Origin of the sequence: Bifidobacterium choerinum (assembly GCF_002761235.1) — a bacterium.
Taxonomy (GTDB): domain Bacteria; phylum Actinomycetota; class Actinomycetes; order Actinomycetales; family Bifidobacteriaceae; genus Bifidobacterium; species Bifidobacterium choerinum.
The window spans coordinates 807,090-1,037,775 of the sequence record NZ_CP018044.1 but is presented as its reverse complement, the minus strand read 5'-3'; the positions used below and the strand labels follow the sequence as shown (position 1 = coordinate 1,037,775).

Genomic DNA, 230,686 nt, shown 5'->3' with positions numbered 1-230,686 from the left:
AATCGACTCACCCCATCGGCAGGATCGGCTATCTCGGCTGAAAAGGAGCATTTTCCCTGCCATAGGCGAGTATCGGGCCCGCCGACCCCGGCTATTTCAGCCATTTCGGCGCGCATACTCGCAGGTCCCGCGGAAAATGCTCCTTTCCAGCCGAGATACCGCCGCCGGCACGCCGTATCCGGACACGCAGTCGCCGAACGCGTGATTTTCCGGGCCTCCAACCTCACCGACGGCGGCCGCTCACTGCGCCACGTTCGGCAGCACACCCACGTCGGCCGTGCGCACGATCCGCTCCTCGCCTTCGTAGGTCGTCATCGCGAGCGACGCATCGGCGTTGATGCCGTGCGCGATGCCATGCTCCGTTGTCCCATTCGTATAGTGGACTTCGATCGGATGCCCGAGCGTCCAGCTTTCCTGCACGAGTCTGCGCCGCAGATGCTGCGCGCTCACTGCCGGATTGAGTCCCAGGTTCCACAGCCGTTCCTCGATATGCTTCACCGTGTGCGACGCGATGAGATCCATCACCGCCGCCGTGCCCGGTCGTTCACCTTCATGCTCGGGCTGCGTGATGAGCTGCCACGACGTCGCGTCGTCGGTCGGCAGTTCGTCGAGCGGCATGTCGAGGTTGAGCCCGATGCCGTAGACCACGGCCACGATATCCGGATCGGGCACCGCGACAATCTGCGAAAGGATGCCGCCGAGCTTATGCCCGTGGTAGACGATGTCGTTCGGCCATTTGACCATGACGTCGTCGCGTGCATCGTCGATGTTCGCCGGATCGTGGATGAGCATCATGTCCGTTTCACTCAGCGTTTCACGCAGCGCGTCGAGCACGGACAGACCGGCGATCATCTGCAGCCAGCCGTTGATCTGCGGATCGCACGCCACGTTCTTGCCCACCGCGGAAATGAACGACATCATGAACGATTTCCCCGGCGAGCTGAACCATGTGTGGTCGAGCCGGCCGCGCCCTGCCGTCTGCTCCCGCGCGCTGACAATCGTCATGCCGTTGCGATTCCACCGCCCGCTTGTGATGTATGTTTCAGCGACCGTGTTCGTCGACCCGACCGATTTGAGCGACACGACATTCGCCACCGCCCGCGTCAGCGGCAGGTCGCCGGTGACGACATTGTCATCGCGGAACGGATTCTGCTGCGCGCTCGATGCGGCCACCGACCCAGACATCGACGCAGCCGCAGCACCGCCATCGTTGTTGTTGCCGTTGCCGCTCATGTTTCCTTCCGCCATGCGATGCTCCTCTGTTGATGTTTCGATTCCCTATCCATCATGCACCTGAACTCCGATGCCCGCACCCGACCACCCATGCTCCTCCCCACCGACAACGACCCCCGCACATCCCGCCACCGCCCACTGCGCCGACGGCTAACCCCGCATGAGCCGTCCATTCTGCCGCCGATTGTACAATCGCGTCTATGGCACGTGAGCATCCCACCGATTCCGACACCCCGACGACCGCGTCGTCCACCAATGCCGAATCCTCCGCGACCACAACCCCCGCTTTCCGCGTGACGCCGCCAACGTTCGCCGACCGCTGCGGCGCGTTCTTCCGTTGGCTGATCGCCGCGCTCGCCTGCGTTTGGATCTCCTGGTGCACGTCGATCGGTCCGCTGATGCGCTCCGACGTCGGTCTCGCCGGCTTCGGATGGACGAACGCGCTGCTGTTCCTCGTCATGTTCAGCTGCACCTTCGGTTTTGTGCTGCTGCTTGTTTTCACCGCCTACCGCCGCGAAGGCATGTGCAAACCCCGCAACCTCACCCGAGTCCGCCCCCACACCCCGACCTCCGCCACTGTCTGTGATTCCCCTTCCGCTACCACATCTGATTCCCCTTCCACCCCAACCGATTCCGTCTCCGGTCCCACGACCTCCGTATCCACCACCGGCTCAATCCACATCGCTGTGGATACTGATGTGGACGTTCGCAACGACTCTTCCACAATCGCGGTGCATTCTACATCCCCTCTGTCCACATCCTCCTCCATCCACACCCGCGCGAACTCTCACGCTCCCGAAAACACCCACACATCCGACATCCCCGCGAACCCCACCAAGCACACCTTCGCCTTCCGCCTCCGCCCCCACTGCTCCCGCATCACCGCCGCCGTCTCGCGCGCGATCATCGCGGCGACTTCCGACTGGAAACGCATCTGGCTCGTCCTCGCCATCTGCTGGCTGTGGGTTCCGGCGACGCTCCTCGCAGCCTTCGGCGCCGACATCTATTCGCAAGCCCGCGAATTCGCCTGGGCGCGGAATCAATGGACCGGCGTCGACCAGCCCTACATCGGCTTCTTCTCCTTCGTCCCGATGGACATCTACCCGACCGCCCACTACATGTGGCCCGACCAGCCGACCTACCTGACTGACCAGCACAACATCGTCCTCACCGTCTTCTACGGCGGCGCCCTCGCCATCTCCCGCTACCTGACCGGCTCGAACGACGCCGGCCTCGCCGTCCTCGCCTTCCTCCAATGGTTGTTCGCCGGTTTCTGCTGTGCATCCGCCGCGAATCGTTTCTTCAATCTGCCGTGGCTCACCCGCCGTTCGCGCAGCAAGGACCACCGCAGCATGCCCGCTGATTCCTCACTGATCACCTCGACCGCGACGACGATCTCCACGCGCATCACCCCTTACGCGGGCACTCCCGCCGGTGCCTGCGCCCGCGCGCTCATCATGCTCGTCTTCATCTGCTGCCCGCTCGTGCTGTTCGCGACGATTTCCCTGACGAAATCCCCACTGTTCGCGTTCGCATTCACCTGGTGGTTCGGCCTGATGTACGAGCTCTACATGACTTACGCCCCGCGCGTGAAGACCTCCCCCATCCTGCGCACCGAGGTCCTCCCCACGCGCCATATCACGATTGCCGCGCTCGTCGTCTCGGTGAGCGTCATGCTGATCAGCGCGAAGTACGCGTGGTATATCCTTCTCGCGCAGGTCGTTTTTTCGTTGCTCGCCGACCGTCGCCGCTGGAAGCTCTACCTCGGCACGCTGCTGCTGCCGACGATCCTGATCCACGGTTCGATCGCCGCGCTGATCGCCTCCGGCACGATCATCAGCGGCGACCCGATCGAATCCCGCGGCATCCAGATTCAGATGATCGCGCGCGTCGCCCACGAGAATCCGAACGCGATCCCGCAGGACGCGCGAGACAAGCTCGCCCCGATTTTCAACCTCGACCAGACCGCGCAGGCCTACCGTCCCCAGGACGCCGACCCGGTCAAATCCTCCGGTATCCAGTCGAAGAAGGTCAGCTATCGTTGGCGTTCCGTCACACCAGAGGACATGGACAACTTCAACAAGGCGTGGCTTGAGATCGTTCGCGCCGACCCGCGCACCGCCTTCGACGGCCTGTTCGCCAAGAGCTACGGCTACTTCGACATCTTCGATCCGCCCTACGTCCCGATGAGCTATTACATCGACAACGACTATGTCCAGCAGACGAACACCTGGATCAAGTACTACGACCACGGCTGGCGCACGAAGGTCGCCGATTCCGCCCGCGGCTGGAGCAGCATCCCCGTGCTTGGCTGGTTCACCCATGGCAACTGCTATGTCATCTTCACATTGCTCATCGGCGCCGGCGAACTCGTGCTCAGACGTTGGCGCGCCCTGTCGTGGCACATGCCGTTGCTGCTGATGATGGGCGTCATGATCACGGCGCCGGCGAACAACTTCGAGCGCCACATGCTGCCGATCGTCTTCGTCTTCGGCTTCCTGTGCCTCATGTTCCACCGCGACACTCTCCGCCGTCTCGACCTCCCGGCCATCCCAACATCACAGCACTGATTCCGCGCTGGGTGTGCCGGTCACACGGCCGGCACACCTCAATCCCACTCGGATTCCCGCCATTCCACGGCTTCAGACCGCCCGGTTCGCTCAGAACGCCCCACATCCGCACACAACCGCACTCCAAAACAACCGCGCAGCCAGCTCCGAAACCATATCTGCGCTGAGGGAGAGCATCTTCCCGGCATTCGCCAAGTAGCCCCATCCAAAACCGCATATTTCCGCCACCACGCAAGCCCGCTAGGCGCCCTATCCGACGAAGTTGCTCTCCCTCAGCGCAGATACCAATCAGACTGTTGCCCGAATCCCGACCAACCACCGATTAGCCATCAACTAGCCCCGCCCTGGTCGCCGCCATCACCGCCTTCTAGGCCCGTAGTCCCTTACCAACGCCCCATCGCCCTCACCGGTCCCGAATCCGACCGATGGCGATCGCCGTATTGAGCACGAAGGCATCCCGCGGGTCGGTCGCATCCCACCCGGTCGTCTCCGCCGCGCGCTTGAGCCGGTAGCGGACCGTGTTCGGATGGATGTTGAGCTCCTTCGCCGTCGCCTCAAGCGACCCGCCGTGCCGCAGGAACGTGGACACCGTCACGAAGGTCGGATCGTCCTCACTGCTGCCGTGCAATACCTGATAGACGTTGCGGTACAGCTCCTCGCGCGCCATGTCGTCACCGATGAGCGCGCGCTCCGGCAGCAGATCGTCGGCGCGCAGCGGCCGCGCCGGTTCGACGATCGACGGCGCCGCCTGCAACGAGAACAGCGTTTCGCGCACGGCATGGCTCGCCCCTTCGACGCCTTCCCGCATCGGACTGACGTACATGGCTGCCCCTTCGCTGAACGCCGGCAGCATATTCGTGCTCGCGATGCCCGGCGACACGGCCGCCTGCGCCCGCGCGCATACGATGACGAAGGCGCCATAGACGCCGATGAGCGGCGACGCGCCGCCGAGATCCGTGATGACCTGTCCGATTTTCGCCACCGTCGCCGCCATGCTTTCGGCCGGTTCTCCTCCGACGGCGAAGCATTCGAACTGTCCTCGCCATCCGATGACGTTGAGCAGTGCCGTGACGCGCTCATCGCGCAGTCCGCTGATCAGGCATTCGAACGCGAGCGCCCGAATCGTGCCATCGTCCGTGTGTCCCGCCAACAGTTCCAGGATATCCGCGTGTTCGTCGCCCAACATGATTTCGATTCTACCCACCGACCGTTTCTTCTCCGAGCTTCGTCTCTTCATCCTCACGATTCACGCACGCCGCCGACCAACACCCACCACCTACAAGAAATCCCCGCCGGGCATGTTGCCCAGCGGGGATGACGCTTCAATCAGCCGTAGTCGGCCGATCAATCGGAAACCGAATCAGATCGAAGCCGGATCGACCGGGACGCCCGGTTCCATCGTCGCGGTGATGGTCGCCTTGGTGATGTAGCGGCCCTTGACGGTGGACGGCTTGAGACGCTTGACTTCGTCGGCGATTGCGCGGAAGTTCTCGTCAAGAGCCTCAGCGGTGAACGAAAGCTTGCCGAAGAGGAAGCTCAGGTTGCCGTTCTTGTCGACGCGGAAGTCGACCTTGCCGCCCTTGATGTCCTTGACGGCCTTCGTGACATCCATGGTCACGGTGCCGGTCTTCGGGTTCGGCATGAGGCCACGCGGACCGAGCACACGGCCGAGACGGCCGACCTTGCCCATCATGTCCGGGGTCGCGACGACGGAGTCGAAGTCGAGGAAGCCGTTGGCGACCTGCTCGACGAGATCGTCGTCACCGACGATGTCCGCGCCGGCTTCGAGCGCCTCGGTGGCCTTCGGGCCACGGGCGAACACGAGGACCTTGGCGGTCTTGCCGGTGCCGTTCGGCAGGTTGACGGAGCCGCGCACGAGCTGATCGGCCTTGCGCGGGTCGACGTTGAGGCGGAGCACAGCTTCGACGGTCTGGTCGAAGTTGTACGACGGCATGCTCTTGAGCAGAGCAATGGCCTCTTCCGGCGTGTACAGGTTGTTGCGATCGATGCGCTCGGCCGCTTCGCGATACTTCTTGGAGTGCTTAGCCATCTGTCCCTCTCCTCTCAGTCCGTCACCGTGATGCCCATCGAGCGCGCGGTGCCCTCGATGATCTTCATTGCGGCTTCGATGTCACGAGCGGAAAGATCGGCCATCTTCGTCTCCGCGATCTCGCGGACCTGATCCTTGGTGACCGAGCCGACCTTCGTCGTCAGCGGATTGTCAGCGCCCTTCTGCACGCCCGCAGCCTTCTTGAGCAGCGCGGCCGCCGGCGGCGTCTTGAGGATGAAGTCGAAGGAACGATCCTCGTAGACGGTGATCTCGACAGGGATGATCTGGCCCATCTTGTCCTGCGTCTGCGCGTTGTACGCCTTGCAGAAGTCCATGATGTTCACGCCATGGGAACCCAGAGCCGGGCCCAGCGGCGGTGCCGGATTGGCCTTGCCAGCCTCGATCTGGAGCTTGATCAGCGCCGAGACTTTCTTCTTAGGAGCCATAAGTTGGTTCTTCTTTCTGTGAAGCGGTGAAACGGCGTGTTTCCACGCCTTCCGCAACGTTGTCTTGCTGTGCTGTGCCAGCGGGCGCACCAACGCGCACCCTCCAGTCACAACTTTTCCATGATGCCACCTATTCCCGACATCTTCACGACCGCTTTACCGGCCGCGCCATCCGCTCCTCAAGCCCCTCATGCACCGCCTCATCCATTCGCCGATTCCGGCACAACTCTCTTAGAGCATATGAGAAGCAATAAGTAATACCGCTCTCCCTCATTCCATCATCTCCGCCACGCCCATCGCAGCCTATTTCAGCTGAGAAGGAGCATTTTCTCCGCTACCCTCAAGTATCACCGGTCAGAATCCGTCTCACGATGCCGATTTCATGGCCATACCGGCCCATAGCCGAGAAAATGCTCCTCTTCAGCCGAAATGCATCCGCGCACCCGTCCAGCCGACGCGCATCGCGCACGGCCGCATCCGCAAATCCACCAATCCGCGTCGTCCACCACTCGTCGAATCTCGCTCGCAATGAAAAACGCGCAGCCGTACGAAGACGGGCTGCGCGTTTCCTTGCCGAACTATACCGTTCAGACGAGCTTCTCCACCTGATCGAAGCCGAGTTCGACCGGCGTGTCGCGTCCGAAGATCGACACGAGCACGGTGAGCTTCTGCGTCGACGGTTCCACTTCGGACACGACGGCGGACATCGTCGCGAACGGGCCATCGGTGACGGTGACCTGATCGCCGACGGCGTACGAGACCTCCATGACGCGCTTCTTCGCAGCGGCCGGCTTGTCGCCCGCCTCCTTGAGCGCCTGCGAAGCGATCATCGGCGCCATCATCTGCACGACTTCCTTGCGGGTCAGCGGCGCCGGCTCACGCGTCGGGCCGACGAAGCCGGTCACGCCTTCCGTCTCGCGCACGATGCGCCGCGCATCCTCGTCCGGCCACATGCGGATGAGCACATAGCCCGGCACGCGCACGCGCGTCACGACCTTCTTGCCTTTCTCGGTGTGCTTTTCGACTTCCTCCATCGGCACTTCCACTTGGAAGATCGTGTCTTCAAGACCGAAGCTGGCCACGCGCGATTCGATGTTGCTCTTGACGCGCTTCTCATATCCCGAATACGTATGCAGCACGTACCACTTGCCTTCGAGCGTGCGCAGGCTCTTCGAGAACTCCTTGACGGCCTTCGTACCGGCGTCTTCCTCCTCGGCTTCCTCTTCCGCCTCCGCGGCCGGACCGTCGTCATTCGCGTCGGCGTCTACGGTGCCGCTCGATTTCGCGTCCGAGTCGGCGTCCGCCTGCTCGTCGATGTCCTCTTCGATGCTCACGGTTGCAGCCGCGTCGGCGCCGTCGGCTGGCGTCTGCTCCGCGGCGTCCACGGAGTCGTACGCGATGCCTTCCGCGACATCCTCACTCGGCGACGCGGCGGCGACGGCGTCAATCTCCTCCGTCTGTGACTGATCCTGATCAGCCTGATTGAGGTCATCGAGATTCACTTCGTCACTCATGCATGTCCTTTGTGCTGGGGGTTGATTTCAACGATTGAATGTACCAGAAAACGATTATAGCTGGGGTTCCCCCCAGCTATAATCGCAACGTTTGCGCCTGTTTTTCGCCTTGGCCGAATCAGCCGAAGACCAGGAAGGCGAGCTTGCCGAGTCCGGTGTCCATCAGCGTGACGAGCACCATGAGCAGCACGACGAAAATGAACGACGCGAGCGACCAGTAGAACAGCTGCTTCCTCGTCGGCGTCACGACCTTGCGCAGCTCATCGATGATCTGCTTGATGAACAGACCGATGCGCATGAACACGTTCGGCTTCACGACAACTTCGCCATGATCAGTCTTCTTGGCCATGTTCCCTCCTGAAAGACATTCGATGAACTTACTCGCCGTCTTTGCAGGGAAGGCGGGACTCGAACCCACAACCTACGGTTTTGGAGACCGTTGCGCTACCAATTGCGCCACTTCCCTAGGTTGATTCTGCGACCTGCCGTCTCCGACCTTCGCAAAACCGCCAAGTCGAAATAGTAACGTATCCTTCCGACGATGTCCAATCCCGTGTGTTTCCTTCACAATCCGCCCACGTTTCCCCGATTCCCGGCGCCCCCTCAGGCACGTCCCCGCCGCAAACCACCCCTCTCCTCTTCCTCTCTCTTTCCCTCCTCTCCCCCTATCTCCTTCTCCCTATCTCCTCCTCCCCGCTGCTCCCCCTCTCCGCCCACGAGTCCCCCGTCCTCCTTCCGTCACTTGCCCATCTCATCCGCACCGTCCCGATCCATCGACCCCACCGACAACCCCGACCACTGCGTCCCGATCCGTCGACCACCCAGACGAATACACCCGCAAACCGGCCCATTTGCGCCCCGACCCATCGACCACCACGACGACCCCGACCGCAAACCGGCCCATTTCCGTCCCAACCCATCGACCACCCCGACAACCCTACCCGCAAACCAGCCTCCATTTCCATCCCGCTCCGTCCTATCCATGCGAAAACGGCGGCCGCGCATCAGCGCAACCGCCGTCAATCCGCTCACGACGAACCGATTCCTCCAATTCCGTCGCGAACCGCCATCACACACTCAGGCGCGCGTCGCCTCGGCCCATTCCTTGAACCGACGCATGCCCTCCACAATCTGATCGTCCGCCACCGCGTACGAGAAACGCATATACCCGGGTGCGCCGAACGCCTCGCCCGGCACGGCGGCCACGTGGGCCTCGTCGAGCAGCGCCGCAGCCAGATCAGAGGAAGTCTCGAATTCGAGTCCATTCGGGCCGACCGGACGGTTCAGCAGTCCGCGAACGTCAGCGAACGCGTAGAACGCGCCCTTCGGCGTCGGGCAATGCACACCTTCGATATCGTTGAGCGCGGAGACGATGATGCCACGACGTTTGTCGAAGGCCGCGCGCATCATCTCGACCGCGTCGAGCGGCCCGGCGACCGCCGCGAGCGCTGCACGTTGCGCGATGTTGTTGACATTCGACGTCATGTGACCCTGCAGTTTCGCCGCTTCCTTGGCGACTTCCGGCGGCGCGATGAGCCAGCCGACGCGCCAGCCCGGCATCGCGTACGTCTTCGCAACGCCGTTGAGCACGATGAGCTGCCCGCGTACCTCCGGCACGGCCGCGCCGATATACGTCGTTTTCACACCGTCATAGGTGAGGTGCTCGTAGATTTCGTCGCTGAGCACCCACACGCCGTGTTCGACCGCCCATTCGCCGATCTGCTTGATCGTCTTCTCGCTCCACACCGCACCGGTGGGGTTGTTTGGCGACGTGACGATGATTGCCTTCGTCTTGCCGGTACGTGCTTTTTCGATGTCTTCGATATTCGGCTCGAAGCCGACTTCGGCACCGGCGAACACTTCGACCGGCTTGCCGCCGGCGAGCTTGACCATCTCTGGATAGCTTGTCCAGTACGGCGTCGGGATAATGACTTCGTCGCCATCGTTGAGGATCAGCTGCATCGCCTCGTACACGCCCTGCTTACCGCCGTTCGTCACGACGACCTGCTCGGGCTTGACTTCATAGCCGCTGTCGCGCAACGTCTTGTCGGCGATGGCCGCGCGCAGCTCCGGCAGACCCGCTGTCGGCGTGTACTTGTAGTTCTTCGGATCGACGACCGCTTCGGCTGCGACCGCGACGATTTCCTGCGGCGTCGCGAAGTTCGGTTCGCCCGCGCCGAAACCGACGACGTCAATGCCCTGGGCCTTCATCGCCTTGGCTTTGGTGTCCACCGCGAGCGTGGCACTCGGCGCAACATGGTTGATTCTTTCGGAAAGAGGAAGGGAGTTGCTCATGTCCTCCATGCTATCCCTTCGCGTTGTCATCCCAGCCCCGTGTCGCCCTCTCCCATTCACCATCCGGACTTTCACCCTCCCAATCCCCCCGATTTCCATCCCAACCCGTCGGCCACCCCGACCACCCCACCCGCAAACCAGCCAGTTTCCGGCCCACCTCGACGGCCTAGGACGCACAACGGCCGCTGCAGGCGAAAAACCTTGCAGCGGCCGTTGCCGGCAGCCTAGATCCACCCGCGCACCATCCACCCGCGCATCACCCCCGCGCCCCACCCCGCGTGCACGCCGGCTCTACACCTCTACACGAGTACGAGGTTGTCGCGGTGCACGAGCGGATGCGCGTATTCGTCTCCGAGCAGACGCCGCAGCTGCACCGTAGTGCGGCCGAGCATGTCCGGCACCTCCTCGGAATCGTAGGCGACAAGCCCGCGCGCCAGATGATTGCCGGCCTCGTCGTCAATCCACACCGCATCACCGGCGGAGAAATCCCCGCGCGTCTCAAGTACGCCCGCGGCGAGCAGGCTCGCCCGCCCTGCGCGCACGGCCGCAGCCGCGCCGGCGTCGGCGACGAGCGTGCCCTGGGGATGCGACGCGAATTTGATCCACAACCGCTTCGCCGAACCGCGGTGTTTGACCGGCGCGAACGCGGTGCCCACGTTGTCGCCCATCAGCGCAGGTCCAGCGTTCGACGCGCAGGTCATGACGGCCGGGATGCCGGAGACCGCCGCCATGCGCGCGGCCTCGAGCTTCGTGACCATGCCGCCGGTGCCGACGCCTGAACCGGTGCCGCCGACACGGATCTCGTCGATCATCGCCGTCACATTCGGCACGAACGTAATCTTGCGTGAGCCCGGCTCCTTCGGCGGCGCCGTGTAGAGCGCATCCACGTCGGTGAGCAGCACGAGCGCATCGGCGCGCACCATGTTCGCGATGAGCGCGCTCAGGCGATCGTTGTCACCAAAGCGGATCTCATTGCTGGCGAGCGCATCGTTCTCATTGACGATCGGCACGACGCCGAGCTCGAGCATCGTCGCCATCGTCCGGCGCGCGTTGCGGTACTGCTGCGGCTGCATCGTGTCGCCGGCAGTGATGAGCAACTGCCCGACACGCACGCCGTAGCGCCCGAACGCAGTCTCGTACTGCGCCATGAGCAGCCCCTGCCCGACCGACGCGCACGCCTGCTGCGTCGCCACGTCGGTCGGTCTTGACGCGAACCCGAGCGGCCCGAAGCCCGCCGCGATTGCGCCCGACGACACGAGGACAACGTTGGCACCGGCGAGGCGTACGCTCGCCACCGCGCCGGAAAGCGCATCGAGCTTGTCCACATCGAGATGCCCCGACGGCTGCGTCAGCGAACTCGACCCGACCTTGACGACGATCGTCTTCGCCGCCGCGACCGCGCGCCGCGTTTCCTCGGCCGTCCAATCGCCGACCGTGAAACGTCTATCGTCGTCCACCGAGACCGAAGCGATTCCCGTTCCATCCGTCACGCCCACAGCCGATTCCTCGCTCGCAGCCGAACCGTCTTCCGCCTGCAGCCGACTTTCGGCTCCAAGCTGACCGTCGCCGCCCGTCACGCTTCGTCTCCCCGCGAACCCGTTCGCCCCGAACCCGTTCGGCCCGAACCGTCATCCGATTCGTCCTCATACTCCTCGGGTTCGCCTCGGCCGAACAACGACGTCTCGTCGTGCCGGTCGTCATCGATCGACGGATCCGCCCAATGGCCAGCCTCGCGTTCCGCCTGCATCGCGGCGCGCACGGCGGCGCGCGCGTCCATCATCTCGTGGTACTGACGGCGACGTTCCGCATTCGTACGGCGCCGCGCACGCGTGTCCTCCTCCTCAAGGCGAAGATCATGGCCACGCGAGCCGAGCTGCGTGCCGTCGAGCATCTCCGCGCCGGCCGCGATCGTCGGATCCCAATCGAAGGCGACGGCGCGCGCGCCGCGTCCGATGCGCACTTCGTCTCCCGGCTTGGCACCGTTCTTTCTGAGCGCATCCTCGACGCCGAGTTTCGCGAGACGGTCCGCGAGGTAGCCGACGGCCTCGTCGTTGTCGAAGTTCGTCTGCACGACCCAACGTTCCGGTTTCGTGCCGGTGACCGTGTACCAGTAGTTGCCGTTGCCGTCTTCTTCGCGTTCGATCGTGAATTCCTGCACGTCGCCGTTGCGTCCGTTGAGCCGGCGCGTCCCCGCTTCCTCGAGCGGCTTGATGACGACGCGTTCCTCCTCGGCGCTCGCCTCACGCGCGGCGACGTCCTTGCGCATCTCGGTGACGAGGTTCGCGAGCGCGAAGTTGAGTTCCTTGAGGCCTTCGTGCGACGCGGTCGACACGACGTACACCGGCAAATCCATCTTCTCGAATTCCGGCTTGACGAATTCAGCGAGTTCCTTCGCCTCCGGCATATCGACCTTGTTGAGGATGATGACGCGCGGGCGTTCGGGGATCGGGATCGCCCCGAGCGGCAGTTCGAGCTCCTCCGCGTATTCGGCGAGTTCCTTTTCGAGCGCGCGGTAGTCGGCGACCGGGTCGCGGTTCGGTTCGAGCGTCGCGCAATCGATGACGTGCGCGATGATTTCGGTGCGTTCGATGTGCCTCAGGAACTGCAGTCCGAGCCCTTTGCCCTGCGACGCGCCGGGGATGAGCCCCGGCACGTCGGCGATCGTGTATCGCATATCGCCCGCCTGCACGACGCCGAGGTTCGGCACGAGCGTCGTGAACGGATAGTCGGCGATCTTCGGCTTCGCCGCGGACATGGCCGCGATGAGCGACGATTTGCCCGCCGACGGGAAGCCGACGAGCGCCACGTCGGCGATTGATTTGAGTTCGAGGATGACGTCGCGCTCTTCGCCGGGTTCGCCAAGCAGTGCGAATCCCGGGGCACGACGCGTCTTGTTGGCGAGCGCCGCGTTGCCGAGGCCGCCCGCGCCGCCTGCGGCCGCGACGAATTCGTCGCCGGCGTGCCGCAGATCGGCCAATACCTCGCCCGGACGCTTCGGCTGGCCTTCCGCTCCGCGCGCGGTGAACACGACGGTGCCGACCGGTACCGGCAGCCGCAGATCCGCTCCTTGCGAACCGTCCTTCGTGTCGCCAAGGCCCATCGTTCCGCTCTCGGCGGTGCGATGCGGCATGAACCGATAATCCAGCAGCGAATTCGCATTCGGATCGGCCACGAAGATGACCGATCCGCCGCGCCCGCCATTGCCGCCGTTCGGCCCGGCCAGCGGCTTGTACTTCTCCCTGCGGATGCCCGCCGACCCGTTGCCACCGTCTCCGCCCTTCACATGCACTGTCACTCGATCTACAAAGTCACTCATAACCGACCATTCTATAGGGGCGTCGCTATCTCGACACCGTCCGCATGCGACGCCCGTCGCCTGCCGGTATGCCGACGGTGCAAATCGCCGACAGCATGGGTCGCCGGACGGCGATGACTGCCGCGCAAGCCACCGTCAATACGTACACTGCGTAACCTGCGCAATTCGCATAACTAGCACACTCCCGAAGCCGCCGCTCCGACTTCCTATGCGTAGCTCCACCCACAAACCACCAATCAAGGCACCCCAAACGGCATTCCACAGGTGACCACACCCACAAACAACCACCCACACCACCACCGACGGCACCTCACACTCATCACTCAACCACGCCACGCCCAGCTACCGCCTACCCACACCCCCGCAAACGCAGGAAGGCCCCCGCCAAACGGCGGAGGCCTTCCAAAAGTCTGTGCTTACGCGATCAGTGGAATCACTCAGCGACGACGTCGACGACCTTGCGATCGCGGCGAACACCGAAGCGAACCTGACCATCGGTCAGCGCGAACAGCGTGTGGTCCTTGCCAACGCCGACGTTCTTGCCCGGATGGAACTTGGTGCCGCGCTGGCGAACGAGGATGTTGCCGGCGACGACGGCTTCACCGCCGAAGCGCTTCACGCCGAGGTACTGAGGATTTGAATCGCGACCGTTACGCGAGCTGGACGCGCCCTTCTTATGTGCCATTTCTAATTCCTTTCAGTGTCTGACTGCAGTCTTCCGATGCCGATCCGTATCTGAGCGAACTCAGGCGATCTCGGTGATCTTGACGGCGGTCAGCTTCTGGCGATGGCCCTTGCGACGAGCAACGCCGGTCTTGTTCTTGAACTTCTGGATGCGGATCTTCGGACCCTTGGCCTCATCATCCACAACTTCCGCCTTGACGGTGATCTTCGCGAGATCCGCCGCCGCAACGGTGACCTTGGAGCCATCCACGACGAGCGCAACCGGGAATTCCACGGTTTCGCCATTCTTGGCTGCAAGACGATTCACGAGGATCGTATCGCCGACCTCGACCTTTTCCTGATGGCCGCCGGCCTTCACAATCGCGTACATATTCGTTCCTTTATTCACTTGGGAAGCTTACTGTCCGGCGCGTGCGAGCCTCGCGGCCAGACACCAGCAATCTAATATACACAGTCCCATGAACATCCGTTGACCGTCCGCGACACGCCGATGATACTCGCCGACACCACACACCGTCATCATCCGACGCTGCCGCGCTGCCCAACGTCTGCATTCCCCTAACCTACTCCCGCCAGCTGACCATCCCCAACCACCGCACCCATCGCGTAGCAGTTCACGCCGTATTATTGGAATTATTGGGCCAATCCCCGCGGCCATGCCGAAGTCGATTTCGCCATCGAGCGATATGGCGCCATCCATCCGATCGAGGTGCAGGCGGCGATCAATCTCAGAACCAAGAGCCTGCATGCCGCCTGCGACCGATTCCATCTTGACCGTGCCTTCCGCATAGCGATGACCGATTACCGATGACCGATTACCGTGACAAAGGCTGATCGCCGACTTCCCGCTCTGGGCCGCCACCGGCCTGCGCGTTATCTGGAGCAGGGCATCCCCCTATCTCCGATTTTGGGGTGGGCAGGTCGGGTGACTGGCCCTGTTTTCCTTGGATTTCCAACGCCGCTTTCGCTCCAACGATACGATTAGCGGGAAAACCCACCCCAAAATCGCAGATACGCGCAGCACATGTCTACAGGCACGCCGATTGCGCCAACCATCTCGTGCTTTCTCGTTTTCCGCCCCGCAGCGCTCTGATTCATCAGCCTATCTCCCGACTATCTCAGCTGAAGAGGAGCATTTTCTCGGGATACCCCATGTATACCCCCACTTATTTCCGCGCCGCGCCATAGACGCTACCCGCCATCTACAGAGAAAATGCTCCTCTTCAGCCGAGATACCACCCAACCAACCTAGATGGGACCCGCAAAGGGCCGCCAACCACCGAACACACCCAACCACCAACCGCAGAGCACTCCCCAAACAACACCCCAAATACCAAAAAGAGGGAAGGCCACCCTCCCGGATGGCCTTCCCTACCAATCGGCGTCAGCCGCTGCGATCACTTCGCGCAGCTCACGCTTCCTTCTTGCGGCTCTTCACGATGAGCAGCACGCCAAGCACGAGCGCCGCTCCTGCCACGACGACGACGAGCGCGATGTCCGCACCGGTCTGCGCCGGCGGCTTCTGCGGCGTGACCGGCGGAGCCGGCTTCGTGTTGGTGATCGTCACGCTGGCTTCATCCTCAGCGGTCATGTCGTAGTCGGAGATCGTCGTGTACCCCGCCGGCACGTCCTTCTCCACGACCTTCCAGTCGTTGCCGGATTCGAGTTCCGCCCACGTATGCTGCCAGTTGTTCGCGTCGGACAGTTCGATGGTCTCCTGGCTTTCACCGTTCTTGAGCAGTTCCACGGTGATCGACTTCGGGCGATCGTTGTTGCCGGCGTCCTTCCAGACCTTCTTGACGTTGAGCGTCTCGGTCTTGATTTCCGGCACGACGCAGTCGCTCTTCGGTTCGATGTTGACGACGCGCTGGTTCGCCCCGTCCTCGACGTGCACGTTCGGCAGCGCGACGAGCATTGCCGAACTCGCGCATTCGAGCGTCTTTTCGACGAGGCGCTCGGCGGTGATGAGGAACATGCCGTCGCCGACCTTTTCGAAGGTGACGTTGCCGTCCGCGTCGGTCATCGCGCTTGCCGCCGGCTTCGTGCCGTTGACGTCGATGTAGCCGGCGAGCGTGTTCGCCATGTCGCGGAAGGTCTGCGGATCGGCGTTGAGCACATCCCAGCTCACCGGATACTGTTCAGCGTCGGCGAAGTCGCCGATCGACTCGTAGCCGCCTTCGTTCGCCCATTTGGCGACGTTGTACAGGTGGAAGACCACGCCTTCGAGCCCGGCTTCGTCGTGCGCATAGTGGACGTTGATGGTGCCCTCACCGTCTCCTGCAACGACGGTCGATGCGAGGTCGGTGCGATCCTCGGTCGTCGTAATGGAGTCCTTCACATCCGTATCCGTGGCCGTGTCGTCCGCGTAGACGTTCGGCAGGCCGATGGCGAAGCTTGCGATCAACGCGCCCGCGCACAGCGTTGCCGTGGCGATGCGGCTGCCGAGGGTAAGCCGTTCCATATTGTCCCCCTTGGGTTGGTGAGGTGTTCTTTCTTCTCTTGGTTCATTATAAGTGTTGCGATGACGGGTCTGCGTCAACGGCCCGCATGCTTGACCTGTGCGCCGGTCATGGCGTCGCGTCCGCGTTTGCGGCTGCGGTGCACGATGAGCCAGATGATCCAGAGGATGAACATCACGATGGCGAGTGCGATGCCGGCGATGATGAGCGTCCGCTGGTTGTCTGCTTTGTCGTATGGTGTCTCGTCCGCGTTCGCCGGCGTGGGGATCCGGTGGCCGCGTACGAGGAGTCGGTGCGAGTTGACTCCGTATGGCGTGCAGGTGATGAGTGTCGCGTAGTCCTGATTGGGGTCGAAGTCGAGGTCCCGCATTTCGTTCGGCAGCACGGTGCGTATCTGGTCGACTTGATACGTGTACGTGTCGTCGAGCACGTGGAATGCGAAGGTGTCGCCTTCCTTGAGGCTGTCGAGTCCGGTGAAGAGTTTCGCCGATGGCAGTCCCGTATGTCCGGAGATGGCCGTGTGCGTGTCTTTGCCCCCTACGGGCAGCGACGATCCGGCGAGGTGTCCGCCGGCGATCTGCAGCACGGTGTCTTCGGTGCCGTGGTAGATGGGCAGTCGCACTTCGAGTTTCGGGATCGTGATGTATCCCATGATTCCGGTGCCTGAGACGTCAAGCGTCTTGTTGTACTGGTCCATCTGCTCGTCGGTGAGGTGCCAACGGTCCGGCAGCGTGTTGAGTTGTTCGTTGTAGGCGTGGGCTTGGGCGAGGAGGTCCTTCTTCTGGTCCGCGCTCATGTCTTTGACGGTTTCGACGTATCCGGCGACGGCGCGTGACGCGTGCATCGTGTTCCACCAGTTGGCGAAGGTCGGATAGACGAGAAGCCCGATGCCTCCGAGGAGGACGAGGGCGAAGAGCACGATCATGATGTTGAGTCCGACGTTGCTCTTCTTTGTTGTTGTGGTTGTTGTGGCGTTGTCAGTGGCGTTGATGGTCTGTTCCTCCATAAGGCTGCCGCCCGTCGATTCCTGTGCGGAGCCGGCGGGCGACGTAAGGGATGAGGCATCGATACTACCGTCAGTCTGGGATTCCAGATTGGCCGAGTGTTGATTCCTCATGTCACCTTTCCTTGTGGGGTGTCACTCAGGCCTGACGGCGACGGAGCGCAACCGCGAGGCCGATGCCGGCGATCAGGACGATCGCAGCGCCAGCGACGTACAGCACCGTGGTGCCCATGCCACCGGTCGACGGCAGCTCGTTGCCCGACTTGTTCTCGATCGTGGTCGAGATGGAACCGGTATCCACGGTGCCGGTGAACGTATCGCCACCAGCAAGGCTGTTCAGCTTCGGATCATCAGAGCTGATCTGATGGTCAGCGGTGACGGTGAACTCAACATCAGCAGCCGTGTTGTAGCCTGCGGGCGTGTGCGTTTCGGCGAGCTTGTAGTCGCCGGCGTCGATGCCTTCCCAAGCGATGGTGTACTTGCCATCAACCTTGACAACGGACTTCTCAGCGGAGGTTTCCTTGTCGTTGGTGTACGGGACGTACGTACCATCAGCGTTCTTCTTGTACAGCGTGAACTTCGGCAGGTCGCTCTCAGCCGGAGCACCAACGTCGAAGGTCTTCTCGACATCGAGCCTGTAGGTGAAGACGGTGACCTTGTCCGTCGGGGTGTTTTCGGTGGTACCGGTGCCGTCGTGGTTGCTGTTGTTCGAGAACTCGAGATAAGCCTCGTTCGGGTTGCCGTTGGAGCCGATGACAGCGCCAGTGTTCAGCTTCGCGGTGTAGCGAACGTAGACGGTCGTGTCCTTGGTGACGAGCGTCTGCGCCTCGGTGTTCAGCGAAAGGATGTCGGCGATGCCAACGGTGAACGCACCATTCTCGCCCGGCGTCGGCGTGAAGCTGGATGTGACGTCGGTTTCCACACCGCCGTTCGCAACGACGACCTTAAGATCATTGTTGCGGGTCAGACCCGTCGACAGCGTATCGTGGAAGACGTAGTTGAAAGTCTTGAAGGACGTCAGGTTCGCAGGCAGCGTGCCGGCCAGCTGGAACGGAACATCATCGCCGATGTTGTAGTCGGCGGAATCGATCCACTGATTGGCGGACTGACCGTTGGAGGTATCGTTGTCCTGGACCTTCTTGACGAGGGTCACAGTGCCGTTCTTGACGGCGATGTTCGTGTCCGTATCAAGCGCGGTGTCCACGATGAACGAGGAATCGGTGTTCGCATCCGGATCACCGTTCACCGTCTGGTTGAACAGGTAGTAGCCACGCGGAATGCCGGTGAAGGCAAGCGAGTTGTCGGTAGCGGTCTCGGCAAGATCAGCTTCGATACCATCCGTAGTAATCGCATCCATGACCCTCTTGGCGAAGGCACGAACATTCTTGGAATCGGTATTGGTGGTGGTGTCGCCAGTGCTCAGATTCTTGATACCATCAACGATCTGCTTGTCGGTGACGTTACCACTGGTCAGGCCAAGCGCGGTCTTCAGCACCGCTGCGTATTTGGTGTTGACTTCATAAGCGACCGAAGTGCCGTTGACGCCGGTGACGTTGAGCAGGCGATAGGCCTTATACTGATCACCCGAAACGGTGCCGGTCAGCGTGATGTTGCCGGTACCAACCGGGGCTGCACTTGCAGAGGTGGCACCGATGAAACCGGTGGCGGCGATCGCAGCGGCGGAGACCGCGGCGGCGAAGCCCTTCCAAACCTTCTTCATGTTATCTCCTTCGATTGATTGTAAATTTTACAAATCAGATGATTCATAAAATCTTTTTTACTTCCCCCCGGCAAAGAATCGGATGATTCAAGCAAGGGAGGGGCCGCCGATAGCGATAACCGACGTTGACGGCCCCAAATCTTTAATTGTTCATCATTGACTATGTTGCTTAGACGCGTTTCCGCATCGCTATCGCATAGCCTAGCATCGATATCGCTGTGAGCGCAAACCCGAACATCACAATCAGCGTGTTGCCCTCACCGCCCGTAGAAGGCAGCTCAAAGCCCGGCGTGTTCGGAATCTTGTTGCCGTTTTCCGCACCCTGAATGGCGATGTTCTTCTCCACATTGTCTTTGGACACAGTGAACGTGTAGGTCTTGTCGGACGGATAAAAACCATCAGGGGCCTTCGTCTCAACGAGCTCATAGTCTCCCCACTGCAGGTTCTGCATCTGGAATACGCCGGCACTCGGATGATGATCATAAGTCCAAGTCGGCTGATTATCCGGCTTTCCGGGAACGGCACACTGAGCTGGAGTAGTCGCGCAGTCGAGAACCTGATACCACTCAGAGAAGTTTTCTGCAGCCTCAGCCTTGAACCTCACCTTCCATTCGGAGCCCCGAAGGAACTGATTGGCGTTTTCGGAATTAACCTTACTCCAGTTTACACTGCCGGTCTCGCGATAGTTCGGAACGACGTTACCGTTCACAGATTTTTCACTAGTGCCGGTGAAGGAACCGGTCTGCTTGTCCCAGGTATCCAGCGTGCCCTTGTTCCAGGTCACCGCGGTATCCGGAGCCTGCGCACCCAGCTCGAAGTAGTAATAGACGTTCTCCGGAACCTCGTAGCCGGTAGGCGCATACGTCTCAACGAGACGATACTTGCCAGCCGTCAGCTTCTTCAGCGTGAAGCTACCTCCAGTAGGATCCTGGTCATTACCGACGCAGTCAGTTGCAAGTTCGGTATTGCAATCCTCGATCTCGGCAATATTGGTCTCGTAGACACCGTCACCGCCTTCGGTCGCAGCTGCTTTGAACTTCTCAAGACGCCACTTGGTGCCAACAAGTGGACCGTTCTCCGACTCGTTACCTTCGTATCCGGCATCAATCTTGTCCCAGCTGAACTCGGTCGGCACATCGGCGATCCAGCCCATGTCGCCTACAAGGGAAGGCGTCCTACCGCCCGTCCAAGTGACCTTGCCCGTGTCATCGATCGTGAACGTATACTCGGTCGGGTTCAGGTAGTATCCGTCCGGCGCCGTCGTCTCCTTGAGCGTGTAGGTGCCCGCCGGGAGGTTCAGAATCGTGAACTGACCGACGGCGAAGTTGGAATCCTTGTAGGTCGGCTGTTCGGCCGTGGTCCCACGCGCCTGCAGACGCGCCCTGCGGAAGACCTGCAGCGATGCGGCGGCGTCGGCCTCTTCGACGGAAACCGTCGTATTCTGCACGGCAGTCGTCTGAGGTGCCGCAGCGGCACGAGATGTCGGGCAGGTGGGCTTGCCACCCGTAGTGATGGTCTCATAGTTGACCACTACTGCGCTGGAGACGTTGGGGCCCACCGCAAAGTTAGTATTGTTCGTTGCCGTATACAGCTTACTATTCTTGTCCGTAGACTTCGTGAAGTAGAAGCTCACCTTCTTCTTGTCCAAAGAAATCGTGTAGGCATACCAGTCGCCGCAGTACGGCGTCATCTGTACTGGTTCGCTAATCCAAGAGCTTCCATCGACCCCATAGTAAATGTACGGTGTGCCGCTATAACTTACCGTGCTCTTCGGGTTGAAGTAGATGACGGTCGCATTCGGGTCCACCGCCTCATTGACCTTGATGACAACGGACTTCCACTTGCTCCGGTCGCTCTTGCACTTGGCCCAAATGGTCGTCTCTCCGGCTTTAAGCGGCGTAACAACGCCCCTGTCCACAGTCGCAACAGAGGTATCCGTGGATTCCCAAGTGATGCTGTTGTTCAGCGTCGCCGGGGTAGCCGTGGCAGTCAACGTAAGCTTGTTGCCGACGGTTGCGGAAATCTCAGACGGCGCGGTCTGGCCGTTGTACTGCAGCGTCAGTTCCTGCAGCGCGGTTTCCTGAATAGTCAGCGTAACATGCGCCTCAATACGATCGCCGCTGGCGTTGGTGTCGACAGTCGTCGCCGTGATGACGACAGTCTGTCCATTCGTTGGCGTGTGGCGGACAGTGATGTGGCCATCCTGCACCTCGACGGCGTCAGGATCCGAAGAGGACCAGTTGACGTCCTGCGTAGCATCCTCAGGCATGACCTTGGCGGTAAGGTTGAAGGTTTCCCCCTCGGTCACCGTCATCGACTCTCCGACGGCCTGGTTGTCCTTATAGAGGGACACACTTTCCACGGCCTTCGTGTTGTCGGTGATGAGCTGCGACCAGCCGCCTTCACCGGTCTTCGTCAGCGTCCATTCGGAACCGGCAAGACCCTTGTGGGAATTGTCGCCGTCGGCATACTTACCCCACTGGACGCTTCCGCCCTTGCGCGTATTGGCAATACCCTTCGTTCCAGACTCGCCACCGACGACATCGGTCAACTTCCACGAGTTCGAATCTGTGTTTGCAGTACCATCGGTGTTATAGACGGCAATGATGTCCTTATTCGAGACCGAACCCTTTTCCGTCGTTTTGATGACGTAAATCAAGTCAGATTTCACATAGCCTTCCGGCGCCGTCATCTCCTTGATGTAGTAACGAGCGTTCGGCTGCAGCGAGCCCACACGGAACTCGCCGTCCTTGGGATTCCAGTCGCCGGAAGGAATGTCGTTGTCCTTGACGGCCGGATACAGCGCGTTCTCCTCTTTGATCGCGTCCTGAACGCTCTTGTAGACACCCCAAGTGGAGCCACCGAGCAGATTGCCGCTTTCATCGGTCTTGTTCCAAGCAATCGCGGAGCATTCGCTGCGCAGCGAGCCCTTCCACGGGAAGTTGTGACGCTCCTGATCCATATCGATGACCGACGACGACGCGCCTTCACCGATACCGGCAGGAAAATCCACAGCCTTTGTTGGATTGTACATCATGAAGTCCAGACCAACCCAAACACGACCGTTGGTAGTGACATGGTCCTCGAACGAACCGCGCGGCACGAGAATCGAGCCAATCATCGCAGCAGCCGGATCGTCATCCACTACAGCTGCCACATCAGTAGATGAGCCTCCTGTATTCGCCCAACGCAACGCTTGTCCGTTTTTCAGCACACCGCCGCGGATAGTGAGTTTTGGGGTATTTTGGAAATTCCACAAAATAGCCTGCGAAGCCTGATCATACCCCTTCTTTTCCGCTTCGGAAGCACCACGGTAATAGCCATTGCCTATCTCGGTACCATTCCACCAGAAACGCCAACCGTTATGGAATTCTACTTCCTGATCGCCCTTTACATTGACGACCACAGATGCACCCGGCTTAATGTTCTGGAATTTGAAAACCAAACCATTGGCATCCTTGCTATTGAGATCGGATGCATTCACGTTAAATACGATGGTGGAGTTCTGATTGTTCTGACCGCCATCAAATATGATCATCTTCTCTTTATTATTCGCATCGAACGTCATCCTAACGCCAATATAAGGAGAAGTATATGCGCCGCTCGATCCTTCAGCCGGATGGAATTGCCCAGAATTATACTTTTGACGCGTATATCCGTAATTAAGAGCATTCTCTGCGGTCTGATTGACCTGCACACTTGAAGTCTCTGACTGCGGGATTGCGCCCAACGTATCAGATAGTTGCCGAATCGCGGTAGTGTTGTCATGGTAATCATATGTTTCACCGTTCAGCCGAACCTGAGTCAAAGGATTAGGCTGATTCCAACTGACCACACTACTAGAGCTGGTGCTATACAACGACTTAACGACCGACGGAGTGCCAACACTATTATTGCCGTTGTCCACCGTCCATGCGAGATCTGTGCCGTTAGTAAAGAAATTAGTAGGACCGTTATCGAACTTGAAGCCAATCTTTGCTGTAGTGGGGAAAGTATACGCCACCCACTCACTGGTAACGCGGTACATCCGAGGACGGTTATTCCAAACCGTAATATCAGGTCCATTAGGAGCGTACCATGCATGGATAAGCGGCGGCTCCGCTGCGCTATTCTTCAGATAAATGGTTGTACTTTCGACCGGCGCCATCACTGTAGATTCACGACCGGCGATTTTTGCATTGTATTCCGATTCGTCGCTGTTGGCTGTACCAATCCAACCACGTCCCAACTGTCCCCAGCCCAGCACATTAGTGCTCTGGTTTTCGGAATCCGTCAGCGTAATGTTGCTATTACTGCCGCCAGCCACCACGAGAGTGTCGCTGCCCGCAGCCGGGCGATATTGCGCGCCAAAACCAACAATGCCGAAGCGGAAACCTCTTTGGTTCCAGCTGGCCTTGGTCGAGTTGATGGCGAGCTTGCCACCAACAAGCGTCAAGCCTTCAGCTTCCACAGCATAGGATTTGTCTGGCGCTTGCCCTTGGCCAAAAGACGTCTTTCCTTCCGGAGATCCCACATACATGTCTCGGCCAACCCAAGTCGCAATACCATCATCTTTCTTAGCGTCCGAAGTGTTATCGCCCATCGTGATGTCCTGTGGTGTACAAATGGCTCCTTCGACCTCCGGGTCGTCCGCCATCGCCGGCTTCGGCATCAACGCGGGAACGGCGGTGGCGAACATCATCGCTACCGCCGTGAACGCAGCGAGCAGGCGGGGCTTTGCCGATGCGGCCAGCCCTTGGCTGCTCCCGTGCTTCATCCTCATAGGTTCTTTCCCTTTTTGCTCCTACTTCCGGGCCCGGGCGGACCGGAAGGTTCCTCTAAGTTCTCTCGACGTTACCCTTCGGCTGGATGCCGCGGTGATTCTGGCTGCAATCCTTCGCAGTCGCATCCCTCCTCTACCGGTGGCAACGTCTTCGTTCTACATATGTACTGCATTTTACCCGAAGCAGAATATAATGCATGCATCACAGACAAACTAAACCGCTTAAGACGCACTCTTCAAACGTTTGCATCGGCGTTTCGCCGTCGGCCTGAGTCGGGCATCATCCGCGATTGCCGTAGTAGACGCTTCATCCAATCACGTGACCCCTACTACGGCAACCAATCCGATGCTTTTCCGCACACACTTTTCACAATACCTCTCACCCATGGATTCCACGATGCGGCGCATCCCGCCATTGCCGCGCGTCTGCACCGTTTTCAGCAACCAAATCATCCGGCAGCAACCTGCTGTGCCGCTCCTCGTCGGACGAAGACCGCACATCTCCCGCTTCCTGACAACGTGCGCATCCTCCAGTCAATCCGCCACCGATTGCCCCGTCCCAGTCCGCACTCTTCCACACGACTGCCTCCAAGCTCTGGACCTCGGTGGAGCCCCACACCCGATTAGGGGAAGCCGGCCGCTTCGGCGAACTCGACTGCCCCAATCACCCCACCACGATCGCAACAGACCGCCCCAGACCGCCCCAGACCGCCCCAGTAAACGCATCGGCGTCAATCCGTACTCGCCGTGATCGCAACAGACCGCCCCAGCGAACGCTCCGCACGCAATCCGCACCCGGGACGATCGCAAACAGGTTCCTCAGCGAACATCTCCGCATCAATCCGCACCCGCCGTGATCGCAACGTACTGGCCTAGCGAACATCTCGCACGCGGATCTTCCCTACGATGATCGCAAACGCCGCCGGTTGCGATCATGCCGGCCGTAAGACCGCACCGGCATGATCGCTGAGCCGACCTTCAGAGCCCGCTACCGACGTACAGGCACTCCGGCTTCGCACAGCTTCCACCGTAACATCGCCGTATTGTTCAGGTCCTCCATCCGGATGCGCACCACGGTATGGACGCCGGCGTGCTTCAGTCCTTCAACCCGTTCGCGTTCGTCGTCGATGATGCCGCCGAGCGAGCGCCCCTTCGTCATCTGCGGATCGGTGTATTTGACGAGCCCGTCGAGCTCGACGACGATGATTCTGCCGTCATTCGTCAGCCATAGGAAATCCACGCGGTAGGTGCGTCCGGTCTGCGGGTCGACGAACACCACCTGCATCTGCGGCATCGCGAATCCACATTGGATGAATCGGGCCAGCGCCTTCGCCTCGCCGCCGTTCTCGACAAGCGGTGAGGCATATTGGTACACGGCCCGCTCCGCCTTGCCGATCTCGCCGGTATGCGCCGCGCATCCGATGATCGACGTCAGTTCCACACCGTTGTGCAGCACGCAGCACACGACCTGCATCGCAGCGTCGAACGGCAGCATCCGCGCGCAATCGGCCGCCGTTCGCTCCGGCGCCGTCACCTTCACGCCATCCACACGCATGCATGATCCGGCATCCGGATGGATGCGATGCATATGACGGCCGTCTGGACGCCCGTTGCGCACCGTGCACGTCACATCGACCTTGCCGCTTCGCAGCGCTTCCCGTACGGTGTGGTAGTCGATCCACAAGCCGAGTATGCACGCGGCAGCGACGCCGCCGAAGACCCAATCGGAATGAATCTGCGCGAGGCCGCGGACCAGATGGCACATCTGCCCAATCGGCGTCAGCGCCTCCCAGGTCGTGCGCCGTATGAACAATCCGGGCATCGGCGACACGATCTCGCCCGCTCTGCGCCGCCGCATCAACGCCTGCCGCACCCCATCATTGGTGGCGTGCAGGCATCTGCGCGCCGCCTCCGCCTCATCCAACTGCTGCTCCATTGCCGCATGTCTGCGCATGATAGCTCCTTTCCACACATTCCCCCGCACTCCATCGGCGGGATATGAGCCCATACGCTAGCCGCCCATCGCGCGGCACCGCCACCTGTGCCGCCACCTGTGTACGGACGCCCCCGCTATCCACATTTCTTCCCAAGCGAACCGCCCCGCCAAGCGACACCCCCAACCAGTTCGCAAACCGCACCCCGCCCCAGTGAACAGACCAGCCGAAGATGCAGAACGGCCGTGGGCGGCAGCGTCAGCTTCGCCCACGGCCATTCAGCCTACCTATGCACGCGCAGACACGCGCCCACGGTCGCCTTCGCGGACAGCCGCCCGCGAAGGACTAGTGAGGATTAGTGAGAACCAGTGAGAACTAGTCCTTATTCTCCTCGATGTGCTCGATCTGCACCTCCAGATGTTCGGCGTCGTTGAGCGCGTCGTGGATCTCCTCCTCGGCGTTCGTCGCGGCCACAGCGGCTGCCGCGATCTGCGCGAGCTTCTGTTTGACGGCATCGGACGACCCCTGTGGCACCGACGCATGCGCGCCGCGGCCGCCGCTCGAAGAGCCATGTCCGGCGGAACCGCCGTGCGAACCATGCGAACCGGAACCGCCGGCGTGCGCCTCGCTGCCGTGGCCGTGCTTGTTCGTCTTGACGAAGGGGTCGCCGCCCTTGAGCGCATACGGGTCGTCGTAGTCGCTGGAGATCGTCGGTTCGTCGTGCACGATGAAGCCGCGCCCCTTGCATGTCGGGCATTCCTCGGAGAACGCCTCGACGAGTCCCTGACCGATGCGCTTGCGCGTCATCTGCACCAAGCCCAGCGACGTGACCTCGGCCACCTGATGCTTCGTGCGGTCGCGCGCCAGGCACTCGACCAAACGCCGCAGCACGAGGTCGCGGTTCGCCGGCATCACCATGTCCACGTAATCGATCATGACCATGCCGCCGATGTCACGCAGACGCAGCTGCCGTGCGATCTCCTCGCTCGCCTCGAGGTTGCAGCGCGTCACCGTCTCCTCGAGCGACTTGCCACGGCCGATGAACCGGCCGGTGTTCACATCGATCGTCGTCATCGCCTCGGTGCGGTCGATGACGATCGATCCGCCGGACGGCAGGTACACCTGACGTTCCATGCCCTTGCGCAGCTGCGAATCGATCTGCCACTTGTCGAACACGTCCTTGCCTTCGTGCTCGGCCGGATCCCACTTCTCCAGCTTTGCGCTCAGATCGGGCGCCATTGTATCCAGATACTGTTCGATGCGCTCATAGACGCTGTCGCCTTCGACGATCATCTTGCGGAAGTCGTCGTTGAAGATGTCGCGCACGACGCGGATCGCCATGTCCGGCTCGCCCTGCAACAGCTTCGGACGCTTGCCGTGGCGGAATTCCTCGAACTTCGTCTGGATCTGCTCCCACTGATGCGTGAGCTGTTCCATGTCCTTGACGATCGCCTCTTCGGTGGCGCCCTCCGCGGCCGTGCGGATGATGACGCCCATGTCCTTCGGCGCGACCTTCGACACAATCGACTTCAGGCGGCTGCGCTCACGGCTGCTCAGCTTGCGGCTGACGCCGGTCATGCCGCCCAACGGCACGAGCACGAGGAAGCGGCCGGCGAGCGTCACCTGACTCGTCAGACGCGCGCCCTTATGGCCGATTGGATCCTTCGTCACCTGCACAAGCACCGGATCGCCGGAGCGGAACGCGAGTTCGATGCGCCGCGGCTGCCCTTCGAGACGTGTCGTGTCCCAGTTGACCTCGCCCGCGTACAGCACGCCGTTGCGCGCCTGGCCGATGTCGACGAAGGCCGCCTCCATGCTCGGCAGCACGTTCTGCACACGGCCGATGTAGATGTTGCCGACCGTCGCGACCTCCTGGATGTCGGAGACGTAATGCTCGACGAGCACGTTGTCCTCGAGCACCGAGATCTGCGTATGGCGTTCGCGCTGACGCACGACCATCAGTCGGTCGACGTTTTCGCGGCGGGCGAGGAAGTCCTGCTCGAGCAGCTGGTTCTGCCGGCTGCGCTCGCGACGGTTGTCACGACGACGCTGCTTCTTCGCCTCGAGACGCGTGGAGCCTTCGACGTCGGTGATCTCGTCGATGTACTGCTGCTTGCGCGAGCGGTGCGTCGTCGTCTCCTCTTCGGCGTTCTTGCCGCCACGGCGACGGCGGCGACGACGCGTGACCGTCGTCTCCTCGTCTTCCTCGTTGTTCTCTTCGTTGTCCTTGTCGGCGTTCTTGTCGTTCGACTTCGTCGGCTCGGCGTCGGACTCCTGCGAGCGGCGACGGCGACGGCGACGCGTGCGCATCGACGTCTCCTCCTCCTCGTCCTCGTCCTCGCCGTGCTCGTCGTTCGCCTTCTTCTTCGCGTTGCGCGCGATCGCGTCGTCGATTGGCGCATACGTGATGTCGTCGAGCACGAGGTCCTCTTCGATCTGCTCGACTTCGGCCGCCGCGCGACGCTCCTGCGCGTTGAGACGACGGTTCGATCTGCGCGAACGGCGGCGCGTCGACGTCGTCTCCTCTTCGCCGTCGGGGTAGTCGCGAACGGTCGTCTCCTCGCTCGTCTCGGTCACGTCGTCGGCGTCGGACGACTCATGCGCGGCCGATGCACGACGCGAACGGCGGCGGCTGCGCGGCGCCGGCTCCTCGTCATCGTCCTGCGACTTCGCGCGGCGCGAGCGACGCGACGTCGTCGGCTCCTCATCGTCCTCGTCGGCGGCGGACGACGCGCGACGCGAACGGCGGCGCGGCGCGGACTCGTTCTCATCGTCGGAGGCGGAGGCACGACGGCGACGGCTGCGCGGCGCCGGCTCCTCGTCATCGTCATCAGCGCCGTTGCGGCGGGAGCGGCGGTCGTCGTCCTCGTCGCCCGGCAGCGGGATGACGGGCTCCTGGAACAGCAGCGACGTCATCGGACGCGAGGCGCGGCGGTGCGACGTGCGGCCGGATTCGCGATTGGCGTCACGGTCGGCATTGTCGACGACGTCGTCGAGCGCGTCGACGACGTCGGCTGCGGAACGGCTGCGCGACGACGACGTCGCACGCGTACGGCGACGCTTCGGTTCGCCATCAGCGGAATCCTTGTCGTCCTTCGACGACGTGATCGCCGCGGCCGGCTTCGACGCGGGCAATGCGGGCACGCTCGGCTCGCGGAACAGCGGCGCGTGCTCCTCCACCTTGAGCTCGACGGAGGCGTTCGCGGCGCCGGCGTCACGCACGACACGGCGGCCGCGACGACGCGGCGCCGGCTGCGCGGCAACGTTTTCGGGGGTCTTCTCTGTAGATGCGGAAGTTTCGTTCGCGACGAAACCATCAGTCAAATCGGGCACTATGCTCCTAACGGCGCGCCATGCTGCAATCACGGCGCAGACGTCCTGGCCCCATGCGTTCTCACGCCATACTCTCACTATGGCCGCGCGAGTCGCGCACGCTGGTGGCAATCCAAAAGTCGATTCAAGCGAAGGCGGACACCGGCGCTCGCGGTTTACGATCCCGTTCTTCCGGGTTCAACGCGAGGGGATCAACGCCATCGGTTGTTGGGCGATTTTTGCAGAAAACCGCCACGTCTCAGTATGACATAACTCATGGTCGAATGTGCGACGGCGTGGGCGGATGTGCGCGGCGGCGGTTCGCGGACCCCGCGTCCCGGAACGTCGACGGGGCCGATGAAACCGGCCGCAAACCGGGCCTTTAGCGTCCCGCCCCATCGAACCAGCCGACAGAACGGGACGCAAACCTCCCCACCCGCGTCCCGACCTGTCGAACCAGCCGACGAACCCACCCGCGAATCAGCCTGTTAGCGTCCCAACTCATCGAACCGGCCGACGAAACGGGACGCAGCGTCCCGAACCATCGAGCCGGCCGACGAAACGGGACGCAAACTTCCCCGCCCGCGTCCCAACCCATCGAACCAGCCGACGAACCCACCCGCAGCGTCCCGAACCATCCGGTCGGACGACGGAACCGGACGGAAACCACCTGCTCCGCGTCCCAATCCATCGAGATCCACGACGAAACGGGACGGAAACAGCCTCCCAGCGTCCCAGAACGTCGACGCGGTCGACGGAACCGGACGGAAACAGGCCCCACAGCATCCCAATCCGTCGGCGCGGCCGACGAATCGGGACGGAAACAGGTGGTTTTGCGGGTTGGGATATCGACTGCACCGACGAAACGGGACGCGCGAGTCAGTTCAGCCAGTCGGTGAGGATGCCGGCCATGAGCGTGAGGTCGGTTTCGGGCAGCTGCTCGTCATGCTTGTGCGCCAACAGCGGACTGCCGGCGCCCAGATTCACGGCGGGGATGCCGAGTTGCGAGAAACGCGCCACATCGGTCCAACCGAGCTTCGCCAGCGGCTCACGGCCGGTACGCTCACGCACAAGCGCGACAAGCGACTGCACGAGCGGATCGTCCATGCCGGGACGCGCGGACGGCGACTCGTCCTTCATCTCGATGCCGAAACCCGCGAACACGCCGCCGGTCGCGACATGCTCGCCGTTGCCGAGTTCGGCGCCGCAATCGGCCCCCATCATCAATGCCTTCGCCTGTGGCAGCGTCTTGTCCGGAGCGAAACGGTAGTTCACATGGACACGGCATTCGCCGGGGATGACGTTCGTGCCGTTGCCGCCGGAGATCAGCGTCGCGTTGAGACCCTCCTGATACGTCAGGTCATCCACGTCGACCGCCTTGTTCTCATAGGCGTTCAACCGGTTGAGGATTTCGGCGGCCTTGTGGATCGCGTTGTCGCCCATCCACGCGCGCGCCGAATGCGCGGCCACGCCGTGCGCGACGACGTCGAAACGCATCGTGCCGTTGCAGCCGCCCTCGATGCCGCAGTCGGTGGGTTCGCCGATGATCGCGAAATCGCCGGTAATCCAGTCGGGATGCGCCTCGACGACCTTGCGCAGGCCGTTCTTCTCGGCGGCGACTTCCTCATGGTCGTAGAAAACGAAGGTCAGGTCGTACTTCGGGTCGGTCAATGTGGCCGCAAGGAACAGCAGCACGGCGTCGGAACCCTTCATGTCGGTCGCGCCGCGCCCCCACAGCACACGTTCGCCCGGATGGGCGGCGGCGACGTCCCCGCGGATCAGCGGATCGCCCGGTTCGAGCCACAACGGCGGGAAGTTGTCGATGACCGGCACCGTGTCCAGATGTCCGGCGAGCACGACGCGATGCTCCTTGCCGAAGTCCGTGGTCGCGACGAGCGTATCGCCGTGGCGGCGCACCGTCAGATGCGGCTGCGCGCGCAGGAACTCCTCGACCATATCGGTGAGCGGGCCTTCGTCATCACTCACCGAATACACGCTCATCACCTGCGCCATCAGATCGTTGAGGTTCCGCTGGTCGCCCGCGGACGGGTCGATAGCGATGGAGGACGCCGGAGGAATCGGAGTCGCGGTGGTGGAGGAGGCGGGCGACGTGTTGGAGGCGGAAGCAATAGGTGCGGAGTTAGCAGTCATTGAAATCTCCAGATACAGAACGATTCATAGTCGGTTTGCTCGCACATATCGTAACAGCTGGGTCAGCGACACGGTCGGCGCGACCGCAGTGCGGGCATACGGGCGGCGACACAGCGCGCCGGGTCTTCTGGCGTCCGCGATTGCCGGCGGCGGCGACGGAACGGGACGGAATCAGGTCCCTTCGCGTCCCGAACCGTCGACGCACACGACAAATCGGGACGCTACGGGACGGTTCATCGACACGGCCGATGGAACCACCCGCGGAACCGCCCGTTAGCGTCCCGGTTCATCGACAGCACCGACGGAACGGGACGGAAACAGACTCCCCAGCGTCCCGAAACATGGACGCGTGCGACGGATCGGGACGCAATCAGGCTCCCCAGCGGGACGGAACGTCGACGCGCACGACGGAGCGGGACGCTACGGGACGGAACATCGACACGGTCGACGAAACCACCCGCGAACCAGCCACTTCGCGTCCCGGCTCATCGGCGGCTCTGATGGAACGGGACGCAAACAGGCCCGTTTGCGGGACGGAACATCAACATGCCCGACGGAACGGGACGCTACGGGACGGTTCATCGACACAACCGATGGAACGGGACGGAAACAGTCCCCTTCGCGGGACGGAACATCGACACGACCGACGGAACCACCCGCGGAACGGCCCCTTAGCGTCCCGGCTCATCGACAGCACCGACGCTACGGGACGGTTCATCGACACGGCCGATGAGTCAGGACGCGAGCGCGCGCCCGTTTTGAAACAAATGACGCGCGATGTGGGAGGGAGGTGACACACTGAGTTGGGCATACGAGCATACGAGCATACGAGCATACGAGCATACGAGCATACGAAGCACAACAAAGCACAGCAAGGCACAAACGGAAACACACGAGTAAAGGAGCGTCATGGCGGGCTTGATCAGCGCGATGGAAGGTTTCTGCGTCATCGGCATCGTGATCGCGGTCGGCTATGTCGCCGCGCGCATGCAGATCGGCGGCCCGCAGGCGCAGTACGTGCTCAACCGCTTGAGCTTCTTCGTCGCGAGCCCCTGCCTGATGTTCGATATCCTCGCCGACGAGAAGCTGGGCGAGATCTTCCATCCATCGATTTTCGTCGCGTTCTTCTCGGCGCTCGCGGTGGGCGTCATCTTCCTGATCCTCAACGCGTGCTTCTTCCATCTGAAGGCGCCCGACGCCACGATCGGCGTGCTCAACTCGCTCTACCTGAACTCGAACAACATCGGTCTGCCGATCGCCACCTACATCCTCGGCAACCCGGCGCTTGTCGCACCGATTCTCGTCATGCAGCAGGCCGTGTTCACGCCGATCGGCCTGACCGTGCTCGATGCGACGACGAAGGGCAAGGTCTCGGCGAAGACGATCCTCAAGCAGCCGCTGCATCAGCCGCTGCTCATCGGCACGATGCTCGGCATTCTCGTCTCGCTGCTCAACGCGAAGTTCGGTTTTGCAATCGTGCCGGACTACATCCGCAACCCGATCAGCATGATCGGCGCGTCGGCGGTCCCGATGATCCTGATGGCGTTCGGCATGTCGCTGCACGGCACGAAACCGATGCAGAACAAGAGCAACCGTCCGGCGATCGTCACCGTCGCCGTGCTGAAGAACGTCGTGATGCCGATCATCGCATTTCTGCTCGCCTACTTCGTGATGGGCTTCCGCGGCCCGGTGCTATACGCGTGCGTCGTGCTCGCCGCGCTGCCGACCGGCCAGAACGTCTACAATTACGCGGCCCGTTACAGCGTGGGTCTCACCTTCGCGCGCGACGGCATCCTCGTCTCGACTGTGACGAGTCCGATCTTCATCGCGATCATCGCCGCGATCCTGAGCTGACAGCGGAGCGGCGTGCCGATACGCGCGTACTTGCGCGATCCTCGGCATGGAACCACGATTGGCGGCCGCGTCTTCCACGGCGTGGGGCCGGAAGGCCTCAGTACGGCCGACGCCACCGGTCATGCCCACGCGTTGTTCCGCAGCGGAAGCCGGAAGATCCCCATCCGAACCGACCATTCCGGAAAGTCTGCATTGAGGCCCCGAGGAGCATGAATGCGGGTCTTACGCAACTATCTCGGCTGAGGAGGAGCATTTTCTCCGAATAGGCCGAGTATCAAGCGGCAAAACGGCATGGCGCAGTGCCTTCGGACGCCGATACTCGTGACTAGCCGAGAAAATGCTCCTCCTCAGCCGAGATAGTCCCGCCGAAGCCGCAGATAGCGTCGCCAACGCCGTCACGATTCCCGTCAACATCGATCCAGCCCTGCCGAAGCAGACTAGAAGTGCCGATTTTCTCCTTGAGCGCATGCGGCTCGAGCCCGGACCGCCATGCAACAGCAATGTTCGCCATCTTCCATACCCGTCGGCCTCCATTTCCACAAATGACAGCACCCCAGTGATCACGGACGGCTGCCAGCCGGCAGGACAGCGGTCACGCGGAGTCGTCGCCGTGCCGTATCCGGTTGCCCATCGCCGCAATGCCGGCAGCCCCACGGCCGCGTCCACCTCCGACCATTCCGCATCGGTGGGGCGCGTCCCCGTCGTCAGTCGTCGCGGCGACGGCTGACCGTATCGAGACGCGTCGCTGTCCGGTTCGCGCACACGGCGCCGACGCTGACGAGCGCATAGCACAGCGCGATGCCGAGCGCGAACCGCAGCAGCACCGCTGGCTCGGTAAGCGCGGAGCCGAGCAGCGGCAGCATCAGGAACATCGAACATCCGGCCGCCACGATGATGACGGTGTTGAGCGGCGTGAGCACTTCGCTGAATCGCGCACGGCGCAACGTGCGCGCGTCGGTGCCTTCGAGGATGAGCATGTGGTATTCGTCCGCCTGGTCGTACACGCTCGCCGACTGCATGATGCCCGAGCTGACGGCGGCGAGCACGGCCGCGAACAGGAGCGTGAGCGTGCCGCCGAGCGCGATGTCGTGCATCATCATCAGCGATTCGGGATCCGCGTCATCGCCGGCGCCAAGTATGCCGCACACCGACGTGACGCCGGCGATGAACACGGCGAGCGCAATGCCGGAGACGTTGCGCCATGCGCGTTTCGGATTGTCGAGTATTCTGCGCATCGCGATCATGACGGCCGCGTTCTTCGGATGGCGGGCGCGTGTCTTCGCGACGGCTGTCACAATCCACGAACCGATGAGGTTGAGCAGCATGAAGCAGCCGCCGATGATGCCGAACACGATCGCATAGACGACGATCATGCCGGCCTGCGCGAACATTTGCAGACTGTTGAGCACGACGAATCCGCCGATGGGTACGACGACGAAGACGATGGCGCGCCACCCGCTCGGCATCGCCGACCCCTGCCGTGCGCTGACGCCGAGCGGCGTGATCGCGACGCGGCGCAACGTGAGCAATGCGGAGACGAGCGCGAGCAATGCGACGCCGACGACGGTGCCGACAAGCGCATATGGGCCGACCCACAGCTGTGCAAAGCCAAACCGTCGGTTTTCGAAGGTGAGCGTCATGATGAGCGGCATGATCGCGAAGTAGCCGACGACGCCGATGAGTGCGCCGAGCACCGCCTGGCTGACCGCTTCAAGGGCCGTCAACCGTGTGACCTGCGCCGTCGTCGCGCCGATGAGCCGCAGCGCCGCGAGACGTTCGTCGCGTCGGGTCGCCGCCAATCTGGCCGCCGAACCGGCGAGCGTCGTGAACGGGACGATGAGCAGCACGCACGCGAAGATCGCAAGCGTGACGTAGAACTCGCCGTTGGCGCTCACGTTGTCATGCGATGCGCAGCGCGCGGCGTCGAACATGCAGGCCACCGTATGGTCGGGCGACGCGCGCCAGATGAAGCCGTGCAGACCGCCGAGCACGGTGAGGAAGATCGCGGTCGCGGCGGCGAAGGCGATGACGGCGAGCATGCCGGTGAAGTCGCCGCCGCGACGTCCCGCGCGCACCGGCTGTGTGGTGGCGGACGACGTGGGCTGTGCGAACGTGTGCGCTGCGGATGTATCAGCTGCCGGCGTAGTCGTCGGTTGCATATCCGCTGCAGCCGCGACCGTGGCGTCGGTGATCGCATCCGTGACCGCTCGCGATGCGTCCGCAGTCTTCGGCAATGCCATGTCCGACGTCGACGCCGCCATCGCCGCGACCATGTTCGACGTCGGCACAACCACCGCAGGCTGTGCGTTTGATTGCGCGTCCGACTGCGCGTCGCGCTGCACGGTGTGCAGCGACCGCGCGATGGCGGCCGGACTGCGGTGGAACAGTCTCCAGAGGGCAAACGTGTTCATCGTGCGACTCCTTGCGAAGGATTGCGCGAATGGTCAACCATTGCGGGCATCGTCGCGCCGCCGACAGCGCCGCCTCGCGGATCGGCTCCATGCACGAAGTCACGCGCGCGGGCGTCGGCACGCTGTGAAACAGCCGTGCGGGCGCCGGCACCGTATTCCATGCCCCGGCCCCTTCCCCTGTCCCTTCCCCTGTCCCTTCCCCTGTACGGCGAATTGCCCATCCGCTGGTTCGCCGCGTCGAGTACGATGCCGTCGCGCATGTGGACGGTGCGTCCGCAGAAGGCGGCGATGTTCGGGTCGTGCGTGACGAGCACGACGGCGGCGTTGTTCGCGGCCGCCGCCTCCATCAGCAGCTGCATGACGTCATGCCCGGTGTTCTGGTCGAGCGCGCCGGTCGGTTCGTCGGCGAAGATGATCGCCGGGTTCACGCACAGCGCACGCGCAATCGCGACGCGCTGCATCTGGCCGCCGCTCATCTCGCCGGGCCGGCTGAACATCAGATGGCGCAGACCGATGCGATCGAGCCAGGAAAGCGCACGGTCGGTGGCCTCGCGATACGGCATGCCGGACAGCATCAGCGGCAGCGCAACGTTCTCGACGGCTGGCAGCTCCGGCAGCAGCTGTCCCGATTGGAAGACGAATCCGAAGGCCTGACGGCGCAAACGTGTGCGTTCGGCCTCGCTGATGCGATCGATGTCGGCGCCGCGGAATATCACACGGCCGATTGTCGGCTTCGTGATGCCGGCGAGCACGTGCAGCAGCGTCGACTTGCCCGAGCCCGACGGTCCCATGATCGCCACGCGCTCGCCTTCGCCGACGAGAAAATTCGCATGGTTGAGCGCCGGCGGCTGCCCCGGCTGGATTGTGCTGTGCGACGTCGCGTTGTAGTCCATGACGAGGTCGATGCCGTGCAGCACCGGCGTCGGCGCTCCTTGTTGCGTGCGTACGGCGCGCGCCGGGTTCACCGCCGGCGGATTATTCGTGCTGCTTTGCTGTGACGGATTCTGTGCGTTCATAGTTGCCACGGTATGCCCGCTTCTGCGGCGCGACCATCATGCATCGGGATGACTTCGTCTTCGGTCCCGCGCATTCGTCAGCCTTAAGGATGACGCATACGATTGCATCCCGCCCGCGAGCGCCGCGCGCGACTGCACGTACACCATGCGCTGACAACAAGTAAACCGCACAGCTGACAACAAGTAAACTATGCACTGAAACAAGACATGCTTTTTTGTGGACTATCGCTGTAGTTTCATCCCCACGCGTATCCCCCACATGTGGACCATCGGCGCCTTCCCCTGCGATTGCGGCACACCCACACGTTTCTCTCACTCCTGCGCAAAAGCCCGGAATTCCGACCATCTGCGCGGATCAGACTCACCAACCAACATGACATCCATCATCGTGCCCGCATGTGCACACCCGTATCCACTACCAATGTGGACTATCGCTGTACTTTTGTGGACTATCGGCGCCTTTCCACACCGCATGTGGACAGTCGCCTCGCTTTCCCCACATGCGCATCCACATATGTGGACTATCGGCACTTTCCTCCGCTCACGGCGTGCGCGGCACGCACGGCGTCCGCACTGCGCATATCGCGCATACGGTGTGCATGCCATGCACACCGTCCGCATCGCTCATGTCAGATTCCAGCTGACACGATGCAGATCGCTCGGACCATATTCGGCGATCGCCACACGATGCGCCTTCGATCCGTAGCCCTTGTTGTGCGCCCATCCGTAGCGCGCATAGTCGGGGTTCTCCGCGAGCGCAACCATGAGCCGGTCACGCGTCACCTTCGCGAGCACGGCCGCGGCGGCGACCGAACAGCACCGCTGATCGCCTTTGACCTGGGTGATGACGTGTGCAGGCACCGGCACGAGCGGCGCCTCGAAGGTGCCAAGTGCCTTCGTGATGTAGTCGTTCGGCCCGTCGAGGATCGCACCGACGCGCGCATCACCGTGTCCATCGATGCCGAGTGCGCGCTCGACCTCATCGAGTGCGCGCAGTGCGGCCACACCGAGCGCGTGCGAGATGCCCCACTCGTCGATCTCCTGATTCGTCGCCGAACCGATGGCATACGCGTCCACCCATGTCTGCAGCGGTTCGTACAGCGCTTCGCGACGATGTTCGGTGAGCATCTTCGAATCCGCCAGATACTGCGGCACCGTCTGCTGCGCACGGTCGAGATCGGCGGCGCGGAACGCTGCGGCGCCGACCATGGCCGGTCCGGCGAGCGACCCTCGTCCCACTTCGTCGAATCCGACGATGACATCGCATCCATCCGCCGCGATACGTCTCTCGAGCTCAAACGTCGGCACTGCGGAAATGCTCATCCCATCCTCTTTTCTGATCGTTGTTCCGTTCGCCCGATGTTCCAGCCGCCACATTGCACGACCGTCCAGTGCAGCCGCCGCGCGCATCACTTTCACTCTACGCGACCGCCGTCGCGACCGCACGCATCACGCAGTCGGCCGGCATCATCACTGCACGCATCCACGCACCCACGCCGCATAGTCGCCCTGCATCACCGTGCGAGACCGCCTGCATCATCACCGCATGCGACACTCCATGCAATCGTTGCCATGACCGCGCCGTCACAACCGCCGCGCGCAGCCATTCGCCGTGGTTGTCATCACTCGTCGTGATTCACGTGAAACGTCAGTTCTTCGCTTCGCGGAACGGCACATCGGCGAAGACATCGTGATGCGCGCTCAGCCAACCGAGCCGGTTGAGCGGCCAGTAGCGCGCGAAGGCAACGCCGACGATGTCGCTGATCGGCACGAGTCCACTGTCGCCGTCGTTCTGATGGTATCGGGAATCCGCGGAATTCGAACGATTGTCGCCCATCACGAACACATGGCCCGGCTTGACGGTCACTTTGAACGGGAAGGCGCTCGGCTCGGTGCCCGGCTTGATGTACGACGATTCGTCGATGGCGACGCCGTTGATGACGACGGGCGCTCCGTTGCCGTCGCATTCGACGATGTCGCCCGGCAGGCCGATGAGTCGCTTGATGAGATAATCACTCGAGAACGTGTTCTGTTCGTCGGCGAGCCAGTTCGCGGGATCCTTGAAGACAACGATGTCACCTCGCTTGAGCTTGGTGACACGCGGCACGAGCTTCGTCGTCACGACGCGGTCGCCGGGAAGGATCGTGTCTTCCATCGACCTCGACGGAATGACGTACATGCCGAACAGGAACACGCGCAGCAGCACGACGATCGCGATCGGCAGCGCGCACCACAGCAGGAAATCGCGCACCGTGAACTTCGCGTCCGGCTTCGGCTGGTTGGCATGCCGCGCGCTGTACACGTCGTCGCGGCCGGCGCCGCCCTGCGTCTGCATGGATGCGCCTTCGCCACCCATCCGGCTGTCCTCGGCTGACGAATCGTTGCGCATGGATCTCCTGACTGTTGGCTGCCGTGCTCCCCGCATCCGCACAACGAACGCGCGGCTACGCTGTACGCCATTGTATGACATCGCTGGCATAACGGACGCCCGCATGCACAAGCTCGTCACATTCGGCCACGGACGGAATCTTCAATGCATCATCGACATGTCACCGACAGCGAACGATACGAAAAGAGGATCCGCGGAACACGGATCCTCTGACGACTATGCACACGCGCGATCGTCACTGCAGGATGACGTGCGCGGCCGCACTCACTTGGCGGAGTTGTCGCGGCGCTCGACGATGCGGGCGGCCTTACCGCGCAGGTTGCGCAGGTAGTAGAGCTTCGCGCGGCGCACGCGGCCACGACGGACGACCTTGATCGAGTCGATCGCCGGGGAGTGCAGCGGGAAGCGACGCTCAACGCCGGTGCCGAAGCTGATCTTGCGGACGATGAAGGTCTCGCGCACGCCCGAACCCTGACGGCCGATCACCACGCCGGTGAAGGTCTGGATACGGGAGTTGTTGCCTTCCTTGATCTTCACGTTCACGTCGACGGTGTCGCCCGGACGGAACGCCGGGATCTCGTCGGCCGGCTTCATGTGCTTGGCGTCGAATGCCTCAATAGCGTTAACCATGATGTTCCTCGCTCGCTGCCGCATATCAGCGCAGTGGTTGGGGCGGTCGTCTTCTGGACGCCGCCAGATTTTCGCGGACCGCTGCGGCCCGCGCTGCCGATCCGCCGAAAGTCACGTTCGGCTGGACCCGAAGATGCGCGGGGTTATGCGGCACCCCATGCATCGACACAACGTTCGGTATTGTACACACGGCCATGAACACAACCATGAGCAGCTTCGCGCGGCGATCGTTCCATCCCTATATGCGGCAGTTGGTGATTGAGGTCAATCACCAACTGCGATTTACAACCGTCGTGACGGCAGTATTTGAGTAAGTCCACCTATAAATTGCCATCAACGGCTGCCATCACGGCAATATTCAGGTGAGACCACACACAAACGGCCATCCCCCATCACCCCAACGGCATTCTGTGGGTGGCACACTCACAGGATGCCGTCCACAGCCGACGAGATGGCATTCTGTGGGTAAGGTCACCCATAAAGTACCATCCGCAGCCGCTACGGCGGCATTCTGTAGGTGAGGCCACCAAAAAAGCGCCATCCACGGCCGCCGAGACGGCATTCTGTGGGTAAGGCCACCAAAAAAGCGCCACCCGCAGCCGCCGAGACGGCATAATTTGGGTAAGTCGCCTACACACTGCCGGCTACAGCCGCATAGGCACAATAAACAGCAAAAGGGTGCACAGCCCGCAGCGGGGCCATGCACCCTATGTATGGATCACGGCTATCTCGGCGGCAACTACCTGACAGCAGACGCCGCCGCAGCAACCGCAACCGCTATCCAGCAGCAACAGCTACCTAAACGGCAGCAGCTAGCAGTAACAGCCGCAACAGCGTCAGCCACCAGCAATGACAGCCGCAGTCGCTAGCCGCACCAGCTGCCGCCGAGAAACCGCCGAGAATCAGAACTCGCGGACCTTGCGGTAGAAGTTGATCAGGCTGCGCGTGGACGCGTCCTGCGCGGCGAGCGCCTCGTCGTTCTGCGAGATCGCCGGCGTGATCTCCTTCGCGAGCTGCTTGCCGAGCTCGACGCCCCACTGGTCGTAGGAATCGAGGCCCCAGACGGTGCCCTCGACGAAGGTGATGTGCTCGTAGAGCGCGATCAGCTCGCCGAGCGCGAACGGATCGAGGCGGACGCCCATGATCGACGTCGTCGGACGGTTGCCGGTGAACACGCGGGCCGGGACGATGTCCTCCGGTGTGCCCTCGGCGCGCACTTCGTCGGCGGTCTTGCCGAAGGCGAGCGCCTTCGTCTGCGCGAAGTAGTTGCCGAGCAGCAGCTCGTGCATGTCCTGGTCGCCGTCCTTGAGCGGGTTCGGCGTGTTCGCGAACGCGATGAAGTCGGCCGGGATCAGCTGCGTGCCCTGGTGGATCAGCTGGAAGAACGCGTGCTGGCCGTTCGTGCCCGGCTCGCCCCAGAAGATCTCGCCGGTCTCGGTCGTCACCGGGGTGCCGTCCCAGCGCACGGACTTGCCGTTGGATTCCATCGTCAGCTGCTGCAGGTACGCCGGGAAGCGGTGCAGGTACTGGTCGTACGGGAGCACCGCGTGCGAGGCGACCTTGAAGAAGTTGCGGTACCAGACGTTGAGCATGCCCATGAGCACGACGACGTTCTTCTCGAACGGCGTGTTCTTGAAGTACTCGTCGATCTGGTGGAAGCCGTTGAGGAACTCCTCGAAGCGGGCCGGTCCGAAGACGATGGCCAGCGTCAGGCCGACGGCGGAATCGACGGAGTAGCGGCCGCCGACCCAATCCCAGAAGCCGAAGGCGTTCTTCGGGTCGATGCCGAATTCCTTGACGCGCTCGAGGTTCGTCGAGACGGCGACGAAGTGCTTCTCGACGGCGTCGGCCTTGGCCTCGCCGGTGCCGTCGATGGCGCCGGAGGCCTGCAGCTCCTCGAGGAGCCACGCACGCGCCTCACGCGCGTTCGTCAGCGTCTCGAGCGTGCCGAAGGTCTTGGAGACGACGACGAAGAGCGTCGTCTCCGGGTCGAGGTCGCGCGTCTTCTCGGCGATGTCGTTCGGGTCGATGTTGGAGACATAGCGCGCCTTGATGCCGGCGTCGGCGAACGGCTTGAGCGCTTCGTACGCCATGACGGGGCCCAGGTCGGAACCGCCGATGCCGATGTTGACGACGGTCTCGATCTCCTTGCCGGTGACGCCCTTCCATTCGCCGGAACGGACCTTGTCGGCGAAGGCGTACATGCGGTCGAGGGTCTCACGGACGTCCTTGACGGTGTCCTGGCCGTCGACGATGTACTTGCCCTCGTCCTCGGCCGGGCGGCGCAGCGCGGTGTGCAGCACGGCACGGTCCTCGGTGTTGTTGATGTGCACGCCGGTGTACATCTGTTCGGTGCGCTCGGCAAGCTTGACTTCCTTGGCGAGTTCGGCGAACAGCTGCAGCGTCTCCGGCTTGATCAGGTTCTTGGAAAGATCGAAATGCAGCGTGCCCGCGTCGAAGGACAGCGCATCCACACGGTTCTCGTCCTCGGCGAACCACTTCTTGAGGTCGACCCCTTCGGTCTGCATGTCGTCATAGTGGCGCTGCAGCTTGGCCCACGCCTCGGTTTGGGTGGCGTCGACTGGAGGATTGATTGCCATTGTTGGTCCTTTCATCATCATCTTCTGCAAAGCGCGCGTGCTGCGATGGCGCCGTCCGCGCCGCCGTCAGTCGGCATACGTTTGCAACGCTTCACAGAACACACACACTACTCACGAAATAAGACAGTGCCGCACGTCGCGCCGGGCGCGATGTGCGACCTCTCATTGCTTAACGACGTTAACCGAAAACGGCGGAACGTCGCCGCCGCCACACGCGCGCGGCGGCTACAGCAGCTCGTCCGCACCCGATTCCGCCAGATGCTTGACCATCGCCTTGACCTCCTGGCTGCGAGCGCGCGGCGCGACGAGCAGCGCGTCGGCGGTGTCGACGACGACCATGTCGTTGACGCCGAGCAGCGCGATCGTGCGGCCGCCGCCGGCGACGATGACGTCACCGGCCGAGTCGAGCGTCGAGACGTCGTCGAGCGAGCCGAGCACCTTGTTGTTGCGTTCGTCGACGCTCGGCAGCAGCGCGGCGACCGAATTGAAGTCGCCGATGTCATCCCATCCGAAGTCGCCGGGGATCATCGCGACGCCGCCTTCGACGGACAATGGTTCAGCGACGGCGTAGTCGAAGGCGATCTTCTCGATCGACGGCCAGTGCTTCGCCATCGCCGCATCGCGATGCGCGCGGAAGTCCTCACGGTGCACGCTCTCGCGCGGGTTCTCGCCCTGCGCGCGCGCCGTCTCGACGGCCGCCTCGTAGGCGCGGTCGTCGTCGACGATCGCGTCGGCGATCGCGTCGATCGCGCGCGCAAGCCGCGGCTTCTCCTTGTGCAGATGGTCCATCAGCACGCTCGCGCGCATGACGAACATGCCGGCGTTCCAACGGTATTCGCCTGTCGACAGATACGCCTGCGCGGTGACGGCGTTCGGCTTCTCGACGAAGCGTTCGACGAGCGTCGCGTCGGGCGCGTCGGGAATCTGCGCGGCGAGCGAACCGCCTTCGTGGATGTAGCCGAAGGCCGTCGACGGGCGCGACGCGGCAATGCCGATCGTCGTGACGTAGCCGACGCGCGCGGTCTGCACGGCCTGGCGCACCGCCTCGATGAACGCGAGCTTGCCGCGGATGACGTGGTCGGCGGCGAAGGATCCGACGATGATGTCGTCGCCGTGGCGGCGCATCAGCACGGCCGTCGCGAGCGCGATCGCCGCCGTCGAATCGCGCGGCGACGGCTCGGCGAAGATATGCTCGGCGCTGAGCTCCGGCAGTTGTTCGCGCACGGCGGCGACGTGGCGCTCGCCGGTGCTCACGCACACATGGTCGATGCCGCAGATCGCGGCGAGACGGTCGAAGGTCGTCTGGATGAGCGTGCGCCCCTGACCGAGCAGGTCGAAGAGGAACTTCGGCTTGCTTTCGCGGCTCAACGGCCACAGCCTCGTGCCGGTGCCGCCTGCGGGGATGATGGCGTAGAAATCGTCGAATCCGTTACTCATGCCGTTCATCTTACACAGTCGCGCAGGTCGCGCGAACGCGTGACGCCTTGCAACGCCTCGCCTCGCGCGGCCTCGCGCATCGCCTCACGCGGTGCCTCCTCGCCGTCCGCCCCCCCACAAAAACCCCACGACCATCCCGACGATTTCCCCGCCGGCCACACCGTCCGTGACACGCGCGACACGCGCGACACGCGCGTATTGCGCAATCGCCCGGCATCGACTATACTCACCATCTTGTGCACTAAGCACGCCACTTTAGCTCAGTCGGTAGAGCGGCTCACTCGTAATGAGCAGGTCGACAGTTCGATTCTGTCAAGTGGCTCCACTGCCCTAGGCTACACGGCCTAGGGTTTTTGTTTTCCGATCACTCGCGCGCCATCTGCACCGCGGGACGGCCGGAAGACGAAACGGTGCAGTGACGCGCGAGTGGCGTAATTGGTAGCCGCGCAGGATTTAGGTTCCTGTGTCTTCGACGTGTGGGTTCGAGTCCCATCTCGCGCACGCGGACCACCCATCCGTCCCTTTCGCGTATCCATCCGCCCATCCGCGACCGAGGCCACCATGCTCACGCTGCTCCAGCCCATCTCCCTGCTGTGCATCATCGTCGTCGGCTATCTGTTCAAGCGTCGTGGCCTGTTCGGCCCGCGCGACTACCGCATCATCCAGGTCGTGCTGTTCGACCTTGTCCTTCCCGGCTCGATCGTCTACTCGTTCGCGAGGAACCCGCACGACCTGTCGCTGCTGTGGCTGTCCGCCTACGGCTTCGTCGTCGCGCTGATCCCGGTCGTCGTCATCTATCTGGCGACGTCGCGCCACCCGATCGCGTCCCGCGCGTTCCTGATGCTCAACGCCTCCGGCCTGAACATCGGCTGCTTCTGCTTCCCGGTCGTGCAGGCCTTCCTCGGTTCCGCCGCCGTCGTGCCGGCCGCGATGTTCGACATCGGCAACTGCATCATGGTGGCCGCCGGCACGAACGTGATGACGCAGACGCTGCTGCACATCCGCCCCGGGCGCACGCTCGCCGAGCAGGGCGCCGGCGACACGCCGACGCTGCCGTATGAGAAGCCGACCGACCCCGACGCCAGACGCCTCGCGCGCCGTTCGCTGCGCCGCACGATCCTCAAGGGCTTCGTCGGCTCCGTCCCCTTCGATGTCTACGTCGTCATGATCGTGCTGACGGCGATCGGCGTGACGTTGCCCGTCTGGTTCGCCGACCTGTTCGCGCCGCTGGCGAATGCGAACGCCTCCGTCGCGATGCTGATGGTCGGCATGCTGATGGACGTGCCCTCCGACCGACGCGACGTCCTCGCCGTGCTGCGCGTCATCGCCTGGCGACTGCCCTTCGGCCTGCTGTTCGCGGCCGCCGCGTGGTTCCTGCTGCCCTTCGACCCGATGATCCGCGAGGCGACGATGATGTGCTGCCTCGCGCCGATCGCCGTGTTCTCGACGTTGTTCACCGACGAGGTGCTCGGCAACGCGAGGCTCGCCGGCTTCTCGCTCGCCGTGACCGCCGCCATCAGCATCCTGCTGATGACCGGCGCCCACATGCTGATCGCCGCCGGAATGCTGTGAGATCATGTGCGGATATGTGCCGACATGTGCGGCCTGACATGCATGCGGCGCCGCAGCGCCCTGGCGTACAGGCCCGGCGCCCCCATCTGCGCTGAGGGAGAGCAACTTCTCCCGAAACGGCAAGTATGGCCTTCGGCAACCGCGGATTTCCAACGCCGATGAGGCCGGATACCCGCCTACATCGAGGAAGTTGCTCCCCCTCAGCGCAGATAGGCGTCACAGCCGCCGCGCAACGGTCAGCCGAGGACCTTCTTCAGCGTGCGCCTGAGCGCCATGCGCGCACGGCTCACCGGCAGCACGAACTCGCCGACGAGCTCCTCGACATGGCCGTTGAAGCCCTGCTTGAACTCGAGCACGCCGTGGCCTTCGCTGTCCGGATCGTCGAAGACGCCGTCGATGCCGTAGAAGTTGTAGCGCGTGATGCCCTTGTCGAGGCACAGCTTGACCATCGCCTCGTGCTGGATCAATGCGCTCGCATAGAACGGCTTGTACTCCTCGACGCTGCCCGAGTACAGGTAGACGGTCTCGTTCGGATGCGTCACGAACAGCGAGCATGCGGCCGGCAGCATCGCGCCGCGCGCCTTGAGTTCGCGTGCGGCGTCGAGCCGCTTGTGCGCGGCCTTGAGATTGCTCGACTCCTCGTTGTGGCGGCGGCGCAGCTTCGTCGTCTCGCGCTGCGCGAGCTTTTCCCCGAGGCCGGCGACGAGCTCCTCGAGCCGCTGCGCCTTGCGCTGCATCGACGCCTCGTAGGCGGCCGTGTCGATGTAGGCGATGAGGAAATGCGCGCGGTCGCCGAAGGCGTCGGCGAAATCATGGAAGTACTGTTCGCCGCGGTAGGCGAAATGGCGGCGCTGCGCCGTCTGCCGTTCGATGTCGGCGAAGACGTGCAGTTCGTCGGCGCCGACCTCCCTGACGACGACGCCCATCGACCGCGCGCGCTCGATGCTCCACTGCGTGCGCTTCTCATACGACTTGAGCAATGCGTCGGCCGTGTCGTAGGGCGTGAGGTCCTTGACGTACACCCAGCGGTTGATGACGCTGTCGTAGCCGCGGGTGAAGGGCTGATGCTGCCAGCCGAGCCGTTCGAAGGCGCGCAGGTACTCGTCGTGCGGCTCCTCGGTCGGCGTGCCGTCCGAAGCGCGCAGCCGGTAGACGAGGTTCGGCCAGCAGGAGACGCTGATCGCATGGCGGCGCTTCGCGTCGGCGCGGATCGCGTCGCTCATCGCGGCCATCATCGCCGCGTCGTCGGGGTCGCAGACCGGGCCGAGCCAGATCGATCCGGCCATGCCGAAACGGCTCGGCGTGTAGGCGATCATCGCGCCTGCGACGATATGGCCGTCGGCGTCCCTGAGGCCGACCTGCGAGCAGACGGAGCCGTGCTTCGCCGCGAGCGCCGCCATCTGCGAGGTCTGCTGGAAGTCGCCGAGCGGATCGCTGCCGGACAATGCGTCCATCTCCTGCGCCGTCAGCTGCGTCGCCGTCCATCGTCCTTCGTTCGCCTGCGCCGTCTTCCGTGTCGCCATCGTCGTTCCGTCTCCCCTGTGCTGATCCGTGTGCCCATCTGCTGCCATGATTGCCTGTCCGCTGCGCTCGCCGCGTGTCTGCCGCGCGCCGCCGCTCATCCGCGGATGCGGTGCGCGAGCCGTTCGAGCTTGTACACGGCCGGCCGCAGCACGCGCATGAACTCGCCGGGCAGCTCCTCGACGTAGCCGTCGAAGCCCTGCTTGAACTCGAGCACGCCGCGTCCCTCGCTGTCCGGATTATCGAAGACGCCGTCGATGCCGTAGAAGTTGTAGCGCGGCACGCCGCGTTCGACGCACAGGTGCAGCATCGCCTCGTACTGGATCAGGGCGCTCGCGTAGAACGGCTTGTACTCTTCGACGCTGCCGGAGAACAGGTAGACGGTCTCCTGCGGCACCGTCACGAACATCGACGCGGCGACCGGGATGAATCGGCCGCGTTCGAGCAATGTGGCCGCCTCCTCGTAGCGTTTCGTCGCCGCGGCGAGGTTGTTCGACTCCTCGTTGTGCCGGCGGCGCAGCTTCGTCGTCTCGCGCTGCGCGAGCTTCGCGTCGAGATCGTCGACGAGCTTCTGCAGATCGTCGCGCTTGCGCTGCATCGCGTCATGGTAGGCCTGCGTGTTGATCTGCGCGACGAGGAAATGCACGTCGTCGCCGAAGGCCTTCGCGAACCTGCGGAAGTACTGTTCGCCGCGGTATTCGAAATGGCGGCGTTCCGCCGTCTGCCGCTCGATCGACGCGAAGACGCCGAGTTCGTCGGGGCCGACGCGGCGCACTTCGACGCCCATCGACTGCGCGCGCTTGACGCTCCACTGCGTGCGTTTGCTGAAGGTCTTCAGCAGCGCCGCACCGTCGGCGACGCCGTCGAGGTCCTTGAGGAAACGCCAGCGCGGCACCGCCGTGTAGCCGCGCGTGAAGCCGCCGTGCGCCATGCCGGCGGCCTTGAGGTCGGCCATCATCGCCGTGTCGGGCTCGCCGGTCTGTCCCGGCAGCGGCTCGCCCTGCGCGTCGCGCAGACGGTACGGCTGTTCGGGCGTGATGTCGAGATGCACGGCGTGGCGGCGGCGCTTCGCCATCGCGGCGATGTGGTCGATGAGGAAGACGGTCAGTTCGCGGTCGTCGAGGTCGCACAGCGGGCCGTCGGCGATCGTGCTGAAGGCGGTCAGGCCGGAGCCGTGCGTGGCGACGAGCGCCGCCGCGACGACCGCGCCGTGCTCGCGCACGCCGACGTAGTCGATCGTCTGCCCTTGGGCGACCCTGAGGTCGGCCATCATCACGGTCTGCTGGAAATTGCCGTGCCGGGCGTGCGCCGCGAAACCGGCGAACTCGTCACGGGTCAGATCGGCGAACACGAACTGCCGCATCACAAAACCTCCACTCATCGGCGCCTGTGGGCGCCGTACTGCAGCGCGCGCTGCACCATCGGAATCATCGAAATCATCGGACGGACGAGCGGCGTACGACGCCGCCGCGACCGGACTACAGCAGCGCCTCGATCGCCGGCACGAGCGCGCGCAGCGCCTTGCCGCGGTGCGAGATCGCGTTCTTCTGCTCGGGCGTCATCTGCGCGCTCGTCAGCAGCTCGCCGCTCGCGACCGCCTCGGCCGGCTGGTCGTCGGGCATGAAGATCGGGTCGTAGCCGAAGCCGTTCGTGCCGTGCGGCGCGCGCACGATCGTGCCGGCCATCTCGCCGAGCACGACGGTCTCCTGCGCGTCCTCGAGGCCGTCGCCGTCATCGATGTCGTCGCCGGATGCGGCGTCGAAGTCAGCCGTGTCCTCCTCGTCGGCCACCGGCGCGACGAGCGCGGCGGCGCAGCGGAAGCGCGCGGTGCGGTCGTCGTCCTGGATGTCCTCGATCTGCGCGAGCAGCAGACGGTTGTTGGCCTCGTCGTTGCCGTGCTCGCCGCTCCAACGCGCCGACAGGATGCCCGGCGCGTTGCCCATGACGTCGACGATCAGCCCCGAGTCGTCGGCGATCGCCGGCAAGCCGGTGCGCAGCGCGACGAAGCGCGCCTTGAGCAGCGCGTTCGCCTCGAAGGTGACGCCGGTCTCCACCGGGTCGGACAGTCCGAGGCTGCCTGCGGACACCAGTTCGATCTCGTCGGCGCGATCGCCGAGCCGTTCGGCGAGAATGGCGCGGATCTCCACGAGTTTGCCTTCGTTATGCGTCGCCACGACGATCTTCATGGCGCTCCTTTCCTGCGGTATCTGCGGTATTCAAACGATGGTGGTCAGGTACGGGCGGCGGCTGCGGCGCAGCCGCTCACTCAGCGTCAAGCTCCTCGAGCGCGGCGCGCTGCGCGGCCTGCAGCTCGCGGTTGCCCTTCGTCGCCAGGTCGAGCAACACATTAAGTTCGTCGCGGGAGAACGGACGGTGCTCGGCGGTGCCCTGGATCTCGATGAACTCGCCCGAGCCGGTCATCGCGACGTTCATGTCGGTCATCGCGCGGCTGTCCTCGAGATACGGCAGGTCGAGCATCGGACGGCCGTCGATGACGCCGACCGACACTGCGGAGACGCTGTCCTTGAGCACGCGCTTCGCGCTGCGGATGCGGCGGTTCTTCTGCGCCCAGCGCAACGCGTCGACCATCGCGACGTACGCGCCGGTGATCGACGCGGTGCGTGTGCCGCCGTCGGCCTGCAGCACGTCGCAGTCGAGCTGGATCTGGTTCTCGCCGAGCGCCTTCATGTCGACGACGCCGCGCAGGCAGCGGCCGATCAGGCGACTGATCTCGTGCGTGCGGCCGCCGACCTTGCCGCGCACCGATTCGCGGTCGGTGCGTTCGGCGGTGGCGCGCGGCAGCATCGAATACTCGGCCGTCACCCAGCCGAGACCGCTGTCCTTGCGCCAGCGCGGCACGCCCTGCGTGAACGTGGCCGTGCACATGACGCGCGTGTTGCCGCATTCGATGAGCACCGAGCCCTCCGGGACGTCGGTGAACGCGCGCGTGATGCGTACCGGCCGCAGCTCATCGCTCTGCCGCCCGTCGGGGCGGATGACGGTGGTCGAACTGATCATGTCCTTGATTTCCATGCTGTGGCTTCCTTCGGATTGCCTGTGCGGCGGCGGCGCGCGACGGCGCGACGACGTGTTCGCTGTACTTCGTTACCGATGATAGCCGCATATGCGGCCGCCGCCATGCTCGCGGCTACGCCGTTTTGCCGCCGGCGGGCGCGCGCGCCGGCATCGCGCGGTCGATGATGCACACGAGCGCGCCGACGACGAGGAACGCGGCGACGATCTTGAGGCATGCAACGCCGAAGTTCACCCAGCCGATCGACGGCAGATCGAGGAACGCATACGGATACGGGCTGCCGCCGACGCCGGGGCCGACGCCGTGCGGCCACCACCATGCGCGTGCGAGCACGAAGACCAGATACAGCGGCGGGTAGATGAGCCACAGCAGCGGATAGGTCGGCTTGTAGCGGCGGTGGACGTCGAAGACGAGAAAATCGATGACGACCATGACCGGCACGATGCGGTGCAGCATCGTGTTCGTCATGATGCCGAGGATCTGCGGCACATAACGAGGATCGTCGGGTGGCATCATGAAGAACGCGACAAGCGCGACGACGATCGCATAGGTCGTCGCCATCCCCTTGAGCCACGCCGGCGGCTGTTCGCCGTGCACGAGCGATGCGGCGCCCGCCCACAGCATGACGAAGGCGATGAGCGCGCCGGTCTGGAACGTGAAGTACACCCAACGGTTCGGTATCGTCCACGCTTCGGACGTGCCCATGATACATAGCGCGGCGATCGCCAGCCGCCAGATTCCCGCAATGAAACGCATGTCCCCAGCATACCGGCAGCGCCGTGCACCGCGGGCGCGCGCCGGACGCCTCACGATATGGGCGCATGCCGCCCGTTGCCGCGGCGCCCGACTACTGTGGTGCGCAACATACGCCCGTTCGCGCCATCCGCGCGGGGCATCCTGAAGGATCCAAGGAGAGAGTTCCCATGGTCGACTACAACCCGGTCCTGATGACCGACATGTACGAGTACACGATGCTCGACGCGACGCTGCAGGATGGCACCGCGTCTCGCGACTGCGTGTTCGAGGTCTTCACGCGCCACCTTCCCGAAGGCCGCCGCTACGGCGTCGTCGCCGGCACCGGCCGGCTGCTCGACGCGCTCGCCGACTTCCACTTCGCCGACGAGGACCTGAAGTTCCTGCGCGACCGCCATATCGTCAACAAGGAGACAGTCGACTGGCTCGAACATTTCGCATTCCACGGCTCGATCCGCGGCTACCGCGAAGGCGAAATGTACTTCCCGAACTCGCCGATCCTGCAGGTCGAGGGTTCGTTCGGCGAATGCACGCTGCTCGAAACGCTGATCCTGTCGATCCTCAACTACGATTCCGCAGTCGCGGCGGCCGCTTCGCGCATGACGTCGGCCGCGAAGAACCGCCCGTGCATGGACATGGGCGGACGACGCACGAACGAGTGGGCGGCCGTCGCCGCCGCACGCGCGTCGATCGTCGGCGGATTCCAGGGCACCGCGAATCTGCTCGCCGCGAAACTCTACGACCTGACGGCGATCGGCACGGCCGCGCACTGCTTCACGCTCGTGCACGACAGCGAGCGCGCCGCGTTCGAATCGCAGATCGCCGCGCTCGGCAGGAACACGACGCTGCTCGTCGACACCTACAACATCGAGGAGGCGGTCAAGACCGCCGTCGAGGTCGCCGGCCCCGAGCTCGGCGGCGTGCGCATCGACTCGGGCGACCTCGCGTCGCTCGCGCAGCGCGTACGCAACCAGCTCGACGCGCTCGGCGCCGTCAACACGAAGATCACGGTCACGAACGACCTCGACGAGTACGCGATCGCGTCGCTGCAGACGGCGCCGGTCGACTCGTACGGCGTCGGCACGCAGCTCGTCACCGGCTCCGGCGCGCCGACCTGCGCGATGGTGTACAAGCTCACCGAACGCGCCGGCGACGACGGCACGATGGTGCCGGTCGCGAAGAAGTCGACAAACAAGGCGACGGTGCCCGGCCGCAAGCTCGCGTTCCGCTCCTACGAATACTCGCTCGCCGACTGCGAGCACGTCATCTCCGGCACGAAGGAGCAGCTCGACACGTTCACGCCCGAGGAGGGCTGGCAGGACCTGCTCGTCGACTTCGTCGACCACGGCCAGATCGACGACCAGTGGCGCGGCCATGACGCGATCATCAACGCGCGCACGCACCACGAGGAGGCGCTCAAATCGCTGCCGATCACCGCGCAGTCGCTGATGCGCGGCGACCCGGTGATCCCGACGCAGACGATCGTCCTGCCGCAGTAGGCGGCTGTAGTGGCAATGGGTGTGGCGGCGATTTATGGGTGAGGCACCTGCAGACTGCCGCCGCAGCAGCCACCAACGGCATTCCATGGGTGACACACCTACAGACTGCCGCCGCAGCAGCCACCAGCGGCAGTATCGGGGCACCGTTACAATGGGGGCAGCCATTACCAACCATCCAAGACAGCGAGGTCACGATGTTCGAAGCCACCGACAGCTACACACCCGATCCGACGCGCTACGAGTCGATGGAGTACCGGCGCTGCGGCGTCAGCGGCCTCAGACTGCCGCGCATCGCGCTCGGCCTGTGGCACAACTTCGGCGACGACACGCCGCCGGCGAACATGCGCGCGACGATTCGCACGGCCTTCGACAACGGCGTCACCTACTTCGACCTCGCCAACAACTACGGCCCCGAACCCGGCGCCGCCGAGCGCAACTTCGGCCGCATCCTGCGCGCCGACCTGGCCGCGCACCGCGACGAACTCGTCGTCGCGACGAAGGCCGGCTTTGAGATGTGGGACGGCCCCTACGGCCGCGGCGGCAGCCGCAAATACCTGCTGAACAGCCTCGACGACTCGCTCACCCGCCTCGGCCTCGACTACGTCGACGTCTTCTACCACCACTGCATGGATCCGGACACGCCGCTCGAGGAGTCGATGGGCGCGCTCGCGACCGCCGTGAGCAGCGGCAAGGCGCTCTACGTGGGCCTGTCGAACTACGACGGCGCGACGATGGAGCGTGCGATGGGCATCCTCGCCGACCTGCATGTGCCGTTCATCGTCAACCAGAACCGCTACAACATCTTCGACCGCACAATCGAGCACAACGGACTCAAGGAGACCGGCGCGCGTCTCGGCCGCGGCCTCGTCACGTTCTCGCCGCTCGACCAGGGCCTGCTCACCGACCGCTACCTCCACGGCATCCCCGCCGACAGCCGCATCGCGCGCGACGGTCGCTTCCTGCAGGCGAGCGCGCTCACCGACGAACGCATGCGGCAGATCCGCGGCCTCAACGAGCTCGCCGCGCAGCGCGGCCAGTCGCTTGCCGAGATGTCGCTCGCGTGGCTGCTGCACGATCCGGCGGTGACGACGGTGCTCGTCGGAGCGTCGCGTCCCGCCCAGCTGCTCGACGACATCGCCGCGCTCGACAACACCGATTTCACCGACGACGAGCTCGCGCGCATCGATGCGCTATCCCTCTGAACGAAGGAAAACGCTCCTCCTCAGCGGCGAATACCACGGCGACACGCCAATGGTTTTGCGCTGAGGAGGAGCGTTTTCCTTGAGAATCGGGTTTAGAACTTGTTGCCGTACTCCGCGTAGATGCGCTTGCACTCGGGGCAGATCGGGTAGTCCGCCGGGTTGCGCTTCGGCACCCACACCTTGCCGCACAGCGCGACGACCGGCCGTCCGGTCAGCCTCGATTCCTCGATGCGTTCCCGGGAGACGTAGTGCGCGAAGCGGTCGGCGTCCCCGTTGTCGCTGCGTTGCGCCTGCTCCTCCTCGGCCGGCCGTTCGAGCACCGTCGTGCCGGTGCTCGTGTCCGGCTCGGTCTGCGTGAGCGGATCGGCCTCGTCGAGCGCCCCCGCGTTCCTCCACTGTCCGAGCTGTTCGAACTGTTCGATTAATGCTTCCATGATTGTTCTCCGTTCCGCGGCGCACCCCGCGCGACGCGTCCAGTGCGTTGGTGCGTCCATGATATCGCACGCGCCCGCGCGCATCGCGGACCTGCGCCCCGTCTGACCAACCGCGCGCCGCCGATGCGCATTCCCGCGGCTTTTTCGCGAAACGCGGCTCGAAAACCCCACGTGTCGCTACTCTTGTACATATGACTATTGCTGTATGCCCCGGATCGTACGATCCGATCACCGACGGCCACCTTGACGTCATCCGGCGCTGCGCGCGCCTGTTCGACGTCGTGCATGTCGTCGTCGCCGTGAACGCCGCGAAGACGCCGCTGTTCACCGAGGAGGAGCGCGTCGACATCATCCGCCACACATTGGGGCCCGACGACACGAACATCGTCGTCAGTTCCACCGACGGCCTGATCACCGACTACTGCGAGAAGGTCGGCGCGACCGTCATCGTCAAGGGTCTGCGGCAGAACGGCGACTACGAGGCCGAGCTGGGCATGGCGCTCGTCAACCGCAAGCTCGCCGGCATCGAGACGATGTTCCTGCCGGCCGACCCGGTGCTCGAGCACATCTCGAGCTCCGTCGTCAAGGACGTCGCACGCCACGGCGGCGACGTGCGCGGCATGGTCCCCGACTACGTCGCCGAAAAGCTCAACGTCGCGCTCGGGGCGGCGCACGACTGACGATGGCTGCACACCCACGCATGGAAGAAGGACGACAATGACGGACGAGACACCGGTCGACGACACCGACGAGCACATTCCCGCGAACGCGCGCGGCCGCGCGACCTTCAACATGAGCGACCTGCCCGACCTGCGCGACCATCAGGACGGCGACGCGCAGCAGCCGACGCGCGAGCAGGAGGAGTTCACGACCGTCTACGACACGATCGACGCGATGGAACGCACGCTCAACGAGGCGAAGGGCACGATGTTCTCGCCGACGCTCGTGAAGATCGACCGCGAGGACTTCCTCGACCAGCTGCAGTCGCTCAAGGCGATGCTGCCGGTGCAGCTCGAACGCGCGTCCGCGCTGATGCGCGAGGCGGAGCGCCGCCTCGAAGGCGCGCAGTCGCAAGCGAACGTGATCATCACCTCCGCGCAGAGCCGCGCCGCCGACATGATCCGCGACGCGAACGACCAGGTGCAGTTCCTGACGAGCCAGGAGAACATCACGCAGCTGGCGCGCGAGAAGGCGACGCAGATGCTCAACAAGGCGCAGCACACCTCCGACCGGCTCACGCAGGGCGCCGACCGCTATTGCATCGGCGTCATGAACGATCTGCAGGAGCAGCTCGACAAGCTCAAGCGTGACGTCGCCGGCGGCCTGCAGGTGCTCGAGGACCGTCAGCAGAAGGCCGCGCAGAACGTGCCGCACATCTCCGACGATGACTACCCGGAGGCGTGACGCGCCGTCGCGCGCGGCGGCGGACGCCGGGAATCGCGCGGCGGCCGACGGAGGAATAAACGTTTCCGATCGGCGATTGGTCGAAGCGGATACGTCTGCGCCGACGTGCGGAGACGCGACCGTGCGCGGACGACGCAGACGACGAGAACGACAGACACAGCAATCAGAAAAGAGGAACGCATGGCACGTGTGCAGTACACGGATTGGACGGTGCCGGTCGCACAGGTCGGCTCGCATGCGGGGCAGCAGATGCCGCTCGACCGCGTCTTCCCGGCGCCGTCGGGCATCGGCGACGACATCGTCGGCGTCACCGAGGGCGCCGACGTCCACGTCAACGGACAATTCGACTCGATCGTCGACGGACTGATCTTCACCGGCACCTTCACGGCGCCGGTGCACGCCGTGTGCTCACGCTGCGACACGCCGCTCGACGACGACTGGAGCGAACAGGTGACGGCGTTCTTCCCCTACGAGGAGGAACAGTCGGAATCGAAGGGCGGCAAGGGCAGGAAGCAGGACGAGGACGTCGAGATCATCGCCGGCGAGGACGAGGCCGAGAACGTCTATCCGCTGATGGACAACGGATCCTTCGCCGACCTCGAGGCGCTGATCCGCGACACCTTCGTCGACGCGCTGCCGCTGCAGCCGCTGTGCCGCCCCGACTGCAGGGGCCTGTGCCCGCAGTGCGGCATCGACCTCAACGAGTATCCCGACCACCATCACGAGACGACCGACATCCGCTTCGCCGGCCTCGAGGCGCTCAAGGCGCGGCTCGAGGCGGCCGAAGGCAGCGCGGACGGCGAGTAGGCGGGGCACTGCGTCGTCCATGGCCGGCGTGCGGCGCAGACGACACGCGTCGCAGTCGCCACGCGGTACGCATGCGCAGCCGCGTGCGTCGCACTTGTACAACCGATGCGTTAGACTGCTGAACGCTTAAGCTCAATTGTTCGATCGAATAGAGGAAACAAACTATGGCACTGCCAAAGTACAAGATGTCGCGCGCCAACACGCGTACGCGTCGCGCTAACTGGAAGACCAAGGCCGTCCCGACGATCAGCTGCCCGAACTGCGGCGCTCCGACGATGGCTCACATGGCCTGCCCGACCTGCGGTTCCTACCGCGGCCGCGTCTATCGCGAGGCCATCCGCAGCACCTACTCGCGCTGAGTCAAGGATCGCCGACTAAACGCATAACACGAAAAACGCTCTGCCATCGACGGGTGGCAGGGCGTTTTTCGTTCCCTTAGCCTGCGCACGGCGCCGACTACTATGGCGGACATGACCAACCATGTGACCGTAACCATCGACGACACCAATCCCGCGCATCCGCTACTGGAGGCGCTCGGCACGACGCTGCAGCCGGATCTGCTCGTCGAGGCACTCACCCACCGTTCCTTCTCCCATGAGCATCCGGACGCGAAGAACTACGAACGTCTCGAGTTCCTCGGCGACGCCGTTCTCGAACTCGTCGTCACCGAAACGCTGTTCACCGCGCATCCGGACATGACCGAAGGCCAGCTCGCGAAGATCCGCGCGAAGGCCGTCTCCGAGGACGCGCTGTCCGCGATCGCCCGCACGAAGCTCAACGCGAGCCCGTACATCCTGCTCGGCCACGGCGAGCTCGAGCAGGGCGGCGCCGAGAAAAGCTCGATCCTGTGCGACATCGTCGAATCGCTGATCGGCGCGACCTTCGTCGAATACGGCATCGACGGCGCGCGCGAGGTCGTCCACCGTCTCGTCGACGGCACGCTCGCCGAAGTCGCGAGCGAGGGACCCGCGCTCGACTGGAAGACGTCGCTCACCGTGAAGGCGCATCAGCTGGGCTTGGGCGAGCCGCGCTACCAGATGTCGGTCGGCGGCCCCGAATACGCGCAGCAGTTCACGGCGCGCGCGATGCTCGGCGACAGCGACGACGTCGTCGGCATCGGCCACGGCACGAGCAAGCGCAAGGCGCAGCTCGCCGCCGCCGAACAGGCATGGAAGAACCTCGACGCCGCGCAGACGGCCGTCGACGACGACGCGGCGAACGGCGACTGATCGGCGCGGACGGCCGGACGTCGCATCGCGAACGGAATCGGCGCAGGCTGCACCCGTCATGTTCGCAAACGGTACCGTTTGCGAACATGACGGGTGCGCTATTGGTCCCATGACAGTCGCCAAGCGGCAACCTCGTGAACGCTGCGGGTGCGATCCGCGCCGATTCCGTTCGCGTAGGCACGATGTTGCGAACGTGACGGGTGCAGTCCGCGCATGCGACGGTCGCGGATGGACGCCGCCATCGGCCGGCTGTCCGAAAAAACATTCATCATTCGGTCATGACCGCGGCCATACGACCCTTTTCCATTAGGATGACGTGGACAACCAGCAGACACAACCTAGGAAAAGGGAGGGATCAGCAGTGTCACCTACACCCCTGCAGGCGTTCAGCGGCGTGACGAAACCCGCCGCGGCCCATCACAAGCATGCGGTCACTGAAGGCGAGAAGATGACGGGTGCGCAGGCGCTCGTCCGCGCTCTTGAGGATCTGGGTGTCAAGGACGTCTTCGGCGTCCCCGGTGGCGCGATCCTGCCCGTCTACGACGCCATCAACGAGGACACGCGCTTCCGCTTCATCCTCGCACGCCACGAACAGGCAGCAGGACACGCGGCCGAAGGATACGCCGTCGCCACCGGCGAGGTCGGCGTGTGCATCGTCACATCGGGCCCCGGCGCGACGAACGTCATCACGGCGATCGCCGACGCGAACATGGACTCGATCCCGATGATCGTCATCACCGGGCAGGTCGGCGTCAACTCGATCGGCACCGACGCGTTCCAGGAGGCGGACATCGTCGGCGCGACGTACCCGGTCTCCAAGCATTCGTACCTCGTCACGAGCGCGCAGGACGTGCCGCGCGTGCTCGCCGAAGCGCACTACATCGCGCGTTCCGGCCGCCCCGGACCGGTCGTCGTCGACCTGACGAAGACCGCGCAGAACGAGGAGATGTACTACACGTGGCCGCAGCGTATGATCCTGCCCGGCTACAATCCGACGACCGAGGCGCACGGCCGCGTGCTGACGACGGCCGCCGAGCTGTTCCAGCGTTCGTTCCGCCCGGTGCTCTACGTCGGCGGCGGCGCCGTGCGTTCCGACGCCGGCGACGAGATCAAGGCGCTCGCCGACCTCACCGGCGCGCCGATCGTCACGACGCTGCCGGCGCGCGGCATCGTCTCCGACGACGACCCCGCCGTGCTCGGCATGCTCGGCATGCACGGCACGATCGCGGCGACCGGCGCCGTGCAGCGCTCCGACCTGCTCGTCGCGATCGGCGCGCGCTTCGACGACCGCGTCACCGGCAAGCTCGAGGCCTTCGCCCCCGGCGCACGCGTCATCCACATCGACATCGATCCGGCGGAGATCGGCAAGAACCGCGTCGCCGACGTGCCGATCGTCGGCGACGTCAAGACGGTGCTCCAGGCGCTGATCCCGCAGATCGAACAGCTGCACTCCGAATACGGCAAGCCGGATCTGAGCACATGGTGGAAGCTGCTCAACAAGTGGGTCGAGCAGTATCCGGTGCGCTACGACGAGCCGACGGATGGCACGCTCGCGCCGCAGTGGGTCGTCGAGCAGCTCTCCGAAGCGGCCGATCCAGACACGATCTGGGTCTCCGGCGTCGGTCAGCATCAGATGTGGGCGACGCAGTTCATCAAATTCCGCAAGCCGCACCAGTGGATCTCCTCGGGCGGTCTCGGCACGATGGGCTTCGGTCTGCCGGCGGCGATCGGCGCGGCGGTCGGCTCGCAGCGCTACTTCGACGGCAAGAAGCCGGTGTGGCTCATCGACGGCGACGGCTCGTTCCAGATGACGAGCGAGGAGCTCGCGACGGCCTTCCTCGAAGGCACGCCGGTCAAGATCGCGCTGCTCAACAATTCGGTGTACGGCATGGTGCGCCAGTGGCAGACGCTGTTCTACGACAAGCACTATTCGGCGACGATCCTGCACGAGGAGGACAAGACCGGTCTCGTCGGCTGCCCCGACTTCGTCAAGCTCGCCGAGGCCTACGGCTGCGTCGGCCTGCGTGCACGCACGAAGGAAGAGGCCGTCGAATGCATCCGCAAGGCCAACGAGATCAACGACCGTCCGGTGCTCATCGACTTCCACGTCTGGAAGGACGCGATGGTGTGGCCGATGGTCGCCGCCGGCGATTCGAACAACAACGTCACGTACATGCCGGGCGTCAAGCCGCTGCTCAACCCAACCGGCGACGTGAGGCTGGACGACGCGGATGACATGTCCGCGGCCGACGAGAACGAAGAGAACTGAGAGGAGCACCGTCATGGCATCGTATCCTGCATCCCAGCCGGGAGCCAAGCGCCACACACTGTCCGTGCTCGTGGAGAACCGCCCGGGCGTGCTCGCACGCATCGCCGGCCTGTTCGCGCGGCGCGCGTTCAACATCAACTCGCTGTCCGTCTCGCCGACCGAACGTCCCGATATCTCCCGCGTCACCGTGACGGCGGAGGTGGATGAGGTGCCGCTCGAGCAGATCATCAAGCAGCTCAACAAGCTGTTGCATGTGCTCAAGATCGTCGACCTCGACCCGGAGACGACGGTCGAACGCGAACTCGTGCTCATCAAGGTCGCCGCCGACGAATCCAACCGCTCCGACGTCCTCGAGATCGTGCGCCTCTTCCGCGTGCGCGTCGTCGACGTCAACCCGGAGTCGCTGACGATCGAGGCCACCGGCGCGGGAGGCAAGATCGACGCGCTGCTCGGTCTGCTCGACCACTACGGCATCATCGAGCTCGTGCGTTCCGGCGCCGTCGCGATGAGCCGCGGCCCGCGCGCGCTGAGCGAAAAGGTCATCGGCTCGGAGATCACCGGCCGCTGACGTACCAGCTTCCCGATGTGGGGGTGGCGATTCATGCGAATCGCCACCCCCACATCGCGTATTGCGCACACGTACGCTGCACGGGTCGCCAACGCACCGCTCCGCGTCCCGCACAGCGCACACGTACGCACCACAGGTCGCCGGCACGTTGCTCCGCGTCGCGCACCCCGCCGCACGCTACGCGCTGAGGAAAAATCAGCGCACAGCCATCGTCGAAGGCGCCAAGTCAGGGCGGATGGCACAATGGGAGGCATGACACAACCGGAAGTCCTTATTCTGCAGCACGCCGCTTGGGAGAAGCCAGGACGTATCCAGACCGAACTTGAAGAGATCAATCTGCCTATTCAGACGCTGAACATCGCGAAGAAAAAGAAGCCGGATATGCCGGACTTCGACGAGGTCGCCGGCGTCGTCGTCATGGGCGGGCCGATGTCCGCGACCGACTACGACAACTACCCCGGGCTGAAGGCGGAGGGCAAGCTCGTGCGTGCCGCGATCAGCGTCGGCAAGCCGGTGCTCGGCGTATGCCTCGGCCACCAGATCATCGCGACCGCACTCGGCGCGAAGCTCAAGACGAACGGCGACCCGGAGATCGGCGTGCTGCCGATCAAACGCGTCGAGCGTCACGACTACTTCGCGATGTGGAGCAAGGAACTCGACGTGCTGCAATGGCACACCGACTGCGTCACGCTGCCCGACGGCGCCACATTGCTCGCCCGCTCCGGCGCCGCGAAGGTGCAGGCCTTCCGCTTCGGTTCCGCCCTCGGCATGCAGTTCCATCTCGAAGTGACGCCGCAGCTGCTCGAGGAATGGCTCGAGGAGCCGCTGATGGTCAAGCAGCTCAAGGCCGCTGGCGGCTCGAAGTCGCAGCTGCGCGAACAGTACGCGGCCTGCAATCCGCAGCTGCAGCCGCTCGCCGAACAGGTCTTCTCCGGTTTCGCTGCGCGCTGCAGCACCTACGCGAAGACGATCATGCGCTGAGCGCGCATCGATACGCCGAACGCATACGACAATCGGCGGTGCGCGGTGACGCCGACGGCTGATCCGCGCACCGCCGATTTACCGCGCCACCATTACAGTGTTCCCTATGCCGACTTTTGATCTTGGATTGGAACACGTCTCCCTCGCCTTCGCCACGAAAACCATCTTCACCGACGTCACGCAGGGCGTTTTCGAAGGCGACCGCATCGGCATCGTCGGCCGCAACGGCGACGGCAAATCGACGCTGCTGCGTCTGCTCGACGGCGAGCAGACGCCCGACTCGGGACGCGTGAGCCGCCGTAACGGCCTCACCTTCGGCGTCCTCGGGCAGCGCGACGAACTCGACGACGACGCGACGCTGCGGCAGGCCGCGCTCGAAGGCCGCGAAGACTACGAATGGGCGGCGCAGACGCAGTCGCGCGAAATCGTCGAGGCGCTGCTCGGCGGCCTCAACCTCGACGCGAAGATCGGCACGCTCTCCGGCGGCCAGCGCCGCCGCGCCGACCTCGCACGGCTGCTGCTCAAGGACTGGGACATCCTCGCGCTCGACGAGCCGACGAACCACCTCGACGTCGTGACGATCCACTGGCTCGCCGAACATCTCAAGAACCGCTGGCCGAAAGGCACCGGCGCGCTGCTGCTCGTCACGCACGACCGCTGGTTCCTCGACGAGGTCTGCGAATCGATGTGGGAGGTGCACGACGGCGAGATCGAACCCTTCGAAGGCGGCTACAGCGCCTACATGCTGCAGCGCGTCGAACGCGACCGCCAGGCCGACGTGCGCGAGACGAAGCGACGCAACCTCGCGCGCAAGGAGCTCGCATGGCTGTCGCGCGGCGCACGCGCACGCTCGACGAAGCAGAAGTTCCATGTGAAGGCCGCGCGCGAACTCATCGCCGACGTGCCGCCGATGCGCAACACGCTCGAGCTCAAGCAGATGGCGACGTCGCGGCTCGGCAAACAGGTCGTCGACCTCGTCGACGTCACGCAGATCTTCGACCGCGAACAGGGCTCGTATGCGGACATCGACCCGGACGCGGCCGCGCTCGCGGCGAACGCGAAGTCGGCGTCTACGGTCGACATCGTCGAGCCGATGGTGTCCGAGCCGCAGGCCTTCGGTGAAGTGACGATCGCCGTCGACGACGCCGACGATCCGCGGCTGAAATCGGCGTTCGGCTCGCGCGCAGAAGAGGCCGCCGCCGCGCATGGGCTCACGCACCGCGAGCCGGCCGGCGAGATCAACGCGCTGCGCGGCACGCGCGGCGAGGAGGATGGCGAGACGGCGTCGGACGAGACGTCGGCGGCCGTCGAACTGACGGTGCGCGGCCGCGAAATCCTCGACGACGTGACATGGCTGATCGGGCCGGGTGACCGTTTCGGCATCGTCGGCGCGAACGGCGCCGGCAAATCGACGCTGCTCAAGATCCTCGACGGCACGCTGACGCCGACGGCCGGGCATGTGAACATCGGCAAGACGGTGAAGTTCGCGGTGCTCTCGCAACGGCTCGACGAGCTCGAGAAGCTCGGCAAATACAAGGTCAAGGAAGTGCTCAGCCGCTACAAGCCGAGCTACATCGTCGACGGCAAGGAGGTCACGCCGGGGCAGCTGATGGAGCGGCTCGGATTCGAGGCGGCGCAGCTGATGACGCCGATCCGCGACCTGTCCGGCGGCCAGAAGCGCCGCATGCAGTTGCTGCTGATCCTGCTCGACGAGCCGAACGTGCTCATCATGGACGAGCCGGGCAACGATCTGGACACCGACATGCTCGCCGTCATGGAGGACCTGCTCGACACCTGGCCGGGCACGCTGGTCGTCGTCAGCCACGACCGCTATCTGCTCGAACGCGTCACCGACGAGCAGTTCGCATTGATCGGCGGCAAGATCCGGCATCTGCCCGGCGGCGTGCAGGATTATCTGGACATCGTCGACGCGCTGCGCCGCGGCGAGGATCCGCTCGGCATGAACAAGGCCGGAGGCGCGGCCGATTCGGCCGTCGACGCGGACACCGTCAAGGCCGAGGAAGCGGCGGCCGGTCTGGCTGACGGCTCGCCTGCCGAGGCGGCCGTGCCGAAGCTCAGCGGCAAGGCATATGCGGACGCATCGCGGCGCGTCTCGGCGATCGAACGCAAGCTCGAGAAGCTCGCGACGCAGAAGGACGAACTCGAGGAGCGGATGGCAGCGCACGATCCGAGCGACTACGCCGGCCTCAACGAACTCAACCGGCAGCTGCAGGTATTGACGGCCGAATCGGACGGCCTCGAGGCCGAATGGCTCGACCTGTCCGAGCAGATGGGCCAGTGACGGCGGTCCGTTGAGCACATGTTGAGCGTCTTCGAGCGTCTCGGGCGTCCCATCGAGCGCGTCCGGGCGTCCCAAGATGCCGCACGAACGCTCTTTCGGGCGCCGTCCGAGGGTATCTCGGCTTAGGAGGAGCATTTTCTCCGGCGGCACCGGGTATACCTGCCGGCGGCCGGCCCTGTTCGGTCGGTATACCTGCCCATAACGAAGAAAATGCTCCTTCCCAGCCGAGATACCTTCGCCGCAGGCTGTCTGCGCCCGCCCATGCCCGTTCGCACCCGTCTGATGCCCGTCCATATCCGCATGCCGCTTGTCTACAAAACGCAATACGCTCGAACCATGACCGAGCATTCCCACGAAGCAAGCAATGCCAACACTTCCGGCGTCTCCACGGACAAGCAGTTCGCCGAGACGCTGATGGCCGGCGACGGCGGCGTCGCGAACGCGGCCGTCGACCTGAAACTCTATGACACGGCGACGCATGCGATCAGCCGTTTCGAGCCGATCAAGCCTGGCAACGTGGGCATCTACGTGTGCGGCGCAACGGTGCAGAGCTCGCCGCATATCGGCCACATCCGCGCCGGCGTCGCCTTCGACATCATCCGCCGCTGGTTCCTCAAGCTCGGCTACCATGTCACGTTCATCCGCAACGTCACCGACATCGACGACAAGATTCTCGACAAGGCGGCCGCGGCCGGCCAGCGCTGGTGGGCACGCGCCTACCACTACGAGCAGGAGTTCACCGACGCGTACGACAGGCTCGGCGTGCTGCCGCCGACCTACGAACCGCGAGCGACCGGCCACATCATGGACATGATCCATCTGATCGAGCGCATCATCGACAACGGCCACGCCTACGTCATCCGCGACGAGCACGGCGAACTGACCGGCGACGTCTACTTCGACGTCACGTCATGGCCGCACTACGGCGAGCTGACGCATCAGAAGCAGACGACCGAGGTCGACGAGGCGGCCGCCGTCGCCGACCGCATGGGACCGTCGGTCGACATGACCGGCGAGGACAAGTACAACCCGACCGACCCGGCCGACCTGTCCGAAGACAAGCGCGACCCGCGCGACTTCGCGCTGTGGAAGCGCCCGAAGCCGACCGATCCGGCCGACGCGCGCTGGAAGACGCCGTTCGGCACCGGCCGCCCCGGCTGGCACATCGAATGCTCGGCGATGAGCTACCGCTACCTTGACGGCATGTTCGACATCCACGGCGGCGGCCTCGACCTGCGTTTCCCGCACCACGAGAACGAGATGGCGCAGACGCGCGCGGCCGGCTACCGCACGGCCAACCGCTGGATGCATTCGGCGTGGGTGACGGCGAAGGGCGAGAAGATGAGCAAGTCGCTCGGCAACGGCCTCGCGGTGCCGGTCGTGCTCGCCAAGCACTCCGCATGGGTCGTGCGTTACGCGCTCGGCGCAGTGCAGTACCGTTCGATGCTCGAATGGTCCGACCAGACGCTCGCCGAGGCGCAGGCCGCCTACGACCGCGTCATGAACTACATCGAACATGCCGGCGACGCGCTCGGCGAACAGCCGTCGCGTGACGAGATCACCGCCGTGACCGCCGACGAGCTGCCGGTGGACTTCGTCGCCGCGATGAACGACGACATCAATGTTTCACGTGCAACCGCCGCCATCTTCACGCAGCTGCGCGCCGGCAACACGTTGATCGCCGACCTCGACGACGACGCGGACGGCCGTAAGCACGCCGCGCTGCGCACGGCACTCGTCAACGTCCGCGCGATGCTCGACACGCTCGGCCTCGACCCGCTCGCCGAACCGTGGATCGACGGCGGCGATGCGAAAGGCGGCGAAGACAAGGCTCGCGCGACGCTCGGCGCACTGATCGACGCGCAGCTCGAGGCGCGCGCCGCCGCCCGCAAGGCGAAGGACTTCGCGACGGCCGACAAGATCCGCGACGGCCTCGCCAAGCTCGGCATCATGATCGAGGACGGACCGGCCGGCTCCTCGTGGACGCTCAACTGATGATCGCGCGGCCATCGCATCGCCGCACGCGCCCCGTCGTCCTCTGACACCGTTCGCCCATCCCCGGCGGATCTCGTCCGCCCTTGCGTGCAGACGACCATTCCCGACACCCCAAACGGTCGTCTGTGCGCAAGCCCACCTGCAGACGGCCTTACTCGAAGACGAAGTCGACGTTGACGATGTGCAGTTTCGGCTCGAGCGCCTGCTCGATCGCCTGCCGCGCGCCGACGAGTTCCTCCATCCGCACACTGCCCTGCGTGCTGCCGATGAAGATGTCGACGTCGAAGTTCATGCCGGTCTTGAACACGTGGAGCTTCTCCATGACAATCTGCTCCGGCAGATGCGCCTCGACCTCGCGCGTGACGAACGCGGAGATCTCCTCGTCGTCGTGCGTGCCGCCGACGAGTTCGACGAAGGCGTCGCGCAGCACGACGACCGGCTCCTTGATCGTCAATGCGACGATGATCGTCGTGATGAAGAAGTCGCCGGTGTAGTGCAGGAAGTCGAACGGCGTCCCGTCCGGAAGGAAGTACAGCAGCACGGCGACGACGCCGATGCCGAGCGAGATCATGCCGTCGATCCATGTGCCGTTCGCCTCCGCCTTGAGCATCAGGCTCGCGTTGCCGATCGAGCGGTTGCGCGCACGGTAGTACCACACGAGCACGAGGCATACGCTGACGGCGGCGATCTGGTAGATGATGACCGGCCCGAAGCTCAGCCGCTCGCCCTCGCCGTATGCGAAGTAGTCGATCGCGACGCGAAGCACGTCGAGGAACGAGAACAGCAGCAGGCAGATCGTGAAGATCGACTTGCAGATCGCGTAGATCGGCTCGAGCGCGAACATGCCGTTCGGGAACCGTTCGCTCACGCGAACCGTCTTCTTCGACAGATACGCCGCGACGCCGCCCGAGATGACCGAGATGACGGTGAACGACGCGTCGAGGAACATCGATTTGAGTCCGGTGACGAAAAACACGAAGAATCCGGCGACGACCATGACGATGTTGACGATGATGCCGACCTTCAACGCCTGCTGTTCGATTCTCTTCTGATGCATGCCGCCTCCTTGTGTACCTGTGTGCGCTTGTGTGCCTGTGCGCCCGTGCGCTTCCCACGCGCCATCCATCCGCCCGATGTTGTCCGTACGACCGCGTCCGTGCCCGCATGACGCCGCGCCGGCGTCGCGTGCGGATCCTCCCGCCATCGGTGCGCCTCATCCGCGCACTGCTCCGTGCGCTCCGTCGGCGCACTCCCACCAGTGTAGTGAACGCGCGCATCGTCGTGGAGTTCCGGTGCGCAAGCTGCACGATTTCCCCTCAACACGCTAGAATCGTACCCACTATGGCAGCATTCAGTTCTCTTACAGACAGGCTCTCGAACGCGTTCAAGCATCTCAAGAGCAAAGGCAAGCTTTCCGAAGCGGACATCGACGGCACGATCCGCGAGATCCGCCGCGCGCTGCTCGACGCGGACGTCTCGCTCGACGTCGTGCGTTCGTTCACGGCGCGTGTGCGCGAACGCGCGCTCGGCGCCGAGGTCTCCGAGGCGCTCAACCCGGCGCAGCAGGTCGTCAAGATCGTCAATGACGAACTCACCGACATCCTCGGTCAGGGCGTCGATCGTCCGCTCAACTTCGCGAAGACGCCGCCGACGATCATCATGCTCGCGGGCCTGCAGGGCGCCGGCAAGACGACGCTCGCCGGCAAGCTCGGCTACTGGCTCAAGGAGTCGGGCCACACGCCGCTGCTCGTCGCAGCCGATCTGCAGCGTCCGAACGCGGTGACGCAGCTTGAGGTCGTCGGCGAGCGCGCCGGCGTGCCGGTGTACGCACCCGAGAAGGGCGTGCAGTCCGCGGGCGGCGAAGCGGTTTCCGCCCCCGGCGAGACGCATGGCGATCCGGTCAAGGTCGCGCGTGATTCGATCGAATACGCGCGCCAGAAGCTCTACGACACCGTCATCATCGATACGGCGGGTCGTCTCGGCGTCGACGAGACGCTGATGAAGCAGGCGCGCGACATCCGCGACGCCGTGCAGCCGAACGAGATTCTTTTCGTCATCGACGCGATGATCGGCCAGGACGCGGTGCGCACCGCGCAGGCCTTCGACGAGGGCGTCGACTTCACCGGCGTCGTGCTCTCGAAGCTCGACGGCGACGCGCGTGGCGGCGCCGCGCTGTCGGTCGCGTCGGTGACCGGCAAGCCGATCCTGTTCGCGTCGAACGGCGAGGGCCTCAAGGACTTCGAGGTCTTCCATCCTGATCGTATGGCGTCGCGCATCCTCGACATGGGCGACATCCTGACGCTCATCGAGCAGGCGCAGCGCGAATTCGACGAGGAGCAGACGCGCAAGGCCGCCGAGAAGATGGCCGAAGGTGATTTCGGCCTCGATGACTTCCTCGCGCAGCTGCAGCAGGTGCGTAAGCTCGGCTCGATGAAGTCGCTGCTCGGCATGATTCCGGGCATGGCGCAGCATCGCAAGGAGCTTGAGCAGTTCGACGAGCGCGAGATCGACCGCACCGAGGCGATCATCCGTTCGATGACGCCCGAGGAGCGCCGCAACCCGAAGATCATCGACGGGTCGCGTCGTGCGCGCATCGCCTACGGCTCGGGCGTGACCGTCTCCGCCGTCAACGCGCTGCTGCAGCGCTTCGAACAGGCGTCGAAGATGATGAAGCGCATGAGCAACAAAGCCGGTTTCGGCGCGATGGGCGGCTTCGGCGGCGGCTCGAGCCGCAAGAACGCCAAGAAGGGCAAGAAAGGCAAGAAGGGCGGGTCGAAGTCCGGCAACCCGATGAAGCGCGAGGCCGAGGAGCAGGCGCTGCGCGCACGTCTGTCCGGCAAGCCGAGCGCCTCCGGTTCCGCCTTCGTCAAGAAGCCGAAGACGCCGCAGCTGCCCGACGAGCTGCAGGGGATGCTCGGCGGCGCCGACCTTCCGCCGAATCTCGGCGGCGGCCTCGGCGGCCTGCTCGGCGGCAACTGATCCGTCCGTTCCCGATGCGAGGGCGACTGCCGACAGCAGTCGCCCTCTGTTTGATTGACCGTTTGATTTGACCGTGCGCCGAACTCAGCGCGCTCTACAGAAAGGTTTCCCGATGCTCGTCGCGATGTGGATCGTGCTGATCGTGCTGGTCGCGTGGCTTGCGCTCACCGAGCTGCCCGCCGGCTGGGATGGCCACCGGCCGCTGCCCTATCTGATCGCGCTGACGCCGTTCCTGTGGATCCCCTTCACCGCGCTCGCGATCGTCGGCGGCTGCCTGCATGACTGGCCGTTCACGATCTGTGCCGCCGTCATGCTCATCGCGTCGCTGATGCGGCAGTCCGCCTATTGGCTCAACGACATCAAGGCGCCGAACACGGCGGCCGCGCTCGCGCGCCGTCTTGCCGCCCGCAAGGCGCGCGCGGCCGGCAAGACGGACGCTGCCTCCCGCCCGCGCAAATCGCATCCCGACCGCGGCCAGTTCCGCGTGCTGACGCTCAACTGCCGTTACGGCCGCGCCGACGCCGAACAGATCGTCGCCCTCGTGCGCGACGAGGACGTCGCCGTCCTCGCGCTGCAGGAGCTCAGTGGGGACCTCGTCGCGCGTCTCAAGGCCGCCGGGCTCGACGCGCTGCTGCCCTACCATGAGCTCGGCGAGGCGCTGCCGACCGACAACGGCGGCTTCAACGGCGTCTGGATGCGCGTCGAACCGTCGGCGAGCACACCGACCGGCGTGCCGATTCCGGCCGCCGACGTGCCGACGATGACGATCCCGTTCTCGTCGACGCGCGACATCACCTTCGCAGCCGCCCATCCGAAGTCGCCGATGCGCGGCTGCCGCGACTGGTCGGCGGGCATCATCGGCCTGCGCGCATTGATCCGCCATCCGAAGGACGAGCCGCGCGAGAAATACCCGACGCTCGCGGCGATCGACGCGGCGAACCGCGCAGCCGCGACCGCCGCAACCAAGGACGACTCCCATGACGATTCGTTCATGCAGGCCGGAATCTCCGCGCGCTCCGCGACGGCCGACCGCGCCGCGCGCCACGGCCACGCCGGCCACGCGGGCGACGCGGTCGACACAGCCAACGCAGCAGACACAGCCGCCGCGGCCGCCGCGCAGACGCCCGAACATGAGACGATCAACGTCGTCATGGGCGACTTCAACGCGAGCATCGCCCATCCGAGCTTCCGCAAGTTGCTCGCCGCCGGCTTCCACGACGCGGCGCTCACCGACGCGCGCGGCCTGCACCCGACCTATCCACGCTGGCTCAAGTGGCCGCGCATCGTGCTCGACCATGTGCTGTTCACCGACTATCTGACCGCCTCCGACGTACGAGCGATCGAGGTGCATGGCACCGACCATCTCGCGCTCGCCGCGACGTTGACGATCATCGACCATCCGACGCCGCTCAACGCCGGCGCCGGCGAGACGTGGCCGGATTCGCTGCCGCCGCTCGCCCGCGAGCGCGCCCGCGACCATATCCGCGCCGCGCAGCAGGACGGATCGGACGCCGACTGACGTCGCTCAAGCCGTCTGCGGCCGCAACGTGACGACGAAGCGGAAGCGCGCGTCGTCGAGCCGGTACTGCGGCAGCAGCTCGGGTCCGCAGCTGTTCGAGCCGATGCCCGACTGCATGTAGTCGACGCAGACGATGGTCATGTCGGCGCGGTCGAGTTCGAAGTCGTGCCGCGCGCATGTCATCTCCTCGGCCGTGTATTCGAGCGTCTGGAAGTCGAAGGCGCGCGCGTCGTCGGCGCCGTCGCCGCGCAGCACGACCAATGCGACGCCGTCGCCGCCGACGCTCGCCCAGTCGCAGTCATGGTGGTTGCCGTTCTCCTGCGGCCTGATCTCGTGTTCGGCCAACGTCGTCGGCGTCCCTTCGAAGATGCCGTGCCAGCATGAGCGATGCTTGTCGACGTAGCTTTCGTTCGGCCCGTAGCCGCAGTAGACGACGTTCCTCATCGTCCTGGGCAGCATCATGCGGATGCCGAAGCGCGGCAGGAACGGGAACGCCGTGTCGCGCGCGACGTCCATCGCCAACGCGACCGAGCCGTCGGCGTGCACGGTCCAGACGGCGTCGACGTGCGCGATCGGCTGCACGCTCGGCGCGACGACGCCCATCGAGACGCGCAGTTCGACGGCGTTCGGCGCGAGGCACGCGTCGTCGGGGTCGACCTCGTTCGCGATCGCGCGGCCTTCCTCGGGCTGTGCGATGCCGCTCGACGCGACGGTGCGCACGGCGACGTCGTAGGCGCGTGCGCTCGCATGGTCGTACTGCGCGCGCTCCCAGTCGCGGCGGATGTACTGGTCGTTGTCGGTCGGCGCACGCCAGACGTCGATCTGCATCGGCCGCATGAGCAGCGCGCGGTTGCGGTAGCTCATCCGCGCGAACAGACCGGTGCGGGCATCGAGTTCGTAACGCCAGTCGGCGCCTTCGAGCACGATCGACGTGCCGGCGCGGCGCAGCTGGATCGTCGCGCCACGCTCGTCGCCGGCATGCATCTCCTCATGTTGACGCACGACCCACTGGTTGCGGCCGTCGGCGCCGGCCACGGTGACGGCGACCTCGTCGAAGCCGAGTTCGAACAGCGGCGCCATCCCCCACATCGGCTCCTTCGTCAGATACCGCAGCACGATCGTGACGCTGCCGTCGACGTCGCGCAGATCGGGCATGCCGGGCAGGTCCACGACGCCCTCGTCGCCGGGCGCGATCGCCATCGCGGCGGCGCACGTCTCGTCGTCGCACAATGCATAGGCCTGCATGACGCCGTCGACGTACAGCTCCCACATGAGCTGCACCCGGTCGGACAACGTCGTGAAGTCGAGATGGTTGTGCAGCGTCACCTGCACGTCGGCGCCGTCGACGGCGCATGTGACGACGCGCGCCGGGCGGAACACGTTCTTGAATTCATCGAGGCCGGAGTGCGGCGTGCGGTCGGGCGAGACCATGCCGTCGACGCAGAAGTTGCCGTCGTTGATGCGCTCGCCGAAGTCGCCGCCGTACAGGTATTCGCGGCGTCCCTGCGGCGTGCGGCCGGCGTCGACGGCGTGGTCGCACCACTCCCAGACGTAGCCGCCGGCGAGTCCCGGATGCCGTTCGATCGCTTGGAAGTAGTCCTCGAGGTCGCCCGGGCCGTTGCCCATCGCATGGCAGAACTCGCACATCAGATACGGTTTGACGGTGCCGTCGGGGCTGCTGCCGTCCTCGCCGTTCGCGCCGTCGCCGTGCGGTCCGTCGGCGGCGAAGTAGGCGTCGATCTCGGCGATCGACGGATACATGCGGCTGTGCACGTCGACCGCGTCGTAGTCGTGGGCGTCGTGGCCGCCGTGTTCGACATAGCGCGCGCTTTCGTAATGCGTCAGCCGCGACGTGTCGTACTGTTTGATCCATGCGACGGCGCGTTCGAAGCCGCGGCCGTACGCCGATTCGTTGCCGAGTGACCAGAACAGCACGCAGCCATGGTTCTTGTCGCGTTCGACGCAGCGGCGCACGCGGTCGAGGATGGCCGGCGCGAAGTCCTCGCTGTCGGCGATGTGCGTGTTCCATCCTTCGAGCGCGGCCGTGTCGTCGACGCCGCCGTCGTGCTCGTACTGCAGCATGTAGGCGCCGTGCGCCTCGATGTCGGCCTCGTCGACGACGAGGAAACCGAGTTCGGCGTACAGGTCGTAGCAGTACGGCGCGCTCGGGTAGTGGCTCGTGCGCACGCCGTTGACGTTGTGCTGCTTCATCAGCAGCAGATCCTCCCGGAAGCGCTGCGGCGTGACGGCGGCGCCGGTGACCGGGTCGGCGTCGTGGCGGTTCATGCCGTGGATCGTAATCGGACGGCGGTTGAGTTCGATCCGCTCGTGCACGCCGTCGTCGCCGAGCGCGGCGCGCACCTCGCACACGCTCAGCAGCGACGTGATCGTCTCGTCGTCGGTGACGATGACGAGACGGTAGCAGTAGGGTTCCTCGGGATTCCACAGCTGCGCGTCGGGAATCGTCAGCGTCGCGCGGGCGCGGACATCGAACACCGTGTCGTCGACGTTGACGTCGTCGCTGTCGGCGATGGCCTGCGCGCGGACGGTGTCGACGGCTTCGCCGTCGGCGTCGAGGATCGCGACGTCGACATGCTCGGGCAGCCCGGCGGCGCCGGCGTCGAAGTCGACGGTCACCGTCGTGCGCCGGCCGTCGTCGAAGTCGATCGCCGTGTGCACGAAGTAGTCGCGGATCATCCGCGTCGGCCGCTTGAGCAGGTAGACGTCGCGGAAGATGCCGCTCATGCGCAGCTTGTCCTGGTCCTCGAGGTAGCTGCCGTCGCACCATTTGAGCACGAGGACGGCGAGCGTGTTCTCGCCGTCCTCGATCAGGTCGGTCACGTCGAATTCGCTCGTCGCGTGCGAAACCTGCGAATAGCCGACGAAGACGCCGTTGAGCCACAGATAGAAGCAGCTGTCGACGCCCTCGAAGTTGAGGTACGCGCGCGGCGCCGCCTCGTCGCGCGCGTAGTCGAAGGTCGTGCGGTAGACGGCGCAGGGGTCGTCCTGCGGCACGAAGGGCGGGTCGAAGGGGAACGGATAGCGGATGTTCGTGTACTGGTTGTGGTCGAAGCCGTGCATCTGCCAGACCGACGGCACCGGGATCTGCGTGTAGTCGTCGCCGGGGTTGAAGGCGACGTCGGTGAAGATCGGGTCGTAGGCGGCGGCCGCGGCGGCGACCTCGGCGTCGAGGTCGTGGATGCTCGCGTAGTAGCGGAATGCCCAGTCGCCGTCGAGCAGCTGGAACCGATCGGAATGCACGCGCCGGTCGAAGCTCGTGTCAACCGCCTCGCTCGCCGGGATGAAATACGCGCGGTTCGGCTCGCAACCCACATGCAACGTGGACAGGTCCTCGTAGTAGCGCGGAATGAACATCGCAGGCCTCCTTGTGATCGATCCTCGTTGACGGCGGTTGACGGCGGTGGAGTGGCGGCGCGGGGCGCGTCGGCATCGGCCGCGCATACGGCGGCGCGGCGGTTCCATCTCACACTATAATCCGCCCACGTTGCCGGGCCTTGCGGCGCCGTTACGCCGTCGGCGGCCGCGGACGGCGGCGATGACCACGGGTTGATGTATCCTGACTTGGTTATTTGGCGATGCGGGACCCTCTCATCACCCGTAGGCGCCAAGGAACGCGCGTGCCGGTCGAGCCGTGCCCCACACGGCGAAGCGCGGCGCGCAACCCTAGTTACAAGGAGAGCCGTTTTGGCAACCAAGATTCGTCTCAAGCGCATGGGCAAGAAGTTCTATGCCGTGTACCGCGTCGTCGTCATGGATTCGCGCAACAAGCGTGACGGCCAGGCCATCGAGGAGATCGGTCTGTACAACCCGAACACGCAGCCTTCGACGATCGAGATCGATTCCGATCGCGCGCAGTACTGGCTCGGCGTCGGCGCCCAGCCGACCGACCAGGTCCGCAACCTCCTCAAGATCACCGGCGACTGGCAGAAGTTCAAGGGCCTCAAGGGTGCCGAGGGCACGCTGAAGACCGTCGCCGCGAAGCCGGATGCGGCCACGCTCATCGAAGAGGCCGACACGAAGGCGCAGAAGCTCAAGGCCGCGAAGGCCGAAGCCGAGCTCAAGGCCAACGAGGCCGCCACCGACGCCGACGCCGCTGCCGAGCAGAAGGCCGACGAGAAGGTCGAGTTCGCCGATCCTGAAGAGTCCGCTCCGGAAGCCGTCTGATCATGCTTGCTCAAGTCGTGGAACATCTGATTAAGAACATCGTCGATTTCCCTGACGACGTTTCGGTCAAGTCCCATGAGAACGCGCGTGGTGAGCTGATTCGCGTGCGCGTCAATCCTGAGGACATCGGACGTGTGATCGGCCGCAACGGCCGCACCGCCAACGCGATCCGCACCGTGGTGCAGGCGATGGCCGACCACAAGGTGCGCGTCGACATCATGGATGTGCGCAAGTGAATCATGAATCTTCACCGATGGACCCTCAACAGCCCGAGCTGCTGAGGGTCTGTCGTATCGGACGCGCGCAGGGACTCAAAGGCGAAGTGAGCGTGCAGCTGTTCACCGACGAACCCGAGGAGCGTTTCGCCCCCGGCTCGCCGCTGTTCACGAAGGGCGCCGCCGACGAATACGTCGTCGAGGGCGCGCGCACGTTCAAGAACCGCTGGTACATCAAGCTTGAAGGCGTCGACGACCGCAACGCGGCCGAGGCGCTGGGCGGCACGGTCCTCTACGGCGAGCCGTGGGAGCTCGAGGAGGACGAGTTCTATCCGAAGGACATCGTCGGCCTCGAGGCGCGGCTCAAGTCGGACGGCCGTGTCCTCGGCAACGTCGTCGACATGATCGAGGGCGCGCAGTGGCTGCTCAAGATCCGCTTGGCCGAGCCGGTCGGCGACGAGAAGACCGCGCTCGTGCCCTTCGTCATCGACCTCGTGCCCGACGTGGACCTCGAGGAGGGTTATCTGACGATCGATCCTCCCGGCGGCCTGATCCCTGGCATCTGACGGCCGCCGCCGACCATCATCCGACCGTTTTCCCGAATGCCTCGGCCGCGCCACGTGGCCGGGGCATTCGGCTGCATCGACGGTGACACTGTGTCGTCATCGACACCGCGTTGCCATCAACGCCACTACTTCATCAACACTGCAAGGAGTCCTCATGGACATCGACATCGTCTCCGTGTTCCCGGAGTACTTCGACGTGCTCAACCTCAGCCTGTTCGGCAAGGCGATGGAACGTGGGCTCGTCACGGTCCGCGCGCACAATCTGCGCGACTGGACGCATGACGTGCACCAGTCGGTCGACGATACGCCGGTCGGCGGCGGCGCCGGCATGGTGATGAAGCCCGAGGTGTGGGCCGAATGCCTCGACGAGCTGCTCGACGTCCCGGCGGACGCCCCGGCGGACGCCGATGCGACACCCTCCTCCGACTCCCCGATCCTGATCTTCCCGAATCCGTCGGCGCCGCTGTTCACGCAGCAGGACGCGACGGCATTATCGCACGCCGGGCATCTCGTCTTCGGCTGCGGCCGCTACGAGGGCTACGACGCGCGCATCCCGCAGTACTACCGCGAGCGCGGCATCGACGTGCGCGAGTACTCGATCGGCGATTACGTGCTCAACGGCGGCGAGGTCGCCGTCTCGGTGATGCTCGAGGCGATCACCAGGCTGCTGCCCGGCTTCATGGGCAACGCCGAGTCGATCGTCGAGGAATCATATACCGGCGCGAACGCATTGCTCGAGCACAGCCAGTACACGAAGCCGGCCACATGGCGCGGCATGGCGGTGCCGCCGGTGCTGATCTCCGGCGACCACGGCAAGGTCGACCGATTCCGGCGCGACGAGGCGCTCGAGAAGACGTCGAGGATCCGTCCCGACCTGATCGAACGTCTCGATTGCGCGGCGCTCGACAAGGCCGACCGCAAGACGCTGATGGCGCTCGGCTGGGAGGTCTCCGGCTCGCATCCGCGCCGGCTTGGCTGAGATGGTGCAGTGCTGAAGCGTTTCAGTGTTCTGCCATCTCAGTCGCCGCACTGCGCGTCGACGAGCCGTTCGTAGGCGTCCGAACGGTAGGTGTAGACGGTCGTCTCACCGTAGTCGCGGCGGTCGTCCTCGACCCATCCCGCAGGCGGCGCCGGCGGCTTCGTGCGCTTCGAGCGTTCGAGGACGATCGCGCCGTGCTCCCCCACCAGTCCGCGCGTGACGAGGTCGTCGAGCAGCCGCGCGCAGTCGTCGGTCGCGAATATGTACGGCGGGTCGATGAGCACAAGGTCGAACGGCGCGTCGACCTTCGCCTTCGCCGCGTAGCGTTCGGCCTTCGCGCGCACGACATGCGCATCCATGCCTTCCTCCCAGCCGGCGTGCCGTTTGATCGCCGTCAATGTGCCGGCGATCAGTTTCGCCGCCTGCGCGTTCGCCTCGACGACGACGAGTTCACGCGCGCCGCGGCTCAGCGCCTCGATGCCGAGCGCGCCGGTGCCGCCGAAGAGGTCGAGCACCCGCGCGTCCTGCAGCAGGCCGTGCGATTCAAGGCGCGAGAACAGCGCCTCCTTCGTCCGGTCGGTCGTCGGTCGCGTCACGGAACGCGGCGTCGCGAGCGGCGCGCCTTTGAATCTGCCGGTGATGACATGCATACCTTCAGAGCCTAGCGCCTCACCCGCCCATCGTGACGCGGTTCAGGCGCAGCGCACAGCCGGCCGCGCCGAGCAGGAACACGATCGCGAGCGCCAATGTAATCATGCCCTGTTCGCGTCTGCCGCCGGTCGACGGCAGTTCGACGCCGGCCGTGTTGACGAAGGTGCCGTCGTCGACGGTCGTCGTCGCCGTCAGCTTGCCGTCGCCGTCATCGGTCACCGTGATCGTCAACGTCGCCGTATGCGTGTCGTAGTAGATGCCGCCCTGCGTCGCGGTGTCGTCGATCTCGCTGACATGGTAGACGTAGGTGCCGGCATGGATGAACGTGAAGGTGCCGAAGCTGATCGGCGTGACGAAGCCGCTTTCCGGCTTGCCGACGCCCACCGTGCATGTGCGTTTCTCGACGTCGCAGCTGACCGGGCTCTGCGGCGTTTCGGCGGCGCCATCTGCGGTCGTCGCGCCGCCATCGGCCTGTCCGACCTTCCACTGTGGCAATGTCGGCTGCGGGTCGTCGGGCGCGTATTCGGTCACGTCCTGCAATGTGAAACGGAACCGCCAATCGTCGTCCCACGACGGCGCGCGCAGCTCCTTCTTGAGTTCGGCCGGGGTCGTCACCTGCACCGGAGTCGGCTCGTACACGTTGATGAAGGTCGTGCCGTTGATGCCGGTGACCGTCCATCCGACACTGTACGCGCCGAGACCGTTGTCGATGACGCTGAAGGAGACGCGCGCCGGCTGCGCATAGTGCAGACCGTCGATCGTCTTGCCGGCGTTGGCCTCGGTGACCGTGTAGACGTAGGTGCCCGGCTGGCTGAACGTGAAGTCGCCGAATCCGAAGCCGTTGGCGTTCTCTTTCGTCACCGTCACCTCATGGGTCTGCGGCATGGCCGCGGCGAGCGTTGTTTCATCGACGGAGGAGGATTCCCCGTCGGCGGCGAGCGTGAACGTGAAGGACTCGCCATCCTTCCAGTCACGGCCCTGCAGCGCCTTCATGAACGTGACGGACTGCGTTGTCGGCTCGATCTTGTAATGGTTCGTGAACGCCGCGACCGTAGTGGCTGCATCATCGACGGTCGTCGTCACCTCGAGCGTGCCTTTGCCGGTGTCGCTGACGGCGATGCACGCCTTGTGCACGGCGGTGTCGTAGGTCACGCCTTGGAAGACGGGTCCGCCGTCCGGTCCGGGCATCGCGGCAGACGGGACGATTTCGGCGATCTTGTAGCAGTAGGTCTTGCCGGCGTCCTCCTTCGTGAAGGTCAGTCCGCCGAGCAATGTGCCGTTGACCGGCCAGACGAGCGCCTGACCTGCCGGAGCTGTGTAGGGGTTCGAGGTCCGTCCCGCGCCTTCCGGAAGCGGGGCATCGCCGATCGGCGTGATGCCGAACGAGAACTCGCCTGCGCGCATCGCACGTCCGGTCAATGTCTTGCTGATGCGCAGCGCGCCGACGTCGCCGTAGTTGAGCGATTCGACGGCATAGGTGTTCGTGAACAGCTTCGTCGATTCATCAGAGCTCAGCACCGCCTGCAGCTTGCCGTGCTCATCCGTGACGACGACAGTCACCGTGTGCCGATGCGTGTCGTAGGTCCATCCTTCGGCCGTCGGCTGCAATGTGTCCGGCAGCTGCTCGTTGATCGTGAACGTGTAGGTGCCCGGCTTCGTGAAGGTCAGCTTCGGGAACGTCACATCGCCGGTGGCGTCCTCGGCGATCGCCGGCGTCATGGCCGTCAGCGCATCGTTCCACGGCGCGCCGTTCACGATCACGTTCGCCGCATCGCCGGCGAGCGAGGCTTCGAACGTGAACTTGCCTTCCGCGGCGGCGCCGCCGGTGACCTTCTTCTGCACGTCCAGCTGGACATCGACAGGCGTCGCCTCGTAGCGGTTGCTCAGCTCGACCTGCGTGCCGCCGCCGGGATATTCGACCGACGTGACGAGGTTGTCTTCCGCGTCGCGGCTCACCGTCACGACGACCGTGTAGTCGTTCAGGTCGTAGGTCATGCCGTCCTTCGTCGGATTCGCGGCGGTCACGCCTTCGGGGACGACTTCGCGCACATGGTAGGTGAACCGCTTCGCCTCGGTATCGTGGCCGAGCGCGTCGCCGGTGAACTGGAGGACCTGCCGCCAGCTGCCGTCGAGGCCGACGTCGACGATCGCGCCGTCGTCGGGCAGCACGGGGCCGCCTTCGGGATTGGCCGGATCGGCGGTGACGCGCACCTTGAACTTGCCGACCGTGTCGTTCGGGTTCGTGCCGGTGACGTCCTCGTAATGCTTGATGCCGTGGATGTCGGCCGTCGCCTCGTCCACGCCGAGGAACCGGTTCGTGAACACGGCGGCCTCGACGGGCGGTTCGCCGTCGAGATGGGAACCGTCATCGGCGAAGGTGTTCGTCAGCTGTCGGCTGGCGATCGTCAACCTGCCCTCGCCATCGTCCTCGACGACGACGGTGAGCACATACCGCGCCGCCGAATAGCGCATATTGGGCTGCGCGTCGCCGGTGTCGGCGTTGTCGGACTCCCTGATGACGTACTGGTAGGTGCCCGGCATCGTGTAGACGATCGATCCGAAGGTGAACGGCACCCGCTCGTCCTCGTCATACGCGCCGCTCAACGTGACGCTCGTCTGTTCGGGCATCGCGTCGGCCGGATTCGCATCACCGGCGCTGATCGTGAACGTGAAGCGGTCGTTGTCGGTGTTCCAGTCTCGACCTTCAAGCACCTTGACGCCGCTGACCGACGGCCCCTCGAGCGTGACCGGCTCGGGCGTGTAGCGGTTCACATACGGCATCGTCAGCATGCCGCCGGAAGTCACCGTTCCCGCACGCGTCGGACCATCATCGACGCTCCAGCCGGGGCCGCCGGCGTTCGTCTGCACGCAGGTCGCCGTGACGCCCGCCGGGATGTCGTAGACGCTGATCGATTCGCCGTCCTTGAGTGAGAACGTCGAGCCGTTGCCGATTTCGGTTGTCGTGCCGTCGCTCTTCTCGCCGCGCACGGTGCCGGTGAACGGCGTGCCGTCGGCGTTCGCCAACGTAAGCGTGAACGGGAAGGATTTGTCCGGATCGGGTGTGACGCCTTGCGGCCAGACGACCGTCTCGGTCACCGTGAGCGCGCCGGGGATTTTGAGCCGCTGCACACCGTTGTTGCCGAGACGCACATCGACCTGCGTGTCGACCCATTGCGGCGACGACGCATATTTCGCCGTATCGGTCGGATTCTCCGATTTCTCACGCGTGTACTGGTTCGCGAGCGCCGTGCGCGGCGTGCCGGCCGTCACATACCACTGACTGGTCGTCGGGTTCTGGGCGGCGGCGCGGACCGCCGCCTCGCCGGGCACGGCGATCCACTGTTCATGGCGCGCGTCGTCGGCGTAGAACACGCGCTGGTAGTAGTAGGTGCCGTCGGCGTCGATCTCCGTCGCCGGGTCGTCGAGGCTCTGCGAGTTGTACAGCGGCGTGTCCTGCGTGAAATAGTAGAAGTCGTTCGTCGTCGCCGGCGTGAACACGGCGGTCGTGTCGCCGTAACCTTCGTTCGGCTGGCCGTCGTAACGGTTCGTCAAGAAGCGGATCGTGCCGTCGGCGTCCTTATTCGCGGCGATGTACTGGGTCATGTCGGCGTCCGGCTTCGAGACGAGCTCCTTGACGCCGTCCTTGAGCCCGACCTCGTAGAACAGGCGCATCGGATGGGTGCGGTTGATCTGCGTCTTGACGCTGCCGTCGGCGTTGACCTTCGCCGAATACAGGCGCAGCGGCAGCAGTTCCTCGGGCACGTCGACGGTCACGAGGTCGCCCCGACGCGCCGGCGTGGCGCCATCGTCGAAGCTCTGCACGGTGATCGTCATCGTGCTCAGATCGGCGGCTTTGTAGATCTCATTCGCTTCGACAGTGCCGTCAAAGACGTAGGTCGTCGTATTGCCCGATGTGGTCTTCGAGACCTGTGTGAACTGCTTGCCGGCGAAGACGATGCTGTTCATGTCGAGCACATGCATGTAGTCACCGAGCTGGTCGGTGAAACGCACGACGCCATGTGAGGAACCGGGCGTACTCGACTGGATCGGCGAGGTAGGCGCGCTCGACACCTCGTCCCAAATCGTCTCGAAGACGAGATTGAGCTTGTTGGCGTCGGAGGCCGCGAGATAGTGCTTGCCGCTCGCTTTCTGACCGAGTTGCACCGTCGTGAAGCCGGTGGCCTTCGGATAGTTGCTTGAGACGCCCTGCATGAAGGCGTTCGCCTTCTGCGTCGAGTCGCTCGAATTGGTCACGTCCCCCATGTTGGCGCTGGGATCGGCGCCTGCGAAGACGCCGATCGAGTATACGCTCGCATCCGCTTCCTTCATCAGCTTCGCCTGCGCGATGGCGGCATTGGCCACAGTGCCGTCGAATCCGCTGTATCCCGGCTCACCGTCGGTGAAGAAGATGACGACTTTCTTCGCGTCGGCGCGGGCATTGTTCAGTACGTTGTTGGCCAGGCGGAGACCTTCATCGGCATAGGTCGCACCTTCGCCGTACAAACCGCTGACCGTCGTCTGCAACGCGGTGAAGTCGGCGGTCAGGCCGCTGCGAATCGAGGAACCCTGTTTGCATTGGCCATCCACGGTCTTGCAGGCGTAGGTGACCAGACCGATGCGGTTCTTCTTGTTCGGATCGCTCACGGAGGCGTTCGCTGTGGCCGTCTGGTCGATGAAGCCGTTCACCGCCTGCTGGAGCGCGAACATGCGAGAATCCGAGGAGTACTCGTAGAACTGCGTATGCCCGTAAGCAGAATCATTGGCGCTCGTCTTGGGCGTCACCGAATTCCAGGAGCCCTGATTTCCTCTATACCCCCAAGATTTGCTGTTTTCGTCCCAAGTCACCTCTCGATACGACAACCAACCACGAATGTAGTAGGTCTGCGTCTTGTCGAGATCGCCGGAATATACCTCCGTATAGGTGTCCGAAGCGGTGCCGCCATCCATCGCATTCTTCATCGAACCAGATGTGTCGAGCACGAGGACGATGTCGAGCGGCTTCGTCACGTTCACGACGCCGGTGATCCTCTGTGCGCTTGACATCGCCGAAAGCCCGACAAGGAACGCGTCCTTGTCGGTATGCTTCGGCTCCACCTGCACCGTTTCACCGGTGTAGGTCGTGAGCGTCACCGCGTCCGTCGACACCGATTTGTCGGTCCAGACGCGGCCGGTCGATCGCGGATCGGTCGGATTGCCGATGCCTTGCTCCCATTGCGTGAAGGTCGTCGGATCGGCGACGCGTGCGGAGTCGGCCGCCTCCGCGCGCGTCGGCGCCACGGCGATCGCCATCGTCACGATCATCGTCATGCCGATCACGGCCGCGACGATCCTCCTCGTCTGTGTACCGACTGGACCGAGGAATCGTTTCCCCCACTCCAGCACCTGCTGTCCGTTCATCACAGTGCCTTTGCTTCTAGATTGTTCACTGTGGACAAACGCGCCGATGCGTACCCCACCCGCAGGAAATCAGGGCCTGAAAGGCTGCGGATGCAATCCCTACCGGCGATGTCCCAGTTTTTTGTCTTTTAGCATACATGCTATCAGCATAATCTTCATACGTCGACGGCGTCTCATATGTGCGTCCGCGACCGTCCATGTTCGCGGTTTCGGCGTCGTTCCCACACGGACCATGGCGGATTCCGCGGAAAGCGCACACGCGCCGCGCGCGATTCCATCGGTTGTTCGGCGTGTCGCCGCCGCAGGCGCCGTGCCCGGCTCAGTTGCTCGTCAGGAACTTCTCGTTGCCGCGCGTGAAATCAAGCACGGCGCCGGCGAGCTGCACATGTCCCGCAAGCCCCGGATCGGCGGCGAGCACGGCCTGCGCACGGTCGCGCGCGTCGGCGATCATCGGCGCGTCCTTGACGACGCGCAGCAGCTTGAGACTCGATTTACCGCCCGACTGCGCATCACCGAGCACGTCGCCGGCGCCGCGCAACTCGAGATCCTTGGCGGCGATGTCGGCGCCGTCGAGCGAATCAGCGATGACCTGCAGCCGCTCCTCGGCGATCGACGCCGGCTCGGCGCGCGAGACGAGGAACGCCCACGCGTCGGTGCCGCCTCGGCCGACGCGGCCACGCAGCTGATGCAGCTGCGAGAGCCCATAGCGGTCGGCGTCGAAGATGACGATGCAGCTCGCCTGCGGCACGTCGACACCGACTTCGATGACGGTCGTCGCGACCATGACCGGCGTCACGCCGCTCGCGAACTCCTCCATGACATGCTGCTTCGCCGCGTCGTCGGCGCGGCCGGTGAGCGTGCAGATCGCGACGCCGCGGAACTGCGGCAGCGACTGCAGTCGTTCGCGGATCTCGACGACCGCATGCAGCGGCGGACGCGGATGCTCGGCGTCGTCGCCGAGTTCGACGAGCTGCATGTCGTCGTCGGCATCCGTGCCATCGTCCTTGGGCACGTCGATGCGCGGGCAGACGATGTACGCGCGTTCGCCGGCGTCGATGCGCGCACGCAGATGCCAGAACATGTCCGACATCAGCTTGCCGTCGTCCTCCGGCACGATGAACGTGCGGATCGGGCGGCGACCTCCCGGCCGTTCGGTCAGCCACGAGATGTCGAGGTCGCCGAACCATGTCATCGCCGCCGTGCGCGGAATCGGCGTCGCCGTCATGACGAGCAGATGCGGGTCGCGTTCCGATTTGCCGCGCAGCGTCTCGCGCTGCTCGACGCCGAAGCGGTGCTGTTCGTCGATGACGGCGAGCGCGAGGTTCGGCGCCTGGAACGACTTCGAGAACGCTGCGTGCGTCGCGACGACGATGCAGGGTTCGCCGCTCGCGGCCTTCGCGAGGACGCGGCGGCGCGCGGCGAGCTTCATGCCGCCGGTGAGCAGCAGCACCGGCACGTCGGCGTCCAGCGCGCCGACCGATGCGGCGATCGACTGGTAATGCTGTTCGGCGAGCACCTGCGTCGGCGCGACGAGCACGGCCTGATGGCCGGAGCCGACGGCCTGCAGCATCGCGGCGACGGCGACGACGGTTTTGCCGGAGCCGACCTCGCCCTGCAGCAGCCGTTGCATCGGATGGTCGGCGCGCATGTCCTCGCCGATGCGGTCGATGACGTCGCGCTGGCCGTGGGTCAGCGGGAACGGCAGCGTGGCGATGTAGTCGTCGCGCAACGTGACGTCGTCGCAGCGGAAGGCTTCGCTCGCACTCGCCGCGTCGCGCGCCATCAGCAGCGCGCACTGGCAGACGAAGGCCTCCTCGTAGCGCATCGTCTGGATCGCATGGCGGAAGTCGGCGACGGTGTCGGGGTCGTGGATCGCGCAGAAGGCCTGCGCGCGGTGCATCAGATTGAGTTCGGCGCGCACCTGCTCCGGCAGCACGTCGGGAATCGCTTGTTCGAGCGCGGCATGCACGGCGTCGCCGTCGTCCCACAGCGAATGCGTCGGCGTGTCGGCGGCGGTCATGTCGGACGTCGCGGCGGCCTGCGGGTCGTCGCCGGCGAGCATATGCAGCAGCATCAGAATCGACTCGTGGATGTGTTCGCTCGAGATGCGCGAGTTCGCATGGTAGACCGGGCGTGGGCGGCAGACACGGGCGAGGCCCTGCGCCACGGAGTCGACGTCGTAGCGCAATCTGCGGGCGGGCGTGTTGCGCGGCCGGTCGCCGCCGCGCGCGGCGGACGGCTCGTCGAAGGCGAGCTGCGCCGGCGACGGCGTGGGCTCGGCGGGCGTGACGGTCAGGATCTCGGGATGCGTGAACTGCAGACGGTCGTTGAAGACGCTCGGGTCGCCGGCGATGACGATGCGCATGCCGGTGGCGAGCCGCGACGCCATCCAGTCGATGTACGACTTGCGGTGGGCGAAGAAGACGAGGTTCGCGGCGCCCGGGCGCAGCCGGTGCTCGCGCGCGTAGTCGGCGTCGTCGACGAGCACTTCGAGGCGGTAGGAGCCGCGCGAGCTCATCGGCGCGACGCGTACGCCGCGCACTACGACCGGGCAGGCCATCTTCTCGCCGAAGCGCACATCACTGAGCGCGCGCACCGGCACCGGCTCGGTCACGCGGAACGGATAGTAGCTGAGCGCCTCACCGACCGTCGTGACGCCGAGCGCCTTGAGCGCGCTGACGCGCCGCTTGTTCGTCAGCAACGACGCCAGCGGCGATTCCACGGTCACGGTACTCATAGTCCCCCATTGTCCCACGTGCGCGGACGAGGCGCCACGGATGGCGGCTGCGGTGCGGCCTGTACGGCCCGCAACGGTGGCCGTCCGGCCCAGTCCCCGCGTCCTAAACCGTCGACCTGGTCGACGACCCCACCCGCAAAACAGCCCCTCAGCGTCCCAACCCATCGGCCCCACCGACAAACCCACCCGCAGAACAGCACCTTTGCGACCCGAACCATCGACGCGCCCGACGAACCCGACCGCAGCGTCCCAACCCATCGGCCCGATCGATGATCACGACCGCAAAACGGCCTGTCCGCGACCCGAACCGTCGAGCCGGTCGACGAAACCGGACGCAGGATGGATTCCGGCGGTCTGCCCGCAGACTGGTCCTCTGCATCTTCTGCGATCCGTCTCAACGCGGCCGTCGCCGGGCGGAGAACAGAAAAACCCCGCCGGATGAGATGGACTCCTCCGACGGGGTTGCTTCATGCGTTTCGCATGGTTCAATGCATATCAGTTGGCGCTCACACGCTGAACCTTGCCTGCCTTGAGGCATTTCGCGCACACGCGAAGGCGGACGTTCTGACCGTCCACGGTGGTGCGAACCGGCTGGAGGTTCGGCAGGAAGCGGCGCTTGTTACGAATATGCGAGTGCGACACGGAATAACCCGTACGCGGGCCCTTGCCACACACTGCACAACGAGCTGCCATAATGGACTCCCTATAAATTACTGTTGACTTGCAAGTCTGCGTGCGGCTGCGTGCATACAAGAACGCACGCCGTCACACACAACTTCCCAATGATACATCCAGATGCCGGACAACGCCACTTTCCCGTGCCCCCTCACGATTTCGCCGACCGTTCGCCCCTGCATGCCTACCACCCGCCGCATACCCCCGTACGCCCCGCCCGCCTCACGCCGACGTCCCGCACGGCGGCGCAGTCGCTCGCACCCCCGGCACATCGCCAAAGCGCTCTGTGACGGTTCAGGCCCCGCGCACCTATCCCGAAGCCGCCGCAGTATTCGGGCATCCGCATCCCCGCACATCTCCCTACGCCCACCCGTCTATCTCACCACCGGGCCGGTTCGTGTCCCGTTCCCGCACACAGCGTCTACAATCGTAACCAGAGCGTCTTCTCTCTGGGGGCCGCCAACCGGTGCCGGGAAGTGCCGGACCATATCGGGAGTGGGTAAAGGAAGAGGTAGTGGAGCCTCGCGCGCATCGGCAGATGGCAATCGCGCCGGGTTCCGGTGAGAAAGGAACCGACCATGCTCAGTGACATCGTCAACAAGATCCGCGCGCAGCGCGACCATGAACCCACCGTGATCTCCCTCGGCCAGACCTGGGTGGACACGCTGATGCGCGTGCCCGAAATGCCGCAGGCCGGCCGTTTCGTCGAAGCGAGCACGGTGAGCCGTTCGATCGGCGGCAGCTTCCAGGTGCTCGAGGCGGCGGAACGCATGGGCGCGCGCACCGAGTTGGCGAGCATGATGGGCACCGGCCCGTGGGCCGACTGCATCGCGCACGCGCTGCGTCAGGCGCATATCGTCCACACCGGCCGCACGTTGCACAATCAGGACAACGGCATGCGCATCATCCTGTCCGACGGTGACGCGAAATCCTATGTCGCGCACCACGGCGCCGAGTCGCGCGGCGACGCCGACGCCTTCAAGAACATCCACCCGAAGAAGGGCGATGTCGTCCACATCGGCAGCAACGCGCTGATGAACGACGGCGCCGTCGCCGTCCACCAGTTCCTGTCGCATCCCGCATGCCAGCCGCAGACGCGCACGTTCCGCATCGTGCTCAATTCGACGCGCGCGTTGCGTCTCGTCAACGCGCAGCTGCTCGAGACGCTGATCCTCGCACGCCCGGTCTGGTCGATGAACCGCCAGCAGGCGTATGCGCTCGCCGAACGACTGTCGATCAGCATCGACGAGACGCCGACGCTGCGCGTCTCCGGCGGCTTCGACGAGTCGATGCACGAACTGTGCACGGCGCTCAGCGAGGTGCTGCGCGCGCCGGTCGTGCTGCGCGCCGGCTCGCGCGGCGCCTGGATCCGCCAGCACGGCGAGGGCGTCATGCACATCGACGGCTTCCCGACGAAGGCGACGCATATCCGCTCGGCCGGCCCGGTGCACACCGGCGCACTGTGCGCGCTGCTCGCCGAGGGCTGGGACCTCGAGGCGAGCGTGCAGATCGCGAACGCGGCGGCCGCGCTGTCGATTGCGCACAATGTCGACGGCGTGCCCGTCTGCCCGTCCTACGACGAGGCGACCGCGTTCATCAAGGAACGCCTCGCCGAATGATCTTCCCCTGAAAATCCACCCATGCAACGGAAGGCGGGCCGTCATCGATCGGTCGTCGCATATGCGACGCCGCCGTTCACTCCCCGCGTTCGGCCGCGAGCACATCGTCGGCGTTGAGCACGCCGTAGCGCAGGCACTGCCGCAGCAGCCGCAGCACGTCGCCGTCGATCGAGTTCGCGAGGATGTCGGCGGCCGCGTCGGCCGCGCACGGGAATCCGGCGTCGACGAGTCCCATCGCGGCTTCGGCGAGCACGTCGAGAGCGCGCGCCTGCGGGGCGACCGGAATGCCGACCTCGCGCAGCCTGGCGACGGCCCTGTCATGGTCGGGCAGCTCGTCCCAGCCGAGCTGCGCGAGCAGCTGCGCGACCTCGCGGCGCGCGGACGGCGCGTAGGAGGCGCTGTCGAGCGTGCGCATCGCATAGCAGGCGGCCGCCGATTCTCGGTCGCCGTTATTCCACAGCGCGTAGGCGAGGCGATAGTAGACGAAGTCGACGTCGTCGCGTGCGACGGCAATCGTCAACGCGAACTTGAGCACGCGCGCCGCATCCTCGTAATGTTCGTTGTCGGCGTGCACGACCGCCTCCTCGAAATACGCGGATGCGCAGGTCGGCGCGATGCGCTCCATCGCCTGCGCCTGCGCGACGGCGGCCTTGTAGTCGCCGTCGTCGCGGTAGATGTGCGTCAGCCCCACGCGCGCGTTGTACAGCGCGTCCGGCGCCTTCCAGTAGCGCGTGTCCGGACCGTCGTCGACGAGGGAGACGAGCAGGCGCTGCGTCGGGTTTTCGCAGTATAGCGGCCGCTGGTTCGCCGGCGCCTGGTCGCTCATCTCGATCTGCATGATGACCGATTCGAGTTCAATCGACGTGCCGATCGGCGTGTCCTCCTCGTTGTCGCGGCGCAGGTCCATGACCTCCGATCCCTTGATCGAGGCGTCGTCGTGCAGGATGTCGAGATCCCGCGCGCGGTCGGCGCGCAGCAGCGCGCCCAGCCGCGGCGGCAGTGGGCGCGCGTCCGCCCACAGCGGCGTGCGGTTCGCCAGCAGCGACTGCGGGATCGGCAGCGGCGTGATGACGTCGAGGCCGCGGCGCGCGTTGAAGGCGAGCGCGAAGTCCGTCGGTTCGAGCATCGGCACGACGCGCGCCGGATCGTCGTCGAGCGCCACGTCGTCGAAGGCGCCGTCGCGGTAGCGCGGCAGCACGTTCGTCGTGAAGCGTTCGCGCTCGAAGCGCAGCGAGAGCACAGGATCCTCGGTCTTGTACAGCGAGCCGCGGTAGCCGGTGACGGTGACGGCGTGGACGGACGGCCCGGCCGTGAACGCGATCTGCGCGAGCAGGCCGGCGAGTTCGAGTGAATACGTCGCGGCGTGGGCGGCGCGCATCGTGCGCACGTCGACGACGTGGCCGTCGTGCCAGTCGCTCGACTGGAACTGCGTTTCGTCGGGCGCCGAGAAGATGATCGCCATCTCGCCGGTCGCCGCGTTGACGTCGGCGCGGTATTCGAAGCGGCGCGGCAGGATCAGCGACTCGCCGATCGTGATGAAGCGCGTCAACGTGTCCCACATGCCGCCCGGCGCGGCGGCCGCGTCGTTGATGCGCGCGAAGCGGTTGTTGACGTTCGTGTAGTCGAGCACATGGTCGACGTGCTGCGACCAGATGTGGTCGCGGCGGTGCACCGCGTCGTAGCAGGCGGCCTCGTCGAGCGTCGTGACGAAGCCGTTCTCGTTGTCGCGCATGTCGGCGACGCGCCGCACGGCGCCGATGCGGTTGAGCGCCGATTCGATCGCGAGCACGACGTGCCGGTCCTCGGTCGGCAGGTCGCCATTGAACACGGCCCAGAACAGGTTCGTGCCCTCGACGATGATGAAGCGCACCGATTCGCGCGCGCTGACCGGGCGCAACGCGGCCGCGCCGGCCTCGATGAGCTCACGTGCGGCGAAACGGTCGGTCGGGGCCGCCGTCGCCGCGTTGACGGCGCCCTTCCAGACGATCGCGTCGACCGCGTCGGCGACCGGTTCGCGCGTCACCCGCATGAACTCGTCGAAGATGCGGCCGAGTCCGGCGCCGGGACGGCGGCCGGCGAGCGTCGGGACATGATACGCGAGCAGCCAACTCGCCGCAAGCACGGCCGCCGTCGGATAGGTGCCGCGCGTGTAGGGGCCGAGATCCATCGCCGCGGCGAGGATCGTCGTCTCGTCGCCGTTGCGGCGGTATTCGCCGAAGCTGACGCCGCGGCCGGGTTCGAAGACGCTGCGCACGCGCATCGGGCCGGTATGGTCGTCGCCGTCCGTGTCCCATTCGTCGAAGTGCACATCGGCGCGGTTGCCGTGTAGCGCGTCGGCGGCGGCGGCGTCGAGGACGTTGGCGGCCGAGAACACCTTCAGATCATCGCGGATCCATGCGAGCACATGCACGCCGCCGCCGGCCTCCTCGACGACGTAGCCGAGGCCGTGCGCCGGCTGCGGCAGCGCATCCGTCACCGCGTAGGTGTGGCCCGCCGGCAGTCCGGGCAGCGTCGGCAGCCGGTCGGTGCGCCCGCGTTCGTCGAGCTGACGGATCGGCCGCGCCGCGTGCCTCGCGCGCGACGGCTGCGTCGATTGTGCCGTCGGCGGCTGCTGTGCCGTCGTTTGCGCGGTCGCCTGCGACGTCGGCGTCGCGGCGCCGGATCCCGGCGCCGGCGGGATGGGTGGCACGATGAATCCGTCTGTGCCGTTCGTCTGCGTCATCGTTTCGTCCTTTGGTCGTGGTCTGTCGTGATCATCATGCGGTCGTCATCGGTCCGTCATCCGAACTCCGGTGCTCACTCGTCGCCGAGCTCGTCCTCGCCGTAGGTGCCGTAGAGCAATGTGCCGCCGAGCCAGTTGAGCGTGTCGTCGCGTTCGGCGGCCGCGAGCAGCCGCGTGCCGATGGCGGCGGCCTTCGGGAAGCCGGCGTCGACGAGGTCGATCGTGTTGCGCGCGAGCAGATGCATCAGGGCGTGCGACGGCACGATCGGGATGCCGTTCGCGCGCAGCAGCTGCTTGGCGTCGTCGATCGCCGGCGCGCGGCCCAGGTCGCCGTCGAGCAGTTCGCTCAGCTCCTCGAGCGCCGTGTCGCGCAGCCAGCGCACCGGCATCGTCAACGTCATCGCGTAGCAGGCGGCGGACAGGTCGAGCTTGCCGAGATTGCGCATCGCGTAGGCGAGGCGGTAGTAGAGCATGGCGACGTCGTTGGCCTCGACGGCGTACGGCAGCGCCTTCGTCAGCACGTCGGCGTCCTTCTGCCAGTCGGGCTCCTCGACGTCCACATACATCGTCGATTCGCTGATGTACGGCGGAATCGACAGTTTGCCGATGTGGTGGATGCGCGCGAGCAGTTCGCGCGCCTTGTCGAACCGCCCGTTGGCGATGTTGATGCGCGCGAGCTCGATCAATGCGCGGAACAGCGCGTCCGGGACCTTGAAATAGCGGATCGTCGACGGGTCGACGCGCGGTTGGCCGTCCGCATGCGCCTGCGGATCGTCGTCGGCGAGCGCGACGAGTTCGCGCTCGCCCTGGTTGTTGCAGTACAGCGGTCGGAACGACGGCGTCTCCTGCGGCAGCGACTTCGACAGCTCCATGACGACCGATTCGAGTTCGATCGCGGCCGACACCGGCGACTCCTCGTTATCCTCGATGATTTTCTCGACGTCGGCGATCGAGATCGGCGCGTCGTCGTGCAGTACATCGAGTTCGCATGCGCGTTCGGCGCGCAGACGCTCGCCGAGGTCGGCGGGCAGCTCGCGCATGTCCTTCCACAGCGGCACGCGGTGCGCCTTGATCGCCGGCGGCATCGGCAGCGGCGCGACGCCGCGAAGGCCGAGGTCGGCGCCGAGGTCGACGGCCTGCGCGGCCGGCGCGAGCAGCCGCAGCAGCGCGGCCGGATCGAAGTCGAGAACGGCGTCGCCGATGTCGTCGCCGAGGTAGCGCGGCAGCACGTCGCCGTAGAAGGCCATGCGTTCGAAACGCATCGACAGCACCGGCGTGCCGGTGATCATGCCGGCGCGCGCCGTAATCGTCACCGACGTCGTCGCGACGCTCGACGAGAAGCCGATGTAGGCGAGCAGGCCGGCGAGGCGCAGCGCGTAGACGGAGGCCTGCGCGCCGCGCGTGTCGCGCGCGTCGCGCCAGACGCCGTCGTCATCGACGCGCGAGGCCGGGAATCCCAACGCCGTCGGCGCGCCGAACGCGATCGCCATCGTGCCGGACGCGTTGTCGACGTCGACGCCGTACTGCAGACGCAACGGCAGACGCAGCTGTTCGGCGACGTTGCCGAAGCGCGTCAGCGACTCCCATGCGCCGCCGCGTCTGGCGCGCGCGTCGTAGAGCTCCATGAACGGGTTGCGCGCGTCGATTTCGCCACGCACGAAGCGCGCATGCTCGCCCCAGTGGCCGAAGGCGTCGCGGAACACGAATCCGGTCGTCCGTTCGTCGAGCGTCGCGAGCAATGCGACGTCGTTGTCGAGGCGCGCGGCGACGTTGCGCGCGTCGACGGCGCGGTTGAACGCGCCCTCGACGGCGATGACGAGGTCGCGCTGCAGACCCTGCACGGCCTCCTCGTCGAAGTTGATCCAGAACTGGCCGGTCGTGTCGAGCCGATGCATGCCGAGGTCGGTGTTCGCGGCGATCGCGCGGATCTGCGGCGCGCCGATCTCGACGAGCTGCCGCGCGAGCGCGCGTTCGACCGGCGTGACGCGGCCGCCGTTCGACATGCCGCGGTGGATGACCATGTCGATCGCGTCGGGCAGCGGCATCTTCTCGACCTGTTCGAAGAAGTCGGCGAAGCGTCCCGAGCTCGTCGTGATCTGTTCGCCGCGCACGGCGGGCAGACGGCATGCGAGCAGCCAGCAGGCGGCGATCGCCTCGGCGCGCGGATGCGGCGCGCGCCCGTAGACGCCGGCGTCGAACGAGCACTGGGCGATGAGGACGGCGCCGTCGGGGCCGACCGCGTATTCGCCGATGCAGATCGGCAGGTCGGGGTCGTCGCCGCGGAAACCGTGCACGGTGTCCCAGACGAAGATGCCGCCGATCACGTCGTTGCCGGCGTTCCATGCGTCGAACTTGAGTTCGACATCGGCCGTCGACGGCTCCTCGGTGAGCACCGTCGACGTCGGATGCACGGCGTCGTCGCCGGCGATCCACGCGAGGATGTTCATCTGGCCGGCCGGTGTCAGTTCGACGATGTATCCCTGGCCGCCGTCGGGCTGCTCGAGCGCCTGCACGACGCCGACGCGCATGTCCTGCGGCTGTTCGGGCACCGGGTCGATGAGCCTCACCGGGCCGTTCGTGTGCCCGCCCGCCGGCGCCGGCGCCGGCGGCGGCACGGCGGCGGCCATGCCCGACGGCTGCTGCTCCATTGGCTGCTGCGGCTGCGCTGATTGCCGCTGCTGCGCCGCAGCTTCGGCGTCGCGCTGTGCCTTGTCCTTCTTCCTGCCGAATCCGAACACGTCGCGTATGCTCCTTCCCGACGGCGCCGCCAGGCCGTCGTCGTCTGCTGCGTCTGCGGCGCATATCGATGTCCGTCACCGGACCGATCGTCTGCGAGACCTCGGCGCCCGCAGCCTCAAGCCTTCCTCGGAGGGCATTGCGCCTGCGCCACCGTTGTGGCGCGCCTTTCCATGGTTTCGTCAGTGTAGCGCAGTCGCCGCGCGCCTTCACCGCCGTCCCAGCACGTGAGAACCGCGCGCGGGCGCGCGGGCGCAGCCGATGCGGTACCGTGGTGTCCATGCATGTGATTCTCGCCTTCGACAAGATCCTCCTGTGGTTCCTGCTGTACAGCTTCATCGGCTGGCTGTGGGAGACCTGCCTCAACATCGTCATGAAGAAACGCTTCGTCGACCGAGGCATCCTCAACGGCCCGCTGTGCCCGATCTACGGCTTCGGCGCGCTGCTCGCGATCTACGCGCTGCCCGGCGAGCATTCGTTCCTCGCGCTCTTCCTCAGCAGCGGCGTCCTCGCATGCACGCTCGAATACCTGACCTCGTGGGGCATCGAGAAGCTGTTCCACATGCGGCTGTGGGACTATACGAACAAGCCGTTCAACATCAACGGCCGCGTCTACCTCAACGGCTTCATCTTCTTCGGCCTCGGCTGCACCGTCATCAAACTGTGGGTGCAGCCGCACGTCGCCGAACTATGCGACGCGATCGACCCGACGACGCTGATCGCCGTCTCGACGACGCTGCTCGTCATCACGCTCGTCGACGCCGTCATCACCTTCGGCAGCCTGATCAGCATGAACAGCCGCCTCGGCCACGTCGAATCGGACATCAAGTCGCTCAAGCAGCGCGGCATCGCACACATCGACGTCGGCATCACGGCGGCCGACGCGCACGTCGAGGCCGCCGGCGCGCGCTTTAACGCGGCCACCGACGGCCTCGGCACGCGTGTCGGCGAGAAGGTGCACGACGCCGGCGAACGCGTCAGGGACGCGAGCGACCAGTTCTCGGCGCATGTGCATGACCTGTTCAGCCTGCAGCAGCGCCGCCTCATCGACGCCTACCCGCAGATGCGCACGACGCACGACCCGCATCTGCTCAAGGAGGTGCGCGCGCAGTTCGCGAAGTACCGCGAGCGCCGCGCGCCGCACACGTCGCACTGAGCCGTCCGCGAGCGCCGCGGCCGCAACGCATGCGACATCCCTTCGGCGTACGCTGGCCTCATCCCCGTCCCGTCGATCCGAAAGGCTCCCATGATCAACGACCGTTTCAAGGACATGCTCAACGAGAAATCCGTCATCCGTTCGATCAGCGAACGCGCGAGCGCACGCAAGCGCGAGATCGGCGCGGACCACGTCTTCGACTTCTCGATCGGCAACCCGAACGTCGCATGCCCGTCGCAGTTCACCGACGCGATGCTCGACCTCTACTCCACCGAGCCGCCGCATGCGCTGCACGGCTACAGCCCGTCGACGGGCATCCTGTCGGTGCGTCAGGCGATGGCCGACTCGCTCAACCGCCGTTTCGGCATGGACTACGAGGCCATGCATCTGTTCCCGACCTCCGGCGCCACCGGCGCGCTCGCGCACGCGTTCCGCGCCGTGACGAAGCCGGGCGACGAGATCGTCACCTTCGCGCCGTTCTTCCCCGAATACCAGCCGTATGTGGAGGGCACCGGCGCGACGCTGACCGTCGTGCCGCCGGACACCGAGCGTTTCCAGATCGATTTCGACGCGTTCGAGCGCACGCTCAACCCGAAGGTCGCGGCCGTGCTCATCAACACGCCGAACAACCCGTCGGGCACCGTCTACTCGGCCGAGACGCTCGAGGCGCTTGCCGACATGCTGCGCGCCAAGCAGCGCGAGTTCGGCCATGACATCTTCCTGATCTCGGATGAGCCGTACCGCGAGATCGTCTTCGACGGCGCCGAGCAGCCGTATCCGGCGCGCTTCTACGACAACACGCTCACCTGCTATTCGTTCTCGAAGTCGCTGTCGCTGCCGGGCGAGCGCATCGGCTACGTCGCCGTCAACCCGCGCGCGACCGACGCCGATCTGCTCGTGCCGATGTTCGCGCAGATCAGCCGCACGATCGGCCACAACTGCCCGTCGTCGTCGATGCAGCTCGCCGTCGCGCGCGTGCTCGACGACACGAGCGACCTGTCGATCTACGAGACGAACATGAACATCATCTACGACGCGCTCGTCGACCTCGGCTTCACGGTGCAGCGTCCCGGCGGCACATTCTACATCTTCCCGAAGGCGCTCGAGGAGGACGCGAACGCCTTCGCGCGCAAGGCGATGGACTACGACCTGTACATGGTGCCCTCCGACTCCTTCGGCATGCCCGGCTATCTGCGCATCTCCTACTGCCTCGAGACCGACCAGGTGCGCCGCGGCGCCGAACGGCTGCGCGAGTTCTTGACCGAGGTCTACGGCGGCTGACTTCCGCCCGCCGCAATCGTCGGCCCCGCGCGAGGCCGTCCGTCCGTACAATGGGTCAGGGACGGCCGAGGCGGCGCCGACGCAGGATCGGCGCGCACGGGCACGTTCCGGGAAGGTCGGCATGGGTAACATTCTCGACTACGCGCATACGGAGACCCGGGATTTCTCCGAGTGGCCGTTCCATGTGGCCGACGCGCTCGTGTTCGCGCTGCTGAGCTACGACAAGATCCCCGACGACGTGCCGACGCTCGCGACGCTCGAACAGCGCTACGGCAGCTTCGGCAGGCGTGTGCGCTCCTTCGACTGGCATCGGCTCGCGCATTCGTTCCGCGCGCTCGCCCGTGCGCCCTTCGACGGCCCGGCGCTGCGCCGGATCGAGCATGAGCTCGGCGCCTACGAGGTCGACCATCCCTATATCGCGAAGCATTCGGGGTTCGGCGATCCGCGCGTCTCCCATGAGTTCTACCGTTCGATCGCCGCGAATCCGCGGTTCTCGGTCGTGCATGTCTCGGCGGCCGAGGAACGCTTCGACGAGGCCGCACAGACGCAGTTCGCCGCGTTGACGTTCCGGCTGCCGACCGGCGAGCTCGTCATCGCCTTCCGTGGCACCGACGATTCCCTCGTCGGATGGAAGGAGGACTTCAACATGGCCTACCGGTATCCGGTGCCGGCGCAGAAGCACGCCGCCGACTATCTCGAACAGGTGGCCGCGCTGTGGGACGGCGACATCATCCTCACCGGCCATTCGAAGGGCGGCAACGTCTCCGTGTACGCGGCGATGAACGCGCACGACGACGTCAAGGACCGCATCCGCCACATCTACTCCTTCGACGGCCCCGGTTTCCCGCCGGACGTCGTGCGCAGCTACGAGTACGGCACCATCGTCGATCGCGTCACGAAGGTCGTGCCCGATTCGTCGATCATCGGCATGCTGCTCAACGAGTCGCCGCGCGAACGGCTCGTCGTCGTCAAATCGGACGCCGACGGCCTCGGCCAGCATTCGTGCTACAGCTGGCAGATGCGCGGCGACGACTTCGAGATCGCGCCGGGAGGACTCTCGGACAGTTCGAAGACCTTCAACGACGCGCTCAACGATTGGCTCGGCGGCATGACGCAGCGGCAGCGCGAGCATGGCGTCGAGGCGCTGTTCCGCGTGCTGATGTCGAGCGGCTACAAGAGCACGACCGAGCTGATGAAGGCCGGCCCGCGCGTCATCCCAGGCATGCTCGGGCAGTATGTGGGCCTGACGAGCGAGGAGCGCAAATACATCAACCAGGCGTTGTGGATGCTCGCGACGGCCACGTTCCGCCACTGATCCGCCGGCGCCGCGCAGCCGGCCCGTCCATGCCGGGACCCGCTCCCGGTTTTCGCCAGCAGCCATCGAACGGCCTCGGCGCATCCTAGTGCCTATACACTGGTGAACAACGGCAGGAGCGCAGGGTTCCATCCCGCTCTCCTCTCTCGCGCGTGGCGCATGGTCCGAAGGGAATCCGGCACCCGTGCCGCCATCAACAATCGACCCAATCCGAAGGAGCGGAACGCATGTCTAGGCCTCGTCGTGATGCAGAGATTCTCCCGGCCAAGGAACGGCTTGAGAATGCATTCTGGACGCTGCTCGAGGAGCACGACTACGACAGGATCACGGTGACCGACGTCGTGCACGCGGCGCAGGTGAACCGCAACTCCTTCTACTACCATTACTCCGGCCTGCCCGAGCTGGCCGACTCATCGATCCTGCATGAGGTCGAGCAGCTGCCGATGCCAATCTATACGCGTCCGGACGGCGACCCGAACGTCGAATGGCGCCATTTCTGCGTCCGTCTGCTCAACGACCCCGAGCAGCTGCAGCATCTCAACCGCCTGTCGCTGCTCGTCGATCCGCACAGCAACGAGGAGCTCGTCGAATCGCTGCGTGACTTCCTGCGCATGACGCTGTTGACGATCGTCGGCTCCGACATGGTCACGGTCGAGCCGAAGACGAAGATGCTCGTCGACTTCTGCGTCGGCGGTATCATATCGTCGCTGTACAACTGGCCGCAGCTGCGCAACCAGATCTCCGCCGACGACATGCTCGACAGCGACGTCGCAATCCTCGCGATGGGCCTGTTCCTGACGATGGCCGACGAGGATCCGATGTCCTACTGGCGTCGCATCGTGCTCGGCTACAACCGCGTGCACAACCATGTGCCGAGCTTCATCGCCCCCGGCGACCGCCACCGCTGAACGGCGCCCATACCTGTTCCGCGGCCCCCGATGGTTCGACGACCATCGGGGGCCGCGTCGTCCTCCACGGTTCCTTGCCGCCGGTATGATGGCGGTGCCGCCGACCGGCGGCCGTCGATTCGTTTTTCTTTTTCGGGAGCGTCATGGACTTCGTGCTGAACTGGCTGCGTGCGAACAGCGGCAAAATCATCCTCGTCGTCGTCGTGACCGTCGTCGCGATGATCGCGGCGCGCGTCACGTCGCGCGTGCTCGACAAGGTGCTGCGCCGCTCGCAGATCCCGAACGCGTCGATCTTCATCAACCTCGCGCGCATCCTCATCTGGACGCTCGCCGTCACGATTGTGCTCAAGCCGGTCTTCGGCGTCAACCCGGTCACATTGTTCACGGCGCTCGGCATCGGCGGCTTCGCGATTTCGCTCGGTCTCAAGGATTCGATCGCGAACACGATCGGCGGCTTCCAGCTGATGTTCTCGCATGTGCTGCAGCCGGGCGACGTCGTCTCGATCTCCGGCGTGACCGGCACCGTCACCGACGTCACCTGGCGGCAGACCGTCGTGCGCGAGCGCAACGGCAACACGTTGATGATTCCGAACTCGGTGCTCAACACGACGGCGCTCGAGAAGTACCTGCCGACGAACGAATCGCAGGTGACGATCCCGTTCACGGCGAAGCCGGGCGTCGACATGGACGCATTGACCGACGAGCTGCTCGGCAAGATCGACGAATCGGCGCACGACCTGATCAGCGACGAGCCCAAGCCGATGATCCGCTTCACCGGCTTCTCGCCGTCCGGCACGACCGGCAACATCATCGCCTATGCGAAGCCGGGCGTCGCCCTGTCGGCCGTGACCGACGCGATCGCGCGTGACGTGAGCGCGTCGCCGATGTTCACCGACCTCGCCGCTTCCGGCTCGGTCGCCGCGAAGGACGCCGCCTCCCGCTGACGCACGCGTCTACAGCAGCGTCATCGCGAAAGTGCCGATGACGCCGACGGCGAGGAAGACGATGACGCCGGCGTTGCCGAAGAAAGCCGGCATCACGGCGCCGCGCGGCAGCTCGTCGGGCGCCGCGTAGAAACGGAAGCGCCGGCGCCTGCGGATCAGCAGCACGAAGCCGGCGATGACGCCGGCGAACATCAGCACGAGGTAGAGCGCCATCGCGACGATGAACAGGACGTCGCCGGTCTGCGGATGGCTCAGCAGGTCGGGCTTCGTGATGATCCGCTCATAGCGGTCCAGCATCGACGTGCCGACGATCGCACTGTTCGCGTTGATGACCATGTGCAGCGCGACGCTGTAGCGCAGCCGGCTCGTGCGCGTGTAGACGTAGCCGAACAGCAGTCCCAGACCGAAGGCGTAGAAGAACTGGTACAGGTTGAGGTGGAACAGGCCGAAGAACAGCGCGGACAGCACGATCGCCGGCTTTTCGCCGTAGCGGCGCAGACGGCCGATAATCTGCCTGCGGAACAGCCATTCCTCGACGAGCGGCGCGACGACGACGGTCGCGATCACCATGACGAACCAGTTCGATCCGCTCATCATCTCGTTGATGCGGTTGTCGGCCTTCCCCGACGACAGCAGCGCGGACAGGCCGGTGCCGAGCAGGTTGCCGACCCAGATGATCGGCAGGCACATCAGCAGATAGACGAACCACTGCGAGAAGCGCAGCGCGAAACGGCGCGGCACGAGCAGCGGCGTGCCACGGAACAGCTGGTAGCCGATCGGGATCGCGCACACGCACAGCGCGAAATCGGAGATCGCGATCGCCATCCAGCCGGCCATGCTGCTGCGCAGCCACATGAAGGCCGACTGCAGCAGCAGCGAGATGGCGCACCAGATGACGATGATGAACGTGGATCCGGCGCCGATCGACGACGCGGCGCGGCGCGCCTTCGTGACGCGTTCGTCCATCCGCGGCTGCGGCCCCAGCGCATAGTACATCGGCTGCCGCGCCGGCGGCATCGGCATCGTCGGAACGCTCATCGGCGACCTCACAGCGCGACGGCGGCCGTGATGACGGTGCCGAAGAGCACGAAGAGCAGGATGATCGCGAGGATGCTCATCACGAGCGAGACGGCCGAGATGATGATGCCGGCGAGCGCGAAGTCGCCGCCGCGTTCACCGGTCTTCTTCGTCTGCGAATAGCCGATGATGCTCAGGATGAGGCCGATGAGCGAGAAGAAGAACGAGCAGACGAAGCCGGCGATCGACATGGCGTTCCATTTCGACGACGGCGCGGCATAGTACTGCGGCTGCGGCGGCTGGTAGTTCGGGTACTGCGGCGCGCCGCCGCCGGCGTACGGATTGTTCACATATGGGTTGTTCTGGCTCATCATGTCCTCTTTCCCGCGCGTGCGCGCGTGTCCTCGGCGCTCGGGCGGCGCCACGCATCGTCTCTACATTAGATGAGAACGCCGCGTGGTGCACGCGGCGTTCTCATGTCCGTCGACGTCAGTCGATTGTCAGTCGTCCGTCAGTCGTTGTCGAGCAGCGAATCGTAGCCGTCGCTCGTCACGTCGCATTCCGACAGCGGATCATAGGTCTCGTCGAGGATCGTCTTGCCCTTCGAGTTCTCGAGGACGAACTCGACCTTCGCGTCCGTCAGGTCGTACTGGTCCTCGAGCTGCTTGGCGAACTCGCTCATCGGCGAGCACATGATGCCGTCCAGCATCGTCGTGTAGACGCTGGAATACTCGTCGTAGCTCGAATCGGTGATGCGAATCAGGTAGATCAGCGTGTTGCCCTTCGCCGACACGTCGAACTTCATGCCTTCGGTGTCGCCGGAGGATTCCTCGATGGCCTGCTCGAGCTGCTTCTTGACCTGCGGGTTGCGGAAGGCCTGCTCGAGCGTCTTGCCGTCGCGCAGCTCCTGCTCAAGGACGTCGCTGCCGAGGCTGTTGCCGCCGAGCGGCTCGTCCGGGTCGTCGGTGGGCTCGTCGAAGGGATCGTCCGGATCGTCGGTCGACTTCGGCGACGTCGTCATGCTGTGCGTCGAGCTCGAGCTCGGCGACTCCGCCGGCTTGTTGCCGTCGCTCTTGTTGAGCGCGAAGACGGCGAAGACGATGCAGGCGATGAGCAGCACCGCGGCGATGATGCTGACGATGATGATCGGCGTCTTGCTGTTCTTCGGCGGCTGCTGGCCGTTGAACGGCGCATTGCCGTCCGGCGGGATCTGGCCGGGTCCGCCATAGGTGGCGGGCGCCTGCTGCTCGTAGCCGTAGCCGCCCGCCGGCGCATAGCCGTTGGCGTCGGGATAGCCGGCGGCCGGCTGCCGCATCGGCTGCGCGCCGCCATATGGCGTCTGCCGCATCTGGCCGTAGTCGAAGGCCTGCGTCGGCTGCGCCTGCGCGGCGCCGTCGAACTCGGTCGTGCGCGGCTGCTGCGGACCGCCGTACGGGTCCTGATAGGACGGCATCGGCTGCGTCTGGTTCATCTGCGGCGTGGACGGCGTGTAGGCCTGCGTCTCGTCATAGCCGCCATAGGCCGCCGGCGCGCCATAGGGCTGCGTCGGCTCCGGTCCCGCCGAACGCGTGTCCTCGTAGTTGGGATAGCCGGGAGCCTGCGGATAGCCCTCGCCCTGTGGTTGCCCAGCCGGATCATACGGCGCATTGGGGTTGCTCATTATGGTGTCTTCCCTTTCCTGGTCGGCCGGACGGCCGGCGTCGCATGACGCGGCATGGCCGTCCCGTCGCGATGCGGCAGGCATCATCGACGTCGTAGTTCGGCGGCGTTCGGCAATGGCCATGACGAGCACGTTACGTTCACGCGCGCGAATGGCACCAGTGTATCGAAGCGCGACGCGCCGCAGGCGTCCGTTCTGACCTATGAGATATCGCCGGTCCACCCATCGGCCCGACCGGACGTGCACGGCCTGTACGCCGTGGACCGCAGGACGCTTCGCGGGCGTCTTCAGTTACCGGCGTACGAGTAGGCTGAAGACGTTGTAGATCCTGACGTTCCAGCACAGAGGTGACCATGTCCGAACCGACGCCCCAGCACGTAACCACCGACCGCACACGCGTCGCCGTCATATACGGCGGCAAGGCGGACGAGCATTCGATCTCCTGCATCACGGCCGCCACGTTCCTGCGCGCGCTCGACCGGACGAAGTTCGAGCCGGTCCTCATCGGCATCACGAAGGACGGCGCATGGATCACCGACGGCGCCGACCCGCTCGACTGGGACCTCGCGCACGGCCTGCCGCAGGTCGAACGCGTCGAAGGCTCGCGCGACGTCGTCCTCGACATCGGCCAGGGCTCCGACGGCTTCCGCGCGAAGGACGCCGACGGCACGCTCGTCTCGCTCGGCCACATCGACGTCGTCATCCCGGCGCTGCACGGACCCTACGGCGAGGACGGCACGATCCAGGGGCTCTTCGAGATGATGGGCGTCCCCTACGTCGGCTGCGGCGTGCTCGCCTCGGCGGCGTGCATGGACAAGCACTACACAAAGGTGCTGCTGGACGCCGCCGGCATCCCGGTCGCCCCCGGCATCACTATCGACGCGCGGAACTTCGACGCCTCCGACCGTTTCGCCGCCGACGGCGAGGCCTTCCTCGGCCTCGTCCACGAGGCCGGACTCGCCTGGCCGCTGTTCGTCAAGCCGTCGCGCGCCGGCTCGAGCTTCGGTGTCACGAAGGTCGAACGCATCGACGATCCGGAGGCGCTCGCCGCCGCCGTCTACGAGGCGAGCCTGCACGACTGGCGCGTGCTCATCGAGCAGGGCATCGACGCGCGCGAGATCGAATGCGGCGTCATCCGCCCGAAGCCGACCGACGCGGCGCGCGCGAGCCTGCCCGGCGAGGTCGTGCTCGACAAGCGCGAGGACGGCGCCGACCAGTTCTACGATTTCGACAGCAAGTACATGGATGCACAGGCGAGCCACACCGAGATCCCGCCGAAGCTGTCCGACGAGCTGATCGAACGCGTCCGCGACACCGCCGTGCGCGCGTTCAACGCCGTCGACGGCACCGGCCTGAGCCGTGTCGACACCTTCGTGACGGCCGAGGGCGACGTCCTCGTCAACGAGATCAACACCTTCCCCGGCTGCACATCGATCTCGCTGTTCCCGAAGGCGTGGGAGGCCACCGGCATCCCGTTCCCGGACATGGTGACATTGCTCATCGAAGGCGCACTGGGCCGCTGACGGCGCCCGCGGTCGCCACGCGAATACAACGGAGGGCCGTGCACAGCGGATGCTGCGCACGGCCCTCCTGCTTTGTCCGCGTTGTCTACGCTCGATCAGCTGATCATTCGACGGTGATGTCCTTCGGGAACATCTCGGCGATCATCTGATTGAAGGAGATGCCGTCGTCGAGCACACGCGTCACGGCCTTCGCGAGCGGAGTCTCCACATGGTACTTCTCGCCGAGCGCGACGACGGCGGACGCGGTCGCGACGCCTTCGGCGACGCCGTTGCTGGCCTTCGTCGCCTCGTCGACGCTCATGCCCTTGCCGAGGTTGTAGCCGAAGGTGTAGTTGCGCGACAGCGGCGAGCCACAGGTAGCGATGAGGTCGCCGACGCCGGCGAGGCCGTAGAAGGTCTCCGGCAGCGCGCCCGCCTCGGTGCCGACCTCCTTGATCTCGGTCAGGCCGCGCGTCTCGATCATCGCGGCCGTGTTCTCGCCGTAGCCGGCGCCGTGCGACATGCCGACGGCGAGCGCGACGACGTTCTTGAGCGACCCGCACAGTTCGAGGCCGATGACGTCGGCCGTGATGAAGGCCTTGAAGTAGTCGGTCGTGCACATCTTCGCGAACGCGCGCGCGTTGTCGATGTCGGTGCAGCCGACGACGGTCGCGGCTGGTTCGCGTGCGGCGACCTGCTTGCTCAGGTTCGGTCCGGACACGGCGAGGAAGCGGTTGGCCGGCAGGTCGAGCGCCTCTTCGACGACCTGGTCCATGCGCTTGCCGGTGTCCTTCTCGATGCCCTTCATCAGCGAGACGACGAGCGCCTCGTCCGGCAGCAGTCCCTTGAACTCCTCGAGCGCCTTGCGTGCGACCTGCGCGGCGATCGCGACGACGACGACGTCGGCGTGCGCGACCGCTTCGGCGCGGTCGCCGGTCGCCGTCATGTTGTCCGGCAGCTTCTCGACGCTCGGCAGACGCACCGGGTTGCGGCGCTCGGTCCGGATCGCCTTGACGATCTCCGGTTCGATCGCCCACATCGTCACGTCGTTGCCCGCGTCCGCGAGGACCTGTCCGAAGGCCGTTCCCCAGGCGCCCGCGCCCAGAACCGTGATGTTCGCCATATCGTGCTCCTTCCGCCGCGCATGCGCGCCGGCATCTGTGATCGGTGACGGGGCCGGGCATCGATGGCACGGCCCCGCGGATTCGTCTGCTCTCTATTGTTGCCGCTGTCGCGCCGGCATGTTCGATTTCGCTCTTGGCGCGTTATTCGGCGGCCGGCGCGTCGCCGTCCTTGGCGAGCGCACGCTCGTCGACGAGATGCGGATCGGTGAAGGGAGCGACTTCGGGCACCTCCTTCATGATGCGGTAGTCGAAGAACTCATCCGGCGCGTCGACGCCGCGGATGTTCGCCATGACCTCCTTCATGCGCACGCGCACGCGGCGCGCGAGCTCGTTGGCGAGTTCGGCCGGCGGCTCGTCGCCCCACTGGTCGGCGTGGGCGAGCAGGTCGGCGTAGTCGAGGCGCGTGTCGTAGCACATGACGACGTTCTTGCGCGGCCACGGCCACCAGTGGTTGATGCTCGCGGCACCCCAGGTCACGGCGCAGAACAGCGGGATCTGATGGCCGACACGGCGCGAGGCCTCGAGCGCGATGAAGCCGATGCCGTTCTTCATGCTCATCGGCCATTTCTTCGGGTCGCGCGTGACGGTGCCCTCCGGCCAGATCGTCAGCGCGTGGCCGGAGGTGAGGATGTTGATCGACTCCTCCTCGATCTGACGCGCCTTGCCGCTGCGGCGCGGCACCGGCTGCATGCCGACGGCGCGGAACCATTTGCCGATGATCGGCCACTTGCCCATCTCGGCCTTCGCCATGTAGCGGGGGCGCCGCCCCATCTGGAACATCGCGACCATCGGCACGAAGACGTCGAACTGCGTCACATGCGTGGCTGCCGTGATGTAGGAGCCTTCGACCGGCACGTTGTCCAATCCCCATGCGCGCACCTTGCAGCTCGCGCGCAGCACCTTCGCCGCGCCTTCAACGAGACGGTGCGTGGTCTTCGGGTTGAGTTCGTCGATCTCCTTCTGGTTCGGGCGGATGCGACCGGCCGGGAACGGCCGTGTCGGATCGACGAGATCGTATTCGGCCGCGAGTCGGGCGACCTGTTTGTTGCTCAGCGGTTCGACGGCCGAGCGCGGTGAAGGTTTGCCTTTGGATGCCATGCCCCCATTGTGCCCCGAGAACCGTACTTAACCGGCGCGGCTCTCCCAGCGTCCCGCACAGCGCACACATACGCACCCCGAGTCACCAAACCGCCCCCCAGCGTCCCGCACAGCGCACACATACGCAGAACCGGCCGGCTGGGACGAAACTAGCCGGCCGGCATGCGGTACAAGTATGTGATCGTGGGCCGAAGCCCTCGCGATCAGTCGATCTGCGCGCCGAGCGCGGTGAGCTTGCCGCGGAAGTCCGCGTAGCCACGGTCGATGAGGCTGATGCCGCGCACGTCGGAGGGGCCCTTCGCCGTGAGCGCCGCGATCAGATGGCTGAATCCGCCGCGCAGATCCGGCACGTCGATGTCGCGCCCCTCGAGCGGCGTCGGCCCGAAGATGACGGCCGAATGCTTGTAGTTGCGCTGCTGGAAACGGCACGGCAGCGAGCCGAGGCATTCGCGGTACAGCTGGATCGTCGCGCCCATCTGCACGAGCGGCTTCGTGAAGCCGAAACGGTTCTCGTAGACGGTCTCATGCACGATGCTCAGACCGTTGGCCTGCGTCAGCGCCACGACGAGCGGCTGCTGCCAGTCGGTCATGAAGCCGGGGTGCACGTCGGTCTCGATCGCGACCGGCTTGAGGTCGCCGCCCGGATGCCAGAAGCGGATGCCGCGGTCGGTGATGTCGAACTCGCCGCCGATCTTGCGGAACACGTTGAGGAAGGTCATCATCTCCGGCTGCGTCGCGCCCTTGACGAAGATGTCGCCATGCGTCGCGAGCGCCGCCGAGGCCCAGCTCGCCGCCTCGATGCGGTCGGTGAGCGCCGTGTGCGTGTAGCCCTTGAGCTCCTTGACGCCTTCGATGCGGAACGTGCGGTCGACGTCCACCGAGATGATCGCGCCCATTTTCTGCAGCACGGCCACGAGATCCATGATCTCCGGCTCGGTCGCCGCGCCGGACAGTTCGGTCTTGCCGTCCGCGAGCACGGCGGCGAGCAGCGTCTGCTCGGTCGCGCCGACCGACGGGTACGGCAGATGGATCTTCGCGCCGTGCAGGCCGTTCGGCGCCGTGATGTGGATGCCGTCCTTGTGCTCCTTGTCCACGTCGGCGCCGAGCTTGCGCAGCGTCTCGAGATGGAAATCGATCGGGCGTCCGCCGATGTTGCAGCCGCCGAGCGCCGGGATGAAGGCCTCGCCGAGGCGGTGCAGCAGCGGGCCGGAGAACAGGATCGGGATGCGGCTCGAACCGGAGAGCGTGTCGACGTCGGCGACGTCGGCGAGCTGCACGTTCGTCGCGTCGATCGTCACGACGCCCTCGGATCCGTCAACGTCCACGTTCACGCCGTGCAGGCGCAGCAGGTCGGAGACGACGTGCACGTCGCGGATCTCCGGCACGTTCTTGAGCACGCTCGTGCCCGGCGCGAGCAGCGCGGCGACCATCGCCTTGCTGACGAAGTTCTTGGCTCCGCGGACCTTGATCGTTCCGTTGAGCGGTTTGCCGCCAACGACGTGCAGCACGTCATCAGTATGTTCGGCCACGTCTACCTCTTTCGTGTCTTGTCGCTGCTGCGGGAGGTGCAACGCGGCGTCTCCCGAGTAAGTTCATTCGTCTTTCTGTATATCTACCTGCGCGTCGCCGTTTTTATTTCCGCGGCCGTCCGCGCCGTCACCCATCAGCCTTTCATTGTGCCATAAGGCATGTAAGTCGCCGGGGCCTCGCGTGCGGCGCGCGTGACGCCCGCGCTCGGCGTTGCGCGCAAAACCGCGTCGCGGCCGTCGCGGCGCACCTATCATCGGAAGACAGCGACCGGCCGCCCGCCACGCGAGGCGCATCGGACGGCCATGTCACGACCATCGAAGGAGACTTTCATGACCACTGTCGCAATCATCGGCTGCACGCACGCGGGCACCTTCGCCGCGACGTCGATCCTGCACGCGCACCCGGACTGGGATGTGCAGGTCTTCGAACGCAACGCCACCGTGTCGTTCCTCTCGTGCGGCATCGCGCTGTGGGTCGGCGACCATGTGTCCGATCCGAAGAAGATGTTCTACTCGTCGCCCGCGCAGCTCGAGGCGGCCGGCGCGACGATGCACATGCGCACCGACGTCACCGACGTGCACGTCGCCGAGAAGACGCTCGAGTACCGCGATCTCGAGACCGGCGACACGGCGACGCTGCCGTTCGACAAGCTCGTCGTGACGACCGGCTCGCGCCCGGTCGTGCCGTCGATCCCGGGCATCGATTCGAAGCGCGTGCAGCTGTGCAAGAACTGGGACGACGCGGTCGAGCTCAAGGAGCGTTCGACGGACGCGAAATCGGTCGTCGTCGTCGGCGCCGGCTACATCGGCGCCGAACTCGCCGAGCAGTTCAGCGACGTCGGCGTCGAGACGACGCTCGTTGACGCCGCCGACCGCGTGCTCGCCAACAACTTCGACAAGCCGATCACCGATCAGGTGGAGGAACGCTACCGTGCGCACGGCGTGACGCTCGCGCTCGGCGAGAAGGTCGTCGCCTTCCGCGACGACGAGGACGACACGGTCACCGTCGTCACCGACCAAGGCGAATACACGGCGCAGTTCGCCGTGCTCGCGATCGGCTTCCTGCCGAACACCGACCTCGTGCGCGGACAGCTCGACATGATGGACAACGGCGCGATCATCACGAACGACTACATGCAGTCGTCGGTGCCGTACGTGTATGCGGCCGGCGACAGCGCGACCATCCTGTACAACCCGACCGGTGCGCACGACTACATCCCGCTCGCGACGAACGCCGTGCGCCAGGGCATGCTCGTCGGCGCGAACATCGAACGGCCGACGCGCAAGTACATGGGCACGCAGGCGACGAGCGCCGTGCAGCTCTACGACCTGTCGCTCTCCGCGTCCGGCCTGACGCAGGGCGACGCCGACCGCCGCGGCATGGACATCCGTTCGACAGAACTCGTCGAGGACTACCGCCCCGCCTTCATGACGACGACGGCCCCGGTCACGTCGATCCTGACCTGGGATCCGAGCACGCGGCTCGTCAAGGGCGCGCAGTTCTGCTCGTCGGTCGACGTCTCCGGCGCCGCGAACGCCGTGTCGGTGGCGATCCAGGCGAGGTTCACGATCGACATGCTCGCCAACGTCGACTTCCTGTTCCAGCCGAACTTCGACCAGCCGATCTACTACGTCGGCGCCATCGCGGCGAAGGCCGTCGCCGAGCAGGACGACTGACGGGCGCCATCGTCGTCGGATATGCGAAGCCGGCGGCCGTATCCGTCGTGCGGATGCACGGGACACGGCCGCCGGCTTCGCATATCCGACGAGTCATGTACGGGCGGTCAGTCGCCGCCGAGGTCGAAGGCGGCCTCCTCGTCCTCCTTCGAATACGTGCGGAAGGCCATCAGCGTCTGCGTGGCGGCGACGCCGTCCACCTTCGCGATGCCTTCGGGGATGATCTGCGCGAGGTTCTCGAAACGGTCGGCGGAGACGACGGCCACGAGGTCGACATCGCCGGCCACCGAGTAGACGTCGCGCACACCGTCGAGTTCGACGATGCGCTTCGCGGCATCGCCGACCATATCGCTGTCCGTCGTGATCAACACAATCGCATCCGCCATCGCTGCTCCTTCACTTGGTGACGACTTCGTTCGCGGGCGCGGCCAGCGCTGCCCGCCGCGCCCATTATACGTTCGTCTCAGCGTACGCCGATCGGGCCGCTCCAATCGTCGGTCTGCGGCTCGCGCGCCGATTCGATCGGCTGCTCCGGCTCGTGCAGCGCCGGGATCGTCTTCGGCTTGAACGGGAAGCGCTCGGCGCGCATCGCCTCGTAGGCGGCGATGTCGTTCTCGTGCTGCAGCGTCAGGTCGATGTCGTCGTAGCCGTTCATCAGACGCCAGCGCACGTAGTCGCTGACCTCGAAGGGCAGCACGACGTCGCCGCAGGTCACGGTGCGCGTCTCGAGGTCGACGGTCATCTGACGGCCTGGCTCCTCCTCGAGCAGCTTCCACAGCAGCTCGACGCTCTCCTGCGGCATGATCGCCGCGAGGACGCCGTTCTTCGCCGTGTTGCCGTAGAAGATGTCGGCGAAGCGCGACGCGATGACGACGCGGAATCCGTAGTCATGCAGCGCCCAGACGGCGTGCTCGCGCGACGAGCCGATGCCGAAGTCGGGGCCCGCCACGAGGATCTGGCCGTCGGCGTATTCCGGCTTGTTGAGCACGAAGTCGGGGTCGCGGCGCCACGCGTAGAACAGCGCGTCGTCGAATCCTGTGCGCGTCACGCGCTTGAGGAATACGGCCGGGATGATCTGGTCGGTGTCGACGTTCGAACGGCGCAGCGGGACGCCGGTTCCGGTCAATGTCGTGAGTTTTTCCATCGTTAACGTCCTTTTCTGGAATGCTTTACAGGTCGGCGGGCGTCGAGATCGTGCCGCGGATCGCCGTCGCGGCGGCCACGGCCGGCGACGCGAGATGCGTGCGCGAGCCCTTGCCCTGACGGCCCTCGAAGTTGCGGTTGGACGTGGAGATCGAACGTTCGCCGACGACGAGCTTGTCCGGGTTCATGCCGAGGCACATCGAGCAGCCGGCGTTGCGCCATTCGGCGCCGAAGTCCTTGAAGATCTGGTCGAGGCCCTCCTCCTCCGCCTGCAGGCGGATGCGCGAGGACGCCGGCACGACGAGCACGCGGTGGATCGAATCGGCCTTCTTGTGGCCCTTCATGATCTCGGCGGCGATGCGCAGGTCCTCGATGCGGCCGTTCGTGCACGAGCCGATGAACACCGTGTCCACCGGGATGTCGCGGATCGGCGTGCCCGCCTCGAGGCCCATGTAGTCGAGCGCGCGCTCGGCGGCGGCGCGTTCGGTCGCGTCGGCGAAGTCCTCGGGCGCCGGGACGCTGCCGGAGATCGGCACGCCCTGGCCGGGGTTCGTGCCCCAGGTGACGAAGGGCTCGAGGTCCTCGGCGCGCAGCGTGACCTCGGCGTCGAACTGCGCGTCGTCGTCGGTCTTCAGCGTCTTCCAGTACTCGACCGCCTGGTCCCACAGCTCGCCCTTCGGCGCATGCGGACGGTCCTTGAGATACGCGAAGGTCGTCTCGTCGGGGGCGATCATGCCGGCACGCGCGCCCGCCTCGATGCTCATGTTGCAGATCGTCATGCGCGCGTCCATCGACAGGTTCTCGATGGCCTTGCCGCGGTATTCGAGCACGTAACCCTGGCCGCCGCCGGTGCCGATCTTCGCGATGATCGCGAGGATGATGTCCTTCGCGCTGACGTCCGCCGGCAGATCGCCGTCGATGTTGATCGCCATCGTCTTGAACGGCTTGAGGCTGAGTGTCTGCGTCGCCATCACATGCTCGACCTCGGAGGTGCCGATGCCGAAGGCGAGCGCGCCGAACGCGCCGTGCGTCGAGGTGTGCGAGTCGCCGCACACGATCGTCATGCCCGGCTGCGTCAGGCCGAGCATCGGCGCGAACGCGTGGACGATGCCCTGGTCGGCGTCGCCGAGCGGGTGCAGACGTACGCCGAACTCCTTGCAGTTCTTCTCGAGCGTCGTCAGCTGCGTCGCGCTCGTCTCGTCCGGGTTCGGCCGGTCGATGTCGACGGTGGGCGTGTTGTGGTCCTCAGTCGCGATGAGCTGGTCGACGTGGCGCGGGGTGCGGCCGGCGAGGCGCAGCCCCTCGAAGGCCTGCGGGCTCGTCACCTCGTGCATGAGCATCAGGTCGATGTACAGCAGGTCGGGGGCGCCGTCGTCGCCCTTGCGTACCAAATGATCAGCCCAGACCTTTTCGGCCAGTGTCATTCCCATGCTCGGTCTTCCTCCTACAAAAAATGGTCGCGTCTGTCAATCCGTCCAGCAGCGCGGTTCACATGTCCGTTCAGCTTATGAGTTCATCTTTCAAGACATCGTGCGCACGTCACTATATGAGATAGGGAGGTTTGGTAAACAGGTTAAGACGGCGAGAATCGTTGCAATTCCAGCATTCTGCGAGCATTTCGCACCGGCGTCCGCCCGCTGCGCGAAAGGCTCCACCCCTCGATTTTGCGTTTCATTATGTGAGATGGCATAATGTCGGCATGACTTCAAATACGCTATCCGCAAAACCCGAGCAGCAGCTCGATGAGGCCGCGACAGAATCCGTCGACGCCGCCATGCCCACATCCGAAACCGGGGCGACCGCCTCCGATGCCGCTGCGGCCGAGGCGCCGCACCACGACCTGCACACGTCGATGACGAACGGTCCGATCGCGCAGGACCATGAGATCCATTCCGGCGTCGGCGTGCTCGACAAGACCGTCAAGATCCTCGATGCGCTCGAGTCCGGCCCCGCCACGCTCGGACAGCTCGTCAGCCAGACGAAGCTTGCGCGTCCGACCGCGCACCGTCTGGCGATCGCGCTCGAACGGCACCACTTCGTGCTGCGCGACCAGCACGGCCGCTTCGTGCTCGGCTCGCGCTTCGCCGAGCTCGCCGCCGCCGCCGGCGAGGACCGTCTGCTCACGGCCGCCGGACCGATCCTGCAGACGCTGCTCGACCGCACCGGCGAATCGGCGCAGATCTACCGCCGTCAGGGCGAACAGCGCGTCTGCATCGCCGCCGTCGAACGTGCGAGCGGACTGCGTGATTCGATCCCGGTCGGCGCGATGCTGTCGATGGAGGCGGGCTCCGCCGCGCAGATCCTGCTCGCCTGGGAGGATTCCGACTGCCTGCGTCAGGGCCTGCGACACGCCCGCTTCTCGGCGGCGAAGCTCGCCGCCGTCCGCAAGCGCGGCTGGGCCGAGTCGATCAACGAACGCGATGAGGGCGTCTGCTCGATCTCGGCGCCGATCCGCAACGCCTCCGGTCAGGTCATCGCCGCGATCTCGATCTCCGGCCCGAGCGGCCGCATGGGATCGAACCCGGGCCACCGCTTCGCCCCGCTCGTCATGGGCGCCGGCAAGTATCTGACCGACGCGCTGATCAAGGCGAGCATCAGCCGCTGACGCTTCCGCCGGCCACAGGCCGTGCACCACGGACAGCGTCAAAGCCATGCCCTTCAAGGGCCATCAAGGGGACCGCATCACCGGTCCCCTTACGCATATCCACCCATAGAATGCCACCGAGCACCCTTCCAACGGCATTCTGCACGTAGTCTCACCTATAGAATGCCATCGCAGCAACCACAAATGGCATTCTGCGCGTAAACCCACCTACATGCTGCCGCACGGCCCCTAACGGCCGAACAGGTTCTTCGCGATCGAGTGGAGGATGCGGCTGAGCATCGTCGGCTTGTGCAGCAGGTTGACGCCTTCGCTCTTCGGCTTCGATTCGGCGGTCATTCCGTACACGTAGGCCTTCTTCGAGCTGGGCTTGCCGACGAGGTCGCCGAACGCGAGCAGCTGCGTGCGCGGCTCGTAGGGATGACGGATGTCGAATTCGAACAGCCGAGCCGCGCGCCGTTCCGGCACCGGCCCGTAGGAGCCGAATCCGCAGGTCGGCGACGCGATCATGCGTACGCCGTCGGCGACGCCGTCGAAGGCGTTGCGATGGTCATGCCCGGCCGAGATCGCGAAATACGCATGCGTGTCCCGCAGGATCGCGAATTCGCCGCTGTCGTCGTCGGGGCAGCTGATGCCCTCGCCGATGTAGCCGCCGGGTGCCGTCTTCGCGTCGTCGAGCGTGTAGTACTGTCCGGAGAACATCCGGTACCCTTCGACGGCGTGCGCGGCCGTCGCCGCCACCGGCTTGAGCAGCTGATAATACTGCGGCACCGCCGTATGCTGGAAGACGATCGATTTCGCCTGCGTCCCCAGCGCCGCCGGCACCGCGCGCAGGAACGCCAACGCGCGCGCATCCGGCGCGCCGTAGCCGCCTGTCGGCGCGTAGTCGCCGGAATCGACGAGCACGACGCCGAGGATCGTCTCGCCATGCTCGTTCGCGACCGGCAATGCGAAGGTGCCCGACTCGCACGCATAGGCGACCTCGTCGGCGAGCGCCGGCGCCGTCGTGCGCACGCACACGTCGTCCGCGTCGAGCGGCGGGAACAGGTCGTCGAGGTGCATCTGCTGCTTCATATGCGCGGTGATGACGGGGTTGAGGCAGCCTTTGAACTCGTGGTAGATCGCGTCGAGCTGCGCGTTGCTCAGTCCGCACTGGAAATCGTGGTTGCCGTAGGTGACGGCCCATGGGACGCCGGCGTTCACCATCGGCGTGACGAACCGGCGGATCGACGCGCGCACCCGCTCGCGCGTCTGCTCGAGCTCCGCCTCACGACGCGCGGTCGGCGCCGGCTTCTTCCAATGGCGTTTGCAGAAGGTGGCGGCGTAGGCGGGATCGTATCCGGCGATCTGGTTGCCGGAGAAGACGACGAGGTCGGGACGCGCGCTCGTCAACGCGGCTTCGATGAGGCTGATCGTGTCCGGCGAGACCTTCGGCCCGTCCTGGATGTCGGCGAGCTGCAGGATGCGGAACTTGCCCGAACGATGGAACTGCAGCCGGCCGAGGCGCTGCGACACCGACAGCGGTTCGTCCACGGCCGCAGTCTGCTTGTTCGTTGTTCGTTCGCTCATACTTCCAACAGTAATGCACTTCGCGCGCGACGTGGACGCGCGCCGTGCAGATTCCCGCAGTCTCTGCGCAAAACCCGCGGCGAAGGCAACCGCTGCGAGGAAAACACAAAACCCTCGCCGAAGCGAGGGTTTCGATTGGCTGGGATGCCTGGACTCGAACCAAGAATGGCTGAACCAGAATCAGCTGTGTTGCCAATTACACCACATCCCAATTGGCATGTTCATCACCGTGGTGGTGAACTTCGTACCCCCAACCGGATTTGAACCGGTGTTGGCGCCGTGAGAGGGCGTAGTCCTAGACCGCTAGACGATGGGGGCATCATCTCGCTGCTCCGTGAAGCAACAGAAAGAAAATATACTAGGGATTCCACACTTGCGCAAATCACGGCGTGTCGCTCATGATTCCAACGTTTTCGCGACACCTCCGTGCATCGTCCTCGCATACGGAAGCGGGGAACATCGGCACGATGTTCCCCGCTTCCTTCAGACCACGTATGCGCTGCGGACGCGCACCCGCGGCGTTCAGCCCTGGATCTCAGCGAGATGCGCGCGCAGGCCTTCGAGACGCTGCATCGTCAACGGCTTGCCGACGATCTCCATCGACTCGAACAGCGGCGGCGAGACGCGGCGACCGCTCATCGCGACGCGCACCGGACCGAAGGCGACGCGAGGCTTGTAGCCGCCCTCCTCGATGAGCGCCTTGTTGAGCGTCTCATGGAGGTTGTCGGTCTTCCATCCGTCCTGGGGCACCGCCTCGAGCGCGGCGATCGCCGCGTCGAGCACTTCGCCGGCCGTCGCCTTGAGCTGCTTCTTCGCGTCGTCCTCCGGCGGGATGTACGCGTCGTCGGACAGCAGCGAGCCGACCATGCCGGCGACCTCGCCGAGCAGACGCACGCGCGTCTGCACGAGCGGCGCGGCGGCGGTGAGCACCTCGCGCTCGCGGTCGCTCAGCGCGCCCCACGAATCGGCGGAGACGACGCCGGCGCGGAACAGGTACGGCACCGAACGGTCGAGGAAGTCCTGCGGCTCGAGCATGCGGATGTGCTCGGCGTTGATCGCCGTCGCCTTGTCCAGGTCGAAGCGCGCCGGGTTCGCCTTGACGTCGCGCACGTCGAAAGCCTTGATCATCTCGTCCATCGTGAAGATGTCGCGGTCCGGGCCGATCGACCAGCCGAGCAGCGCGAGGTAGTTGAGCAGGCCCTCCTTGATGAAGCCGTGCTCGCGGTGCAGGAACAGGTTCGACTCCGGGTCGCGCTTGGAGAGCTTCTTGTTGCCCTGGCCCATAACGTAGGGCATGTGGCCGAACAGCGGCATCTCCTTGGCGATGCCCAGTTCGATCAGATAGCGGTACAGCACGATCTGGCGTGGCGTCGAGCTGAGCAGGTCCTCGCCGCGCAGCACGACGTTGATGCGCATCAGCGCGTCGTCGACCGGGTTCGTCAGCGTGTACAGCGGGTCGCCGTTCGGGCGTACGATCACGTAGTCCGGCACCGAGCCGGCCTTGAACGTGATCTCGCCGCGAATCAGGTCGTTGAACGTGATGTCCTCGTCGGGCATCTTGATGCGCAGCGCCGGCTGGCGGCCTTCGGCGCGGAACGCGGCCTTCTGCTCGTCGGTCAGGTGGCGGTCGTAGCCGTCGTAGCCGAACTCCTTGGGACGGCCGGCGGCGATGTTACGCGCCTCGATCTCCTCGGGCGTCGAGAACGATTCGTAGGCGTAGCCGGCGTCGAGCAGCTTCTGCGCGACGTCATGGTAGATCGGTCCGCGCTCGCTCTGGCGGTACGGGCCGTCCGGACCGCCGACGCGGATGCCCTCATCCCAGTCGATGCCGAGCCAGTCGAGGGCCTCGATGATCTGGTTGAAGCTCTCCTCGGAGTCGCGCTGGGCGTCGGTGTCCTCGATGCGGAACACGAAGGTGCCGCCCGTGTGGCGCGCCTCGGCCCAGTTGAACAGGGCGGTTCGCACCATGCCCACATGCGGGATGCCGGTGGGTGACGGGCAGAAGCGCACACGCACGTTCGCCGGCAGTTCCGGCTTGACGTGCTCGCGTTCCTTCATGTCTTCGACGGAGTCCTCTGGTTGTACGATTGCAGCATCAGTCATGCCGTCTATTGTGGCGCGCGCGGCCGACGTGCGGCCGGCCGCACACGGCCCCGCTCAGCCGCGCGCTGCGGCGTCGGCGTCCTCGGCCGCGATACGCGCGACGTCGTCGATCTGCGCGGCCGTCTCGTCGCCGTCGCCGGCGGCGCCCGCGCTGTCGACCTCGGTGAGCACCGGCGTCTCCGTGCTCTCCTTGATCTGCTTGAAGCCACACAGCGCAATCGCGAGCGAGACGAGCGCGAGCGCCGTGACGACGGCGAATCCGCCGTGCGAGCCGGCATGGTCGATCGCAACGCCGGCGATCGCCGAACCGGCCGAGCCGCCGATCGCGTTCATCGCCCCCATCCACGCCATGCCTTCGGTGAAGCGCGTCTGCGGCACAAGGTGCAGCATCAGCTGGTTGCCGTTGATCCACGTAGGCGACTGGCAGACGCCGATGAACAGGTAGATGACGGCGATGACCCACAGCTGCTTGGCGAACAGGAACGAGCCGATGCCGAGATTGAGCACGGCGAGACACACGTAGAAGCGCTTCCACAGCGGAATCGTCCAGTTCTTCGCGCCGTAGACGAGCGCGCCGAGCAGCGAGCTGATCGAGAAGCATGCGAACACGAATCCGGTGTACTGCTTCATGTTCGATTCGGTCGCGAAGGAGACGATCGAGATGCCGGCGGCCGACTGGAACGCGCCGAGGCCGAACCATGTGACGCACACGGCGATGAGGCCGGGCCCCCAGATCGAGTCCTTCTTGCCGCTCATCGACTTCTCGTACGCCGCCTTGCCGGCCGCGTCCACCTCGGCCGCGCCCAGGCCCTCCGACTTCGCCTGCGCGCGGGCGTCACGTTCCTCCGTCTGCGCGCGCAGCAGCCGCGCCTTCGCGTCCTCGCGCGCACGGAACTCGCGGCGCGTCAGTCCTTCGGCGCGCGCGAGCTGCGTCTGGCTCGCCGGCTCCGTCGTCAGTTCGGTGAGGAACATCAATGCGCCGATGAGCACGCAAGCGCCGGTGAAGCTGAACGTGAGCACGCCGGAGATGACGGCCAACGTCGAGGCGAGCGGATTGCCGATGACCCACATCGCCTCGTCGAAGACGCCGCACAGCGACAACGCGCGGTTGACGCCGACGCGGTCGTGCTTGAGCAGATTCGTCCACCGCGCGCGGCTCATCGCACCCCACGGCGGCACGGCGGCGAGGAACGGCACGATGCAGAACAGGATCCACGGCTGCACATGCGCGAGCACGCACGAGACGAAGGCCGTCGCCGCGACCATCCACACGGCGATGATCGGCACCGAGACCTGCCTCTGCCCGTAGCGGTCGACGAGCGTGCCAAACAGCGGGCCGACGGCGGCGCCGGCGATCGCCTGCACGGCGGTGAGCGCGCCGGCGAGCGAATAGTTGCCGTAGTACTGCTGCGTCATGATCGTCATCGTCATGCCGACCATCGGGAACGGCATGCACGCGATGACCGAGCCGACTGTGAACCTGGCCGTGTGCGGGATCTTCAGCAGCTGCGCGTAGCCGCCGAACAACCGTCTGTTGACGTCCCTGATTCCCTTCGTCACTACGTGCTCCCTGTGCTGTGCCATGTGCCGCTCCTTTCTGCTCGCGGATGTGTCCCGCATGCGGCCGTCGCGCCGTTTGGCGTCACGGCTTGATTCTCGCCGCCTGCGGTTGGTTGGGTTTGTTGCATTGGTTAGGGATTGTTGCTTGGCGATTCGGCGACGTCGTCGTCGATGGCCGGCGAATCGTCCGCGCGACGCGCATGTCACGCGTTCGCGAACACGGCCACATTAGTCGCACCCGCCGGCGCGACACGCGGTACATTATTGAGGTGGAAGCGATTATCGTGAAATGTTCACATCGATTCGAAAGGGAGCGTCATGACGGCCACCACCATCAACTTCGTGCGGCACGGCAAGGTCTACAACCCGGACCATCTGCTCTACGAACGGCTTCCCGGCTTCCATCTGTCCGAGTCGGGGCGCCGCATGGCGCAGGCGACCGGCCGCTATCTGGCCGCCAACCCGCAGACGAACACGACCGCCGCCGTCTACTCGTCACCGCTCGACCGCACTCGTGAGACGGCCGACGCAATCCTGCTCGAACTCAACCGCTTGCGCGCCGAACGCGGCCAGCAGCAGCTGGAGCTGCTCACCGACCCGCGTCTCATCGAGGCGCGCAACGAGTTCCGCGGCAAACGCATCGGCCACGGCGACGGCGCGCTGTGGCGCCCCGAGAACCTCAGGCTCGTGCGCAACCTGTGGCGTCCGAGCTGGGGCGAAAGCTACCGTTCGATCGCGAACCGTGTGCAGAATTTCGCTCTGGAAAAAGTCGACGAACATCCTGGCGAGCAGATCGTCGTCGTCACGCACGAATCGCCGATCTGGTCGTATCGCCACATGCTCGAAACAGGACGCCCCGAGCACAACATGCTGCTGCGCAAGACGGCGCTCGCATCAGTGACGTCGATCACCTACGACAACGCGACGCACGACGTGCTGTCAATCACCTACGCCGACCCGGCGAAGGGCATCGAGTAGCCTGCATCCGCTTTGGCCGCCACACCGGTGGCCGCAACCGCGAAGGAGTCACGATGAATGGAGATATCGACCAGGTCGTCGAGCGCATCGCCGCGCTGCCGAACGTCCGTCAGGCCGCGCAGGCGGCCGCCGACCTGACCGAGCTGTGGCCGCTGACGTCGGCGCTGCACATGGACAATGACGCGCGCTACTGCGAGAACCTGCAAGTGCGTCTGAGCCGTCTCGCCGCGCAGGTCATGTCCGGCGAGCGAATTCCGATGGCCGACGCCGAATTCGTCTACGAGGGCGCCGACTCTATTCCCGGCCGCCCGCAGGAAACGGTGGACGCGTTGAACGCCGCGAACGACGCGATCGAGACGCTCGCCGGATTCGCGTCGTCGCACGACGTGCACGAACTGCTCGACGCCGCCGACACGCTCGACGCCGGCTGGTCCGGCGCGACCTCCACCGCCGTCACGACCGCCGTCGGCAACGCCGAGGATTTCGTCGCCGCGCGCACCGAGACGAAGGTCGAATCGATCGCATGGCGCTACGCCGTCGTCGTCGTGCTGCTCAACGAACTGATGCGCGTCGCGACGACGCAGCTCGCCGGTGCGCTCGGCGACGAGGAGCCGACGGCCGGCGGTGCGCCCGAACAGCGCGTGCGCGGCCTCGAACGGCTCGCACTGCCGTTCTTCCTGTTCATCAACGATTTCGCGGCGACGCTGCAGCTGCCGCAGATCTGCCTGACGGCCGAGCAGTTCCACGGCGTCGTCGCCTCCTACGCGACGCCGAACGGCGACGACGACGCCGTCGACGCGGCAACGGTGCTCGCGCAGGCGCTCGCCCCGATCGCCGGCGCCGAGTGGCGCAGGCACCGCGGGGACATCCTGTGGGACCCCAAGGAGGCGAAGGAACGCGCGCGTCAGGAGGACGAACGCAAGAACAAGGAGGCGCTCGCCGCGAAGTTCGCCCACGTCAAGGACGATCCGTCCAAACCGGAAGTCGAGCTGTAGACGCGCGCATAGGTTAATCTTCGTCGGCTCGACCAGGGGCACCCTCCTCGTCGACGGCGACCTCATCCCCCACCCGCGCAAGCACGTGCGGGACCTGTCATTGATCGCCATGGCTTTGTGCGCTCCCGCCCGTGCGGGCACGAGCGCGGGCGCATAACTCGATATCTCGGGCAAACTATCGAGATATGCGCCCGCGCAACCGGCAGCCACGGCACTGTAACAGCCGACGATGCCGAAACCGCACAATATCGCTCACGCCGACTCTCCAATCGCACATCTGCTCACCCAAACGCGCACCATCGCACATGCCGGGCGTCTGCCTGCGCAGTGCACGACGCATAACTCAAAGTTTCTCCCAAATTATCGAGATATGCATGACTGATGCAGATGATGGGCGAGCGCGCACGACGGCTGACAGTACATGGGCAGTACGCGCTGCGTACGCCGTGCGGAGCGGGCGTCCGCAGCCGCACGGCTGCTTCGGGCGTGCCCCTTGTACACTGTTCGTGTGCGCAAACTCATTGAGCAGATCCTGAAATTCGGCGTCGTCGGCATCATCGCGTTCCTGATCGACTGGGGCATCCTCAACCTCCTCGTCGGCGTGTTCCATATGCACAACGTCATCGCGGCGACGATCTCGTTCCTCATTTCGCTCGTCTTCAACTACTTCGCGAGCATGAAATACGTCTTCAAGCACCGTCCGGACATGGCACGGTGGATGGAAATGGCGATCTTCCTGTTCTCGGCGGTCGTCGGTCTGTTCATCAACATGGTCATCATCTGGCTGTCCACCTACGGCATGAACAAGGACGCCTACATCAGCCAGCACGCGATGTATCTGCTGCGCACGAACATCGGCAAGCTGATCTCGACGGTCGTCGTCGCGATCTGGAACTTCATCATCCGCAAATGGCTGCTCGACGACACGCACACAAACGCGATGAACCGCCTACGCCGCGGCGACCACGTCCTGTCCGAGGAGGAGCTCGAGGCGAAGTGGGAGCAGAGCTTCTCGCACCGTCTGGGCATGTGGTCGATCAGGCACACGCCGAAAGGCTGGAAGTGACGCCCTTCGGCGGCGGTTGGTGGTTGAACCCAATTACAGACTGCCATTCGCATCCCTCCCGGCGGAGGTTTGCGATTGACCGCAACCACAAACCTCCATTCAACCGCTCAGCCATCGGACGCAAGTCGAATACGACGCGGCAAAGCTGCCCTAGACTGGGTACTGACTGAACACCGTTGACCGGCGACCGCCGAGTCGATCGCCGATTCCCATCAAGGAGGCCCTATGCCAGTCATTCACACCCATGTCTCCGTCCCGACGACGAAGGAGCAGCGCGATACGCTCAAGCGCATCTTCGGCCAGGCGATCACCGCCGTCCCCGGCAAGTCCGAGGGCTGGCTCATGTGCATGTTCGAGGACAATGTGCCGATGTACTTCGGCGGCGACGATGCCGCGCCGGTCGCCTACGTCGAGGTGAACGTCTTCGGTTCGAACGTGCCGACGAGCGCATGGAAGAAGCTCACGCCGCAGATCATGGATGCGCTGCAGGACACGCTCGAGATCCCCGCCGACCACACCTACATCCGCTACACCGCAACCCCCGACTGGGGTTGGAACGGCTCCAACTTCTGATCTGAACTTCGCCGCCGCCATCCACCGTGCGGCGAACGCTCAGCGCATACGAGAGACGCTGCCGAATCCCATCGATTCGGTGGCGTCTCCGATTATCCATATGTCATGCCGACGCCAACTGCTGCGCCCTCTGATGGCTGATGCCCAGAATCTGACCGATCTCCCGATACGGCACTCCCTCATCGTGCAGTAGATGGACGGCGCCGGCCATTGATTTGCGCGCGCGCCGCTCCGCCTCCTTCGCTTCCACCTTCAGCCGCAGCGCCTCCTCCACGAGGCTTGGCAGATGCATCTGCACTTCGATTTGCGGATCGCGTTCCTCGGTCATGATCGAGATGAGATCCTTCGCCATCGATTCCACCTCGCCCAGAGTGCGCGCTTGGGTCACGCGGTTGATCTGCGGCACCGAGATATTCCAGTACTTGCCGTCCGGCTCGATATCCACTTGATAGATCATTGCCACCACCCTTTTCCCAGCTTTTCAGCTGCTTCCTTGTAGATGCCCATAGCGGTGATATCACCAATCTCATGATGCCTCGGTACCGGGATGGTCATCCCGTCCAGTTTCCATATCTCATGATTGCCGCCTTTGCGCGCGTCACGTTCGAACGAGAGGCCCTGCCTTCGGGCCTCACGCCGAATTTTCCTCAGAAGCTCTCTGCGTTTCGTCATCATATAAGTCTATTGCACTAGACATATTATGTCTAGTGCAATAGACTTATCGTTCGCCCGACTCAGCGACTACGCACGACGGCGTGCGCACCGGGTTTGCGGTTCTTCTGCACGACCACAGCCAGGCACATGCCCACCGCGATGAACGCGAATCCGAGGGCCGCGCAATGCGTCCCGATGCCGCCCGCCGAAGGCAGCTCGACGCCGGGATCCTCCTCCTTTGCGTTGCCGATGACCCATGCGCCCTATGGGAACGCCCCGCGTCCGATGACGCGGGGCGTTCAGCGCGACTGGCCGAGTCGAATGACCTTAGACGATCTTCGGCATCGGCGTCGTCAGCGACGTCGTCAGGTTGACGTGGACGAGGCCGGCGCCGGAGTGGACGTCGACCTTCTTGAGCGTCACCGTGCGTTCGTCGGCCGGCGCGGCGTCGTTGTCGGTCATCGTCGCCGGCGACTTCACGGCGACGAGCGCGAGATCGTCGAAGGCGACGCCGGCGTCCTCGGCGAGCGCCCGCGCGGCCTCGAGCGACTCCTCGAAGCCGGGCTTCATGACGACGCGGTCGGACGGGACGCCGTAGGCGTGCTCGCACACCCACTTGACGTTCTCGACGAGCGGCATGCCCTTGTGGCTCGCCGGCGTCTCGGGCGCATCCTCGGCACTCACGGCTTCGGTGAAGGCGTCGAGCTGCGGCACGAGCGCGTCGCCGCCGTCACGGTACAGATTGCCGACGATCGGCGCGCGGAAGCCGAGGTCGGCGGCCGTCTGACGCAGCGCTGGCACCTGGTCGTCCTCGCCGTCCCACAGGTTGATCAGCGGGAAGGTCGGGATGCCGAGGCCTTCGAGACGCTCGACGTGGAAGGGGTAACGCCACTGCAGCGCCGGGTCGTCGCGCCAGGTGGAGGCGCGCGTCACGACGACGGCCGCGCTCGGCCACTGCGCGCCGTATTCGCGGCAGGCGATGTCGAGCCACTTCTGCGCGCCGGCGTCGGCGCCGTAGCCGGCTTCGACGATGACGACGTCGTGCAGCGCGCACGCCATCTCGACGGACACGAGCGACGGGATGCCGATCGAGACGTTCGCGAAGGGGCCGCCGTGCACGTACACCGGCGAGCCGTTCTTCGTCTCGGTCTTCGCCGGCTTGACGGCGTCGGCGAGGATGTTCGTGATGCGCCACAGGTCGATGAACTCGCCGAAGGTCACGGCCTTGCCGTCCTTCGTGCCGGCGATCATCTTCGCGACGCGCTCGGCGATCTCGTCCATCGAGCGCGACAGCACGACGATCTGCATCAGCTCGCAGGTCGGCGTGAGCACGGTCTTCTCGTGCACGTCGTTCTTGCCGGCGTCGACGACAACGCTGCGCAGCGAACGCGACGGCACTTCGGAGACGCGCGGAACGATCACCGTGTCGAGCAGACCGTCGTCGACGGCCTTCTCGGCGAACGACGCGAGCAGGTTCTGCGCGGCCTCGATCGCACCCATCTCGCCGCACAGACCCCAGTCGATGAGTTCGGGATGCGTCAGCGACGCCTTGCCGCCACCGGAGGCGCCGCCCTTCGAACCGGCGGCCGTGATGCCCATGCTCGGCTGGCGCAGCACGGCGGCCGCGTCGATGCCGCGCGCGTTGAGCGCGTCGATGAGCGCGATCGTCGTCGTCGTCTTGCCTTCGCCGCGCGACGCCTTGAGCGGTGTGTCCGCGGTGACGAGGACGACCTTGCCGTGCTTGCGCGGCGCGTCGGGGTTGTTCTTAAGGGAGTCGAGATAGCCGAATGCGTCGATCTTGTCGACCAGTCCGTAAGGCTTGGTGAAATTCTCGATGAGCGACACTACACGTTCCTTTCCGGTGTTTGAGCTGCCTGTTCCAACATATCAGCACGCTATGGCCGCGAGACATCCCCCATCACGATGCGAACGACGAAAGCCGGCGCGCAGGCGGGGGCCTGCGCGCCGGCTTCGGGTCATAGCGCGATGGGCGCGGCGAATCAGACGGATCAGTTGTCGGACATCGCGAAGTGGTTCTTCATCGCGAGGCTCGACGTGTACAGCGCCGTGTCGAGCAGCTTCTCGGTCTCCTTCTTGAGCTGGCGTGCGAGGTCCTCGTTCGCCGTCGCGAGCACGTCGCGCACCTCGGGGTTGCGCACGGCCTCGATGATCTCGTCCGGCTCCATCGGCTGCACGTCCTCGACGAGTTCGTCCTCGACGAATTCGTCGTCGTATTCGTGTTCGCGGGCGGACGCCTCGAGCACGGCGTCGCCGCCGAGACGGTTCACCTGCTCGTCGGCCGCGCGCAGCATCGCGTGGCCAAGCGCGCCGACCTTCAGCTGGTAGTTCTCGACGGCGGACATCGTCTGCGCGTGCTGCGCGTCGCACAGCACGCCGATGATGCGGTTCGCCCAGTAGAAGTTCTCCGACGTCACGCGCGCCGTCGTGTCGCGCAGATAGGCGGGCGTGTCGTCGACGTTCGGGAAGAACGGGACCATCGCGTTGAAGGGGTTCGAGCCGTAGGCGATCCACTGCACGGCGCGGTTGACCTGCGGGCGGTATGGACGGATCTGCATCGCGGCGAGATGGTTCGTGCGGTTGATGCCGATCGGGCGGAAGCGCGTGCGCGACATGTCGTCGCCGCCCGTGCCGTACGGGTCGAAGGGCGTCTCCTGGTAGTGCGAGCTCAGGATGTACTTGACGTCCTCCATCGTGATCTTGCGGTCCGGCTGGCGGCACCACGGGATGTCGTCGGCGTCCGGCTTGTGGTCGGCGTCCGGGCCGTCCCAGACCTCGTCGAGCGGATTGAAGTAGCGCTGCATGTACCATGCACGCGGCGTGTTGTAGACGTGGTCGGAGTCGGAATGCGAGCCGAAGGCGTCACGCGGCGAGAACGGCGACGCGCCTTCGACGGCGAGGCTCAAATGGTTGCCTTCGATGAAGTCGTCGAGGTCGGCGGAGCACATGTAATCGCATTGCTTGCCGAGCGCGTCGTCGAGATCGAATTCGTCGATGCCCAGCTGGTTCGGCATCGTCACATAGCAGTCGTCGGGCACACGGCGCGCGATCCAATGATGGCCGCCGACCGTCTCGAGCCACCAGATCTCGTTGACGTCGCTGAACGCGACGCCGTTCATCTCGTAGGTGCCGTACTGCTCGAGCAGCGCGCCGAGGCGCGCGACGCCCTCGCGCGCCGTCTTGATGTACGGCAGCACGATCGTGACGAAGTCCTCCTCGCCGATGCCGCCGGCGACCTCGGGTTCGTAGTCGTCGTCGCCCGGCTTGCCGATCGCCGGCGCGAACTCGACGAGCGGGTCGGCGCCGAGCACGCGTTCGTTCGTCGTCAGCGTCTCGGTGGCGCTCATCGCGACGTTCGCCTCGTTGACGCCGGCCTCGCCCCAGATGCCGCTCTTGCGGATCGCGTTCGGCACGCTCGAATACTGCAGCGGGTCGTCGGGCAGATCGATCTCGACGTGCGAGAGCACCGACTTGTAGTGGCGCGGCTGGTCCTCCGGCCTGACGATGACGAACTGCTTCGGGTCGAACTCCCCGTTGCAGCTGTCCTCGTTGCGCGCGATGATCGTCGATCCGTCGTAGCTTGCGTCCTTGCCGACAAGCAGCGTTGTACAGCTCATATTGTTCCCATGTCTCCTGTTGGTTGTGTCTGCTTCGTCCGCCTGCGCCTTCGGTGGCGGCGGACATGTTCCGATGCGGTCATTGTAGGGGCCCGTGCGGCGCGCTGCCCCGGCCCAGCCGGGATATGGATACGCCGGACGCGAACAGTGGCCCTGCCGCGGGTATCACGATGACGGCCGGCGGATCGCTCCGCCGGCCGTCATCGTGAAGCCGTCAGCAACTGCCGACGAGTGTGATGCCGCCGCCGTCGACGACCTGCGCATGTTCGAGGCCGTGCAGCATCGCGTTGAGCCAGAAGCCCTGCTCGAGTCCCGCGATCGGCTCGGTCGTGCCCCATAGCTGCAGCACGTAGCGATGGTCCTGGTCCGGCGGCTGCGGACCGGTGTAGTGCGCGACGAGCTGCAGGTTCTGCTGGTCCTGGCCGTAGAGCGGCGAAGCCTGCGAATTGCGTCCCTGCGCCGCCTCCGGGATCATCGCGTTGACCTTGCGTGAGAAATCGGCGGGAATCTGCAGCGCATGCGCGTCGGACGGGTCGAACATGATCGCGTCGACCGGCAGGTTCGCCATCGTCCAGTGGATCCATTCGAATCCGCACACCGGAATCGAATCGGGGTCGCTGAACTCCCAGTGCAGGTACTTGACGGCCGGATTGAGATGGTCGATGTAGAAGGGGAAGGAGATGCACGGCACACCGTCCACGCGGGCGTCATCGGGCGCCTTCTTGGCGTAGAGGTCCGGCACGGTGGTGAAATCTGCGGAAACTAGCATGTCTTTAGTATCGCGCATCGGCGGCGCGCATGCCGGCGCATGACCGGATATATCGCGCGTCGCGAATACTCTCCGGCGGCCGCGCGGCCGCTCAGGCCTCGGCGAGCGCGCAGAACAGCGCCTCGAAGACGAGCAGCGCGTTGCCGTTGCCGAACAGGCGGCGGCGCGCGACGTTGATCTCGTCGAGACAGCGAATCGTGCGCTCCCGGCGCAGCCGCGCGCTCAGGTCGGCGATCGCGCGGCGGTTCTCGACGTTGACGAGACCGACCGATTCCTCGGCGTCGTTCTGCAGGACGGCGACGTCGCGGTAGATGCTCGCAACCGAGTTGAGCGCGCGGTCGAGCACGTCGCGCGTGCGGCGCGTCGTCTGCCGTTTGACGTCGTCGGCCTTCGTCAGCGCGTTGTACGCGGGGCGCAGCGACGGCGGCACGCGGTCTCCCTCCTGCAGGCCGTTGAGGCGGAGGAATTCGGCGCGCGCTTTGTCGCCGCGCTTCGCCACGTCGGCGGCGGCCTGCGCTTTCGCGCTGTCGAGCAGGGAGCCGGCGAGCAGTATCGCCTGCGACGTGCGGCGCAGCCCGAGGACGCCGACGACGAGTTCGTCGCGGTCGGCGAGCACCTGCGAATCGGTCGCGTACAGCGTCGCGACGCCGATATGCCCTTCGGCGAGGCGCGCGGCGCGCATCGCGAGGTTGTGGCCGACGTCGTGCCGCTGCTCGAGGTACTGCGCGACCTGCGCGTCGGAGGGCACGCCGAGGTTGACGATGCGGGTGCGCGAGCGGATCGTCGGCAGCACGTCCTGCGCGCTCGGCGCGCACAGCAGCCAGATCGTGTGCGGGCTGGGCTCCTCGATCTCCTTGAGCAGCACGTTCGTCGTGCGTTCGAGCATGCGGTCGACGTCCTCGATGATGATGATGCGCCACGGGCCGCTGCGCGGCATCTGCTCGGCCGTCGTCACGAGGTCGCGCACCTCGTCGATGCCGATTGTCACCTTGTCGGTAGCCAACGTCGTCACATCCGGATGCGTGCCGGCGAGCACCTCGCGCACGGCCTTCGTCGGCTCATCGTTCAGGCCGTGGTCGGGACTCTCCAACGCGGCCGCGAAGGCGCGCGCCATGTTGGAGCGGCCCGAGCCGGGAGGTCCGCAGATCAGCCATGACTGCGCCAGCATCTTCGGGTCGCCGCAGCTGGCCGCGCGCAGCTGTTCGACGACGCGGTCCTGCCCCACGAGGGTGTCCCATACGCTCATGACGTCTCACCCAACCAGATTCGCGCTGTCTTGGCAAATCGTCTGCGCGATGTCGTCGGCCGGCGCCGACGCGTCGAGCACGAGGAATCGTTCGGGGTCGCGCTCGGCGAGGTCGAGGAACGCGCGCCTGGTGCGCCGCTGGAAGTCGTCGCCGGCCGATTCGATGCGGTCCTCGGCGTGCGTGAGCCGCCGGTGCGCGCACGCCGGATCGATGTCGAGCAGATAGGTGCGCCGCGGCAGCAGGCCGCCGGTCGCCCACATGCTCAGTCCGCGGATCTCGTCGGACGTCAGTTCACGACCGCCCGCCTGATAGGCAAGCGACGAATCGAGATAGCGGTCGGTGATGACGATCGCGCCGCGCTCGAGCGCCGGACGGATCGTCTCGGCGACGTGCTGCGCGCGGTCGGCGGCGAACAGCAGCGCCTCGGCGCGCGCCGCGATCGGCTCGTCGCCGTGCAGCAGCAGCCGGCGGATCTCGACGCCGAGCGACGTGCCGCCCGGCTCACGCGTGACGACCGCCTCCCTGCCCCGCGCGCGCCAATAGTCGGCGAGACGGTTGGCCTGCGTCGTCTTGCCGGCGCCGTCGACGCCCTCGAAGGAGACGAACAATCCCTGCCCTGTCATCGTCGTCCTGCCGTTCAGCGCTTCGTCCTCGGCACGACCGCCGGACGCACGTAGCCTTCGTGTTCGGTCAGATAGTCGAGGTCCGACTTGATCGTCGCGGGCGTCGAACCGATCTCGCGTGCGATGCGCGCGTTCGGCCACCCCAGATCGGCGAATTCGCGTACCTTCCTGCGGCGCTCCTCGCGGGCGGCCTGCGCGGGGCTCACCGTCTTCGCCGGTTTCGCGGCCTTCGCCGTCTTCGTCTTGCGGCCGCGGCGCTTGGCCGGGCCGGCCGCACGCTTCTCGGCGAGCAGACGGAACGCGTCCTCGGCAGAAATCGTCTTCGGGTCGTACTGCTTGGGCAGCGAACGGTTCGTCTCGCCGTCGGTGATGTAGGCGCCGTAGAAGCCTTCCTTGATCGTCACCGGCTTGTTCGTCGTCGGGTCGTTGCCGAGCTCGCGCAGCGGCGGCTTCGCGGCACGCCTGCCGCGGCCGTACTTCGGCTGCGCGAACAAGTCGCGCGCCTGCTGTTCGGTCACCGTGAAGATCATGTCCTCGTTCTCGAGCGAACGCGTCTCGCTCGAGCCGTCGGCGCGTTCGCGCGTCAGATACGGGCCGTAGCGGCCGTTGTTCGCGAGGATCTTCGTCGTGCCGGTCTCGCCGGTCTTCTCGTCGGTCTCATCATAGGACGCGACGAGGCGTGGCAGGCTCAGCAGCCTGAGCGCGTCGGCGAGCGTAATCGTCTCCGGCGTCATCGACTTGAACAGCGACGCCATCTTCGGACGCGCGTCCGAGCCCGGCTCGACGAGTGCGATGTACGGGCCGAAGCGGCCGTTGCGCAGTTCGACGGTGCCGCCGGTCGCCGGGTCGGTGCCGAGCACGCGCGGGCCGCCGGCGTTCTCGTCGATGAGCCGGTGCGCCTCGGCGACGGTGAGCTCGTCCGGCGCGAGCGTATCCGGGATCGACGCATGCTTCGGGTTGCCCTTGTCGTCGAGGTGTTTCGTGTCCTCGAGATACGGGCCGTAGCGGCCGACGCGCACGTTGATGCCGTCGCCGATCTCGATCGTGTTGATCGCACGCGCGTCGATCTCGCCGAGCTGCGCGACCTGCTGCTGCAGGCCTTCGTGCACTTCGTCGGCGTTCTTCGCCGCGTCCTTGCCGGTGCCGAAGTAGAAGGCGGTGAGCCAGTCACGGCCGGTGTCCCTGCCGTGCGCGATCTCATCGAGGCCGTTCTCCATGTCCGCCGTGAACTGATAGTCGACGTACTTGGGGAACTTCGTCTCGAGCAGCTTCGTCACGGCGAACGCGAGCCACGACGGGATGAGCGCGCGGCCGCGCTCGTACACGTATTTCCTGTCGATGATCGTCGAGATGATGCTCGCATAGGTGGAGGGTCGTCCGATCTCCTTCGCCTCGAGCGTCTTGACGAGCGACGCCTCGGTGTAGCGCGCCGGCGGCTGCGTCTCATGGCCGTCCGCCTTCACGTCGCGCGCCTGCAGCACGTCGCCGGCGGCCATCGGCGGCAGCGACGTCTCGTCGTCCTTCGCGCCCTTGCGGTGCTCGCCGAGCACGCGCAGGAAGCCGGGGAACTCGATGACGGTGCCGGAGGCCTGGAACGTCGTCTCGCCGCGGTCGCCGGCGTCGGCGACGAAGCGCGCCGTGGCCGTCGAACCGGTTGCGTCGGCCATCTGCGAGGCGAGCGTGCGCTGCCAGATGAGCGTGTACAGCCTGAGCTGGTCCGGCGGCAGCGAACCGGCGAGTTGCGCCGGGTCGCGGAAGTGCGAGCCGGCGGGTCGGATGCATTCGTGCGCCTCCTGCGCGCCGGCCGTCTTCGTCGCGTACTGCTTGGGGCCGTCGGACAGATACCGCTCGCCGAACTCGCGCGCGACCGATTCGCGCGCGGCGTGGATCGCCTCCTGGCTGAGCGTGACCGAATCGGTACGCATATAGGTGATGTAGCCGTTCTCGTACAGCGTCTGCGCGGCGCGCATCGTCTGCCTCGACGACATGCCGAGACGGTTGCCGGCGGCCTGCTGCATCGTCGACGTCGTGAACGGCGGCTGTGGACGGCGGCGGTACGGCTTCTCCTCGACGTCGGCGACGCGGAACGGAGCGGACGCGAGCGCGGCGGCGATCGCGTCGGCATCGGCCTGGCCCAGCTGCCGCACGCCGTCCCTGCGCGCGGCCTCGGTGAGTTCGCCGCGCGACGTGAAGTCCTTCGATCCGGCGACGCGATGGCCGTCGACGGCGGTCAGGCGCGCGTCGAAGGCGACGTCGGCGCCGAGCGCGTCCGGCGCCTGCAGCTGCGCGACGACGTCCCAGTACGGCGCGCGCACGAAGGCCATGCGTTCGCGTTCGCGTTCGACGATCAGACGTGTGGCGACCGACTGCACGCGGCCTGCGGACAGTCCCGGGCCGACCTTGCGCCACAGCACCGGCGACAGTTCATAGCCGTAGAGGCGGTCGAGGACACGGCGCGTCTCCTGCGCGTCGACCATGTGGCCGTCGACCTCGCGCGTATGTTCGAGCGATGCGCGGATCGCCTCGGGCGTGATCTCGTGGAACACCATACGCTTGACCGGCACCTTCGGCTTGAGCGTCTGCACGAGATGCCAGGCGATCGCCTCGCCTTCGCGGTCCTCATCGGTCGCGAGGAAGAGCTCGTCGGCGTCCTTGAGCGCGGCGCGCAATTCGGCGACCGTCTTCTTCTTGTCGGCGCCGACGACGTAGTACGGCTTGAAGCCGTCGTCCACATCGACGCCGAACTTGCCGAAGCGCGCCTTCTGGTCGGCGGGAACCTGACTCGGCTGGGCAAGGTCGCGGATATGGCCCACCGAAGCGAGCACGGTGTATCCATCCCCGAGGTAGCCGCCGATCTTCTTCGCCTTCGCCGGGGACTCGACGATCACGAGCTTGCTGCCTGCAGTCATGATTTCTCCTTACATGCGGTATTCGCACGCCATATTACTCACGGGCTGCTCAATCATGTACGCCCGGGCGGCGCCGACGGCAACGCGCCGGGCGTTTCGGCGGCGCTCATTTCGCCTTGGGCGGCAACGGCGGCGCGCCGATGAGCCCGAGCTTCGTCAGCGGCGCGGCCGTCAGCTGGCGCATCATCAGCACCATGCCGTTGACGAGGGCGGCGCAGCCGAAGACGAGCGCCGTCGTCGCCGCGCACGATCCCGACGCCGCCCAGCCGGCCGAGGATTCGAGTCCCGGCTGCACCTGCCAGATGACGTAGGCGCCGTAGGCGGCCGCGCACAGCCCGAGCGTGATCAACGCGGTCGCGACGAGCTGGATCGACGGCGACGAGACGCGGTCGCCCGGCCGGTCCATGCCCGACGCGCGCGTGCACGCCAACATGAGCATCATCAGGCCGCCGGCGACGAACATCGCCATCAATACGTCGCTCGGCCGGTGCCACTGGTCGAAGACGACCGACACGCCGACGGCGATCGTGCAGATCGTCGACAGCACGGCGCATACGGCGCGCCATGCGTGCGGCACCGCGCACAGCAGCACGAGTCCGGCGGCCGCCGCGAGCATCGTGTGCCCCGACGGCGCCGAATTGTTCGCCGACGATTCGATGTAGACGAGGAACGGCCGCGGCAGATACGGCTTGAGCAGCTTCGCGGCGGCGAAGCAGACGGCGCTGTAGGCGGCGAGCTGCCCGATGAGCCACCAGCGGCGGCGCAGCGCGGCGACGACGAAGGCCGCGACGCCGAAGGCGAGCGCGACGCCGATGATGATCGGCGACTGCAGATGGCCGAGGCTGAGCCACGACGGCATCATCGACGCGTAGTTGACGATCACGAGGTCCTCGAAGGTCTGCCCGGCGACGGTGCGCACCCCGAGCCAGTAGACGGCGGCCGCGATCATGAGGAAGACGACGCCGAAGACGATGCACAGCACGACGCTCGACGTGCGCGGACGCAATGTGAGCGGGTCGAGCTGCGCGAGCTTGGAGCGCATGTCGCGCGCGAGGACGTCCTCCTCGTGCGGCTTCCCCGGGCCGTCCTGCGGCACCGGCTGCGGCGCGGGACGTTCCGTCTTCTCGAGCGCGGACCAGTGCGTCGCGTCGGCGGACGGCTGCGCGGCGTCGTCGGGACGCGTGGATGGGGTGTCGTGTGTGTGCTCGGTCATGCTACCGACTGTAACGCAAGTACGGAAGAACGTCGGCGGGTATGGAAAAACCTCCACGCACCCACCAGAGGCCACTTACCCTTGCTGCATTCCTGCCCTGGGGGGATTGGGTGACGTAGTGCCACGCGGAGGCATTCATCAGTGTACACCATGCCCCGACACCGCAACACACGGCATGGCGCCGGTATGACGAAGGCCGCCCATGTCACGAGGGACACGGGCGGCCTTCGTCATGCCGGACGGCGGCGTCGTGGAGGCTCAGGCCTTCCAGACGTCCTTGCCGTCGGCCTTCGCCTTGGCGACGTCGGCGTCGAGCTCGGCCTCGTTGGCCTCGACCTTGCCGGCGATGAACTCCTCGACGAGGCGGCGGGCCTCGTTGTCCTCATGCTGGACGGCCGGGGACTTCATGAAGTAGGAGGACGGCGCGAGCACCGGGCCGGCGAGGCCGCGGTCGAGCGCGATCTTCGCGGCGCGCACGGCGTCGATGACGATGCCGGCCGAGTTCGGCGAATCCCACACCTCGAGCTTGTACTCGAGGTTCAGCGGGACGTCGCCGAAGGTCGTGCCCTCGAGGCGGACAAACGCGAACTTGCGGTCGTCGAGCCATGCGACGTAGTCGGACGGGCCGATATGGACGTTGTACGGATCCATCTCGTGGGGGACGATCGACGTGACGGCGCGCGTCTTCGAGATCTTCTTCGACTCGAGGCGCGAACGCTGCAGCATGTTCATGAAGTCCATGTTGCCGCCGACGTTGAGCTGGTAGGTGCGGTCGAGATGCACGCCGCGGTCCTCGAACAGACGTGCGAGCACACGGTGCGTGATCGTCGCGCCGACCTGGCTCTTGATGTCGTCACCGATGATCGGGACGCCGGCGTCACGGAACTTCTGCGCCCACTCCGGGTCGGAGGCGATGAACACCGGCAGGCAGTTGACGAACGCGCAGCCGGCGTCCATCGCGGCCTGCGCATACGCCTTGTCGGCCTCTTCGGAGCCGACCGGCAGGTAGGAGACGAGGACGTCGACCTTGTTGTCGCGCAGCACCTGGGCGACGTCGACCGGCTCCTTGTCCGACTCCTCGATCATCTCGCGGTAGTACTCGCCCAGACCGTCGAGCGTCGGTCCGCGCAGCACCTCGACGCCCAGGTTCGGGACGTCGGAGAACTTGATCGTGTTGTTCTGCGACGAGAAGATCGCCTCGGACAGGTCCTTGCCGACCTTGTCGGCGTCGACGTCGAACGCGGTGACGAACTCGATGTCGCGCACGCGGTAGCCGCCGAAGTTGTTGTGCATCAGTCCAGGGATCTTGTCCTCATCCTTGGTGTCCTTGTAGTACTCGACACCCTGCACCAGTGACGAGGCGCAATTGCCCACACCGGCGATAGCCACGCGAATGCTCATGAAAAATGACTCCTCTAGTTGCGTGCGTTGTTCGCCTTTCAGCATACCGCGCATTGCCCGCGGCGGCCTGCCAAAGGAACTTCAAGACACTAACGTTACCGTGTATGCAGGAAAACCTACGCCGGCGTAGTCACGGCGGCCGATGCGCCCCTCGGCGAAGCGTCGGCGGTTTTTCAGGTACGCCGATTACCGTGGACGTCATGGCTTCACAGACACGTACCGTACGTTCGGGCGCGTCGGGCGGCGCGCACAGGGCGTCGCACGGCGCCGCGGACGCAAGAAAGACATCGGCGGGCAGCGCCGGCGCACGCAGGAACCATCGCGCGCCGAAGAACAAGAAGGACCCGCAGAAGAAACACAAGGGACTGTGGTGGAAGATCCTGCTCGGCGTCATCGGCGGCATCCTCGTCCTCGGCATCGGCCTGTTCGCCTACCTGTACGCGACGACCGACATCCCGCAGCCGGAGAAGGTCGCGCTCGCCGAGAAGACGACCGTCTACTACAACGACGGCACGACGCCGATCGGCTCGTTCTCCGAGCAGAACCGCGAGATCGTCAACTGCTCGACGCTGCCCGACTACGTCGGCAACGCGATCGTCGCCTCCGAGGACCGTTCGTTCTGGACGAACAAGGGCATCGACATCACCGGCATGGCGCGCGCGCTGTACAACAACCTGACGAAGGGCACGCGCCAGGGCGGCTCGACGATCACGCAGCAGTATGCGGAGCGCTATTATCTGGGCGAGACGACGTCCTACGCCGGCAAGATCCGCGAGGCGATCCTCGCGATGAAGATCGCGAACTCGCAGGACAAGTCCGAGGTGCTGTGCAACTACATGAACACGATCTATCTGGGCCGCGGCGCCTACGGCATCCAAGCCGCCGCCCAGGCGTACTTCGGCAAGGACGCGAAGGACCTCACGCCCTCCGAAGCCGCGATGATCGCCGGCATCATCCCGGCACCGAGCACCTGGGATCCGGCCGTCAACCCGAAGCAGGCGGAGAAGCGCTTCGAGCGCGTCGTCGGCATCATGCAGGAAGACGGCTACCTGACCGCCCAGCAGGCCGCCGACGCGAAGTTCCCCGAAGTCAAGGAGTACATCCCGAGCAACGACTACGCGGGATCGACCGGCTACATCCTGTCGACGGTCGAGACGGAGCTGACGAGCAACAAGGCGTTCACGAAGGACGAATTGGAGACCGGCGGCTACAAGGTCGTCACGACGCTCGACAAGGCGATGCAGGACCGCATCCAGCAGGTCGGCGACGAACGGCCCGAAGGCATGCCGGAGACATTGCAGGTGGGCGGCCTCGCCGTCGACCAGAGCAGCGGATCGGTGCGTGCGATGTACGCGGGGCAGGACTATCTCAAGCAGCAGCTCAACAACGCGACGCAGTCGACGTTCCAACCGGGATCAACGATGAAGCCCTTCGGACTCATCGGCGCAGCGCAGGACGACGTGAGCTTCTCGACGCTGTTCAACGGCAACTCGCCGGAACGCTTCGAGACGACGCCGGGCACCTTCGCGGAGGTGCCGAACGCGCTCGGCATCAGCTGGGGCACGATCAACCTCAACCAGGCGACGGCGAACTCGGTGAACACCGTGTTCATGAACGTCAACGAACATCTGACGCCGAAACGCTACGCGCAGATCGCGCATGACGCCGGCATCACCGGCGACATCCAGGAGGACACGCTCTACAACATCCTCGGCATCAACTCGCTGACCGTCTGGGACCTTGCACAGGGCCACTCGACGATCGCGAACAACGGCACGAAGAACACGCTGCACATCGTCGACCGCGTCACGAAGGCCGACAAGGACATGTACAAGGCGAATCCGGCGCCGAAGAAGGTCTTCGACGAGAACGACTGCGCGCTCACGCAGCACGCGATGCTCGGCACGACGACCTACGGCACCGCCGCCGGCGTCTCCTCGCAGCTCGGCCGCCCGGTCGCCGGCAAATCCGGCACCGCGAACGACGAGACGGCGGCGAGCTTCGTCGGCTACACGCCGCAGCTGATGAACGTCTGGGCGATCTGGAATCCGGGCGAGAACGGCGAGAACCTCGTCGTGCCGTCCTTCGCCGGCTACGGCGTCTCGTCGACCGGCTATCCGGCGCATCTGTTCGCCGAGTTCATGTCGACGGCCGTCGCCGACATGCCGGTCGAGCAGTTCCCGGCCGCCGTCGACGACGGCGTGATCGGCGGCCCGAACGGCGACTGGGGTCTGGGCGGATCGCGCGCGCCGGCGACGAACCAGGGACAGAACACGCTCACGCCGAGCGCGTCGCCGAGCGAATCGGCATCGGCAAGCGAATCGCCGTCGCCGAACGCATCGTCGTCGGCGACGCCGAACGACAAGCCGACGAGCAAGCCGCAACAGCCGGAGCAGACGACGCAGCCGCAGCCGCAGCCGACACAGCCGACGCAGCCGAACACGCCGGCCGAGCCGACCGAACCGGCCACGCAGCCGACGGGTGAGCCGCAGCAGCCGGCAGGACAGTAGCGGCACGGCGGTTGTGCGGGGATACGTTCCCCGCACGTCACCAACACGAAGGCGCGGCGCCCACCGGAACGAATCCGGTGTGCGCCGCGCCTTGTAATTGGCATCGTACATCGCGGACGATCACGACGCCCGCGACGCCGTTCAGCGCGCGGAGCGGTTGACGGCGGAGATGATCGCCTTGAGCGAGCTCGTCACAATCGACGAATCGATGCCGACGCCCCAGACGATGCTCGTCTCGCCGTCCTCGAGCGCGATCTCGCACTCCACGTAGGAGGCGGCGCGCGCGTCGGTGCCGACCGACAGCGTGTGCTCGGCGTAGTCGAGCACGCTTGCATCGACGCCGAGCACCTTGACGGCGTCGAGGAACGCGTCGATCGGGCCGTTGCCGGCGCCGGAGATCTCGCGGACCTCCTCCGGGTCGGTACCGACGTTGAGTCCGCGGTCGAGCACGGTCGCGTTGAGCGTCGTGTCCGAACCGTCCTCGCCGGAGGACAGGCTCACCTTGAGCAGCTTGAGACGGCCCCACTGCTCGAGCGACATGTCCTGCTGGTCACCGACGACGGCGCCGGCCTCGGTCGTGCCGGCCTCCTCGACGGGCAGGTACTCGTCCTTGAACAGATGCCAGATGTCCTCGTCCTTGACTTCCTTCTTCGTCGCGTCCGCATGCTGCTGCACGATGCGCTCGAACTCGACCTGCAGCTTCTTCGGCAGGTCGAGGTTGTGGTTCGCCTTGAGCAGGTACGCCATGCCGCCCTTGCCGGACTGCGAGTTGACGCGGATGATCGCCTCGTAGGAACGGCCGATGTCCTTCGGGTCGATCGGCAGATACGGCACGAGCCACACGAAGTTGTCCAACTCGGCGCCCGCCATGTCGGCGGCCACCTCGCGGGCCTCGAGACCCTTCTTGATCGCGTCCTGATGCGAACCGGAGAACGCCGTGAACACGAAGCTGCCGGCGTAGGGGTGACGCTCGGAGATCTTGATCTGGTTGCAGTATTCGACGGTGCGGCGGATCTGCGGGATGTCGGACAGGTCGATCTGCGGGTCGATGCCCTGCGTGAGCAGGTTGAGTCCGAGCGTGACGAGGTCGACGTTGCCGGTGCGCTCGCCGTTGCCGAGCAGGCAGCCCTCGATGCGGTCGGCGCCGGCGAGCATGCCGAGCTCTGCCGCGGCGACGCCCATGCCCTCGTCGTTGTGCGGATGCAGCGACAGCACGATCGCGTCGCGGTCCTGCAGATGGTTGGAGACGTACTCCACCTCGTCGGCGAAGACGTTCGGCGTCGTCATCTCGACGGTCGCCGGCAGGTTGATGATCATCGGATGGTCGGGGGTCGGCTTGATGACGTCGATGACGGCGTTGCACACCTCGACGGCGTACTCGGGCTCGGTGCCGGTGAAGGACTCCGGCGAGTACTCGTAGTAGAGGTCGACGCCCTCGGCGTCCGCCTCGAGCTCCTTGCACAGCGCGGCCGCGTCGGTCGCGAGCTTCTTGATCGCGTCCTTCTCCTTGCGGAAGACGACTTCGCGCTGCAGCACCGAAACGGAGTTGTAGAAGTGCACGATCGCACGCCTGACGCCCTTGAGGCATTCGTAGGTCTTGCGGATCAGGTGCTCGCGCGCCTGCGTGAGCACGACGATCGTCACGTCGTCGGGGATGAGCTCACGTTCGATGAGCATGCGGATGAAGTCGTAGTCGGTCTCGGACGCGCTCGGGAAGCCGACCTCGATCTCCTTGTAGCCCATCTCGACGAGCATGTTCCAGAACCGCAGCTTGCGGTCGGAGTCCATCGGGTTGACGAGCGCCTGGTTGCCGTCGCGCAGGTCGACCGAGCACCAGCGGGGTGCACGGGTAAGTCGCTTGCCCGGCCACGTGCGCTCCGGGTAGTCAAACGGCACCTGCTTGTCGTACGCGACGTACTTCGTGTACGGCATCGCACTGGGCTTCTGCGGAGCGCCGATAAAACGTGCCGGAGGCAGCAGCGGGTCGTTGTTCCCTCCGTTGGATGCCGCGGCCACTGCGGCGAGATCAAACACGGACGAATGATCCTGACCCATCTCTCCTCCTTCTGCGTATGAGTGCATAATCTTTGGGGTTTCATTGCATACGCGCATCGCGCGTATCCATCAACTTATACACGCTAATAAAAAGAGCGCGCCATGCAGTCCGCATGCTGGGCAACCCGTACAGGTGCTTTACAAACGGAGGCTACAATGGCGCGCTTTCGTCGGACCATCCGGCCGACCACCCGACCGGATGGTCGGACTACTCGGTCAGATAGAAGACGTTGCCGTCGCTCGGCGAGACGTTCATGTGGTAGCCGAGAAGCTTGATGAACGGCTTCGTGGAATCGGGGGCCACGTAGTCCGGCTCGGGCATGGACTGCGCGATCGACTTGACCTGCTCGCTGTCCGCCCCCTTGAAGATGTACACGAAATTCACCGGCTTCGTGATCTCGGCTTCGGAGTAGAAGGTGCCGGATTCATAGCAGGCGGCATAGCCACGTTCGGAGCCGCAGCGGTAGTCGCTGTCGGGGCCGCGGAACTCGATGCCCACGGATGCGGGGATATCCCACGAGGGCCTCGCGCCTTCGGCGACCGGGCTCACGGTGGCGCTGTTCGGATCGTCCGAGCTCAGCGGCATCGCGTTCTTGCCGGATTCGGTCACGTTGCCCTTCGCGTCCAGCGTCAGGCATGTGCTGCCGTCCTTCAGGCAGTACCTGCCGGCGATCGGGCTCATGTCGCCGCCGTCGACGCTGGCGCGGATCTGCTGGGGCGTCAGCTCCTTGGGCGTCGGCTTCGCCGACTGCTTGTCCTGCTTGTCCTGCTCATCATCCGATTGCTCGTCCGACTGTTTCTTGTCCTTGTCGGACTGCTTGTCGGACTGCTGCGCGGCGCCGTCCACATCGGCGTCCTCGAGCGCGTCCCAATCCAGATCGGAGGTCTCGCACAGATAATACGCAGTGGCGTCGCTCGGCGCGGGACGCATCGCCACGGAGGCGTCCTTGACGCCATTCGCCTTTCCCCACAGGGAGTTGTACGGCAGGAACGGATTGAGGCTCTTGCTGCTGTAGTCGGCCTCGCGCTCGTCGTCGGCGTACTGCTTCACGTCACGGTAGAGCAGGAACGGACGGTCCGTGTCCACTTTCTGCTGTTTGCCCACCGCGTCGAGCGCGGACTTGTCGAAGTAGCCGCTGGCCTCGAGCTTGTCCAGATCGGCGCCGACGGGCGCGACGACGAAGAAATTGCTCATCCGGTACTTGCCGCCGGTGTCCTTGCCGACATCGGATGGGTTGTCGGTGGTCGCGACCTTGCCGGCCTTGCAGTACTGGGTGGCTCCCGGGCTGGTCCTGCTCAGGAACGTGTCGCCGCACCAGAAGCCGGTGAACGCCTTATGCGGCATGAGTTCGAACGCACCGGTGTCGCCCTGGATCAGATAGTCTTTTGAGCCTTGGCTGCAGAACGCCTGCTGGACCGCATCGCAGACCACGAGCGGCGAATCGGCCATCGCATAGTCGTCGGACTTCGCGCCGTCCACAACACCGAAGTCCTGCAGATCGTCCTCCTCGCCATCCATGTCGCCGAGCGTGATGCAATCACCGCCCTTGGTGCACCAGCGGCCCGAGGCCACATCGTCGGTGCTCGCGCCGGCAGCGGCCATCGAAGCCGTGTCCCCCGTGTCATCCGCCGATTGGATGAAGGTGTCCTTGGCGCCCTGCGCGTCGACACCCTGGAACAACGTGACGCTCTGTCCCGATTCGAGTACGCTGCCCGGCGCCGGCTGCGATCCGCTCACCTTGCCGATGTACTGTTTGGACGCCAGACGCTTGCGCACACTGACGTCATAGCCCTTCGACTCGAGTTCGGATGCGACGTCATCCACGTCGCGTCCCATGATGTCCATCGGGATGCCCGAACCCTGCTTGTCGGCCACGCCGATGTAGATCTCGGGCTGCTGCTCGCTGACGGCCTGTCCCGGTTCCGGCGACGTGCTCACGACGGTGCCTTCGGCCGTCTTGCTCGAATCGGACACGAGCACCTTCTTGTAGTGCACCGGCACGCCCATGTCCGCGAAGGTCTTCGTCACGGCCTTCGCCTTCTTGCCGACCGTCCTGTCCGGCACGCCGGCGCCGGCGGACTCACGCACCTCCACCGTGCTGCCCGCCTTGACGCGAGCGCCCGCGTCCGCGCCGCGGTAGCCGAGGAATGCACCCTTCTTCGCTCCCGAGAACTCCTTCGTCTTCTTGACGTGCAGACCTTTGCTCCGCAGCTGCGCGGCCACCGTGTCCGCGCTGACGGCGTCCTTCGACGTCAAGGTCGCGGCCTGCGCCTGCGGCAGCGTCTTGCCTCCCCACAGTTCCGCGTTGTACGTCAACAATCCCGCGATGACCGCGACGACGACGATGGCGACGGCGACGATGGCCCATACAAGCCACCGACGCGTCCGATCGGTAGCCGACGTCTGCGCGGCGGCGGCCGAAGCCGTCGGTGCCGGCGGCACCGACGAAGACTGCGTACCGAAGGAAGCCGATGGCGCCGGCGGAGGCACCGCCGCGCCCGGCATTGGCGCGGGCGGCGTCCCTGCGGAGGGCGACGGAGCCGGCGGAACCGGCGCGGACGGCGCTTCGGCGGCCGACGGAGTGGACGGCGACGGCTGCAGCGGCTTCCCGCAGCGCGTGCAGAATTTCGATTTCGGATCATTGTTCGATCCACAATGCTGACAAATCATCATTGTCCCCTATATCTTTTCTCTATTTGTCAGCTCACATTGTATGTGACAGGCCGTAAATCACTCCTCATTGCCGACGATAACGGCAATATTTTCCCCTATGCGCTTCAGCAGTGCCGCAACGAACGATGCGATCTAGCGTTCGGCGACGGCATGGTTCTCGATGAGATTGACGCCGCGGCGCGCCATGCAGTAGGCGTTGCCGAGCCACGTGTGCCGCGAGTTCGGCCAGACGGCGCCGAGGCGCGGCGCGCTCTGGCTCATCCAGATGCTCGGGACACGGCCGTCGGCGCTGCGCGAGCCAAGCAGGTTGAAGCCGTTCTTCTCGAGCAGCCATTCCGGATGCTGCGTCGCGATCGCGAGCCCCTCCTCGAGCGTGAGCGGGATGCGTTCGTCCGATTCGATGAGCTTGCGCGCCACATCGGGTTCGCGGTTGACGTAGCAGGTGCCGGTGTGCGGCTCGACGACGAGATAGAACGGCCCCTCGGGAGGCTCGAAGCCATCGGTCGGCAGGAAGCTCGCGATGTCGCGCGGCGGCATCGTCGTGAATCCGGCCATGCGGTTGATGCTCGTACGCGCGATCAGCGATTCCGGCGAGACGAGCTCGCGCGTCGGCACGAGCAGGATGTCCTCGCCTAGGTCGCTGTCCTCGAGTGCGGCGATGAGCGGCTGCGCGAGCGCGCGGAACGATTCGTCGCTCATATCGGCGACGTCCGGATATCCCAGCGCCACGATGCGGTCCAACTGTTGCTGCGCGGTGATCGATGCCTTTGACATGCTTCCCAGCATAGCCCGCCGCCTGTTCGCGCACGGCACGAGGCGGCGGCGCCGGCCGCGTCCACGGCCACCGCCGTGAACTGCACGGTCGCGCCATGCACCCGGAACGGTCGCAACCGGACCGCTCCGCGAACGTCTCCGACGCAAAGTGCACCCGAAACGATCGCAAACGCCTTCCTTAGCGACCATCACCGACGCAGAACGCACCCGAAACGCTCGCAGACGGCCCTCTCCGCGAACATCCCCGCAGCAGACGGCACCGGCGACGGTCGCAACCGCCCCCAGATACGACGAGAGGGGCCCACGTCATCTGACGTGCGCCCCTCTCCCCAGCCGCTTGTCAGAGCTGGTCGGCGAAATGCTTGTTCGCGACGATCTCGGCGAGTTCGACGGCGTTGAGCGCCGCGCCCTTGCGCAGATTGTCGTTCGTCACGAAGAACGCGAGGCCCTTGTTGCCGTCGACGGCCTGGTCCTGACGGATGCGGCCGACGAAGCTCGGCGTCTTGCCGGCGGCGAGCTGCGCGGTCGGGATGTCGACGAGTTCGACGGCGTCCGCCTTCTCGAGCACCTCACGCGCCTGATCCGGCGTGACGTCCTGTTCGAATTCGGCGTTGACGCTCATGCCGTGCGACGTGAAGACGCCGACGCGCACGCAGGTGCACGACGCCTTGAGGTCGGGCAGATGTAGGATCTTACGGCTTTCGTTGCGCAGCTTCTGCTCCTCGTCGGTCTCCTCGGAGCCGTCGTCGACGATGTCGCCGATGAACGGGACCTCGTTGAATGCGATCGTGCGCACGACCTTCGTCGGCTCCGGGAAGTCGATGGCGTCGCCGCCGAAGACGAGCTTGTCCGCACCCTGCTCGACGGCGGCCTTCGCCTCGTTCATCAGCTGCTCGACGCCGGCGCGGCCCGCACCGGAGACGGCCTGATAGGAGCTCACGATGAGGCGCTTGAGGCCGAAGGCGTCGGACAGCGGCTTGAGCACCGGCATGATCGCCATCGTCGTGCAGTTCGGGTTCGCGACGATGCCGGACGGGATCTCGTCGAGATCGTCCGGGTTGACTTCGGCGACGACGAGCGGCACGTCGTCATGCATGCGCCACTGCGACGAGTTGTCGATGACGTACGCACCGGCCTCGGCGAACTTCGGCGCCCACACCTTCGACGTGCCGCCGCCCGCGGAGAAGATCGCGATGTCGATGCCGCTCAGATCGGCGGTCGCCACATCCTCGACGACGATGTCGTGGCCACGCCAGTTGAGCACCTGTCCCGCCGAATGCGCGGACGCGAGGAAACGCAGGTCCTTGACCGGGAAGTCGCGTTCGTCGAGCACACGGCGCATGACCATGCCGACCTGTCCGGTCGCGCCGAGAACGGCCACGTTGACGCCACGTTCGTTGATTTGTACCATTTGCCGGCTCCTTAGTTCAGTTCTGCCGTTGGGTTTGCCTCTTACAACCGTCGACGCCGTCAGCGGCCGGTGCCGCCGTAGACGACGGCCTCCACCTTCTGCGCGTCCAGTCCGTACGCCGTGTGCAGCGCCTTGACGGCCTCGTTGAGCTGGTCGAGCGGAACGAGCGCGGCGATGCGGATCTCGGAGGTCGAGATCATCAGCACGTTGATGCCCTTCTCGCTGAGCGCCTTGAAGAAGCGCGCGGCGAGGCCGGAATGCGTCTTCATGCCGACGCCGACGACGGCGACCTTGCCCACGTTCGGGTTGAGGTCGAAGGAGTTATAGCCGAGGTTGTCCTGCTCCTGAATGAGCACCTCACGCACGCGCTGCGCATCCTTGCCCGGCACGGTGAATGAGATGTCGGCGGTGCCGGTCGACGCGCCGGCCTGCACGATCATGTCGACGTTCACGCCGATTTCGGCGAGGCGTTCGAACACGCGGGCCGCCATGCCCGGTTCGTCGGCGACGCCGCGGACGGTCGCCAGCGATTCGCTGCTGTCGTGTGCGACGCCGGAGATGATCGGCGTCTCCTGGCCAAGGTCGGGAAACAGATCGCCCATCGACTTGTCTTCGTGCTCATTCATGGTTCTTTTGCTCTCCGTGGGTTATGCGTGGTTGGAAGTGGTTGGATTGGTCAGATTGCGTCGCGCCGACTCAGATGTTCGGCAGCGTGTTCGGGTCGACGCCGTCGGGGACGACGAGCGTGCCCGGGCGGTGGGAGAACGAGCTGCGCACATGCAGCGGCATCTTGAAACGCTGCGCGTATTCGACGCAGCGCAGTGCGAGCACCTTCGAGCCGCATGAGGACATCTCGAGGATCTCGTCGTAGCCGATCGACGGGATGCGGCGCGCGGTCGGCACGATGCGCGGGTCGGCGGTGAAGATGCCGTCGACGTCGGTGTAGATCTCGCAGATGTCGGCGTCGAGCGCCACGGCGAGCGCCACGGCCGACGTGTCGGAGCCGCCGCGGCCGAGCGTCGTCGCGTCGCCGCGTTCGTTGCGTCCCTGGAAGCCGGCGACGATCGCGACGCTGCCGAGGTCGAGCGCGCGGCGCACGCGGTCCGGCTTGACGGCGCGGATGTGCGCGGCGCCGAACTGGGCGTCGGTCATGAATCCGGCCTGCGAGCCGGTGAACGAATAGGCGTGGGAGCCGGCCGCATGGATCGCCATCGCGAGCAGGCTCATCGAGATGCGCTCGCCGGCGGTCATCAGCATGTCCATTTCGCGGGCCGGCGGATCGGAGTCGATGCTCAGCGCCTGGTCGATGAGATCATCGGTCGTGTCGCCCATGGCGGAGACGACAACGGCCACATCGTTGCCGGCCTTCTTCGTTTCGATGATGCGTCGCGCCACACGTTTGATCGAGTCGGCGTCGGCGACGGACGAACCACCGTATTTCTGCACGATAAGAGCCACAACTATCCAATCTTCTCTGTCGTTTGTCTGTGTGTACGCTAATGGGACCCGCGACTGTGCTCAGTGTACGCAGGAAGCTCGATTATTATATGGGCGCGCCCGCGCCGCGCCGAGGCGCCTTCCCAGAATACGAAACGCCCGGGTTGGCGCCTGCGGCGCGACGCAGGCGCGTCGGCGTCGGCCGAGGTCATCCGAGGGATGCGCTCAGACCTCGCGTCGCCCTTCGAGCGCGCGCGACAATGTGATCTCGTCGGCGTATTCGAGGTCGCCGCCAACGGGCAGTCCGCTCGCCAGCCGCGTCACCTTCACATCGAGCGGCGTGAGCAGGCGGCTCAGGTACGTCGTCGTCGCCTCGCCCTCGATGTTCGGGTTGAGTGCGACGATGATCTCCTTGACCTCGTCGGTCTGCAGCCTGTTGAGCAGCTGCGCGATGTTGAGGTCGTTCGGGCCGACGTTGGCCATCGGGTTGATCGCACCGCCGAGCACATGGTAGAGGCCGCGGTATTCGCGCGTGCGCTCGATGCTCATGACGTCCTTCGGCTCCTCGACGACGCAGATCGTGCTGCGGTCGCGCCTCGGATCGGCGCAGATCGCGCACGGGCTCGTCTCGCAGACGTTGCCGCACACGTCGCAGAAGCGCACCTTCTGCTTGACCTCGGTGATCGATTCGACGAGCCGCTGCGCCTCCTCGTCCGGTGCGCCGAGCACGTAGAACGCGATGCGCTGCGCGCCCTTCGGCCCGATGCCGGGCAGGCTCGCGAACGCGTCGATGAGGCGCTGGATAGCGCCGTCGTATGCCAATGCCATGCTGTCCTTCCCCGGCGGTCCGTTCAGTGCGCCTGCTGGTTGCGCGGGTTCTTCGGATCGTCCGCCGCGAATTCTTCAACAGACTTCACATCGAATAATTCCTTGACCTCATCGATGCTCATCGTCTGCGACGAGGCCAACGATTCGTCGTTGATCGAGTATTCGTCCTCCTCCGGATCGACCTGCGGCTGCGCGGGCTGCTGCTGCATGGGCTGCATGCCTGGCGCCGTTTCGGCGGCCGCCTGCGGCGCATCGTTGAGATGGCTCCACGGGTCGGCCGGCGCGGCCGGCTGATTGCGACGGTCCTGGGCGGCCTGCTGCTCGATCGACGAGACGCGGTTGAAGTCGATGTGCGCCGGTTCGTCGTCGCGGTAGGCCCACGGGTCGATGCCGGCTTCGGTCATCGACGCGGCCGCTCCGTTCGGCGACGGCATCGTCAGCGGCGGATGCGCGACGGCGCCCTGCGCCGGCGGCGTCTGCGACGCGTTCGGCATCATCGGCTGCGCGGCGGCGGCTCGGTTCGCCGGCGTCTGAGTCGATGGCGCGGTCTGCGACTGCGACGTCCGCGATGCGGCCGACATGTCCGAAGGCGCCGAGAACGGCTCGGTCGCCGGCTTGGGATTCGCCCACGGATCGTAGTCGGCGGCGTGAGGCTGCGCGGAGCCGCCTCGGTGGACGGCGTCGTCGGCGGCCTGCGCGTCGTCGCCGGAGGACGGAGCCGCCGCGGGCTGCTCGCCCGAGGCGCGGCCGAGCTGCGTCCTGAGCGTCGCCTGCAGGTTCTCCTTCGCCAGCTGCGCCTTGATGCGCTGCTGCTGGTCGGGCGGCAGATGCTTGAACGGCGGCGCCGTCTGCCCGTCCTCCATCGTCGGCGTCGGCGCGAGCCGCACGTCGGGGCCGAAGACGCGGTGCACCTCGGCGCGCAGGATGTCGGTGACCTCGGTGCTGCCGTCGACGCTTTCCTTGCTCACTGCGAGCGCGAACGCGTATTTGTCCATCGGCGTGCCGAACTTGATCATCAGCTTGCGGCCGCCGGTGCGCCGGTCGGGGGCGAACTTGATGCGCGGCACCTTCGTGCGGTCCACGTAGGCGCGCACATCGTCCGGCAGCGACGCCACCAGAGCGTCCCACAGTTCGTCCGGAGTGCCGTTCAGCGGCGCCGGCTGCGGCTGCGCGCCGGCTTCGGCGAGCCGCTGCGCCTGGGAGGCCGCGTGCATCGCCGCCGCCGCGGCGTCCATCGCATGCTGTTCTTTCGATTGATGCGCCTGCTCGCGCGACTGCGGCGCGCCCTGCACGGCAGGCTGCGCGGGTTGCGCCGCCTGCACCGCCTGCACGGACGGCTGGGCGCCCGTCGGCGCATTCTGCGGCGCGACGGTCGCGTTCATCTGCGACGCCGGCTGCATATGGGATGCGGACGGCTGCCCGTGACCCGCGGCGGCGTTCGCGTCGGAGCCGATGAATCCGCCGACGGCCGCCGGCTTCGTCGGATCTGGCTGCGCGGAGGCACCGGGTTCACGGTCGCCGAGCGCCGCGTATCCGGTCTCCCGGCCGGCGAGCAGACGCGCGGCGAGCAGTTCGAGGCGCATGCGCGGCGACGTCGCCCCCGCCATATGCGTCAGCGCCTCGTCGGTTTCCTCGGCCATCGCCGTCAACGTCGCCAGGCCGAGCGCCTTCGCCTGCCGATGCAGGTCGTCGAGGTCCTCGACGGCCGCGTCGTCGCTAAGCACGCGTTCGGCATGGTCGCCGCCGAGCGTGAGCACGAGCAGGTCGCGGATGCGCGCGAGCAGGTCCTCGACGAAGCGGCGCGCGTCGTAGCCGCCGACGATGACCTTCTGGATGACGTCGTACAGCTTCGCGCCGTCGTGGTCGATGACGGCGTCGATCGCGGCGCCGATAAGCACGTCGGGCGTGAAGCCGAGCAATGCGACGGCGGAATCATAGGTGATGTCGCCGTCGACGGCGCCGACCATCAGCTGGTCGAGCACGGACAATGTATCGCGCACCGAGCCGCCGCCGGCGCGCATCGCGAGCCGCAGCACGCCGGGTTCGGTCTCGACGTGCTCCTGCTCACAGATCTGCTCGAGGTACGGCCCCATCGTCTCCGGCGGCACCAGGCGGAACGGATAGTGGTGGGTGCGCGAGCGGATCGTGCCGATGACCTTCTCCGGTTCGGTCGTCGCGAAGATGAACATGACATGCTCCGGCGGCTCCTCGACGATCTTGAGCAGCGCGTTGAAGCCCTGCGGCGTCACCATATGCGCCTCGTCGAGGATGAAGATCTTGTAGCGATCGCGCGCGGGTGCGAAACCGGCGCGTTCGCGCAGTTCGCGCGCATCGTCGACGCCGTTGTGGCTCGCGGCGTCGATCTCCACGACGTCGATCGATCCGGGGCCGCCGGTCGCGAGGTCGCGACAGCTGTCGCATTCGCCGCAGGGATGCGAGGTCGGTCCCTTGACGCAGTTCACGCAGCGGGCGAGGATGCGCGCCGAGCTCGTCTTGCCGCATCCGCGCGGCCCCGAGAACAGGTACGCGTGCGTGAGCTTGTGCTCGTCGAGCGCGCGCATGAGCGGCACCGTCACCTGGTCCTGCCCGATGACGCCTTCGAACGTGTCCGGCCGATACCGGCGATAAAGCGCTAATGCCATGTTGCTTCCCGTTTCTCCATCGCGATTGCCTCGCTGTTCACTGCTTCTAAGGTACAGCCTGCTCACCCGAGACGGCGGCCGCATCCGGCGCGCGACGCATGCCCGCGCCCGTGCGCCGCGTGTTGCGGCTGCGCCGGGCACGACCGCCGTCCGTTCATCATAGGGACGTCAGCCACCGCACGGGCGTGGCCCCGCCCTCGCGCTCGCCGTCACATAGTCGACGAAGGGCACGTCGGTCGGTACATGCACGCTGACGCTGATGTCGTCGCCATCGACGTCGCAGCGTTCCAGATTTCCGGCGTTCGCATCGCTCAGCCATGCCGCCACCGCGCACGGCGTGCCGTCGCCCCGCCACAGCGCCGACGCGGCGCCGAGCGCGGCCACGTCCGCCGCCGTGCGCGCCTGCGACTGCCGCAGCACGATGTTGCCGGTGGCGGCCAATGCGCCGACGAGCACGGCCGCGGCGACGACGAGCGCGACGCCGACGACCGTCGCCGACCCCTCGTCCTCGCCGTCTGCGCCATGCGGACGCACGCCGCGCCGACGCAATCGCGCGGCGATGCCGGCGACGCGCATCCGGACACAGCGCCACACCCTCTTCATCGTTCCCGTCATCGACATCCTCCTTCATCGACCATCGCGCCGAGCGCGACCTTCCGCCCAGTCGCGCCGGATCGCCGCTCCGATTCATTCATTTAGGCTCATCACCGATTCATTCCTGTTTCACGACGACGGCGCGGCCGTGCACCGTCGTCGGCAGCACGCCGAGCGGATCGGCGAGCACATGGCAGGTCGTCGTGACGGTGATGTGGCCGCCACTCTCGGCGACCGTCACCTGCACGCCGGCAGGCGCGACCACGCCGTCGCCGCTGATGAGCGCGGCGCGCGCGACGTCGGCCGCCGCGTCCTGGCACGAGATCTGCATGACGCTCGCGCGTGCGAGATACAGCAGCAGCGCGGCCGCGACGACGACGACGGGGAGTACGACGGCGAACTCCGCGGTCGCCGCCCCGTCGTCGTCGCGCGTCCATGCGCGCAGTCGCCTCCACAGCCGTCGCATGCCGCACCGCTCAGACGCTCAGCGCCTTCTTGACGATGTTCGTCAGCAGCGTCTTGATCGCGTCCGACTTGAGCAGCGCGACGAGCACGGCGGCGAAGCCGGTGGCGGCGACGAGCACGACCGCGTATTCGGCGGTCGCGGCGCCCTCCTCCGGCTGCGCCGTCAACGTGCGCATCCTCGAATCGAGCATGACGGCGGCGCGCGTCATGCGCCTGCCCAGATCATGCAACGGCCGGCCGGCGTCCATCGTGTCGATGCCGACGCCGTCGTCGAGAGAGATCATGTTCTGCATTGCCAACTCCTTTGTTGTATGTGTTTATATGTGTTTGTATGTGTTTGCCATTCTGCGTTGTCATATCGATTGCGTTGTCGATTGACATAGGCGGCGTCGGCCGCCATGTCACGTCGACCGATGCGCCGACCGGATGCCCCATGCGCCGGATTGTGCCGACGGATGACCGCCACGCCGCCACGCGTTTCAGATGAAACACCGCGTTTCATGTGAAACATCATGAAACACGTCGGCCGCATATCGTCGCTCATCGCGCAAAGGAGATGATCGTCGGGATGACGGCGATGCACAGGAACGCCGGCAGGAAGCACAGCCCCATCGGCAGCAGCAGCCGCACCGAGAGCCGCGAGGAGGCCCGCTCGATCTCCATGCGCTCCGTCGTCTCGAGCTGCTCCATCGTCGCGCCGATCTGCGCACCGGCGGCGACGCCGTCGTTCCACGGTTCGCGCAACGTCGCGCACACCGTCGCGGCGATGCCGGCGAGCCGCGGATCATCGGCGGCGCAGTTCCATGCGTCGTCCCAGGACGCGCCGGCCGCCAGCTCGTCGCATACGGCGGCGAACGCTTCGGCGCACGGGCCAGCGCAGCACACGCCGACCGCGCGCAGCGCACGCGGAATCGATACGCCGCTCGCCAGAGCGGCGTCCAACAGCTGCAGCACGAGCGGCGCACTCGGCACCCAATCCTCGCGCATACGGCCGGGCAATGCGCGCAGACGGCCGCCGACGTCCGCTTCGGCGAGCGCCGCGGCCACCGCGCATCCGGCGCAGACGGCCGCACACCAGACCCATCCGATCGCGTCATCCATTCCCTGCTCCCGTCAGTCATCGCCCACCCCCGTCCGTCGCATGAGCCTGCATGAGCCGATGCATCCACACGGCGCCGAAGGCGTAGCAGACGACGCCGAGCCCCAGACAGCACAGCCCCTGCCAGGAGCCGAAGAGCACGCCGATCGGGTCGGCGCCGAGCACCTCGCCGAGGGCGACGGTGACGACCGGCAGCCCGAGCAGCATCTTCACCGTCGATTGCGGCACGGCGAAGGCGTTGCGCCGCAGCTCCTCGCGCATATGGATGCGTGCATGCGCCGCACGCACCGCCTCGACGCAGCGCGCCGTCGGACAGCCCAGCCGCAGGCCGAGCCTGCAGGCGGCGCGCAGGCCACAGGAGGCGTGCCGGATCTCCGTGTCCGTCTCCCCCGGCAGCGCGCGCGCATGCAATGCCTCGGCGAGCAGATCGACGTCGATGTCGCCGTTGCAGTCGATCACCGCGCCGGCGGCCGTCACACCCTGCCCGGAGCGCGGCGGATTCGTCGAACCGTCTGCACCACGCGCCGGCGCTCCGAAGCAACGGTCGAAGGCCGTATGCACGTCCCGTCCCGCACGCAGCTGCGCGGCGAGCGCGGCGAGTTCGGCACCGACACCGACGCGATGGCCGGCGTCGTGCACCATGCGCATATGCCCGACAGGCCACGGCTTGCCGCGCGCGCCGCGATCGGCCGCCGCGCCGCGACGACGATCATGCGACGCAAGGGCGCCGAGGCGCGCCTCAGCATCCTCGTGAAGCCACACGGCGAGGAACACGCCCAGCGCCGCCAGTATCGGCCACGTCATCGCACCACCTCCTGAGGAAATCGGGCCAGGCCGGGCCGGTCACCGTCGCGCCGGAACCGTCCTTCGCGACGACGCGGCGACCGTGCAGCCTGCCGTCGCGGCAGTCGAGCATGCCGATCTGCGCGATATGACGGCGGCCGCCGAGCCGTTCAAGATGGATGAGCACGTCGAAGGCGCCGTCGGCGAGCCGTTCGAGCGCGTCCGGCGCCACGCCGGCGAGCATGCCGAGCGAGACGAGACGCGACGGCACACGGTCCACGCCGTCGGCATGGATTGTGCTCAGCGACCCGCGATGCCCGGAATTGAGCGCCCGGAGCAGATCGACGACCTCCTCGCCGCGCACTTCGCCTACGACGATCCGGTCGGGCCGCATGCGCAACGTCGCCTTGACGAGTTCGGGCAATCCGACCTGCCCGGCGCCTTCGACGTTCGCGTCGCGCGCGACGAGCGAGACGACGTGCGGATGCGGCACGGCGGCGAGTTCGCGCACCTCCTCCACCGTCACGATCCGCTCGTTCGGCGCGCAGCTTGCGAGCAGCGCCTTGAGCAACGTCGTCTTGCCGGTGCCGGTCGCGCCCGAGATGAGGATGTTCGCCCTGGCGCGCACGAGCATGCGCAGCATCGGCGTCCATTGGGCCGGGAACATGCCGACCGCGGCGAGCGATTCCAGATCGGCGCGCGCACGGTCGGGGAAACAGATGGAGATCGATGCGCCGTGCGGCACGATCGGCGCGATGACGGCGTGCACACGCGTGCCGTCGTCGGCGGACGCGTCGGCGATCGGCTGCGTCTCGTCGAGCCGTACGCCCAGCTGCGCGCACAATCGCACGGCCAGCTCGCGCAGCACCGCCGGATCGTCGAGCGGAATCGTCGTATGCGCGAGCTGCATGCCGTGGCCGCCGTCGAACCAGACGGTGCCGTCGCAGGTGACGACGATGTCGGTGACGCGCGCGTCGCCGCCGAGCGCGGCGAGCGGCCCCAGTTCGAGCGTCGTGCACGAAGCGGTGTTCATGGCGACCTCCTACCGCAGCGTCCCGCGGAGTTCGCAGGCGTGCTCCACCTGCCGCACGAGCCTGTCGATGACGAGCGCGTTGCGTTTCGGCACCGCGCGTACGCCGAGCCCTTCGAGGATGTCCCCGCACAGTTTGGCGTCGTTGTGAATCGTGCCGATGACGTCCCGGTCGAGATAGGAGCGCGCCTCGGCGACGTCGACGACGCCGCGCAGCCGCGCCGGCCCGTGCGGTTCCACGACGACGACGGCGACGACGTCGCCCGGATGCTCCGCGACCGGCCGTGACGGCTGCCCCGGCCCCGGCGGCATCGTGCGGCGGTCGACGCTCTCCTGGCTTTGCCGCTCCAGCCAGTCGAGATGGGCGCGCCCGCGCGCCAGACCAAGCACCGACAGCTCGACGACGACGACATGCGACGCCTCGATAAGCGTCGGCGATTCGGCGATCGTCTCGCCGGGGCCGGCGTCCACGACGACGACCTCGTCGCATGCGGCGAGCGCGTGGACGGCGGCGTCGACCTCCCACGGCTTCGGCGCCTCGCCGTTCCATGGGTTGTAGGCGAGCACCCTCACCTTGTCCCATTTCGGCAGCTGCCGGTACAGCGCGGTGCCGCTCAGCTGTCCGAGCGGCGCATGCACGTCGTGCCACCGCGAGCCGTGTTCGTGTTCGATGCCGAGCAAGACGTCGAGTCCACCGCCGCACATGCGCACGTCGGCGTCGACGAGCGCCGCCGGCGCATGGTGGTCGGCGAGCGCACGCGCGAGCAGCGCGGCGATCGTCGACGTGCCGACGCCGCCGCTCGCCGACGACACGGTGATGACGTTGCCGCCGGACAGTTCGACCGGCTCGCGGCGCGCGTCGGTGCGGCGCATCGTCTCCTGCGGACGCGGCCGGTACGGCCGCGCGCCGGCGTCTCCCCGCGGCGGCGTGTAGTACCGCTGCGGCTCGTTCGTGCTGCGGGACATGCCGAACGCGGCCACCGGCCGGCCCACCGTCCCTCGTCCATCTGCATACGCAGGCATCATCGCCAATGTGTTCATGGCTCGATTGAACGACGCGCGCCGCGCCCGGCACAATCTCAACGGGGGGTATGTGTACGGACGGTACCGTTATCCACATTTCTCCGACCGTGAACGGTCTGGTTCTCTCACTGTGAACACCGGCCCGGCAGTAGGGCCGGAGCCATCCGCGCACACGCTGCGCAGCAGCACAAAACGCTCACTTTTCCCGTCGTCTGCGTCGCCACGGCGTGTCGAGCAGCGGCATAGGTGCGGCACGGCCGCGGCCATCGAAAACGACGTCCCGGGCATGGGCGGCGGCATCGACCGGAACGAATTCCATAGCCCCGCCCGCCACCCAAACGGCACCGACTAGAAGCTAAAGCAATAACTTTTTGGCCTATATGCCCGCGCACCGCCGCCGGAACATGAAAAAGGGACCCACCGAAGTGGGTCCCTTACAAGTCCAACTGCGCAGAATCTCTGCACAACCTCATCGTTGCAACGGTAAGTCTTTCCAATACCCGCCCAACGTAATAATCTTGCTGATCATATACTTTTTGTGGGTCTGCTATTCAGTTGTTCTTGTACTTGAACATTATGCTCGATTCATCGGTCTTCGCAAGTCGACGCGGCCGCCGATCGGGCGATGTTCGCATTTTTTCCATTTTGTGCGCCGCACCCCCGGACGCAACATGAAAACGAGCCATATTGTCCGTTACGGACGACCGTATGTTCATTCGAACACCGCTCTCGGCGTGTCGTGACCGTGTCGCCGTCGGACGCCGATGCCCCACGTCGTGCACCGCGCACATCCGGCGACGACCCGGCCATTCACGCCGCCGCCCTCCCCATCGCCCCTCCAAGCCGCGTCCCAGGTAAAGTTTGTGCGACAAATAACGGAATTTTTCGCCGTTCCCAGTGATTTCTCGGCCATCACCCCCTAGAGTAGTGAGCATGGCACAGATTTTTGACGCACCTTCGAAGGCGATTCTGCGCAGCCAGATCGCCGAACATATCGCAGAGACGGACAAGACCGACAAACGCGAGACGCTCAGCGGCGAGCAACCGTTGCCGCCGGACCGCTTCTTCGACCGCGAGCTCAGCTGGCTCAAGTTCAACAAGCGCGTGCTCGAGCTCGCCCAGGACGAGGACATCCCGATCATCGAGCGCGCGACCTTCGCGGCGATTTTCGCGAACAACCTCGACGAGTTCTTCATGGTCCGCGTCGCCGGCCTCAAGCGCCGCATCGACACCGGCATCGCCGTGACGAGCCCCTCCGGACTGAGCCCGCGCCAGCAGATGCGCGCGATCTCCGAGCAGGCGCACAAGCTGCAGGACGAGCACGCCCACTACGTCGTGGACCACATCCTGCCTGACCTGGCGAAGGAGAACATCAAGCTGCTGGGCTGGGACAAGCTCACGATCAGCGAGCAGGAGCGCCTGTCGCGCTACTTCCGCCAGCAGGTCTTCCCGGTGCTCACGCCGCTCGCCGTCGACCCGGCGCACCCGTTCCCGTACATCTCCGGCAACTCGCTCAATCTGGCGATCATCGTCGAGAACCCGGCCTCCGGCAAGTCGCACTTCGCGCGCGTCAAGATTCCGGACAACATCAACCGGCTCGTCCCGGTCGACGACATGACCGAGGACGATTCCGATGAGGTGCGCTACGGCTTCATCACGATGGAGAACCTGATCATCGCGCATCTCGAGACGCTGTTCCCGGGCATGATCATCAAGGAGGCGCGTTCGTTCCGCGTGACGCGCAACGAGGACATCGAAGTCGAGGAGGACGACGCCGAGAACCTGCTCAACGCGATCGAGAAGGAACTGCTGCGCCGTCGTTTCGGACCGCCGATCCGCCTCGAGATCTCCGACGAGACCTCCCCGTTCCTCTCGCAGCTGCTCGCCGACCAGATGGGCGTCACGCCGGAGGAGGTGTACCGCCTGCCCGCGCCGCTCGACGCGACGGTGCTCTTCGAGCTCGGCGGCATCGACCGTCCGGACCTGAAGTTCCGCCCCTTCGTGCCGACGACGAACCGCCAGATCGCGCAGGTCGAATCGAGCCGCGCGCAGGACATCTTCGCCGCGATCCGCGAAGGCGACATCCTGCTGCACCACCCGTACGATTCGTTCTCGACGTCGGTGCAGGCCTTCCTCGCGCAGGCCGCCGCCGATCCGAAGGTCCTCGCGATCAAGCAGACGCTGTACCGCACGTCGAGCAACTCGCCGATCATCGACGCGCTCATCGACGCCGCGCATGCCGGCAAGCAGGTGCTCGCGCTCGTCGAGCTCAAGGCGCGCTTCGACGAGGACGCGAACATCGCATGGGCGCGCAAGCTCGAACGCGCCGGCGTGCACGTCGTCTACGGCATCGTCGGATTGAAGACGCACTGCAAGCTGTCGCTCGTCGTGCGTCAGGAGGCGGACGGCCTCAAGCGCTACTGCCATGTGGGCACCGGCAACTACAACCCGAAGACGGCGCGCCAGTACACCGACCTCGGCCTGCTCACCTGCGACCCGGTCGTCGGCCAGGACATGACGCGTCTGTTCAACCAGCTGAGCGGCTACGCGCCGAAGTCAAGCTTCCACCGTCTGCTCGTCGCGCCGCGCACCGTACGCTCCGGCCTCATCCAGCGCATCCGCCGCGAGGAGGACGCTGCACGCGCAGGCAAGGAGGCGTGGATCAAGATCAAGGTGAACTCGATCGTCGACGAGAAGACGATCGACGCGCTCTACCGCGCCAGCCAGGCGGGCGTGAAGATCGACATCGTCGAACGCGGCATCTGCTCGCTCAAGCCGGGCGTGCCCGGACTGAGCGAGAACATCCGTGTGCGTTCGATCCTCGGCCGCTTCCTCGAGCACAGCCGCATCTACGCGTTCGCGAACTCCGACGGGCCGCAGATCGGCGAAGGCCCGATCTCCGGCCCGGAGGTGTGGATCGGCTCCGCCGACCTGATGCACCGCAACCTCGACCGCCGCGTCGAGGCGCTCGTGCGCATCACCGTGCCCGAGCAGATCGACGAACTCATCAAGTACATCGATCTGCAGATGGCCGATTCGACGTCAAGCTGGCACATGCAGCCCGACGGCACCTACGTGCGCCACTCGAAGGACGCCGACGGCCGTCCGCTCGTCGACAGCCAGGAATACCTGATCCGCAAGCATCAGCGTCGCCCAAGCGCGCACAACTGATCGCGGACGCAACCGCCGCGACCTTGAACGGGGCCGGCGCACGCACGCAGCGTGCGCCGGCCCCCGCCGTATCCGCACGCATCCGCCACCGCGGACGCCATGTCACGCAGGCCGTGAAACCGCGCGCCCCTCCTACAATGGGACGCATGAGTAGCAAATGCAAGCATGTGGTCGAAGCGGCCGGCGGCGTCCTCTGGCGCCGTCGCGGCGGCGCGCCGGACGGCCCGATCGAGGTCTGCCTCGTGCACCGTCCGAAATACGACGACTGGAGCTGGCCGAAAGGCAAACTCGAGAACAACGAATCGCATCGGCATGCGGCAGTGCGTGAAATCGGCGAGGAGACCGGGCAGGTCGTCGCGCTCGGCCCGTACTTGGGCGAAGTCGACTATCCGCTCTCCGCGGAGGGACGCAAGTCGCGCAACAAGCGCAACGGTTCGGACAGCGGACAGCGCAAACATGTGCTGTACTGGATGGCCACCGTCATCGACCGTCCGCTCGCGCATCAGATGGCGCCCGCCTTCGGCCCCGTGCACCGCGCGGACGTCGGCGAGATCAACGATGTCGTCTGGCTGACCGTCCCCGAGGCGCGCAAGACGCTGACGCATTCGACCGACAAGGACATCCTTGCGCTGTTCGTCGACCGCCTCGAGGAGCACGCCGACGCCGCGCGCGTCGTGCTGCTCGTACGTCACGCGAAGGCCGAGGCGCGCAAGCAGTGGAAGGGCACCGACGCGGCGCGGCCGATCACGCCGCTCGGCGCGGCGGCCGCGTACGCGCTCGACCGCGAACTCGCCTGCTATGCGCCGGCGCGGCTCATGTCGTCGCCGTGGATGCGCTGCCAGCAGACGATGCAGATGCTGTCGTGGCAGACGGGCCTGCCGGTCGAGTCCATCCCCGAGCTGACCGAGGACGCGTTCGCACGCAACGAGCACGGCGCATGGAAGGCGTTCCTCGCGCAGCTCGAACGGACCGTGCACGGCGGCCAGACGACGGCGATCTGCATGCATCGGCCGGTCATCGGCGGCATGTTCGACCATCTGCGACCGATGTGCGCCAGCAAGTCGCTGACGAAGAAGCTCATCGCGAAGACCCCGTACATGCCCACCGGCAGCGCGCTCGCCATGTTCCTCGTGCCGTCCGACGACGGCCTGCGCATCATCGACATACAGAAAGTGGCCCCGATTGTCTACTAACGTGCATCGCAGCGGCTCCGGTTCGATTATCGCGAGCCGTTCCGCCTTCACGCATACCGGCTCGCCGCGTCCCGCACGGCCCGGCCAGCTCGACCAGGCGCTCGCCGAGAACATCGCCGGCGGCGTCGACCCCGAACAGCTGAGTGCGGTCAGCCACGCGACGGCATGGGCGCTGCTCAGCCATGTGCACAGAACCGACGATCCGCAGGTCGTCGAGCGCGTGCTCACGCTCGTCGACCATGAGGGCGTCGACGTCATCGCCGAACTGTGGAGCCATGCGGAGCCCGATTCGCTGCCGGGCGTGCTGTGGCGGCTGTATCTGCTGCGCACATGGATGCGCAGGCGCCGCGATGCGATCGCACGGCTGTGGCGACTCGGCGAGCCGATTGTCACGTCGGCATCGGCGATCGCCGGCGTCGACGCCGCGCCGACCGAGGAGGACATCGCGCGCACCGCCGACTCGATCCTCGCCGGCGCGTTCCGCGGCAACTTCGCCGTCGCGCTCGACCGCGCCGCGACCTTCGTCGAAGTCGTCGTCGCCGGTCTGCGCATGCAGGCGCAGCGGCTCAACGCGCATGCGAAGGCGATGGCCGATCCGGACAGGTCCGCCGTCGGTACGACCGAGGACATCCGCGCCGCGCACACGAAGGCCGCGCAGCTGCTGCACACGGCCGCGAACCTGCATACGACCGCCGACGACCTGCGCACCGGCGCCCACCTGTGGCGCCGCAGCCGCCTGGAGTAGCCGCGCCGGCCCTTTCGCGGGTGGGTTCGTCGACCAGCCCGACGAACCCACCCGCGAAAGGGCCGATTTCCGTCCCGATCCGTCGAGCATCCCGATAAAAACGGACGCTCCGTCCCGACCCATCGACCAGCCCGACGAACCCACCCGCAAAAGGGCCGATTTCCGTCCCGATCCGTCGAGCCCGCCGACAAACCCACCCGCAGGCAGCCGCGGTCGCCTCGCGTAGACAAGCAGGCGGGCGCTCCCGCATAGGGAACGCCCGCCTGCACGCATTCCGGCGCACCGCACTCAGCCGTCCGCCGTGTCCGGTGCGCTCACCGGCCGGATTCGAATCCGGCCGGCCGATCAGTCGACGACGCCATAGAGGCGGTCGCCGGCGTCACCGAGGCCCGGCACGATGTAGCTACGGTCGTTGAGACCTTCATCGACGCCGCAGACGACGACGCGGAAGTCGATGCTCGGATCGATGTTGTCCTCGACGAACTTGATGCCTTCCGGCGCCGCGATGATGCAGATCGCCGTCACGTCCTTCGCGCCCTTCTCGGCGAGATAATGCGTCGCGGCGACAAGCGTGCCGCCGGTCGCGAGCATCGGGTCGATGAGGAAGCACTGACGCCCCGACAGGTCGTCGGGCAGACGGTTCGCGTAGGTGATCTGCTGCGTCGGATGCTCTTCGTCGCGCTTCATGCCGAGGAAGCCGACTTCGGCGCTCGGCAGCATGCGCGTCATGCCGTCGAGCATGCCGAGTCCCGCACGCAGCACCGGCACGATGATCGGGCGTGGCTTGGCGAGCGCCTTGCCGACCATCGGCGCGACCGGCGTCTCGATCGGCTTGTCCACGACGGCGAGGTTGCGCGTCGCCTCGTACGCCTCGAGCGAGACGAGTTCAGAGACGAGTTCACGGAACGTGGAGGAGGGGGTGTTCTTGTCGCGCAGCACAGTGAGTTTGTGCTCGACGAGCGGATGATTCAGTACATGCAATTCCATACCTTCCAGCATAGTCCCCGACCGCCTTCGCGCGGCCGCACCACGCCGCCCATCCGTACGTCTCCCCCGTATTATGCTCACAGAGTATCCATGCGGCCGCCGCACCGACGCCGCAGCCACCCGTCTCAGCAGGCGGATACGCCGCCATTCTGCCTTCCCGCGGCCGCTATACTGTAGCAACGTGTGTCCCGCGTGTGGGTGTGACGCGGCGCTCACGGAACAACTACAGCATGGAGGGAGGGGCCGAGGTATGGCACGCAGCATCCTCGTCACGGGTGGGACGATTTTCGTGAGCCGTTTCATCGCCAGATATTTCGTGGAGATGGGGGACGACGTCACCGTGCTCAACCGGGGTTCGCTCCCGCCGATCGCCGGCGTGCGCACGGTCGTCGCCGACCGGCACGAGCTGGACCATCAGTTCGACGGCGAGCGTTTCGATGCCGTCATCGATGTGACCGCCTACGACGCGCGCGACGTGCTCGACCTCGCGCATGCGCTCGAACATGCGCACGTCGGATCGACGATCATGATCAGTTCGAGCGCCGTCTATCCCGAGACGAATCTGCAGCCCTTCGCCGAAGGCGTGCGGCTCGGCCGCAACACGTTCTGGGGCGACTATGGCACCGGCAAGATCGAGGCCGAACGCGCGCTGCTGCAGTGCGTGGACGGCGCCTACATCATCCGTCCGCCGTATCTGTACGGGCCGATGAACAACCTGTACCGCGAGGCCTTCGTCTTCGACTGCGCGCGCGAGGACCGCCGCTTCTATCTGCCGCACGACGGCGATATGCGTCTGCAGTTCTTCCATGTCCGCGACCTGTGCCGTTTCCTCGAGCGAATCATCGACGAGCAGCCCGCGCAGCATGTGTTCAACGTCGGCAACCCGGACAGCGTCAGCGTGCGCGAATGGGTCGGCCTGTGCTACGCCGCCGTCGGCAAGACGCCGACCTATGCGAGCGTCGACGATGTGGAGCAGCGCAATTTCTTCCCGTTCCACGATTACGAATACAGCCTCGACGTGCACGCCCAGCAGGAGCTCATGCCCGACGTCACGCCGTTGGACGAGGGGCTGCGCGAGTCCTACGACTGGTACCGTGCCCACATCGATCAGGTGAACACGCATCCGTACACGCAGTATATCGACCTGCATCTGGCGCCGATCGCCCAGGAGCTGCAGCCGGCGCACTGACCGAGCGCGTCCCTCCGGCTCGGCGCCTCTCAGCGCGCTGATTTCCGGGACCGAACACCGTATCCGCGTTGAGGGAGGGCCTCTTTCACGGATACGCCAAGTATGTCCTGCCGAAAGCCGCGCCGTTGCGCGTCTCGTCGAACCTCATACCTAGCCGTTTCGCATAAGATGCTCCCCCTCAACGCAGATGGCGTCGGCGAGGCACGTTCGAACGGCATGGAACACCGTCGGGAACCATCCGGAAGCTCCGTCACGCCGCCGCGGCGCAATGCGACCGGACAGGGCAATGAGCCTGGCGTCAGGAAAACAGGTGAAAAGAGAATGCGCCGGACCGCGAAAGCGCCATGTCGGCGCAAAGGCCGCTCGCAGCGGCAAAAAATGGAGCCCGGGGCTATGCACGGCCCGACGCGGGTTCCATTGTACATGGTTTCGCCGGTTTCGCCTCCGGCGCGTCGCCGAGTCCTCCGCAGACGCAAGCCGATCGCCGATCTCCGGCCTCATCCAAGCCGAAAACGGCGGTTCATGGCCGATTCCGACCATGAACCGCGGCACATCAGACATACGCATCAGGCGCCGCACCGTGATTCGGCCGTGATGTACTGCTGCGGCAGCCCATCTACCGCCACCCCACCCAAAGTCGGCACCGGCACGCCTTGCACCACAATCCTTCTGACCACATGAGGCTGATCAACCTCAATCACCGCTGTATTATCATGGTTTTCGCATAGATATATTCCGGGCATGATACTTCATTCCTCCCCTCGGCTAAAGCCGGAGGATTCCGTTCCTCACGGGACGGGTTTCCTGCTTCCCTGACAGCCTCACGGAAGCCAGCTGCTCGGCTGTCTTCCGCGTCCTGCTGTCTCCACAGGCTCTGACCGCCAGCCCGGCGGCGAGAATATTGCGTGCGGCGTTCACGTCACGGTCATGGCGCATCCCGCACTCGGGGCACGTCCACCGTCTGACGTCGAGCGTCCTCGGCCCGGTCTTCGCTCCGCAAGCAGAGCAAAGCTGCGTGGACGGGTAGAACCGGTCGATGACGACCACATCCCGCCCATACCATCGGGCCTTGTACTCGAGCATGCCTCGCAGTTCGCGCCAACCTTGGTCGAGAATCGACCGATTGAGGCCGCGCTTGCGGGCCTGCCCGTTGCACAGATAGCGGCCGGTGTCAGGGGCTTCCACGGCCCTGACGCGACGGGAGATTCCCCGCACGCTCAGGTCTTCCAGAACGATCGTTTGGTTTTCGCGGATGATTCTGGTCGAGAGCTTGTGGAGGAAGTCGCGCCGCCGGTCTCTTGTCTGCGCGTTGATGCGGGCCACACGGAGTGCCGCCTTGCGACGGTTCCGGCTGCCCGGCTGTTTGCGGGAAAGGGCCTTCTGCGCCCGTTTGAGGCGCTTCTGGTTCCTTTCGGCGAAATGCTGGTTTGGAATCTTGGTGCCATCCGAGAGGATGGCGAAGTCCTTGACGCCGAGGTCTATCCCCACCGTCTTGTCGCATGCGGGCAGGCATGGGATGGTTTCTCGCATGAGGATGGACACGAACCATCGGCCCGCAGGGTCGAGGGTCACGGTCACCGAGCTGGGGCGGGCCTTGCGTGGCAGGGTGCGGCTCCACACGACATGGAGCGGCTCGCTCATCTTCGCCAGTCTCAGGCTCTTCCCGTCCCACCGGAAGGCGGTGCCCATGAACGATGCGCTTCCGCCGTTCTTCTTGGAATGGAACTTGGGGTACCCGGCCCTCTTGTTGTAGAAGTTGACGAACCCTGTCTCGAGGTGGCGCAACGACTGCTGAAGGGCGACCGAGGACACTTCTTTGAGGAACGCCAGCTCCGGGTCTTTCTTCCAACCGGTGAGCAGCTTGCTCGTGTCGAGATAGGAGACCCGCCGATGCTCTTGCGTTCACGCTTTCGTGCGATAGTCGAGCGCCTTGTTGCGCACGAGCCGCGAGCAGCCGATGGTGCGCTGGAGCAGCCCCTCCTGCTCCGGTGTCGGATAGAAGCGGAACCTGTACGCCCGCTCCTGCTCGCTGATGCTCATATTTAGAATTATACCACAATCATTTCTAAAGCTCATCCTGTGCGCCTTATATCCCCATGCCTGAAGGCAGGGGTTTTACGGCGCAATCTGATAAATCATCAATGGTGTGTGCGCGGCGTGCGCCGCGCACACACCCCCAACCACCGCGACGCGGCTTACAGCCGCAGCGCGCTCGCCGGGGTCTCGCCCGGCACGAAGGCTTCGAAGATGAAGCGGTCGAAGTACGGCAGGCATGCGTTGAGCTCCTGCTCACTGCGCACCGTCCATGCGACCGCCTGCGCGCCCATGCGCCGCGCGAACGCGAGCGCCTTGCTGTTGCCGTTGCGGTGGTCGTAGGCGATGAAGTCGGGACGGCTCATCCAGTTGAACGCGAGCTTGCCGGCCGCCCACACGACCGGGTCGGCGCCGCCGAACGGCGCATCCTCGGCGAGCTGTCCGCGTGACGTGTTCGGATGGTTCTCCTTGTACCAGTGCATCGCCGCCGGGTTGAACGACTCCACCGCATAGACGCCCTTGTATGCGTCGAGCAGATCGGCGGCCTTCTGCATCAGCGTGTCGTCGCGGCTGCCCCAGTCGCGCACGTTCTCGAATTTGAATTCGACGATGATCGGCACGCGTCCGTCGACGACGCGCAGCACGTCGGCGAGCAGCGGCACATGCTGGTAGTAGCCCTTCGGCGCCTCGTCCGGCGTCCTGACGATCGCCGGATCCTCGGCGGTCGCACCCGGCAGCAGCGGCGACGTCTCGGCGCCCGGCGCGGCCGTCGGGAACAGCGCGATCCTCATCAGCTCGTCGTAGGTGAGGTCGGCTATGCGGCGCGGGTCGCCGGCGACGCGCAGCAGATCGGGGTCGTGCGCGACGACGACTTTGTTGTCGAGCGTGAGCTGCACGTCGAGTTCGATGCCGTAGCCGGCCTCGGCGGCCGCTGCGAAGGCCGCGAGCGAGTTCTCCGGCGCGATCGGGCCGACCTCGTTCGGCGTGCCGTAGCCGGCCTGCATCGCCATGCGCCGCGCGAGCGCCACGTATTCGCCGCTCTCCCCCGCGTACTGCTGACTCAGCCCCGAACCGGCGTCGTGCAGACCGCGGTGCGCGTACATGACCTCCGGCAGCGACGACACATAGTTCTTCCTGCGGTTGCCGAAGCTGCGCGGCGCCGTCGTCCACACTGCGGCGCCAGCGGTGAGCGCCGCGCCGATGACGATGTTCCTCAACGTCTTTGCCATGATTGCTCCTTGTTCGTTCCTTGTTCCGAGCCTAGTGCACGCCGCGGCGGCGCCATGCGCGCTGTCAGCGAACGGCCGCCGCGCGCATCGTCCTACTTGTGTTTCCTGTGCCGCCGTTCGTGTCCCTTGAGATAGATGTCGATGACGATCCAACACGACAATACGAATGCGACGACGTATCCGAGGAAGCCGACGAGCGGGATGCCGAAGATGATCGGCTTCATGCCGGCGTAGTAGACGATCGACGATCCGATGAACAGGCCGACGACGATGAGCGCCATCGTGAGCCTGTTGACCATGTCCGACAGCTGCTGCAGCGGCTCCTCGGAGCCGACGAGCTCGAAGTTCGTCCGCAGTTCGCCGCGCGTGAGCATGTGGAGCGCGACGTTCGCTTCGCTCATCGATTTGAGTGCGCCGTGCAGCGCCGCGTGGCCTTCGAGCGCGAGCTTGCCCGCCTCGTCCTTGAGCGCCTGCGTCTTCGTCTTCGAATGCTCGATGTGCTCGGAGATGATCTCGATCATGTTGACGTCGGGGATGAACTTGTCGAGCAGCCCTTCGAGCGTCACGAGCGCGCGGCCGACCGTCGTGATCGAGCTGGGGATCTCGATGCCGTGGCGGCGCGCCATCTGCGTGAGCGACGTGAGGAACTGCGCGAGGTCGAGGTCCTGCAGGTTGACGGTGCCGAATTCCTCGATGATGCCGTCAAGGTCGGCGAGCAGCGACGGATAGTCGGCATGGCCGGCCTCGGTGCCGGCGAAGCGCAGCAGCGCGTCGGCGAGCTGCGCCGAATCCTGTTTGGCGACGGCGAAGAGCATCTGCTTGAGCGCGGCGCGCGTCGACGCGTTGAGCCGTCCGGTCATACCGAGGTCGAGCAGCACGATCTTGCCGCCGCGGATCTCGATGTTGCCCGGATGCGGGTCGGCGTGGAAGAAGCCGGCGTCGAGGATCTGGCACGCGTAGTTGTCGACGAGCTTCGTGCCGATCTCCTTGAGCGAGTAGCCGTCGGCGATCAGTTCGCGCGTGTGCGCGATCGGGATGCCCTCGATGTATTCCATGACGAGCACGTGCTCGGTGCACAGGTCGACGTACGGCGTCGGGCAGTCCATGTACGCGAAGTCGTCGCAGAAGCGTTTGAAGGCGCTCAGGTTGCGCGCCTCGTTGAGGAAGTTCGTCTCCTCGTCGAAGGTGTCCCACAGTTCCTCGACGACGCCCCGGAAGTCGACGACCTGCGCGTTGTGCATGATCTTCGTCGCGCCGCGCGCGAGCGAACGCATGATCGAGACATCCTCGGCCATCGTCACGCGCACGCCGGGACGCTGCACCTTGACGGCGACATCCTCGCCGGTGAGCAACGTGGCGCGGTGCACCTGCGCGAGCGACGCCGAGCCGAGCGGCGTCGGGTCGATCGTACGGAACACCTCGTTCAGCGGGCGGTGGTATTCGGATTCAAGCGTTTCGAGCACGATCGAATACGGCATCGGGTCGGCGTCGGCGCGCAGCTTCGACAGTTCGTCGCAGAACGACTGCGGCAGGATCTCGGAGCGCATCGACAGGATCTGGCCGACTTTGACGAAGGTCGGGCCGAGCGCCTCGAACATCAGCCGCATCTTGACCGGCGTCAGTCCCTTGAGCGCGTCGAACTGCATCGCGATCTTGCCGATCTGGTGCAGCCGCTTGAGCTTGCTGCGGCGCGTCAGATGGTACTGGTCGGCGAAGGAGCGGCGGTGCGCGCCGAACAGCCCGATCGTCTCGGGGTCCTTCGACGCCTTCGGCAGCCCGTCGCGCAGTTCGATGATGTGCGCGGCCTCCTGCGTCTCCTCGGCGTCGAGGAGACGTTCCTGCCGCGGATGCTTCGCGGCAGGGCCGTCGTCGTGCGCCTCCTGGTCCTGCAGCTTCGCATCGAGGTCGACGATCTTCGACGTGTCGACGCGCGCCTCGTGGCGTCGTTCGCGTGCGGCGCGCGCCTGCTCGTGCTCCTCGTGGCGCGCCTCATGGGCCTCGTCGCGCAGGTCGCGGCGCTCCTGCTTCGCGAAGCGGCGCAGTTCGTCCGGCGTCACGCCGCCGTCGGATATGGGCGCGGGGCCGGTCTGGTCTGAATGCTGGTTCATAGGCATACCGAAGCGTCGCCTGCGGTCCGTGGCCTCAGGCGACGCGTTGCATCATGGCGCGCCAAGGCGCGCCTGGGGTTGATGGTCCGGGGACTCACTTATCCGAGTCGGCGGCGGCCTTCTCGTCGGCGGCGTCATCCGCCTCGGAGGCGTCGGCCTTCGCGTTGAGGTCGTCGATGGCCTGAGCGGCCTGGTTGCGCAGTCCGGCGGCGGCGTCCTGCACCGTCTGCGAGGCCTGCGCGGCACGCTCCTTGAGCGAGTCCTTCTTGTCGCCGGCCTTGTGCGCGAGCTCGCTGTTGAGCTGCTTGCCCTGCTCGACGGTCAGTTCGCCGCGCTCGACGAGACGGTTGACGAGCTCCTGGCCCTTTTCGGCGGTCGTGGCGATCGCGCCGACGCCCGCGAGGAAGATCTTGCGCAGGCCTTCGCCGAAGTCCGGGATGTTGTTGTTCGAATCGGTCATGATGCCTCCCTGCTCATACCTGTGTTGGTATCGGTTAGTGCCAACTCTACACGTTCCGCCGCGCCGGACGTTCAGCGTGGGCGTAGCTGCGCGGCCTCGCGCGCCCGCTGCGCGATGCGGTCGATGCGCGCGAGCTCGTCGCGCGCCGCCGGCGTGGATTCGGGGCGGAACGCGCCGTAGCGGCGTTCGACGGCGGCACGGATCAGGAAATCGCTGATCGCCGGGTTCTTCGGCAACAGCGAGCCGTGCATGTAGGTGCCGATGACGTTGTGCACACGCGCGCCTTCGGTGTGGTCCTCGCCGTTGTTGCCCATGCCGTCGCCGTCGACGGCGCCAAGCGGACGCACGCCGCCGTCGAGGAAGGTCTGTCCGGAATGGTTCTCGTATCCGATGACGTCGCCGAAGTCGTCGCTGTGCTCGACGAGGTTGCCGATCATGCGCACGTCGCGGCCGACGGTGTGCGCGCCGATGATCGAGATGCCATCGAGCCGCGCGCCGTCGACCGTTTCGAAGTAGTCGCCGAACAGCTGGTACAGGCCGCAGATCATCAGCATCGGCACGCCGTCCTCGGCGAGCGCGCGCAACGTGTCGGCGCGCGCGTAGAGGTCGTCGATGATCTTCTTCTGGCCGGTGTCCTGACCGCCGCCGCCGAGGATGACGTCGGCGTGCCCGGGCCACGGGTCATGCTGGTTGACGGCGTGGATACGCGGCTCATAGCCGTAGAGCGCGAGCCGGCGTTCGATCGTCAGCACGTTGCCGGAATCGCCGTAGATGTTCATGTCCTTCGGATACAGCGAGACGATGTCGATCGCTCTGCCCATGCGTCGCTCCTTCACTTGCCCACGCCGGCGTCGGCGACGTCGGCGATCTTCGCCAGATACGCACGCACGGCGAGCATCGCCGTGTACGTGCAGTAGATGTGCTTGCGCCGGCCGGGGTTGCGCGCCACGAAGACGGCGACGGCCCGCCCGAGGTCGGTGTCGACGTCGTCGACGCCGACCTCGTCGTAGGCGAGGCGCAGCGCCATGTCCCACGCGCGCACGCCGGAGACGGCCGCGACGCCGCCGGCCTTCAGGCTCGTGAAGTCGACGTCCCACAGCCAGCTCATGTCGCGGCCGTCCGCGTATTCGTCGTTGATGCAGATCATCGTGTCGGCGTCGTCCGGCGGGAACGACGCGAGCGCGAGACGGAATCCCATCGGGTTCTTGACGAGCAGCAGCTCCGTCGGCGAGCCGTGCACGTCGATGACCTCGCCGCGTCCGAAGGCGGGCGTCACCTGCGCGAGCGCGTCGAGCAGCTGCGCTGTGCCGGCGCCGGCGAAGTGCTGCGCGCGCATGACGAATCCGTCGCGGCGCGAGGTCGGCAGCGTCGACGCGGCCCGTCCGATCATGTCGGGGCTGCGCAGGTCCTGCTGCACGGCGCGCACGACGGCGAGCGCGGCCGCCGCGTTGTAGAGGTTGTAGACGCCTTCGAGCTTGACCTCCGATTCGTATTCCTGGCCGTCGATGATCATCTGCGCGCGGTGGTCGCCGACCGCCGTGAGCATGACGTCGGCCGGCGTGACGTGCGCGGCCGGTGTCTGCTGCGGCGCCGGCGCGGCGGCGGCGAGCGCGACCGTCGTCGCCATGTCGTCGTCGGTCGGGAAGTAGCGGCGCAACGCGCGCGACAGGCCGAAGTATGACGCGCGCGTGTCGACCGGCGCGAGTTCGGCGAGCGCGGCGATGCGCGGGTCCTCGCGGTTGAGGACGACAGCGCGCGTCGTCGCCTCGGCGACGCGGCCGAGCAGCCGCGCCGTGTTGTCGATCTCGCCAAAGCGGTCGAGCTGGTCGCGCATGACGTTGAGCAGCAGCGCGTACTGCGGCCTGACCTGCGCGACGAACTGCACGGCGTAGGCCTCGTCGAGTTCGAGGACGGCGATGTCGGCGTCGATGCGCCCGCCCATCGTGACCTCGTTGAGCAGCGCGGAGACGACGCCGCGCGTGAAGTTGGAGCCGGTCGGGTTCGTGAAGACGCGCAGTCCGAGCGATTCGAGCATCATCGCGACCATGCGCGTCGTCGTCGTCTTGCCGTTCGTGCCGGAGACGAGGATGACGCCGAGCGGCAGCTGCGCGAGCGTGCGCCGCAGGAACGTCGGGTCGACGCGCTCGACGACCTTGCCGGGGAACGCGCTGCCGCCATGCCGGGTGACGCGCGACGCCCAGCGCACCGTCTTGCCGAGCAGCGGCGTCGCGAAGCCGTACCATGGTCCGCGGCCGGCCGCCGTCTTGTCTGTTGCCGTGTTCGCCATCTCAGACTCCCTGCTGATAGTCCTGGGGCATGTCCTGGAACTTCGAATACTGTCCGCGGAACGCGAGGTTGAAGGTCGCCGTCGGTCCGTTGCGGTGCTTCGCCATGATGATGTCGGCCTCGCCGGGACGGTCCTCCTTGTCGTAGGCGTCGGGGCGGTGCACGAGGAAGACGACGTCGGCGTCCTGCTCGATCGAGCCGGATTCGCGCAGGTCGGACAGCTGCGGCTTCTTGTCGTTGCGCATCTCGGGACCTCGGTTGAGCTGCGAGAGGGCGACGACCGGCACTTCGAGCTCCTTCGCGAGCAGCTTGAGCGCACGCGAGAACTCGGAGACCTCCTGCTGGCGGCTTTCGACCTGCTTGCCGGAGCTCATCAGCTGCAGATAGTCGATGACGACGAGTTTGAGGTCGTCGCTCTGCTTGAGCTGGCGGCATTTCGCGCGGATCTCCATCAGGCTCATGTTCGGCGAGTCGTCGATGTACAGCGGTGCGTCCTTGAGCTTGACGAAGAAGTTGTTGAGCACGTTCCAGCGGCCGGGGTCGATGTCGTCGGCGTTGCGCATCGCCGAGAGCGGGATGTTCGTCTCGGCCGAGATGATGCGCTGCGACAGTTCGATCTGGCTCATCTCGAGGCTGAAGATGACGGTCGTCAGGCCCTGATGGAGCGCGGCGGCGCGCGCGAAGTCGACGCCGAGCGTCGACTTGCCCATCGCCGGACGTCCGGCGACGACGATCATCTGGCCGGGCTGCAGGCCCTTCGTCACCGAGTCGATATCGCGGAAGCCGGTGAGGATGCCGGATTCGATCTCGCCTTTCTGTATGCGGTCGATCTGCTTGAGCGTCGCCTCGACGGCCGTGGCGATCGGCGTGTAGTCCTGATGCACCTTGCCCATGCTCATCTCGTAGATCTCGGCCTGGGCGAGGTTGACGACCTCCTGCGCCTGCGAGCCTTCGGCATTGTAGCCGAGCTGCGTGATCTTCGTGCCGGCGGCGATGACGTTGCGCAGGATCGCGCGCTGGTGCACGATCGTCGCGTAGTACACGGCGTTCGCGGCCGTCGGCACCGAGCCGATGAGGTCGTGCAGGTAGTCGACGCTGCCCACCTTCTCAAGGTCGCCGGCGTCGTCGAGCCGGTTCGCGACGGTCACGACGTCGGCCGGGTCGCCGGCCGAGAACAGGTCGATGATCGCCTTGTAGATCGTCTGGTGCTTCGGCTGATAGAAGTCGGACTCCTCGAGCGTCTGCGTCACCTCGCCGATCGCGTCCTTCGCCATCAGCATGCCGCCGAGCGTCGCCATTTCGGCGTCGTCGTCGTGTGGCGGCACGCGGTCGAACAACGCCATGTCGTTCTTGTCGTTCCTATCGAATCCTTCAGCCATAACAGTCGATTATATGAAAGGCGAACGCAAAAAGAAGACCTGCGCATGCGAAGGCCGTGCGAGGGCCGCGCACGCACGCGTGTCGGGCCTCCGCACGGAGTGTCGCGGCCGGTCGGGGTCCCCGCGGCCGCCGGATGCGCCGGCCTCAGCAGGCCTCGTCGACGGTGCCGGGCAGCCTGAGCTCCCGTTCGAGTCGCGGCAATACGGTGCGCGAGAAGGCGAGCGTCGACGGGCCGAACAGTTCGACAGTCGCATCGCGCAATGTCGGCTCATCCTTCCACGGCATGCGCGCGAGCCATATGGCCACGGCCGCGTCGCGGATCGAGCAGTAGTGGCGCAACACCTGCGTCCGCTCCTGCAAGGACATGTCGTCCACCCGGCTGTAGTCGATCTCGTTCTCGTCGATGAGCAGCATCGGCATCGCTAGCGTGCCGATGTCGCGCACCATCGTGCAGATCGAGTCGAGGCTCCTGAACGACGCCTGCAGCAGGTCGTCGTCGTGCGTCGCGAGCGCCCCCATCAGCTGGTTGCGCATCATCGCGCCGAGGATCGAGCCGGCGACGTCATTGAGGTAGAGCATGTTGCGCCACAGCGGCTTGCGCATCTCCTCCTCGCGTGCCTGCGGCGATTCGAAGAGCTCCTCGACGAGCTTCGGCTTGCCGTCCCACAGCGCCTCGACGGCCTGCCGCAGCTGCTGCACGTCATAGAGGAAGCGCTGATCGATGCGCCGTTCAAGCGCCGAGACACATGGCTTGGCCTTGACGTAGTGCGCGATGTCCTCCTCGTTCCAGCCTTCGCCGGCGCGGGCGCGGTCGAGCGCCTCGGCGACGCCGACATGGTAGGAGAAGTACTGGTAGGACGTGCACATGAGGTCATCGTCGTCGGTCGTACGGCTCGGCATCGAGACGTGCACGTCGCCGCGGGCGAGCGCCTGCTCGTATTCGGCGTCGGCCTGCAGCCGCAGCCCGTCGATCGTGTGGAGGATCTCGAGCGACCCCTCGTGCGCGCGGCGCTCCCCTTCGTTGCGGAAGCGGTGGTCCGGCGTCGTGGCCTGCAGCAGCAGGTCGCCGCCGACGGTGCCGTCGGTGAGCAACGTGTAGGCGACGCGCGCGGCGAGCATGCCCGGCTCGCCCCAGCGGATGACGCTGCGAGCGGCCATCGAACGCGTCATGCGGTAGTACTCGAAGCCGTCCTCGCAGCGCTGCCGTTTCGTGCCGAAGCGGCGCTTGTCGCGGCCGCCGAAGCGTTTGTCCAGGCTTTTGTCGTCGATCACGCGGATGCATAGCGGCAGTTCGTCGGCCGGACGGTCGGCGGCGAAGGCTGTGCGCGCCTTGTCCATGCGCTCGTACAGCCAGTAGCCGAGGCCGTGGCGGCGCACGACGTATTCGCAATGCGTCAGGAACGCCCTGCAGTGGTCGATGAAGACGCTGCTGCCCATCTCGGCCGCCGCGCACAGTTCGACCGGCCAGCAGGATGCGCCGAAGAGGTCCTCGCCGAGACCGAGCAGCCGTTCCGGCGCCGGCGGCATGATCGTGCTCAGCATATGGCCTTGCGGAGTGTCCTGTTCATCGACGACGATGCGTTCGGCGTTGACGATGTGGTCGTCGAACAGTGTGCGCAGTTCGACGAGTTTCTCGAGGAACCCTCGCGAATCGAGTGCAAGCATCGCGCCGTTGGCGCCCGGATCTGCTGTTGTGGACATGCGTCCTCCTTGTCCGTGGAATCTCGTTGGTCCGCACCGGTGTTGCAGCCACTGTGCCGTATTGCCGCCGCCTCGCGCCAGCTGCCGGCAAAACTTTGTGGAAATGTGGATGGTCCGCGCATGTCCCACCGATTTGGCGGCGATGTGGATAACCGGTTGCGCCCGCAGCGCAGCCATCATCGCCGTCCGCCGTCCCAGCCCCCCCCCTATCGGCGTCGCGCGGTCATCCCCATGACGGACCGTCCGCCATCTCCCCATGACGGACCGTCCGCCATCTGGTGATTCGTCCACATCGTCCGAGCCTTGGAACGACGCCGTTCGTACTTTTCGCCGCCTTTATCCGTCGCCATCGACGTTCAGCGGAAGGTGGAACGACATGCGCGGGGAGGAATTGTGGACAACTTCTTCACACTGCACCCCCACTTATCCACATTCTGGGGATAACCATGTGGATTGCGGTGGATTACCGTCCGGGTTATCCACATCCGGTGGATAAGTCTGTGGATAACTTGGGGATACAGCACGGAAAACAGTCCAATCTGAGGCACTCCGATTTGCGGACGCCGCCGAATTGTGCTATATGACGCCGGTCATATCCCGGTCATATCTCTATGCAGCACCCACGCCGGCGCCCGCATGCATCATCGTCCGCGGCGCCCGCCGAACGCGCGCCGCGTCGCATCATCGTCCTTTCATCGTCCGGCGATCGCCGCATGCGCGTTCGCAGCCATCGCCGTGACGAGCTGCGCGCTCCACCGGCTCCAGCCGACCTGCCCGGAGATCTGCTCGCCGGCGGTCGCGCCGAGCGACGACATGTCCGCCTTCGTCAGATCGAACAGCATGTCGAGCAGCACCGGATCGTGCCCGACATGCGCGGCGAGCTCCTCGCCGACCTGCGGATCGTTGGGATTGCGCGACGTCGAGAACTCGGACAACGTCAGATGCTCGCGCACAAGCAGCGTAGCCATCCGCACGATCGACGCATCGAAGCCCATCCGCTCGAGCACGGCGCGCGCATGCCGCTCGCCTTCGCGCGCATGGTCGGTGACGCGCGGCCGCTTGCCGATGTCGTGCAGCAGTCCGGCGAGCAGCAGCGCCGCGTAATGCTCGTCGTCATACCCGCCGCGCGCGAGCCGCGACGTCACGGCGATCATATGACGGTCGATCGTGTAGCGATGCGCCGCCGACGCGCTCGGCCGGTTGCGGATCGCCGCCCATTCGGGCATCCAGCGGCTCGGGATGTCGACGAAGTCGAGCTCCTCCCAGACGTCGAGCAGCCGTTCGCCGCTCGCGAGCAGCCGGATGAAGTCGGCGCGCGACGCGTCGTCCCAGTCGGCGTAGTGGATCGGCGACGTCGCGAGGTTCGCAAGCGTCGACGTGTTGATCGGCAGCCCCCGTCCGGCGGCGGCCGCGGCCACGCGCAGCGGCAGATCGGCGTCCTGCGACGCGTCGACGCCGGGAGCGAGCACGACCTCCTGCTCGTGCAGCGCGACGCCGGGCGCGAGCAGGTCGAACTTCGGCGCCTCGCGCCTGCCGCCGGCGCGCGGATGCATGATCTGGAAGAACGAGAAACGCGGCTGCTCGTGGACGAGCGTATGTTCGGCGCGCGCGGCCGTCGCGTCGAGCGAGAATGCGATCGTGCGGCCGAGGCGGGCGAGCAGGGTGAGCAGGTCGTCGATCGACGTCGCCGCACGTTCGTCGCCGGGCAATGTCGGATCGGCGAGGCCGAGCATCGCCGCGACCGTCGCCTGATACGGCGCGAGCAGCAGATTCGTGTCGCGGTGCGCGGCCAGATGGATGCAGTCGCGCACGTCGAGCAGCCGCTCGACGGCGGCATCGTAGCGGCCGTGCGGACGATCGGCGAGCCACGACGCGGACAGCGCCGCCGTCAATACGACGTCGCGCAGGCCGCCGCGCGACTCCTTGATGTCGGGCTGGTTGACGTAGGGCATGCGGCCGAAGCGCTCGAGGCGCCGCTTCGCCGAGTCGAGCAGCTCCGGCAGCCGTTTGCGCGCGGCCTTGCGCCACCGTTCGAGGATCGAGACGGCGGCGGCGGTGACGAGCGCCGCGTCGCCGGCGACCGGCCGCACGTCGAGCCATCCCATTGCCGCCGGCAGGTCGGCGTCGGTCACCGATTCGCATTGCGCGCGTGTGCGCACCGAATGGTCGAGGTCGATGCCGCCGTCCCACAGCGGATACCACAGCCTGTTCGCGAATTCGTTGAGCTGCGCGCCGCTCAATGCCCTGCCGTCGTGGATGAGCACGAGATCGAGGTCGGAGCTCGGTCCGAGCTGGCCGCGCGCGAGCGAGCCGACCGCCGCGAGCCCGATGCCGTCGCGCGGCACGTCGAAGGGCACGGCCGCGCACGCCTCGTCCCACAGCCGCGCGAGCGCGTCCATCGTGAGCGCCGTGCGCGCCGCGCGTTTCGCCGCGCCGTCGCGCAATACGCCGTCCATATCGGGTTCGCTCAGTGCGAGCAGACGTTGTCTGAGATCGTCGACCGCCGTCGTCATCGTCGGTTCCTCCTGACTGCGATGCGCGAGTCTCCGCTGTGCAGTCTCGGCTTGCGCAGCCGCCGCGTATACGTATATGTAATGACGGCCTCCGTGCACGTCGTGCAGCGGAGGCCGTCTCAGGGTGTCACATGGTTCGTTCGGGTCAGATGGCCGCGGATCCCGTTTCGCCGGTGCGCACGCGGGCGACCATGTCGAGCGGGGCGACCCAGACCTTGCCGTCGCCGATCGTGCCGGAGCCGGCGGACTTGATGATGACGTCGACGAGCGTTTCGGCGTCGGCGTCGTCGCACAGGACCTCGACACGGACCTTCGGGATCAGGTCGACCGTGTATTCGGCGCCGCGGTAGATCTCGGTATGTCCGCGCTGACGGCCGTAGCCGTTCGCCTCGGAGACGGTGAGGCCGTGGACGCCGGCGGCCGCGAGGGCCTCCTTGACGTCGTCGAGCTTGAACGGCTGGATGATTGCGGTGATGAGCTTCATGACTCACATCTCCTTGATGACGGAGCTGGCGGTGCCAGCGAAATCGTATGCGCGTTCGCCCTGATCGGCCAGATCGATGCCGCCGATCTCCTGGGCCTGGGTCACGCGCCAGCCGACGGTCTTCTCGAGACCGAAGGCGATGATCGTGGTGATGACTGCGGAGAAGGCCATCGCGACGAGAGCGATGACGATCTGCACGACGAGCTGACGCCAGTCGCCACCGCAGAACAGACCGGTGTCCTGCATGAAGAAGCCGAGCGCGACGGTGCCGATGAGGCCGCCGACGCCATGGACGCCGACGACGTCGAGCGAATCGTCATAGCCGAGCTTGTACTTGAGCGAGCAGGCGAAGCAGGTCACGATGCCGGCGATCGCGCCGAGCACGATCGACCAGATCGGGGAGACGACGTCCGCGGCCGGCGTGATCGCGACGAGGCCGGCGACGATGCCCGAGGCGGCGCCGATAGCCGTGTAGTGGCCGGTGCGGATCTTCTCGGTGAAGCCCCAGCCCAGCATCGCGGCGCCTGCGGCGAGCGACGTGGAGACCCAGGCGTAGCCTGCGGCGCCGTTCGCGGCGAAGGCGGAGCCGGCGTTGAAACCGAACCAGCCGAACCACAGCAGGAACGCGCCGAGCATGACGAAGGGGACGTTGTGCGGGCGCATCGGCTCGGTGCCGAAGCCCTTGCGCTTGCCGATGATCAGCACGATGATCAATGCCGCGACGGCTGCGTTGATATGGACGACGGTGCCGCCTGCGAAGTCGTGCGCGGCCGCGCCGATCGCCTGCGAGATCGGACCGTCGGCGGACAGCAGGCCGCCGTTCCAGACCATATGCGCCATCGGCGCGTAGTCGAAGGTGATCCACAGCGCGACGAAGATCATCCACGTGCTGTACTTGACGCGCTCGGCGATCGCGCCGCAGATGAGCGCGACGGTGATCATCGCGAAGGCGGCCTGGAAGCCGACATCGACCGAAGCCGGATAGTTGTTGCCGTTCATGCTCGCCGACGTGAAGACGCCGTCCTGTGCGACCATCGTGTCGCGCAGCAGGAAACCGGTCGCCGGATCGCCGAAGACGCCGCCGATCGAATGGCCTGCGTAGGCGATCGACCAACCCCACAGACCCCAGATGATGATCGTGACGGACAGGGCCGCCGCCTCCATCATCATCATGTTGAGCACGGCCTTGGCGCGGACCATGCCGCCGTAGAAGAATGCAACACCGGGTGTCATAAGGAACACCAAGCACGCGCTCGTCAATATCCACGCGGCATTACCGGAATCAAGCTGTCCCATACGGCCACCTCCCTCTCATATGTTCTTGTCTTGCCTTGTCCGCCGAAGGAGACGGCGGGCGACTCTCTTGATTTGCAGTCCCTTGCGGAACTCACAAGCCATATGGAACGCCCCGCGGATGTTGAGCATGTTTCGCCGCGTTACGAAAGTGTAAAACGCCGCAATACGGCGAAACGGGGGCATGGACCATATGGCCCATGCCCCCGTTTCCCGCTCAATTCCGGCGCTTCGCGACCGTTCCCGGCTAGTCGCCGAGGATGCCGTCGACGAAGGATTCCGGGTCGAACGGCGCGAGGTCGTCCGGTCCCTCGCCGACGCCGACGAGCTTGACCGGCACGCCGAGCGCCTTCTGCACCGAGATGACGATGCCGCCCTTCGCCGAGCCGTCGAGCTTCGTCAGCACGACGCCGGTGATGCCGATCGCCTCGGCGAACACCTTCGCCTGCGTCATGCCGTTCTGTCCGGTCGTCGCGTCGAGCACGAGCAGCACCTCGGCCACCGGCAGGTTCTTCTCGGTGACGCGGCGGATCTTGCCGAGCTCGTCCATCAGGTTCGCCTTGTTCTGCAGACGTCCGGCCGTGTCGATGATGAGCACGTCCATGCCGGTCTCCTTCGCCTTCGCCGAGGCTTCGAAGGCGACCGACGCCGGGTCGGCGCCGTCCTTGTCCGACCGCACGACCGGGACGCCGACCTTCGCGCCCCAGGTCTCGAGCTGGTCGGCGGCGGCCGCGCGGAACGTGTCCGCCGCGCCGAGCATGACCTTCTTGTCCTCGGAGACGAACAGGCGCGCGAGCTTGCCGGTCGTCGTCGTTTTGCCGGTGCCGTTGACTCCGACCATGATGATGACGCTCGGCGTGCTCGCGACCGGCTTCTCCGCTTCGAGACGGCGGTCCATGTCGGTGCCGACGAGGTTGAGCAGTTCGGCGCGCAGCGCCTCATGCAGCTGCTTCGGGTCGGTCTCGCCGGTCACGCGCGCGTCGCGGCGCAGCTGCTCGACGAGTTCCTCGCTCGCCTCGGCGCCGACGTCGGCGAGCAGCAACGTGTCCTCGACGTCCTCCCAATCGGCTTCGGACAGCTGGTCCTTCGCGAGGATGTTGAACAGCGCCTTGCCGAAGGGGTTGCTCGACTTGGAGAGCCGTTCGCGCAGGCGCCGCAGACGGCCCTTCTTGCCGACCGGCTTCTCGGGCTTCTCCTCGACCGGTGCAGGCACCTCCTCGACGATCGTCTCGTCGACGACGGCCGGCTCGGCCTCCTCTTCGGCGACCTGCTGTTCGGCCTCCGGCGTTTCGACGACCGTCTCCTCGGCGGATGGCTCCTCAGCAGCCGACGTCTCCGCAGCGGTTTCCTCAGCGGCTGCCGCAGTGGTCTCTTCGACCGTCTCCTCGACGACCGGCGCCTCGGCTGCCCCAGCGGGCTTTTCAGCGGATTCCGCAGTGGCTTCCTCACTGGATTCCTCAGGCTCGGGCGCCTTCTTCGGCTGCGGATGTTCGGGTTTCGCGGCCGGCTTGGCCGGCGCCTTGGCGGCGGCCGCGCACTGCTGCTGCTCGCGTTCGGCGGCGAGGCGTGCGTCGGCCTTCGCCCTGGCTTCCTCCTGCGCCTTGTTGATTCTCTTCTTGCGTGACCGATCGGCCCAGATGCCGCCCACGATGAACAGCACGGCGATGACCACGACGGCGATGATGCCGTACACGGTGTTCGTATCCATGGCTTCAGCCTAAAAAACTCAACGGACACGGCCAATCAAGAGGACGTGAAAGAATACGCGGTATGGCAAACGCTTCCAGAATGTCGTCGTATCAGCGTCGCGAACAGCTCATCCGCATCGGCCGTTCACTGTTCGCGTCCAAGGGTTTCGAGGCGGTCAGCGTCGAGGAGATCGCCGCGACCGCCAAGGTCAGCAAACCAATCGTCTATGAGCATTTCGGCGGCAAGGAGGGTCTGTACGCGGTCGTCGTCGACCGCGAGATGCGCTCGCTCAACGACGCGCTGTTCCAGGCGTTGTCCGGCGAGAACGTCCACCCGCGCCAGATCGTCGAACGCACAACGCTCGCGCTGCTCACCTACATCGAGGAGAACGCCGAGGGCTTCCAGGTGCTCGTGCGCGATTCGCCGACAACCGATCCGACGAGCTCGTTCTCGTCGCTGCTCGGCGACGTCTCCACGCGCGTCGGCGAGATCCTCGAGGAGTGGTTCAAGCGGCAGAAGCTGCCGGCGAAGCATGCGCCGTACTATGCGCAGATGCTCGTGGGCATGACCGTGTACACCGGCCAGTACTGGGCCGATCAGCGCAAGCTCAGCAAGGAGCAGCTCGCCGCGCTCATCGTGAACCTCGCATGGAACGGCCTGTCGCGCATGCAGGCGAAGCCGGAGCTGCGCTTCGAAGGCGAGAAGGCGCACAAGGAACGCGAGCGCGCGGCAAAGGACTCGCAGTCGGCGCCGCCGTCCGTCGAATCCGCATCATCCGAAGACCATGAGGATGCCGACGGCGGCGACGACGTCACCGCATCCAGTGATCCGACATCCTGAACGCGTTGTGCATCAGGTTGCTTGACGTGTAGAGCACCTGGTCGAGCAACGTCTGCGTGCGTGCGCGCAGCCACGTCGCCATCGTCTCGTTCGCGTCGGAGAGCGCGAGCCGCACCGCCGCGCGGCGGTCGTCGTCGGCGTCGTCGGCGAGCGCGTCCGTGTCCTCGGCGATCGATTTGTCGGTGTGCTCGACGAGGTTGAGCCCGTAGGAGAGCACGTCCTCGATGTACTGTTCGATCTCGCCGTTCGTGTCGAACCAGTGGGCGTCGGCGATGACGGCGATGATGCGGTTCATCCAGTACAGCGAATCGGTCGACGCGTGCACCGGCTCGGTGTCGCGCAGGAACGCCGGCGTATTGAGCACGTTCGCGTAGAACGGCGCCGGCGCAGTGAACGCGCCGCAGCCGTAGGAGATCCACATGAGCGCACGGTTCGCCTCGGGCATGTACGGGCGGATCTGCATGCACACCATGTGGCCGGTGCGGTTGATGCCGATCGGGCGGTAGCGGTGGCGGCTTTCGGCCGTGCCGGTCGTGCCGTAGGGATCGTAGGGCGTGCCTTCGAAATGCGAGCCCATCAGGAAGGCGACGTCCTCGACGCTCACCTTGCGTTCCGGTTCGCGGCACCACGGCAGATCCTGCGAATCCGGGCGGTACCGGGCGTCCGGGCCGTCCCAGTCATGCGACGGGTTCAGATAGCGCTGCATGTACCATGCGCGCGGCGTGTTGTAGATCGCGTCCTTCGGCGTCGCCGTGCCGAAGGCGCCGCGCGTGTCGAAATGCGAGGGGCTGTTGTTCTCGGACGTCATCGCACGGTTGAGATGATGCTCGTCGATGAATTCGCGCAAGTCGTCGCTGCACATGTTGTTGCGGCGTTCGCTCAGCGCGTCGTCGAAGTCGAGGACGTCGATGCCGAGCTGGTTCGGCACCGCCGCGTAGCAGTCGTCGGGCACGCGGCGCGCGATCCAATGGTGGCCGCCGATCGTCTCGACGTACCAGATCTCGTCCACGTCGCTGATGATGATGCCGTTCGACTCGTAGGTGCCGTATTCCTCGAGCAGCGCGCCGAGGCGTTCGACGCCCTCGCGCGCCGTCGTGACGTACGGCAACACGAGTGTGATGACGTCCTCCTCGCCAAAGCCGCTGATCTGTTCGCCGCCGGCGTCCTTGTCCGCCTTGACATACGGGTCGGCGGCGAGGACGCGCGGATTGACGCTGATCGTCTCCGTCGCGCTCATCGCCACATTGTGCTCGTTGACGCCCGCCTCGGCGAGGATGCCGCGGTTGTCGCGCACATTCGGCACGATGCTGTAGCGGCACGGGTCGTCGGGCAGTTCGATGCGGAAGGTCCCGGCCACGTTCGAGTAATCCCGCGGCTGGTCCTCGGGGGCCACGACGATGAAGCGCTTCGGGTCGTAGGTGCCGCTGCCCGAGTCGTCGTTGCGCGCGATGATCGTGGATCCGTCGATGCTGGCTGATTTTCCGACTAACAGTGTGGTGCAAGACATGATGCCCATGCTAGTCGAACCGGCGATTTGCGAAATCAATCCGGCAATGTATAATTGCAGGTTGTTGCCCCTCTAGCTCAACGGTTAGAGCAGCGTCCTTTTAAGTCGTGGGTTGTGGGTTCGAATCCCACGGGGGGTACCGAGCAAGGCTCTGAACCATTGGAATCCCAACGATTCAGAGCCTTCACCATATCCGGGCGCCGGCAGTCCGCACCCTTGTTTGAGTGCACTTTGGGTGCACATTCAGCGATAAAACCCCTACAGCCCAGCCAACCCGCCCCAAACATCCATCGCGTCTCACCCATCGACGGCGCCAGCGCCCCATCGGCCCCGCTCATGCTCACCCATCATCATCTCGCCACCTGTCCCAGCCCCGGCGCCGCATAGCTCGAGGTTTCCCTCAAACTATCGAGTTATGCGCCCAAGCTGCAATCCGACGCCGGCAGCCCCATGACGCCTATCGGCGCAACTGCACAACATCAACCATGACCCCAGTCCAACAGCACGCTTTTGCACACGAACCGCACACCAACGCACATCATGCCCCATTCGAAGCCGGACGTCCGCGCATATCTCGACACTTCCCGGAAACTATCGAGATATGCGCACAGCAGGCGACCGCACGCGCACACCCGTGCACTCACCACACCTCGTCAATGTCGCGAATCAGCCGCAGAATCAACGCCTTGATTTCGGGGATCTCCACGCGTTCCGGCGTCATCAGCCAGAAACGCACGCCCGAGATGAACGCACTCGCGATCATCTCAAGCACAAGCGCGCGGTTGACGGTCGACGGCCGCAGCCGCTGCTCGCGGGCGCCGTCGGTGAACAGCCGCTCCCAGAAGTGGTAGCCGAGCATGCGCTTCCATCGATCGACAAAACGCGCCGACGGCAACTCGACGAGCAGCAGTCGAAATTCATCCTCATGCCGGTGCAGCACACGCACGAAGGCGTCATAGGATTCGGTCGCCGACGCGCCGCCGCGCGCGAGCGCCCGCATCGCGTCACCGGCGTCGCACAGCTCGGCGAGGATGCGCTGTTCGATGACGTCGAGCACGGCATCGGCGTGCGCGTAGTTCTTGTAGAACGTGCTGCGCGCGACGAACGCGCGTTTCGCGAGCGCGCAGACGGTGATTTCGGCGGCACCTTTGCCGGTGTCGTGCATCCAGTCGACGAGCGCGCGTTCGATCTGCCGCCGCGCCGGCGTCTGCGTCGGCGGATGGGTCAGCTCGAGCACATCCGCATACGGATTCGTTTCCGTCATCGCCGTCAGCATAGACGACGACGGTGGACACTTTCGTCGTTTTTGCAGCCCTCCCCTCGTCTGAACGCGCCGTCGACGCATTTGAATGGGTAGTCACTTGGGTCGTATGCGGCCCGCAGTTCGTCGAAAGGGTGCCCATGTCGAGTTCGTCGTCCGCCGCCATCACCGCCGCGCGTCCGAAAATCGGCGTCATCGACGTCGGCGGCGGCCTGCGCAGCGCGTACGGCGCCGGCGTGCTCGACTGGTGCCTCGACCACGATGTGCGTTTCGACTACGGGCTCGGCGTCTCCGCCGGCGCCGCCAACGTCACGTCGTATCTCGCCGGGCAGCGCGGGCGCGCCTTCCGTTTCTACGCGGACTACTCGTCGCGCCCCGCATACATGGGCGTCGGCAATCTGCTGCGCACCGGCTCGTTTCTCGGCCTCGACTACATCTACGGCACGTTGATGAACGCCAGCGGCGAGGATCCGCTCGATTACGACGCGTTGACGTGCGGCGGGGTGCCGTATCGCATCACCGTGACGAACGCGCTCAGCGGCACCCCCGAGTATTTCGGCCCGGAGCATATGCGGCAGGATGATTACGACGCGCTCAAGGCCACCGCGTGCCTGCCCGTCATCGACCGCCCGTACGTCATCGACGGCGTCCCGTATTTCGACGGCACAATCAGCGATCCGATTCCGGTGCGGCAGGCCTTCGCCGACGGCTGCGACAAAGTCGTCGTCATCCTCACGCGGCCACGCGACTTCCGGCGCAAGGCCTCGCACGACGCCGGCAGCTCGACGCTGCTGCGGCTGCGCTACCCGAAGGCGGCGCGCGCACTCGCCCACCGCGCGCTGTCCTACAACGAGGAGCTCGACCTCGTCGAGCGGCTCGCGCGCGCCGGCAAAGCCTGCATCGTCGCGCCGCAGTCGATCGACGGCATGAGCACGCTCACCCGCGACGCCGACGCGATCGGGCGTCTCTACCGGATGGGACTTGCGGACGGTGCGACAATCGCCGATTTTCTCGCCGCCTAAGGTGGGCGTCCGCGCGCATGCGCAGCGTGGAACAATGTGAAGAATCCGTGTTTTCAGTGGGCTTTCAGCGATTCCGAAGCCGTTTGCAATCCGGCGTCAAGCGATGTCCAATAATTATCGACTGAGATGGTTCCGTCAGCAAACGCGCGTTGCATGTGCACGCGCATCGAATCACATGAAGGACCATCATGACGAATCACGATCACGACATCCAGAACACCGCGACGAACGCGGACGAGACGCCGACGGTCGCGCAGCAGCCGGTCGATTCGACGAAGGCATACAACTACGATTTCACGCAGCGTCCGGCCACACCGATGTACACGGCGAGTCCGACGCCGCCGCAGAACGGCGCGACCACGCGCATCCATGACAAGCTGAGTGGCAAGATGACGGCGTTCATCGTCGGCATCAGCCTCGCCTGCGGTCTCGGCGCCGGCGTCGCTGGCAGCGCGATCACGAACGCGCTGCACGATTCCGGCCAGTCCGGGCGCCATATGGCACCGTTCGCGCACAGCACCGACGAGCAGCTCGAGCAACTGATGCCCGAAGACGGCGAAGGCGGCGACATGGGCGGCATGGATATGCGGGGCTTTGAAGGCGGCCGCGGCATGCGCGGCAACCGTCAACGTCTCGAGGGCCGTGACGGATCGGATTCGCGCGATTCCGACAAGTCCGACCGCAACGGCTCGGACGACTCCAGCGATTCCGATTCCAACTCCGAAAAGGAGAGCAGCTACGTGTGGTACGGTGACCTCCTCAACCTGTAAATCGCACCGCACTGCAAAAACTCACCACACTGCAAACCGCCCCAACGCCGCGCCCCGCCCGCGCGGCGTTCCCATCCCCACCCCCACCGCCCCCAGTTCGCCCAATACGGCAGTCCGTGATTGAAGTCAACTACAGACTGCCACCGATCAACCCTCCGGCGGCAGTACGCGATTGAGCTCAACCCGCTGACTGCCGCGGCCGCCACACACCCCACCGTTCAGCCTCCCCTCCCCGTGTTCTTCTTCAGCAAAAGCGTCCGCCGAAGCGGCGTCGCACAATGGTAGGAAGCAGCCGCAGCCACGGCATCGACACGCAAACGCTACAGCATCCGTAGCGCTACGTACACCGTAGCGTATAAGGTTGCTGTCCGTATGACGGCCGCCGACGCGCTGCCGTCGCGACCCGCACCATCAGAGCACCGAGGAACACGAGGAGCAGAGGCACCATGCGCAACATATGGTTCATTCTCGGCAGAGACCTCAAGCGTCTGCTGCGCGTGCCCACCGCCTGGGTCATCCTCTTTGGCCTGACCTTCATCCCGGGATTGTACGCGTGGTTCAACATTGTCGGCTTCTGGAATCCCTACGGCAGCACGAGCGGCATCCGCGTCGCCGTCGCGAACGACGACCGCGGCGCGAACAGCGACCTTATGGGCAAGCTCAAGCTTGGCGACCAGATTGAGGACACGCTCAAAAAGAACCATCAGCTCGGCTGGGACTTCATGAGCCGCGCCGAGGCGATGGAATGCGTCGAATCCGCACGATGCTACGCGGCGATCGTCATCCCGTCCGATTTCAGCGAGCGCATCGCCGACGTGCTCACCGACACCGCGAACCGCCCGCAGATCGACTACTACGTCAACGAGAAGGCGAATCCGGTCGCACCGAAGATCACCGGCGTCGGCGCGACGACCGTCGACCGTCAGATCAACAACACCTTCGTCTCCACGGTCAGCGGCGTCCTCGGCGACATCGTCAACAAGACGAACACCAAGATCAAGGACGATTCCAACACGACGGTCGCGAAGATGACGGCACAGCTGAACAAGACGAAATCCAACCTCGAGGACGCGCGTGCGACCGTTGCGCAACTGCGCGAAACGCTCGGCACGACGAAATCGAAGACGGCGGCGGCACGGCAGGCGCTCGACGCCGTCACGGCGGCATCGACGAACGCGAGCGACGGCCTGACGACGGCGAACGATCTGCTGACGAAATCACAAGGATCGATCAACACCTTCGCCGCGGACGCGTCGAACCAGCTGGACAAGGGCGGCAACCTGATGCTGCAGGCAACCGGCCGCGCGTCGACCGACGCGACGCGCGTCGCGAACGGCGTCCTCGCGGCGAGCGGCGCGACCAGCGCCGCCCTTGGCAACATGACGACGGTGAACGAGGACACGGCGCGGATCCTCGACGACCTGAAAAACCTGCCGGACAACCCATTGTCCGAGCAGATCAACGAGATCGTGACGCTGCTCGAGCAGGAGAACCGCAAATCCGCGCAGACGCTCGCCTCGCTCACCGAACTGAACAAGTCGACGCAGCAAGCCGCGACGGACTCGCTCGCCACGATCAACCAGTTCTCGACGACGTCGACGTCGACGATCGACTCGCTCGCCGGCGCACGCACGACGATCAACACGTCGGCGCTGCCGCAGCTCAACGCCGGCCTGAGCTCGCTCGCCGGCACGAGCGGCGCGCTCGCCGGCTCGCTCAACGGGCAGGCGTCGCTGTCGGCGCAGGCGAAGCTCGTGCTCGACCAGATCGACTCGATCAGCGACGACGCCGACGCGTCGCTCAAGAGCACCGACAGCCTGCTCAAGACCTTCACCGACCGTCTCGACACGACGTCGACCGATCTGCGCTCGCTTGCGAACACCGACCTGCTCGCGCAGTTCACCGGCACCGACGGCGACGTCGACGTCTCGCGCATCGCGAACTTCATGCTGTCGCCGACGGTGCTCAAGACGCACACGCTCTACCCGGTGGACACCTACGGCTCGGCGATGGCGCCGCTGTTCACGAGCCTCGCGCTGTGGGTCGGCGCGTTCATGCTGATGGTGCTCATCCGCCTCGAGGTCGACCACGAGGGCCTCGAAGGACGCGACCCGAAGATGTGGCAGACCTACCTCGCACGCTTCCTGCTGCTCGCGCTGATCGCCGGCATGCAGGGCATCGTCTGCGCGATCGGCGACATCGTCGTCCATGTGCAGATGAAGAACGCGGCGCTGTTCATCTTCACCGCATGGTTCACGTCGATCGTCTACGTCTCGATCGCGTACGCATTGTCGGCGACCTTCATGCACGTCGGCAAGGCGCTCGTCGTCGCGCTCATCATGGTGCAGATCCCCGGCGCCTCCGGCCTGTACCCGATCGAGATGATGCCGGGCTTCTACCGTGCGCTCTACCCGATGTTCCCCTTCACCTATTCGATCGGCGCGTTCCGCGAGACGATCGGCGGCTTCTACGACGGCCACTGGGCGAAGGACATGCTGATGCTCGTGCTGTTCATGGCGATCGCCTTCGCGATCGGCCTGGGGCTGCGCCCGCTCATGTCGAACCTCAACCACCTGTTCTCGCGCGAGCTCAACGAGGCGGACATGGTCTACAGCGAACGCGTCTACACGCCGACGCACAAGTTCAGCATCAGGCAGGCCGTCGCCGTGCTGTCGAACCAGGAGGACTACCGCAAGCAGGTGCAGGCGCGCGCCACGAGGTTCGCGCGACTCTATCCGAAGCTGATGCGCGGCGCGCTCGTCGCCGGCTTCATCGTGCCGGTCGTATTGTTCATCACGTTCTCGTTCACGAACGGCACGAAGCTCATCGCATTGGCGACGTGGATCGTATGGATCCTGTGCATCATCATCTTCCTGATGGTCGTCGAATCGATCCGCAACAGCCTGCGCCGGGCGGCCGAACTCGGCACGCTCGACAAGGACGCGCTGCGCGAGCTCGTGCTCAACCACGGCATCATCACGTTGCCGTCGAAGCCGAGATTCGCGAAGAGCTACGCGAAGGCCGCCAAGACGATCGCCGACGACGATGATGACGACGACGATGACGAGGAAGAAGAGGAAGAGGACGACATGAGCGACCTCGAGGACACGCTCGACCTCGATCTGCACGAGCTGCGCGAACGGCTCGAGAGGAGCGTGCACGGCCTGCGGCCGCACCACGGACAGCATGAGGGGAGGCATTCGGCATGAAGATGGTAGGCAGGATCTTCGTCGATGACGTCAGGCGGCTGACGAGCAACATCGCGTCGATCATCATCGTCATCGGACTGACCGTCATCCCCGGCCTGTTCACATGGTTCAACGTGGCCGCCTGCTGGGACCCCTTCGCGAACACGAAGAACCTGCAGTTCGCGATCGCGAACGAGGACGAGGGATACAAGGGCGATCTGCTGCCGATGCGCATCAACATCGGCGACGAGGTCGTCAACACGCTGCGTGCGAACACGCAGCTCGACTGGAACTTCACGAAGACGAAGCAGGAGGCGATCGACGGCACGAAATCCGGCAAGTACTACGCCGCCGTCATCATCCCGAAGGACTTCAGCAAGACGATGCTGACGTTCTTCTCGACCGATGCCGACCACGCCGTCCTCGGCTACTACAACAACGAGAAACTCAACGCGCTCGCGCCGAAGGTCACCGGGCAGGGCGCGGACACAATCGCCGCATCGATCAATGAGATGTTCGCGAAGACGATCACCGACACGGCGCTCAACGTCGCTTCGGCGATGGTCGACATGCTCGACAAGCCCGAGGCGAAGAACCGTCTGAACGATTTCAACTCCAGGATCGGCGACCTGTCCACGACGCTCTCCGACAGCGCGACGACGCTGCGCTCGTACAGCCAGCTCACCGGCTCCGCGCAGACGCTGATGTCGAGTTCGAAGAGCCTCGTCGCGCAGACGAAGTCGGGCGTCGACGACGCCGTCGGCGACCTGTCCGGCGCGAAGCAGTCGGTCACCGACCTGACCGGCGCGCTCGGCACGTCGACGAACGCGCTGCAGCAGGCGCTCGACGCGAGCTCGGCGAGCATGGAATCGCTCGCCGGCAGCATCGACACATTGTTCGGCAGCGTCGACGGCCAAGCGAACGCGGCGGCGGCCGCGATCACGAATATCTCGAAGAACGTCGCCGGCGAGGCGAAGGACTATGCGACGACGCGTGACCGGCTGCAGGACCTGCTCGACAAGTCGTCGCTGCCGCAGCACGGTGCCGTGCGCGCGCGCATCCAATCGCTCATCGACCGTCTCGACGCGGCCTCGACGACGCTGTCGCAGCTGTCGTCGCGCCTCGACGCGGCCGCCGCCGACATCACGAACCATGTGCAGGTCAACGGCGAGACGCGCGAGTCGATCAAGGACCTCGTCGCGCAGGCGAAATCGTCGGTCTCCGGCATCTCCTCCGATTTTGACGCATCGATCAAACCGGACCTCGACAAGATGAGCGCGTCCTTCGCGGACGCCTCCGGACAGCTGACGACGAGCGTGACGACGCTCAAAGGCGCGCTCGGCGACCTCGACTCCTCGACGGCGGCGGCCGACGAGCAGATCACGAAGGTGCGCAAGACGCTCGACGATGCCGCCGGCGACCTCGACACGGCGAGCACGAAGCTCGCCGACTTCAGCGGGCAGCTGACGAAGGCGCTCAACACCGGCGACATGGGCGTCGTCAAGCAGGTGCTCGCCGGCAACTCGTCGAAGCTGTCGAGTACGTTGTCGGCGCCGGTCGAGCTCAAGACGAAGGCATTGTTCCCGGTCGAGAACTTCGGCACGTCGCTGACGCCGTTCTACACGTTCTTGCCGCTGTGGGTCGGCGCGATCCTGACGGCGGTGACGCTCAAGGTGAACCTGTCGAAGAAGCGGCAGCTCGAACTCGGCGATCCGAAGCCGTGGCAGCAGTTCCTCGGCCACTACTTCGTGTTCGGCATCATCGTGCTGCTGCAGGCGACGTTCTCGCTCGCCGGCACATTGCTGTTCCTGCGCGTGCAGGCCGTGCATCCGTGGCTGTTCATGCTCGACGGCTGGTTCAGCGCGATCGTCTACTCGTTCTTCACATATACGCTCATCGCGAGCTTCGGCAACGTCGGCAAGGCGATCGCCGTGCTGTTCCTCGTCATGCAGATCTCCGGCTCGGACGCCGCGTATCCGTTGGCGATCCTGCCGCACTTCCTCAGCGACGTCAGCCCGTGGCTGCCGGTCACCTATTCGACGGCCGCGCTGCGCAGCGCGATCGCCGGCATCTACCAGAACGACTACTGGATCGCGATGGGCAAGCTCGCGCTGTTCCTCGTGCCGCTGCTCATCATCGGCTTCGGCCTGCGCCGTGGCCTGATCCGCTTCAATCTGTGGTATGAGCGCAAGGTCGAAAGCACGAAGCTCATCAGTTGACCTGCGCCCGGCCACATCCGTTTTCCCGGGCCAGAGAAGATCAAGAAGCAAGAAGAAGGTCATGAACGCATCAGCACAGCCGTCTAACGGCGGCCATACGGCCGCCGCGGCGCGGCATACGGAACGGCACGAGCAGCGCCGCGAGCAGACCGACGACAAGATCATGCGCGCGACGTTGGAGATCCTCATCGCGCAGGGCATCGGCGCCGTCACGATCGAGTCGGTCGCGCGCAAGTCCGGCGTCGCGAAGACGACGATCTACCGGCGCTTCGCGAACAGCGACGACCTCATCCGGCATCTGACGCACACGCTCGAGCTTCCGATCGACTTCGACGGCATCGAACCGGACCGCGACGGGCTCGAAGCGGCGCTGCGGCGCCTCGTCGACCGTTTCGACGAGAACATCGGGCTCACGGCAGTCGGCATCGTATTGTCGTCGAGCAACGACCGGCTGCGCGAGGTCGCCGACAACGTCATCCGCCCGGTCTGCAGGCATTTCGCCGCGTTCCTCGCGCGCGGCGCCGAACGCGGCGTCTACCGCAAGGGACTGGATGCGCCGTTCCTGTTCCGCATGACGCTCGGCTCGATGCTCGCCTGCAAGGCGCTCGGCGCACCCGGCGACGGCTCGCACGACGCCTGGGCCTCGCATATGGCCGCGCTGCTGTGGCCGACGGTCCGCGCCTGACCGACCTGACGTCGCCTGATTTTCAGCAACTTCACAGCATGTTCCAGACTTGCTTCAAGATACCGGTGGTTATATTGAAGACATCAGCCGCAAGGTTGACATAATCGAAAAACTTTCTTCCTTCCCTTTCCCCTCTCTCGGAGGCCCGGCTTCTTCCCTTCGGCCGGGCCTCTTTTCTTTGCCCATGACGCACCGCGCAGTATCGTCTATCGACGCCGACGCCTGCCGAATCGCCGCGCGAGCCAATAGCCGCCCAATGCGCCGCCGATGAACAGCAGCACCGGCGCCATCGACGCGAACGTCGCGAGCACGCCGCTGGCGCCGCTCGAAATCTGTCCGGTCACGTTGCCGACGATGCCATCGAGCGTCCCGTCATTGACGATGTTGTGGAAGTATCCGTACAGCATCGGCGCCGTCGTCCCCGCTACCATCGCGAGCGCGTACCACCACATCGCACGCCGCGAACGCTGCCGGTACAGCAGTGCGCCGCCCGCCGCCGGCGAGAGGATGAACGAGCTCACGCCGCTCAACGGCGTGTACAGCGCGTCCGCGTCGGGCATCAGCGGAACGCGCCCGACGAGCGCCATCGACGCCGCGAACACGGCCGCCGACGTGACCGCCGTTCGATGCCGCCGGTAGAATCTCCGCACACTGCGCCACGCACTCACGCCCGTTCCTCGCTTTCCTTCGCCCGAACATCTGTTCGACGTCCTCCTCATTATGCCCACCGTGTCATCCAAGCGCAAATCCCCGTCCGTGCCTGCGCCGTACCCTTGTGCCATGCACAGTTCCGATTCCGCAATCCTCGAATCCCAGAAGCCGGAGACCCATGTCTCCTCCCTGCGCCGCTACGGCTGGCAGATCGTCGGCGTGCTCGCCGTCTGCGGCGCGACGGCCTTGGGCGTCGCCGTGCTGCTCGCGCATGACGGGCCGCTGCCGATGGACACGGCGGTCTACGCATGGCTGTCCGCGCATGTCATCTCGCCGTCATTGACGCCCGCCGTCATCGTGTTCACGCAGATGTCCGGCGTCGCGACGCTCATCGGGCTCACCGTCGTCATCCTCGGCGCCGCCTGCGCGCTGCGGCGTTGGCGCATCGGCGTCGCCGTGGCCGTCAATCTCGCCGTCGAGGCGACGCTCAACGAGATCTTCAAACGTATCGTCGCGCGCCCGCGTCCGCCGCTCGATCATCGACTGATCGCCGAGCAGGGCTTCAGCTTCCCCTCCGGCCACGCGATGGCGTCGACGGCGTTCTACGGTTTCCTCATCTACCTCGTCTACCGCTATTGGCGGCGCGCGGTCAAATGGGTCGCGATCGTGCTGCTCGCGCTCATCCCGCCGATCGTCATGGCCACGCGCGTCTATCTGGGCGTGCACTACGCGAGCGATGTGCTCGCCGGCTGCCTGTATTCGATCGCCTATCTGACGCTGCTGTCGATCCCGATCATGGAGCTCACATTGCTGCCCGCGGATTCCGGGAGCCACTGATGGACAGGCGTTTCCACAGGCCGCCCGCATGGATTTCGTGGGTGCTCGGCCTCGTCGCGATGCTCGACATCCTTCCGCTGCTCTTTGCCGCGTTTTTCGTGGTCATCGCCGCCGAGAACCATGTCTCCGACCGGCCGCCCGATTGCGACCCCGACCATTGCCCGGCGACGCCCGAGCAGAACAGCCGCGATCTGGCGATCATGTGCTGGTCGGTCGTGTTCTGGCTCGCGGCCGTCTATCTGATCTACCGACTGCTGCTCGCGTGCCTTGACGCGCGCCGCACATGCAACGAACGTCTGATAGCGGCCGCACTGTGCGTCGCGGGCATGGCGGCAATCTTGACGATTACGTACCGCACCCTCGGCCCCTGGGTGCAGCACAACGACTTCATCACCGCCTACGTCGCCGCCGCGCTCGTGCTCGCCTGTTTCCCCGCCTACCTCGCCGTATGCCACCAGTATTTCGAGTCCCTGCCGCCGGAGCCGGCCTAACGTGCATGACGTGCATCGGCCGGGGGCGGCACATCCATGCAAATCGGCAGCCGACGGTCTGCGCCACACATATGCCCCCTCGCCGCCGCAACCGCCGCAGCCGTCGCATTACTCGATAGTCGCTGCGAACTATCGGGTAATGCGGCGGCGACCATAGCCACACACTCCTTCCATGTGCAATTGCGATCATCCATGATTGATTATGTGCCCAATTCCTGATTCTCTGTGTGCTTTTGTACCATCTCCGCCCCATACCACCCGGCGTCATCCCACCCGGCCAACACAGCGCGCGCATCACGCGACAATTCGCCCGAACAACCGAGTTATGCACAGGAGCGACTAGCCACAATACCGCCGCACCAACTATCCATATCTGCTGTTTATATCATCCAAAACCTTGCATCGATTTCGCGCACGATGGGTTTATACTGGCACCCAACAATGCAATCGCAACAATGGGGTACTGAGGGGGCACTATGAGAGACGATTCTTCCGACCACCGCAACGACCAACTCGACCAACTCGACCGACCCGTTGCAGACGCCGATTTCTTCGACGCGGCGACCGAAACGTCCGCCGATCCATCGCCGCACCGCCGCCGTAACACGATCCTCGCGCTCGTCGCGGCGTTCGTCGTCGTCGCCGGCGTGCTCGCGGCGATCATCATCCCGATCATCGGCGCCTCCCACCGCCGTCAGCAGCAGGCGCACGCGACCGCCCTCACCGACTGCACAGCCGCGCAACGCGAGTTCGCCACACTCAACACCACCTACACGACGACGATCTCGTCCGCGGGCAAGCTCGCGCGCGGCGACGAGGCGAAGACGGTCAGCGAGGAGCATGCCACGGCGCTCACGAGCAAGATCGACCACATCGACGACACCCACACCGTCTCCTCGCTGACCACGGCGAACTGCGCAGCGGATATGAGCACCGCCGCGCTCACCGACCTCGCCGGCAGGTTCACGATCGCGAACACGAGCATGGTGAACCGCATGCGCGACGTGCAGACCGACGCCGACACATTGAAGCAGCTCGTCGAAGGCGCGCGCAACGCCGACCGCCGCGGCGAGCTGCAGAAGGAGCTCACATTCGCAAACACCGTCTATGCGCGCTCCGAGAACCACGCGCCCGTCGATCTGCGCACGGCGCTGCAGGCGCAGATCGAGCAGGCGAAGGCAATGCTCGAACCGACCGCCACGGCGACGAACGCACAGATCAACGATGCGCTCGCCGCGTTGACGAAGGCCACCGACGCCGTCGTCGCCGCGATGCCGCTCGACTGCGAACTGACCGCATGCGTCGCGCTCACCTTCGACGACGGCCCGAACAAGCAGGTGACGCCACGGCTGCTCGACGCGCTGCACGCAGCGGACGCCCCGGCCACGTTCTTCGTGCAGGGACAGTTCGTTTCGGGCAGCAACAAGCAGCTGCTCGCGACGATGGCCGCACAGGGCCATGAGATCGGTTCGATGAGCTGGAGGCATAGGCAGCTGCACACGTTGTCCGCCGACGAACTCGGCAGATGGTTCCACGACACCGACGAGGTCATCGAGGACGCCGGCGTCGCCAAGCCGACGTTGTTCCGGCCGCCGGACGGCGCATGGAGCGAGGACGTCGTCGACACCGCCCGCGCCGACGGCCAGTCGGTGATCCTGTGGAACGTCGACGCGCGCGACTGGGACGCGAAGACGAGCGCCGACGACATCGCGAACAATGTGCTCAACAGTGCGTCCGCCGGCGCGATCATCGCATTGCATGACGGCAACGAACGCACCGTCGAGTCGATTCCGCAGATCGTCAGCGGCCTGCGCGAGCGCGGCTTCCATCTGGTCACCGTCTCCCAGCTGCTCACCGACGAGCTCGACCCGGGCACCGTGTTCTATGCGCGCGGCGACACGGCGCAGGACAGCCTGCCGCAGAACGGCAACAAGCCCACCCGCTGACGGCCTGCCTGCTCAGCACACTTCCTCAATATAGTGCGCCGCGGCCGCCAAATCCAGGCGGCCGCGGCGCACTGCGCTACTGCGCGAGCGAGAACTGCGCGTTGTAGATGTCGGCGTAGAAGCCGCTGCGCGCGAGCAGCTCGTCGTGCGTGCCGCGTTCGACGATGTCGCCGTCCTTCATGACGAGGATCATGTCGGCGTCGCGGATCGTGGACAGGCGGTGCGCGATGACGAAGCTCGTGCGCCCTTCGGTGAGCTTGTCCATCGCCGTCTGAATGAGCTCCTCGGTGCGCGTGTCGACCGAGCTCGTCGCCTCGTCGAGGATCAGGATCGGCGAATCCTGCACCATCGCGCGCGCGATCGTCAGCAGCTGCTTCTGCCCCTGCGACAACGTCGCCGACTCGTCGAGCACGGTGTCGTAGCCGTCCGGCAGCGACATGATGTACCGATGCAGACCGACGGCCTTGCAGGCGGCGACGACCTGCTCGTCGCTGACGCCCTCCTTCGCGTACACGATGTTCTCGCGCACGGTGCCGCGGAACACCCACGTGTCCTGCAGCACCATCGAGAACTGGTCGTGCACGTTCCAGCGCGGCACGTCCTTCGTGTCGATGCCGTCGATCGTGATCCTGCCGCCGCTGATCTCGTAGAAACGCATCAGCAGGTTGACCATCGTCGTCTTGCCGGCGCCGGTCGGCCCGACGATCGCCACCTTGTGCCCCGGTTCGACGTCGGCGGAGAAGTCGTGGATGATCAGTCGGTCGGGGTCATAGCCGAACCTGACGTGCTCGAAGCGCACACGGCCCTCGACCGGCGTGATCTCGCCGTCGGAGCCCATGCCGAGCAGCGGCTGCTTGCCGCTTTCGTCGGCGAGTTCGGGCTCGTCGAGGAACGTGAACACCCGTTCGGCGCCGGCGGCGCAGCGCTGCAGGTTCTGGAAGGCCTGCGCGAACTGCGACAGCGGCTGCGTGAAGAATCGGATGTACATCATGAACGCGACGATGACGCCGAATTCAATGCGTCCGCTCATCGCGAGCCATGCGCCGACGACGCAGACGACGACGTAGCCGAGGTTGCCGACGAGGTTCATCATCGGCATCATCAGGCCGGACAGGAACTGGCTCTTCCATCCCGACTCGTAGAGGTCGTTGTTGTAGCGTTCGAAGCGGCGGATCGCGTCGGCCTCGCCGCCGAACGCCTTGACGACGACGTGGCCGCTGTACATCTCCTCGACGTGGCCGTTGACGTCGCCGAGCGCAGCCTGCTGCCGGGCGAAGTACCGCTGGGAACACCGCATGACGGCAAGCATGAGCGCCATGCCGACGATGCTCGCCGCGATCGCGCACAGCGCGAGCAGCCAGTTGTTCGCGAACATCATGACGAGCGCGCCGAAGAACAACGTGACCGACGTGATCAGCGAGCCGAGCGACTGTCCGAGCGTCTGCCCGACGGCGTCGACGTCGTTCGTGATGCGGCTCATCACGTCGCCGTTGCTGTGCTCGTCGAAATACTTGAGCGGCAGCTTGTTCATCTTGACGTCGATCGCCGCACGCAGACGCTGCGCCGTGCGCTGCGTGACCGTCGCCATCATCCAGCTCTGCACGTACGAGCACAGCGCGTATGCGACATACAGCGCGACGAGCGTCCATGCGATGCGCGTGACGGCGTTCATGTCGATCGATCCGAGCACCGGCTTGCCGTTGATGAGCGCCGGCAGCCCCTTCGTGATCTCGTCGGTCATGTCACCCAGATAATCCGGGCCGATGATCTGGCAGATGGTGCCGGCGATGCCGAGGATCAATGCGACGATGATCGCCGGGATGTACCGGCGACTGAAGCGCATCAGCTCCTTGAGCGCGCCGCCGAAGTCGTCCGCTTTCTCGGTGGGGGCGCCACCGCGCGGACCGTGAGGACCCATGGGCATGGTTGTGTGTTCCTTCCGTTCAAACGACTGTTTCACATGAAACCTGCGGTTGTGGCAGGTTCAGGCGCCGAGCTCCTCGTCGCTCAGCTGCGAATGCGCGATCTGCTGGTAGACCTCGCAGGTCTCGAGCAGTTCGCGGTGCGTGCCCTTGCCGACGAGCTTGCCGTCGTCGAGCACAAGGATGCAGTCGGCATCCATGATCGTGCCGACGCGCTGCGCGACGATGATCTTCGTCGCGTCCTTCGCATACGCCTTGAGCGCGTCGCGCACAACGCGATCGGTCTTGAAATCGAGCGCCGAGAACGAATCGTCGAAGATCATGATCTCCGGATTGCGGTAGACGGCGCGCGCGATCGACAGACGCTGACGTTGACCGCCGGACACGTTCGTGCCGCCCTGCGCGATCGCCGCGTCGAAAGCGCCCTGCATCTTCTCGACGAATTCGGTCGCCTGCGCGACGTCGCACGCCTGCTCGACGCGGTTCTCCTCCTGCGCGCTGAGCGCACGCTCCTCGTCGGCCTTGAGCATCGCACGTTCCGCCTTGCGGCCGCTCGCGCGCGACGCGTCGAGCATCGGCACATACTCGGATTCGCCGGGACGGTCGCCGTAGCTGACGTTCGACGCGACGGTGCCCTTGAACAGGAACGACTGCTGCGGCACATAGCCGATCTTGTCACGCAACGTTCGCAGGTCGTAGTCGCGCACGTCGACGCCGTCGACGAGCACTGCACCGTCGGTCGCGTCGTAGAATCGCGGCACAAGATTGATCAACGACGATTTGCCGGAGCCGGTCGCACCGATGATCGCGATGGTGTCGCCCTGATTCGCCGTGAAACTGATGCCTTCGAGCATCGCCTCGCGCGAATCGGGATAGGCGAAGCTCACGTCGCGGAACTCGACCATGCCGGCGACCTCGAGGTCGTCGCGGTAGTCGGCGTCGTCGGAATCATCGATGACGCCGGCCTCCCTCGCCTCGGCCACGGTCAGGCCACGGTCGCGCGTGCCGGACGTGACGAGCGGCTCGGTGTCGATGACCTCCATGACGCGGTGCGCGGAGACGTCGGCGCGCGGCCACAGCACGAAGACCATGCTCATCAGCAGGAAGCTCATGATGACCTGGATCGCGTAGCTCGAGAAGACGATCATGTTCGAGAACAGCGTGAGCTTCTCGGTGGCGCCGGCGTCCTGGATCAGATAGGCGCCGATCCAGTAGATCGCGAGCGACAGGCCGTTCATGATCGTGCTCATCAGCGGCATCATGACGCTCATCGCACGGTTCGTGAACAGCTGCGTGTTCGTCAGCGCCGCGTTCGCATCCTCGAACTTCTCCTCCTGGTAATCCTCGGCGTTGTAGGCGCGCACGACGCGCATGCCGGTGAGGTTCTCGCGCGCGACGAGGTTGATGTCGTCGGTCAGCCGCTGCATCGCCTTGAACTTCGGCATGACGAAGGCCATGAGCAGCGCCACGGCGGCGAGCAGCACGGCGACGGCGATGCCGGTCGCGAGCGTCCATTCGAAGCCGTCGCCGGCGATCTTGCAGACGGCCCAGACGGCCATGATCGGCGCTTTGATGAGCATCTGCAGGCCCATCGTGATGAACATCTGGATCTGCGTGACGTCGTTCGTCGAGCGCGTGATGAGGCTCGCCGTCGAGAAACGGTGCATCTCGGAGGGGCCGAAGGACTCGACCTTGCGGAACTCGAGCGAACGCAGCCGCTGCCCGAAGGACGCGGCGACGCGCGCGGCGAAGTATCCGGTGATGACGGCGCAGACGAGCGAGCCGAAGGAGACGAGCAGCATCTTGCCGCCGGCGACCCAGATGTCATGCATCTGGCTGCCCGGCGTCTCGACGAGTCGGGTGATCTCCGCCATGTAGCTCGGTAGCTCGAGGTCGAAGTACGCCTGACCGACGATCGTGACGAACGACAACAGCAGCTGGCCGATCTCCGTCTTGGAGAGGTATTTCATGATTCGTAGCATTGGTTTTCCTTATACTATAAGGTTTTCGCGCCGATAGTGGCGCCGTGTTCCTGCGCATATGACGGCGGGGTCGCGGCGCGGGATGCGGATGGACGGGATGGATGTGTTGCGTCAGCGCGCGGAGGAGCCGTCCTGTTCGGCTTCAGCGGTCGCTCCCTGCGCAAACCAGCAATGGGGCGGACCACCCGGCATGCAGTCATGACCGCCGGCGCGCGCCATCTCGACCATCCGATCATGCAGACGCCGATTGCGCTCGAAGGCCACCTGCACCTGCTCGGCCGTCGGCCGTTCCTCCTGCGGGTCGCAGATCGACAGATAGGTCATGAATTCGCCGAGTAGACCGACGAAATCGCGTGTACGCCGCTCGCCCATCTGCGAGAACACCCATTCAAGCCTTTTGACGAGTGCGTCGCCATGGGCTTTGACCATATGGCGGCCCTCGTCGGACAGTTCGACGACGACGCTGCGCCGGTCCTCCGGATCCCCGGTGCGCACGATCCATCCTTTTTTGCCCAGGCTGGACAGAATCGACGAGATGCGTCCCGACGTCGCCCCCATCGCCTCCGCGAGCTGCGTCGGCGTGCGCGCTCCCCGGAACAGCAGCTCGCGCAGCACGAACATCTCGCCTTGCGCGCCACGCTCGAAGGCACGCGTCGCCCGCGAGCGCGACGCCCACATCGTGAACATCACCTCATGCACGGCTTCCAACGTGTAGTCCATCATCACCTCCGTAATCGCTGGCGGTCAATTTATCTTGCACTGTAAGTTACTTACACTGTAAGACAACGGAGGCGGGTGGATAAGTGAGGGTAAGTGAGGGATGGGTGGATAGGCAGATGTTTTGCAGGTGCGCCCACCTACAAAAGGCCGCCAACAGCACCAGCAACGGTCGTCCATGCGTGAGCGCACCAACAGAATGCCAGCGGCAGCATCAACGGTGGCCGTCTCTGGGTGCGCTCGCCTACAGATTGCCATTGTCTCCGCCAACAGCGGTCGCCTACGGGTGAGCTCACCAACAGAATGCCGCCAGCAGCACCAACAACGGTCGTCCATACGTAAGCACACCCGCAGAATGCCGTCGACAGTGCCGCAAACGGTCGTTTGCAGGTGAACTCACCCATAAACGGCCGCCGACGGTAGGAAAAACGGCAGTCTGTGAGTAGATACACTCACAAACTGCCGTTGGAGACCAGCGTCTCAGTACTTCAGTGCTTCAACGCTTCGCGCAGGCCGCGACTGGAGTAGCGGTCATGCAGCAGGCAGTAGCCGCCGAAGACGACGAGCCACACGAGGGCGGCGATCGCAGGGCCACGCGTGTCGGCGCCGATGAACAGCGTCGCATAGATGAACACGAAGAAGCAGATCGTCAACGGATCGAACACACGGTAGGCGGGCATCAGGAATCCGTCGGCCATGAACTGCGGCGAATTGCGATAGCGGTAATGCGCGACCATCGTCAGGATGTAGATGAAGATGAACACGGCGGAGGCGGCCGACGAGAACAGCACGAAGGCGCCGGAGACGCCGGGCATCGCCGACAGCGCCGGAGACAGCAGGATCAGCGCGCCGGAGACGATGATCGCGCGCGCCGGCACCTTCGTCTTCGAGACGGTGCCGAGCTTGCCCAGCGTCGGCGAATTGGATTCCTCGCCGATCTGGAACAGGTGACGTCCCGCCGAATACAGCAATGAGTTGAGCGACGACGCGGCGGCGGTCAATACGACGAAGAACACGGCGGCCGCGGCCCAGTGCAGGCCGGCGAATTCGAACACCATGATGAACGGGGACGAGAACTGGTTGCCGTTGTCGTTTGTCATGAAGTTACGCCACGGCACAATCGCCATGATCGCAAGCAACGCGCCGACGTAGAACACGAGCACACGCAGGATGATGCCGTTGATCGCCTTCGGCAGCACCTTGCGCGGGTTCTTCGTCTCGGAGACGGTCACGCCGACGAATTCGATCATCGTGTAGGAGAAGAAGACCATCTGGAAGCTCATCAGCATCTGCGTCCAACCATTCGGCGTAAGCGAGAAGCCGTCAACGATATTCGTGAGCGATGCCTGACCGGCCGGATACGTCTGATCGGAGCCGGGCAGCGTCGTCGCGCCGTACCGGTAGCCGGCGATGACCATGATGATCGACGTGACGATGAGCGCGAGGATCAGGAAGATCTTGATCATCGAGAACCAGAACTCGGTCTCGCCGAACAGCTTGACGGCGATCAGATTCACGCCCACCAACGCAGCGAGGAACAGCAGTTCGATGAGCCACTGCCATGATTTGAGTTCGAAGCCAATCGTATGGAAGAACGTCACACAGTACTGCCCCACCGCCGAAAGCTCGGTCATGCCGGTCAGGATCAATACGAGCCAGTACGTCCACAACGCGAATTTGCCGGTGCCGTTGCCCAGATACATGCGGATGAAGTTGATGAAGGTGTGCTGGCTCGGGTCACGGTACATCAGTTCGCCGATTGCACGCATCATCAGGAACATGACGCCGCCGACGAGAATGTAGACAAGCACGATGCTCGGCCCGTCGAGCGCGATCGACTTTCCCGATCCGAGGAACAGGCCGGTGCCAATCGCGCCGCCGATCGCGATGAACTGCACATGACGGTTCGTCAGTCCGCGCTCCATCTCGTTGTCTTTGTCGACCGCCTCGAGCGAGTCGTTCACGGCCTCCTCGCGGTCAAGGCCGGAGGGTGCCGCAGGTTGTTGGATATTCGACATAATACGTTCGACTGTAGCCGCCGCCTGTTGCATGCCGTTCGCACTGCGCATACTCGCGGCTGGCGTATGGCATGCGGGCAGCGCGAACACTGCCATCGACGCCGACCACGACCGATCCCGGTCAACGGCTGGCACAGGCGCGCGGATACTGCGAGCATGCGGTCGCGTAGCCCGCGCAGTCCGCACCAGTCCACGCGACCCACGTAACCCACGCGACTCACGCAGTCCGCACAGCCCACATGACTCGCACGGCCACGCAGCCTATTCGACCGACTTCAGCGAACTGACCGGATCGATGCGGTCGAGGACGGGGTCGACGAACAGCTGCACGAGCAACGCGAAGGCGAGCGTCGCCACAACGGTGATGATGTAGCTCCACCAGAAGATGTGCACTTCGAAATACAGCCCCGGCATGTTGAGCGCGCTGGTGAGCAGGCCGGCGACCCACCGTCCGAGCGGCAGGCCGATGATGATGCCCATGACCGTCAGCACCATCATCTCGCGGTTGACGTAGTGGTGCACTTCCTTGTCGTAGAAGCCGAGCACCTTGAGCGTGGCCATCTCGCGCATGCGTTCCGACACGTTCGTATGCGCGAGCGTGAACAGCACGACGAGCGCGAGACTGCCTGCGAGCGCGACGATCAGTCCGACGACCGCGCCCATCAGATCGAACTTGAAGTCCTTCGCCTGCTGCGCCGTCGAGCTTGCACTCAGCACGATGGCTTCGTTCTCGAGCTGCTGCACGTACTTGATCTGCGCGTCGTCGTCGCCTTTGAACTTGGCGTAGACGCTGTTCCAGGTGATCGCCGGCTGCTCGTCCGAGCCGTCCCCGGCTGTGGACGCCGGGAACATCCTGTGGCACAGATCCTCCGAGACGAAGGTCTCGGCGCCGATGAGGCTGCGCGTGACGGCGCTCACCTTGACGCGGTGCGGCTGCGAGCCGCCGTCCGCGCGCAGCATGATCTCGTCGCCGGCCTTCACGCCGAGCGACTGTGCGGCCGACTGCGCGACGATGACGCCGTCATCGCCGAGCTTGGCCGGCTGGCCGCCGCCGCGCATCCAGCCGAAGATCGATTCGCTGCGCGCCGGTTCGAGCCTGAACATCGTGTTGAGTTCGCCGATCTGCTTCTGCGGGACGATCGTCAGCTGCACCGACGTGCTACTGCCGTCGCCGTTCGTGATCTCGCCGTTTTCAACGCGCGTTTGCATGATGGCCGTCGTCTTGCCGTCCTGGACGAGCTTGTCGTGCAGCGTCTTCTCGTCGCCGTCGTTGGCCATCACGAACATGTCGTACTGGTCGATGCCCCGGTACTGGTTGGGGCCGAGCGCTGCGACCGTGTCGTTGATCGCCAGGCCACACAGGATCAATGCGGCGCATCCGGCCACGCCGCCGACCGTCATGACGAGACGCGACTTGAAGCGGAAGATGTTGCGCGCCGTCACCTTGTTGAGGAAGCTCATATGCCTCCATAGCGGACGGATATGCTCGAGCAGGATGCGCGAGCCAGCCTTAGGCGCCTTCGGACGCATCAACGTGGCCGGCATCTGCCGCATGTCACGGATCGACGCGAACAGCGCCGCGCCGAGCACGCCGACGACGAAGAGCAGGATGCCCATCGAGCCGTACAGCCAGTCGTATTCGAGCCGCAGATCGGGAATCGCATACAGCCCGTGGATGACGACGAGCAGGAAGGCCGGAATGCCAAGGAAGCCGATGAGCAGCCCCAGCCCGCCGCCGAGCAGGCAGGCCAGCAACGCGAACAGCGCATAGCGCAGCGTGATCGTCACGCGTCCATAGCCGAGTCCCAGATAGGTGCCGATGAGACCGCGGTCCTCCTCGACGAGTCGGCTCATCGTCGTCAGGCTCATCATGACGGCCACGATGAGGAACACGATCGGGAACGCGTTGCCGAGCGACCGGATCGAGCTGATGTCCGATTTGAGCGAGCTGAAGCCGCTCAGCGCGGTTCGCGACTGTACATACCAGCGCGGCGCGATGTCGTCGATCTGCTGCTGCTCCGCGGTGAAGCGATCGCCGGCGTCGTTGCGCTGCGTATTGATCTTCTGCTGCGCCTCCTTGAGCTGCGCATCCCCCTGCGCCCACTGCCGCTGCGCGTCGGCGAGCTGCGCCGGCATCGGCATGCCCACCGGCACCTGCACGGCCTGCGCATCGAGCAGTTTGAGCTGGTCGTCGAGCTGCGTGCGCTGCGCATCGAGCTGCGCCTGCGCCTTGTCGATCTGCGCGTACGCCTGCGCCTTCGCCTTGTCGAGCTCGTCCTGCGCGCTGCGCTGCAGCGCCTCGCGCCTCACCTCCTCGCGCCTGGGCCGCACGGTGCGCTCGATCGTCGACATCGTCGAGGACACGAGCGCATCGTAGTCGTCGGTGAACGCATCCTTGTTCTCGGCGTCGGTCAGCCGCATGACGACGGCGCCATAGACCTGCGGATCGGCGTCGAAGATCCGCTCAAGCGACCCCGGCGCCACGTAGAAGGTGTAGTCGTTCGCGACCGCCGTGCGGAACGCGGATCCTGAATACCCGTCCGGGTCCGACAGGTCCGACGGGTCGGTGACGACGCCGACGATCTTCAATTTGTGCACGGCGTCGGCTTTGTCGGCTGTGTTATCTTCATCGGCTTTGCCGTCTTCGCCGGCTGCATCAGTCGCGTCGGAGGCAGTCACGTCGATGACGTCGCCGAGCTTATGGTGCGTATCGTGCGTGAACTGCCCGGTGACGGCCACTTCATCGGCGGACTTCGGCAGCCGTCCCTCGCGCACATACGGCGCATCGACCGTCGCCGCGCCGTCCGATGGTTCGCGCATCGTCGCGTTGGACCGGCGGCCCGCGTCGCCGTCGACGGTCACCCGTTCCATGCGCACGCCGACGGCATCGCCGACGCCGTCGACCTGCCGCAACGCATCCATGTCCTCATCGGTCAGCCCCATCGTCGAGACGACCTGGACGTCGTGCAGCCCCTGCTGCTCGTAGAAGCGGTTCGCCGCGATGAAGGTGTCGCGGCAGCCCGCGTAGATGCCGGTGAGCACGGCCACGCCGAGCATCGAAATGATCAGAATCGAGAGGAACGGCTTCCATGCATGCAGCCATGAACGCCATGTATCCAACAGGAAGGCCGAGCCGAGCGGTTTCGCGCCGCCGCGCTCGCGTGCGTCACGTCCAGCCATCATCGTCACCTCACCATTCGATCTCGCTGATCGGCGTCGAATGGTCGTTGGTCTCCTGGCTGACGACCTTGCCGGAACGGAAACGGATGACCTTGTGCGCCATCGGCGCGAGCGCCGAGTTGTGCGTGACGATGAGCACCGTCATGTGCTCGTCGTGGCAGATGTCCTGCAGCAGCTGCAGCACCTCCTTGCCGGTCTCGTAGTCGAGCGCGCCGGTCGGTTCGTCGCACAGCAGCAGCTTCGGCTTCTTCGCGACGGCGCGCGCGATCGAGACGCGCTGCTGCTCGCCTCCGGACAGCTGCGCCGGGAAGTTGTCGAGTCGGTCGCCCAGACCGACCTTCTCCAGCGTCTGCGCCGGATCGAAATGGTCGGTGCAGATCTGCGAGGCCAGTTCCACGTTCTCCAGCGCCGTGAGGTTGGGGATCAGGTTGTAGAACTGGAAGACGAAGCCGATGTCGTTGCGTCGGTAGGTGATCAGGTCGTGGTGGTTGAGGTCGGTGACGTCGCGGCCGCCGACGACGACTCTGCCCGACGTGGCCGTGTCCATGCCGCCGAGGATGTTGAGCGCCGTAGTCTTGCCGGCTCCGGACTGCCCGAGGATGACGCTCAGTTCGCCGCGGTCGGCCGTGAAGCTCGCGTCGTCGAGCGCGCGGATCGTGGTGTCCCCCGCCGGGTACTCCTTGACCACATCATCGAATTCGATGTACGCCATCGCTTGCTCCTTCCGCTCCGGTGCGGCCTCGCGCCGAGTTCCATCGCTCCGGCATCCGGCGCCGAACCGCCGCACGCCTTCCGTGACATCGTGTTGTACACTAGTAAATCAACACAGTGTTGTTTTCGCAACTACCAGTTGGATAGCATGTCGCCGTGACGGCGGACGCGAAGGAGGACGAGGGCATCATGGCAAAGGCGCTGACGGAAAGCCGTCGCACACGATACACGCGCACGGTCATCGAGGATTCGCTCATCGAACTGCTGCGCGAGAAACCCCTGAGCGCCATCACCGTGAGCGAAGTGTGCGCCAAGGCGGACGTCAACCGCTCCACGTTCTACGCCCACTACGACGATCTGCCGGATCTGCTGGGCACAATCGAGAACGAGACCTTCTCCTGGCTGTCCGCCACCTTCGACGACATGCTCGAGCAGGCCGAGCGGCAGCACGCCATCGGCGCCGAACTCGACAACGCGATCGTGCAGGTCTGCCGGTACATCGCGCAGAACAAACGCCATCTGCAGGTCCTGCTGAGCCCCCGCGCCGACGTCGACTTCCAGCGACGCCTCATCGGCCTGATCTACGAGCGCTACGACCGCATCGCCGTGACGCTCCCCGACTCGCAAAGCGCCCTCGAGGACGTCATGCGCACGCAGTTCGCCATCCACGGCAGCCTCGGCCTCATCCAGTACTGGCTGGAGACCGATCTGCAGGCCACCCCGGAGGAGATCGCCCAGACCATCATCAGCATGGGCATGCCTCACGAGACCGCGTCGGACACATCGGCGCACTAGCCGCCGTTATCAGCGATTTTCGTTGGAATTCCGCCATTGGGCAATGGTGTCCTATGTCCATCTACCGGTCAGCGCCCGAGTTCTCGGCCTATGTCCGGCGAAGATGTACGTGTCGCCGCCAACGCAGTGCCATGCTGATGCTCGAAAGCACTCCACGACCGACGGAAGGAAAGGCACGATGGACCAGAAGCATATCGGTACGTTCCTCAGGGAGCTTCGGCTTGAGCACAGCCGGACGCAGCAGCAGCTCGCGGATCAGATCGGCGTCTCCAACCGGAGCGTGTCCCGTTGGGAGACCAGATCGACGATGCCCGACCTTTCGCTGCTCGTGCTGCTTTCAGAGATCTATGGAATCAGCGTCGACGAAATCCTCGACGGCGAAGGGAAAGGTGACGAAATGATCGACAACACGACGATGGGCAAAGTGGCGGACTACAACGCGCAGATCAACGAAAGGCGGAACCATCGCATGACGGTGCTGTTCTCGCTCGCATTCGTGATGTTCGCGACGTACTGCATCATCGAGGCGAACGGCTTGGCCGACACGGCGCCGTGGTCCCATGTGGCGGAGGCGTGCCTCGGTTTCGTCGCCGGCATGCTGGCGCTTGGCGCGCTGTACGCCTCCGGCAGCATGCAGCAGATCGCGAAGGCGAAGCCGCGCCTGCGCGGCAAGAAGAACGACGAGCCGACGCGCTGACTACGCCGCGCGCGGCCAGCTCCGGCATGGTGCGTGAATCGCCATACACATCGCCAACCACCCGACTTGCGCGCATATCACCGGAACGTCCGCCGCATATCTCGATATTTCCTCGACTATCACGAGATATGCGGCGGACGCCCCGATGTTCTCCTCGTCATGGGCGATCCAACTGAGCGATTCCGATTGATTTCAAACGGATATGTGCGTATGGTCAACCACCATGTGCGCATTTGTGCGTTTCCCCGAACACACTAACCATCCTGCCGCCGCACGCGACGCATCACTCGACGACATCGCCGAAAACGCGAGTTATGCAATAGCGGTCGCCTTAAGCTTCAATCGACCAGCCTTCCCGGTTACACGCCGCCATCTGCCCATCCGTGCGATGGTGGCCGCCGCGCGGATGGGCAGATGACAGACACGCTCAGCGCCCCTTCGTCTCCCGATGCCGCTCACCGGCCTTCGACGTGAGCGCGTAGGCGGCGAACAGCACGGCGAGCCAGATCACACCGGCGACCAACGCGATGCGGTAGCTCGGCGAGAAGCACATCAGCACCGCCACCATCGCCAGGAACGCGATAATCAGATACGGCGTCCACCGCCATCCCGGCAGCTTGAACTGGATCTTGCCGAGCGCCTCCTCACCATGCAATCCATGCAGCCGGCCCGGACCGTCGCCGGCGGCCACGTGGCGGCGGAACAGCATCTCGGTGATCATGATCATCGTCCAGTTGATGATCGCGGCGATCGTCGCGATCGACATCAGATAATTGAACGCGAACTGCGGCCATAGGAACACGACGACGACGGCGACGATGGTGACGGCGGCGCTCGTGAGCACGGCCGCCACCGGCACGCCGCGCTTGTTCACGCGACCGAGATATGCCGGCGCGTTGCCTTGGCGTGCGAGCGAATACAGCATGCGCGAGTTCGAGTACAGCGCGGAATTGTAGACGCTCATGACGGCCGTCAGGCACACGAAGTTGAGGATGCCGGCGGCCACCGGCACGCCGACGGAATCGAAGATCTGCACGAAGGGGCTCATGCTGCCATCAATGCGATTCCACGGCACGACCGCCATGATGACGCCGAGCGCAGCCACATAGAAGACGAGGATGCGCCAGATGATGCCGTTCGTCGCCTTCGGGATCGTCTTGCGCGGATCTTCGACCTCACCCGCCGTGACACCGATGAGCTCGGTGCCGCCGAAGCTGAACATGACGACGACGAGCGCCATCAGCAGACCCGTCCAGTGGCCGTCGGCGGTGTGCGACATCACGCCGTTCGGGAAGAATCCACCGCCGACCGTGAACCAGTTCGCGAACGATGCGCGCACACCGGAGTCGGTCGGCAGATTCATGACGATGACGGCGAGACCGCCGGCGATCATCGCGATGACGGCGATGATCTTGATCAACGCGAACCAGAACTCGAACTCGCCGAATTCGCTGACGCCGAAGAGATTGAGGATCGTGATGAGCACAAGGAAGAACGCAGCCGACGCCCACTGCGGAATGTTCGGGAACCAGTAGTTGACGAAGGAGCCGACGACGGCGAGCTCGACCATCGAGACGAGCACATAGTTGAACCAGTAGTTCCATCCGGAGACGAACCCCGCGCGCTTCGACCAGTAGCGCGACGCGTAGTAGCTGAACGCGCCCGCCTTCGGATCCTCGACGCTCATCTCGCTCAACGCGCGCACGATCATGAAGATCGCGGCGCCGCCGATGATGTAGGCGAGCAGAATGGATGGGCCGGCGAGCGCAATTGATTCGCTCGAGCCGTAGAACAGGCCGGTGCCGATCGCGCCGCCGAGCGCGATGAGCTGGATGTGCCTGTTCTTCAATGATTTGCGCAGCTGTTGCGGCTGCTCACTCACTTCGGATGTGGAGGCCATAATCGTCCTTTGTATCGCGATGCCGGGGACGGGCGTCCACGGCATGGAAGAAGGCCGCGCCACGCGCAATGCGTGGACGGCTGATTCCATTCTACGGACGCGTTGTTACGGTGCGCCGTGCAAGGACACAATCGGCATGGACACGAGGCGCGCGGAGCACACACCACACACATCCAGTCCGAGCCGAAAGACGAGCGCGGCTACGTCAAGGCGCGGTAGCCTACGAGACTCTGCAGACCCGGCCGCCGTGGCTGCCACGGCGGCCGAACGCATATTCAGGACCGTCCCCCGTCAGACCTTCAGTCGAGCCCCGCCTCGACGTCCTTCTTCGTCGCCGGGGCGATCGAGAGCGCCGGGTCGCGCAGCGGAATCATCATCGCCTGCGTCGCATGGTACAGGTCGGACTTGCCCGGCCAGACCGTGTCGATGACCTCGTTCCTGCGGTTGAGCTGATGGAACCACGAGCCGTGCTTGTGGTCCATCAGATAGGTGTCGATGTACTCGAGGAACGTCGCGTACCAGTCGGCGTATTCCTGCTTGCCGGTGACGTGGTAGAGCGTCGCGGCCGTGTTCACGCCTTCGGCGAGCGTCCAGTGCATGCGGTCATGCACGACCGGCTTGCCTTCCCAGTCGGTCGTGTAGACGATGCCCGGCGCGCCGTCGGCGCCCCAGGCGTCCTCGACGGCGCGGTTGAACAGATGCTCGGCCGCGTCGAGGTACTTGCGTCCCTCGCCGTCCAGCACGCCGTCCTTGCCGTAGACGGACAGCGCGTACTGCGTGATCAGGCGCGCCCATTCGATGCCGTGGCCCGGCGTCGCGCCGTAGGGCTTGAACTGGTCGTCCGGCTTATCCGCGTTGAACTCGAGCTGCGGCTTCCAGTCGGAGTCGAAGTGCTCCGGGATGCGCCAGTCGTTCTCCTCGGCCCAGACGAGCACGTGGCCGATGATGCGGCCGGCACGCTCACGCCAGCTTTCGTCGCCGGTGACGTCGGCGACGGCGAGGCATGCCTCGACCGAATGCATGTTCGCGTTGAGACCGCGGTAGCTGTCGAGTTCGGTGAACTCGGTGTTCCATGTGTCGACGCTCAGTCCGATCTCGTCGTCCCAGAACTTCGTCAGATAGACGTGCTCGGCCTGCTCGAGCAGTTCCTTCGCGCCGGGACGGCCGACGAGCAGCGCCGACGACGCCGCCAGCAGCACGAAGGCGTGCGCGTAGGCCTGCTTCGTCGGCATATGGCAGATGCCCGGCGTGATCTCGGCGTACCAGCCGTCGTTCTCCTCGTCGTGCAGCACACCGCGCAGGCCGCGGATGCCGTCGTCGACGAGTTCGGCGGCGCCGTCGACGCCGAGCAGCGTCGCGAGCGAGTAGACGTGCGTCATGCGGCATGTGATCCAGGTCGCGCGGTTGCGGTCCTTCCACGGCGTGCCGTCGTCGCCGAGCCAGTACGAGCTGCCGTCGACGGCCGGGAAGTGGCGTCCGAACGCGATGAGGTTGTCGCGGGAGATGTCGAGGAACTTCTTGTTCTCCGGCGTCCCGATCTGATACTTCGCATTGGTGGTGGTCATCGTCTTCCTTCCGATTGTCATCCGTTGTCTTCGTTGACGTTGCCTGACCGTGGCGGCCATGCGCGCTTCAGTGATGCGTTCGATACCGAGCGTATCACTGAAGCGCTTAAGTGGCAAGTTTCACCGCACTTCCCGAATGTCGAGCACAATCGCCTGCATCGGCCACAGCGGAGGGATCTGCAGACCGACGTTCCTCAGCAGCGCGCCGCCGACGACGAAGCCGTCCTCGGTGCGCGCGTCGCGCATCCATTCGGGTGTGTTCCATCCCCAACGCGATTCGCCGATCTCCTGACGCATGCGCACGCAGTAGACGCGGTCGTCGCGCACCTCGTGCAGACGCAGCCGCTCGGTGACGACGTCGCGCAGATTCGTGACGGTCGCGACGACCCAGATCGCACGCGTCACGTCGTCGCTGACGACGCCGCGCGCACGCAGCGCCGGGTCATGGAAGTCGGCGTGGTGCACCGATCCGGAGTGCAGGATGCCGCGCAGTTCCTTGACGAGCGCGACGAATCCGGTGATCTGCTTGAGCTCCTCGGGCGTGCATTCGAGGATGTTCCATTCGAATCCGGAGCAGCCTTCGAGCGACATCGCCGCGCGGTAGGACAGGTCGGTCGCACGCCATGTGGAGTGCGCCGGGCTCGGTCCGATGTGCGCGCCGATCATCTCCGGAGGCACGATGAGTTCGGTGTAGCGCTGGATGTCCACGCGGTCGCGCGGATCGTTCGAATCGGAGGCCCAGATGCGGTCGGCGTGCTGCAGCATGCCCGCGTCGGTGCGGCCGCCGCCCGACGCGCAGCTTTCGATCTCCAGGCCGGGGAACTCATGCTTGAGTTCGTCGAACAGGCGGTAGCAGGCCTCGGTCTGCGCGTGCAGCCCGTAGTGGCCGGCGTGCACCGGCTCGGCCACGTCGCGGTTGTGGTCCCACTTGATGTAGTCGATGCCGAGCTTGCGGATGAGGTCGGCCATCTGGTCGTGCACATGTCGGTAGGCGTCCGGATTGGCCAGATCGAGCACGTACTGCGTGCGGTACGAGACGTCGGCGCGGCACGGCACCGCCTCGGGCGCCGCAAGGATCCAATCGGGGTGCTCGCGCGCGCAGTCGGAGTCGAGGTTGATCATCTCCGGCTCGAACCACAGGCCGAACTGCATCCCGAGGTCGTGCACATGCTTCGCGAGCGCGTCGAGACCGTTCGGCCATACCGCCGGGTCGACGATCCAGTCGCCGAGGCCCTTCGTGTCGTCGCGGCGCAGATGGAACCAGCCGTCGTCGAGCACGAAGCGTTCGACGCCCACCCTCGCGGCGAGGTCGGCGAGCCGGATCAATGTCGCCTCGTCATGGTCGAAGTAGACGGCCTCCCAGGTGTTGAGCGTCACCGGACGGTCGGTGCGCACATGCTGCGGCAGCGCGCGCAGCCAGCGGTGGAAGCGGCTTGCGGCGCCGTCGAGGCCCTGATCGGAGTAGGAGAAGCACACGAGCGGCGTCGTATAGGTCGCGCCGGCGGCGAGGCGCATCTCTCCAGGGCCGAGCAGTTCGCCGGCGCCGAGCAGCGCCTCGTGCTGCGGCAGGTTGTCAATCCGGTAGGTCTGGTTGCCGCTCCAGGCGAGATGGCACGTCCACACCTCGCCGGCGGCGAACTTCGGCTCGCCGTCGGAGGCGATGAACATCCACGGGCTTTCGTGGCTCGTCTTGCCGTGGCGGCAGTTGCGCGTCACCGAACCGACCGGCAGCGCCGTCGTCGCCGGCTGCTTCTCGAGCGGCCAGCGTCCGGTGAACTGCGTCAGATGGTCGGCGCGGCGCGGGATCGGCATCGTCAGGTCGAGCCAGTTGACGGCGAGCGGCTCGGCGTCGTCGCTGATGTTCTTCACGGTGGCCTTCGCGAGCAGCAGGCCGCCTTCGGCCAGTTCGAGACGCATGTCGAGCGCGACGGCGTTGACGGCGTCCTCGGCGTGCACGTCGAGGACGTCGGATGCGCCTTCCTGCGCGCCGTCGTGCGCGCCGACCGCCGTCGTCACCGACGTCCAGCGTACGAACACCGGCGCCTCGCCGCGGTACGCCTCGAGTCCCGGACGTCCCGCGAAGGCCTCGGCGCCCTGCGGCAGCAGCGACGGGCGCAGCGCCGCGTCCGGCTTCTCGTCCGGCGGCGTCACCTTGAGCGTCATCACGTCGAGCATCGCCAGCATGTCCTCGGCGGTCGGCATGCCGAAATCACGTCCCCAGTACTCGACCTGCGGCATCTCGCCGTCCGGCGTCTTGAGCACGACGCACACGTCGTCGCGTCGCAGCACCACATGGTTTCCGTTGTCGAACATCGTTGTCTCCTTCGCGCATCCGCGGCCGTCGCCACCGCGTATTCAGTTCCCCCGTAAGCTCCGCCGTCGGCGCATGACAAGGGGTTGACTTTTTCGTTCAATCAGTATAAATTAAGCGGTTAAGTAACGCAAACAGAACATGGCTGAGGTTCACTTCGACACGCCGACGTGCCGCCCGGGCGCCGCCGCAGAGACGGCCGCCGCGCTTGTCATCGCAGTGCCGCAGCCGCCGGCGACGCCGCCGGAACGTACGACGAGAGGAAGGATGCCATGGCAGCGGACAAGCATTCGCCGGACGACCGTCTCACCGAATCCCAGCGCGCGGCCGTGGATTCGCTCACGCAGGCGCCGCAGTACGCCGGCAGATCGAAGCTGTATGTGTTCGCGAAACTGCCGATGCGCCAGAAGGCCACCTATTTCCGCGAGCATTTCCTGATCCCCTGCATCGCCGCCGTCATCGTCATCGCGCTGTGCACCTTCGTCATCGTCCGTTTCGTCTCGCCGCGCGAGCGCCCGGCGCTGTATGCGGCCGTCGTCGACAGCACGCTGCCGCTCGGCGAATCGACGAAACTGCAAGAGCAGTACACGAAGACGCTCGGGAAGGACGTCGTCATCGACGACTACTTCGATACGAAGAAGGACGGCCTTTCCAAACTGCAGACGATGATCTCGAGCGAGCAGATCGACGTCGTCATCGCGCCGCCGCAGGTCTTCCGCGAACTCGCCGGCTACGGCTACTTCACGAATCTCAAATCGACGCTGCCCGCCGACGAATACGGCGACCTGCACGCCTACGTCGAGGACTTCCACGGATTCGACGACTCCGCGCTCAGCGACGATGTCTACGATTCCGGCACCGGCAAAGGCAAGGCGGAGCCGTACGGCCTCAGACTCGACGGCGCGAAACGCTTGCACGACTTCGCGACCGACGACGCCGCGCTCATCGGCGTCGTCGCGAACACGAAACAGACCGACAACGCGCAGCGCTTCATCGAGTACCTGTACCGTTGATTCCGACGGCGGCGCGCCGCACAATCCGTGACACCGCACAATCCGCATTCCAACGAGGCAACGACAACAAGAGGAGACACCGCCATGAGTTCCAGCCTGTTCCGTCAGGACAATCCGTTCAACGTCGTCATGGGACGCATCGGCGACCTCGCGATGCTGTCCGTCGCATGGTTCGTCTGTTCGATCCCGATCGTGACGATCGGTCCGGCCACCTCCGCCGCGTGCGAGGTCGCGCGCGAGATCGTCGAGGACACCGACGAGGGCGTCTTCCGCACGTTCTGGCGCGCGATCAAGCGCCGTTTCGGTGTGAACATGCTGTTCTCGCTGCTGTTCATCCTCCTGTTCGCGATCGGCGCCGTCGACCTGTGGTACATCTCCCGGCAGACCGGCGATTCCGCGTCGGTCTTCTACGGCGTGACGCTCGGCGCGCTCGTCATCGTCGCGATGATGCTGTCCTTCGTGCTGCCGTTGTCCGGTCGCAGCAAGCTGTCCTGGTGGGAGCAGATCCGCCAGTCGGTACGACTGTCGCTGACGAAGCCGCTGCTGGCGCTCGGCAACGTCGCGCTCATCGCGCTGCCCTTCGTGCTGATGTGGTTCATGCCCGGCGCCGTCGTCTGGGTGCCGATTCTGTGGTGCGTCCTCGGCGCCGGTGTCTCGATGTGGGCGATCATGACCTGGACCTGCAGGGCCTTCCAGCTCAAGCCGCGCGACACGCCCGCCGACCACGACGCCTGATGGACCGCGCTCGGCGGCCGCTCTCTTCCCGATAGGCGAACGCGACCGCCGCATCCTGCACCCAAGACGTTCGCAACTCCCCCCTCCACATGAACGCGATCGCCGCACGTTGCACCCGAAGTGTTCGCTGACAACCCCTCCCGCGATTGTTACCGATGCATTGCGCGCCCGAAGCGTTCGCTGACGGCTCCCTTCGCGACCGTCACCGGTGCGCATCGCGGCCATTCCGTTCGCGTATGGACCCTGTACAGACGGCAGCGGCCCCGCCTGTGCGATCAGGCGGGGCCGCTGCCGTCTTTCTTCTCCCATGCGGCGTCTGCGCGCCGCACATCTCAGCGTTCCGGAGCCGGACCCGTCGAGTCACGCACACGCAGCTCGTACGGCGGCTCCTCGACGACGTCCACGTCGTCGCCGTCGATGAGCTTGAGCATCAGCGACGCGGCGATGCGCCCGGCTTCGACGATGTCGCGGTTGAGCGCCGTGATGCCGGGGTGCGCCGCCTCGCACATGAACGAATCGTCCCAGCTCATGATCGACAGATCTTCCGGCACCTTGACGCCGAGCGTCGCCGCGACGCCTTCCGCGGCGAGCGCCATCACGTCGTTGTCGTAGATGATCACCGTCGGCGCCGGGTTGACGCTGAGCAGCCGCTTCGTCGCGTCGGCGCCGGCCGTCGGCGTGTAGTCGGTGTGCAGGCAGCGGTAGCGTACGCCGAGTTCGGCCGTCACTTCGGAGAACGCGGCGTCGCGGATGTACGAGTGTCCGAGTTCCTCGGGGCCGGCGACGCGCGCGATGTTGCGGTGTCCCAGATCGTACAGGTGGCGCACGGCGAGGCCGACGGCGGCGGCGTCGTCGCTCGCGAGCGTCGGCAGACCGGCGGTGAGCGACGCGTCGGCGACGGCGAGCACCGGCATCTGCGGGTTCTGCTTCATCAGTTCGATGCGCGGGTCGCCGATCTCCAGATTGAGCAGCAGCATCGCGTCGACGTTGCTCGTCGCGACCCAGTCCTCGATGATTGAGCCCTCGTCGTCGCTGTCCATCGACATCCGCACGAGCAGCGAGTAGTCCTTCTCCTCGAGTTCGGCGCCGAGGCCGGAAATCAGGCTCATCATGTACGGTTCGACGGCGAGCAGCTGCGGGTCGTAGCTGAGGATCAGGCCGATGCGCCTCGTCTTCGCCTGCGCGAGCGACTGCGCGGCGCCGTTCGGCTTCCAGCCGAGCTCCCTGGCGACCTGCAGCACCTTCGCGCGCGTCGTGTCGGAGACGCCCGGCTTTCCGTTCAGGGCGTAGGACACGGCGCTGCTCGACACCCCCGATGCCTTCGCCACGTCGAAGATCGTGACCTTCGTCTTCTGTGCCGCCATGTCGTGTTCTCCCGTCCCGTCACGCCGCATGCACGCCGCTGTGCCGCTGCGCTCCGTGGTTGCCGTCCGTTGGCGCGGACGGCGTGCGTTGTGTCGTTGGTACCCCGCGATCTGTGCGGCGCCCCATGATGGGGCCGTCGGCGCTGAATCGCTTCAGAACCATTGTATAGGGAAACGTCGGCCGGCGCATTCCTCCGGTCGATTTTTCCCTTGTGTTTCTGCCTATTATGCCTCTGCCGTCGTCCGAACCGTCCGAAGGGCTCCGACAACGGTTAAGCGACCATCAGTTGCCATGGCACTGATGGTCGCTTAATCCGCTCACTTCGCTTCGCGCTTGAGGTCGTTCGCGCTGCGCAGCACGTTCGCGGCCGCGAAGGCCTGCGGATCGTCCGCGCCCGTCGTGATGTGGAACGTGACCGACTCGCCCGGCAGCAGCGAGACGAGGCCTTCGTCGACGGTGGCCTTCGGATCGACCTTGTCGACCATGACGAACAGGTCGCGCACGTAGTCCTTCGCCGTCACCGTCAGCTCGACACCGCCGTCGACCTGCTTCGCGTCCGCGCTGAAGGCCTCGCCCGGCGCGGCGAGCGACTGGTCGACGACTTCCGCCGGATTGTAGACGACGCGCGCGAAGGAGTCGTCGGACGGCGTCGCGACGATGAGTTCGGCGTTCGGGTCGTCGTAGTCGACGATGGCGTCGTCGAGCGTGTATCCCTTGTGCGACGTCGCGTCGAGGTCGACGTCGATCGTCTGCGTCGCGAGCACGTCGCCGCCGAGCGTCACGCGCTGCACCGTCCATGTGTCCTTGACCGGTTCGCGGGTGTCGTTGAGGACGATGAGTTCGAAGTGGTCGGTGCCGACCTTGACGCCTTCCCAGCTGTGCGTCTCGCGGTACTCCTCCGACGTGCGCGGCTGGATCGTCGCCAGGCGCGGCGCGAAGAAGTCGCGCGACGCGTACCACACCGGCTTGCGGTGGCCGTTGAAGTCGACGGCCGCCCACGAGACGACCGGCCAGTCGTCGTTGAGCTGCCAGATGAGCGCGCCCGCGTTGACCGGCGCGAGCGAACGCATATGCTCGACGCCGAACTTCATCGCATGCGCCTGCTGCAGCTGGCACGCCCAGTGCCAGTCCTGGATGTCGTCCCAGTTATCGGTCGGGATGAGCCAGCTGTGCGCGCCGTCGCTCGGCTTGCCGTTGACGACGCCGCCGAAGCTCACGTCGTCGAGATGGCCGGGCGTCAGATGCGAGCGCATGCCGCGGGCGAGCTTGTAGTTGCCGCCCATCGCCTTCTGGTGCACGAGCATCTGCTTGCCGAAGGGCTCTAGCTTCTCGTCGTGCACGGCGCCGACGAGCGTGCTCCATGCCGGCGGCGCCTGATAGCCGAACTCGTCGGCGAAGCGCGGCGTGTATTCGGCGTAGATGCGGTAGTCCTTGCGGTTCCACGCGTCCCAGATGTGCATCGTGCCGTCGGTGTCCCAGTTCGCGTTCGTGAACTTCGTGAAGCTCATCGGCGAGCTCGGCAGGTACACATGCGTCGGGTCGAGCTCGGCGAGCAGCTGCGGGAAGAGCTCCGAGTAGTAGTAGTCGCCCCAGCCCTTCTCGCCGTAGCCGTATTCGTTCGCCGGCAGGTCGTCGTCGCGCACGGCCTGCTTGTAGCCGCCCCATTCGGCGTAGGCCACGTAGTTCTCGTTCGAGCCGTTCCAGACGATGAGGCTCGGATGGCTCGACAGGCGGATGATCGCCTCGCGCGCCTCGGCCTCGACCTCCTCCTTCGTCTCGGCGTCCTCCGGGTAGGCGGCGCAGGCGAGCATGAAGTCCTGCCAGACCATGACGCCGTATTCGTCGCACAGATCGTAGAATTCGTCGGCCTCGTAGATGCCGCCGCCCCAGACGCGGACCATGTTCGAGTTCGATTCGACGAGGTCGCGGATGCCGCGCTCGTAGTCCTTCTTCGTCACGCGCGCGATGAACGCGTCGTCGGGGATCCAGTTGTAGCCGTGCGCGTGCACCGGCACGTCGTTGACGTAGATCTGGAACGGGCGGCCGAGGTCGTCGGCGCGCGTGTCCACATATGTCGTGCGGAAGCCGATGCGGCCCTTCCATTCGGCCTGCAGGTCGGCACCGGCCTTGACGTCGACGGCGTAGAGCGGCTGGTCGCCGTAGCCGAGCGGCCACCACAGCTTCGCGTCCGGCACGGCGATCGTGATCGTCGTCTCGTCGCGACCCTGATCGACCGATCCATCGGCCTCGAGCATCGTGCCATAGCCTTCGAGTGTCACATGGACCGGCACCGGCGTCTGGAACCTGTGTGCGTCCATCGGGTTCATGATGCGGCCGTGGCCTTCGCGCTCGACCTTGACGTGCACGTTGAGGATGCCGGTGCCGTCGGAGGCGACGTCGACGAGCGGGCGGACCTCGGCGAGGCGCACGCCGCTCCACGAGTCGATGCCGATCTCGCGCCAGATGCCGGCGTTGGCCACGTCGATGCCCCAGTCCCAGCCGAAGGAGTAGCTCGGCTTGCGGATCTGGTTGAAGGCGTGGTGCTCGGTGTGCGGATAGTAGCCGCGGCGCTGCTCCTCGGCGTCGGAGTAGCGCACCGGGGACATGAAGGTGACGGTCAGCACGTTCTCGCCGTCCTGCAGCAGCTCACGGATGTCCCAGCGGTAGGAGCGGTGGCAGTTCTCGGTCTGCGCGACCGGGTCGCCGTTGAGCTCGATCGTCGCGACGGTGTCGAGGCCGTAGGCGACGAGGTCGTGGCGCGTGTTGCCGTCGTCATGCCATTCGAAGGTGCAGGTGAAGCGCCAGTCGACGTCGCCGGTCCACGGCAGCTTGTTCTCGTTGTCGCCGTCGAAGGGGTCGGGGATGAGACCGGTGTTGAGCAGGTCGAGCGTCGCCTCGCCGGGGACGGCCGCCGGGATGCCGGCGGTCAGCGTCTCGCGCAGGTCGGCGGGCACGACCTCCGGGTTCATCGCGGTGACGGTCCAGCCGCTCGACAGCGGTGCGAAGGTGGATGGGGTGTTGGTCATGATATGTGCTCCTGGTGGTTGGCGCCGGCTTGTGCCGCGCACGGAAGGGAACTGAGGATGTCGGGGGCGACCGGAATCAGCCGCTGAAGAAGAGGAAGAAGAGAAGGGAGCCGCGCCGCACGCAACTCGCTCGGCACGGCTCCATGATGGTGAGGAAAGGGGAAGGGTAAGTCTTAGATCACTCCTTGACTGCGCCGGCTGCGACGCCGTTGTAGATCTGCTTCTGGAAGATCAGGAACAGGATCAGGGCGGGCAGCAGCGTCACGATGACGCCTGCGCAGATCAGGTTGTACTTCGAGCCCTGCGGGCCGGTGAAGGCGTACAGCGAGATGGCCACGGTGCCGAGCTTCTGCTTGTCCTGCAGGTAGAGGTTGGCTGCGTAGTACTCGTTGTAGATGCCGACGCCCTTGAGGATGAGGGCCGTGACGATGGCCGGCTTGAGCAGCGGCAGCAGGATGCGGCCGTAGATTGTGAAGTAGCTCGCGCCGTCGATCATCGCCGCCTCGTCAAGCGAGATCGGCAGGTTCTCGAAGTATTGGATGAAGATGTAGATCGAGATGACATCGGTGCCCATCGACATGATGATGTAGCCCCACAGGGAGTTGATCATGCCGAGGCTGCCCATGATCTTGTAGACCGCGACTTGCATCGCGATGCCCGGCAGCAGCGCCGCGATCGTGAAGGCGCCGCGGATGAACGCGTTGCCCGGGAACTGGAAGCGGCTCAGGACGTAGGCGAGCTGGGTGCCGATGATCGTCGTCATGAAGCAGACGCACACGAGGACGATGAAGGAGTTGCGGAAGGCGACGGCCATGTTCGACAGCTTGAACGCGTCCGCGTAGTTCTGGAAGTTGAACCAGTTGTGGGGCATCGCCATGACGTTGCCGGTCTTGTATTCCGCATCGGTCTTCGCGGCCGTCCACACGCAGGAGGCGAGCGGCAGCAGGACGCAGAACGTGATGAAGACGAGGCTGAAGTACTTGAGGAAGGAGAGTATCCAACGGCGCACGTGATACCAGACGCTCACCTTTTCGACGGAGGCTTCCATGGCCTTTCCTTTCTGCGAGTTCGTTTGCATGTCCGGGGTGATCGTTTCGCTTGACATCGTGCTCACGCCTCGGCTTCCTTCTTGGCTCCGTTCCTGAAGAGCGGGGCGTTGCCGGCCTTGACCTTGTTGGCCTGGTGCAGCGCCTTCTTGCGCTGCTTCTCGACCTTCTGCGCATGCTTGCGGGCCTTGGCGGTGCCGTCGTCGGCGTCACGGAACAGCCAGCCCATGACGATCTTCTGCAGCAGCGCGCAGATCATGATGATGATGAGCAGGACCACGGCCATCGCGGAGGCGAGGCCCACCTTCTGGTCGGAGTGCGCGATCTTGTCCATCTGAACGAAGAAGGTGCCGGTGCCGTTCGCGCCGGAGGTGATGACGTACGGCGCCTCGAAGGCGGAGAGCGAACCGGTGATCGACAGGATGATGTTCAGCACGAGGATCGTCTGGATGCCCGGCAGGATGATGTGCTTGAACTGCTGCCACTTGTTCGCGCCGTCGATCTCCGCGGCCTCGTAGAGGGAGCCGTCGATCGACATGATTGCGCCGATGAACAGGATCATCGTCTGGCCCAGGTACCTCCAGACCGAGGAGGCGACGAGCGACCAGTTGTTGACCTTCTGGTCACGCAGCCAGTACGGCAGGTTGTTGAGGTCGAATCCGCACCACTGGAGCACCGAATCGAGCACGTAGCCGCGGGTGTAGAAGAACTTGAAGATGAAGCCGATCGCGATGCCGTTGATCAGGTAGGGGAAGAACAGCGCACCCTTGAAGAACGCACCGCCCTTGACCTTGAATGCGAGGACCGTGGCGAGATAGAGCGCGAGGGCCACCTGGATCAGCGCGCCGACCATGTAGTACAGCGAGAGCTTGAGCGTCGCGAGCAGGTCGGGACGGGTGAAGATGTCGACGTAGTTCTTCATGCCGATGTACTTCGGCGTGCCGATGTACTTCATCTTGTAGAAGCTGTATCCGCACATCTGGAAGAACGGCAGATACGTGAAGACGACGAGGAGCGCTACCGGCAGAAAGCAGAAGAGGACGATGATGCCGGTCTTCTTCCAATCCCTGCGATGCTTGTTGAACGGGATATCCGCGGCGGACCGCTCCGCGACCGCTACGTTCGGCTGTGTGGTGGTAGTCATGATGGTCTCTGTTCCTTCCTTATCCTTCCGCCGATGTCGGGGCTTCGGCGTTTTCCTCCCGACTCAGCAATGAGTCTTTCGGAATACCCACCTCAGGCTTCTCTGCCTGCCTGTGATAAGTGATGACACTCAATATAACCGCGTGATTTCAGTTTGTCAAGCGCTTAAGTTATTTCGTGTCGCAGCGCGAATGACGACCATATATCCGCCACGCGCGCTCCGTCGATGCCGCACGGAGGTCAGAACCTATGCTTTTCTTGCAATACCAACGTTTTGCAACCCTCTCCCCCCGACCATCCACTCCGTCGAGGCGACCGCCGCCGCGATGACGTCCGGCGCCGATCTTCACTCAATAAGCTGTGCGTTTCAGCATGCCGGCTCAGCGTCGCCACCGATATCTGGCAGCGCATTTTCCCTGATTTTCCAATGATTCCAACGATTTATACACGCTTATCCACTGCCCGCCCGGTGATACTTAAGCGCATAACTATACCATTCCCCCACCAGTGAATTTCCGCACATCGGCGATGCGTCAGCGACATGCCACATCAGTGTGTCGTGCGAGTGCCTTATCGGCCCCGCAACGGCACGATCCGCCGCCTTCCGCACAGATGTGCCAAGCTCCCCCGCACGTCTCTCCTCCGGCCCTCCTCTATGCCAGCGGACCCACCGCCCCACACGCCCTTTCCCATAACGACGATGAGGGTCGGAACGTTGCCGTTCCGGCCCTCATTGAGGAAAGAAGGGGGAAAGGAGGGAGTAAGTGCTGAAAGGAGGGATCGGGAGCGTCAGCTCTCGGATTCGACAGCCGCACCCCACTTCTGGTCCCATTCGCCCATGATCTGGTCGATCGTCTTCGTCTTGTTCGCGGCGTCGACGACGATGTCCTGGATCTTCTTGCCGTTGCCGTTGTTGATGCCGAGCTCGGAATCCGAGTTGATGTCGGCGAAGAGATCCTCCTCGCCCTCCTTCGCCGGATCGTCGACGATCAGTTCGACGTCCTTGAAGTGCTCATAGGTGTCCGGATAGGAGTCATCGTCCTTGACGATCGGGATGCCGCCCTCGTTCTTCGCGTAGCCCGACTTCTCGGTCATCCACTTGACGAAGATCATCGCGGCCTTCTGGCGGTCGGCGTCGGAGTTCTTGTTGATGCCCATCGAGTAGTTGCCCGCGAGCGTCGCGTACTGCTTGCCGTCGATCGTGATCGGGAACGGCATGTACTGCACGTCGTCCGGATGGTCGCCGGCCTGCTTCATCTGCGGCACGGCCCAGGCGCCGAGCACCATCGTCGCGATCTCACCGTTGTTGATGCGGCCCTTCGACGACTCCCAGTCGGTCGTCGAGTAATCCTCTTCGGTGTAGCCGTTGGCGACCGCGTCGTACAGTGTCTTGTAGACGGCGTACGGATGGGTGCCCGGGGCCTTGTCGTCCTTCTCGAACGGGGTCTTGTCATGCGGCATGACCTGGTTCATGAACTTCGGGTCGCCGGTCGCGTTGCCGCCGATGTAGGCGTCCCAGGCGCCCATCGCCCAATCCTCGGCGAAGTTCGTGTACAGCGGGATCGCCTTCGTCTTCTCCTTGATCAGCTTGAGATCGGCCTGGAACTCCTCCGGCGTCTTCGGCAGCTCCTTGATGCCGGCCTCCTCGAAGACCTTGGCGTTGTAGACGATGCCCGAGGTCTGGCCGTCGGTCGCGATGCCGTAGGTCTGGCCGTCATAGGCCTTCTCGTCGGCGAGCTTGATCTCCTTGTCCATGTCCTTCGTCTTGCCGTAGGAGACGAAGTAGTTCGAGAACTCGGAACGGTCGACCGCCGGGATCATCATGACGTCCCACGAATCGTTGTTCGCCTGCAGGCGGGTGAGCGCGGAATCCGCGTAGTTCGAATCGGTCTGGACCTTGACCTTGATGTTCGGGTACATTGCGTTGAAGTCCTTCATGTAGGATTCCCAGTTCTTGCCCGGGTAATCCGCGAGGCCCATGTCGGTGCGTCCGTTGAAGAACGTGATCTCGGCCTTGAGATCCTTGCCGGTCTCGCCGAGCTTGATCTGCGGATAGGTGATGCCGGCCTTGTTGTTGCTGTCCGCGGAACCGCCGTTGTTGCCACCGCAGGCCGCGACGCTGACGAGGCACGCCGCCGCGATGCCGGCCGCCGCAATCTTCTTGACGTTCATTCTTGTGTCCTTCCTGGTCTCTTGGACGTCGTCGCCGACGTCCAGCTCAGCAATGAGCTTGGGTCACCTCTCGGCTTCTCTGCCTGCCTGAGATGAACGATGGAATTCAATATAACCGACTTTTTCCAGCTTGTCAAGCGCTTAAGTAGTTTGAGCGGCGACTGAGCCGTCCAGCACAGCGACGCTCTCCTGCCAGCGTTGTCATGAATCATCCTAATTTTCCATTGTTTTCAACGATTTTCTGTTGCACAAACCCATCAAACCGGTCGACATGCTGGCACATCGCAGCGGCACTCGCGACGATTTTGACCATTAAGCGCTTCATGCGTTCGGCGTGTCATCGGCGTTTCCTCCCACGCATCACGCCCCTCCCGATCCCACTCCGTGGTTCCGCGATCGAGCACCCCCGCCCCCGCAACGAATCGTGCGCCGGCACCCGCGAAGGGTACCGGCGCACGAGCAGAGAAAGGAGGGTAGGCGCTGTCGGGCGGCGTCACTCATTGGATTCGACGGCGTCGCCCCACTTCTGGTTCCATTCATCCATGATCTGGTCGATCGTCTTCGTCTTGTTCGCGGCGTCGACGACGATGTCCTGGATCTTCTTGCCGTTGCCGTTGTTGATGCCGAACTCGGAATCCGAGTTGACGTTCGCGAGCAGGTCCTCTTCGCCTTCCTTCGCCGGATCGTCGACGATCAGTTCGACGTCGCTGAAGGCCTCATAGGTCTCCGGCATCGACTTGTCGTCGGCCTTGATCGGGATGCCGCCCTCGTTCTTCGCGAAGCCGGAATCCTCGGTCATCCACTTGACGAAGATCATCGACGCCTTCTGACGTTCCTTGGAGACGTTCTTGTTGATGCCATAGGAATAGTCGCCTGCGATCGTCGCGTACTGCTTGCCGTCGACGGTGATCGGGAACGGCATGTAGCCGATGTCGTCCGGATGGTCGCCGGCCTGCTTCATCTGCGGCACGGCCCAGGCGCCGAGCACCATCGTCGCGATCTCACCGTTGTTGATGCGGCCCTTCGACGACTCCCAGTCGGTCGTCGAGTAATCCTCTTCGGTGTAGCCGTTGGACACCGCATCGTACAGCGTCTTGTACACCGCGTACGGATGGGTGTCCGGATTCGAGGAGTCCTTCTTGAACGGGTCCTTCGTCGTCGGCAGCACCTGGTTCATATACGTCGAATCGCCTGTCGCGTTGCCGGCGATGTACTGGTCCCAGGCGCCCATCGCCCAGTCCTCGACGAAGTTCGTGTACAGCGGGATCGCCTTCGTCTTCTCCTTGATCAGCTTGAGATCGGCCTGGAACTCCTCCGGCGTCTTCGGTAGCTCCTTGATGCCGGCCTCCTCGAAGACCTTCTTGTTGTAGACGATGCCCGCCGTCACGCCGTTGTTGGCGATGCCGTAGGTCTGGCCGTCATAGGCCTTCTCGTCGGCGAGCTTGATCTCCTTCTCCATGTCCTTCGTCTCGCCGTAGGGCACGAAGTAGTTCGCGTATTCGGACTTATCGACGGCCGGGATCATCATGACGTCCCACGAGTCGCTGTTGCCCTGCAGGTGCGTCAGCGCCGGAGACGCGTAGTTCGAATCGGTCTGCACCTCGACCTTGATGCCCGGGTACATCTTGTTGAAGTCCTCGATGTAGGACTTCCAGTTCTTGCCCGGATAGGTGTCGAGGCCCATGTCGGTGTGGTTGTTCATGAACGTGATCGTGGTCTTGAGATCCTTGCCGGTCTCGCCGAGCTTGATCTGCGGATAGGTGATGCCGGCCTTGTTGCCGTCCTGCGCCTTGCTGTCGTTGCCTCCGCAGGCCGCCAGTGAGACCAGGCATGCGCCCGCAAGCGCCATCGCCGCGACTTTCTCGCCGTTCATACTGGATTTTCCTTCCTAATGGAGCGGGATGCGACGCATCCCACGCGACCTCGCCGTCGAGGATCGCGCCACCATCTGGGACCAGCCTCTCTGCTTCCGGCCCCGGTGTGGATGGCCTTCAGCATAGAGCCACGGCCTTCATTTTGTCAAACGCTTAAGTTGCTCGACACCGCCGCAACTTCCGCCCGCTTTGTGCTCGAACCTGAACAAAATCAACACATTTCCGTTGCAAACACTGACTTAGACACGCCGACGAAATTCCGACCAAATCATTCGTACATGCCGATACGTCAACCATCGGCGCCGCATTTTCGATGAAGCGCTTCACGTATCGGCCGTTCCCCTCTCCTTCCTGACAGCCACGGATACCGCCCCGAATACGGCGGGAGGTCGCCGACCCGTATCGAATCGGCGACCTCCCGTGCAGCGAACGCCCGGTGCCGCTCAGCGCGCGCTGTGCTCGGCGATGAAGTCGCGGTACCAGTTGAAGCTGTCCTTCCTGATGCGCTCCTGCGTCTCATAGTCCACGTAGGTCAGGCCGAAGCGCTTGCTGTAGCCGAAGGCCCATTCGAAGTTGTCCATCAGCGACCAGGCGAAGTAGCCGCGCACGTCGGTGCCCTCCTCGATCGCGCGGTACACGGCGTCCAGATGCCGGCGCAGATAGTCGATGCGCTCGGCGTCATGCACCATCTTGACGCCGTCGGGACCGATCTCGACGTTGTCCGGGCACGCCATGCCGTTCTCGGTGACGACGAGCGGCATGCCCGGATAGTCGTCGTTGAGCCGCACGAGCGTGTCGTACAGCGCATCCGGGTCGATGTTCCAGCCCATCTCGGTGTGCGGGCCGGCGGTGGGCAGCCAGTCGATGTCGCTCGCGCCCGGCGCCGTCGACGCTGCGGTGCTCTGCGGGAACTGCGGACGGTCGCTCATCTTGACGAGGTTCGTCGAATAGTAGTTGAGGCCGAGCACGTCGATCGGCTGGTTGATGAGCTTGAGGTCGCCGTCGCGGATGAAGTCCCAATCGCAGATGCCCTTCGTGATCGCGAAAAGCTCCTGCGGATAGCGGCCGCGCAGCATCGGGTCGAGGAACGCGCGGTTGGCGATGAGGTCGAGACGGTGCACGGCGTCGGCGTCGCCACGGCAGACCTGCAGATTGCAGGTGACGGACAGCTCCGGCTTGCCTCCCGCCTCGGCGCGCACGGCCTGACACATCAGTCCGTGCGCGAGGTTGATGTGATGCACGGTGCGGAACGCGAGAGGACCGGCGCCGAGCCCCGGCGCCTGCTCGGTGCCGCCATAGCTCAGATAGGTCGCGCACCATGGCTCGTTGAGCGTCGTGTAGGTGTGCACGCGGTCACCGAGGCGCTTGGCGACGATGCCGGCGTAATCGGCGATCTTATATGCGGTGTCGCGCTCGAGCCAGCCGCCCTCGCGACCATCCTCGGAGGCCATGTACTGCGGCAGGTCCCAGTGGTAGAGCGTCACGATCGGTGCGATGCCGTACTCGAGCAGACGGTCGACGATCTTCTCGTAGAAGTCGAGGCCCTTCTCGTTCGGCTTGCCGTCCGGCGTCGGGATGACGCGCGGGATGCCGATCGAGAATCGGTAGGCGTTGACGCCGAGGTCGCGCAGCAGCTTGAGGTCGTCCTCCCAACGGTGGTAGAAATCATCGGCGACGTCGCCGGTGTCGCCGTTCAACGTGTGGCCGGTGTGGGAGAAGGTGTCCCAGATCGACGGCGTGCGGCCGTCCTCGTCCGCCGCGCCTTCGATCTGGTACGCCGCCGTCGCCGTACCGAACAGGAATCCCTTCGGGAACCGCTCCGCCATATCTGCCGTCCTTTCGCTGACGTGCCGCCGACGCCGTCCGCATCGACCGGTCCAGTGGTATCGGCGCCGTCCGCTTCCTCCGGTGCGGCGCCTTGCGCTTGTCGCGAACTGCGGCCGCCTTCGTCGGCGTTCCGCGCTGCTGATCAGTGTATCAATATATAGCTGAAGCCGCAGAGAAACTTGAGCGCTTCAGCATGTCGCGGTCGGCGCCGCGATTATCATCGGAACACAGCGGACAACAAGACGCGACGAGGCTTCCGCATAGCGGCGGCGCCACGTCGGGACGATGCATACGAAGGAGTGTCATGCGCCTCATCGCAGATACGGATCAGGCATTGCAATACCAAGGACGCACCGAGCGGACCGAAGACGGCCAGCTGTGGGTGTTCCCGTACACGCAGGCGCGCTTCCGCTTCACCGGCACCACATTGAGCGTGCGGCTGCGCAACCATTGGAACTACGGCGACATCCGCCTCGGCGTCATCATCGACGGCACGCAGTACAGCGTGCGCGTGCCGTCGCCGGCGGAGCCGCAGCTGCCGCCATACGCAGAAGAGGACGAAGGCGTGCTGACGTTGCGCATCGCCGACCATCTGCCGGCCATCGAACATCGGGCGGTCGTCTTCAAACGTCAGGACGGCGGCATGCACTACATGGAATTCATCGGCGTCGGCATCGACGACGATGCGCGAATCATGGCGCCGCTTGACGCGCCAAGCGAACGGCGCATCGAGATCTACGGCGATTCGGTCAGCTGCGGCGAGCGCAACGAGGCCGTGCTCTACACCGGCAAAGCCGATCCGGACGTCGATCTGTCGTCATACAGCAACGCGTGGTATTCGTACGGCGCGGTCGCCGCACGCGCACTCGGCGCCGAACTGCGCATCATCGCGCAGGGCGGCGCGCCGCTGCTCGACGGCATCGGCTGGTTCGACGCGCCGAACTACAAAGGCATGGAAAGCATCTGGGATCGCGTGCGCTACAACCCGGCGCTCGGCGCGACGAGCATGTGGGACTTCGACGACTACGCTCCACAGGTCGTCGTCGTCGCACTCGGACAGAACGACTCCCATCCGGACGATTTCATGGCCGACGACTACGACGGCGCGACGGCCGCGCATTGGCGCGCACGCTACGCCGACTTCGTCCGCGCATTGCGCGCACGCTATCCCGAGGCGCGCATCGTCTGCACGACGACGGTGCTCGAACACAGCACGCAGTGGGACCGTGCGATCCGCGAAGCCGTCGATGAGGTCGGCGATCCGCGCGTCAGCTACTTCGGATACACGCGCGCCGGCAACGGCACGCCCGGCCATCCACGCATCGCCGAGGACGAGGAGATGGCGCGCGAACTCGTCGCCTATCTCAAGAGCTTCGGCGACGACGTCTGGCATGGCCGCTGACGACGGTCGCAGACGATTCCAGAAGACTTCAGGAGAAAGGCAGCAGACATGTCCACAGTGACGGGGATCGCGCCGGGCGCGTCGGCGGTGGCGCACGGAGGTCGCCATGCAGGCGCCGATCGCACACGTGCGGGGGCGCTGCGCGTCGCCGCCGTCTTCGCCGACCATATGGTGCTGCAGCGCGACGCGCCGATCGCCGTGTTCGGCACGGCGGCGCGCGACGTCGACGTCGTCGTGCGATTGCTGCGCGACGGCGGCGATATCGTCATTGCGCAGAGCGTGGCGGCGACGCCACGCGACACGGCATCGTGGACGGCGCTGCTGCCGCCGCTGCCGGCGGGCGGCCCGTACACGCTCGACGTGCGCGCCGGCGACGACACGCTCAGCTATGCGGACATCTTCATCGGCGAGGTCTGGCTCGCCGGCGGCCAAAGCAACATCGAACTCGAACTGCATACGAGCGAGCACGGCGCCGACGCGATCGCGGCAGCCGACGACCCGCTGCTGCGCTTCTACAACACGCCGAAGGTCGGCGGAGTCGACGAGGACGCCGGGGCCGACAGCGCATGGTGCGCGGCCGTCGCGCCCGAGGTCGCGCATATGTCCGCCGTCGGCTATTACTTCGGCCGGCGACTGCGCGAACGGCTCGACAGGCACGTCGCCGTCGGCATCATCGACTGCTATATCGGCGGCACGTCGATCTCCTGCTGGATGAGCACGGCCACGTTGAACGGTTCGGCGGCGGGACGTCCGTACGTCGAACGCTACGAGCAGGCGGTCGCCGGCAAGACCGACGCGCAAATGCGCGCCGAGGCCGATGCATGGCAGCGCACCTTCGACCAGTGGAACAACGACGTCGCCGCGATGAGGGACACGCATCCGGGCATCACGCAGCCGCAAATCGACGCCGTGCTCGGCCCGTGTCCGTGGCCACCGCCGGTCACGCCGTTCTCGGAGCGCCGCGTCGGCGCACCGTTCGAGGGCATGGTCAGGCGCGTCGCGCCGTACACGGTCCGCGGATTCCTGTGGTATCAGGGCGAGGAGGACGAACTGCAGTGCGACTCCTACCGCGAACTGCTCGGCCTGCTCATCGACGAATGGCGCACATTGTGGAATCTCGACGCCTACGACGAGCCGACGGTCGGCTATCAGCCGAGCGCGCGCACGTTGCCGTTCCTCATCGTGCAGCTGCCGCAGTGGATCGACGGCCAGGTCGCGGCGCACGGCGGGGATCCGCGCCGCTGGCCGGTCATCCGCGCCGCGCAGTATGACGCGAGCGAATCGATCGACGACGTGGAACTCGTCTGCACGATGGACTGCGGCGAATTCGACAACATCCATCCGCTCGATAAGCGCACGGTCGGCGAGCGCATCGCGAACCTCGCGCTGCGGACCGTCTACGGCGACGGCGACGTGGCGGCCGACAGTCCGCGCGTCGTGCATACGACCGTCGCCGGCGAGGCGATCGACGTCATGTTCGACCATGCGCGAGGCCTGCACTGGCATGGCACGACGCCGGATACGATGCGCGACGCTACCGACGAGACTGGCGCACGCACGGCCGGGGCCTCGGGATTCGAGATCGCCGGCGACGACGGCGTCTATATGGACGCGGATGCGCAGATTCTCGAGTACAGCGGCATCGACGCGGCCGACGGCGAACATATGATGGTACGCGTGTCGTCACCGCAGGTGTCCGTGCCGACCGCCGTGCGCTACGCGTGGCGCAGCTGGGGCCCGGCCCCGCTGTTCAACGGCGATGGTCTGCCGGCGTTCCCGTACGCCGGGTAGGTCCGGGCGACAGTCGCGAGCAGCGCGCCGCCGATGACCATGCCGACGCTCCACGCCATTTCGTTCGCCGCAAGCTTGTCCGTGGCCGTCGAGAGCACGGAGACGGCCGGATATGGCTTCGTATGGTTGGGCGCATGATGTCTCCTTCGCTTGGATTCGCGCAGGAAGGCATAGGGTCGTTCGACCCATGTATGTCTTACCTATTCCAGCTTGTTCCAGATGGTGGATGCGGGTATGCCGAACGACCGCCGCGTAGCGGACCCCTGCGCGATGGTGTTATGCAATCCGATTGAATTCAAGAGGATCTGCGTTGACGCGCGGTCAGATATCTCACGCGATCATCGACATCATTGCAATTCCGCACATACCGCGTCAGCACAGCATTAACCTTTACGTCCCGACCCATCGACCGGGCCGACAAACCCACCCGCAAACACGCCCAATTGCGTCCCGACCCGTCGACCGGGTCGACAAACCCACCCGCAAACACGCCCCTTTGCGTCCCAGTTCGTCGAGACAACCGATGAAACGGGACGCAGGCGACAAAAATGGGGTGCAGTTCGTGATGAACTGCATCCCACCTATCAGTGCGCTTCAGCCGGGCACCGAAGTGCCGGCCGACTCAATCACTCGGCGTCCTGAACCTGGGCGCGAGCGATCTTGCCGGTGAAGGAGTTGGCCTCGTCGGCGTCCTTCGCGGCTTCGTTGTTCCAGGAGAACATCGCGCGGAGCTTCGGGCCGACCTCCTCGATGCGGACGTTCGAGTACTCCTCCTGGAGCTGCTTGAACTTCGGCGCGCCGGCGGCCTGATCGTCCATGAACTCCTTCGCGAAGGAGCCGTCCTGGATGCGCTTGAGGTGATACTCCATGCGCTCACGGACATGCTCGTCGATGACGGTGTTGACGTAGTCGCCGTACTGGGCGGTGTCGGAGCAGGACCAACGATCCTTGTTCAGGCCGCCTTCGTTCATCAGGTCGACGATCATCTTGAGCTCGTGGCAGACCTCGAAGTAGGCGATCTCCGGCTGGTAGCCGGCGTCGGTGAGGACCTCGAAGCCCATCTCGACGAGCTTGTTGACGCCGCCGAGGAGCACGTTCTGCTCACCGAAGAGATCGGTCTCGGTCTCTTCCTTGAAGGTCGTCTTGATGGCGCCGGCGCGCAGCGCGCCGAGGGCCTTGGCGTAGGCGAGGGCGAGATCCCAGCCGTCGCCGCGCGGATCCTGCTCGACGGCGGTCACGACCGGGACGCCACGGCCGGCGGCGTACTCACGACGCACGATGTGGCCTGGCCCCTTCGGGGCGACCATGAAGACCGGATGGTCCTCGGACGGCTTGATGTAGCCATAGTGGATGTTGAAGCCGTGCGCGAAGGCCAGAGCGGCGCCCGGCTTGATGTTCGGCTCGATGTCGTTGTCCCAGATGCCCTTCTGATACTGATCAGGAGCCAGGATCATGATGACGTCGGCTTCTGCAGCAGCTTCCGGAACGCTCTTGACCTCAAGGCCCTGATCCTTCGCAAACTGGACCGACTTCGAGTTCGGGCGCAGGCCGACGACGACGTCCACACCGGAATCACGCAGGTTGAGCGCGTGAGCGTGGCCCTGCGAGCCGTAACCGATGATCGCGACCTTCTTGCCGTCGAGAACCGAGAGATCGCCGTCGTCTTCGTACCAGATCTGTGCTGCCATATTGGCATACTCCTTCATTGTTTGCATCACCGAACATTGTGCCGTTCGCGATGCCTGTGTTTGTTCTTGCACCTGCCCCATGCACCGCACGCCCCATGGTATGGGACGACCGATCCGTGTATGCAGGCTTCCCGCCGTGTCGGAGATTTTGTCTCCAAAACTGAGTCCTCATCTTACCGAAATCCGCAAGCGCCTCGACGCCGAGTCCATCTTTTGGATACCATCGACGCCCCGTTTTGGGATATGCGTGATTTCTTTTGGAAAACAGCGCATCATCACCAGCTTCCGTCTTGCATCGGCATGATGTTTTGTCCACATTGTGGACTTCTTGCTATGCTGTGCGCGACCCGCGCCGCCGCCGTGCAGCCTCCTTACCTGACGCGTCGATCATGCATGAACCATCCGCGGGTCACCGCATGTAATCCACATCCTTGGTCTCATGGCAGGTCAGTATCGCCACAAGGCAACCCAGCGCCATGACGCCCAGATACAGACCAACCGAGCCCACGCCCCAATGCGACGAAAGCCATGTAGCCACCGACGGCACGAATGCCGCACCGACGATCGCCGCGAGATTGTAGCCGATGCCGGATCCGGTGTAGCGCACGTTGACGCTGAACAGTTCGGGCAGCAATGCGCCAATCGGTCCGAACGCGACACCCATCAGCGCGAAGCCGAGGCACAGGAACAGCATCGCCGCGGCCGTGTTGTGCACACCGACGACGGCACGGTTCATCAGCAGCGGGAACACCGCCGCGAACACGAGCAGTGCGACCGACGACCCGATGATCACGTGACGACGACCGAGCCGATCCGCAAACACGCACGAGAGGACGATGAACACGGCGAACACGCATACTGAGATCATCAGCATCGTCATATATTCCTTCGTCGAGAAGCCAAGGCCGCCGCCTCCCTGCGCATCCGTCTTCGTAGCCCACGCGAGCGACCATGTGGCGAGCGTATAGAACAGCGTATAGGTGACGGCGACGAGGAACGTCGCCTGCAGCACCTGCCTCCAGCTCGTACGGAACACCTCGACCGCCGGGGCCTTGACAACGCGCTGGCTCCGCTGTGCGGCGCGGAATGCCGGCGTCTCCTCCATATGGACGCGCACGAGCAGCCCCACGACCACCAACAGCGACGACAGCAGGAACGGCACGCGCCATCCCCACGCGAGCATCGCCGCGTCATCGTTGAACATCTCAAGCACCACGTAGGTGCCGTTGCACAGGAAGAAGCCGATCGGCGCGCCGAGTTCGGGGAACGAACCATAGAGTGCGCGCTTGTCGGCAGGCGCGTTCTCGGTGGCCACGAGCGCGGCGCCGGACCATTCACCGCCGAGGCCGATGCCCTGCACAAAACGGCACACGCACAGCATGATCACGGCCCACACACCCCACACGTCATATCCGGGCAGGCAGCCGATGAGGAACGTGGCCACGCCCATCGTCATCAGCGAGACGACGAGCGTCGCCTTGCGCCCGATCGAGTCGCCGAAATGCCCGAAGATCAACGAACCGACCGGGCGTGCGAGGAACGCGACGGCGAAGGTGACCAGCGAGAGCAGCAGCGCGACGGTCGGGTTCGTCCGGTCGGAGAAGAACACGCGCGGAAAGTAGTTCGCGGCGGCCGTGCCATACGCGTAGAAATCGTAGAATTCAATCGTCGTACCCACCATGGATGCGGCGATGATCGTGCCCACCGACGAGCGCGCTGTGCGCGACGCCGGTCGGGCGAGAGTGACTGCGGCGGATTCCGCCTCTGTTTCGGCTGCGGTCATGAAAACCTCCTGATAGTTTGCCTGCGTTCATGGCTTGGGGTACGAACGCAAAAACCCCGCACATATGGCGGGGTCCGAGGTAGTTTACGATCCGTCCCCGCCACCATCGGCGGGGCTGGATTCCAGATATACGAATCAGCTCGCCGATGGCGAGATAATAATTCGTACAATCTGCAGTCGTGCGACCATGGCCTCATCCATCGCGAGCCTCCTTTCCGTGTATCCGTCATCG

The 230,686-nt window shown here is 65.2% G+C and carries 163 protein-coding genes, 6 tRNA genes, 1 other RNA gene and 4 pseudogenes; 58 read left to right on the top strand and 116 right to left on the bottom strand.

Going from position 1 to position 230,686, the window contains the following annotated elements; genetic code table 11:
* Positions 1-240: 240 nt before the first annotated feature.
* The gene (locus BcFMB_RS03990; RefSeq protein ID WP_232513879.1) at positions 241-1,248 is read right to left on the bottom strand and encodes a biotin--[acetyl-CoA-carboxylase] ligase; all 1,008 of its coding nucleotides are present in this window, start codon (positions 1,246-1,248) and stop codon (positions 241-243) included.
* A 185-nt stretch (positions 1,249-1,433) separates the two neighbouring features.
* On the opposite strand from BcFMB_RS03990, the gene BcFMB_RS03985 reads away from it, so the two are divergent.
* Complete coding sequence (locus BcFMB_RS03985; protein ID WP_157775077.1) at positions 1,434-3,803, top strand: DUF6020 family protein; 2,370 nt, start codon at positions 1,434-1,436, stop codon at positions 3,801-3,803.
* Positions 3,804-4,206: 403 nt separating this feature from the next.
* On the opposite strand, the gene BcFMB_RS03980 is transcribed toward BcFMB_RS03985, so the two are convergent.
* The 18 genes from BcFMB_RS03980 to dapE all read right to left on the bottom strand — a co-directional run bounded on the left by BcFMB_RS03980 (position 4,207) and on the right by dapE (position 31,449).
* Complete coding sequence (locus BcFMB_RS03980) at positions 4,207-4,989, bottom strand: PucR family transcriptional regulator (protein ID WP_099721114.1); 783 nt, start codon at positions 4,987-4,989, stop codon at positions 4,207-4,209.
* Between the two features lie 174 nt (positions 4,990-5,163).
* Positions 5,164-5,853, bottom strand: coding sequence for a 50S ribosomal protein L1 (gene rplA / locus BcFMB_RS03975; RefSeq protein WP_024541044.1), 690 nt, complete (start codon positions 5,851-5,853; stop codon positions 5,164-5,166).
* A gap of 14 nt (positions 5,854-5,867) precedes the next feature.
* Positions 5,868-6,299 (bottom strand): 50S ribosomal protein L11, encoded by a 432-nt coding sequence (gene rplK / locus BcFMB_RS03970; RefSeq protein WP_024541045.1) that lies wholly within the window; start codon positions 6,297-6,299, stop codon positions 5,868-5,870.
* Positions 6,300-6,886: 587 nt separating this feature from the next.
* A complete protein-coding gene (gene nusG / locus BcFMB_RS03965) occupies positions 6,887-7,813 on the bottom strand; it encodes a transcription termination/antitermination protein NusG (RefSeq protein WP_099721113.1) in 927 nt (308 codons plus the stop codon).
* 118 nt (positions 7,814-7,931) lie between these two features.
* Positions 7,932-8,162, bottom strand: a complete 231-nt coding sequence (secE, locus tag BcFMB_RS03960; RefSeq protein ID WP_024541047.1) for a preprotein translocase subunit SecE — start codon at positions 8,160-8,162, stop codon at positions 7,932-7,934.
* A gap of 44 nt (positions 8,163-8,206) precedes the next feature.
* Positions 8,207-8,279 (bottom strand) — tRNA-Trp (locus BcFMB_RS03955).
* A 611-nt stretch (positions 8,280-8,890) separates the two neighbouring features.
* Positions 8,891-10,108 carry a pyridoxal phosphate-dependent aminotransferase gene (locus tag BcFMB_RS03950; protein ID WP_418215012.1) on the bottom strand — a complete coding sequence of 406 codons (1,218 nt, stop codon included), beginning with the start codon at positions 10,106-10,108 and terminating at the stop codon, positions 8,891-8,893.
* Between the two features lie 299 nt (positions 10,109-10,407).
* Complete coding sequence (gene proB / locus BcFMB_RS03945) at positions 10,408-11,565, bottom strand: glutamate 5-kinase (protein WP_099721111.1); 1,158 nt, start codon at positions 11,563-11,565, stop codon at positions 10,408-10,410.
* A gap of 116 nt (positions 11,566-11,681) precedes the next feature.
* Positions 11,682-13,424, bottom strand: a complete 1,743-nt coding sequence (obgE, locus tag BcFMB_RS03940) for a GTPase ObgE (protein ID WP_099721110.1) — start codon at positions 13,422-13,424, stop codon at positions 11,682-11,684.
* Between the two features lie 433 nt (positions 13,425-13,857).
* Positions 13,858-14,109, bottom strand: a complete 252-nt coding sequence (gene rpmA, locus BcFMB_RS03935) for a 50S ribosomal protein L27 (protein ID WP_024541051.1) — start codon at positions 14,107-14,109, stop codon at positions 13,858-13,860.
* Between the two features lie 60 nt (positions 14,110-14,169).
* A complete protein-coding gene (rplU, locus tag BcFMB_RS03930; RefSeq protein WP_024541052.1) occupies positions 14,170-14,478 on the bottom strand; it encodes a 50S ribosomal protein L21 in 309 nt (102 codons plus the stop codon).
* Between the two features lie 1,041 nt (positions 14,479-15,519).
* Positions 15,520-16,569 carry a Cna B-type domain-containing protein gene (locus BcFMB_RS03925; RefSeq protein WP_099721109.1) on the bottom strand — a complete coding sequence of 350 codons (1,050 nt, stop codon included), beginning with the start codon at positions 16,567-16,569 and terminating at the stop codon, positions 15,520-15,522.
* A gap of 74 nt (positions 16,570-16,643) precedes the next feature.
* Positions 16,644-17,573, bottom strand: coding sequence for a class C sortase (locus BcFMB_RS03920; protein ID WP_232513878.1), 930 nt, complete (start codon positions 17,571-17,573; stop codon positions 16,644-16,646).
* A 136-nt stretch (positions 17,574-17,709) separates the two neighbouring features.
* Entirely contained in the window at positions 17,710-19,290 is a 1,581-nt protein-coding gene (locus BcFMB_RS03915; RefSeq protein ID WP_099721108.1) for an isopeptide-forming domain-containing fimbrial protein, read from the bottom strand.
* 169 nt (positions 19,291-19,459) lie between these two features.
* Entirely contained in the window at positions 19,460-24,052 is a 4,593-nt protein-coding gene (locus BcFMB_RS03910; RefSeq protein ID WP_099721107.1) for a SpaA isopeptide-forming pilin-related protein, read from the bottom strand.
* Positions 24,053-25,040: 988 nt separating this feature from the next.
* Positions 25,041-26,006, bottom strand: a complete 966-nt coding sequence (locus BcFMB_RS03905) for a hypothetical protein (protein ID WP_157775075.1) — start codon at positions 26,004-26,006, stop codon at positions 25,041-25,043.
* 355 nt (positions 26,007-26,361) lie between these two features.
* Complete coding sequence (locus tag BcFMB_RS03900; RefSeq protein ID WP_232513877.1) at positions 26,362-29,319, bottom strand: Rne/Rng family ribonuclease; 2,958 nt, start codon at positions 29,317-29,319, stop codon at positions 26,362-26,364.
* Between the two features lie 858 nt (positions 29,320-30,177).
* The gene (dapE, locus tag BcFMB_RS03895; protein WP_099721104.1) at positions 30,178-31,449 is read right to left on the bottom strand and encodes a succinyl-diaminopimelate desuccinylase; all 1,272 of its coding nucleotides are present in this window, start codon (positions 31,447-31,449) and stop codon (positions 30,178-30,180) included.
* 909 nt (positions 31,450-32,358) lie between these two features.
* Between dapE and BcFMB_RS03890 the strand changes: the two genes are divergently transcribed.
* A complete protein-coding gene (locus BcFMB_RS03890) occupies positions 32,359-33,303 on the top strand; it encodes an AEC family transporter (RefSeq protein ID WP_099721103.1) in 945 nt (314 codons plus the stop codon).
* A 325-nt stretch (positions 33,304-33,628) separates the two neighbouring features.
* Here the strand turns inward: BcFMB_RS03890 and BcFMB_RS03885 are convergent, their stop codons facing one another.
* The 8 genes and pseudogenes from BcFMB_RS03885 to BcFMB_RS03850 all read right to left on the bottom strand — a co-directional run bounded on the left by BcFMB_RS03885 (position 33,629) and on the right by BcFMB_RS03850 (position 43,786).
* Positions 33,629-33,814, bottom strand: a complete 186-nt coding sequence (locus BcFMB_RS03885; RefSeq protein WP_099721102.1) for a hypothetical protein — start codon at positions 33,812-33,814, stop codon at positions 33,629-33,631.
* A 193-nt stretch (positions 33,815-34,007) separates the two neighbouring features.
* Positions 34,008-35,714 carry an FtsX-like permease family protein gene (locus BcFMB_RS03880; protein ID WP_232513876.1) on the bottom strand — a complete coding sequence of 569 codons (1,707 nt, stop codon included), beginning with the start codon at positions 35,712-35,714 and terminating at the stop codon, positions 34,008-34,010.
* Positions 35,715-35,962: 248 nt separating this feature from the next.
* Positions 35,963-36,607 (bottom strand): annotated as a pseudogene (locus BcFMB_RS03875) (ABC transporter ATP-binding protein); the annotation flags it as partial.
* Positions 36,608-37,354: 747 nt separating this feature from the next.
* Positions 37,355-38,053, bottom strand: coding sequence for a ribonuclease HII (locus BcFMB_RS03870; RefSeq protein WP_029675521.1), 699 nt, complete (start codon positions 38,051-38,053; stop codon positions 37,355-37,357).
* Between the two features lie 325 nt (positions 38,054-38,378).
* A complete protein-coding gene (gene lepB, locus BcFMB_RS03865) occupies positions 38,379-39,119 on the bottom strand; it encodes a signal peptidase I (RefSeq protein WP_418215004.1) in 741 nt (246 codons plus the stop codon).
* 264 nt (positions 39,120-39,383) lie between these two features.
* Positions 39,384-39,749, bottom strand: a complete 366-nt coding sequence (rplS, locus tag BcFMB_RS03860) for a 50S ribosomal protein L19 (RefSeq protein ID WP_024541066.1) — start codon at positions 39,747-39,749, stop codon at positions 39,384-39,386.
* A gap of 902 nt (positions 39,750-40,651) precedes the next feature.
* Entirely contained in the window at positions 40,652-42,349 is a 1,698-nt protein-coding gene (gene pgi / locus BcFMB_RS03855) for a glucose-6-phosphate isomerase (RefSeq protein WP_024541067.1), read from the bottom strand.
* 225 nt (positions 42,350-42,574) lie between these two features.
* Positions 42,575-43,786 (bottom strand): mannose-1-phosphate guanylyltransferase, encoded by a 1,212-nt coding sequence (locus tag BcFMB_RS03850; protein WP_024541068.1) that lies wholly within the window; start codon positions 43,784-43,786, stop codon positions 42,575-42,577.
* 249 nt (positions 43,787-44,035) lie between these two features.
* On the opposite strand from BcFMB_RS03850, the gene BcFMB_RS03845 reads away from it, so the two are divergent.
* From BcFMB_RS03845 to BcFMB_RS03835, 3 genes are all read left to right on the top strand, one after another.
* Positions 44,036-44,111 (top strand) — tRNA-Thr (locus BcFMB_RS03845).
* A 95-nt stretch (positions 44,112-44,206) separates the two neighbouring features.
* A tRNA-Leu gene (locus BcFMB_RS03840) sits at positions 44,207-44,287 on the top strand.
* A 60-nt stretch (positions 44,288-44,347) separates the two neighbouring features.
* Positions 44,348-45,358, top strand: coding sequence for an AEC family transporter (locus BcFMB_RS03835; protein ID WP_099721101.1), 1,011 nt, complete (start codon positions 44,348-44,350; stop codon positions 45,356-45,358).
* Positions 45,359-45,594: 236 nt separating this feature from the next.
* On the opposite strand, the gene BcFMB_RS03830 is transcribed toward BcFMB_RS03835, so the two are convergent.
* The 5 genes from BcFMB_RS03830 to BcFMB_RS03810 form a co-directional block, all read right to left on the bottom strand.
* A complete protein-coding gene (locus BcFMB_RS03830) occupies positions 45,595-46,881 on the bottom strand; it encodes an aminoacyltransferase (RefSeq protein ID WP_024541070.1) in 1,287 nt (428 codons plus the stop codon).
* A 95-nt stretch (positions 46,882-46,976) separates the two neighbouring features.
* The gene (locus BcFMB_RS03825; protein WP_099721100.1) at positions 46,977-48,242 is read right to left on the bottom strand and encodes a peptidoglycan bridge formation glycyltransferase FemA/FemB family protein; all 1,266 of its coding nucleotides are present in this window, start codon (positions 48,240-48,242) and stop codon (positions 46,977-46,979) included.
* 115 nt (positions 48,243-48,357) lie between these two features.
* Entirely contained in the window at positions 48,358-49,065 is a 708-nt protein-coding gene (locus tag BcFMB_RS03820) for a non-canonical purine NTP pyrophosphatase (protein ID WP_024541072.1), read from the bottom strand.
* Positions 49,066-49,141: 76 nt separating this feature from the next.
* A complete protein-coding gene (rph, locus tag BcFMB_RS03815; RefSeq protein ID WP_024541073.1) occupies positions 49,142-49,912 on the bottom strand; it encodes a ribonuclease PH in 771 nt (256 codons plus the stop codon).
* A 115-nt stretch (positions 49,913-50,027) separates the two neighbouring features.
* Positions 50,028-50,669: a Pr6Pr family membrane protein gene (locus BcFMB_RS03810; RefSeq protein ID WP_099721099.1), complete on the bottom strand. Its 642-nt coding sequence runs from the start codon at positions 50,667-50,669 to the stop codon at positions 50,028-50,030.
* Between the two features lie 167 nt (positions 50,670-50,836).
* Between BcFMB_RS03810 and BcFMB_RS03805 the strand changes: the two genes are divergently transcribed.
* Positions 50,837-52,165: a nicotinate phosphoribosyltransferase gene (locus tag BcFMB_RS03805; RefSeq protein WP_024541075.1), complete on the top strand. Its 1,329-nt coding sequence runs from the start codon at positions 50,837-50,839 to the stop codon at positions 52,163-52,165.
* Between the two features lie 194 nt (positions 52,166-52,359).
* The gene (locus BcFMB_RS03800; protein ID WP_024541595.1) at positions 52,360-53,367 is read left to right on the top strand and encodes an aldo/keto reductase; all 1,008 of its coding nucleotides are present in this window, start codon (positions 52,360-52,362) and stop codon (positions 53,365-53,367) included.
* A 92-nt stretch (positions 53,368-53,459) separates the two neighbouring features.
* Here the strand turns inward: BcFMB_RS03800 and BcFMB_RS03795 are convergent, their stop codons facing one another.
* Positions 53,460-53,801, bottom strand: a complete 342-nt coding sequence (locus tag BcFMB_RS03795; RefSeq protein ID WP_024541596.1) for a DUF3039 domain-containing protein — start codon at positions 53,799-53,801, stop codon at positions 53,460-53,462.
* A 191-nt stretch (positions 53,802-53,992) separates the two neighbouring features.
* On the opposite strand from BcFMB_RS03795, the gene coaD reads away from it, so the two are divergent.
* From coaD to cysS, 11 genes and pseudogenes are all read left to right on the top strand, one after another.
* Positions 53,993-54,481, top strand: a complete 489-nt coding sequence (gene coaD, locus BcFMB_RS03790) for a pantetheine-phosphate adenylyltransferase (RefSeq protein WP_024541597.1) — start codon at positions 53,993-53,995, stop codon at positions 54,479-54,481.
* A gap of 37 nt (positions 54,482-54,518) precedes the next feature.
* On the top strand, positions 54,519-55,205 hold the full coding sequence (locus BcFMB_RS03785) for an ATP synthase subunit B family protein (protein ID WP_099721098.1): 687 nt from the start codon (positions 54,519-54,521) through the stop codon (positions 55,203-55,205).
* Positions 55,206-55,385: 180 nt separating this feature from the next.
* Positions 55,386-56,012: a YceD family protein gene (locus BcFMB_RS03780; RefSeq protein WP_099721097.1), complete on the top strand. Its 627-nt coding sequence runs from the start codon at positions 55,386-55,388 to the stop codon at positions 56,010-56,012.
* Between the two features lie 164 nt (positions 56,013-56,176).
* Positions 56,177-56,371: a 50S ribosomal protein L32 gene (rpmF, locus tag BcFMB_RS03775; protein ID WP_024541600.1), complete on the top strand. Its 195-nt coding sequence runs from the start codon at positions 56,177-56,179 to the stop codon at positions 56,369-56,371.
* A 102-nt stretch (positions 56,372-56,473) separates the two neighbouring features.
* Positions 56,474-57,241, top strand: a complete 768-nt coding sequence (gene rnc, locus BcFMB_RS03770) for a ribonuclease III (RefSeq protein WP_418215003.1) — start codon at positions 56,474-56,476, stop codon at positions 57,239-57,241.
* Positions 57,242-57,602: 361 nt separating this feature from the next.
* On the top strand, positions 57,603-59,510 hold the full coding sequence (locus BcFMB_RS03765) for an acetolactate synthase large subunit (protein ID WP_024541602.1): 1,908 nt from the start codon (positions 57,603-57,605) through the stop codon (positions 59,508-59,510).
* A 13-nt stretch (positions 59,511-59,523) separates the two neighbouring features.
* Positions 59,524-60,078, top strand: coding sequence for an acetolactate synthase small subunit (gene ilvN / locus BcFMB_RS03760; protein WP_024541603.1), 555 nt, complete (start codon positions 59,524-59,526; stop codon positions 60,076-60,078).
* Positions 60,079-60,330: 252 nt separating this feature from the next.
* Positions 60,331-61,059, top strand: a complete 729-nt coding sequence (locus BcFMB_RS03755) for a type 1 glutamine amidotransferase (RefSeq protein ID WP_024541604.1) — start codon at positions 60,331-60,333, stop codon at positions 61,057-61,059.
* A gap of 106 nt (positions 61,060-61,165) precedes the next feature.
* Positions 61,166-62,993: pseudogene (locus BcFMB_RS03750) on the top strand (ABC-F family ATP-binding cassette domain-containing protein); the annotation flags it as partial.
* Positions 62,994-63,130: 137 nt separating this feature from the next.
* Positions 63,131-63,361, top strand: a pseudogene (locus tag BcFMB_RS10050) (ABC transporter C-terminal domain-containing protein); the annotation flags it as partial.
* Between the two features lie 414 nt (positions 63,362-63,775).
* Positions 63,776-65,356, top strand: a complete 1,581-nt coding sequence (gene cysS, locus BcFMB_RS03745; RefSeq protein WP_418215011.1) for a cysteine--tRNA ligase — start codon at positions 63,776-63,778, stop codon at positions 65,354-65,356.
* 151 nt (positions 65,357-65,507) lie between these two features.
* Here cysS and BcFMB_RS03740 read toward each other — a convergent pair whose 3' ends face one another.
* A complete protein-coding gene (locus BcFMB_RS03740) occupies positions 65,508-66,413 on the bottom strand; it encodes a cation transporter (RefSeq protein WP_099721095.1) in 906 nt (301 codons plus the stop codon).
* Between the two features lie 284 nt (positions 66,414-66,697).
* On the opposite strand from BcFMB_RS03740, the gene ffh reads away from it, so the two are divergent.
* Together ffh and BcFMB_RS03730 are read left to right on the top strand one after the other, a co-directional pair.
* Positions 66,698-68,335, top strand: coding sequence for a signal recognition particle protein (gene ffh / locus BcFMB_RS03735; RefSeq protein WP_099721094.1), 1,638 nt, complete (start codon positions 66,698-66,700; stop codon positions 68,333-68,335).
* A 112-nt stretch (positions 68,336-68,447) separates the two neighbouring features.
* Positions 68,448-69,854: an endonuclease/exonuclease/phosphatase family protein gene (locus BcFMB_RS03730; RefSeq protein WP_099721093.1), complete on the top strand. Its 1,407-nt coding sequence runs from the start codon at positions 68,448-68,450 to the stop codon at positions 69,852-69,854.
* A 6-nt stretch (positions 69,855-69,860) separates the two neighbouring features.
* Here BcFMB_RS03730 and BcFMB_RS03725 read toward each other — a convergent pair whose 3' ends face one another.
* A complete protein-coding gene (locus BcFMB_RS03725; RefSeq protein ID WP_099721092.1) occupies positions 69,861-73,229 on the bottom strand; it encodes a glycoside hydrolase family 2 TIM barrel-domain containing protein in 3,369 nt (1,122 codons plus the stop codon).
* 330 nt (positions 73,230-73,559) lie between these two features.
* On the opposite strand from BcFMB_RS03725, the gene rpsP reads away from it, so the two are divergent.
* The 4 genes from rpsP to trmD all read left to right on the top strand — a co-directional run bounded on the left by rpsP (position 73,560) and on the right by trmD (position 75,799).
* Positions 73,560-74,039 carry a 30S ribosomal protein S16 gene (rpsP, locus tag BcFMB_RS03720; RefSeq protein ID WP_024541611.1) on the top strand — a complete coding sequence of 160 codons (480 nt, stop codon included), beginning with the start codon at positions 73,560-73,562 and terminating at the stop codon, positions 74,037-74,039.
* A gap of 2 nt (positions 74,040-74,041) precedes the next feature.
* Positions 74,042-74,275 (top strand): RNA-binding protein, encoded by a 234-nt coding sequence (locus BcFMB_RS03715; protein ID WP_026644714.1) that lies wholly within the window; start codon positions 74,042-74,044, stop codon positions 74,273-74,275.
* A gap of 17 nt (positions 74,276-74,292) precedes the next feature.
* On the top strand, positions 74,293-74,820 hold the full coding sequence (rimM, locus tag BcFMB_RS03710; RefSeq protein ID WP_029675748.1) for a ribosome maturation factor RimM: 528 nt from the start codon (positions 74,293-74,295) through the stop codon (positions 74,818-74,820).
* A gap of 154 nt (positions 74,821-74,974) precedes the next feature.
* Positions 74,975-75,799 carry a tRNA (guanosine(37)-N1)-methyltransferase TrmD gene (gene trmD / locus BcFMB_RS03705; protein ID WP_024541614.1) on the top strand — a complete coding sequence of 275 codons (825 nt, stop codon included), beginning with the start codon at positions 74,975-74,977 and terminating at the stop codon, positions 75,797-75,799.
* A 38-nt stretch (positions 75,800-75,837) separates the two neighbouring features.
* On the opposite strand, the gene rsmD is transcribed toward trmD, so the two are convergent.
* The 4 genes from rsmD to rpmB form a co-directional block, all read right to left on the bottom strand.
* The gene (gene rsmD, locus BcFMB_RS03700) at positions 75,838-76,449 is read right to left on the bottom strand and encodes a 16S rRNA (guanine(966)-N(2))-methyltransferase RsmD (RefSeq protein ID WP_099721091.1); all 612 of its coding nucleotides are present in this window, start codon (positions 76,447-76,449) and stop codon (positions 75,838-75,840) included.
* A gap of 19 nt (positions 76,450-76,468) precedes the next feature.
* On the bottom strand, positions 76,469-81,847 hold the full coding sequence (locus tag BcFMB_RS03695; protein ID WP_099721090.1) for a Spy0128 family protein: 5,379 nt from the start codon (positions 81,845-81,847) through the stop codon (positions 76,469-76,471).
* Positions 81,848-82,166: 319 nt separating this feature from the next.
* Positions 82,167-84,584: an ATP-dependent DNA helicase RecG gene (locus BcFMB_RS03690; protein ID WP_099721089.1), complete on the bottom strand. Its 2,418-nt coding sequence runs from the start codon at positions 84,582-84,584 to the stop codon at positions 82,167-82,169.
* Between the two features lie 495 nt (positions 84,585-85,079).
* Entirely contained in the window at positions 85,080-85,277 is a 198-nt protein-coding gene (rpmB, locus tag BcFMB_RS03685; protein WP_081663964.1) for a 50S ribosomal protein L28, read from the bottom strand.
* A 560-nt stretch (positions 85,278-85,837) separates the two neighbouring features.
* Here rpmB and BcFMB_RS03680 point away from each other — a divergent pair.
* A complete protein-coding gene (locus BcFMB_RS03680; RefSeq protein ID WP_099721088.1) occupies positions 85,838-86,878 on the top strand; it encodes a PfkB family carbohydrate kinase in 1,041 nt (346 codons plus the stop codon).
* A 76-nt stretch (positions 86,879-86,954) separates the two neighbouring features.
* On the opposite strand, the gene BcFMB_RS03675 is transcribed toward BcFMB_RS03680, so the two are convergent.
* Together BcFMB_RS03675 and BcFMB_RS03670 are read right to left on the bottom strand one after the other, a co-directional pair.
* Positions 86,955-89,600, bottom strand: a complete 2,646-nt coding sequence (locus BcFMB_RS03675) for a tetratricopeptide repeat protein (RefSeq protein WP_099721087.1) — start codon at positions 89,598-89,600, stop codon at positions 86,955-86,957.
* A gap of 74 nt (positions 89,601-89,674) precedes the next feature.
* Positions 89,675-92,338: a tetratricopeptide repeat protein gene (locus BcFMB_RS03670; RefSeq protein ID WP_099721086.1), complete on the bottom strand. Its 2,664-nt coding sequence runs from the start codon at positions 92,336-92,338 to the stop codon at positions 89,675-89,677.
* A 278-nt stretch (positions 92,339-92,616) separates the two neighbouring features.
* Between BcFMB_RS03670 and BcFMB_RS03665 the strand changes: the two genes are divergently transcribed.
* The 5 genes from BcFMB_RS03665 (at position 92,617) to BcFMB_RS03645 (ending at position 97,940) form a co-directional block, all read left to right on the top strand.
* Complete coding sequence (locus tag BcFMB_RS03665) at positions 92,617-93,492, top strand: putative ABC transporter permease (RefSeq protein ID WP_024541621.1); 876 nt, start codon at positions 92,617-92,619, stop codon at positions 93,490-93,492.
* Between the two features lie 90 nt (positions 93,493-93,582).
* Positions 93,583-94,773, top strand: a complete 1,191-nt coding sequence (locus BcFMB_RS03660; protein WP_099721085.1) for a pyridoxal phosphate-dependent aminotransferase — start codon at positions 93,583-93,585, stop codon at positions 94,771-94,773.
* Between the two features lie 121 nt (positions 94,774-94,894).
* Positions 94,895-96,088: a DUF2974 domain-containing protein gene (locus tag BcFMB_RS03655; protein WP_024541623.1), complete on the top strand. Its 1,194-nt coding sequence runs from the start codon at positions 94,895-94,897 to the stop codon at positions 96,086-96,088.
* A 227-nt stretch (positions 96,089-96,315) separates the two neighbouring features.
* Complete coding sequence (locus tag BcFMB_RS03650; RefSeq protein ID WP_157775073.1) at positions 96,316-96,996, top strand: TetR/AcrR family transcriptional regulator; 681 nt, start codon at positions 96,316-96,318, stop codon at positions 96,994-96,996.
* 143 nt (positions 96,997-97,139) lie between these two features.
* A complete protein-coding gene (locus BcFMB_RS03645; RefSeq protein WP_099721084.1) occupies positions 97,140-97,940 on the top strand; it encodes a mechanosensitive ion channel family protein in 801 nt (266 codons plus the stop codon).
* Between the two features lie 9 nt (positions 97,941-97,949).
* Here BcFMB_RS03645 and BcFMB_RS03640 read toward each other — a convergent pair whose 3' ends face one another.
* The 3 genes from BcFMB_RS03640 to BcFMB_RS03630 form a co-directional block, all read right to left on the bottom strand.
* A complete protein-coding gene (locus BcFMB_RS03640; protein WP_099721083.1) occupies positions 97,950-98,978 on the bottom strand; it encodes a CPBP family intramembrane glutamic endopeptidase in 1,029 nt (342 codons plus the stop codon).
* A gap of 8 nt (positions 98,979-98,986) precedes the next feature.
* Positions 98,987-99,328 (bottom strand): DUF4190 domain-containing protein, encoded by a 342-nt coding sequence (locus BcFMB_RS03635; protein WP_157775071.1) that lies wholly within the window; start codon positions 99,326-99,328, stop codon positions 98,987-98,989.
* A 140-nt stretch (positions 99,329-99,468) separates the two neighbouring features.
* A complete protein-coding gene (locus BcFMB_RS03630; protein ID WP_157775069.1) occupies positions 99,469-100,617 on the bottom strand; it encodes a DUF4854 domain-containing protein in 1,149 nt (382 codons plus the stop codon).
* A gap of 353 nt (positions 100,618-100,970) precedes the next feature.
* Here BcFMB_RS03630 and BcFMB_RS03625 point away from each other — a divergent pair, with 353 nt between their 5' ends.
* Positions 100,971-102,140 (top strand): D-alanine--D-alanine ligase family protein, encoded by a 1,170-nt coding sequence (locus BcFMB_RS03625; RefSeq protein WP_024541627.1) that lies wholly within the window; start codon positions 100,971-100,973, stop codon positions 102,138-102,140.
* A gap of 103 nt (positions 102,141-102,243) precedes the next feature.
* Here the strand turns inward: BcFMB_RS03625 and BcFMB_RS03620 are convergent, their stop codons facing one another.
* From BcFMB_RS03620 to murA, 3 genes are all read right to left on the bottom strand, one after another.
* On the bottom strand, positions 102,244-103,242 hold the full coding sequence (locus BcFMB_RS03620) for an NAD(P)H-dependent glycerol-3-phosphate dehydrogenase (RefSeq protein ID WP_024541628.1): 999 nt from the start codon (positions 103,240-103,242) through the stop codon (positions 102,244-102,246).
* A 142-nt stretch (positions 103,243-103,384) separates the two neighbouring features.
* Positions 103,385-104,341, bottom strand: coding sequence for a lysophospholipid acyltransferase family protein (locus BcFMB_RS03615; RefSeq protein WP_099721081.1), 957 nt, complete (start codon positions 104,339-104,341; stop codon positions 103,385-103,387).
* 203 nt (positions 104,342-104,544) lie between these two features.
* A complete protein-coding gene (gene murA, locus BcFMB_RS03610) occupies positions 104,545-105,870 on the bottom strand; it encodes a UDP-N-acetylglucosamine 1-carboxyvinyltransferase (protein ID WP_024541630.1) in 1,326 nt (441 codons plus the stop codon).
* A 330-nt stretch (positions 105,871-106,200) separates the two neighbouring features.
* Between murA and BcFMB_RS03605 the strand changes: the two genes are divergently transcribed.
* Entirely contained in the window at positions 106,201-107,547 is a 1,347-nt protein-coding gene (locus BcFMB_RS03605) for an NAD(P)/FAD-dependent oxidoreductase (protein ID WP_099721080.1), read from the top strand.
* Between the two features lie 107 nt (positions 107,548-107,654).
* Here BcFMB_RS03605 and BcFMB_RS03600 read toward each other — a convergent pair whose 3' ends face one another.
* From BcFMB_RS03600 to leuC, 3 genes are all read right to left on the bottom strand, one after another.
* Positions 107,655-107,933, bottom strand: a complete 279-nt coding sequence (locus BcFMB_RS03600) for an Lrp/AsnC ligand binding domain-containing protein (protein ID WP_024541632.1) — start codon at positions 107,931-107,933, stop codon at positions 107,655-107,657.
* 77 nt (positions 107,934-108,010) lie between these two features.
* On the bottom strand, positions 108,011-108,691 hold the full coding sequence (gene leuD / locus BcFMB_RS03595; protein ID WP_099721079.1) for a 3-isopropylmalate dehydratase small subunit: 681 nt from the start codon (positions 108,689-108,691) through the stop codon (positions 108,011-108,013).
* Between the two features lie 25 nt (positions 108,692-108,716).
* Positions 108,717-110,120 carry a 3-isopropylmalate dehydratase large subunit gene (leuC, locus tag BcFMB_RS03590; protein WP_099721078.1) on the bottom strand — a complete coding sequence of 468 codons (1,404 nt, stop codon included), beginning with the start codon at positions 110,118-110,120 and terminating at the stop codon, positions 108,717-108,719.
* 422 nt (positions 110,121-110,542) lie between these two features.
* Here leuC and BcFMB_RS03585 point away from each other — a divergent pair, with 422 nt between their 5' ends.
* Positions 110,543-111,295 carry an IclR family transcriptional regulator gene (locus tag BcFMB_RS03585; RefSeq protein ID WP_099721715.1) on the top strand — a complete coding sequence of 251 codons (753 nt, stop codon included), beginning with the start codon at positions 110,543-110,545 and terminating at the stop codon, positions 111,293-111,295.
* A 228-nt stretch (positions 111,296-111,523) separates the two neighbouring features.
* On the opposite strand, the gene BcFMB_RS03580 is transcribed toward BcFMB_RS03585, so the two are convergent.
* The 5 genes from BcFMB_RS03580 to BcFMB_RS03560 all read right to left on the bottom strand — a co-directional run bounded on the left by BcFMB_RS03580 (position 111,524) and on the right by BcFMB_RS03560 (position 116,548).
* On the bottom strand, positions 111,524-112,861 hold the full coding sequence (locus tag BcFMB_RS03580) for a metallophosphoesterase (protein ID WP_099721077.1): 1,338 nt from the start codon (positions 112,859-112,861) through the stop codon (positions 111,524-111,526).
* Between the two features lie 136 nt (positions 112,862-112,997).
* Positions 112,998-113,072: transfer RNA gene (locus BcFMB_RS03575), tRNA-Gln, on the bottom strand.
* A 34-nt stretch (positions 113,073-113,106) separates the two neighbouring features.
* Positions 113,107-113,179 (bottom strand) — tRNA-Glu (locus tag BcFMB_RS03570).
* Between the two features lie 204 nt (positions 113,180-113,383).
* On the bottom strand, positions 113,384-114,919 hold the full coding sequence (gltX, locus tag BcFMB_RS03565) for a glutamate--tRNA ligase (protein ID WP_024541637.1): 1,536 nt from the start codon (positions 114,917-114,919) through the stop codon (positions 113,384-113,386).
* 99 nt (positions 114,920-115,018) lie between these two features.
* The gene (locus BcFMB_RS03560) at positions 115,019-116,548 is read right to left on the bottom strand and encodes an MFS transporter (RefSeq protein WP_099721076.1); all 1,530 of its coding nucleotides are present in this window, start codon (positions 116,546-116,548) and stop codon (positions 115,019-115,021) included.
* Positions 116,549-116,842: 294 nt separating this feature from the next.
* Here BcFMB_RS03560 and BcFMB_RS03555 point away from each other — a divergent pair, with 294 nt between their 5' ends.
* The 4 genes from BcFMB_RS03555 (at position 116,843) to BcFMB_RS03540 (ending at position 120,136) form a co-directional block, all read left to right on the top strand.
* Positions 116,843-117,502 (top strand): histidine phosphatase family protein, encoded by a 660-nt coding sequence (locus BcFMB_RS03555; protein WP_024541639.1) that lies wholly within the window; start codon positions 116,843-116,845, stop codon positions 117,500-117,502.
* 53 nt (positions 117,503-117,555) lie between these two features.
* Complete coding sequence (locus BcFMB_RS03550) at positions 117,556-118,497, top strand: hypothetical protein (protein ID WP_099721075.1); 942 nt, start codon at positions 117,556-117,558, stop codon at positions 118,495-118,497.
* A gap of 508 nt (positions 118,498-119,005) precedes the next feature.
* Positions 119,006-119,563, top strand: coding sequence for a GtrA family protein (locus tag BcFMB_RS03545; RefSeq protein ID WP_024541641.1), 558 nt, complete (start codon positions 119,006-119,008; stop codon positions 119,561-119,563).
* A gap of 225 nt (positions 119,564-119,788) precedes the next feature.
* On the top strand, positions 119,789-120,136 hold the full coding sequence (locus BcFMB_RS03540; protein WP_099721073.1) for a phenylpyruvate tautomerase MIF-related protein: 348 nt from the start codon (positions 119,789-119,791) through the stop codon (positions 120,134-120,136).
* A gap of 103 nt (positions 120,137-120,239) precedes the next feature.
* On the opposite strand, the gene BcFMB_RS03535 is transcribed toward BcFMB_RS03540, so the two are convergent.
* The 11 genes from BcFMB_RS03535 to BcFMB_RS03485 all read right to left on the bottom strand — a co-directional run bounded on the left by BcFMB_RS03535 (position 120,240) and on the right by BcFMB_RS03485 (position 132,587).
* A complete protein-coding gene (locus BcFMB_RS03535; protein ID WP_029675766.1) occupies positions 120,240-120,593 on the bottom strand; it encodes a hypothetical protein in 354 nt (117 codons plus the stop codon).
* Positions 120,590-120,811: a hypothetical protein gene (locus tag BcFMB_RS03530; protein ID WP_198405440.1), complete on the bottom strand. Its 222-nt coding sequence runs from the start codon at positions 120,809-120,811 to the stop codon at positions 120,590-120,592. Before BcFMB_RS03530 ends, BcFMB_RS03535 begins: the two co-directional genes overlap by 4 nt.
* Before the next feature lie 306 nt (positions 120,812-121,117).
* Positions 121,118-122,635 (bottom strand): formate--tetrahydrofolate ligase, encoded by a 1,518-nt coding sequence (locus tag BcFMB_RS03525; protein WP_024541645.1) that lies wholly within the window; start codon positions 122,633-122,635, stop codon positions 121,118-121,120.
* Positions 122,636-122,799: 164 nt separating this feature from the next.
* Positions 122,800-124,425 (bottom strand): C69 family dipeptidase, encoded by a 1,626-nt coding sequence (locus tag BcFMB_RS03520; protein ID WP_024541646.1) that lies wholly within the window; start codon positions 124,423-124,425, stop codon positions 122,800-122,802.
* 214 nt (positions 124,426-124,639) lie between these two features.
* Positions 124,640-125,194, bottom strand: coding sequence for a YbhB/YbcL family Raf kinase inhibitor-like protein (locus tag BcFMB_RS03515; protein WP_024541647.1), 555 nt, complete (start codon positions 125,192-125,194; stop codon positions 124,640-124,642).
* 91 nt (positions 125,195-125,285) lie between these two features.
* A complete protein-coding gene (locus BcFMB_RS03510; RefSeq protein WP_024541648.1) occupies positions 125,286-126,440 on the bottom strand; it encodes a DNA polymerase III subunit delta' in 1,155 nt (384 codons plus the stop codon).
* Between the two features lie 6 nt (positions 126,441-126,446).
* Positions 126,447-127,064, bottom strand: coding sequence for a dTMP kinase (gene tmk, locus BcFMB_RS03505; protein WP_099721071.1), 618 nt, complete (start codon positions 127,062-127,064; stop codon positions 126,447-126,449).
* 14 nt (positions 127,065-127,078) lie between these two features.
* Positions 127,079-129,973, bottom strand: coding sequence for a type I DNA topoisomerase (gene topA / locus BcFMB_RS03500; RefSeq protein ID WP_099721070.1), 2,895 nt, complete (start codon positions 129,971-129,973; stop codon positions 127,079-127,081).
* Positions 129,974-130,079: 106 nt separating this feature from the next.
* Complete coding sequence (locus BcFMB_RS03495) at positions 130,080-131,186, bottom strand: phosphatase PAP2 family protein (protein ID WP_024541651.1); 1,107 nt, start codon at positions 131,184-131,186, stop codon at positions 130,080-130,082.
* Positions 131,187-131,227: 41 nt separating this feature from the next.
* An RNA gene (gene ffs / locus BcFMB_RS03490) (signal recognition particle sRNA small type) lies at positions 131,228-131,324 on the bottom strand.
* 120 nt (positions 131,325-131,444) lie between these two features.
* Positions 131,445-132,587: an inositol-3-phosphate synthase gene (locus BcFMB_RS03485; RefSeq protein WP_024541652.1), complete on the bottom strand. Its 1,143-nt coding sequence runs from the start codon at positions 132,585-132,587 to the stop codon at positions 131,445-131,447.
* 200 nt (positions 132,588-132,787) lie between these two features.
* Here BcFMB_RS03485 and BcFMB_RS03480 point away from each other — a divergent pair, with 200 nt between their 5' ends.
* The gene (locus BcFMB_RS03480; protein WP_024541653.1) at positions 132,788-135,097 is read left to right on the top strand and encodes a transglycosylase domain-containing protein; all 2,310 of its coding nucleotides are present in this window, start codon (positions 132,788-132,790) and stop codon (positions 135,095-135,097) included.
* Positions 135,098-135,238: 141 nt separating this feature from the next.
* Here the strand turns inward: BcFMB_RS03480 and leuA are convergent, their stop codons facing one another.
* The 15 genes from leuA to BcFMB_RS03405 all read right to left on the bottom strand — a co-directional run bounded on the left by leuA (position 135,239) and on the right by BcFMB_RS03405 (position 151,855).
* On the bottom strand, positions 135,239-137,152 hold the full coding sequence (leuA, locus tag BcFMB_RS03475; RefSeq protein ID WP_099721069.1) for a 2-isopropylmalate synthase: 1,914 nt from the start codon (positions 137,150-137,152) through the stop codon (positions 135,239-135,241).
* 208 nt (positions 137,153-137,360) lie between these two features.
* Entirely contained in the window at positions 137,361-139,469 is a 2,109-nt protein-coding gene (locus BcFMB_RS03470; RefSeq protein WP_157775067.1) for a PASTA domain-containing protein, read from the bottom strand.
* 489 nt (positions 139,470-139,958) lie between these two features.
* On the bottom strand, positions 139,959-140,600 hold the full coding sequence (locus tag BcFMB_RS03465; RefSeq protein WP_024541656.1) for a DUF5701 family protein: 642 nt from the start codon (positions 140,598-140,600) through the stop codon (positions 139,959-139,961).
* A 340-nt stretch (positions 140,601-140,940) separates the two neighbouring features.
* The gene (locus BcFMB_RS03460; protein WP_099721067.1) at positions 140,941-142,011 is read right to left on the bottom strand and encodes an aspartate-semialdehyde dehydrogenase; all 1,071 of its coding nucleotides are present in this window, start codon (positions 142,009-142,011) and stop codon (positions 140,941-140,943) included.
* A 59-nt stretch (positions 142,012-142,070) separates the two neighbouring features.
* Positions 142,071-142,637 carry an ACT domain-containing protein gene (locus BcFMB_RS03455; protein WP_024541658.1) on the bottom strand — a complete coding sequence of 189 codons (567 nt, stop codon included), beginning with the start codon at positions 142,635-142,637 and terminating at the stop codon, positions 142,071-142,073.
* 70 nt (positions 142,638-142,707) lie between these two features.
* Complete coding sequence (locus tag BcFMB_RS03450) at positions 142,708-143,469, bottom strand: aspartate kinase (RefSeq protein ID WP_099721066.1); 762 nt, start codon at positions 143,467-143,469, stop codon at positions 142,708-142,710.
* Between the two features lie 204 nt (positions 143,470-143,673).
* Positions 143,674-144,276, bottom strand: coding sequence for a recombination mediator RecR (gene recR, locus BcFMB_RS03445; RefSeq protein ID WP_024541660.1), 603 nt, complete (start codon positions 144,274-144,276; stop codon positions 143,674-143,676).
* Positions 144,277-144,299: 23 nt separating this feature from the next.
* The gene (locus BcFMB_RS03440; protein ID WP_099721065.1) at positions 144,300-146,918 is read right to left on the bottom strand and encodes a DNA polymerase III subunit gamma and tau; all 2,619 of its coding nucleotides are present in this window, start codon (positions 146,916-146,918) and stop codon (positions 144,300-144,302) included.
* 168 nt (positions 146,919-147,086) lie between these two features.
* Entirely contained in the window at positions 147,087-147,533 is a 447-nt protein-coding gene (locus BcFMB_RS03435) for an Rv3654c family TadE-like protein (RefSeq protein WP_157775065.1), read from the bottom strand.
* 97 nt (positions 147,534-147,630) lie between these two features.
* On the bottom strand, positions 147,631-147,978 hold the full coding sequence (locus tag BcFMB_RS03430) for a TadE/TadG family type IV pilus assembly protein (protein WP_099721064.1): 348 nt from the start codon (positions 147,976-147,978) through the stop codon (positions 147,631-147,633).
* 10 nt (positions 147,979-147,988) lie between these two features.
* Positions 147,989-148,225, bottom strand: coding sequence for a DUF4244 domain-containing protein (locus tag BcFMB_RS03425; protein WP_232513905.1), 237 nt, complete (start codon positions 148,223-148,225; stop codon positions 147,989-147,991).
* A gap of 292 nt (positions 148,226-148,517) precedes the next feature.
* Positions 148,518-149,078 (bottom strand): type II secretion system F family protein, encoded by a 561-nt coding sequence (locus tag BcFMB_RS03420; protein WP_024541665.1) that lies wholly within the window; start codon positions 149,076-149,078, stop codon positions 148,518-148,520.
* A 16-nt stretch (positions 149,079-149,094) separates the two neighbouring features.
* A complete protein-coding gene (locus BcFMB_RS03415; protein WP_099721063.1) occupies positions 149,095-149,880 on the bottom strand; it encodes a type II secretion system F family protein in 786 nt (261 codons plus the stop codon).
* Positions 149,816-150,892, bottom strand: a complete 1,077-nt coding sequence (locus BcFMB_RS03410; RefSeq protein WP_099721062.1) for a CpaF family protein — start codon at positions 150,890-150,892, stop codon at positions 149,816-149,818. Before BcFMB_RS03410 ends, BcFMB_RS03415 begins: the two co-directional genes overlap by 65 nt.
* A gap of 9 nt (positions 150,893-150,901) precedes the next feature.
* Positions 150,902-151,855 carry a P-loop NTPase gene (locus BcFMB_RS03405; RefSeq protein WP_232513874.1) on the bottom strand — a complete coding sequence of 318 codons (954 nt, stop codon included), beginning with the start codon at positions 151,853-151,855 and terminating at the stop codon, positions 150,902-150,904.
* Between the two features lie 990 nt (positions 151,856-152,845).
* On the opposite strand from BcFMB_RS03405, the gene BcFMB_RS03400 reads away from it, so the two are divergent.
* The 3 genes from BcFMB_RS03400 to BcFMB_RS03390 all read left to right on the top strand — a co-directional run bounded on the left by BcFMB_RS03400 (position 152,846) and on the right by BcFMB_RS03390 (position 157,021).
* On the top strand, positions 152,846-155,083 hold the full coding sequence (locus tag BcFMB_RS03400) for an RNA degradosome polyphosphate kinase (RefSeq protein WP_024541669.1): 2,238 nt from the start codon (positions 152,846-152,848) through the stop codon (positions 155,081-155,083).
* 137 nt (positions 155,084-155,220) lie between these two features.
* Positions 155,221-156,276, top strand: a complete 1,056-nt coding sequence (locus tag BcFMB_RS03395) for an NUDIX hydrolase (RefSeq protein WP_418215002.1) — start codon at positions 155,221-155,223, stop codon at positions 156,274-156,276.
* Complete coding sequence (locus BcFMB_RS03390) at positions 156,266-157,021, top strand: hypothetical protein (RefSeq protein ID WP_099721061.1); 756 nt, start codon at positions 156,266-156,268, stop codon at positions 157,019-157,021. Before BcFMB_RS03395 ends, BcFMB_RS03390 begins: the two co-directional genes overlap by 11 nt.
* A gap of 345 nt (positions 157,022-157,366) precedes the next feature.
* On the opposite strand, the gene upp is transcribed toward BcFMB_RS03390, so the two are convergent.
* Positions 157,367-158,008 carry a uracil phosphoribosyltransferase gene (gene upp, locus BcFMB_RS03385; RefSeq protein ID WP_024541415.1) on the bottom strand — a complete coding sequence of 214 codons (642 nt, stop codon included), beginning with the start codon at positions 158,006-158,008 and terminating at the stop codon, positions 157,367-157,369.
* A gap of 250 nt (positions 158,009-158,258) precedes the next feature.
* Between upp and BcFMB_RS03380 the strand changes: the two genes are divergently transcribed.
* The gene (locus tag BcFMB_RS03380) at positions 158,259-159,197 is read left to right on the top strand and encodes an NAD-dependent epimerase/dehydratase family protein (RefSeq protein WP_024541416.1); all 939 of its coding nucleotides are present in this window, start codon (positions 158,259-158,261) and stop codon (positions 159,195-159,197) included.
* A gap of 765 nt (positions 159,198-159,962) precedes the next feature.
* Here BcFMB_RS03380 and BcFMB_RS03375 read toward each other — a convergent pair.
* The 13 genes and pseudogenes from BcFMB_RS03375 to ftsY all read right to left on the bottom strand — a co-directional run.
* A pseudogene (locus tag BcFMB_RS03375) lies at positions 159,963-161,072 on the bottom strand (RNA-guided endonuclease InsQ/TnpB family protein); the annotation flags it as partial.
* Positions 161,073-161,099: 27 nt separating this feature from the next.
* Positions 161,100-161,237 carry a helix-turn-helix domain-containing protein gene (locus tag BcFMB_RS09810; RefSeq protein WP_099721059.1) on the bottom strand — a complete coding sequence of 46 codons (138 nt, stop codon included), beginning with the start codon at positions 161,235-161,237 and terminating at the stop codon, positions 161,100-161,102.
* 155 nt (positions 161,238-161,392) lie between these two features.
* Positions 161,393-162,460 (bottom strand): glycerophosphodiester phosphodiesterase family protein, encoded by a 1,068-nt coding sequence (locus BcFMB_RS03365; protein WP_099721058.1) that lies wholly within the window; start codon positions 162,458-162,460, stop codon positions 161,393-161,395.
* 92 nt (positions 162,461-162,552) lie between these two features.
* Positions 162,553-164,532: an ABC1 kinase family protein gene (locus tag BcFMB_RS03360; RefSeq protein ID WP_418215010.1), complete on the bottom strand. Its 1,980-nt coding sequence runs from the start codon at positions 164,530-164,532 to the stop codon at positions 162,553-162,555.
* 130 nt (positions 164,533-164,662) lie between these two features.
* Positions 164,663-165,028: a phasin family protein gene (locus tag BcFMB_RS03355; RefSeq protein WP_099721056.1), complete on the bottom strand. Its 366-nt coding sequence runs from the start codon at positions 165,026-165,028 to the stop codon at positions 164,663-164,665.
* 71 nt (positions 165,029-165,099) lie between these two features.
* Positions 165,100-165,849, bottom strand: a complete 750-nt coding sequence (locus BcFMB_RS03350) for a type 1 glutamine amidotransferase (protein WP_099721055.1) — start codon at positions 165,847-165,849, stop codon at positions 165,100-165,102.
* 11 nt (positions 165,850-165,860) lie between these two features.
* Entirely contained in the window at positions 165,861-167,315 is a 1,455-nt protein-coding gene (locus tag BcFMB_RS03345; protein WP_099721054.1) for a Mur ligase family protein, read from the bottom strand.
* Position 167,316: 1 nt separating this feature from the next.
* Complete coding sequence (dnaB, locus tag BcFMB_RS03340) at positions 167,317-168,693, bottom strand: replicative DNA helicase (RefSeq protein ID WP_024541422.1); 1,377 nt, start codon at positions 168,691-168,693, stop codon at positions 167,317-167,319.
* A gap of 145 nt (positions 168,694-168,838) precedes the next feature.
* Positions 168,839-170,395 carry a hypothetical protein gene (locus BcFMB_RS03335; protein ID WP_024541423.1) on the bottom strand — a complete coding sequence of 519 codons (1,557 nt, stop codon included), beginning with the start codon at positions 170,393-170,395 and terminating at the stop codon, positions 168,839-168,841.
* A gap of 692 nt (positions 170,396-171,087) precedes the next feature.
* Positions 171,088-172,908, bottom strand: coding sequence for a [protein-PII] uridylyltransferase family protein (locus BcFMB_RS03330; RefSeq protein WP_024541424.1), 1,821 nt, complete (start codon positions 172,906-172,908; stop codon positions 171,088-171,090).
* Positions 172,909-173,053: 145 nt separating this feature from the next.
* Positions 173,054-173,392, bottom strand: a complete 339-nt coding sequence (locus BcFMB_RS03325; RefSeq protein WP_024541425.1) for a P-II family nitrogen regulator — start codon at positions 173,390-173,392, stop codon at positions 173,054-173,056.
* A gap of 3 nt (positions 173,393-173,395) precedes the next feature.
* A complete protein-coding gene (locus BcFMB_RS03320; RefSeq protein WP_024541426.1) occupies positions 173,396-174,688 on the bottom strand; it encodes an ammonium transporter in 1,293 nt (430 codons plus the stop codon).
* A 244-nt stretch (positions 174,689-174,932) separates the two neighbouring features.
* Positions 174,933-176,393 (bottom strand): signal recognition particle-docking protein FtsY, encoded by a 1,461-nt coding sequence (ftsY, locus tag BcFMB_RS03315; RefSeq protein WP_099721053.1) that lies wholly within the window; start codon positions 176,391-176,393, stop codon positions 174,933-174,935.
* A 62-nt stretch (positions 176,394-176,455) separates the two neighbouring features.
* Between ftsY and BcFMB_RS03310 the strand changes: the two genes are divergently transcribed.
* Positions 176,456-177,214: a TetR/AcrR family transcriptional regulator gene (locus BcFMB_RS03310; RefSeq protein WP_099721052.1), complete on the top strand. Its 759-nt coding sequence runs from the start codon at positions 176,456-176,458 to the stop codon at positions 177,212-177,214.
* On the opposite strand, the gene BcFMB_RS03305 is transcribed toward BcFMB_RS03310, so the two are convergent.
* Positions 177,186-178,721, bottom strand: a complete 1,536-nt coding sequence (locus tag BcFMB_RS03305) for a C69 family dipeptidase (protein WP_099721712.1) — start codon at positions 178,719-178,721, stop codon at positions 177,186-177,188. The two genes, BcFMB_RS03310 and BcFMB_RS03305, sit on opposite strands and share 29 nt — an antisense overlap.
* Before the next feature lie 66 nt (positions 178,722-178,787).
* On the opposite strand from BcFMB_RS03305, the gene BcFMB_RS03300 reads away from it, so the two are divergent.
* Positions 178,788-178,860, top strand: a tRNA-Lys gene (locus tag BcFMB_RS03300).
* A gap of 501 nt (positions 178,861-179,361) precedes the next feature.
* Here the strand turns inward: BcFMB_RS03300 and BcFMB_RS03295 are convergent.
* On the bottom strand, positions 179,362-179,985 hold the full coding sequence (locus BcFMB_RS03295) for a TetR/AcrR family transcriptional regulator (RefSeq protein ID WP_231371397.1): 624 nt from the start codon (positions 179,983-179,985) through the stop codon (positions 179,362-179,364).
* Between the two features lie 137 nt (positions 179,986-180,122).
* Here BcFMB_RS03295 and BcFMB_RS03290 point away from each other — a divergent pair, with 137 nt between their 5' ends.
* From BcFMB_RS03290 to BcFMB_RS03270, 5 genes are all read left to right on the top strand, one after another.
* Entirely contained in the window at positions 180,123-181,004 is an 882-nt protein-coding gene (locus tag BcFMB_RS03290) for a patatin-like phospholipase family protein (protein WP_099721051.1), read from the top strand.
* Between the two features lie 188 nt (positions 181,005-181,192).
* Entirely contained in the window at positions 181,193-181,774 is a 582-nt protein-coding gene (locus BcFMB_RS03285; RefSeq protein WP_024541441.1) for a hypothetical protein, read from the top strand.
* A 446-nt stretch (positions 181,775-182,220) separates the two neighbouring features.
* Entirely contained in the window at positions 182,221-184,983 is a 2,763-nt protein-coding gene (locus BcFMB_RS03280; RefSeq protein WP_099721050.1) for a YhgE/Pip domain-containing protein, read from the top strand.
* A 2-nt stretch (positions 184,984-184,985) separates the two neighbouring features.
* Positions 184,986-187,181, top strand: a complete 2,196-nt coding sequence (locus BcFMB_RS03275; RefSeq protein WP_472255913.1) for a YhgE/Pip family protein — start codon at positions 184,986-184,988, stop codon at positions 187,179-187,181.
* A gap of 61 nt (positions 187,182-187,242) precedes the next feature.
* Positions 187,243-187,866 (top strand): TetR/AcrR family transcriptional regulator, encoded by a 624-nt coding sequence (locus BcFMB_RS03270; RefSeq protein WP_024541444.1) that lies wholly within the window; start codon positions 187,243-187,245, stop codon positions 187,864-187,866.
* 206 nt (positions 187,867-188,072) lie between these two features.
* Here BcFMB_RS03270 and BcFMB_RS03265 read toward each other — a convergent pair whose 3' ends face one another.
* Positions 188,073-188,534 (bottom strand): hypothetical protein, encoded by a 462-nt coding sequence (locus BcFMB_RS03265; protein ID WP_024541445.1) that lies wholly within the window; start codon positions 188,532-188,534, stop codon positions 188,073-188,075.
* Between the two features lie 112 nt (positions 188,535-188,646).
* Here BcFMB_RS03265 and BcFMB_RS03260 point away from each other — a divergent pair, with 112 nt between their 5' ends.
* The 3 genes from BcFMB_RS03260 (at position 188,647) to BcFMB_RS03250 (ending at position 191,791) form a co-directional block, all read left to right on the top strand.
* Complete coding sequence (locus tag BcFMB_RS03260) at positions 188,647-189,354, top strand: phosphatase PAP2 family protein (RefSeq protein WP_099721048.1); 708 nt, start codon at positions 188,647-188,649, stop codon at positions 189,352-189,354.
* Positions 189,354-189,845, top strand: coding sequence for a hypothetical protein (locus BcFMB_RS03255; RefSeq protein ID WP_157775063.1), 492 nt, complete (start codon positions 189,354-189,356; stop codon positions 189,843-189,845). The genes BcFMB_RS03260 and BcFMB_RS03255 overlap by 1 nt, the downstream gene beginning before the upstream one ends.
* A 476-nt stretch (positions 189,846-190,321) precedes the next feature.
* Positions 190,322-191,791, top strand: a complete 1,470-nt coding sequence (locus BcFMB_RS03250) for a polysaccharide deacetylase family protein (RefSeq protein WP_099721046.1) — start codon at positions 190,322-190,324, stop codon at positions 191,789-191,791.
* A 76-nt stretch (positions 191,792-191,867) separates the two neighbouring features.
* Here BcFMB_RS03250 and BcFMB_RS03245 read toward each other — a convergent pair whose 3' ends face one another.
* The 6 genes from BcFMB_RS03245 to BcFMB_RS03220 all read right to left on the bottom strand — a co-directional run bounded on the left by BcFMB_RS03245 (position 191,868) and on the right by BcFMB_RS03220 (position 202,322).
* Positions 191,868-193,715 carry an ABC transporter ATP-binding protein gene (locus BcFMB_RS03245; RefSeq protein ID WP_099721045.1) on the bottom strand — a complete coding sequence of 616 codons (1,848 nt, stop codon included), beginning with the start codon at positions 193,713-193,715 and terminating at the stop codon, positions 191,868-191,870.
* A 60-nt stretch (positions 193,716-193,775) separates the two neighbouring features.
* Positions 193,776-195,695 carry an ABC transporter ATP-binding protein gene (locus BcFMB_RS03240; protein WP_099721044.1) on the bottom strand — a complete coding sequence of 640 codons (1,920 nt, stop codon included), beginning with the start codon at positions 195,693-195,695 and terminating at the stop codon, positions 193,776-193,778.
* 111 nt (positions 195,696-195,806) lie between these two features.
* Positions 195,807-196,415: a MarR family winged helix-turn-helix transcriptional regulator gene (locus tag BcFMB_RS03235; RefSeq protein WP_099721043.1), complete on the bottom strand. Its 609-nt coding sequence runs from the start codon at positions 196,413-196,415 to the stop codon at positions 195,807-195,809.
* 485 nt (positions 196,416-196,900) lie between these two features.
* Positions 196,901-198,430 carry an amino acid permease gene (locus BcFMB_RS03230; RefSeq protein WP_099721042.1) on the bottom strand — a complete coding sequence of 510 codons (1,530 nt, stop codon included), beginning with the start codon at positions 198,428-198,430 and terminating at the stop codon, positions 196,901-196,903.
* Between the two features lie 261 nt (positions 198,431-198,691).
* Positions 198,692-201,610: an ABC transporter permease gene (locus BcFMB_RS03225; RefSeq protein ID WP_232513873.1), complete on the bottom strand. Its 2,919-nt coding sequence runs from the start codon at positions 201,608-201,610 to the stop codon at positions 198,692-198,694.
* A 10-nt stretch (positions 201,611-201,620) separates the two neighbouring features.
* Positions 201,621-202,322 (bottom strand): ABC transporter ATP-binding protein, encoded by a 702-nt coding sequence (locus BcFMB_RS03220; RefSeq protein ID WP_024541454.1) that lies wholly within the window; start codon positions 202,320-202,322, stop codon positions 201,621-201,623.
* A gap of 155 nt (positions 202,323-202,477) precedes the next feature.
* Between BcFMB_RS03220 and BcFMB_RS03215 the strand changes: the two genes are divergently transcribed.
* Positions 202,478-203,116, top strand: coding sequence for a TetR/AcrR family transcriptional regulator (locus BcFMB_RS03215; protein WP_232513872.1), 639 nt, complete (start codon positions 202,478-202,480; stop codon positions 203,114-203,116).
* 178 nt (positions 203,117-203,294) lie between these two features.
* A complete protein-coding gene (locus tag BcFMB_RS03210) occupies positions 203,295-203,813 on the top strand; it encodes a helix-turn-helix transcriptional regulator (protein ID WP_157775061.1) in 519 nt (172 codons plus the stop codon).
* 427 nt (positions 203,814-204,240) lie between these two features.
* Here the strand turns inward: BcFMB_RS03210 and BcFMB_RS03205 are convergent, their stop codons facing one another.
* The 3 genes from BcFMB_RS03205 to BcFMB_RS03195 form a co-directional block, all read right to left on the bottom strand.
* On the bottom strand, positions 204,241-205,713 hold the full coding sequence (locus BcFMB_RS03205; protein ID WP_024541457.1) for an amino acid permease: 1,473 nt from the start codon (positions 205,711-205,713) through the stop codon (positions 204,241-204,243).
* Positions 205,714-206,012: 299 nt separating this feature from the next.
* Positions 206,013-207,278, bottom strand: a complete 1,266-nt coding sequence (locus BcFMB_RS03200) for an AGE family epimerase/isomerase (RefSeq protein ID WP_099721710.1) — start codon at positions 207,276-207,278, stop codon at positions 206,013-206,015.
* Positions 207,279-207,398: 120 nt separating this feature from the next.
* Entirely contained in the window at positions 207,399-209,591 is a 2,193-nt protein-coding gene (locus BcFMB_RS03195; RefSeq protein WP_099721040.1) for an alpha-galactosidase, read from the bottom strand.
* Positions 209,592-209,861: 270 nt separating this feature from the next.
* Between BcFMB_RS03195 and BcFMB_RS03190 the strand changes: the two genes are divergently transcribed.
* Positions 209,862-210,602 (top strand): hypothetical protein, encoded by a 741-nt coding sequence (locus tag BcFMB_RS03190; protein WP_099721039.1) that lies wholly within the window; start codon positions 209,862-209,864, stop codon positions 210,600-210,602.
* An 84-nt stretch (positions 210,603-210,686) separates the two neighbouring features.
* Positions 210,687-211,337, top strand: coding sequence for a YesL family protein (locus tag BcFMB_RS03185; protein WP_099721038.1), 651 nt, complete (start codon positions 210,687-210,689; stop codon positions 211,335-211,337).
* A 332-nt stretch (positions 211,338-211,669) separates the two neighbouring features.
* Here the strand turns inward: BcFMB_RS03185 and BcFMB_RS03180 are convergent, their stop codons facing one another.
* From BcFMB_RS03180 to BcFMB_RS03150, 7 genes are all read right to left on the bottom strand, one after another.
* Positions 211,670-212,701 carry a LacI family DNA-binding transcriptional regulator gene (locus BcFMB_RS03180; protein WP_099721037.1) on the bottom strand — a complete coding sequence of 344 codons (1,032 nt, stop codon included), beginning with the start codon at positions 212,699-212,701 and terminating at the stop codon, positions 211,670-211,672.
* 318 nt (positions 212,702-213,019) lie between these two features.
* Positions 213,020-215,728: a glycoside hydrolase family 2 protein gene (locus tag BcFMB_RS03175; protein WP_099721036.1), complete on the bottom strand. Its 2,709-nt coding sequence runs from the start codon at positions 215,726-215,728 to the stop codon at positions 213,020-213,022.
* A 178-nt stretch (positions 215,729-215,906) separates the two neighbouring features.
* Positions 215,907-216,776, bottom strand: a complete 870-nt coding sequence (locus BcFMB_RS03170; protein ID WP_029675681.1) for a carbohydrate ABC transporter permease — start codon at positions 216,774-216,776, stop codon at positions 215,907-215,909.
* 62 nt (positions 216,777-216,838) lie between these two features.
* Positions 216,839-217,918: a carbohydrate ABC transporter permease gene (locus tag BcFMB_RS03165; protein WP_099721035.1), complete on the bottom strand. Its 1,080-nt coding sequence runs from the start codon at positions 217,916-217,918 to the stop codon at positions 216,839-216,841.
* 788 nt (positions 217,919-218,706) lie between these two features.
* Positions 218,707-220,089: an ABC transporter substrate-binding protein gene (locus BcFMB_RS03160; protein WP_099721034.1), complete on the bottom strand. Its 1,383-nt coding sequence runs from the start codon at positions 220,087-220,089 to the stop codon at positions 218,707-218,709.
* 493 nt (positions 220,090-220,582) lie between these two features.
* A complete protein-coding gene (locus BcFMB_RS03155; RefSeq protein WP_099721033.1) occupies positions 220,583-221,962 on the bottom strand; it encodes an ABC transporter substrate-binding protein in 1,380 nt (459 codons plus the stop codon).
* A 444-nt stretch (positions 221,963-222,406) separates the two neighbouring features.
* Positions 222,407-223,789, bottom strand: coding sequence for a GH1 family beta-glucosidase (locus tag BcFMB_RS03150; RefSeq protein WP_099721032.1), 1,383 nt, complete (start codon positions 223,787-223,789; stop codon positions 222,407-222,409).
* A gap of 305 nt (positions 223,790-224,094) precedes the next feature.
* On the opposite strand from BcFMB_RS03150, the gene BcFMB_RS03145 reads away from it, so the two are divergent.
* Both BcFMB_RS03145 and BcFMB_RS03140 read left to right on the top strand, forming a co-directional pair.
* Entirely contained in the window at positions 224,095-225,192 is a 1,098-nt protein-coding gene (locus BcFMB_RS03145; RefSeq protein WP_099721031.1) for a GDSL-type esterase/lipase family protein, read from the top strand.
* A 48-nt stretch (positions 225,193-225,240) separates the two neighbouring features.
* The gene (locus tag BcFMB_RS03140) at positions 225,241-226,983 is read left to right on the top strand and encodes a sialate O-acetylesterase family protein (RefSeq protein WP_099721030.1); all 1,743 of its coding nucleotides are present in this window, start codon (positions 225,241-225,243) and stop codon (positions 226,981-226,983) included.
* Positions 226,984-227,609: 626 nt separating this feature from the next.
* Here BcFMB_RS03140 and ilvC read toward each other — a convergent pair.
* Together ilvC and BcFMB_RS03130 are read right to left on the bottom strand one after the other, a co-directional pair.
* Positions 227,610-228,671 carry a ketol-acid reductoisomerase gene (ilvC, locus tag BcFMB_RS03135; protein ID WP_099721029.1) on the bottom strand — a complete coding sequence of 354 codons (1,062 nt, stop codon included), beginning with the start codon at positions 228,669-228,671 and terminating at the stop codon, positions 227,610-227,612.
* Between the two features lie 409 nt (positions 228,672-229,080).
* Positions 229,081-230,454 carry an MFS transporter gene (locus BcFMB_RS03130; protein WP_024541470.1) on the bottom strand — a complete coding sequence of 458 codons (1,374 nt, stop codon included), beginning with the start codon at positions 230,452-230,454 and terminating at the stop codon, positions 229,081-229,083.
* Between the last annotated feature and the right edge of the window lie 232 nt (positions 230,455-230,686).

Coding starts and splice junctions, on each gene's coding strand:
- BcFMB_RS03990 (WP_232513879.1), bottom strand. CDS start 1,248: ATGGCGGAAGGAAACATGAGCGGCAACGGCAACAACAACGATGGCGGT.
- BcFMB_RS03985 (WP_157775077.1), top strand. CDS start 1,434: ATGGCACGTGAGCATCCCACCGATTCCGACACCCCGACGACCGCGTCG.
- BcFMB_RS03980 (WP_099721114.1), bottom strand. CDS start 4,989: ATGTTGGGCGACGAACACGCGGATATCCTGGAACTGTTGGCGGGACAC.
- rplA (WP_024541044.1), bottom strand. CDS start 5,853: ATGGCTAAGCACTCCAAGAAGTATCGCGAAGCGGCCGAGCGCATCGAT.
- rplK (WP_024541045.1), bottom strand. CDS start 6,299: ATGGCTCCTAAGAAGAAAGTCTCGGCGCTGATCAAGCTCCAGATCGAG.
- nusG (WP_099721113.1), bottom strand. CDS start 7,813: ATGAGTGACGAAGTGAATCTCGATGACCTCAATCAGGCTGATCAGGAT.
- secE (WP_024541047.1), bottom strand. CDS start 8,162: ATGGCCAAGAAGACTGATCATGGCGAAGTTGTCGTGAAGCCGAACGTG.
- BcFMB_RS03950 (WP_418215012.1), bottom strand. CDS start 10,108: ATGAGCAACTCCCTTCCTCTTTCCGAAAGAATCAACCATGTTGCGCCG.
- obgE (WP_099721110.1), bottom strand. CDS start 13,424: ATGAGTGACTTTGTAGATCGAGTGACAGTGCATGTGAAGGGCGGAGAC.
- rpmA (WP_024541051.1), bottom strand. CDS start 14,109: ATGGCACATAAGAAGGGCGCGTCCAGCTCGCGTAACGGTCGCGATTCA.
- rplU (WP_024541052.1), bottom strand. CDS start 14,478: ATGTACGCGATTGTGAAGGCCGGCGGCCATCAGGAAAAGGTCGAGGTC.
- BcFMB_RS03925 (WP_099721109.1), bottom strand. CDS start 16,569: ATGGAACGGCTTACCCTCGGCAGCCGCATCGCCACGGCAACGCTGTGC.
- BcFMB_RS03920 (WP_232513878.1), bottom strand. CDS start 17,573: ATGGAGGAACAGACCATCAACGCCACTGACAACGCCACAACAACCACA.
- BcFMB_RS03915 (WP_099721108.1), bottom strand. CDS start 19,290: ATGAAGAAGGTTTGGAAGGGCTTCGCCGCCGCGGTCTCCGCCGCTGCG.
- BcFMB_RS03910 (WP_099721107.1), bottom strand. CDS start 24,052: ATGAGGATGAAGCACGGGAGCAGCCAAGGGCTGGCCGCATCGGCAAAG.
- BcFMB_RS03905 (WP_157775075.1), bottom strand. CDS start 26,006: ATGCGCAGACATGCGGCAATGGAGCAGCAGTTGGATGAGGCGGAGGCG.
- dapE (WP_099721104.1), bottom strand. CDS start 31,449: ATGACTGCTAACTCCGCACCTATTGCTTCCGCCTCCAACACGTCGCCC.
- BcFMB_RS03890 (WP_099721103.1), top strand. CDS start 32,359: ATGGCGGGCTTGATCAGCGCGATGGAAGGTTTCTGCGTCATCGGCATC.
- BcFMB_RS03885 (WP_099721102.1), bottom strand. CDS start 33,814: ATGGCGAACATTGCTGTTGCATGGCGGTCCGGGCTCGAGCCGCATGCG.
- BcFMB_RS03880 (WP_232513876.1), bottom strand. CDS start 35,714: ATGAACACGTTTGCCCTCTGGAGACTGTTCCACCGCAGTCCGGCCGCC.
- BcFMB_RS03870 (WP_029675521.1), bottom strand. CDS start 38,053: ATGAGCATTTCCGCAGTGCCGACGTTTGAGCTCGAGAGACGTATCGCG.
- lepB (WP_418215004.1), bottom strand. CDS start 39,119: ATGCGCAACGATTCGTCAGCCGAGGACAGCCGGATGGGTGGCGAAGGC.
- rplS (WP_024541066.1), bottom strand. CDS start 39,749: ATGGTTAACGCTATTGAGGCATTCGACGCCAAGCACATGAAGCCGGCC.
- pgi (WP_024541067.1), bottom strand. CDS start 42,349: ATGGCAATCAATCCTCCAGTCGACGCCACCCAAACCGAGGCGTGGGCC.
- BcFMB_RS03850 (WP_024541068.1), bottom strand. CDS start 43,786: ATGAGTAACGGATTCGACGATTTCTACGCCATCATCCCCGCAGGCGGC.
- BcFMB_RS03835 (WP_099721101.1), top strand. CDS start 44,348: ATGCTCACGCTGCTCCAGCCCATCTCCCTGCTGTGCATCATCGTCGTC.
- BcFMB_RS03830 (WP_024541070.1), bottom strand. CDS start 46,881: ATGGCGACACGGAAGACGGCGCAGGCGAACGAAGGACGATGGACGGCG.
- BcFMB_RS03825 (WP_099721100.1), bottom strand. CDS start 48,242: ATGCGGCAGTTCGTGTTCGCCGATCTGACCCGTGACGAGTTCGCCGGT.
- BcFMB_RS03820 (WP_024541072.1), bottom strand. CDS start 49,065: ATGAAGATCGTCGTGGCGACGCATAACGAAGGCAAACTCGTGGAGATC.
- rph (WP_024541073.1), bottom strand. CDS start 49,912: ATGGAAATCAAGGACATGATCAGTTCGACCACCGTCATCCGCCCCGAC.
- BcFMB_RS03810 (WP_099721099.1), bottom strand. CDS start 50,669: ATGCGTTTCATTGCGGGAATCTGGCGGCTGGCGATCGCCGCGCTATGT.
- BcFMB_RS03805 (WP_024541075.1), top strand. CDS start 50,837: ATGGTCGACTACAACCCGGTCCTGATGACCGACATGTACGAGTACACG.
- BcFMB_RS03800 (WP_024541595.1), top strand. CDS start 52,360: ATGTTCGAAGCCACCGACAGCTACACACCCGATCCGACGCGCTACGAG.
- BcFMB_RS03795 (WP_024541596.1), bottom strand. CDS start 53,801: ATGGAAGCATTAATCGAACAGTTCGAACAGCTCGGACAGTGGAGGAAC.
- coaD (WP_024541597.1), top strand. CDS start 53,993: ATGACTATTGCTGTATGCCCCGGATCGTACGATCCGATCACCGACGGC.
- BcFMB_RS03785 (WP_099721098.1), top strand. CDS start 54,519: ATGACGGACGAGACACCGGTCGACGACACCGACGAGCACATTCCCGCG.
- BcFMB_RS03780 (WP_099721097.1), top strand. CDS start 55,386: ATGGCACGTGTGCAGTACACGGATTGGACGGTGCCGGTCGCACAGGTC.
- rpmF (WP_024541600.1), top strand. CDS start 56,177: ATGGCACTGCCAAAGTACAAGATGTCGCGCGCCAACACGCGTACGCGT.
- rnc (WP_418215003.1), top strand. CDS start 56,474: ATGGCGGACATGACCAACCATGTGACCGTAACCATCGACGACACCAAT.
- ilvN (WP_024541603.1), top strand. CDS start 59,524: ATGGCATCGTATCCTGCATCCCAGCCGGGAGCCAAGCGCCACACACTG.
- BcFMB_RS03755 (WP_024541604.1), top strand. CDS start 60,331: ATGACACAACCGGAAGTCCTTATTCTGCAGCACGCCGCTTGGGAGAAG.
- cysS (WP_418215011.1), top strand. CDS start 63,776: ATGGCCGGCGACGGCGGCGTCGCGAACGCGGCCGTCGACCTGAAACTC.
- BcFMB_RS03740 (WP_099721095.1), bottom strand. CDS start 66,413: ATGCATCAGAAGAGAATCGAACAGCAGGCGTTGAAGGTCGGCATCATC.
- ffh (WP_099721094.1), top strand. CDS start 66,698: ATGGCAGCATTCAGTTCTCTTACAGACAGGCTCTCGAACGCGTTCAAG.
- BcFMB_RS03730 (WP_099721093.1), top strand. CDS start 68,448: ATGCTCGTCGCGATGTGGATCGTGCTGATCGTGCTGGTCGCGTGGCTT.
- BcFMB_RS03725 (WP_099721092.1), bottom strand. CDS start 73,229: ATGTTCATTCCGCGCTACTACGAGGACCTGTCCACGTTGCATGTGGGT.
- BcFMB_RS03715 (WP_026644714.1), top strand. CDS start 74,042: ATGCTTGCTCAAGTCGTGGAACATCTGATTAAGAACATCGTCGATTTC.
- rimM (WP_029675748.1), top strand. CDS start 74,293: ATGGACCCTCAACAGCCCGAGCTGCTGAGGGTCTGTCGTATCGGACGC.
- trmD (WP_024541614.1), top strand. CDS start 74,975: ATGGACATCGACATCGTCTCCGTGTTCCCGGAGTACTTCGACGTGCTC.
- rsmD (WP_099721091.1), bottom strand. CDS start 76,449: ATGCATGTCATCACCGGCAGATTCAAAGGCGCGCCGCTCGCGACGCCG.
- BcFMB_RS03695 (WP_099721090.1), bottom strand. CDS start 81,847: ATGAACGGACAGCAGGTGCTGGAGTGGGGGAAACGATTCCTCGGTCCA.
- BcFMB_RS03690 (WP_099721089.1), bottom strand. CDS start 84,584: ATGAGTACCGTGACCGTGGAATCGCCGCTGGCGTCGTTGCTGACGAAC.
- rpmB (WP_081663964.1), bottom strand. CDS start 85,277: ATGGCAGCTCGTTGTGCAGTGTGTGGCAAGGGCCCGCGTACGGGTTAT.
- BcFMB_RS03680 (WP_099721088.1), top strand. CDS start 85,838: ATGCTCAGTGACATCGTCAACAAGATCCGCGCGCAGCGCGACCATGAA.
- BcFMB_RS03675 (WP_099721087.1), bottom strand. CDS start 89,600: ATGACGCAGACGAACGGCACAGACGGATTCATCGTGCCACCCATCCCG.
- BcFMB_RS03665 (WP_024541621.1), top strand. CDS start 92,617: ATGCATGTGATTCTCGCCTTCGACAAGATCCTCCTGTGGTTCCTGCTG.
- BcFMB_RS03660 (WP_099721085.1), top strand. CDS start 93,583: ATGATCAACGACCGTTTCAAGGACATGCTCAACGAGAAATCCGTCATC.
- BcFMB_RS03655 (WP_024541623.1), top strand. CDS start 94,895: ATGGGTAACATTCTCGACTACGCGCATACGGAGACCCGGGATTTCTCC.
- BcFMB_RS03650 (WP_157775073.1), top strand. CDS start 96,316: ATGTCTAGGCCTCGTCGTGATGCAGAGATTCTCCCGGCCAAGGAACGG.
- BcFMB_RS03645 (WP_099721084.1), top strand. CDS start 97,140: ATGGACTTCGTGCTGAACTGGCTGCGTGCGAACAGCGGCAAAATCATC.
- BcFMB_RS03640 (WP_099721083.1), bottom strand. CDS start 98,978: ATGAGCGTTCCGACGATGCCGATGCCGCCGGCGCGGCAGCCGATGTAC.
- BcFMB_RS03635 (WP_157775071.1), bottom strand. CDS start 99,328: ATGAGCCAGAACAACCCATATGTGAACAATCCGTACGCCGGCGGCGGC.
- BcFMB_RS03630 (WP_157775069.1), bottom strand. CDS start 100,617: ATGAGCAACCCCAATGCGCCGTATGATCCGGCTGGGCAACCACAGGGC.
- BcFMB_RS03625 (WP_024541627.1), top strand. CDS start 100,971: ATGTCCGAACCGACGCCCCAGCACGTAACCACCGACCGCACACGCGTC.
- BcFMB_RS03620 (WP_024541628.1), bottom strand. CDS start 103,242: ATGGCGAACATCACGGTTCTGGGCGCGGGCGCCTGGGGAACGGCCTTC.
- BcFMB_RS03615 (WP_099721081.1), bottom strand. CDS start 104,341: ATGGCATCCAAAGGCAAACCTTCACCGCGCTCGGCCGTCGAACCGCTG.
- BcFMB_RS03605 (WP_099721080.1), top strand. CDS start 106,201: ATGACCACTGTCGCAATCATCGGCTGCACGCACGCGGGCACCTTCGCC.
- BcFMB_RS03600 (WP_024541632.1), bottom strand. CDS start 107,933: ATGGCGGATGCGATTGTGTTGATCACGACGGACAGCGATATGGTCGGC.
- leuD (WP_099721079.1), bottom strand. CDS start 108,691: ATGGAAAAACTCACGACATTGACCGGAACCGGCGTCCCGCTGCGCCGT.
- leuC (WP_099721078.1), bottom strand. CDS start 110,120: ATGGGAATGACACTGGCCGAAAAGGTCTGGGCTGATCATTTGGTACGC.
- BcFMB_RS03585 (WP_099721715.1), top strand. CDS start 110,543: ATGACGAACGGTCCGATCGCGCAGGACCATGAGATCCATTCCGGCGTC.
- BcFMB_RS03580 (WP_099721077.1), bottom strand. CDS start 112,861: ATGAGCGAACGAACAACGAACAAGCAGACTGCGGCCGTGGACGAACCG.
- gltX (WP_024541637.1), bottom strand. CDS start 114,919: ATGAAGGAACGCGAGCACGTCAAGCCGGAACTGCCGGCGAACGTGCGT.
- BcFMB_RS03560 (WP_099721076.1), bottom strand. CDS start 116,548: ATGGCACAGCACAGGGAGCACGTAGTGACGAAGGGAATCAGGGACGTC.
- BcFMB_RS03555 (WP_024541639.1), top strand. CDS start 116,843: ATGACGGCCACCACCATCAACTTCGTGCGGCACGGCAAGGTCTACAAC.
- BcFMB_RS03550 (WP_099721075.1), top strand. CDS start 117,556: ATGAATGGAGATATCGACCAGGTCGTCGAGCGCATCGCCGCGCTGCCG.
- BcFMB_RS03540 (WP_099721073.1), top strand. CDS start 119,789: ATGCCAGTCATTCACACCCATGTCTCCGTCCCGACGACGAAGGAGCAG.
- BcFMB_RS03535 (WP_029675766.1), bottom strand. CDS start 120,593: ATGATCTATCAAGTGGATATCGAGCCGGACGGCAAGTACTGGAATATC.
- BcFMB_RS03530 (WP_198405440.1), bottom strand. CDS start 120,811: ATGATGACGAAACGCAGAGAGCTTCTGAGGAAAATTCGGCGTGAGGCC.
- BcFMB_RS03520 (WP_024541646.1), bottom strand. CDS start 124,425: ATGAGCTGTACAACGCTGCTTGTCGGCAAGGACGCAAGCTACGACGGA.
- BcFMB_RS03515 (WP_024541647.1), bottom strand. CDS start 125,194: ATGCTAGTTTCCGCAGATTTCACCACCGTGCCGGACCTCTACGCCAAG.
- BcFMB_RS03510 (WP_024541648.1), bottom strand. CDS start 126,440: ATGAGCGTATGGGACACCCTCGTGGGGCAGGACCGCGTCGTCGAACAG.
- tmk (WP_099721071.1), bottom strand. CDS start 127,064: ATGACAGGGCAGGGATTGTTCGTCTCCTTCGAGGGCGTCGACGGCGCC.
- topA (WP_099721070.1), bottom strand. CDS start 129,973: ATGACTGCAGGCAGCAAGCTCGTGATCGTCGAGTCCCCGGCGAAGGCG.
- BcFMB_RS03495 (WP_024541651.1), bottom strand. CDS start 131,186: ATGACCGAGCACACACACGACACCCCATCCACGCGTCCCGACGACGCC.
- BcFMB_RS03485 (WP_024541652.1), bottom strand. CDS start 132,587: ATGAGCATTCGCGTGGCTATCGCCGGTGTGGGCAATTGCGCCTCGTCA.
- BcFMB_RS03480 (WP_024541653.1), top strand. CDS start 132,788: ATGGCTTCACAGACACGTACCGTACGTTCGGGCGCGTCGGGCGGCGCG.
- leuA (WP_099721069.1), bottom strand. CDS start 137,152: ATGGGTCAGGATCATTCGTCCGTGTTTGATCTCGCCGCAGTGGCCGCG.
- BcFMB_RS03465 (WP_024541656.1), bottom strand. CDS start 140,600: ATGTCAAAGGCATCGATCACCGCGCAGCAACAGTTGGACCGCATCGTG.
- BcFMB_RS03460 (WP_099721067.1), bottom strand. CDS start 142,011: ATGGTACAAATCAACGAACGTGGCGTCAACGTGGCCGTTCTCGGCGCG.
- BcFMB_RS03455 (WP_024541658.1), bottom strand. CDS start 142,637: ATGAATGAGCACGAAGACAAGTCGATGGGCGATCTGTTTCCCGACCTT.
- recR (WP_024541660.1), bottom strand. CDS start 144,276: ATGGCATTGGCATACGACGGCGCTATCCAGCGCCTCATCGACGCGTTC.
- BcFMB_RS03440 (WP_099721065.1), bottom strand. CDS start 146,918: ATGGCATTAGCGCTTTATCGCCGGTATCGGCCGGACACGTTCGAAGGC.
- BcFMB_RS03435 (WP_157775065.1), bottom strand. CDS start 147,533: ATGACGGGAACGATGAAGAGGGTGTGGCGCTGTGTCCGGATGCGCGTC.
- BcFMB_RS03430 (WP_099721064.1), bottom strand. CDS start 147,978: ATGCGACGGCTGTGGAGGCGACTGCGCGCATGGACGCGCGACGACGAC.
- BcFMB_RS03425 (WP_232513905.1), bottom strand. CDS start 148,225: ATGGACGCCGGCCGGCCGTTGCATGATCTGGGCAGGCGCATGACGCGC.
- BcFMB_RS03420 (WP_024541665.1), bottom strand. CDS start 149,078: ATGGATGACGCGATCGGATGGGTCTGGTGTGCGGCCGTCTGCGCCGGA.
- BcFMB_RS03415 (WP_099721063.1), bottom strand. CDS start 149,880: ATGACGTGGCCGATACTGGCGGCGCTGGGCGTGTTCCTCGCCGTGTGG.
- BcFMB_RS03410 (WP_099721062.1), bottom strand. CDS start 150,892: ATGAACACCGCTTCGTGCACGACGCTCGAACTGGGGCCGCTCGCCGCG.
- BcFMB_RS03405 (WP_232513874.1), bottom strand. CDS start 151,855: ATGTCCCGCAGCACGAACGAGCCGCAGCGGTACTACACGCCGCCGCGG.
- BcFMB_RS03400 (WP_024541669.1), top strand. CDS start 152,846: ATGGCACAGATTTTTGACGCACCTTCGAAGGCGATTCTGCGCAGCCAG.
- BcFMB_RS03395 (WP_418215002.1), top strand. CDS start 155,221: ATGGGACGCATGAGTAGCAAATGCAAGCATGTGGTCGAAGCGGCCGGC.
- upp (WP_024541415.1), bottom strand. CDS start 158,008: ATGGAATTGCATGTACTGAATCATCCGCTCGTCGAGCACAAACTCACT.
- BcFMB_RS03380 (WP_024541416.1), top strand. CDS start 158,259: ATGGCACGCAGCATCCTCGTCACGGGTGGGACGATTTTCGTGAGCCGT.
- BcFMB_RS09810 (WP_099721059.1), bottom strand. CDS start 161,237: ATGAGCATCAGCGAGCAGGAGCGGGCGTACAGGTTCCGCTTCTATCCG.
- BcFMB_RS03365 (WP_099721058.1), bottom strand. CDS start 162,460: ATGGCAAAGACGTTGAGGAACATCGTCATCGGCGCGGCGCTCACCGCT.
- BcFMB_RS03355 (WP_099721056.1), bottom strand. CDS start 165,028: ATGACCGATTCGAACAACAACATCCCGGACTTCGGCGAAGGCCTGCGC.
- BcFMB_RS03350 (WP_099721055.1), bottom strand. CDS start 165,849: ATGGGCAGAGCGATCGACATCGTCTCGCTGTATCCGAAGGACATGAAC.
- BcFMB_RS03345 (WP_099721054.1), bottom strand. CDS start 167,315: ATGGCGAACACGGCAACAGACAAGACGGCGGCCGGCCGCGGACCATGG.
- dnaB (WP_024541422.1), bottom strand. CDS start 168,693: ATGGCTGAAGGATTCGATAGGAACGACAAGAACGACATGGCGTTGTTC.
- BcFMB_RS03335 (WP_024541423.1), bottom strand. CDS start 170,395: ATGTCCACAACAGCAGATCCGGGCGCCAACGGCGCGATGCTTGCACTC.
- BcFMB_RS03330 (WP_024541424.1), bottom strand. CDS start 172,908: ATGACGACGGCGGTCGACGATCTCAGACAACGTCTGCTCGCACTGAGC.
- BcFMB_RS03325 (WP_024541425.1), bottom strand. CDS start 173,392: ATGAAGCTCATCACCGCAATCATCCAGCCGTTCAAGCTCGACGACGTC.
- BcFMB_RS03320 (WP_024541426.1), bottom strand. CDS start 174,688: ATGGGACAGCTTGATTCCGGTAATGCCGCGTGGATATTGACGAGCGCG.
- ftsY (WP_099721053.1), bottom strand. CDS start 176,393: ATGGATACGAACACCGTGTACGGCATCATCGCCGTCGTGGTCATCGCC.
- BcFMB_RS03310 (WP_099721052.1), top strand. CDS start 176,456: ATGGCAAACGCTTCCAGAATGTCGTCGTATCAGCGTCGCGAACAGCTC.
- BcFMB_RS03305 (WP_099721712.1), bottom strand. CDS start 178,721: ATGTCTTGCACCACACTGTTAGTCGGAAAATCAGCCAGCATCGACGGA.
- BcFMB_RS03295 (WP_231371397.1), bottom strand. CDS start 179,985: ATGACGGAAACGAATCCGTATGCGGATGTGCTCGAGCTGACCCATCCG.
- BcFMB_RS03290 (WP_099721051.1), top strand. CDS start 180,123: ATGTCGAGTTCGTCGTCCGCCGCCATCACCGCCGCGCGTCCGAAAATC.
- BcFMB_RS03285 (WP_024541441.1), top strand. CDS start 181,193: ATGACGAATCACGATCACGACATCCAGAACACCGCGACGAACGCGGAC.
- BcFMB_RS03280 (WP_099721050.1), top strand. CDS start 182,221: ATGCGCAACATATGGTTCATTCTCGGCAGAGACCTCAAGCGTCTGCTG.
- BcFMB_RS03275 (WP_472255913.1), top strand. CDS start 184,986: ATGGTAGGCAGGATCTTCGTCGATGACGTCAGGCGGCTGACGAGCAAC.
- BcFMB_RS03270 (WP_024541444.1), top strand. CDS start 187,243: ATGAACGCATCAGCACAGCCGTCTAACGGCGGCCATACGGCCGCCGCG.
- BcFMB_RS03260 (WP_099721048.1), top strand. CDS start 188,647: ATGCACAGTTCCGATTCCGCAATCCTCGAATCCCAGAAGCCGGAGACC.
- BcFMB_RS03255 (WP_157775063.1), top strand. CDS start 189,354: ATGGACAGGCGTTTCCACAGGCCGCCCGCATGGATTTCGTGGGTGCTC.
- BcFMB_RS03250 (WP_099721046.1), top strand. CDS start 190,322: ATGAGAGACGATTCTTCCGACCACCGCAACGACCAACTCGACCAACTC.
- BcFMB_RS03245 (WP_099721045.1), bottom strand. CDS start 193,715: ATGCCCATGGGTCCTCACGGTCCGCGCGGTGGCGCCCCCACCGAGAAA.
- BcFMB_RS03240 (WP_099721044.1), bottom strand. CDS start 195,695: ATGCTACGAATCATGAAATACCTCTCCAAGACGGAGATCGGCCAGCTG.
- BcFMB_RS03235 (WP_099721043.1), bottom strand. CDS start 196,415: ATGGACTACACGTTGGAAGCCGTGCATGAGGTGATGTTCACGATGTGG.
- BcFMB_RS03230 (WP_099721042.1), bottom strand. CDS start 198,430: ATGTCGAATATCCAACAACCTGCGGCACCCTCCGGCCTTGACCGCGAG.
- BcFMB_RS03225 (WP_232513873.1), bottom strand. CDS start 201,610: ATGGCTGGACGTGACGCACGCGAGCGCGGCGGCGCGAAACCGCTCGGC.
- BcFMB_RS03220 (WP_024541454.1), bottom strand. CDS start 202,322: ATGGCGTACATCGAATTCGATGATGTGGTCAAGGAGTACCCGGCGGGG.
- BcFMB_RS03210 (WP_157775061.1), top strand. CDS start 203,295: ATGGACCAGAAGCATATCGGTACGTTCCTCAGGGAGCTTCGGCTTGAG.
- BcFMB_RS03205 (WP_024541457.1), bottom strand. CDS start 205,713: ATGGCCTCCACATCCGAAGTGAGTGAGCAGCCGCAACAGCTGCGCAAA.
- BcFMB_RS03200 (WP_099721710.1), bottom strand. CDS start 207,278: ATGACCACCACCAATGCGAAGTATCAGATCGGGACGCCGGAGAACAAG.
- BcFMB_RS03195 (WP_099721040.1), bottom strand. CDS start 209,591: ATGTTCGACAACGGAAACCATGTGGTGCTGCGACGCGACGACGTGTGC.
- BcFMB_RS03190 (WP_099721039.1), top strand. CDS start 209,862: ATGGCAGCGGACAAGCATTCGCCGGACGACCGTCTCACCGAATCCCAG.
- BcFMB_RS03185 (WP_099721038.1), top strand. CDS start 210,687: ATGAGTTCCAGCCTGTTCCGTCAGGACAATCCGTTCAACGTCGTCATG.
- BcFMB_RS03180 (WP_099721037.1), bottom strand. CDS start 212,701: ATGGCGGCACAGAAGACGAAGGTCACGATCTTCGACGTGGCGAAGGCA.
- BcFMB_RS03175 (WP_099721036.1), bottom strand. CDS start 215,728: ATGACCAACACCCCATCCACCTTCGCACCGCTGTCGAGCGGCTGGACC.
- BcFMB_RS03170 (WP_029675681.1), bottom strand. CDS start 216,776: ATGGAAGCCTCCGTCGAAAAGGTGAGCGTCTGGTATCACGTGCGCCGT.
- BcFMB_RS03165 (WP_099721035.1), bottom strand. CDS start 217,918: ATGACTACCACCACACAGCCGAACGTAGCGGTCGCGGAGCGGTCCGCC.
- BcFMB_RS03160 (WP_099721034.1), bottom strand. CDS start 220,089: ATGAACGTCAAGAAGATTGCGGCGGCCGGCATCGCGGCGGCGTGCCTC.
- BcFMB_RS03155 (WP_099721033.1), bottom strand. CDS start 221,962: ATGAACGGCGAGAAAGTCGCGGCGATGGCGCTTGCGGGCGCATGCCTG.
- BcFMB_RS03150 (WP_099721032.1), bottom strand. CDS start 223,789: ATGGCGGAGCGGTTCCCGAAGGGATTCCTGTTCGGTACGGCGACGGCG.
- BcFMB_RS03145 (WP_099721031.1), top strand. CDS start 224,095: ATGCGCCTCATCGCAGATACGGATCAGGCATTGCAATACCAAGGACGC.
- BcFMB_RS03140 (WP_099721030.1), top strand. CDS start 225,241: ATGTCCACAGTGACGGGGATCGCGCCGGGCGCGTCGGCGGTGGCGCAC.
- ilvC (WP_099721029.1), bottom strand. CDS start 228,671: ATGGCAGCACAGATCTGGTACGAAGACGACGGCGATCTCTCGGTTCTC.
- BcFMB_RS03130 (WP_024541470.1), bottom strand. CDS start 230,454: ATGACCGCAGCCGAAACAGAGGCGGAATCCGCCGCAGTCACTCTCGCC.